Genomic DNA, 230,686 nt, shown 5'->3' on the forward strand with positions numbered 1-230,686 from the left:
ACGACGAAAGACCTTGCCAATCGGTGGGTAATTTCCGAGAGGCAAGTCCGAGACATGGCGGCTGCGGGCGAAATTCCAGCTATGCGCGTGGGGAAGCTGTGGCGGTTCTCGGTGGTTCGGATTACCGCTTGGGAAAAAGCTAACCAACGGCTCGCCTGCTGATTTGCGAACCATACCCACGGGCGGGCACTTCCGCGCATTTCAGGTTGTCGAACTGATTCACATCGTTAGGTAACGTTAAGCCAAAATCCGCTGTCTGGCGGTCGTGTCCGGATTCATCGGCCCGTGTAGGTCTACTTGTCGTGCAATTTTGGGTCCCAGCGCCACGCTGCGGCCCCAACAGTCGTGTTTGAACAGGAGGGGACGCAATGTCTCCGGAAGAAGTTGAGGCGTGGAAACGCGCCCGCGAGAACACAGTGATGGACGAGGCAGAGGCGAAGGAATGGCTCGGACCCTGGGGCAGTCGTCTGGTGGCGTTCCGTGAAGCCGGTCTGGTCCGTGCGCAGGCGATCCGTCATCCTGGCGGGTTCGAGACGCACATGTACATCCAGCGAAATCTGCGTGAGCAGGTTGCAGGGTGGGTGACTGAAGATGAAGCCCAACAGATCACAGGGCGGCAGGCTCGAACCCTTCGCCGCTGGCGCGCTGAGGGGTTGGTTGAGGCTCGCCCTCTGGGTAGGTCGTGGGTGTACCGCCTTAAATCGCTCAAGGTCGCATACGAGGCGATGGCGCAGAACGCGGCTGAGTCACGGAAATACGGGTCCTGACCTGCGTGTGGCCGCTAAACCTCCTGGCCCTTTTATAATCAGAGATGGGTGTTGCGCATCCAAGCGAGCACCGATTGTGCCCATTCTGGGCTGTTATCCGCCCGATCTTTAGCCATCAACTAGCAAACTCCTGGAAGGGAGTGATTCGCCATGTCCGCTGCAAACCCAGCAGTGCTGTCTGCCGCTGGGCGCTACAGGGCTGCCACGTTGCACGGTGCACCCGATGACGTAGTCGCTCGTCGCCGCCAAGAACTTACCCTGACGAGGGCAGTACATCTCCTCGAACAGTCGGGTGTCCTCCCGCTGGACGAAGACCTCATTACCGAACTGGCAGCCGCCGCGATGGGTTCCCGCTGAACGTGGACACGCAACCGATCAGGAGAACTGACATGAACGATCGACCGTATGTTGCAAATGATTTCGTAGTTGCCAAGCGCTGGTCAAAGAATCTGAACATGGATCTGTACCGCTGCATCTTCACCCAGTCCTCACGTGAGTTCACAGTGAACATGGACGAGTTGCGGCGGTTGGCGGAAGTGCTCGATGACGTGATCGCCAAACACGACAAGTAACAACCACGCTCCACCTTCACCACCTCGTATGCAACAAGCCAGAGCCGCCTACGAGTGCGGACGATTCGAACTGATGAGCAGAAGGAACAACCCCTTTGAGAAAATATGTAGATACGACTGGAGGCTGGGACGAACTCCCGAGCGTCTGGCGGGCAACCGACCTCAAGCAAGCGCAACAAGCGCGCTGGCTGGCCAAGGGCCGGCTACCGAGGGCGGCAGTAACCATCCTGATCGGTGACGAGGGTATCGGCAAATCCCTTCTGTGGGTGCACATCGCGGCAGCCGTCACCACAGGTAGAGCGCTGCCCGAGTTTGGAATCCCGGAACGCGACCAAGCGAACGTCCTTATCGTTGTGACCGAGGATGACTGGTCAACGACTGTTCTGCCCCGTCTGATGGTGGCCGGCGCTGACCTCGGATTCGTCCACGTCATCTGTGCTGAATCAGACGGCTCAGGTTCCCCGACCTTCCCGAACGATATCCAGTTGGTGCAGAACGCTGACCCCGCACCGGCCCTCGTAGTTGTGGATGCATGGTTGGACACGGTGCCGACCAACCTGTCAGTGAAGGACCCGCAGGGGGCGCGGCAAGCCCTCCACCCTTGGAAAGATGTTGCGACCAAGACGGATGCGGCAATCCTCTTGCTCACGCACACCAACCGATCGACCACAGGTAATGCCCGCGACAAGTACGGGGCAACGTCTGAGTTGCGCAAGAAGGCGCGTATGACGTTGTTCGCCCAGCGGGACGAGTCCGAGTATCTGACTGTTGGCCCCGAGAAGTCGAACACCACGGGGAAGCTGCCGGCGACCATGTTCAAGATCGATCCGGTGCAGCATTTCGACCCGACTGACGACCATGACGGCACAGTGCCGATGTTGGTGTTCGTGGGTGAGTCCGACAGGACGGCTGGGGAAATACTCACCTCCATGACTGATGTGACATCTGGTGACGGTCACGCGGGTGACGTTGAGGGGTGGTTGCTGTCGTTCCTCGGGGACAACGAGGATGGTCGGCAGAAGGCGAACGATGTCTATACGGCAGCCGACGCGGTCGGCTACTCCAAGGACATGGCGAAGCGGGCCAAGGCAAAACTCGGAATCGACGCGGTCAAGGACGGGTCTTCGTGGTTCTGGCAACTTCCACAGCAAGGGAGCGCGCAGGCAAGGGAGCAGCGCAAGGGGGGTATGTCTGAGGGCCGCTCCCTTACTCCCTTCCAGGTCAGAGATAGTTTTGGTTGTGCTCCCTTGAATGATGATGAGGGCAAGGGAGCAAGGGAGCACGATTCTGACACGCCCCCTTCCCGCCCCCTTGGTGTGTGGTTGGGGTCTGGTGAGCCGGTGGTGAGTCGGTGAGTCACATTTGCATGATCTGCTGGCCGCTCTGCAAGCCTGCGCCTGAGCCACGGCCACCCGAGTACATCGAACGCCAGCCAGCGGACCTTGTGATTAGAGGGAAGTTGCGGCCGGGGCAGATACCGCGCTGTCGACTTCCACACCGACCACCAACTAAGTCTTGTTGCCTTGTCGACCGAGACGGCTACCGGCATTGGGACCGCCGAACATGCCACGGGGAGTCTCTGACTGACCCTGGTTCTCGATAGACCTTATTCCTTATTCGAGCGGGCCTTTCCTCTCCGGAGGTGGGGCCCGTTCCGCATTCCAAGGAGAACCGTGGAATTGGATCTTCGGACCGTAATCAGGTCCACACCATCAGTCGTTGCCGAACTCCGGTCTATGGCGTCGTCTCGGGCAGCGCAAACGGGGGAGCGGATCAACACGGGGAGTAAGCCCGGCTCGTCTGTGCCGCTTTGCTTGGTTCCGATGACTGCGGCGGATACCGAGGTCGACTACTTGCACAGCTGGGCTGGCTGGGCGGGCATTGATCTTCGAGGTTGTGGCCGCTTCTACCGTGTCAACGGATTCGTCCGAGGCGTCATTGACGATGACCTTCGCCCTGTGCGCGAACTGACCCGCCGTGTCCTCGCCGCGATGGATTCGCCTACTTGGGTGGAGCCGGAAGGCATGCGCGAAAACCTTTGTGAACTGAGGGCTGTGCATATGCGGCGCTGGCCTGAAATCAGTGACTGCGTGTGGCAAGTGGTGCTCGCCGATGCCTAAACTCCCCGAACTCTGGGTAGGTGTCGACGAGGCCGCACGTGTCGTCAAGCGCACACCCAGAACCATCCGATCCTGGGCACACCAGGGGCACATCGAGTACCGCACAAGCCCATCTGGACGGCAATACGAGGTCTCCCAGCTGCTAGCCGCGAAGAAGGCTGCATGGGATCGACGTGAGTACGGGAACTGGCGAGCTGGTCCGGGACGCCCCCCGCATCCGGCCAGACCACGAATCGCGGAACTACTCACTCAGGGCTGGTCGGTGCCTGACATTGCAGACCACCTCGGTTGCACTTCGTCCATTGTCCACACAGTCCGAAAGGGGCTTTCACATGCAGACTGATCGACCGAGAAAGTATGGGGGACAGGTCAACCCGATGGCGAACGGTCGAGGACGAACAGGTACGGAATGCGCCGAACCGAACTGCACCGAACTGACCAGATCGACGCAAGGACGTTGCGCGAAGCACAGGCCCAAGCCGACAGTCCGTCTACACAACGGCGACTGGCTGAGCCTGGGCCCTATCCAGTTCAAAGCCGACGTTGCGCGGCAGATCGCTGACGAAATCCATGACGTCCTCGACCGCGCAGGACTCTAACAATGAAAGAGAAACGTGATTGATAGCGAACCGTTGTACCCCGATGCCTGGTGTGTTGGCGGTGCCCCAGAACGTCCCGCAGAGAACACGATTTATCCCACTAGCTGGCCACGTCTTGAGGGCAGACGAACTCCATCAGCACCGCAGTCCTCATCTGCGTCGTTCGACGCGCAAGTCGCCGACCAGGACGACGAACACGGGCGACAGCTACTCGACCACGCGTACCGACTCACAGGCCGACCAGAACTAGCGGACCGATCCGCCCACCCATTCAACGTCTGATTTAAGGAACACCAAATGACTCTGACCATTCAGTCCATCCGACGCTTTCATGCCGCAGTCGCCGCCGTTGGGGGCACCATCCCCACCGACCTCCAGGCCATCTCGGACAACCTCGCAGCCGTCAACACCTGGCAGCCGGCACCCGCAGGGGCAGCACTCACAGCGGCACTCACCACCGGGAAGTTCAACCCCGCTACCGCCGCAAAACACCTCGACGGGGCTTTGGCTGAGGTACACGACCCCGCCACCATCCAGAAGGTACGCGGAACCGCAACCGTCACGCTCCTCGCGCAGTACGGGCAGGAGATCAGCGGGGAAGGTGGCGACGAACTGATCGAGTCCCTGCGCCCCGCATTCGATGCCGCACTCGAAGGACTGCGAACCGCCGCCAACCTGTTCAACCTCAATGCAGCCCCGAATCAGATCCTTGAACTCGGTCACGATGCTGTAGACGCATACAACGCCATCCCGAACCACCGTCGCGTTCTCGACTCGGTCTGGTACGACGTGCTCGATTGGATGGTCAACGACGCACAGGGACCGCTGGTGCTCGGACAGGACCGACTTGACCGGGCCGCTGATTGCCGCCGCCTGGTAATGGTGATGCCTGCCCCACGTGGCAGCCTCACGGACCTCGCCAGCGCTGTCGAGCCGGTGACGACGAACCGTCTGCGTGCCGGGCATTGGTCCCGACTCATGGGCATGACCCCGATCCGCCTCAACAGCCCCAGTGAGGCACGGAAGGTGCTTGATGCCTACCTGACCGAACAGCAGGAAAGCATGGCAGCGCAGCTCGCAGCCAGCCACCCCAGCTAACCCACACCAACAGTCTTGGCGTCAACCTCACCCCACCCACCGAGGGAAGGGACAGGATGAACGGCTCACAATCGCCCACTCGTCGGGTGTAGGCCGTCTCAGCGCCAACCCCGAGGGCGGCATCGACTCATCACGAGTTGGTGCCGCCCTCACCCGTACCCGAAGGACAACGAACATGGCATGGACCAACGGCAACAGCAGAACGTCCACACCAGCATGGAGAAAGCTACGCAAACACGTCATCGAACGAGACGGGAACGTATGCAGACGATGCGGTGCGGACGGGGCAGTCGTCGCACTCGAAGTCGATCACGTCATGAATGTGACAGAAGGCGGGACAGACGACCCCGCCAACGCACAACTCTTATGTAAGCCCTGCCACACACCGAAGACGCGGGCAGAAACACTGCGCGGCACACAACGCAGACACGCACGACTGAAGCTACCCACACCCAAGCACCCAGGGCTGAAATGAATGCGGCACAACGCAACTGGGGACCTTTTATTGCATGGGTGGGGCGTGCCCCAGGACCGCACGAGTCGGGGACTACGACTGCCATAGCGCTTGACACTGGCCGCATCGCATTTGGGAAACCCAGAGGGTAGCTGCTGGGTCTGCGAGTGCTCCTGTGAAGCAGCAGAACGCGCGACAGGTGTACCGGGGTAGGTGAATCCGGCACAGGGCCACTCAGGGATCAACCAATGGGTGTGCCGTATCGGTGCAGGTCAGAGGTACCTAGGCGGAACAAATCAACGTAAGGAATGAACACATGGGCAGACCCAGGAAATCGGAGGGCATGCGCGTCGTAGAGCAGCTGAACAAGCTCCTGATTGCGCCGGCCGAGTGGGACGAGAGGGAACTATTGGTGCTCGATTCGATCCGTAAAGCAGCTGATAGGGGCGCATTACTGGCCGATTTGCTCACGTTAGAGGCCGCGAAGGAACCCGTCAGCACCCGCAGGATTACCGAACTGGCCGCCGAGGTACGCCAATGTGAGGCGAACATCTTGCGGTGGTCGGCCACGCTGAACCCGGATGCGACGGAGCAGGAGCAGAAGAGTCTGCCTCACCAGAACGCCGCTCTGCGGAGGTGGCACGGCTGATGGCACGGATGCCGCGAGGTACCTCGTCAGGCAGATTGCGGGAGTACTTGCTGACGGAGGCCGAAGACTTCCGCAATACGTACGGGCATATCGACTCGAAGGTGTTCGATGAGTTGTCGGGACCAGTGCAGTTGCTCGCTGCAGGTAAACCGGTGCAGATACGCCGGTACCAACTCCCCGACGATCACCACGAACGCAATGCGGGACAACCCCATGATGTGCTGGTCCTTGATGCCGCCAACGTGCTGCACCAATCCGCATAGACTCGCCATCATGAGGGGCGAGTTTGAGGTTGCCAACGACTTATCGGAGTACGCTGAGCCGTTCCTCGATGATGGCACCCGGCAGTGGGTTGATGAGGCCCTGGACGTGGGCGAAGAGCACGTGGCTGTGGAGTCGATCCTCAAGGCTGCTGTTGTCGGCGGGTTTGTGATCCCGCGCCCGCTGCTGAATGATGTTGCCGCGGTGTGGCTGGCTCACACCCAGCGCACAACCGTTGCGGCCGAGTTGCGCCCGTTGGTAGAGGCGTTGCGGGACCAAAACCGGGGCGTCAATCACCCTCGCTGACCTGCTCACCCCGTTGACTCATCGGGCAACGCACGGCACCGCAAATTCCGTCCACGTTGTACGTTGCGCGACGACGTGAGCACTTGAAGTAGGCCTGACACGGCCGCAAGCCCCAAATTGTTCGGCACCGGGGGTAAACCCTCCCTCAGCTTTGCTGACACCCCCTACACAGAGTGGCGCTTCTCTCCCCGGCTCCGCATGGGGCGCTGGGGTCCCGAAGAACGCTCGTCAGCGGCACTATTTCTGCCTTGTATGGGCGTTGCCTGAACGGGCCGAGGGTGCGTTCGATACTGTCACATAAGCGTGAGGAGAACTTGACATGGATATTCTAGACATCGTCAATCGTGGCTCGAAGTCCGTAGAGAATCTCGATGACTCACTGCGTTTACGTAGTGCGGCCTACGACCTCCTACGCGTGTATGAGCATTTCGGGGGATTCTCTGTGTACGCAGCTAGCCCGCAGGCCGAGCGAGTTCTGGGCGCGGCGATGATGATCGAGCCAGCTGTGTGCGCTGGTGGGTCCGGCGACACAGTCATTGTTGACGTGAACATCGCGAGCGGCACCCTAATGGCTCGCGCAGCTAGGAGGCTGCGTGACAACGGCAATGCCGGTCGGTTGGTCGGCATTGCCCTCCATTCGTTGGTTGGCGACTACGAACGATGGCATGTCCCCGAGCTATCGGAGCTTGTTGTTGTCGATCCGCACGGTGAACCCTGCTCAATTGGGAGGCAAGCCACTCAGGGCAGCGATCACCGCATCGGCTTGCTTCTTTGAGACCGCATTGGCTGCTGCTACTAAATCGACCTTCTTGATTCCAACAGCTGTCGCGAATGCCTGTGGGTCGCCGATACGGACAGGCTTTCCCAGGTGTTCCCGAAGTACGAAGAGGACCGCGCCTTCGGCGTGAGCTCGTGAGAACTGTGCCTTATAGCGGTTCCCTACCGGGGAGGCCCCCGCTGTACGGATCACCGCTTCGTCGAAGTCGAGTGCCGGCAACTTCGCGAGTAACAAGCGTGCCAGGTCAACCGCTTGCTCCGACGACTCGGACGCGTTTGTTCGCAACGTGAATTCACCGACGAGGTCTGGGGCCTCCACAGTTCCCCCGAGTAGCGCTCCAATAAGGCGGGGGTTCCCCGCCCCAGGTATGAGGGAAATTCCCAAGATTCGCACAATGGATCGTAACCTACGGGTATGGCCCCGCCCACGTACCCAGCCGGCACCACGATTAATGACCGATATGTCTTCCAGCGCAAGCTGGGTAGCGACGGTGAAGTCTACGAGGCGTTCGACCGCAACCTAGACAAGTTGGTAGCGGTCAAACTCCTTGACCCGTTGAAGGGGTCACCGCACACGTGGCACGAAGCTCAACGTCTCGAGCAGTTGAGTAGTCGGTGTCTCATTCCGGTACTCAACGCTGACGTTGTCATTAACAGCGATATCCGGTTCATCGTGACTCCGCTCGTAGATGGCGGTGATCTTGAGTCGAGGGCGGCGGGGACTGGTCTGAGTCTCCAAGAGGCTGTCCGATGTGCGAGGCACATAGCGGCGGGTATCGATCGAATCCATGCAGAGGGGATGGTGCACCGAGATATCAAGCCTGCCAACGCGTTGGTATCCGGGGATGACGACGTGATGGTCTCCGACCTGGAGATGTGCGAGTTCCTCGACAGCGACGGGCGGGCGGAAAGGAATGGCAGTTTCTGCACGGTTGCGCCAGAGACAGCGCCGGATGATGGTTACTGCTCTGTAAGTTCCGACATCTACTCGTTGGGTGCGACAGCGTTCTACCTTCTTAGTGGTAAATACCCCATCGACCACGGACTCCACCCGGCCGAGCAGCGGCAGCGAATCGTTAAAGGGGACATTAGGGACCTTCGAACCCTGGCACCTCACGTCCCCCGATCGGTCGCAATAGTAGTTGGCAAAGCGCTAAAAGGTGCGCCGGACATGCGGCATGGGTCTGCGGAAGAATTTGGAAACGCATTGGCGAACGCCATCAACGGGAAGCGTGATTGGAAGGCGATGGACCATCCCGGTCACCTGTTTTGTGCGGAGGGTGAGCGATTTAAGGGGCGGGCCGCGGTCCGCATATGTGCCGAACCGAGGGCTGACGGCGGTGTCAACGTCGTCGCGCGGCTACATCCATCTGGTCGGAGGCCGTCTGGTGTTTCGGACTCGGTGATCCAGGCGTCTCAGGTGCCGAAAAAGCTTCGAGACTTGGTGAGTGAGTTGAACGCGGACTAAGGCATCTGCTCGCGGGTCACCCAGCGTTCGCCCGGTGCGAACTCTTGGCCAGCGCAAGGTGGGACGAGCAAGGTGCTCCCACAGCGGGGGCAGAAGAATGAACGGTGGCCGCCGTAGGTAGTCGCTTCACATGAGCAGACAACCCAGCCGACCAAGCACTGACCACCGATCAGTCGGTGTCCGTTCGGGCAGAATTCGGGGGCTGGTTCAACCTTCGGTGGCACACTCTAAGGCTACCGTTAATCGAACGCATGTTCGACATCTCCTACTCGTCTGAGGTAGCGTCCGTTGTGCGGGTATCGGGGTCGTCGGAGGGAAGCTGCCGGCCACGGTCCCTGCGTTCTCTGCGGTCGTGAAGCAGTTCGAGTGTCCACAGCATGAAGTGCTCACGTTCGTCATGGTTCAATCGTGTTCGACGCATACAGGTCGGCCCCGGTTCCCTTGAGTGGGATTCCGGGGCCGCCCTTTTGCGTTCAGGGACTAGCCATCATTCCGAGTAGACCGGAGGGCGGCAGCGGCAGCGATCAGGTGTGCAGCAAAACCTTCGGCCTCATGGGCGTCGGGAACGTCCTTGATGTGCGCGTACATCTCAGCGGCATCGAGCATCACAGTTCCGTCGAGGTAGGCGTATTCCAAAGCCTCGACAGCAACCTCGTCCGCGCCGAACTCTTCGTCCGCCTTCCAACGGTAGGCGGTGTGCAGGCGTGAGGCGCACTCGCTGGCCCCAGGTACTCCGGCCACATCAAGAGGGTCGGTGTGGCCGGCTGGCTTGATGCACCAGGTGGGGCAGGGGGTTGCGGCAAGGATCTTCACCCCCGCGTCGTACCCGGTGCTGTCAATTTCTCCGAAGCCGTCAACGTAGGTAGTGCTCATGGTGGGAGTTCTCGGGTTTCTGTGTAGGGGGCAAAGGATGACGCCCCGGTCTGTTTACGGGATGGTTGCACGTTTCGTTACGTGGCGGGTGTAGTCCAGGGAAGGAACGGACTAAAGGCAGAAGGCTTGGAACCTCCCAAGCCCTACCTCCCAATTTCCGCTGACCGTTGTTCCGCTCCACGACCTCTAGCCACTCGCGCTTGAGAGCGTGAGCGGCTGTCGGTTGATCCTCTGGCGGATGATCAGTCAGCTAGGGGACTCCCCGAACCTGGTTCCGGGGATTGTCAGCACTGTCAACAGGAGGCCGCTGGTTAGCGTCGGGCTGGCCCTGAGAACGACGCGGAGCGTCTACAGGGGGTTAGTGGTGCAGCTTGCGGCAGCCAGTGCAGTACACGGGCACGGGCGGGGAAGGTGGGCTGACTGTGGTGAGGTGCACGCCGCAGAGCGCGCAGTAAATGTCTACGAGGGTGTTCATGCTGCCCACCCGAGGTGGATGCAGGCTTTGAGGACTCCAAGACTGCCTGCGTACACGCTGAGGACGAGGGCCGTCGCGGCTAAGAACTCACGCACACGGGCCGGTTTGTCAGGGGATGCAGATACACTGCGGCTACGGTTCAAGGCGGGTCACTTCCGTCGGGTTCCGAGGCCCTAGTTGAGAGGTGCAACTCTCACTGGGGCCGATTTGCTGTGTCCGATAGCATCGATAAAAAGAAGCCCAGATGACACGCGGGGGATCTGCGAGAGAATCCCCAGGTCATACGCGATAAACCCCAGCTAGGAGACTTACGGCGTGGCCGAGTTCATTTACACGATGAAGAAGGTGCGCAAAGCGCACGGTGACAAGGTCATCCTCGATGACGTCACGATGAGCTTTTACCCCGGCGCCAAGATCGGTGTGGTCGGCCCGAACGGCGCGGGTAAGTCCAGCATCCTCAAGATCATGGCGGGGCTGGATCAGCCGGGCAACGGTGAGGCTTTCCTGGCTCCCGGGGCATCCGTCGGGATCCTGATGCAGGAGCCCAAGCTCGACGAATCCAAGACTGTTCGCGAGAACGTCGAGGAGGGCTTGGGCGAGACCATGGTCCAGCTCAAGCGCTACAACGAGATCGCCGAGCTGATGGCCACCGACTACTCCGACGAGCTGATGGAGGAGATGGGAAACCTCCAGGAGAAGCTCGACCACGCCGACGCCTGGGAAATCGACTCCCAGCTCGAGCAGGCGATGGATGCACTGCGCTGTCCGCCGCCGGAAGAGATGGTCACTCACCTCTCCGGTGGTGAGAAGCGCCGCGTCGCCCTTTGCAAACTGCTACTCAGCAAGCCCGACCTGCTGCTGCTCGACGAGCCCACCAACCACCTCGACGCGGAGAGCGTCCTGTGGCTGGAGCAGCATTTGGCGGCCTACCCCGGTGCCATCCTGGCCGTCACCCACGACCGGTACTTCCTCGACCACGTGGCACAGTGGATCTGTGAGGTCGACCGCGGCCGTCTGTACCCCTACGAGGGCAACTACTCCACCTACCTGGAGCAGAAGGCTGCCCGCCTCGAGGTCCAGGGCAAGAAGGACCAGAAGCTGCAAAAGCGCCTCAAGGAGGAGCTGGCCTGGGTCCGCTCCGGAGCGAAGGCCCGTCAGGCCAAGAACAAGGCCCGCCTCGACCGGTACGAAGAGATGGCGAACGAGGCGGAGAAGGCCCGCAAGCTCGACTTCGACGAAATCCAGATCCCGGCGCCGCCCCGCCTCGGTGACGTGGTGGTCGAGGTCTCGAACCTCGACAAGGGTTTCGACGGCCGCGTACTGATCAAAGATCTGTCGTTCACACTCCCGCGCAACGGAATCGTCGGTGTCATCGGGCCTAACGGTGTCGGTAAGACCACACTGTTCAAGACCATCGTCGGTCTCGAGGAACCGGATGCCGGCGAGGTGAAGATCGGTCAGACCGTCAAGCTCAGCTACGTCGACCAGAACCGCACCGGGATCGACCCCGACAAGACGGTGTGGGAGGTCGTGTCGGACGGTCTCGATCACATAGTCGTCGGTCAGACCGAAATGCCGTCCCGCGCGTACATCAGCTCCTTCGGGTTCAAGGGCCATGACCAGCAGAAGCCGGCCGGTGTGCTCTCCGGTGGTGAGCGGAACCGGTTGAACCTGGCCATGACCCTCAAGCAGGGCGGCAACCTGATCCTCCTCGACGAGCCGACCAACGACCTCGACGTCGAAACGCTCGGCTCGCTGGAGAACGCGCTCGAGCAGTTCCCCGGCTGCGCCGTCGTGATCTCCCACGATCGGTGGTTCCTCGACCGGACCTGCACGCACATCCTTGCGTGGGAAGGCGGTTTCGGCGACAACGAGGCTGCCTGGTACTGGTACGAGGGCAACTTCGAAGGCTACGAGGAGAACAAGGTCGAACGTCTCGGACCGGACGCAGCGCGTCCGCACCGTGTCACCCACCGCAAGCTCACCCGGGACTGATGTGGGAGAGCCGAAGGTCTTCACCTACGAGGTGCAGGTGCGCTGGGGCGACTCCGACAGACTCGGACACGTCAACAACACCCGATTCGTCGAGTACATGCAGGAAGCACGGATCCATTTCCTGACGACGGAATTGGCTGCCGCCGGTGCGCGTCCCGGCGCGATGGTGGTGCGCAAGATGGACGTCGAGTTCCTACGAATCATCACCGACCACTCCGGTCCGCTGAAAGTCGACGTGTCAGTGCAGCACCTGGGCACGTCGTCGTACACGATTCGGCATGTCGTCACCGACCGGTCCGGGGCAGTCTGTGGAACGGGGGACGCCCTGCTGGTGGCCTTCGACGTGAAGACCGAGCGCTCACGCCCCCTGTCCGACGCGGAACGGGCAGGGCTCGAGCGGTACCTCGCACCGATCACCACTGGCTGACCAGCGGGGCGCGCGGCGGCCTGAAGTTCACTCTCCGTTCCGACCGCCGCGGGCTAGTCTCGAGGAGTACTGCCCGCGGCGATCGGACGAAGAGGATGTGACCACCGATGACGGAATCGGCAGCACTGAGGGATGCGGAGTGGGCTCGGAACCTGCCCGAGGCGCTGAGATCTCAGGTGCCGGCCCTCGCCGCCACGTACTTCCGGCATGTCGATCGCGGCGACAGCGAAAGCGCGGTCAACGGCGCCTCCGATGCCGTCCTCGCCGCCCATCTCACACTTGCACTGCAACGCCCGCCGGAGCGAGCGGTGACCCGGGTCTATCGCCCGGGAGACGGCCGCCACCTCGGTGCCTCCCTGCAGATCGTCACCGACGACATGCCGCTGCTCGTCGAATCGATCACCGGGCTGCTCAACCGACTCGGCATCGGCATCAGCGAATTCGTCCACCCGATCATCTCGGTACACCGCGATCCCATCGGTTCCCTCCGCGGAATCCTGCTCGGAGACAAGAGTACTGACGCCACCGAGCACCGCCTCACTGAGTCGTGGATTCACGTTCAGCTCGATCCACGTGCAGAATCCACCGTTCTGGACAAGCTCGAGACGGAAGTCGGGAACGTCCTGTCTGATGTCCGGCAGGTGGTCCGGGACACCGACGCCATGCGGTCTCTCCAGCGGGACCTCGCCGACGAACTCGAGGCATCGGCGCCGAGGCCGGGCGCGACGAAGGAAGAACTCGAAGACTGCGCCGACCTCCTTCGGTGGATGTCGCAGGGTAACTACGCGGCCCTGGGGTATCGCCGATTCAAGCTAGGAGAGCCCGACTCGCCCGGAGAACAGAAACTGCAGGTCGCCGCGGGGAGTGGGCTCGGCTTGTTGCGGTCCGACGCCGTTTCGGACGGACCGTTCGGCCTTCCCCCCGCGGCGCAGATACCGGACCGCCCGCTGCTGGTGCTGACCCAGGGCTCGTTCCCGGCCACCGTGCACCGTTCTGTGTACCCGTTCTATGTCGGGGTCAGCATCCTCGACCGAGACGGCACCATCGTGGGCGAGCATCGGTTCCTCGGCGTCTTCACCGTCACCGCGCTACATGAGAACGTCCTCGACATTCCCGTGATCGCACGCCGCGTGCGTGCAGTCATCGATCGTGCGGGCTTCCAGCTGAACTCGTACTCAGGGCAGGCCATGCTCGAGGTCATCCAGTCGTTCCCGCGGGCAGAATTGTTCTCCAGCGACGCCGACACATTGTTCGACACCGTGACGGCCGTGCACAGCATCGGTTTGCGCCGGCAGCTCCGTCTGTTCGTGCGGGAAGACTTCCTCGGCCGGTTCGTCTCGTGCCTGGTCTACCTTCCCCGGGACCGGTACACGACGCGGGTGCGGATCGCGATGCAGAACATTCTCCTTCGCGAATTAGGGGGCGGCACACTCGAGTACACCGCCCGGGTCACCGAACTCGACCTTGCACTGTTGCACGTCACCGTCCGCCGAACTGCCGAGGAGATGGGCACGCGGCTCGCTCTTTCGGATTCCGATCGTGATCGCATCCAGACGATGCTGTCCGAGGCGAGTCGCAGTTGGGGCGATCATCTCGGTGACCTCGTCGCGGTCACACCAGGCGTGGATTCGGTTCTGGTGCAACGCTATGCGAACGCACTGCCGGAGGGGTACAAGGAAGACTTCGACGCCGCGCGTGCTCTCGATGATCTGGTGCGACTGGAAGCGTTGGACGAGGGGGCGATCAACCTCCATCTCTACCGTGACCCCGATGCCGTGGTGGGGCACTGGCGTCTCACCCTGTACGTCGGGGGCGAGGGAATCTCGCTCAGCAAGGTGCTTCCCGTTCTGCAGAGTCTTGGAGTCGAGGTGCTCGACGAACGGCCGTATGCGGTTCCCCGGCCGGACGGGTTCAGTTGCTGGATATATGATTTCGGGCTGTCGGTCCCGGCCGAGTTGCTGCGTGACTCGGTGGAGGACGACCTGGATGCCGAGTTGGCCGACGAAGGAGAGAGTTCGTCGCCGAAACTTCAGAGACGCTTCACCGAAGCATTCACCGCTGTGTGGTTCGGACGTGCCGAAGCGGACCGTTTCAACGAACTGGTCCTGCGGGCCGGGTTGGCTTGGCGACAGGCGGCAATCCTGCGCGCGTACGCGAAATACCTGAGACAAGCAGGGTTTCCCTACAGCCAGTTCCACATCGAGGGTGTGACCCTGGCCAATCCGCGTTCGGCGTGCACGTTGGTCGAACTGTTCGAGGCCATGTTCGATCCTGACACTCCGTCCGTCGAGCGGGTGTCCGAACTCGAGGCCCGGCTCGAGCAGTTCATCGATCGGGTAGTCAGCCTCGACGCGGATCGCATCTTGCGTGGCCTCTTCGGCCTGATCCAAGCCACCTTGCGTACCAACTACTTCGTCACGGACGAGGCAGGGAACCGGCGCGAGTACCTGTCCATCAAACTCGATCCGTCGAGAATCCTGGAACTGCCGAAACCTCGCCCCCGGTTCGAGATTTTCGTGTACTCCCCGGACGTCGAGGGTGTGCACCTCCGGTTCGGGCCGGTGGCCCGCGGTGGCCTTCGCTGGTCGGACCGGCGTGAGGATTTCCGCACCGAGATCCTGGGTTTGGCGAAGGCGCAGGCCGTGAAGAATGCCGTCATCGTGCCCGTCGGTGCGAAAGGCGGATTCGTCGTCAAGAATTCGCCGATTCCCACGGGCGATGCTGCAGTCGACCGGATGGCAGCGCTCGAGGCAGGTCAGGACAGGTACCGCACTTTCATCTCAGGACTGTTGGACCTCACCGACAATGTCGACCAGACATCGGGCAAAGTGGTACCGCCCCACCGGGTGGTACGCCGGGACGGTGACGACCGGTATCTGGTCGTCGCCGCGGACAAGGGCACTGCCAAATTCTCGGACCTCGCCAATTCCGTTGCCCAGGATTACCGCTTCTGGTTGGGTGACGCTTTCGCGTCCGGTGGGTCAGCGGGATACGACCACAAGGAAATGGGCATCACGGCGCGCGGCGCGTGGGAGAGCGTCAAGCGGCACTTCCGGGAAGTGGGGCTGGACACTCAGCGTGAGGACTTCACCGTCGTCGGTGTCGGTGACATGAGCGGTGACGTGTTCGGAAACGGAATGCTGCTGAGCCGGCACATTCGGCTGATCGCGGCATTCGACCATCGCCACGTTTTTCTCGACCCCGATCCCGATGCGGCGCAGTCCTTTGCGGAGCGTTCCCGGCTGTTCGCTCTTCCTCGTTCGTCGTGGGCAGAGTATGACACGAGCCTGATCAGTGAAGGCGGGGGAGTGTGGGACCGGACACGTAAATCGGTTCCGCTCAGCGCTGCGGCGCGCGCGGCCCTCGGGCTGGACGACACGATCACCGAACTGTCTCCACCGGAACTTGTACGTGCCATCCTGCGCGCACCGGTCGACCTGTTGTGGAACGGCGGCATCGGCACGTACATCAAGGCGTCGGCCGAGACCAATGCGATGGTCGGCGACAAGAGCAACGACGCCGTCCGGATCGACGGCAACGAGGTGCGTGCCCGGGTCGTGGGGGAGGGCGGCAACCTCGGGGTCACGGCTCTGGGCCGAATCGAGTACAGCCAGAACGGTGGACGAATCAACACCGACGCCATCGACAACTCGGCAGGCGTCGACTGCTCCGACCACGAAGTGAACATCAAGATCCTTCTCGACTCACTGGTGGGCAGTGGAGCGTTGCCGTCCGAGGAGCGCAATCCTCTCCTGGCCTCGATGACCGACGAGGTCGCCGACCTCGTCCTTGCCGACAACATCACGCAGAACAATCTGCTTGGTGTCTCCCGAACAAGTGCGGTACCGATGCTTACCGTTCACCGGCGGCAGATCGCCGACTTGGTGAAGCGGCGCGGGCTCGATCGGAAGCTCGAGGTACTCCCCACGGAGGCCGAGATCACCCGCCGCCGTCAGGCTGGTCAAGGTCTGACGTCACCGGAACTCGCCACCCTTGTCGCGCACGTGAAGCTGGCGCTGAAAGATGATCTTCTCGCCACCGATCTGCCCGACAGCGAGACGTTCGCGCCGCGCCTTCCGCGGTACTTCCCGAGGATTCTGCGGGAGCGCTTCCGCGCCGCGATCAAAGCGCACCCCCTGCGCCGGCAGATCGTGGCGACCATGCTCGCGAACGAAACCATCGACAACGGCGGCATCACCTTCGCGTACCGGCTGGCCGACGAGGCCGGGGCGAGCAGCACCGACGCCATTCGAGCCTACGCCGCAGTGACCGAGATCTTCGCTCTCCCCGATGTGTGGACGCGGATTCGATCCGAGCACCTTCCGGCGGCGCTCGAGGACGACCTGATCCTCGAATCGGGGCGGGTACTCGATCGTGCGTCGCGGTGGTTCCTCACCAACCGGCCGCAGCCGTTGGCCGTGGGAGCGGAGATCGCGCGTTACTCGACCGATGTCCGGAAGATGTCACCCAAGGTCCCCCACCTGCTGAAGGGCCATCAGCTCGAGGACCTCGAAACCAGGGCGCGGCCCCTGATTCTCCGCGGTGCTCCCGAGGACATTGCCTTCGACGTATTCCGTCTGCTCGATCTGTACTGCCTCCTCGACATCAGCGACGTGTCCGACATTGCCGAGCGGGACATCGACGAGGTCGCCGAGTTGTACTACGAACTCGACGCTCACCTCGGAATCGACTGGCTGCTCAGCGCCGTCTCCAACCTGGCTCGCGGTGACCGGTGGCATTCGCTTGCCCGGTTGGCGTTGCGGGACGACCTCTACAGCTCGTTGCGGCAGCTCACGATGGAAGTGCTCCTCGGCGGTGAGCCAGACGAGACTCCCCGCGAAAAGATCGACGACTGGGAATCCACCAACGCCTCCCGACTGGGTCGGGCGAGGTCCGCTCTCACCGAAATTTTCGAGTCTGGGACCCTTGACCTCGCGACGCTCTCGGTGGCGGCGCGTCAGGTACGCAGCATGGTGCGAGGTGTGGGCACCCGATCGGAGGTATGACGTTGAGCGAGGGTTTTCACGCGGAGGTCGAAGTTCGGTGGTCGGACATGGATGTCTTCCAGCACATCAACCACGCTCGGATGGTCACGTTGCTGGAGGAAGCGCGGATTCCCTGGCTTTTCGAGGACAACCGGCCGACGGTCACGCTGCGTGACGGCGCCGTCGTCGCCGACCTCCACGTCCGTTATCGCGGGCAGCTGCGGCACAGCGATTCTCCGCTCGACGTCCTGATGTGGGTGCAGAAGGTGCGGGCGGTCGACTTCACGATCGCGTATGAAGTGCGTCCCAAGGGTGTCGACGTGTCGGTGCCTGCCTCGATCGTGGCGTCGACGCAGATTGCGGCCTTCGACATCGACACGCAGCGGTTGCGCAGGCTCACCGCACTCGAGCGCGGATATCTGGAGAGCTGGCAGCGTGTATGAGCGGGTCCTGTCCATCCCGGATCCCACGGAGCGAGGTGACCTCGCCGCCTTCGTCACCCGCGTCGTCCGGCTCGACGAATCCGCCGTGGTTCGCCTGCGGCAGCGGGGGGCCGATCGGCTAACGGTTTGGGCGGCAACAGGATTCGATGTTCTCGCGGTGCGCACGGTCAGTGGGTCGGTGTCTCCTGACGACACGTCCGCCGCAGGTGATCAGCTACTCGCCGCTCTCCAATCGGCGACCAGTGGTGACATCGACCCCGGATTCTCGATGGACTCTGCATGGCGTGGCGCCCTGCCGCCGGCAGAGGGTTTCGTGCACGTCGACGACGTCCCGGCGCGCGTACTGGTCGACCTCGCCCAACGCGGCGCGGCCCTGGCGCAGGAACACGGAAGCAGTCAGGGACCTCCCGCCTCGCTCCTCGATCAAGAGGTGCTGCGGGTGCACGGTGCCGGGCAGACGGTCGGTGTCGCGATGAGGGCGGTGTTTGCCCTCACCGCGCTCGGATTCATTCCGCACGCGGGCTCCGAGCGGTTGACGGCCGACATCGACCTCGAACGCATCGACGCCTCGGAGCTGGTCCGGGTCCGCGCCACCGCGTCGTGGCTTCGGGTGGATGCCCGGTTCGGGTCCGTCTACCGTCACCGCGGCGGGACGATCCCGCTGTCGGTCACGCGGTAAGCACCTCACGCGTTCGGAGCGTGCTCACGGCGAGAGACGTAACGACAGCGGCCGTCCCGATGCCTGCGACGACGGTCAGTTGCTCGCCGAGTATCGCGGTGCCGAGGAGCGCCGCGACGACGGGTTCGGTCAGGGTAAGAGTGGCAACCGTGGCAGGCGGCAGACGCCGCAAACCGGCCGCGAACAACAGATACGCCGGCACCGTCGGAACCACCACCAAATAGACGGTGGCGGTAGCTCCCGCCGCTGTGTTCAGACCGCCGCGCCAGCTGGCTACCAGAACGGGAAGCAGGAACAGGCCGCCGAGTCCGAACATCTGTCCCATGGCGGCTTCGGGACCGGCCCCGGCCTTCATGAGGGAGGAGCAGCGCGCCGGCTGCCACCACCCGGGCAGAGCCGACAGCGAGCGGGCCGAGATCGAACCCTAGAGAACGGGACGCCAGGGCCTGGGCCGTTCCTGTGGTCCGAACAAGATCGAGGCGGCGACTACGGCCGCGACGGCGGGTGTGTGCGTCAGATGAGCCACGCAGCAGCGTTCGGGGGGAGCTGACCGTCGACGAGGGGAGCGCTGCTGAGGAGCACTTCGCCCGGGGGCAACGAGATCGGCGCGTCGGTGGCGTTGAGCGCACAGATCAGGCCGCCGCCGCGGCGGAACGCGAAGCAACCGGGAGGACTTCCGTACCAGTCGACGCCCGGACCGGAAAATTCCGGACGGAACGCGCGCTGTTCGAGTGCAGCACGGTAAAGGGAGAGAGTCGAGGTGACATCCTCGAGCTGGGCCTCCACCGTGAGTGCGGACCACTCCGCAGGTATCGGAAGCCAGGTGGCCGTGCCGGTGGTGGTGAAGCCGAACGGCGGTTCGGTACCCTCCCAGGGGAGCGGGACGCGGCACCCGTCACGTCCTCGTTCGGTGCGTCCGGAACGCTCCCACACGGGGTCCTGCAGGGCCGAATCGGGAAGGTCCACGTTGGGCAGCCCGAGCTCCGCACCGTTGTAGATGAACGTGGCGCCGGGCAGCGCCAGCTCTACCAGCGCCATGGCGCGGGCGCGGGCGAGGCCGATCGCACCGCCGCCGTAGCGAGTGATCTCCCGTTCGACGTCGTGGTTGGACAGCGTCCAGGTGGGCGTTGCACCCACCTGGACGACCGCCGCCAGGGAATTCTCGATGGCCTCGCGTACGGATTCCGCCGAGAATTCGGCCTCGGCAAGGCGGAAGTTGAAGCCCAGATGCAGCTCGTCGGGGCGGATGTACTCACCGAAGCGCACGTTGTCGCGCACCCAGATCTCACCGACCGCCATGGCGCCGGGGTACTCGTTCAAGATCTTCCGGATCCCGCGGTGGATGTCGTGGACGGAGGGGTGGTTGAACCGCGGGTCGTCGTCGGAATTCTGTAGAAGTGCATTGGTGTCCCAGTCGTGGTCCGGCAAGCCCTCGGGTTTGGCCATTCCGTGGGCGACGTCGATCCGGAATCCGTCGATTCCCCGGTCGAGCCAGAACCGGAGTGTCTTCTCGAGGTCCTCGAATACCTCGGGGTTGTTCCAGTTCAGGTCGGGCTGTTCCGCGGCGAACAGATGCAAATACCACTGCCCGGGCCGACCATCGGGTTCGGTGATCCTCGTCCAAGCGGGACCGCCGAAGATGCTCGGCCAGTTGTTCGGCGGTTCGGAGCCATCCGGTCCCCGGCCGTCGCGGAAGATGTAGCGGTCACGTTCGGGGCTGTCCGGTGACGCCTGGAGGGCCGCCAGGAACCACTCGTGCTCGACGCTCGTGTGGTTGGGCACCAAATCCATCGTGACCTTGATCTGGCGAGCGTGCGCGGCCTCGATCAACTCGTTCATGGCGGCTACGTCCCCGAACAACGGATCGATGTCGCGGGGATCGGACACATCGTAACCGTGATCGGCCATGGGGGAGCGCATTACCGGGCTCAGCCATAGGGCATCGACACCCAGCAGTTCGAGATAACCCAGCTTCTCCTGTACACCTCGGAGGTCGCCGACACCGTCACCGTTCGCGTCGGCGAACGATCGAGGATAAATCTGATAGAAGACCGCTTCGGACCACCAGGGTGCCGGCTGCATGTCGTCGGCGGACGTTTCGGCGGGAGTACTCACAAACGCCCATCGTGCCAAAGGTTCGTGCGCGCCACGACTCGACCGGCGTAATCGACGCGGCGGAGCTCAGAATGCGGAGTTCACCATCGACGCCGCAGCCATCTCCATGTAGTCGGTCAGGGCACGGCGGTGCGCGTCGTCCAGGGTGTCGGAATCGATCGATGCGATGGCCGTGTGCATGCACCGCAGCCAGGCGTCGCGCTCGAGGGGACCGATCTTGAACGGGTTGTGGCGCATCCGTAGGCGCGGATGCCCCCGTTCGTCGGAGTAGGTGTGCGGTCCACCCCAGTACTGCTCGAGAAACATCCGCATCCGGCGCTCGGCCGGACCCAGATCTTCCTCGGGGTACAGGGGTCGCACGATGTCGTCCTTGGCGACTTCCTCATAGAACCGCGCGGTGAGCTTGCGGAACGTCTCCGCTCCGCCCACCGCCTCGTAGAAGGTCTGCTGCACGTCAGTCATGGCGTCTTCCATTGTGCACGTGCCTCCCGGCACCTCGCGTCGGCGGATACCCCGGCCCACCCGGGAGGGCGGTCCCACGGTGGTGTCACCGTCCGTTCATCCGCCGTCCCTGCAAGTTTGTCGAAAAATGGGCGTGCACGAGCAGGCATTTCATGATGCACTTGGTGGCAATCTCTCGGAGGTCGCATGAAGAATCGACACAGCGCCCGCGCGCACCGACAACTTGTGCCCACTGATGCCCGGAGTGCCGAGGTATCAGGGGCGTTTGCACTACAAGTGATTACCGAAGGCTCCGCGCAGCGCGCAGGGCCTTCTTTCCCGGTCGAGCACGCGGTACCCCTCTGGATCAAGCGCCGGGTGCTGCTGCTCAATGTCACCTACGAACCGCTCACCGCCCTCCCGGCCCGACGCGCAGTCGTCCTCATGACCTGCGGAAAAGCCGACACGGTCCACGAAGATCCACAGGCGCCGGTCGTGCACTCCGAGCAGTGGTCCGTGCAGGTACCGTCCGTGATCCGACTCCGGAACTATGTCCGCGTTCCTTATCGGGCCCGCATCCCGATGACCCGCGCAGCCCTCATGCACCGCGACCGGTTCCGCTGCGCGTACTGCGGGGCCAAGGCCGAGACCGTCGATCACGTCGTGCCGCGCAGCCGCGGCGGCGAGCATTCGTGGGAGAACTGCGTCGCCTGCTGCGCGCCCTGCAACCACCGCAAGGCGGACAAGCTCCTCAGCGAACTGGGATGGACGCTCCGGGCCGCCCTGGTACCGCCCTCTGGACCGCACTGGCGGCTGCTGGCGTCCACCAAGGATCTCCATCCCTCGTGGATGCCCTACCTGGGCGAAGGCGCGGCCTGACCTCCCGGCTGGCCACGGGAGAAGAACTTCGGCCCTGACGCTTCGCCTCGCTCGGTTCTCGGCTACCGTTTGCCGTGTGAGCATTCTCGAGACAGTGCTGATATTCGTAGGAATTCCGGCGTTGATCACCGCTTTCTTCGCGGCGATGTCATTCGTCGGTAAGAAGACGCCCGGTCCTGTGCCGCCTGCGTTCCACCTCGGTGAGGAATGGACGCACGCACCCGTGCTGTGGAGTGCCGTCGACGAGGTGACCACCCATGGTCATCTCGGCGGGCGCCATGCCGCTGTGGCCGGCTCGGCAGATCTGATTGGAGGCAGGGCAAGTGGCAAGTGGTGACCTGATTCCCGCGTCCCGGGTATCCGAAGAGGATCTGCCCGTGGGCAGCGTTGTGACGGCGAGTGGCCGGGTCTCGGGCGTGCACCGCGCGGGCGAGCCTTTCGAGGACGACCTGCCGTTCACGACGGACGAGCTCGTGCGCCTCGACGATGCTCTCACCGAGGGCACTCGGATGACGAAGGTGCGGTTCAACGCTTACATCGGTGATCTCGGCGTCGACACCGCTGTCGGAGCCGACGCGCTGTTCCCGAGTACGCCGGAGGCAGAGCGTTCCGTTCTGATCGCAGTCTCGCCGAACCAGCGAACGGTCGAGATCCGCAGCGGTGTCGCGGTAGCCGATCGTGTGACCGATCGTGTCTCTCAGCTCGGTGCTACCGCCGCTGTCGCGTCGTTCGGGGACGGCGACCTGATCGACGGGCTCGTCAGCGCCATCCGGGTGATGAGCGCGGCGATCTCCTCGCCGTAATCCAGCGCATCTCAGCTGCCGGGCCGTCGGTGTGTCAGCGGGTGTCGACGACGCGTCGGCACCTTCTCTGACGAGGACGCTCGACTTCTGTCGGTGGTCGATGCGAACATATGTTCGTGTCGTCGTCTTCGCGCCCCCGGATCTCGAGTGGTCCGGACGCGACCATCCTGCACGCTGACCTCGATGCGTTCTACGCATCGGTGGAACAGCGGGACGACCCCAGCCTGCGTGGTGTCCCGGTGATCGTGGGCGGCGGTGTCGTACTGGCGGCCAGCTACGAAGCGAAGGCCTACGGGGTCCGGACGGCCGGCAGCGGGTCCCAAGCGCTTCGTCTGTGCCCGCATGCCGTCGTGGTGCGTCCACGCATGTCGGCGTACGCGGCCGCGAGCAAGGCGGTATTCGAGGTGTTCGCGCAGACCACCCCGCTCGTGGAGGGCCTGTCGATCGACGAGGCTTTTCTCGACGTCGCCGGTTTGCGCAAGATTGCGGGAACTCCGGTCGAGATCGCCACACGACTGCGTCACGAGGTTCGCGAGCAGGTGGGCTTGCCGATCACTGTCGGCGTCGCCCGCACCAAGTTCCTCGCAAAGGTCGCGAGTGCAGTGGGAAAGCCCGACGGCCTGCTGCACGTGTCGCCCGATCGGGAACTCGAGTTCCTTCATCCATTGCCGGTCGAACGGCTGTGGGGCGTCGGTGCGGTCACATCCGGCAAGCTCCGCGACGCCGGGATCGCGACCGTCGGGCAGTTGGCCCACTATCCGGAAGAGGTGTTGGTCACCATCGTCGGCCCCGCCGCGGGTCATCACCTGCACGCGCTCGCGTGGGCCCGCGACCCGCGTCCGGTGGAGGTCGGGCGCAGGCGGAGATCGGTGGGCGCCCAGCACGCCCTCGGACGGCGGCCGAAGTCACGGGAGGACGTCGATGCCGCCCTCGTCACCTTGGTCGACCGGGTGACGAGTCGGCTCCGCCGCGGTCGGCGGGTAGGCAGGACGGTTGTGCTTCGCCTTCGTTTCGACGACTTCACCCGGGTGACACGCTCGCATACCCTCTCGCAGCCTACGGCGCAGACGCAGACCATCCTCGTCTCGGCCCGCGGCTTGCTCGACAAGGCGATGCCCACGATCGAGTCGAAGGGAATCACCCTCGTCGGTGTCGCGGTCGCGAACCTCGAGGACGATTGCCCCCAGCAGCTGGCACTGCCGTTCGACCCGTATTCCAGCAGTGCCCTCGACACCACGCTCGACAGCGTCCGCGACCGTTTCGGGTCGTCGGCCGTCACCCGCGCCGTGCTACTCGGCCGGGACCAGGGCGTTTCGGTGCCGATCCTCCCGGACTGACACTGGTCCCCAGCGGGGCGAACGGACCTTCCGACGCATCTGACGCGTCGAGAGATCCAGTCGCCCCGCGACAGGATCAGCTCGCGTCGAACTTGCGTGCCGCCAGGGAGCGGACGATGCCCGCGCGGCCTTCCACCACCAGCCGGCGCAGGGCGGGCGGGTGATCACCGGCCAGGAAGTCGTCGGCCGCGGTCACCGACTTCTCGCTGATCGACCAGGACGGGTACAGGCCGACCACGACGGTCTGTGCCACTTCGCTCGACCGCCGCTCCCACACCGCGGGAATATCCGCGAAGTAGCGGGCCACGTACGGCTCGAGCAGGTCCGACTGGCCCGGTCCGGAGAACCCGCCGATGATGGCTCGGGCGGTGATGTTCGGTAGGGAGTCGTCGCCGACCACCTTGGTCCATGCTTGCTCTTTGACGGCCGACTGGGGCCGGAGGGTGGCTGCCGCCGCAGCCTGGCGGGCGCCTGCCGCCGTGGGGTCGCGCTTGGCCTCGGCGTCGATGAACGGCGATTCGATGCCGTCGGCATCGATTTCACCGGCTCCGGCGAGTGCCCCCACGATCCGCCAGCGGAGATCCGTGTCGACTACGAGGCCGGGCAGTCCGACGGTGTCCGGTTCGGCGTCGAGCAATTCCTGCAGGACCTCGGTGTGCCAGGCCGAAAGGTGTGCACCGGTCAGCGCGTTGACGAACGCCAACTGGTGGTCCGATCCCGCCTCGGCCTCCCGGGCCAGCTCGAGAAGCCGGTTCGCGAAGTCGGGCCAACCGTGCTCCTTCGCCCACTCGGGGTCGGCGTAGCTTCCGAGTGCGGTATGAGCCTGCATCAGCAGCCGCTGCACCACACCGACCTCGGTCTCGGCGCTGATGCCGCGCTGCACCAGAGCGACGAAGTCCCGTGCCTTCAGCTCGGCCTGACGTGTCATCTCCCACGCTGCAGACCAGACGAGGGTGCGGGGGAGGGATTCGGCGATGTCTCCGATCCGCTCGATGACCGTGGCGAGGGAGTCCGGATCGAGCCGGACCGAGCAATAGGTGAGGTCGTCGTCGTTGACCAAGATCAGTTGCCCGCGCTCCACACCCACGAGTTCGGCGACCTCGGTGCGTTCTGTGGCCTCGAGGTCGAGTTCGGCTCGATGCGTACGCACCAGCTTGCCGTCTCGATCGCCGTAGACTCCTACGGCGATGCGGTGCACGCGACGCTCGCCGGCACCCGGTGTGGCACCTTCCTGGATCACACTGAAGCGACTGAACTTACCCTGGGCGTCCACCTCGAAGTCGGGGCGCACGATGTTGAGGCCCGTGGTCTTGAGCCACTGCGCACCCCAGTCGGACAGGTCACGGCCCGAGGACTTCTCGAGCGCGCCAAGCAGGTCGTCGAATGTCGCGTTGCCGAACGCGTGCTCGCGGAAGTAGTCCCGCAGCCCGGCGAGGAACGGCTCGAGTCCGACGTAGGCGACGAGCTGCTTGAGGACGGACGCGCCCTTGGCGTAGGTGATGCCGTCGAAATTTACCTCGACGGCGGCGAGATCGGGGATGTCTGCGGCGATGGGGTGAGTGGACGGCAATTGGTCCTGACGGTACGCCCACGACTTCTCGACATTGGCGAAAGTCGTCCACGCACTGGTGTACTCGGTGGCCTCGCTCTGGCACAGTACCGACGCGAAGGTGGCGAATGACTCGTTGAGCCAGAGGTCGTCCCACCAGCGCATGGTGACGAGGTCACCGAACCACATGTGCGCCATCTCGTGCAGTACGGTCTCGGCCCGACGCTCGTACGATGCTCGGGTCACCTTGGACCGGAACACGTAGTCCTCGAGGAAGGTGACGGCACCGGCGTTCTCCATTGCCCCCGCGTTGAACTCGGGCACGAAGAGCTGATCGTATTTGCCGAACGCGTAGGGCGTTCCGAAATTGCGGTGATAGAAGTCGAAGCCCTGCTTCGTTTCGGTGAACAGACGCTCGGCGTCCATGTGCTCGGCAAGCGAGGCGCGGCAGAAGATTCCGAGCGGAATGGCACCGTGCTCGTCGGAGTACGTGTCGGTCCACTCGGCGTACGGTCCGGCGATGAGCGCGACCAGGTAGGTGCTCATCTTCGGGGTGGTGCGGAAGCGGTGGCGTCCCGGCTCGGCCTCGACGGTCTCGACGGCGGCGGAGTTCGAGATCACCTTCCAATCGGTGGGGGCGGTGACGTGCACATCGAACGTCGCCTTCAAATCCGGCTGATCGAAGCAGGCGAACATACGCTTGGCGTCGGCCGTCTCGAACTGGGAGTACAGGTACACAGTCTGATCGGTGGGATCGACGAATCGGTGCACTCCCTCACCGGTGTGGGAGTAGACGCAGTCGGCCTCGATGACCAGTTCGTTGGTCTCGGTCAGATCGGTGAGTGCGATGCCGGTGGACTCGTCGTAGTCCGACACGTCGACGGGGGAGCCGTTCAAGGTGGCCGAATGCACACGGGCCGCGATAATGTCGATGAACGTGGATGATCCTGCGGTAGCCGCGAAGGTGACGGTGGTGCGTGAGCTGAACGTCTGCACACCGGGCTTCCCTGCTCCGTCGGTGAGGTCGAGTTCGATGAGGTAGTTGTCGACGGTCAGCAGCCGGGCGCGCTCGGCTGCCTGTTCGCGGGTCAGGTTCGGTGGGGCCACAAAGGTCTCCTCGTGATGGGCGGCGATGCTCGTACTCGATGCTGCCATCCCATCACGACTGGGCTCGCGTCGTTAACCGGAGACGTCGGCCAGGGGGACCGCCGGATCGGCCAAGCGGTCGGGGTCTACCGGGGACGACGAGGACACCAGTTGCTTGATCTGATCCGTGACGTCCCAGATGTTGACGTTCATCCCGGCGAGCACCCGGTTGCCGGAATCGAGCCAGAAAGCAACGAACTCGCGGGTGGCGTAGTCGCCGCGCACGATGACCCGGTCGTAGGAACCGTGCGGTGCGTATCCCACGTACTCCATACCGAGGTCGAACTGGTCGGTGAAGAAGTACGGAAGGTTGTCGTATTGCGCCGCGTGGCCGAGCATCGTGGCGGCGGCGACTGCGGGCTGGTTGAGTGCATTGGCCCAGTGCTCGACCCGGATACGAGTTCCGAGCCGCGGATGCAGTTGCGCGGCGATGTCGCCCACCGCGACGACGTCGGGGTCACTGCTCTGCAGTCCCGCGTCGACGAGCACGCCACCGCCGGCGACGTCGAGTCCGGCCTGCTCGGCGAGTTCGACGTTGGGGGCGGCGCCGACGGCCACCAGGACGGCGTCGGCGGGCAGCACGGTGCCGTCACCGAGTCGCACCCCGGTTGCCCGGCCGTTCTCGACCACGATTTCCTCGACCTTCGTGGCCAGATGCAGGTGGACGCCGTGCTCTCGGTGCAGTTCCGCGAAGACTGTGCCGATCTCGGGGCCGATCGAGTTGCCGAGCGGAACCTCCGCGGCCTCCACCAGCGTGACATCGGCGCCCCGTTCCCGCGCGGACGCGCCGACTTCGAGCCCGATCCAGCCGGCACCGATCACGACCAGTCGGCCCCGGTCGGCTACTGCTTCGATGAGAGCGTCAGATTCGTCAACAGTGCGGAGATAGTGGACACCGGCAGCATCCGAGCCCGAGATCGGTGGCCGGCGAGACCGCGATCCGGTGGCGAGTGCCAGCTTGTCGTAGGCGAGGGTCGAACCGTCCGGCAGAGTCACGGTGTGGCCGGCGAGATCCAGCGCGGTGGCAGCGGTGCCGAGTCGCAGATCCACATGGTGGTCGCGGTACCAGTCGCCGCGGTGCACGATGAAATCGCTGAGGACCTTCTTGCCCGCGAAGTGTTCCTTCGACAGTGGAGGCCGCTCGTAGGGGAGATGGTCCTCTTCGGACAGGAGGACGACCGCGCCGTCGAAGTCCCTGGCGCGCAGGGCCTCCGCGGTTTTCGCGCCTGCGAGACCACCGCCGACAACGACGAACGTACGAGTGGAAGACATGGGAAACTCCCTTCCAGCCGATGCCACTGGCTGATCACCTCGACCCTACTGCCGTGCGCGGGGCGGGCGGGAAGGATTCGCCGCACCTGCGTGTTGACTACCCGTAGACCTGGAATGGGCTGACGACATGATCGAGAAGGAGTATCACGTGAGTGCTGGTACGAACGCTGGAACCGCGAAGGACACTGCTGATTTCTGGTTCGACCCGCTGTGCCCGTGGTGTTGGATCACGTCCCGATGGATCCTCGAGGTCACACAGGTCCGTGACATCGAGGCCAACTTTCACGTGATGAGCCTGGCGGTCCTCAACGAGGGCCGGGAACTGCCCGAGCAGTATCAGGAATTGATGGACAAAGGGTGGGGACCGGTCCGGGTGCTGATCGCCGCTGCGCAGCAGCATGGCGACGACATCCTGCTGCCCCTGTACACGGCGATGGGCACGAAGATCCACAACGAAGGCAACAAGGATTTCGCTGACGTCGTGGTCAAGTCTCTCGCCGAGGTAGGGCTGCCGGCCGAGCTCGCGGACGCAGCCGAATCGGACCGGTACGACACCGCGTTGCGCGAGAGCCACGCTGCCGGAATGGACGCCGTGGGACCGGATGTCGGTACACCGACGATCCACGTCAACGGGGTCGCGTTCTTCGGCCCGGTGCTGTCACGCATTCCGCGCGGTGAGGACGCAGGCAAGGTGTGGGACGGCGCGGTCGCGTTGGCCGGCTACCCGCACTTCTTCGAGCTCAAGCGCACGCGCACCGAAGATCCCGAGTTCGACTGAACCACGCTCACATCCGGGCGGGTCCGGCCGGGTCGATCGCGTATTGCAGTTGCTGCGGATCGCGGTAGATCTGGCCGGGCTTGACGAAGAGATGACCGTGTCGGGTGCGGTTTCGCAGCGCCGCCGCGCGCCAGGTGAGAACCGGATGCCCCGACAGCAGGTTGACGAACCACGGGAAGAACCCGCGTTCGGTGGTGGCCCGATCGGCAAGCTCGTCGAAGCCGACGACGCTGACGAGGTACTTTCCCGCACCGAGGACACCCATCGCGCCGCGAGCCCCCTGCGGTCTGACGCAGAAGCCGTGATTGTCGGCCGTGTACTCCATGGACCGGAACAGTGCTGATCCGACGACGGGAATGTAGTTGGCCGCGAACTGCCCCAGCTGCCGCCAGTAGGAGGCGTGACCCGCAGCGATGTGCCCCACCTCGTGGCCGATGATGAAAGCGAGGGCATCGGGTTCGCGGGCCTCCCCGCCGATCTCGAAGAGGTCGCTGTACACCACGACGAAACGGCGGAATCCGTGCCCGGACGCGAATGCGTTGATCCGGCCGTTCCCGAGGACGACATACGCGTCGGGAGGTTCGGCCATACCGAACCGAGCCGCCGCTTCCGCCACCAAGCGGTACCCGTCCGGGAACTGGGTGGGTGTCATCTTGATGCCGTTCACCTGTTGCGAGCCGTACAACTGCCCACGGCCGATGGCGATGAGAATCGGGGCGACGAGCACAATCAGGACCCAGGTGGAGACGACACCGAGTACGAGCGACACGATCGCCGCGGCGTAGGCCACCACCGTCAGGGCGACGGCGCACACCAGGAGCGGGATCTCCCACGAATGCCTCGCGGGACGGTCGTTCGGCATCAGCCCCGGAGCGGGCAACGGGGGAGGCGTCCACCCCATTCCGGTGTTCCACTGCGGCTGCACGGGCGGCGGCCGGTGTCCCGGATGCACGTGTCCCCAATTCTGTCCGTTGTCGGGATACATGCTGATCACGATAGGCGTCCCGGGGTCGTGACACGATTCGCCGGCGTCGCCTGACAGAATCACCAGTCATGCGCGTATACCTGGGTGCCGACCATGCCGGATTCGAACGTAAGAACGAGATCATCGAACACCTCACCGCTACCGGTCACGAGGCCGTCGACTGCGGTGCTCACGTCTACGACGCCGTCGACGACTACCCCGCCTTCTGCATCGAGGCGGCTCGCCGGGTCGTCGAGGACGAGGGCAGTCTCGGCATCGTTCTGGGCGGCAGCGGCAACGGCGAGCAGATCGCAGCCAACAAGGTCCCCGGCGCCCGCTGCGCGCTGGCGTGGAGCGTGGAGACGGCGCAACTGGCGCGTCAGCACAACAACGCACAGTTGATCGGTATCGGCGGACGCATGCACTCGCTCGAGGAGACTCTGGCGATGGTCGACGCCTTCCTCACCACGGAGTGGTCGAACGAGGAGCGGCACCAGCGCCGGATCGACATCCTCGCCGAGTACGAGAAGACCGGCGTCGCCCCGGCACTGCCTGAGGCCTGACGAGAGAACACCGATGCCTGAGGGCCCCACGCTTCATCGGCTGGCGCGCCTGCACCAGCGCCGGTTCGGCCGTGCGCCGGTGCGGGTGTCCAGCCCGCAGGGCAGATTCGCGGAAGAGGCAGCGATCCTCGACGGGCGCGTGCTCGTGAAGGCGGAGGCGTGGGGCAAACATCTCTGGCACCACTACGAGGGCGGATTCGCCGTCCACGTCCACCTCGGGCTCTACGGCGCTTTCACCGAGGCCCCTGTTCCGATGGAGCCGCCGGTGGGCCAGGTGCGGATGCGGATGGTCGGTGCCGAATTCGGCACCGACCTCCGCGGTCCGACGGCATGTGAACTGCACGATGAACTCCAGGTCGCGGCGCTCGAAGCGCGCCTGGGACCGGATCCACTCCGCAAGGACGCCGATCCCGAGAAGGCGTGGAATCGGATCTCTTCGTCGAAGACGGCGATCGGAGCTCTGCTCATGGACCAAGCCGTAGTCGCAGGAATCGGTAACGTCTATCGGGCCGAGGTGCTGTTCCGGCATTCGATCCACCCTGAGCGGCCCGGTCGCCAGATGTCCCACGACGAGTGGGACGCAGTGTGGGCCGATCTCGTCGACCTCATGAAGCTGTCAGTGCGGCGCGGCCAGATCCATGTGGTCAGGCCCGAGGACGACCACGGCGAACCGCCCTATGCGAAGGGGCGTCCCCGAACCTACGTCTATCGCCGGGCCGGCGCGCCGTGCCGGATCTGCGGAACACCGGTCGCCCATTCGGTCATGAAGGGGCGCAACCTCTTCTGGTGTCCCACCTGCCAGCCGTCCTGACCTGAAAGCTGTCACGCGGAGACAGTCGGCTCAGATGTCGAACCCGAAGCCGCCGTCGCCGCCGAAGTCCATCAGCCCACCGCCGTCCCCGCCGGTGTCCCCGCCCATGTCCCCGCCGGTGTCCCCGCCGTCTCCACCGTCACCGCCTGTGTCTCCGGCATCGGCGGCGGCGTCGCCCCGACCGCTCTCCCAGTCCTGGGCGCCGTACGCCACACCCGACATTCCGGTGAACATCGCGGAGAACAAGAACATCGATCCGACGCCCCAGGCGCCTGCGATGAGCGCCGGTTTCCACCATGGCTCCGAGTACCAGCCCGCGGGGACGGGACGCCCCGCGACGCGACCGCCCGGGTAGAAGTTGGGCGTCTTCGACGAGGGATTCGGTGACGCGGCGACCTGCCGTCCCTCGAAGTCGACCTCCCGGTCCTCGGTGACCTGGCCGGCCACCTTCTGGCCCTCGAGCGTGGGAATCTCGGGACCGGGATCCATCCCCATCGCGATGCGCGCGGCACGGATGTAATACAGGCCTTCGAGGGCGGTCTGCTTGGCGAGACGCGCCTGCACCGGGGTGCTGGCCTGATCGATCTGCGATCCGGCCGCGTTGTAACGCTCGGACGCGTCGGCCAGCGCCTGCTTGGACGCGTCGTCCGAACCGACCAGGTTGTAGACCTGCCCGCCGAGACGCTCGATGGCCTGCCGGGCGTCCGCTTCGGCGTCCTCGAGCTGGTTCGCTGCCTGCCCCGCCCGGGTGCTCCGGCTTCGCACGACAAGGAATCCGACTGCCGCGACGATCACGAGGATGAGTAGCAGTTCCACGAGAGCCTCCAAGCGGCTGAGCGGCCGTCACCAGGACGAATCGGACAACCCCAGCGTACCGATGAAACCGGGGATTACGCGTTGGGTGAACGCCCCGGGACCTCGGAACGGGCGTCTTCGGCTTTGTGATGCATGTCATAAATCAGTGGTCGGCAGGCTGGTCTCCGGACCACGAAAAAAGGAGCGCTCCCGCTGGGGAAACGCTCCTGAGTGGAGGGGATGACGGGAATCGAACCCGCGTAATCAGTTTGGAAGACTGAGGCTCTACCATTGAGCTACATCCCCGTGCATACGACAACCTGGGATCGCCATGCATGTCGTCTGCGATGTCAGACTGTACCCAATCCCGCTTTGGATTTCATAATCGGGGGGCCGTAGGATTCTTCCTCGGGTCCTCGCGAGGTTGGCGAGAGCCTGCTAGGACCGGGGTGTAGCGCAGCTTGGTAGCGCATCCGCTTTGGGAGCGGAGGGTCGCAGGTTCAAATCCTGTCACCCCGACCAGAACCACAGGGCAGGCAACTGCCGCACAGTAACAAGCACGACCACACGAAGGAGCCAGTCCGTGAAGAGCACCGTCGAGCAGCTCAGCCCGACGCGAGTCCGTATCAACGTTGAGGTGCCCTTCGAGGAGCTCAAGCCTGATTTCGACAAGGCCTACAAGGCCCTCGCGCAACAGATCCGTCTCCCCGGCTTCCGTCCGGGTAAGGCACCGGCCAAGTTGCTCGAAGCTCGTGTCGGACGTGGAGCCGTCCTGGAGCAGGTCGTCAACGACGCACTCCCGTCCCGCTACTCCGAGGCTGTCACCACGGCTGCGGTGAAGGCGATCGGTCAGCCCGAGATCGAGATCACGAAGATCGAGGACGGCGAGCTCCTCGAGTTCACCGCCGAGGTCGACGTCCGTCCCGAGATCACGCTGCCCGACTACAGCGAGCTGAGCGTCACCGTCGATCCCATCGAGATCACCGACGAGGCCATCGAGGAGCAGCTGCTGTCGCTGCGTCAGCGCTTCGGCACCCTGACCGGCGTCGACCGTCCCGTTCAGGACGGCGACTTCATCTCCATCGACCTGTCGGCCTCCGTCGACGGTGAGGCCGTTCCCGAGGCCACCGCGAGCGGACTGTCGCACGAGGTCGGTTCGGGTCAGCTCATCGAGGGCCTCGACGACGCCGTCGTCGGCGTCAAGGCCGGCGAGTCCAAGGAGTTCACCTCGACGCTCGTCGCCGGTGACCATGCGGGCAAGGAAGCCGTCGTCACCGTCACCGTCGGCACCGTCAAGGAGCGCGAGCTGCCTGCCGAGGACGACGAATTCGCTCAGCTGGCAAGCGAGTTCGACACCCTCGACGAGCTGAAGGCCGACCTGCGTGAGCGCGTGGGACGCGTTCGCAAGGTCGAGCAGGCCGGTCAGATCCGCGACAAGGTCCTCGAGACGTTGCTGGAGACCGTCGAGGTGCCGCTGCCCGAGGCCGTAGTCAAGGCCGAGGTCGATGCCGCACTCCACGACGCCGTGCACGGCCTCGATCACGACGAGGACGCCCTGAACAAGGCTCTCGAGGAGCAGGGCAGCAGCCGCGAAGAGTTCGACAAGGATGCCACGGAGAGCGCCGAGCGCTCGGTGAAGACCCAGCTGCTGCTGGATGCCATCGCCGACGCGTCCGACGTCACAGTGGGCCAGGACGAACTCACCGAGCGGATCCTGTTCCAGGCCCAGCGCTACGGCATGGCTCCGGAGCAGTTCATCCAGCAGATCCAGCAGGCCGGTCAGCTCGGCGCCGTCTTCGCCGACGTGCGCCGCGGCAAAGCACTCGCCGGTGTCGTCGAGCAGGCCACCGTCACCGATACGACCGGTGCCATCGTGGACACCGCCGAACTGTTCGGCAACGGCGAGACCGAAACCGACGAGGCCGCCGCGGATTCCGCCGAGGGCGAAGACCAGAGCTAACGCTGGTCGCGGGGTGTTTCCCGCATGTTCGGCGGTAACGTGTTTTCCGCTTTGAGCGAAGTAGGGCGGCACCGGGACTCCGGTGCCGCCCTACTTCGTTAGTGTCTGTGTCAGCAATCAACGATTTACGGAGAAGGCAGGTACCGTGACTTCCAATCACCTGGAGACTTTGCAGAGTCCCGCCATGACTTCAGCCACCGCTGGGTTGAACCTCAGCGATTCGGTGTACGAGCGCCTACTGCGCGAGCGCATCATCTTCCTCGGTACCCAGGTCGACGACGACATCGCGAACAAGCTGTGCGCTCAGATCCTGCTGCTGTCGGCAGAGGATCCCAAACGGGACATCTCCCTTTACATCAACTCGCCTGGCGGCTCGGTGAGCGCCGGAATGGCGATCTACGACACGATGCAGTTCGCGGAGTGCGACGTTGCCACCTTCGGAATGGGTCTTGCCGCCTCGATGGGTCAGTTCCTGCTCTCCGCCGGCGCGAAGGGCAAGCGTTACGCCCTCCCGCACGCCCGGATCATGATGCACCAGCCGTCCGCCGGTATCGGTGGCACCGCCAGTGACATTGCGATCATGGCCGAGCAGTTCGCCCACACCAAGCGCGAGATGGCCGAGCTGATCGCCGAGCACACCGGTCAGACCGTCGAGCAGATCACCGCCGATTCGGATCGCGACCGCTGGTTCACCGCACAGCAGGCTCTCGAATACGGCTTCGTCGACCACGTCGTCTCCCGCGCGGCGCAGGCGGGCGGGACCGGGCTGTAGCAGTCCGGCTTCCTCACTGACCGCTCTCACAAATCCTTTGGAGAACTGATGACCAACCTGTTCGATCCCCGCAGCCTGGGAGGCCAGGCGCCCGCCGCCCCGCAGTCGCGTTACATCCTGCCGTCGTTCATCGAGCACTCGAGCTACGGCGTCAAAGAGTCCAACCCGTACAACAAGCTGTTCGAGGAGCGCATCATCTTCCTCGGCGTCCAGGTCGACGACGCCTCGGCCAACGACGTGATGGCTCAGCTGCTCGTCCTGGAGTCGCTCGACCCCGATCGCGACATCACGATGTACATCAACTCTCCGGGTGGTTCGTTCACCTCGTTGATGGCGATCTACGACACCATGCAGTACGTGCGCGCCGACATCACCACGGTGTGCCTGGGCCAGGCGGCTTCGGCCGCGGCCGTGCTGCTGGCGGCCGGGTCGCCCGGAAAGCGGTTGGCTCTGCCGAACGCTCGCGTCCTCATCCACCAGCCGGCCTCGGGTGGCATTCAGGGTCAGGTGTCGGACCTCGAGATCCAGGCAGCCGAGATCGAGCGCATGCGCCGTCTGATGGAGACGACCCTGTCGAAGCACACCGGCAAGACGCCGGATGTGATCCGCAAGGATACGGACCGCGACAAGATCCTCACCGCTGAAGAGGCGAAGGAATACGGAATCATCGACGACGTGCTCGAGTACCGCAAACTCAGCGCCCAGAAGTGATTTTCTGCCGCCCCGGCTCGGACGACACGCCACGAGGGCGGAGTTGCGACGAGCCGGGCGCGGCCTCGGTAAGGCTGGCGTTCCCGGAAGATCGGTGAGCGAATCACCGACAACCAGTCGACCTCGCTCGCGATCTGCGGGTACGGTCACATAACGGGCTTTCGTTTTTCGATGGGTACGCAGCACGCGTGTCGTCGGAATACGGTGGTTGCACGTAAACGAAGGAAGTAGGGACCTGACGAGATGGCACGCATCGGTGACGGCGGGGATCTGCTCAAGTGCTCTTTCTGCGGTAAGAGCCAGAAGCAGGTCAAAAAGCTCATTGCGGGGCCTGGGGTGTACATCTGCGACGAGTGCATCGACCTCTGCAACGAGATCATCGAAGAGGAGCTGGCCGAGTCCAGCGAGGTGAAGCTCGACGAGCTGCCGAAGCCTGCCGAGATCCGGGACTTTCTCGAAAATTACGTGATCGGCCAGGACGCTGCCAAGCGGACGCTCGCTGTCGCCGTCTACAACCATTACAAGCGCATCCAGGCCGGGGACAAGGGTCGTGACGCGCGTGGTGAGACAGTCGAGTTGGCGAAGTCGAACATCCTCATGCTCGGCCCCACCGGCTGCGGAAAGACCTACCTGGCTCAGACTTTGGCGAAGATGCTCAACGTCCCCTTCGCGATCGCGGACGCCACGGCACTCACCGAGGCGGGCTACGTCGGCGAGGACGTCGAGAACATCCTGCTCAAACTCATCCAGGCCGCCGATTACGATGTCAAGCGCGCCGAAACCGGCATCATTTACATCGACGAGGTCGACAAGATCGCCCGCAAGAGCGAGAACCCCTCGATCACCCGCGACGTCTCCGGTGAAGGCGTGCAGCAGGCGCTGCTGAAGATCCTCGAAGGAACGCAGGCGAGCGTGCCCCCGCAGGGCGGGCGCAAGCACCCCCACCAGGAATTCATCCAGATCGACACCACCAACGTGCTCTTTATCGTGGCCGGCGCGTTCGCCGGACTCGAGCGGATCGTCTCCGACCGTGTCGGCAAGCGCGGAATCGGCTTCGGTGCCGAGGTGCGTTCGAAGGCGGAGATCGACACGCAGGACCATTTCGCCGAGGTCATGCCGGAAGACCTCATCAAGTTCGGTCTGATCCCCGAGTTCATCGGCCGTCTGCCTGTGGTGGCCTCGGTTACCAACCTCGACAAGGAATCGCTCGTCCAGATCCTGTCCGAGCCGAAGAACGCACTGGTCAAGCAGTACAACCGGCTCTTCGACATGGATGGCGTGGCGTTGGAGTTCACCACGGACGCGCTCGAGGCCATCGCCGATCAGGCGATTCTCCGCGGTACCGGTGCTCGTGGTCTCCGCGCGATCATGGAGGAAGTCCTCCTTCCGGTCATGTACGACATCCCGAGTCGCGACGACGTCGAGAAGGTCGTGGTCAGCGCCGAAACGGTCAACGACAACGTCTTGCCGACAATCGTTCCGCGCAAGCCCGATCGTGGGGAACGCCGGGACAAGTCCGCGTAGGCGGAGGTGCGCTGTATCCTGAGTGCGGACTAATTCACTAGTTCGTACATACGGAGGTAAAGCGCGCGATGACAGCTCCAGGACCGATCTTCGTTCTGAACGGCCCCAATCTGAACCTGCTCGGGCAACGCCAGCCCGAGGTGTACGGACACGAGACGCTGGACGACGTCGTCGAGCTCTGCCGCACCTCGGCTGCGCGGGCCGGGCGGGAGATCGTGGCTCGTCAGTCCAACCACGAGGGCGAACTGATCGACTGGGTGCACGAAGCGCGAACCACCGCGTCCGGTGTGGTGATCAATCCCGGTGGTTACACACACACCTCGGTGGCCCTGCGCGATGCACTCGTCACTCTCGCGGTGCCGTTGGTCGAGGTGCACATCAGCAACGTGCATGCCCGCGAAGAATTTCGGCGCCACTCGTACGTCTCCGGCATTGCCACCGGCGTGATCGCCGGGCTGGGAATCCTCGGATACGGATTGGCCGTCGACTTCATTTGCAACAAGGGCTGAGGACGGCGTGGCAGAGCGGATCCGGACCAGTGTTGCCACCGTCTCCCTCAGCGGCTCGCTGGAGGAGAAGGTCGCAGCGATCGCCGCAGCGGGTTTCGACGGATTCGAGGTGTTCGAACCCGACTTCGTGAGTTCGCCGTGGTCGCCACGGGAACTCGCCGGCCGCGCAGCGGACCTCGGGCTCACGCTCGATCTCTACCAGCCGTTCCGTGACCTCGATTCGGCGGACGACGCGACCTTCGCCCGCAATTTGGTACGGGCCGAGCGCAAATTCGACATCATGGAGCAGCTCGGCTGCAACACCCTGCTGGTCTGCTCGTCGCCGTTGCCGGAGGCGGTGCGCGACGACGGCCTTCTCACCGCGCAACTCCGCACCCTCGCCGAACGTGCACACGCCCGTGGACTGCGGATCGCCTACGAGGCGCTGGCGTGGGGAACGCACGTGAACACCTACCGTCATGCGTGGAAGATCGTGGCGGACGCCGACCATCCCGCCCTCGGAACCTGTCTCGACAGCTTCCATATCCTCTCGCGCGGCGACGACCCGTCCGGTATCCGCGACATCCCGGGCGAGAAAATCTTCTTCCTCCAGCTCGCCGACGCGCCCCGCCTGTCGATGGATGTCCTGCAGTGGAGCCGGCATCACCGAAACTTCCCGGGACAAGGCAACTTCGACCTCGCTGCGTTCGGTGCGCACGTGCATTCGGCCGGGTACCAGGGGCCGTGGTCGCTCGAGATCTTCAACGACACGTTCCGGCAGTCGTCCACCGGTCGCACGGCGGCCGATGCTCATCGTTCGCTGTTGTATCTCCAGGAGGAAGTCGGTCGGGTTCTGGCAGAAGGCGACGAAGAGCTCGCCAACGGACGCGTCCTCTTCCAGCCGCCGCCCCGCGCGCCGCTCGAAGGAATCGTGTCACTGCGCCTCGCTGCGGGCCCCGGAAAGGAATCCGACCTGCGACAGGCATTGCAGCACATTGGGTTCCAACTCGCCGGTCGTCATCGCGACCACGACCTCCAGCTGTGGCGGCACGGCCCGCTGACCATCATCGTCGATGCCACGGCGGGTACCGTGTGGACCGCCCCAGGTCTGCCTGCACACCTGCCGGTGCTCACCCAGATCGGGATCCGGTCGAGCGATCCCGACGCGTGGGGTGATCGGGCGGCGGCACTCGAGGTACCGGTGCACGAGGTACAGCTGCCCGGTGTGGACTCGGCCCCCGAATCCGATGTGGTGCGACTGAAGATCACCGATGCGACGTCGCTGGACCTGCGCGGGCCCGGAAGTGCGGCGTCGTGGCAGTCGGCGTTCGACCTGTATCCCACCGAATCGCGATGGCAGGACGAGGTTCCCGTGTTCACGGGTGTGGACCATGTGGCCCTTGCGGTGCCGTCCGACAACTGGGACGGCATCATGCTGCTGCTGCGTTCGGTGTTCGCGATGGCGCCGCACGAGGGGCTCGATGTCACCGACGCGGTCGGGATGATGCGCAGTCAAGCGCTCACGATGGACCAGACGGGCGCCGAAGGTGTCAACCGGCCGCTGCGTATCTCACTGAACATGGTGCCCGGTGCCGCGTCCGGCAATTCGCATATCGCCGCGGCCAGGCGTGGTGGCATCAGCCACGTGGCGTTCTCGTGCAGCGACATCTTCACGGCCGCGGCCACCATGCAGTCCAACGGTTTCGAGCCGTTGTCGATCTCGCCGAACTACTACGACGACCTCGAGGCTCGGTTCGGGCTGTCCCGGGAACTGCTCGACCGGATGAGTGGTTCGGGCATTATGTACGACGCCGATGCGCACGGTGAGTTCTTCCACCTGTTCACCAGGACAGTGGGCGCCGATCTGTTCTTCGAAGTGGTGCAGCGGATCGGCGGGTACGAGGGCTATGGCGATGCCAACGCGGCGATGCGACTGGCCGCCCAGCTGCGGGCGGTCGGCTGACCTGCGCGACTCCCTCGCATGACCTTCGCGGACGACACCGATCGGGCGGCCGGTCGTTCGCCGCGATGGACGATCAGGCCATGTGATCACAATGCGCCGGTGAGAAAATGTGCTTCGCCGTTGCCGAACGACCAGTCCGCGTCCGAGTTCTCGGTAATGCACACCATCACGTCGTTCGCGCTGATGCCACAGTTCGTGTCGAGTAGCTCGACCACGGTGCGATAGAAGACTTCCTTCTGCACTGTGGTCCTCGGTCGGCTGGTGACCTGTATCAGCACGACGTCCCGGGTGCGCTCGATGCCGAGTCCGGTGTCATGGACCACCATCTCCTGCGCCGGATGACTGCTCACCACCTGGTAGCGGTCACGGTCGGGCACCTCGAAGGCCTTGACCACCGCGTCGTGGACGGCATCGAGGAGGGTGGTAATTTCGGCGGCCGATCGGCCTTCGATGACATCCAAGCGAATGAGTGGCATGCCTGCTCCTTTGTCTTGACAATAAGACATCGTAAGCGAGGCGTGGCCTCCCGTCCAGGGTGGAGTTTTGTCAGGCGCGTACGGGGCCGCTGGTGCCGCGTACCACCAGGTGCGGCTCGATCACGAAGTCCTGGGGCTCGATCGTCTCGTCCTCGAGACGTCCGACCGCGAACTGCACTGCATGCCTTGCTAGTCCGTCGCTGTCCTGCCGGACGGTGGTGAGATCGATGCGGGAAAGCTGGGACAGGTGGCTGTCGTCGTAGCCGACGATCGAGATGTCGCCGGGAACGTCGACGTGCGCTCGGGTGAACGCGTCCATGAGTCCGATGGCGCAGCGGTCGTTGCCCGCGAGGACGGCGGTAGGCAGCCGATTCTCGGACATCAGGATCTTCGCCGCGGTGACACCGGCGTCCTCGGTGTGCCGACCCGGTATGACGCGCTGGTGGGCGGACAGGCCGTGCTTGCGCATCGCCGCCACGTAGGCGCGACGTCGCTCGGGTGAGCCAGGGTCCGCGCCGCCGTCGACATGCGCGATGTCCTGATGCCCGAGTTCGACCAGGTGATCTACTGACTGCCTGATGCCTTTCGCGTCCGCGGTGCGCACGGTATCCACACTGCTGTGGGGGAGTGCGCGGCCTACGACCGTGACGACCGCTCGATTCGCCAGAGTGCGAATGAAACTGGCCTCCGCAAGCGGTCCGAGCAGTATCAGGCCCTCGCAGCGATGGCTCAGGAGTGCCTCGATCGCCTTGCGTTCGTCCCGGTTGGGGGCACTCGCCGAGAGAAGGACCTCGTAGCCAGCGGCCTCGGCCTCGGCGTAGATCGTTCCGATCAGATCTGCCTGGAACGGTTGCTGGACGTCGATGAGGACGCCTAGGGTGCGGCTGCGGCCGCGCGCGAGCATGCGCGCTGCGCGGTCGAGTCGGTAACCGATCTCGTCGGCGGCCTGCAGGACACGCTCCCGGGTTTCGTCGGAGGCTCCGGGCTTGTTGCTGAAGATCAGCGATACCAGGGTCCGCGAGACTCCTGCCCGATTCGCGACATCGGCCATCGTCGGTCGCCTGTGCGGGCCGGTGACCGGTCCCTCCGTACCGACCTCAACCGCGGCGCGCCCTTCGGGCATCTCCATCTCCTTTGCCTTGCGTCTGAGGGGACTACTTGGGTCTGAGGTGAACGCTCTCACGCATTTCGGGACCACCTCTTGACACCCTCTGTGATTCACATCATAGTAGATAACTGAAGCGCGTTAGTGAAGCGCATTAGATCCGGGAAAACAGCGCTCCCGCGAGTGATACGAGCCAGCGCACCCACGCGATTCGATACCGGCGCAGTCCGCATTCGCTCCTGTCTCGGCACGGTGATCCGACACGCGTGATGAGATGCTTCCCCAGAAAGGCTGAACACCTGATGTTGACGACCAAATCGGCTGCGAATCGGAGCGGGGGCGGCGACGCCCCCGGCAACGAGGGTGGCCACAAGCGATTCCTCACGAAGCTCACCATCATCTCCACCCTCGGCGGCCTTTTGTTCGGATACGACACCGGCGTGATCTCTGGTGCGTTGCTGTACATGAAGGATGAGTTGGAGCTCAGCGCGGTCGGCGAAGCCACTGTCGTGAGTTCCCTTCTCTTTCCCGGTGCAGCGGTCGGTGCGTTGCTGGGCGGCCGTCTGTCGGATCGGCTCGGCCGTAAGCGCACCCTCCTCGTCTGCGCGGGTCTCTTCCTCGTCGGCGCCCTTGCCTGCGCCACCGCGCCTAACGTCGAGATCATGGTCCTCGCCAGGATCATCCTCGGGCTGGGTGTGGGCGCGGCCGCCGTCACCTGCCCGCTCTACCTCGCCGAGATGGCACCGGTGGAGCGACGGGGCCGGATGGTGACCATCAACGAACTGATGATCGTCACCGGTCAGATGCTCGCGTTCTCGGTCAACGCCCTCCTCGACCATCTGATCGAGGACCCGGCCGTCTGGCGGTACATGCTCGCCATCGCCTCGATCCCGGCAGTCCTGCTCTTGCTGGGGATGCTCGCTCTTCCGGACTCTCCGCGCTGGTATGCCTCGAAGGGCCGGTTGACTGAAACCCGCCGCACTCTCGAACTGAGCAGGAGCGCAGCCGAAGCGACCGAGGAATACGCGACCATTGCTTGTCACGCCGAACGCGACCGGAACTCGAAGGTAAGTGGAGCCGTCCACTATCTGCGCGACTTCCCGTGGATGCGCCGCATCCTCTGGATCGGTTGTGGTCTGGCCATCGTGCAGCAGGCCACCGGCATCAATACGGTGAACTACTACGCGCCGACCATCTTGGAGCAGAGCGGGCTGGGAGTAAGTGCCTCGCTGGTCGCCACCATCGCGGTGGGCGTGACGTCGGTGATCATGACGATCGTCGGAATTATTCTGCTCGGCTTCGTCAACCGCCGACGCATGCTGCTGACCGGATTCATCGGAGTGGCATCCTCGCAGGCCGCGCTGGCGCTGGTGTTCCTCCTGCCGTCGTCGACGGGACGTAGCTACATCATCCTGGCCGCGATGATGGTGTTCGTCGCCTTCGTTCAGTGCTTCATCGGGACGTGCGTGTGGCTGCTGCTCTCGGAGATCTTTCCGATGGCCATCCGCGGATTCGCCATGGGGATCGCAGTGTTTGTGCTCTGGACCGCCAACGCTCTCATCTCGTTCGTCTTTCCCATCCTGAACTCGGCACTCGGGTCGACCGGAACGTTCGGCCTGTTCGTCCTGATCAACCTCACTTCGGTGTACTTCGTCTACCGCTTCGTCCCGGAAACCAAAGGGCGCAGTCTCGAGGAACTGGAAGATCGACTGGGGGCCGGCGAACCTACCGCAGCGGCGGGGGCAGGTAGCGCCACCATCGCGACGCACTGACGCGAGGCGGCTCCACTGCCGGTGAGTGGTTGACGAGTCTCTGGACGCGTCAACCACTCACCGGCGCATGCACAGCGCTGACAGACGAAGGTCCCGACGTAGTGCCACGCCGGTCTCGGCGAACACCTGCAGGTATTCCTCTTTTGGCACCGCGCCGGAGAGCAGGTCGTCCACGCGAAGGTGCGGCGTGGGGAGTAAGCCACCCGCGTTGATCTCGGCACCCGTCAGCCCGAGCGAATAGATCGTCTCGAGGTCGTCGCGTTGGGAGTGCCCTGCTCGCCGAAAACAGGGCGGTCACAAGTGCAGCAGCGCATCCCTGGCCATCGTCGCGGCCCCGACCCGCTGTGCCGATTCGCCGAGTTGCGTTTCCCGGATGCGAGCGAGCGGTCGGTTCCCGGAACCCGTTGCGCGAGAGGCATAGACATCCCGGGCGCGGTCGAGGAACAGCGGCGCGGAACCGCTGACACCACCCGCCACGACCACGAGATCGGGGTCATAGACGTCACCGACCATGGCAAGTCCGAGGCCCAGCCACTGTGCGAACTCCTCCATGGTGCGCAGGGCGAGCGGGTCGCCGTCGCGCGCGGCACTCGCGATACGACGACCGGTCAGCGATCCCGGGTCACTAACCACTTCGCGGGCGAGCACCGTCGAACGCGTCGGGTCGGCGGCCAGGAGTTCGATCGCCGTGTCCACGAGAGCCGTTCCACTGCAATACCGTTCCCAGCAGCCTCGCTTGCCGCAAGGACACGGCCGTCCATTGGGTACCACCTGGAGGTGGCCCAGTTCGGGCGCGACGCCGTGACTGCCACGGTAGAGCGTCCCGTCGATGAGCAGAGCGGCGCCGATACCCGTGCCGATCGCGACCAGCACGACGTTGCGACCACCGGCGGCAGCGCCGAACCGGTGCTCCGCCCACGCCGCGGCGTTGGCGTCGTGCTCGAGGACTACCGGCAGTCCCAGCCGTTCGCGTAGATCACGCGCCACCGGCACGTTCTTCCACGGCAGGTGCGGGGCGAAGCGCACCGTGGTGAGGTCCGGGGTGACGAATCCCGCCACCGCGAGTCCGACGGCCGAAACCGGATGGCGCCCCGCGAGCTCGCGTACGGCACGGTCGAGCGCGTCCTCGAGGGCTCTCGCCGAATGTGGAGTCGGCGCCTGTACGGAGTCGAGTACCTCGCCGGTCTCGTCGACGACGCAGGCTCGGATACTGGTACCACCGACGTCGATGCCGACGGTGAGAGCGGAAGCAGGCACGGAGGCGAAGGTACTCACCGTGCGGAGGCCGTTGCCGTCTCGGGTACCGCCCGGGAATCCTCCCAGGCATCGAGCCGGTTGATCGCCGTCCTCGCGACCACCTGTTGTTCCGTGACCGCGAGGTGCCCCCGGGTCCGGCCCAGGAACGACCAGATCCAGGACAGGGCGGTGGCGAGCCGGCTCTTGAAACCGACGATGTAGACGAGGTGGATCAGGAGCCAGAGCAGCCAGGCGAGCGGCCCGGTCAGTTGGAGGCGGCCGACCTTCGCGACCGCGTGGAAGCGGGAGATCATGGCCATGCTGCCCTTGTCGGCGTAGCGGAACGGGGCGCGTTCGGGCTTGTCGCGACCCTTCCAGCAGTGTGCCCGTACCTCCGCGGCGATCAGCTGGGCGGCGTAGCGGCCGCCCTGGATCGCGACCTGCGCGACGCCGGGAAGTCCGTCGCGGTTCATCATGTCCCCGACGACGAAGACGTTGCTGTGGCCGGGGAGGGTGAGGTCGGGTTCGACGAGGACGCGGCCCGCACGATCGGTGGCGGTGCCGGTCTGTTCGGCCAGTTGCCGGCCCAGGGGACTGGCTGCGACACCGGCGGACCAGATCTTGCAGGCGGCCTCGATCCGCCGCTCGGCACCGTCCTGGTCGCGGACGGTGAGTCCGTCATGGTCCACGTCGGTCACCATCGGGCCGAGCTGGATCTCGACTCCGAGATCCTCCAGCGTGTCGGCGGCAGCTCCACGCAGCTTCTCGTCGAAGGGCGGGAGCACCGTGGGCGCCGCGTCGAGCAAGATGATCCGCGCGTCACGGGGATCGATGGTGCGGTAGGCGCGCCGGCGAGCGTGCGGTGCGCAAGCTGGGCGATCTCTCCTGCCATCTCGACTCCGGTGGGTCCGGCGCCGACCACGACGAACGTCAGGAGTCGCTCCCGCTCGGCGGGATTGGTGCTCACCTCGGCGCATTCGAATGCGCCCAGGATGTGGCCGCGCAGCTCGAGGGCGTCGTCGATCGTCTTCATGCCGGGTGCGTGTTCGGCGAAATGGTCGTTGCCGAAATAGGATTGGCGCTGGTACAGCAGCGGCTGGAACAGGTGGTGTGTCGTGCGATCGATCAGAGTGACATCGACGTCGGCCCGTCTCAGCGCCTTGGTGGCGAACAGGCCACCGAATCCGGATCCGATAACCACGACCCGATGACGGCGGGCGAGGGAGGTGTCGCTCATGAAGTTCCTTTGGATCGAACGGACTCCGCGCCGGACCGCGGACGGTCCGGCGCGGAGAACCAGCACTTAAGCGTTCTGGGGGAATCCGAGGTTGAGGCCGCCGTGGCTGGGGTCGAGCCAACGGGTGGTGACGACCTTGCCGCGGGTGAAGAAGTGGATGCCTTCGGTGCCGTGGGCGTGGGTGTCGCCGAACAGCGAGTTCTTCCAGCCGCCGAAGCTGTAGTACGCCATGGGGACGGGGATGGGGACGTTGATGCCGACCATCCCGACCTCGACCTCGTTCTGGAACCGCCGGGCTGCGCCGCCGTCGTTGGTGAAGATCGCGGTTCCGTTGCCGAACTTGCTGGAGTTCACCAGTTCCAGGGCCTCGTCATAGGTTTCGACGCGGATCACGGAGAGGACGGGTCCGAAGATTTCGTCGGTGTAGACGGACATCTCGGTGGTGACGTGATCGATCAGGGTCGGCCCGAGCCAGAACCCGTCCTTGCCGCCATCGGCCTGCACGGTGCGCCCGTCCACGACGATGCTGGCCCCGTCCTTCTCTCCGGCGTCGATGTAGGAGGCGACCTTGTCGCGGTGCACCTTCGTCACCAGGGGGCCCATGTCGGAGTCCTTGGTGCCGTCGCCGATCTTCAAGGTGTTGGTGCGGTTCTTGATCTTGGCGACGAGTTCGTCGGCGATGTCGCCGACGGCGACCAGAGCGGAGATGGCCATGCAGCGCTCACCGGCGGAGCCGAAGCCGGCGTTGACCATGGCGTCGGCGGCGAGGTCGAGGTCGGCGTCGGGCAGGACGATGGCGTGGTTCTTCGCCCCGCCCAGCGCCTGGACGCGCTTGCCGTGGGCGGTGCCGGTGGCGTACACGTACTGGGCGATCGGGGTGGAGCCGACGAAGGAGATGGCCTTGATCGCGGGGTTGGTGAGGAGTTCGTCGACGGCGGTCTTGTCGCCCTGCAGGACGTTGAACACCCCGGCGGGCAGGCCGGCCTCGGCCCAGAGTTCGGCCATCCAGATCGCGGCGGTCGGGTCCTTCTCGGACGGCTTGAGGACGACGGTGTTGCCGGCGGCGATGGCGATGGGGAAGAACCACATCGGGACCATGGCGGGGAAGTTGAACGGGGAGATGATCCCGACCGGGCCGACGGGCTGCCGGATCGAGGAGACGTCGACGTTGGTGGACGCGTTTTCGGTCATGCCGCCCTTGAGCAGGTGTGGCATGCCGCAGGCGAATTCGACGACCTCCTGCCCGCGGCTCACCTCACCCAATGCGTCGGAGACGACCTTGCCGTGCTCGGCGGTGATGATCTCCGCCAACTCGCCCTTGCGCTCGTTGAGCAGTTCCCGGAACTTGAACACGATGGCGGAACGCTTGGCGAGGGAGGTGTCACGCCAGGCGGGGAACGCGGCGGCCGCAGCGTCGATGACGACGCGGGCGTCCTCGACGCTGGCCAGGGCGACCTGACCGGTGATGGCACCGGTCGCCGGGTTGGTGACCGGGGCGGTGTTGCTGCTGGTGCCGGCGAAACCCTTGCCGTCGGACCAGTGTGCGATCTCGCGAGTGATGTTGGTGCTCATGTGTTGTCCTTTCACCGCGTGCGCGCGATGTAATCCTTCATGGTCTTCAGTTGGTAGCGGGAGACGTCGTGGGCGTTCTCGTCTTCGGCGAAAACGCTGGACACCATCACCGTGTCGGGTTTGTCGTAGAAGCCGAGTTCGCCGAGTCCGCCGAAGAACTCGTCCCAGTCGAGGTCGCCGTCACCGATCTTGAGGTGCTGGTGCACACGCACCGGGTTGCCGGGCGGGTTGGTGATGTACCGCAGTCCGTGGGAGCGGTGGTGATCCATCGTGTCCGCCACATGGACGAGCCGCAGCATGTCGCCGGCCGCCCGCATGATCTCGAGCATGCCGGCGCCCATGTGGTACGAGTGGCACGCGACGTACACCAGTCCGAAGTTCTTGGAGTTGATGCCGCGGATCATCCGGATGGCGTCCAGACCGTTCTCCACGAAATCGTCGGGGTGCGGGTCGATGCGAACGTCGATGCCTTCACGCTCGATGATGGGGACGAGTTCCTCCATCGACCGGTAGAACGCGCGCTCCGATTCCTCGGCCTTCTCCGGGCGGCCGCTGAACTCGGTGTTCATCACGTTCACACCGAGGTCGACGGCGATCTGAATGGCGCGCTTCCAGTACCGCACCGCCGCCTCGCGGGCGTCTTCGTCGGGGCCGGACCACCGCAGGACCGGCAGCACGGAGGCGATTCCGACGCCCGCGTCGCTGCACGCCTTGCGGAACTGCCGGACCAGTTCGTCGTCGGCCTTCGGGTGGTTGAAGAACGGGATCATGTCGCGATGCGGGGTGAGCTGCAGGTGTTCGAAGCCGAGTTCGGCAACCACCGCCGGCAGTTCGAGAAGTGAGTAGTCGTGGTGGAAGGGGGTGGGGTCGAGTGCAATCTTCATCGTGTTCAGGCTCCCGGTCCGATGGGTCGCTCCGCAGGCTCCGCTCCTGGGATGGAGGAACGGTCGACCATGTCGACGGCCACCCGCTCGCCGGTCTCGAGCGATTGCACGCCGGCGGCGCACACGGCAGCGGCGGCGTAGCCGTCCCACGCACCCGGTCCGTCGATGTAGGTGCCGGTCTCCGCGCCCGTGCGGGCGGCGTTGACCCAGCGCTGGATCTCGACGTCGTAGGCCTGGCCGAAGCGTTCCTTGAACGACGGGGTGATCTCCCCGCCCCATGCCCCGGCGCCCGAGCGGCCGCTGCCCGCGCCGGTGCCGTACTTGCGGACGAGTCCGACATCGAGACCGATGAAAGCCGAACCCTTCTCGGCGACGATCTCGGTGCGCACCTCGTACGCGATGCCGGTGGTCACGAAGACCTCGACGTCGACGTGGCGACCGGACTCGGTGCTGAAGATCGCGATCTGCGGATCCTGCAGTCCCTCGGGTGCACCCGGGTTCGCTGCCGGCCGGAGGATGTGGACCGAGGTGATCTCCTCGTCGAACAGGAATCGGGTGACGTCCACCTCGTGGACCAGGGAGTCCTTGACGATCATCGAGCTGTCGAAGCCGGGCGGCACCACCGGGTTACGGTGCACACAGTGCGCGAGGAGCACCTGCCCGAACACGTTTTCGTCGATGAGCGTCTTCAGCTGCTCGTACTCGTGGTCGAAACGTCGCATGAAGCCGACCTGGATCAGCTTCTTGCCGAGCTCGGCTTCGCGCTTGACGATCTCGAGGGACGTGGCGACGTCGGTGGTCAGCGGCTTCTCGCACATCACCGGCTTGCCGTGCTCGAGGCAGGCGAGAAGCTGCTTCTCGTGCGTCGGGCCGGGGGTGGCCAGGACGACGGCGTCGACCCCCGGGTCGGCGATCGCGTCGAGCGGGTCGCTGATGACCCGGCAGCCGGGGATCCCGGTGGCGATCTGCTCGGCCTTCTCGATGAAGTAGTCGTTGACGACGGCGACGGTGGCGCCCTTGATGCGTTCGGTGATGCGTGCGACGTGATCGGCGCCCATCATTCCGACACCCAGGACGGCGATGCGCAGGTCGTGCTGGTGCGAGCGAAGCGACGGGGAATTCACACTGCTTCCGGACATAGCTGACTAGCTCCTGACGTGATCGGTTAGACGAACTTGACGGACGGGATCCCGCAGGACCCCAAGTACTTACGGGTACGCTGGGCGATCGGCAGCGGAACGTCCACGGCGCAGGGGTAGAGATCCTGCTCGACGATCGCGAACACGTCGATGTCGAGCTTCTCGATCGCGGCGAGCAGCGGCGGCAGATCGGGGATGCCGAGTGGCGGCTCGATCATCGCGCCGAGTTTGACGGCCTCGCCGAACGGCAGGTCCTCGGCCTCGACTTTCGCGCGGACCTCGGGATCGACCTGCTTGAGGTGCAGATAGCCGATCCGCTCGGGAGCGCGCTCGATGATCGCGAGGTTGTCGCCGCCGCAGTAGCTGATGTGGCCGGTGTCGAGGCACAGGTTCACGTATTCGCTGTCGGTGCCGTCGAGGAAGCGGTACACGTTCTCCTCGGTGTCGACGTGGCTGTCCGCGTGCGGGTGGTACTGCGCCTTCACGCCGTACTGCTCGAACATCTTCTTGCCCAGCTCGTTCATGCCACCGGTCTTCTTCTTCCACTGCTCCGCAGTGAGATTGCGGTCCTCGAGCACCTCGCCGCTGCTCGGGTCGCGCCACATCTCCGGGATCACGACCACATGCTTGCCACCGACGGCGGCGGTCAGCTTCGCGACGTCCTCGATCTGGGTCCACACGGCATCCCAGGAGTCGTCCTGGTGCAGGTGCTCGAACACGGTGCCGGCCGACAGCTTCAGATTGTGGGCCGCGAGTTCGTCGCGGAGCTGCTGCGGATCGGTCGGCAGGTAGCCGTACGGGCCCAGCTCGATCCACTCGTAACCGGACGCGGAGACCTCGTCGAGGAACCGTTCGTACGGGGTCTGCTGCGGGTCTTCGGGGAACCAGACACCCCAGGAGTCGGGGGCGGATCCGACGCGAATGACGCTCATCGGGAAGTCCTTTCGAGAAAAGTGTGTCGGGAGGGTTGTCAGTTGCCGGACGGGCGGAGGAACGGACGCTGGATCTTCTTCCACTGCGCGTACGTCTCGTAGGCGGTCCGGGTGGAGTCGAGGGTGCTGGTCGAGCTGACCGGCACGTCCCACCAGGATTCGCTGTCCGGGGCCGCGATTCGCGGATCCGTCTCGACGTGGATGACGGTGGTGTTGTCGCTCGCCTTCGCCACCTTGACGGCGTCGGCGAACTCGGCGGCCGTGTTCGCGCGGATCACGTCGGCGCCGAGGCTCGCGGCGTTGGCCGCTAGATCGACGGGCAGGATGTCGCCGTCGAGCCGGCCGGAGTCGCCGCGGTAGCGGTAGTCGGTGCCGAACCGCTGCGAGCCGAGCGACTCCGACAGCGACCCGATGGACGCGAAGCCGTGGTTCTGCACGAGGACCACGATGACCTTGACGTTCTCCTGCACGGCCGTGACGAGTTCGGTGGCCATCATCAGGTACGAGCCGTCGCCGACCATGATGAACACGTCGCGGTCGGGGCAGGCCATCTTGGCGCCGATGCCGCCGGCGATCTCGTACCCCATGCACGAGAACCCGTATTCGACGTGGTAGCCCTTGGAGTCGCGGGTGCGCCACAGCTTGTGCAGGTCGCCGGGCATGGAGCCGGCGGCGCACACGACGACGTCGCGCGGATCGGACAGCGTGTTGGCGAGACCGATGACCTGGTTCTGGTTCAGGCCGAGCGAGTCGTCGTCGATCTTGTAGACCGAGTCGACCGTGGACTCCCAGTGAGCTGCGTGTTCTACTGTGCGCGCTCGGTACTCGCCGGAAACCTGGTAGTCGCCCAGTGCCGCGGTGAGCGCCTCGAGTGCCTCGCGGGCGTCTGCGACGACGCTGACGCCGCCCTGCTTCACCGAGTCGATCGACGCGACGTTGATGTTGACGAACCGCACGTCGGGGTTGTTGAACGCGGTGCGCGACGCCGTGGTGAAATCGCTGTAACGGGTGCCGATGCCGATGATCACGTCGGCCTCGGTGGCGAGAGCGTTGGCCGCCGTGGTGCCGGTCGAGCCGATTGCGCCGACCGACTGCGGGTGGTCGTAGGGCAGTGAGCCCTTGCCGGCCTGACTCTGACCGACCGGGATGCCGGTCGCCTCGGCGAACGAGGCCAGTGTCTCGGTGGCGCCCGAGTAGATCAGGCCGCCGCCCGCGACGATCAGCGGCTTCTTCGCCGACCGGATCACGTCCGCGGCCCGCTCGATCACCGACTTCTCGGGAAGCGGCCGGGCCACGTGCCACGTGCGCTCGGCGAACAGTGACTCCGGCCAGTCGAACGCCTCCGCCTGCACGTCCTGCGGAATGGCGACGGTGGCCGCACCCGTCTCGACGGGGTCGGTCAGCACGCGCATCGCGCCGAGCAAGGCCGAAGGCAACTGCTCCGGTCGCCACACCCGGTCGAAGAAGCGCGACAGCGGTTTGAACGCGTCGTTGACGGTGACGTCGCCACTCGACGGCAGTTCGAGTTCCTGCAGCACCGGCGCGCTCGCGCGGGTCGCGAACGTGTCGGCGGGCAGGAGCAGGACGGGCAGCCGGTTGATGGTGGCGAGCGCCGCGCCCGTCAGCATGTTGGTCGAGCCGGGGCCGACGCTGGCCGACACCGCCCACGTCTGCAGACGATCCTTCTGGCGCGCGTACGCGACCGCGCTGTGCACCATCGCCTGCTCGTTGCGCCCGAGGACGTACGGAAGTTCGGATTCGGTACCGGCTTCGACGGCGTCGATCTCGGCCTGCAGCAGTGCCTGACCGAGCCCGGCGACGTTGCCGTGGCCGAAGATGCCGAAGCAGCCGGCGAAGAACTTGGTGCGCTCGCCGTCCCGCTCGACGTACTGATTGGCGAGGAAACGGATGGTTGCCTGAGCCACCGTGAGGTGGACGGTGCCCTCGGCGTTGGGGTTCTTGCTCGCCGATATCGGCGCGGTGGACACCACGGTCATGCTCCTTCGGACGGTGCGTGGAGGGGGAGGCGGGGATCGACGGTCTGGTGTTCCCAGCTGCCGCGCAGCCAGGTGTGGGCCGGGTCGTCGCAGATGTTCCAGGCGCGGTCTTCGCCGGGCCCGGCCATGACGTTCAGGTAGTACATGTGATGTCCGGGGGCGGCGATCGACGGTCCGTGGTAGCCGTGCGGCACGAGGACCACGTCGCCGGAGCGCACTTCCTCGAGCACCTCGATGGGCCGCTCCGGAGTGCCGTACACGCGATGGTAGCCGAATCCGGTCCCGCCGAAATCCACTGCGGTGGAATTGGCGTCGGCGATCTCGAAGTAGTAGATCTCCTCGAGCTGCGACTCGACGTCGCTGTTCTCGTCGTGCTTGTGGCTCGGGTACGACGACCAGTTGCCACCGGGAGTGATGACCTCGCACGCGATGATCGAATCGGCTTCGAAGCGATCGGCGGTGCCGAAGTTGTGCACCTGGCGGCTGCAATTGCCCGCGCCGCGCAGTTCGACGGAGATGTCGGCTGCCGGGACGTACCGGAACGGGAATTTCTGCCGCGCGCGGGCCCCACACAGGGCGAATCGTCCACCGGCCGCGCTCGTCACCGTGTAGGCCGAATCCCGGCCCACGTAGGCGAAGTCGCTCGGTCCGTCGAACACGGACCGCCGTCCGGTGAGGGCGAACTCGGTGCCCACGCTCGACACCGCCGCGGACCCGGCCAGTGGCACGACGATGATCTCGTCGTCACCGGACGCGAGTTCGGCCGACCCGCCGGCGGCCAGGGTGAGCACCCGGAGACTCGATTCGGTCCAGCCCGCGGATTCGGGGGTGACCTCGAGGTCGAACGGTCCGGTGGCCGCGGAACCGACCGGCACGTAGTACTTGCTGTTCATCGTGGGCCTCTCCGGCGTGCGTCAGTGAACGAGGGATACGGCGGTGTCGACCGCGGCGGCGACGTCCTCGTCCCGCGGGTACAGCAGGGTGCGGCCGACGATCAGGCCGCGGACCGACGGAAGCGCCAGCGCCTTGGCCCAGCTCGCGAACGTTTCCTCGGGGGATATCTGTGGGTCTCCGCCGAGCAGCAGCGTCGGAAGCGTCGTCGCATCCATCACACGTTCCATCTCGTCGACCACCGGAAGCTTCATCCACGTGTACGCGGACGTGGACCCCAGGCCCTGGCTGATGTGGATCGACTTGATCACGGCGTCGGCGCTGAGATCGTTCTTGACCTTGCCGTCGACACGCCGCGACAGGAACGGTTCCACCATGGCCATCAGTCCGGCCTCGGCCAGCGCATCGACCGCCTGGGCGCACGTGGTAAGGGTGGAGAGTGTGCCGGGGTCGTCGAGATCGATGCGGCACAGCATCTTTCCGCCGTTCATGCCGGCCTTCGCGGTGCCGGCCGCGGTGTAGCCGGTCATCCGGTCGTCGAGTTCGAAACTGGCGCCGGCCAGGCCGCCGCGGTTCATCGACGAGATGACCACCTTGTCGTCGAGCGCGCCGAGCAGCACCAGATCGTCGAGGATGTCGGCGGTGGCGAGCACGCCGTCCACACCGGGGTTGCGAAGGGCGGTGCGGAGGCGGTCGAGGAGGTCGGTGCGACTGTTCATCGCGGTCGGGCGGTCGCCGACCGAGAGCGCGCCGCGGGCGGGGTGGTCGGCGGCGACGATCATGAGCCGGCCGTTACCGCGCACCGTGGGCCGGGCGATCCGGGTAGCCCAGGCGCGGTCGATGGCGGCCGGGTCGTTCGCGCGTACCTCGGTGACGTCGGCGTAGGACGCGCAGACTGCGCGGTGAGCGAGGGTTTCAGACATTGACGGCCTCCGAAGCGGTGGACTCGGCGAGCTCCCGGACCTCGTCGGCCGTCGGCATCGCGGTGGAGCATTCGAGCCGGGAAGCGACGATCGCCCCCGCGGCGTTGGCATAGCGCAAGATCTTCTCGAGCGGCCACCCGGCGAGCAGGCCGTGGCACAGCGTGCCGCCGAAGCTGTCACCGGCACCGAGGCCGTTGACCACCTGGACGTCGTTCGGGGGCACCGTGATGCTCTGGGTGCGCGTTTTCCCGAGGACGCCCTTGGGGCCCTGCTTGACGATGGCCAGTTCGACGCCGAGGTCGAGCAAGGCGTCGGCCGCCTTGTGCGCGTTGGTCTCGCCGACCGCGATCTCGCACTCCTCGCGGTTGCCGACCGCGACGGTGACCTGCTGGAGGGCGCGCTGCACCTGAGCGGTGGCCTCGGCGGGGGAGGACCAGAACATCGGGCGGTAGTCGAGATCGAGGACGGTATGGCTGCGGCGTCCGCGCGCCTCCCAGGCTGCGAAATGGCTACTGCGGCTGGGCTCTTCGGACAGTCCGGTGACGGTCGACCAGTAGAGCTTCGCGTCGCGGACCGCGTCGAGGTCGAGGTCCGACGGCGTCACCTGCAGGTCCGGGGCGACAGGCTTGCGGTAGAAGTACAGCGGAAAGTCGTCCGGCGGGAAGATCTCACAGAACGTGACGGGAGTCGGGTGCTCGGTGTCGATGCCGACGTAGCGGTTGTCGACACCGAGGTCGGTGAGTGCCGTGCGGACGAAGCGTCCGAACGGATCGTTGCCGACTCCCGAGATGAGGGCGCTGCGGCAGCCGAGGCGGGCGGCGGCAACGGCGACGTTGGCCGCGCTTCCGCCGAGGAACTTGCCGAACGTCTCGACGTGCTCGAGCCCGACACCGGTCTGGAGTGGATAGATGTCCACGCCGCAGCGCCCGATGGCGAGGACGTCCACTCCACTCTGGCTGGGTTGCGTCTGGAAGGTGGTCAAGGCTGACTCCCGTGAAGGTCGTGGTGGGTGGTCTGCGCAGAGCGCCGAGGTCTTGCTGAAACTGTGCTCCATTTCACCGCCCGCTGTCAACAGTTTGTCCTGACATTATTACTTGAAGTCAATCGGGTGTTAGTGTTCGCATACACTTCGGGAAAAGTTGGCGGCAACTGACGTCGCCCGCGAAGAGGATCGGAGTTGTCCGTGGGTGCACCGCTCGCAGTCGAGCTCGACCGATCGAGCCCAATTCCGCTGTATTTCCAGCTCGCCCAGACGATCGAGAATGCGATCATCGGTGGGGAGCTTGCGCCCGGTGATCGCTTCGAGAACGAACTTGCTCTCGCCAAACGTTTGAACCTGTCGCGACCCACCACCCGCCGCGCCATCCAGGAACTCGTCGACAAGGGGTTGCTGGTCCGCAAGCGGGGTGTCGGCACGCAGGTGGTGCAGAGCGCCGTGCATCGTCCGGTCGAGCTCACCAGCCTTTTCGACGACCTCGCTCGGGCGGGGCAGAGCCCGACCACCAAGCTGCTCGACTACGGGATCGGGGTGCCCTCCGCCGAGGTCGCTGCCGAGCTCAACTTGTCGGAAGGCTCGGAGGTCGCCTCGATCCGGCGGCTGCGGAGCACTAACGGAGAGCCGCTCGCGCTGATGACCAACCACATTCCGGTCGACCTCGCACCCGACGCCGAGGAACTCGAGACGCAGGGCCTCTACCACGCACTGCGCGCCCGCGGAGTGCACATCCGGCTGGCCCGGCAGCGCATCGGCGCGAAGGCGGCGAGCAAGGCGGAGGCGAATCTTCTCGACGAGAAGACCGGGGCGCCGCTGCTGACGATGAACCGGACCGCGTTCGACGATTCGGGCAGCGCCGTCGAGTTCGGCAGCCACTGCTACCGGGCGTCGCGGTACTACTTCGACACCACGGTTGTCGACCGGTAGGGCACTGCCCGCGTCGTTTCCCCGGGGACTGGCAGCGGTTCGCTGTACCGCCTGATTGATGCGGCGCTTCGGGATTCGGGCGGTGTTGATCTGGAACGGTGTGCTGACGATCGGCTGTTTCGGCCTGCTGGCCACGACGCCCCTATCGGTTCTCGTCGCAATCCTGTTCGTCAGCGGAGCGCTGCGCTCGATCGGATTCTCCGCATATAACAGCCTTGTCTTCGCTGATGTGGGACCGGCGGAACCGACCGATGCCAATACTCTGAACGCGGCCCTGCAGGAGCTTGCGGCAGCGGTCGGCAACCCGTCGGACTGTTTGATATGCAGTCCTAATGTCAGAACAAAGTGTTGACTTTCAAGTATGACCCGTATTACATCTTCCTGAGAGGGCCGGGCCGGATCCTGCGATTCGGCCGCCCGATTTCACCCGAGAGGAAGTCCACATGACGTTTCTGAAGGACCGTACGGGGGCGGCAATCATTGCGGGTTCGGCCGTGATCGTGCTGGGTCTCGCGTCCTGCTCGAGCACCGGGGGAAGGCCCGACAGCTCGGGCAGCGGGATGGGGGCGGGAACCGCCGACACCCCCAGGGCCACCGTCGCGATGATCACGCACGAGGTGCCCGGTGACTCCTTCTGGGATCTGATCCGCAAGGGGGCCGAGACGGCCGCAGCCAAGGACAACATCGAACTCCGATACTCGGCGGACCCGGAGGCGCCGAACCAGGCCAACCTTGTGCAGAGCGCTATCGACAGCGATGTCGACGGCATCGCGGTCACGCTGGCCAAGCCGGAAGCGATGGCCCCAGCGGTGGAGAGCGCCCTGTCCGCTGGGATTCCCGTCGTAGCCTTCAACTCGGGCTTCGACCAGTACAAGGCGGATGACATACAGCAGTACTTCGGGCAGGACGAGATGCTCGCCGGAGTGGCGGCCGGTGAACGTCTCGACAAGGACGGGGCAAAGAAGGTGCTCTGTGTGATACAGGAACAGGGTCAGGTGGCCCTGGAATCCCGGTGCGCCGGTGTCACGAAAGGTTTCCGGGGGCAGACCGAGATCCTGAACGTCAACAGCAAGGACATGCCGTCGGTCGAGTCCACGATAACCGCAAAACTGCAGCAGGACCCTTCCGTCGATCACGTCGTGGCCCTCGGTGCTCCGATCGCTCTGACCGCGGCGCAGTCGGTCACCAACGCCGGCAGCGACGCGAAGGTGGTCACCTTCGACACCAACGCCGCACTCGTCGATGCCATCAAGTCCGGTGCCGTGCAGTGGGCTGTCGACCAGCAGCCGTTCCTGCAGGGATACCTCGCTGTCGACTCGCTCTGGCTGTATCTCAACAACGGCAACACGATCGGTGGTGGCACCCCGACCCTGACCGGCCCGGCCTTCATCGACCAATCAAATATCGACTCGGTCGCCGAGTATGCCGAGAACGGGACTCGCTGAGTTTCTCGGCACGGAAGGGAAGACATGTCCACACAGTCCGATATGGACCTCGCCAGTCATAAGATCGTCACCGACGAGCGGGTCAAGGAGCAGAAACGCCTGCAACGCCTGCTCATTCGTCCCGAAGTGGGGTCGCTGTTCGGTGCCGTTGCAATCTTCATCTTCTTCGCGATCGTGGCGCCTCCGTTTCGTACTCCCGAGGCCTTGGCAACGGTGCTCTACGCCAGTTCGACCATCGGCATCATGGCCTGTGCAGTTGCCCTGCTCATGATCGGCGGGGAGTTCGACCTCTCGGCCGGTGTCGCAGTGACCACCAGTTCCATTGCGGCGTCGATGATCTCGTACAACCTCCATCTCAATCTGTGGGTGGGCGCCGCCCTCGCACTCGTCGTGTCGCTGGCCGTTGGCTTCCTCAACGGCTATCTCGTGATGCGCACCAAGATCCCCAGCTTCCTCATCACCCTGAGCTCTTTTCTCATGCTGACCGGTATCAACCTTGCCGTCACCAAGCTCGTCACCGGTCAGGTCGCCACCCCCAGCGTCTCCGACATGCAGGGTTTCGACTCCGCAAAGAAGGTGTTCGCGTCGTCGTTCGTGATCGGCGGGATTTCCGTCCGCATTACCGTCCTGTGGTGGCTGCTGTTCACCGCGATCGCGACGTACGTACTGTTCAAGACCCGGATCGGCAACTGGATCTTCGCCGTCGGCGGCAGTCAGGACAGCGCCCGGGCGGTCGGCGTTCCGGTCACGAAGGTCAAGATCGGCCTGTTCATGACCGTCGGCTTCGCGGCCTGGTTCGTCGGTATGCACTTGCTGTTCTCGTTCGACACGGTGCAGTCCGGCCAGGGCGTCGGCAACGAGTTCCTGTACATCATCGCCGCGGTCATCGGCGGTTGCCTGCTGACCGGCGGGTACGGTACCGCAATCGGTGCGGCCATCGGCGCGTTCATCTTCGGCATGACCAACCAGGGCATCGTCTACGCCGGCTGGAACCCCGACTGGTTCAAGTTCTTCCTCGGTGCGATGCTGCTCTTCGCCGTCGTCGCCAACAACGCATTCCGCAACTACGCCGCGAAAAGGTGAGGGTCCATGAGTACGACCGCTGAAGTTCCCGTCGATTCGGAGTCGGGTGGCAAGGTGCCCCTGATCGAACTGAAGAACGTCGGCAAGCAGTACGGCAACATCATCGCGCTCCAGGGGATCAACCTGCGCGTAGGGGCGGGCGAGGTCACCGGTGTTCTCGGCGACAACGGCGCCGGAAAGTCGACTCTCATCAAGATCATCTCGGGTCTGCACCAGCAGAGCGAAGGCGAACTGCTCGTGGACGGTAAACCCACGACGTTCCGTAATCCCAAGGAGGCGTTGCAGAAGGGCATCGCCACCGTGTACCAGGACCTCGCGGTGGTGTCGTTGATGCCGGTGTGGCGAAACTTCTTCCTCGGACAGGAGCTGCGGAAGGGTGGGCTGATCAAGTCGCTCGACGCCGACGCGATGAGGGCGACCACCAAATCGGAACTGGCCAAGATGGGTATCGACCTGCCCGACGTCGATGCGCCGATCGGGTCGTTGTCGGGTGGCCAGCGGCAATGCGTCGCCATTGCCCGGGCCATCTTCTTCGGAGCCCGCGTCCTCATCCTCGACGAGCCGACGGCCGCGCTCGGGGTCAAGCAGTCGGGCATGGTGCTGCGATACATCTCCGCCGCCAAGGAGCAGGGGTTCGGGGTCGTGTTCATCACCCACAATCCGCATCACGCCTATATGGTCGGTGACCACTTCGTGTTGCTCAATCGCGGACAGCAGAAGCTCGACTGCACCTTCGACAACATCACACTCGAAGAACTGACTCAGCAGATGGCGGGCGGCGACGAGCTCGAAGCACTCACCCACGAACTGCGGCGTTAGGCACTGACACGACGATGCGCCCGGCACATGTGCCGGGCGCATGGTTCGTTTCCGAGCGGGTCAGACCTTCGCGTTCGCCTTCGCCTTCGCCTTCGTGAGCGCGACGTCCTCCTTGTCGAGGTCGAGCAACGGAGTGCGGGAGTTCTCCTTGGCGGTGGAGGCAGAAGCCGCGGCGACGAGTGCGCACATTGCGGTGAAGATCGCGACGGGCACCCAGTTCTTGGGGTCGGCGCCGCGGAGCGCCTGGGCGATGGTGGGGGCGAACCCGGCGAGTGCGAACCCGAGCTGCGTGCCGATCGCCATGCCCGAATAGCGGACGCGAGACGAGAACATTTCGGCGTAGAAGGCGGGCCAGATGGCGTTGGTCCCGGCGTAGACGCCGCCCATGAGCAGGATTCCGGCGAGGAAGATCAGTGTGACGTTGCCGGTGCCGATTGCGGAGAAGTACAAGAAGATCCCGGCGGCGGAACCGATCGCGCCACCGATGAAGACGGGCTTGCGGCCGATCCGGTCGGACAGGATGCCGAGTAGCGGCTGTGAGATCAGCGCGACACAGTTGGCTGCGATCGCGACCCACAGCATGGTGGTGCGGCTCATCCCGATGTCCGGGGTGGTGGCATAGGCGAGACCAAAGACGGAGAAGACGGTGCTGACGACGGCGATGAAGGCGCAGAACACGACGCGCAGCACGTCACGCCAATGCGTGCGGAACAGGTCGACGACGGGCAGCGGCGCGGGGGTCTCGTCCAGTGCTTCCTTGTTCGCGATGAAGATCTCGGGCTCTTCGAGCTTGCGACGCACGATGTAGGCGACGACGAGGACTAAGAGGCTGCACCAGAACGGGACACGCCAGCCCCAGCTGTAGAGGGTCTCGTCCGGCAGCGAGGCGACCGGGATGAACGCGAGGCTGGCTACGATGAAGCCGGCCTGGGTTCCGGTCAGGGTCCAGCTGCAGAAGAATCCGCGACGGTGGGCGGGGGAGTGCTCGAGGGTGAGGGAACCGGCTCCAGACTGCTCACCGGCAGCGGAGATGCCCTGGCAGATGCGCAGGAGCACCAGCAGCGCAGGCCCCACCATGCCCGCGGTCTCCGAGGAAGGCAGACAGCCGATCAGGAAGGTGACGACACCCATGAGCACCAGGCAGAACATCATCACCTTCTTGCGTCCGGCCCGGTCGCCGAAGTGTCCGACGAACACCGCGCCGATGGGGCGGGCGACGTAGGAGATGCCGAACGTGGCCAGCGACAGCAGCAACGGATTCTTCGAGCCTTCGAAGAACACGTGGGGAAACACCAGCGCGGCAGCCGAGGCGAAAATGTAGAAGTCGTAGTACTCGAGCAGGCTGCCGAAGAAGGCGGCTTTTGCTGCCTTCTTCGCGTTGATGGGATCGGCATTGGGGTCGACGGAGGAGCGGGCGTTGCCGTCACCGTTTCGACCGGAGACGCCGGTGCCGTAGTCGATGGTCATCGATACTCCTGGGAGCGTGGAGGGCGAACACGCTGCGCTCGACGAGCGGCTGTTCGAAGGTCGTGCAAGCAAGGTAACCCCGGTCACACGCTCTCGTCAATAATGGTCGAAATGGTTAGTTCATAACTTGCCGGGCTGCTGGAGGTAGGCAAGGACGACGTCACCGAGCATGGTGCGCAGGTGGGGGCGGTTCTCGGCCCCCGTGAGGTCCCAGTCGAACAACGCCTTGAACGTGTACCGGTTTGCCACCCGAAATACGCAGTACGCGCTGATGAGCATGTGGATGTCGAGGGCGGTGGTGTCGGCGCGGAAGGTTCCGGCGTCCTGCCCTCGCTGGAGAATTTTCTCGAGCGTGCGGATGGCAGGGGTCTGGGTCTCCTGCAGGCCCTCGGCCCGGCTCAAATTCGCGCCCCGATTCGTGTTCTCGATTGCGACCAGCCGAATGAAGTCGGGGTGCGCCTCATGGTGATCGAAGGTCAACTCGGCGAGCGCCCTGATCGCCTCGGTCGGATCGAGGTGATCGACGTCGAGCTGCGATTCCTCGTACCGGATCTCCTCGTACGCGCGCTGCAGAACCGCCCGATACAAGCCGTCCTTGTCGCCGAAGTAGTAGTAGAGCATCCGCTTCGTCGTGGCGGTTTTGGCCGCGATCTCGTCGATGCGGGCGCCGGCCAATCCCTTGTCGGCGAACTCCTTCATCGCCACGCGCAGGATGTCTTCCTTTGTCTTTTCGGGATTCCGTGTGCGTTTCACCCTCTCTTGTGTGGCCGTCTTCTCCGTTGCGTCGCCGCGTGTCATTTCGAGAACTCCTGTTCATCGCTGTTGCTTTCGCCCGTTATGGAGGTATGCTACCGTGACATAACTCACTAGATAGTTAATTAACCGGTAGACCCCCTCTCGGAAGTGACCGTCATGATTTCTCCTGCCCTCGACACCACCGCCGTTTCCCGCCCGTCGTACCTGTGCGGGCTGATCGGCTCGGGAATCTCGAAGTCCTTGACGCCTTCGTTGCACGAGGCGGAGGGCCGGGCGCAGGGAGTCGGGTACGTCTACCGGATCTTCGACCTCGAGACGCTGGGCATGGGCGTCGAGGGACTGCCCCACCTCCTGGCAGCCGCCAAGCTCCTCGGGTTCAACGGGCTCAACATCACGCATCCCTGCAAGCAGATGATCATCCCGCTCCTCGACGACCTGTCCGACGACGCCCGCACGCTCGGTGCCGTCAACACGGTGCACATCGACGGCGGACGGCTCATCGGCCACAACACCGACTGGTCCGGGTTCGCGCGGAACATGGACGAGGGCCTCGACGGTGCGCCGACCGATCGTGTGGTCCAGCTCGGCGCCGGCGGGGCGGGCGCGGCCGTCGCATACGCGGCGTTGACCCGCGGGGCCGAGCACTTCACGATCATCGATGCTGACGCCACACGTTCACAGCAGCTGCGGGATTCATTGGCAGCCATGTTCCCGGACCGCGTCGTCGTCTCCGGTGATCTCACCGCCGTGCCCGCCGCCGTCGGAGCAGCGCAAGGCCTCATCCATGCCACCCCGCTCGGCATGGCTCATCATCCCGGCATGGCGCTGGACGCCGAGCTGCTCCGGTCCGATTTGTGGGTTGCCGACGTCGTCTACCGCCCGGCGGAAACCGAACTGCTGCGACGTGCGCGCGACATCGGGGCGCGCACGCTCAGCGGTATCGGGATGGCCGTCGGCCAGGCGGTCGATTCGTTCCGCATCTTCACCGAACTCGAGCCCGACGCCCTACGCATGCGCGAGCACATGCGTCTGCTGCTCGCCGAAGAGGGAAGCATCGCACTCGCCGGCGCGTAAAGCACTTAGCTGCACCTGCACCACTTTCCGGAAGTTGTCAGCCTGTCTGAGACACGTTGGTGTTGATTCCCGACAGTCCGGGGCTCACCAGATACAGCTCGTAGCAGTCCTGCGTACGCGGTCCGCGCAGTTCCGTTGACATCCCACGACCAGCGTTGTCCGAGACCCCCGCAGGCCTCGATCGGCTTGGTGCGGGGACGGCTCCCGCCCCGTGTTTCGGGCGGCTTCGATCGCCGACCATGTTGTAGGGTCCCGAGACCCGTGCCCAAATCTCATCTGGGGGCCACTCGGTGGCCGATTGGCAATTGGGTGAGATTGTCTCGGCGTGGCTGTGTTGGGGCCGCGTAGCGGTGGATGATCCGAGCGAGTTACTACCGATGCTGGGAGATGCTGCGATAGGGATCGCTTCGGTGGCTGGATCGTCGAAATCGCATGCAAGTTCGGTAGATTCGAGTACGCGGCTGCTCGCTCGCCACCGCGCGATGGACGGCGCCGAGGAGATCCGACCGTTGCCGGACGTCCGCGTCGAGGATGGTGTTGGCGCGTTGCCGTGGCGGAGTTTTCGCTCGCATCAAGGTCAGAAACGCTATTCGGGAGCCAATTTGGTCGGCGACCGAGTCCGGGCACGTGATCTACGAGTCTCGGCTGGACCTGGCGCGGTTGCTTTTCGCGGATTTCGATGCGGGGATGCAGCGCGGGGTCGCTCAACCGTTTCTGCTGCCGTCCCCTGTCGCGGCAAGGGCCGCAGGCACAATCCCGACTACCTGCTGCTGACGAACGCCGGTCCGGTGATCGTGGGGGTGAAATCTCGCCAGCGGTGGGAGTCGAAGACGGTAGCGTTCACGGACGAGGGAGCTCGGTCGGTGTTGACCGCGCGTAGGTCGGCGTCCCCGTCCGGTCGGGGGTCACCTCGATGAGGAGGCTGTCGGGGCAGACTGTCATATTGCTTCGGGCAGAGCCTGAGCGCCTCGATGACGGGCGCCGACTGAGCGCCCCACTGAGGCGATCGGCACCCTCGCCGGTCTGACAACCCACTCCACGGTAGGGCCGGACAGGTCGTGGTGGCTGCGGGCGTCTGGCCGGCGAATGTCGGCGCACCGGCATGTTCCGCCGCAGGTGACATGCACAGGCCGCTGCCACCACAATGACCAGAACCTTCCTTTGTGAACACACCGTCCTCTACGAACGTAAGCGTGACTGTGAGCGGCGACACGGCCGACACTTCCTGTCATCGCAGCCACAACGGACTCGATGACGTTCGGACGAGGAGTGGGCAATGCTGGTGATACTGGGCTTTCTGATGGTCGCCGTGTTCATGTTCCTGATCATGACCAAACGGGCCACCCCCGTCGTCGGACTGATCGCGGTCCCGGTCGCGTTCGGCGTCGCCGCAGGCGCAGGCCTGGGCATCGGCGACATGATCACCGACGGACTCGAGGCGCTCGCGCCGACGGCCGCCCTGTTGTTCTTCGCGATCATCTTCTTCGGGATCATGATCGACGTTGGGTTGTTCGACCCGCTGGTGAAGCTGATCCTGCGGCTCGTCCGGGACGACCCGATGCGCCTGGTCCTGGGCACCGCGGTGCTCGCGATGGTGGTCTCCCTCGACGGGGACGGGTCGACGACGTTCATCATCGTCACCTCCGCGATGCTGCCGCTCTACCTGAAACTGAAGGTCAGCCCGGTGGTCCTCACCGTCGTCGCCGGTCTCGCGAACGGCGCGCTGAACATCATCCCCTGGGGTGGGCCCACCGTGCGGGCCGCCGCGGCGCTCAACATCTCACCGTCGGAGGTGTTCGTGCCGATGGTGCCGTCGATGATCGTCGGTCTCGTCGTGGTACTCGCGTTCGCCGCGCACCTCGGGCTGACCGAACGCCGCCGGATCGGCAAGCTGATCCTCACGTCCGAACCGCTGCTCACCGGCGCCGGCGTCGGAGTCGGGATCGGCGGCCGGGTCACCGGCGGCGGCAGCGGGGACCGGCCCGGCGGATCCGGAGGCGCCGGGGACGGCGGCGAGGGCTTCGTCGACGGCCTCGACCCGCAGCGTCCCACCCTGCGCCCGAAGCTGTTGTGGCTCAACGGTGCCCTCACCGCCGGCCTGCTCGTCGTGCTGGTCATGGACGTGCTGCCCATCCCGGTGCTCTTCATGGTCGCCGCCGCGATCGCCCTCGCCGTCAACTTCCCCCGCGTCAAAGACCAGCAGGAAGCCATCACCCGGCACTCGTCGAGCATCGTCTCGGTGGTCGCGATGGTGTTCGCGGCGGCCGTCCTCACCGGCGTGTTCCAGGGCACCGGCATGGTCGAGGCGATGGCCCAGTGGCTGCTCGAGATCATCCCGCCCTCGATGGGACCGCACCTGGCCGTCATCGTCGGAATCCTGAGCCTGCCGTTCACGTTCTTCATGAGCAACGACGCCTTCTACTTCGGCATCCTGCCCGTCCTCTCCGAGACCGCCTCCACCTACGGGATCGCACCGGTGGAGATGGCCCGCGCCTCCATCACCGGGCAGACCTTCCACATGCAGAGCCCGCTCGTGCCCGCCATCCTGCTGCTGGTCACCCTCGCCGGCGTCTCCCTCGCCGACCACCACAAGAAGGTGCTGTGGCGGGCCGCGGTCGTCTCACTGTCGATGCTCGTGGTCGGCGTCGCCCTCGGACACATCCCCTTCTGATCGCACCGCACCCTCCCGACCCGAACCCGCCGAGGAGTACCGATGACCCAGCACGCAGACGACGATGCGACAACCTCCCGCCCCACCGCATGTTCCACCGACCCAGCTGACGTGGTGCAGCACAGTCGCGGCCCGTTACACGGGATCCGCGTCGTCGACATCAGCACCGTGTACGCCGCCCCGATCACCGCCATGCTCCTCGGCGACTTCGGCGCCGAGGTGGTCAAGGTCGAACACCCCACGGGCGATCCCGCCCGCACCCACGGGGCGACCAAGGACGGGCACGGGTTGTGGTGGAAGGTCATCGCCCGGAACAAGAAGTGCATCACCCTCAATCTGAGTACCCCGGAGGGCCAACAGATTCTGCGCGACCTCCTGGTCGACGTCGACGTCCTGGTGGAGAACTTCCGTCCCGGTGTGCTCGAGAAGTGGGGGCTCGGACCGGATCGGCTGCAGTCCCTAAACCGGGGACTGATCACGTTGCGGGTCACCGGATTCGGACAGTCCGGACCCTATGCGGAGCGGCGGGCCTTCGGCACTCTGGCGGAGGCGATGAGCGGATTCGCGCACCAGACCGGCGAGGAAGACGGGTCCCCGACGCTGCCCCCGTTCGGTCTCGCCGACGGCGTGGCAGGCATCACCGGCGCGTTCGGTGTGGTGACCGCGCTGTATCACCGCGACGGCCCGGAGGGGCACGGCCGAGGCCAGGTTATCGACCTCTCCCTGCTCGAGCCACTCCTCGGAATCCTCGGTCCCGGCCCGAGCGCCTTCGACCAACTCGGCACGGTCGCCGGCCGTCAGGGTAATCGTTCCCCGAACAACGCGCCCCGCAACACCTACCGCACCAGCGACGGCCGGTGGGTCGCCGTCTCCGCCAGCGCCACCTCCGTCGCCGAACGAGTGATGCGTCTGGTCGGCCGACCGGACATCGTCGACGAGCCCTGGTTCGCCTCCGCGGGGGACCGCAGCAGAAACGGCGACCTCCTCGACGACGCCGTGGCGAAATGGATCGCCGCCCGCCCCCTCCGTGAGGTCACCGCCGAGTTCGAGCGAGTCGGCGCCGCCCTTGCACCCATCTACGACGTCGAGCAACTGATGAACGACCCACATGTACTCGCCCGCGGCTCCATCACCACCGTCGACGACGAGGACCTCGGCCCACTGCAGATGCAGAACCTCATGCTCCGCATGCTGCGAACACCCGGCGCCATCAGGTTCCCCGGCCGCCGCCTCGGCCAGGACAACGACAGCTTCTACCAGGAATCGCTCGGCCTCGACCCCGACCACGTCGCCGAACTCCGAGAAAAGGGAGTGCTGTAATGGATCGAAGCTATCTATTCGCCCCCGGGCACAACGAGAAACTCCTCGGCAAGGTCTTCGAGGCGGGCGCGGACGCGGTGATCCTCGACCTGGAAGACGCGGTGCCGCCGGAGCGCAAATCGGCCGCTCGACGCATGGTAGCGGAGGTGCTCGCCACGCATCCGTCCTGGGTGCGCATCAATGCCGCCCGAACGCCGGACGCTGCAGCCGATCTCGACGCCATTGCCGGCCTCGCGCACGGCATCCGCATCCCCAAGGTCGAGTCGGTCGAGGACGTTCGTTGGGTGACCGAACGAGCGCCCGGCACCCCACTGATCTGTGCGATCGAAAGCGCCCGAGGTGTCGTCAATGCGCTGACGATCGCCGCCGAACCGGGCGTCGAGCATCTCGCCCTCGGCGGCGTCGACCTGCAGAAGGACCTCGGCACCGGCAGCGGCGACGCCCCCCTGCACTACGTGCGCTCACAGCTGGTCGTCGCCTGCCGGGCCGCGGGGATCGCACCGCCGATTGACAGTGTGTACCCGCACCTCGACGACACCGACGGCCTTCGAAGGCAGGCCGCAGCGAGCCGCGAACTCGGATTCTTCGGCAAATCCGCAATCCACCCCTCCCAGCTGCCGATCATCCATACCGCATTCAGCCCACGCGCAGACGAACTGCAATGGGCGCAGGACGTCGTCGAAGCGTTCGACAGCGCGCACGGGGCCGCTCTCCGTCTACCTGGAGGAGAGTTCGTAGACCTTCCCGTTGCCGAGCGGGCACGCAGGATCCTGCAACTTTCCGAATCCCTCCAGCTCGACGGGCGCGCCTGATCACGATGGCACCCGACCACCCCACTCCCGTCGTTACCTACGCCGAGAGTTGGGAGTTATGCACTCACCCACCCATTTTCGCTGACCGCGTGCTGCGGAGACGCCGAAGAATCCCGATGCAAGAAGGCACTGGACCTACCCGCCGCCGTCCACGCGGCCCGCCGCAACGGCGCCTCATGGGTCGATGCTCGCGCGAACCCGACACGCGACGTTGACACCCGGCCGACCGGAAATTTCACGGTTTACATCACATTGACGATCGATCACCACAGGGTGCGGGTGAATTGATGTACAGAGAATGCACCCCGAGAAATGAAGTTGGGAAAATTCATGGGGACTGACATCCTTATCATCGACGATGGCACCGCACTCGGCGCGGCCGGCCATCCCTGCCCTCGGGCAATCGGGGTGCGCAACGCTGAAATCTCTCGTCGTCACCGACGACTCGGAGCCACGGCAATCGACATTCCATCATTGTCGACGCACCACCTCCCGTCGGCGTATCTCTCGGCAAGCGCCCAGACCTGCGGCCCGCGTGCACTACTCGGCCGGATCGTCGGATGCTGTCCGGGCGAGCGGCATGCCGATGCGGTTCGCTGGGTGATGGCGCGCGGGCACGCGATTGTCGCGCTAACCGATGGCGTGGCCGGCGTCGTCGGGTATGTCAGGGGCGGCTCCTTGCTGGTTCGTTACCGCCGTGCCGCCGACGTCGTCGCCACACACAGCGTCAGCGGCGCATTGACTGCCGGACTGCTATACGCATGGGACGAGTGGGGTCTGCTCGGCGCCAGCGCATACGAGGCGTTGCGGGGAATCGGCCTCCGCGAGGTCCACGACGTATTCCGCGACGCGAATCGCTACGGCGCATCGACTGCTTTTCCCCTCGGATCTGCACTCCCGCGGCACGAAATCGTGCTGGGCGCGTACCCGGAGATCGCGATATGACAATGGACCACATCAACCCAGTTGTCCCACGGATCCGACGGAGACGGCGCGGAGGTCGGGAAGAGGTGTACCTCATCGAATTCGCCCGCAGGTGGGCCGCGTTCGGTGGGCCGTCGGACGAGGACATTCTCGTTCAGTTCGGGATCGACAGAGCGGAATTCACCCACCTGCTCGCGCGGACTATCGACGAGTTCTTCTGGGAGGCCGAAACTGTCAGGCAGATCGTGAGTGTCTACCAAGTTCACGTTCCGTCTGCCGCCGATCGTCCTCATGTCACTCGTTAGTCCATCGGTGACTGGAAATCTCCCCCTCGAACTGAGCAGTTTCGTCGGTCGGCGGCGAGAAATCGCGCAGGTACGGCGCTTACTGGGCTGCTCTCGTCTCGTGACACTGACCGGTATCGGCGGCGTCGGCAAATCACGCCTTGCGGTGCGCGTGGCGTCGGAAGTACGACGCGCGTTTCCCGACGGGGTATGGCTGATCGACCTCGCCGCACCGTGCTCGACCGAGCAGTTAGCGGGCACCATTGCCGGTGCGGTGGGACTCGAGGCGGCAGCGGTGTCGTTCGACGATGTCGCCGACCTTCTCGCCGCACGGCAGGCACTGCTGGTCCTCGACAATTGCGAGCACGTGATCGACGCCGTCGCGGCCGCGGCGAAAATGTTGCTGCGCTGTTGCCCCCGCCTTCGAGTTCTCACCACCAGCCGCGAGTGCCTGCATGTCGGCGGTGAGGTCACGTTCTCGGTTCCCCCGCTCACGGTTCCGGAGCCGGGCCACCGCCTCCCGGCCGCGAGCCTGCCGTGTTATGAGGCGGTGACCCTTTTCGCGGACCGTGCTGCTGCCGCCGTTCCGGGGTTCGGGCTTACCGACGACATCGTCGCGGTCGTGGCACAGATCTGCCGGCGACTTGATGGCCTACCGCTGCCCATCGAGTTGGCGGCGCAGCGGCTGCGGGTGATGTCTCCTCATCAGATCCTGCGGCGCTTGGATGAGGGGTATCGCTTCCTGACCACCAGCGGCCGGGGTGCACCGGCGCGCCAGCAGAGCCTACGACGGTGCATCGACTGGAGTTACGAACTCTGCACCCCGCGCGAGCGGACCGTTTGGGCGATGGTGTCGGTGTTCGACGATGGATTCGAGTTGGATGCAGCCGAGGCGGTCTGCGCCGGTGTCCTCTCACCGGGCGAGTTGCTGGATGTGGTGACCGCGCTCGTCAACAAGTCGGTCCTGATTTGCGAGCCGGCACACGGTGTCGTGCGATACCGCTTGCTGGAGACGGTGCGTGAGTACGGCCGCGAGCGAATCCAAGAGAGCGGCGAGCATGTGACGGTTCGGCGACGACACCGGGACTGGTATCTGCAGCTTGCAGTCCGAGCAGACGCCGAGTGGATCGGGCCGCGGCAGACCGGGTGGATAAACCGGTTGGACCGGGAGCGCCCGAACCTGTACAAGGCGATCGCGTTCAGTGTGTCCGACCCATATGGTCCTTCCGCGGGATTGCGGATCGCGACTGCCCTCGGGCGGTTCTGGCTGGTGCGTGGCCTGCTCGAGGAGGGGCGAGACTGGCTCGCCCGGTCCCGAGCGGGTCAGGCCGAGTGCCCATCCCCGGCGCAGGTTACCGCGCTCTGCGCGGAGGCCACACTGGCAGGATTCCAGGGCGACAGCATCGGCGCCGACGCTCTCCTACGACAGGCCCACGAGTATGCCGTCGCCCTCGTCGACGTCCGAGTGCATCACCTGATCATGCGGACCGCGGGACACCTGGCACACGCGAGCGGTGACACCGCCGCTGCGAGGGGTCATTTCGAGTCCGCCGTCGACGCCGCCCGGGCATCCGGGGAGGTCGGTGCATGCCTCGAGGCATTGCTCGGTCTGGGAGCAGCTTCCGCCTGTGCCGCCGACGGCGCACGAGCGAAAAGCTGTTTCGAGGAAGTTCTCACCGCCACCGAATATCGTGGCGAATCCATCTATCGCACAATCGCGCTCGCCGCCACCGCGCGGCTCTTGGGCCGTCACGATCTCCAGCAGGCGATGGTATCGCTGCACAGCGCTCTCGACATGGCGGGCGAGGTGAGCAGTCCCCTCCTCACGATGGAGTGCATCAGCGTAGCGGCCGACCTCGCCGCCGAACACGGCAGGAGCCGGCACGCTGCGGTGTTGCTCGGTGCCGCCCGATCCCTCCAGGAATCGATGGGGATATCCAGGCACACCGCCTATGGCAGCAGTGATAACGGGATCCGGGAACGCCTGCGGCGGGTCCTCGGCGAGCGAGACTTCACCGACGCCGTCGAGAACGGACGCGCGTTGACGGTGCCGGCTGCCCTCGCCTGTGCGCTGGGAGATAGTTCCTGCACCACCGAGCAGCCGGATTCCACGCGAACGGCAGGCCTGACTCGGCGAGAGCGGCAGGTGGCGGATCTCGTGACCGAAGGCCTGACCAACAGGATGATCGCCGAGAAGCTGGTGATTTCGCCGCGCACCGCGCAGGGGCATGTCGAGCGGGTGCTGGGCAAACTCGGCTTCACTTCGCGTGCCCAGATTGCGGCGTGGATGGTTGAGCACCGGCGCCGAGAGCACGACCGGGACACGCCGACCGCAGTGACGAAAATGCGCGTGCACTGAAGACGACGAATCAGACCCGTTCGAAGACGGCGGCGAGGCCCTGACCGCCGCCGATGCACATCGTCTCGAGCCCGTAGCGAGTTTCGCGTCGATCCATTTCCCTCAGCAGCGTGGCGAGGATTCGCCCACCGGTGGCACCCACGGGATGCCCGAGGGATATACCGGAGCCGTTGGGGTTGAGCCGCTCGTCGGTGGGGTCGAGATTCCAGGTCCTCAGCACCGCCAGGGTTTGTGCGGCGAAGGCCTCGTTCAACTCGATCACGCCCATGTCGGACAGCGACAGCCCGAGTTGTCCGAGAGCCTTCTCCGTCGCCGGCACGGGACCGATGCCCATCGTGCGCGGCGGGACGCCGGCCACTGCCCAGGACGCCATGCGGGCGAGCGGCTTCAGGCCGAGTTCCTTCGCCTTCTCTGCCGTGGTCACGATGCAGAGCGCGGCGCCGTCGTTCTGGCCACTTGCATTACCCGCGGTGACAGTGGATGCCGATTCGATCTTGGCGCGGATCGCGCGCAGCTTGGCGAGCGACTCCACCGTGGTGTCGGCGCGCGGGTGCTCGTCGGTGTCCACGACGACGGGGTCGGACTTTCGCTGCGGCACAGTGACACCGACGATCTCCTCGGCGAAACGACCCGACCGCTGCGCCGCCACCGCCCGCTGATGCGACTGCACCGCGAGCGCGTCCTGGTCCTCACGGCTGATGTCGAACTCGGCGCGGAGGTTCTCGGCGGTCTCGATCATGCCGCCGGGCACGGGGAAGTTCGCGCCGCCGGCGGTGACGCGGGCGCGGGCGAGCCGGTCGGCGAGTTGCACCCCTTCGCCCTTGACACCCCAGCGGATGTTCGGGTTGGTGTAGAACTCGGCCTGGCTCATGGATTCGGCGCCACCGGCGAGGACGAGATCGTTGCCGCCGGACGCCACCTGCAGCACGGCGGTGATGACCGCTTGCAGACCGGATCCGCAGCGGCGATCCACCTGCATACCGGGGACGTCGATGCCGAGTCCGGCGTCGAGGGCCGCGATCCGGCCGATGGCCGGGGCTTCCCCACCTGGGGACGCCTGGCCCAGGATGACGTCGTCGATCACACCGCCGTCGATGCCCGTTCGTTCGACGAGTGCGGTGATGACCGTGGCGGCGAGACTTTGGGGAGTGAGGTCCTTGAACACTCCGCCGAAACGCCCTACCGGGGTTCGCAGGGGTTCACAGATGACGACGTCACGCATGGAAAACCTTTCATAGCTGTTCAGTGTCGGACCGCGTCAACGATTGACGGTGGCGAGGTCTCGTTCGATGTCGTGTGCGGCACCACGCAGCGCGGGGATCAGGTCCGAGTACAAGTCGTCGAGGCTGTACCGTGCGGCATGGGTTGAGATGTTGACCGCCGCGACGGTCTCGCCGGAGGCCGAACGAATGGGCGCTGCCATCGAGCGCAGCCCGGCCTCGAGTTCCTGATCGAGGAGGCAGTAGTCGTCCTTCCGGACCTCCAGGATCGCTGATCGCAGATCGGCCGGGGCGCTGATGGTGCGCTCGGTAAGCGGTTCGATCTCGATCCGCTCGAGGTAGGCGTCGAGTGCCTCGTCGGACAGGCCGGCCAGCAGGACGCGTCCCATCGACGTGGCGTAGGCGGGGAACCGGGTGCCGATGGTGATGCCCACCGTCATGATCCTGCTGACGGGAACCCTCGCGACGTACACGATGTCGTCGCCGTCGAGGATCGACACCGACGACGACTCGTGCACGTGTTGACTGAGCTTCTCGAGATGCGGCTGCGCGACCTCGGGTAGTGAGAGGCTCGACAGGTAGCTGTAGCCCAATTCGAGCACGCGCGGCGTGAGCCAAAAGGCCGAACCGTCCGTGGCCACGTACCCCAGTTCGACGAGCGTCAACAGAAACCGACGCGCGGTGGCGCGGGTCAGGTCGGTGGCGCGGGCGACGTCGCTGAGGGTGCGTCGCTGATTCTGCCGGTCGAAGCACCGGATCACCGCGAGGCCACGGGCCAGCGACTGCACGTAGTCGGGGGACGGGAGGATCTTCTCCGTCGGTTCGGTTGCGGTCATGTCTGCGAATCATCCTCGCTTTCGGAGGAGGACAGGTCGGCGAGGGCCTTCTTGCCGAGCGCGAACCCGAGGTTGCTGTTGGGAACACCGGCATAGACGGCGGTCTGCAGAAGTACCTCGCCGATGGTGTCCGCGTCGACCCCGCCGCGCAGCGCCGCGCGAATGTGCATGTCCAGTTCGTGCTCGTTGCCGACCGCGGTGAGGACAGCGATGGTGAGGAGGCGCCGCATCTCGTGGTCCAGTCCGGGGCGCGACCAGATGTCACCCCAGGCTGTGCGGGTGATGAAGTCCTGGAAGGGCGCGGTGAAATCGGTGGTCCCCTCGATCGACTTATCGACGTGCGCGTCACCGAGAACGGAGCGTCGAACCTTCATGCCCTCGGCGTGCGCTGCCCGCCGTCCTCGTGCGTACCCGCCACCGAGAATGTGCTCGCGCAGCAGGGCGGTGACGGCACCGGCCTGTTCGAGGTTGGCCACGTGCGCAGCGGGGGAGAGCACCTCGAATCGCGCACCGGTAATGCCGTCGGAGAGAACCTGCATGACGGAAGGCGGGGTCGACGGATCCTCGGCGCCGGCGAGAACCAGCGTGGGTGCGGCGATGCGGGACAGATCGGCCGTGAAGTCCCAATCAGCAAGGGCGTCACAGCAGGCGGCGTAACCCTCCGCCGACGTCGACGCGATCATCTCGCGGTAGTGCCGCACGAATTCGGGATCGCGCTTGGCTAGCCCCTCGCTGAACCACCGTGCGACAACGGCATCCGCGAGCGACTCCGGACCGTCGGTGCGCGATGCCGCGGCCCGCTCGATCCATGCCTGCGGTTCACCGAATTTCGCGGCGGTGCACAGCAGCGACAGCGACAGCACCCGGCGCGGAGCGTGGGCCCCGAGCCACTGGGCGATCGCGCCGCCCATCGAGAGCCCCACGATGTGGGCGGCGTCGACTCCGAGCGAGTCGAGCAGCGCGAGGACGTCCTCGGACAGTTCGCGGACGGAGTAAGGGCCGTCCGGTGCGGGCGACTCACCGTGGCCGCGCTGATCGACGGCGACGACACGGCAGTCGTCGGACAGCGCCGCGATCTGCGGGTCCCACATGGACCGGTTGGAGCCGAGCGATCCGAGCAGGACGACGACGGGGGCGTCCGCCGCGCCGCTTCGGGGTCCGGAGATTTCGTGTGCGAGTGCGACTGTCATCGCGTTCCTTCCCGGCCGCGGGCCACTGTCTCCAGTGCGCGGTCGACGATGTCGTGGGCGTGGCCGAGGTATCCGGCGGGGTCGAGCAGGGCGCGGATCTCGTCCGCCTGCAGGTATTCAAGGAGCCCCGGATCCTCGTCGAGGGGGTGTCCGGTCTCGCACGCCGCGGTGACGAGGTCGCGCGCGTTGTCGGTGCGCGCCGACAGGGCGCCGGTAACACGTTCCGCGAGGAGCAGGCCACCGGTGAGGTCGAGGTTGCGGGCCATCGCGTCGGGGTGGACGTTCAGCCCACCGAGCGAGTCGGCGATGCGCGCGACGGCTCCGCCGGTGAGGCGCAGCAGGTCCGTGAGCGTTTCCCACTCGGCGTGCCAGGCGCCCGCAGCGCGCTGCTGCTCGTGATCCATCGAGCCGAGGATCGTCGCGACGAGTCCCGGGGTGCGGCGGGCCGCGGCGCGGGCCGCGATCGCGGCGACCGGATTGCGCTTGTGCGGCATCGCCGACGAACCGCCGGGTGCCCCTTCGCTGACCTCGCCGACCTCGGTGGACGACAGGAACACGATGTCGGTGGCGATCTTGGACACCGCGCCCGCCGCCGTTCCGAGCGCCGACGCGAGCTGTGCGATGCGGGTGCGATCCGTGTGCCAGGGCACGTCCTGACGCGTCAGACCGAGTTCGTCGGCGAGGGCGTCGGCGACCTCGAGGCCGTGCGGATACAGCGCCGCGGAAGTTCCTGCGGCGCCGCCGAGTTGCACAGGCAGATTCCTGAGCGCGTCGAGCAGATTGCGGGAAACCCTGTGCAGAGCAGTCATCCAGCCTGCGGCGAGAACACCGAAGGTGGTGGGCAGTGCCTGCTGTCCGAGAGTGCGGCCCGCGATCGGGGTGGTGCGCTGGGTCCGCGCGAGCGCCTCGGCGTAGAGCACCGCCTCGTCGAGGGATGCCAGGATGTGCGCACCCGACCGGCGGCACAGGACCATCAGGGCGGTGTCGAGAATGTCCTGACTCGTGGCGCCCTTGTGCACGTGGCTTCCCGGCACCCCGAGATCGGCGGCCGCGACCTCGCCGCGGAGCAGTTTCACCAGCGGGATCACGGGATTACCCCCCGTTGCGGCCGCCTCGCCGAGGGCACCGACATCCACGGAGCCCGCGGCGACGACGCGCGCGAACACCGACGAGATGGCGTCGGCGGACGCCGCGGGGATGACGTCGCACTTCGCCTCCGCCCGGGCCAACGCTGCTTCCACCTCGACCATCGCGGTCACCCAAGCCTGGTCGGAGAGCAGAGCCGACAACTCTCCGGCGCCGAACGTCGGGTCGAACAATGCACCTCGGGCGGAAAAATTCACGCGAGATCCTTTCTCACCGATCGGTCACAGGGCGAAGAACGGTGTTTCCCGTCCTTCCGCATTCTGCACGTGGATCGTCAAGTGGTATCCGCGATCGGTCTTCTCGGCGATCAACTTCGGACGGTCCGCTTCGGGGACGGCGGAGAGCACGGGGTCCGATGCGTGCGCGTCCGTGTCCTCGGGGAAGTAGAGCCGGGTATAGAGACGCTCGAGCATGCCGCGGGCGAACAGTCCGACGTTGATGTGCGGTGCCTCGACGGCGCCGTCCTCGGCGGGGAATGTGCCCGGCTTGACCGTGTGCACCACGGTCGTGCCGTACTCGTCGGCGAACACGCGTGCCAGGCTGCGGAATCCGGCCGGGGTCGCCTCTGCGGCACCACGGGGATCGGTGGGGCTGTTGAAGCGGCCCGCCGCGTCTGCCTGCCAGGTCTCGATCATCGCGTCGCCGATGGGCTGACCTGCGCCGTCGATGACGTTGAAAGACACGTCAATTCGTCCTGGCGCGTCCTCCGGTACGGCGTCGCCGCTGTTCTCCCACGTGGGGAACAGGCCGATATGGACGTACGGGCCGACGGTTTGGGACGGGGTGACGCCGAAAGGAACCTGGTCCTGGCTCCTGGCGAAGACCGGGTAGCGGGGGGCGTCGGGGTTCTGGGTGTCGATCATCAGTGGCCCTCCGATTGCTCGAACGGGGTGGCGTCCTGACCGCGTAGGACGATGTCGAACTTGAATCCGACTGCCCAGTTTTCGCGGGTGTGGTCGTAGTCGAACGTGCTGATCATCCGCTCGCGGGCCGCTTCGGGCACGGAGTTGTAGATCGGATCCTGGAAGAAGAACGGATCGTCCGGGAAGTACATCTGCGTGACCAGTCGCTGGGTGAACGCCTGACCGAACAGGGAGAAGTGGATGTGTGCCGGTCGCCATGCGTTGTGGTGATTGCCCCACGGGTAGGCGCCGGGCTTGACGGTCGTGAACTCGTAGTGGCCCTGCTTGTCGGTCAGGCAGCGGGCGACACCGTTGAAGTAGGGGTCGAGCGGGGCCGGCCAAGAGTCCATCTTGTGGCGGTAGCGGCCGCCGGCGTTGGCCTGCCACACCTCGATGAGAGTGTCGGGTATGGGCTTTCCCGCACTGTCGAGAACGTGGCCGTGGACGATGATGCGCTGTCCCTGCGCTTCGCCGCCGTTGGCGTGGGTCATGTCGTTCTCACCCTTGGCGACGTCGGCCTCGCCGAAGACCGGACCGGTGATCTCGCCGAGTCGCTGCGGGATCAGGATCAGGTCGTTCTCGGGACTGCGCAGCCGGGTCGTCTTGTACTCGGGGAACAGCAGCGGGGCATTGGCTTCGTGCCCGGCCTGGTACGGGGCTGGCAGATGCAGCATGAAACAGATCCTCACGTTCTCGATGTGAACAGTCGGCCGCTATCCGCACATAGTAGTCGTGTTCTGTGATGAGGCCAACAGGCGGGCCGAGACTTGTTCGCAATGTGGATGAGTGTTCACTACTCGAACATTTTGCGGTAGCCTGGGTCACATGGTCAACAAAGTCTTCGCAACGGCGGCCGAGGCCGTTGCCGATGTCCCCGACGGAGCGTCCCTCGCAGTGGGCGGCTTCGGCCTCGTCGGTATCCCCTCGGCCCTCATCGACGCCCTCCTCGCGCAGGGTGCGACCGACCTCGAGACAGTCAGCAACAACTGCGGCACCGACGGCTTCGGTCTAGGTCTGCTCCTCGAACAGCACCGGATCCGGCGCACAATCAGCTCGTACGTCGGCGCCAACAAGGAATTCGCGCGGCAGTATCTCAGTGGAGAGCTCGAGGTCGAGCTCACCCCGCAGGGCACGCTCGCCGAGCGCATGCGCGCCGGGGGAGCGGGCATCCCCGCCTTCTACACACCCGCCGGTGTCGGGACCCAGGTCGCCGAAGGCGGGCTGCCGATCCGTTACGACGGGCAGGGCGGAATCGCCGTCGCGAGCAAGCCGAAGGAGACCCGCGAATTCGACGGCGAGGCCTATGTCCTCGAGCGGGCCATCCGCACCGACTTCGCGCTGGTCCACGCGTGGAAGGGTGACCGCCTCGGCAACCTCGTCTACCGGGAGACGGCCCGCAACTTCAACCCCGATGCCGCGGGCGCGGGCCACATCACGATCGCGCAGGTCGAATACCTCGTCGAGCCCGGTGAGATCGACCCTGCCGAAGTACACACACCCGGCATCTTCGTGCAGCGCGTGGTCGAGGTGGGCAGGCAGGAAACAGGAATCGAGAACAGGACGGTGCGCGCATGAGCTGGACGCGGAACGAGATGGCAGCCCGAGTCGCCGCAGAACTCGAAGACGGACAGTACGTGAATCTCGGCATCGGCATGCCCACCTTGATTCCCGGCCACATCCCGGCCGGTAAGGACGTCATCCTGCATTCGGAGAACGGAATCCTCGGCGTGGGGCCGTACCCCACCGAGGACGAGGTCGACCCCGAACTGATCAACGCGGGCAAGGAAACCATCACCGTGTCGCCCGGTGGGTCGTTCTTCGCGTCATCCGATTCTTTCGCGATGATCCGCGGTGGCAGCGTCGACGTGGCCGTTCTCGGCGCCATGCAGGTCAGCAGCCACGGCGACCTGTCCAACTGGATGGTTCCCGGGGCCATGGTCAAGGGCATGGGCGGAGCCATGGACCTCGTCCACGGCGCAGGCAAGGTCATCGTGATGATGGACCACCTCACCAAGAAGGGTGAGCACAAGATTCTCGAGGAGTGCACGCTGCCCTATACAGGCAAGCGGTGCGTGCAGAAGATCGTCACCGATCTCGCAGTCATCGACGTGACGCCGGACGGGCTGCGACTCGTCGAGACCGCGCCGGGCCACAGCATCGACGAAGTGCAGGCTGCAACAGGCGCCACCCTGCTGGTCGACGCCACGGTGTAATCCGCAAATTCGATCGAAGCCATGAATGTGCCCGCTCCATAGTCGAGCCGCGGGTGTCACAGCGGTAGGCCCGCGACTCGTCCCGCCGGCACCGTCCGGCCGCACATCACGAGGGCGAGGTCTTCACCGGAGCCGCACAGTTCGTTGCCCGACCCGAAAGTCCAGTCCATGTCGGTAGCCGATAGCCGCCGGCCCTCGATATCGATGCCGAAGCGGGCGTGTCCACCGCCCTGTGTGAGGTCGTCGAGCACCACCCGGATGGCCTCGTCCGGAATGCGGCGGGTGGACCCGAGTGGCACGGTGGCGTCGAGGCTGTGGATCACCACGTGGTTGAGGGCGCCGTGGTAACCGCCACCAGGCGGAGTCCAGTGCTGCATCACCTCGGAGCGGAGGCCGGCGACGAGGTCGGCGGTGGGGAGTCGAGCATCCTCTGCGGCGATCTGGTTCGACAACCGAGTGAAGTCGAAGTGGCAGTCCTGCAACCTGGCCATGAACTCGTCGCCCGAATAGCGCGCCGCCATGGTCACATGCGCAATGACTTCACGCACCCGCCACCCGTCGCAGAGCGACGGCGTGTCCCACCGTGCATCGGCAAGTGTCTCGAGTTGGTCGGCAAGTGCCGAGAATTCCGCAGCGACAACTGGTTGCAGATGCGCGTCGTCATCAGTCATTGCAGACCTTCCCGCCTCGACATGTCGGCGACTCTCCCGGTGTCGTACACCCACCGTAGACCCGGTTGCGCGGCGGCCGGGAGTAATCGGGCCCGGAGTGTGCGGTCGGGCGTGCACGTTCGGTGCGCCGCTCCCGCCGATGCCGCCCATGATCCCGCGAACTTTCCCCGGCAGTGCGACCGGAGCGGACAATGGGTATGCGGAACTGCGCTTTTCACCACAAACGGGACGATGGGGAGGGTCATGGTGGACACGGTGGCGATGGGCAATGGGACGATGGGGCCGTGACTGCAGACCCGCCCGGGCGAGCCTCGCGCCGCCGCCGATTCCCGTTTCGCGCGGCCGCGACGTTCTTTCTCGCTGCATTCCTGCTGTGGATCAGTGCCACGTGGTATTTCGGTTCACTCGACTATCCGCTGGGTAGTTCGAACAGTGCCTTCGTGGCATGCGGATCCCCGTTCTCTCCCACCCCTCAGGGCGATCTTTCGGTCACATCGATCGGTGGACATGCTGTTCCAGGAGAAGAGCTCCACCGCGTATGTGCGGCTGCGCTGACCGGCACAGCGCGCATCTCGTTGGTGACGGCAGTGTTCGCGGTGTGTGTCCTCCTCCTCGGCGCGCGACTGCTCCGGAGCTTCAGGCAGGGCATGAGCTGACGTGAGGGTCTGACGCCGCCCTCGGTCCGGCGATATCGTGGACGCCATGGTCCTGTTCGTGCCCTACCGATTCCGCGGACCCGCAGCTTCGGGGAACGGCGGGTATGTCGCCGGGCTCCTCGCTTCGACGCTCGACCACGACGGGGCTCCTACGACTCCGGTGACCGTGACATTGCGCAGACCACCACCGCTGGAAGTCCCGCTGGAGGTGGTGAGGGGTGACGGGCAATCTACTGCGCAGGACCTTGACGGTACTATGATTGCCGAAGCTCAGCCGGGTTCTGGTGACGCGCCCCGGCAGGTCCCGGCGGTGAGTCTCGATGTCGCCCTCGCCGCGTCCGAGACCTATCCCGGCCGACACCATCATCCGTTTCCGCAGTGTTTCGTGTGCGGACCCGATCGCGCTGCCGGCGACGGCATGCGCCTGTTCCCCGGCCGGATCGACGACGGCAGCACCGCATGCGTGTGGCACGTCGATCCCGACCTCGCGGGGCAGACGGCTTTCGTGTGGGCAGCGCTCGATTGCCCCGGTGGCTGGGCGGCGCCGATCGAAGATCGGCCTATGGTGCTGGGCAGGATCACCGCCCAGGTATCGGCGTTGCCCGAGGCAGGTGAGGACTGCGTGATCACGGGTCGGTTGGTCGGCTCGGAGGGCCGCAAGGTGTGGACCGCGACCACAGCTTACGGAGCGGACGAGCGCGAACTCGGTCGTGCCTTCGCAACATGGATCACGCTCTGAGGTGGTGAACTACCGGGGCTCCCGCATTCGGATTGCTCACCCGTGGAACCACATCCGAGTTTCGGCTCTCCTTTCCTCCTCGCCCGCGTCGTACCAACGGGACGTTCGTTCGATCTGACGCAACGGACGTCCCGTTCGTTCAGGTTCGGTGGGTGTCGGCCGGCTCTGCGGAGTGGGAAACGACGCGCTCGAAGTTGCGCCGACGAGAGCCTCGCGGCCGTACCCTCGACGCATGGGTGTGAGCGTTCGAGCTGTGACCAGAAAAGACGTTTCCGAGTCGGCCCAGGTGCTCGCCGATGCCTTCTTCGACGACCCCGTCATGGAGTGGATGTGGCCCGATCCAGCTCGCCGACGACGCGGACTGCCCCTGCTCTTCGCGGCCGATATGCGGTATCACCACCTCGCCGGGGGAGGGGCCGAACTGGCGATGGACGCCGACGGCATCGTCCGTGGCGCCGCGATGTGGGACCCGCCCGGGCGGTGGAAGCAGTCCACATGGTCTTCGGTTCTCAGCCTTCCGCGCCTCGTGCAGGCGTTCGGTGGGCGGCTGGGTGTCGGCGCGGCGGTGAGCGGAACCATCGACTCCGCCCATCCGGCCGATCCGCGGCACTGGTATCTCGCGACTATCGGGACGTCGAGTGCCGGCCGTGGTGGCGGTTACGGCACGGCGCTGATGCAGTCGCGACTCGACCGTTGTGACGCGGAAGGGCTTCCCTCCTACCTCGAATCGAGCAAGGAGGGCAACATCCCGTACTACGAACGCTTCGGCTTCGAGGTCACGCGGGAGATTCGGATCCCGGACGGTGGCCCGGCCGTGTGGGCGATGTGGCGAGAACCTCAGCGTGATCCCTTAGGATAGGCTCGCCAAGCCTGGACCGCGCGAAAATTTCGCCTGGTGGACGAGAGGGTCGCCTGCATGAACCTGGGTCAACAGAGAGCCGGCCTGAGCCGCCGCAGCTTCCTCGTCGGAACCGGGGGAGCGTTACTTGCGTTCGCTGCGGCGTGCAGCAGTTCCGGAGGCGAGACCATTGACGAGCCCTCGGGGCCCATGGTCGCGCACAAGTACGGCGAGACTCAGGTGCCGGTCGATCCGCAACGCATCGTGAGCGTCGGCTACAACGATCACGACACGATTCTCGCTCTCGGTGGCACTCTCGTAGGCACCTTCGACTGGTACGGCGACCACCCGTACGGAGTCTGGCCCTGGGCGCAGGACCTGCTGGGCGACTCCCAGCCCGAGATCGTCGGCACCGCGTCGACCAACATCGATTTCGAAAAGGTCGCGACGGTGGCGCCCGACCTGGTGGTCGGCACCTACTCCGGTCTGACGCAGGCCCAGTACGACAAACTGCGTGCCATCGCGCCGACCGTGGCGCAGCCGTTGGGTTTCGCGGACTACGGCGTTCCCTGGCAGGACCAGACGCGCGTTCTCGGCACGGCCCTCGGCAGGGAGGACAAGGCAGCCGAATTGGTGTCCGCGGTCGAGAAGCAGTACGCCGACGTCCGAGCAGCCAACCCGGCTTTCGCGGGCAAGACCGTACTGGTGGGCGCACTCAAGGGTCCGGGACAGTTCGGGGTGTACGGGCCGGAAGACCCGAAGGTTCGATTCTTCACCGACCTCGGCTTCGTCAATCCTCCTGTCACCCAGCAGATCACCGGCAATTTTGCGGAGATCAGCACCGAGCAGCTGTCGTTGGCGGATGTGGATCTGCTCGTCTGGTACGCGGGTGGTGGTTACGGGGACAAGCTGCGCGCCGAACTGGCCAAGACGCCGATCTACCAAGAACTCGGCGTCGTCGAAGCAGGCCGCACCATCATCCTCGAAGATGCCGCCGCCGAGGCGATGGCCTGGAGTACGGTGTTGAGCCTGCCCTATGCGCTGTCCGAAATCCCGCCGCGGATCACACCGCTGATCGACTGACTCCTTGCGCGCGATCGTGACCTTTTCGCGGCCCGGTAGTCGGCGCGACGCTCGGCGATGTCCGACGACACGCCGCGCGTCCGTGGTACCAACGAACTGTGACCGCGATTCCTGAACTTCACGCCGGAACTCCTTTCGACGATCTCGACGACTATCTGGCTCTCGGCCGCCTCGGTGGTCTGGTGCTGTCCCCGGACGGGCGTCGTCTCGTCCTCGCGCAGTCGACACTCGACGCGAAAGCCACCAAGTATGTCACCGCCCTGTGGGAGATCGATCCCAGTGGAGAGCGGGCGGCACGTCGACTGACACGAGGGCGAACGGGTGAGGCCAATCCGGCGTTCACCAGTAGCGGTGACCTCCTCTTCACGTCCTCGCGGCCGACCCAGGACGAAGAGGAATTACCCGAGTCCCTGTGGCGGCTCCCCGCGGGCGGCGGCGAGGCGGCGGTAGTCGCCCGGCGGGGTGGAGGTATCACCGGGGTGCGGGCGGCGCGGCGTGCACCGCGGTTCGTCGTAACCACCGGCGTGCTGGGGCGGTCAGGGGAGAAGGACGAGGACGAGCGCGTGCGTGCCGAACGCAAGGACAAAAAGGTGTCCGCCATCCTGCACTCGGGGTACCCGATCCGGTACTGGGACCACGACCTCGGACCTGAAGTGCCTCACCTGCTGTCCGGGACGCTGGGCGACAGGTCGCAGGACGAGGAGGTGGAAACCGAGCTGATCGACCTCACGTCGATGCCCGGCCCTGCCCTGCGTGAGGCGAACTACGCGCTGAGCGAGGACGGCACCTTCGTCGTCACGTCCTGGACGGTCCCGGCCCCGACTGCGTCCATCCGGACGATCCTCGTGCGTATCGATACCGAGACAGGGAATCGGACGATACTCGTCGACGATCCCGCCGCCGACCTGTCGGATCCGGTCATCTCACCCGGCGGTGAGCACGTGGTCTTCAGCAGGGAGTCGCACGCCACTCCGGAGGGTGCGCCCCGGTTCACTTTGCACCGCTACAGTTTCGGTACACGAACTGTGACGGACGTGGCACCGGGCTGGGATCGCTGGGCCACCTCCGTGAACTGGTTACCCGACGGGTCGGGGCTGGTGCTGACGGCCGACGACAACGGGCGCGCGCCCCTCTTCGTCGTCCGCGAAGGTGCAGAGCCGAGACGGGTGACTACGGACGATTCCGCCTATACCGACGTTCAGGTGGCCCCGGACGGATCCGCGGTGTTCGCACTGCGGGCGTCGTACGCGGCCCCGCCCCACCCGGTGCGCGTCGACCTCGCCACGGGGGCGGCCACGCTGTTGCAGGCACCGGAAAACCTCCCCGAGCTCCCCGGATCACTGACCGAGGTCGAGACCGTTGCAGACGACGGGGTGCCGGTGCGTGCCTGGCTGGCCCTGCCGAACGGCGCGTCCGCACACGCGCCGGTCCCGTTGACGTTGTGGGTGCACGGTGGACCGCTCGGTTCGTGGAACACGTGGTCGTGGCGCTGGAACCCGTGGTTGCTGGTGGCGCGCGGCTACGCGGTTCTCCTGCCCGATCCGGCCCTGTCCACCGGTTACGGACAGGAGTTCGTCCAGCGGGGCTGGGGGCAGTGGGGCAAGGCGCCGTTCACCGACCTCATGGCGATCACCGATGCGGCGGTGGTGTTGCCCGAAATCGACGAGAAGCGCACGGCGGCGATGGGTGGATCGTTCGGTGGTTACATGGCCAACTGGATTGCGGGGCACACTGATCGATTCCAGGCGATCGTCACCCATGCGAGCCTGTGGGCGCTGGATCAGTTCGGTCCGACCACGGACGCCGCCTGGTACTGGCAACGGGAGATGACCCCCGAAATGGCAGTGGAGAATTCACCCCACCTCTACGTCGCCGACATCGTGACGCCGATGTTGGTCATCCACGGCGACAAGGACTTCCGCGTTCCGATCGGCGACGGGTTGCGGTTGTGGTTCGAACTGCTGTCGGAGTCGGGACTGCCCGCCGACGACGAGGGCCGCACGGAGCACCGTTTCCTGTACTTTCCGGACGAGAACCACTGGATCCTCAGCCCGCAGAACGCGAAACTGTGGTATCAGGTGGTGCTGTCGTTCCTGTCCGAACACGTCCTCGGTGAAGAGGCGCCACTGCCGGAGATCCTGGGATAGTCGGGCCCGGAGATCCCCGAGGCGGTTCTCGTCGAGGCGCCGATCGGGACGTGCGCAATTCGGACACAATGCGCGACACGTCGGCTGGATGACGTGAAGTAGCGGTTCTCTCGCTACGGTGTTCGATAAGCACCCCGAAATGAAGGAGACATCGTGGCACTTCCCCAGCTCACTGACGAACAGCGGGCCGCAGCTCTCGAGAAGGCCGCAGCCGCTCGACGTGCGCGTGCAGAACTCAAAGGCAAGCTCAAGTCGGGTGACGTCACGCTCAAGCAGGTCCTGTCCAAGGCCGATGTGGATGACATCATCGGCAAGACCAAGGTCAGCGCCATCCTCGAAGCCCTGCCCAAGATCGGCAAGGTCAAGGCTCAGGAGATCATGGCGAACCTCGAGATCGCCCCGACCCGCCGCCTCCGTGGCCTCGGTGACCGCCAGCGCGACGCCCTGCTGGCCCACTTCGGCTGACACCGTCGTCGGAGACCGCACCGCGCCCGTCATGGGTGCGGTGCGGTTTTCGTCGTAGGGGCGATCCACAGCAAGTCGCCAGTGCAACCACGGGGTTGCGCACAGCGGGCCGATGTGCAACCGTGAGGTAGCACATACGCGTCGAGGTGAGGATCATCATGACCAGTTCCGATGTGTCGACTGATCGGATCGAACGCGAGATCCTGATCATGGCCCCCATCGAGCGGGTGTACCAGCTGGTGAGCGAGCCCGGCTGGTTCATCGGCGACGGCGATCCGAGTAAACGCACCATCACTCGTGAGGGCGACGTCTTCGTCGTCAGCTACCCGCCGTACGGACGATTTCCGGTTCTGCCCGTCCGTGCCGACGCTCCGCACTACGTCTCGTTTCGCGGGGGAGATGATCCCGAGACGCCCCTCGACGACGGTAACTCCACGCTGGTCGAGTTCTTTCTGTCCGAACACGAAGATGGCACGATGCTGCGGGTCGTCGAGAGTGGATTCGCCGCGATGTATGCGACTGCGGAACGACGGGCGGCTGCGCTCGAGGACAATTCCCGGGGTTGGGAAATGCAGCTCGCGATCGCAAAGCGCGACGCCGAGCGGCCGTAACGACGAATTGGTGCGCGTGTTGTCGCGTCAACTGCGCGGTCGACCCCGAGTTGCATGCATACTCGACACAGAGGCCGGACCGAATCTCGGGAACCCGGAGATGTGTACACGGCCCTGATCCGCGTCTATCAGCGGAACTGCCGCGGCCCCGCTGCGGCAGACGAACCGGAGGAAACCTTGACCCACCAACATGTGCAGCTCTTCTCCGAGCAGCACCCGCTCGTCGAAACCACGCCACCCGGGCGTGAAGACCACGACGGCGACGAGCCGGCGCAGTCCGTGGACGCCCACCATCCCACGGCAACCGAGATTCACCTCACATTGTTCAGCGACCGGTAGGGAGCAGTCGTCGGCAGCCGGCAGCGCTGTCGGTCACTCTCGGTAGCCCGCACGTTCGAGGGCTGCCTCCGCGTTCACTAGACTCGACTGGTGACCAGTGCAGCTCCCGAAAATTCCCAGAACCGCGCCGATGCCCTCCCGAAGAGCTGGGATCCCAGCTCCGTCGAGGCCGACCTGTATCAGGGCTGGGTAGACGCCGGTTACTTCCGCGCGGATCCTTCCAGCAGCAAGCCGGGCTACTCCATCGTCCTGCCACCGCCCAACGTGACCGGCAGTCTGCACATGGGTCATGCGCTCGACCACACGTTGATGGACGCTCTCAGTCGCCGCAAGCGCATGCAGGGCTACGAGGTGCTGTGGCTGCCCGGCATGGACCACGCCGGAATTGCCACCCAGAGTGTGGTGGAGAAGCAACTCGCCGCCGACGGCAAGACCAAGGAAGACTTCGGCCGCGAACTCTTCGTCGACAAGGTGTGGGACTGGAAGCGGGAGTCCGGCGGGACCATCGGTGGCCAGATGCGTCGCATCGGTGACGGCGTCGACTGGAGTCGCGACCGTTTCACCATGGACGAGGGCCTGTCCCGGGCCGTCCAGACCATGTTCAAGCGGATGTACGACGACGGGCTCATCTACCGGGCCGAGCGCCTCGTCAACTGGTCGCCCGTGCTGCAGACCGCCATCTCCGACATCGAGGTGAAATTCGAGGACGTCGAGGGTGAGCTGGTGTCGCTTCGTTACGGCTCCTTGAACGACGACGAACCGCACGTCGTGGTCGCCACCACCCGTGTCGAGACGATGCTCGGTGATACCGCCGTAGCCGTCCATCCCGAGGACGAGCGGTACAAGCACCTGATCGGGACGACGCTCGAGCACCCCTTCACCGGTCGCGACATCCCGATCATCGCCGACGAGTACGTCGACCCCGAATTCGGTACCGGTGCAGTGAAGATCACCCCAGCGCACGACCCCAACGACTTCGAGATGGGTCTTCGGCACAATTTGCCGATGCCGACCATCATGGACAAGACCGGCAAGATCGCCGACACCGGAACGCAATTCGACGGACTCGATCGCTTCGAGGCGCGGGTGAAGGTGCGTGAAGCGCTGGCCGAGCAGGGTCGCGTGGTCGCCGAGAAGCGCCCCTATCTCCACAGTGTCGGCCATTCGGAGCGCAGTGGCGAGTCCATCGAGCCCCGGCTGTCGCTGCAGTGGTGGGTGAAGGTGGAGTCCCTCGCGAAGGCGGCCGGAGACGCGGTCCGCAACGGAGACACCGTAATCCACCCGACGAGCCAGGAACCGCGCTGGTTCGCCTGGGTCGACGACATGCACGACTGGTGCATTTCACGCCAGTTGTGGTGGGGTCACCGGATCCCTATCTGGTACGGACCCGACGGTCAGGTGGAGTGCTTCGGACCGGACGAGAGCGCCCCCGAGGGCTGGGAACAGGACCCCGACGTTCTCGACACCTGGTTCTCCTCCGGTCTGTGGCCGTTCTCCACCATGGGCTGGCCCGAGAAGACCCCCGAGCTCGAAAAGTTCTATCCCACGAGCGTTCTCGTCACCGGGTACGACATCCTCTTCTTCTGGGTGGCGCGGATGATGATGTTCGGCACCTACGTGTCCGAAGACGAGGTCCTGGCTGCCGGAAAGTCGGGTCCGCAGGTTCCGTTCGAGGATGTCTTCCTGCACGGCCTCGTCCGTGACCAATTCGGGAAGAAGATGTCGAAGTCGCGGGGCAACGGCATCGATCCCCTCGACTGGGTCGACCGCTTCGGCGCCGACGCGCTCCGCTTCACGCTCGCCCGCGGTGCCAATCCCGGCAGTGACCTGTCGGTCGGTGAGGATCACGCGCAATCGTCACGAAACTTCGCCACCAAGTTGTTCAACGCGACCAAGTTCGCTCTGATGAACGGTGCTGCGCCCGCGCCGCTTCCCGATCGCGGGGAGCTGACCGATGCCGACCGGTGGATTCTCGACCGTCTCGAGCAGGTCCGCGGTGATGTCGATGCAGCCTTCGACCGTTACGAGTTCAGCAAGGCATGCGAGGCGCTGTTCCACTTCGCGTGGGACGAGGTCTGCGACTGGTACCTCGAGCTGGCCAAGGTGCAGTTCGCCGAGAACGACACCGTTGCCGCGAGCACCCGAACCGTTTTGGGCAGCGTGTTGGACGCCGTGCTCCGGCTGCTGCATCCGGTCATCCCGTTCGTCACAGAAACGCTGTGGAAGGCGCTCACGGACGGCGAATCCATCGTCGTCGCACAGTGGCCACAGAGCGCCGGTGTGGCGGCGGATCCTGTTGCCGCCCAACGCGTCGAGGACATGCAGCGCCTCGTCACCGAGGTGCGCCGCTTCCGCAGCGATCAGGGGCTCAAGCCCTCGCAGCGAGTGCCTGCGCGCGTGTCCGGCATCGCGGAGGCCGATCTGAGCACCCAGATCGCCGCCGTCACGTCGCTGGCGCGTCTGACGGCGCCGGAAGAGGGCTTCGAGGTGTCGGCGTCCGTGGAAGTGCGCCTGAGCAAGGCCACTGTCACCGTCGACCTCGACACCTCAGGCAACGTCGATCTCGGCGCGGAGAAGGCCCGGCTCGAGAAGGATCTCGCTGCGGCGGAGAAGGAGCTCACGGGCACCGCCGCGAAGCTGTCCAATGAAGCGTTCCTGGCGAAGGCGCCCGACGCGGTCGTAGAGAAGATCCGTACCCGCAGGCAGATCGCCACCGAGGAGATCGAACGCATCACGAAGCGACTGAAGGAGCTGGAAGGCGCGTGACCTCGCCCGACTCCGTGCCGGAGGAAGTCAGCCCGGTCGATCTCGCCGAGTTGGCGTTGGTCGAGGCGGAACTCGACAAACGCTGGCCCGAGACCAAGATCGAACCCTCCCTCACCCGCATCGCGGCGTTGATGGACGTGCTCGGTTCACCGCAACGGGGATACCCTGCGATTCACGTCACCGGGACCAACGGCAAGACGTCGGTGACGCGAATGATCGACGCCCTCCTGACCGCGCTGCACCGGCGGACAGGGCGCACCACCAGCCCGCACCTGCAGCTGGCCACCGAACGGATCAGCATCGACGGGCGACCGGTGTCACCGCGGCGGTACGTCGACACGTACCGGGAGATCGAACCGTACGTCCAGATGATCGACCAACAGTCGGAAGCTGCGGGTGGCCCGCCGATGAGCAAGTTCGAAGTGCTCACCGCGATGGCCTATTCGGCATTCGCCGAAGCACCGGTCGATGTGGCCGTGGTGGAGGTGGGTCTCGGCGGGCGCTGGGACGCAACGAACGTGATCGACGGTGAGGTCGCCGTGATCACGCCCATCAGCCTCGACCACGCCGAGTATCTCGGCGACGATCTCGCCGGCATCGCAGCGGAAAAGGCCGGCATCATCAAGAAGGGCCGCGAGGATGCGCTTCTGCCGCGCGATGCGGTCGCCATCATCGCCGAGCAGACGCCCGAGGTCATGGACGTGCTGCTGCGCCGAGCCGTGGAGGTCGACGCTGCAGTCGCGCGTGAAGGGGCCGAATTCACTGTCCTGGCGCGGCAGATCGCCGTCGGCGGCCAGCAGCTCGAACTGCAGGGCCTCGGTGGTGTGTACACGGACATCTTCCTGCCGCTTCACGGAGAACATCAGGCGCGCAACGCGTCTCTCGCATTGGCCGCAGTCGAGGCGTTCTTCGGCGCCGGCCCCGACCGCCAACTCGACCAGGAGGCGATTCGGGCTGCATTCGCCTCGGTAGTCAACCCCGGGCGCCTCGAGCGTGTCCGCAGCGCCCCCACCGTTTTCCTCGATGCCGCCCACAACCCGGACGGGGCACGGGCGCTGGCCGCAGCTCTGACCGCGGAGTTCGACTTCCGCAAACTCGTCGGGGTCGTCAGCGTCATGGGCGACAAGGACGTCGAGGGCATCCTCGCAGCGCTCGAGCCGGTATTCGACGAACTGGTGGTCACCCACAACGGCTCGCCTCGGGCCATGGACATCGAAGACCTCGCCAATCGGGCAGTCGCAAAATTCGGCGACGAACGCGTCGTCGTGGCCCCGACCCTCGCGGACGCGCTGGAGACAGCCATCGGCCTCGCCGAGGAAGTTGCCGAACCGGGTGAGGCAGTATCGGGTGCGGGCGTCGTGGTCACCGGATCTGTGGTGACAGCCGGTTCGGCCCGCACCCTCTTCGGAAAGGACCCAGCGTGAACGAGCCAGATTCGACTGCACCGGACTTCGGTCCGCCGGCCAAGGATCCGTGGAAAGGTTTCCGCGGGGTGGTCGCCGGATCGCTGATCCTCGAAGCGATCGTTGTTCTCCTCGCCCTGCCCGTCGTCGCCACGGTCGGTGGAGGAATCACGTGGGTGTCGGGGACCTACCTGGTGGGTCTGGCCGTGCTGATGATCGTCGGAGCCGGTCTGCAGGGACGGTCCTGGGCGATGACGTACAACCTCGCACTGCAGGTCGCGCTTCTTTTCGGCTTCTTCGTGCACGTCTCGATCGGTGCGGTCGGTGTGGTCTTCGCCATCCTGTGGGGATACCTTCTCTACTTCCGGAAGAACGTGCGCGAAAGAATGGAGCAGGGCCTGCTTCCCGGACAACGGGACTGACCATTTAGGCTGTCCGCCGTGACTGAGCGCACCCTGGTACTGATCAAGCCCGATGCTGTTGCCCGCGGATATGTAGGAGAAATCCTCGGTCGGATAGAGCGGAAGGGTCTGACGATCTCCGCACTCGAGCTGCGCACCGCACCCACCGACGTCGCGGCAACTCACTACGCCGAACACGAAGGACGTCCCTTCTACCCGAGCCTGCTCGAGTTCATTACCTCGGGACCGCTCGTCGCGGCGGTAATCGAGGGACCGCGGGCAATCGCCGCGTTCCGTCAGCTGGCCGGCGGCACCGACCCCGTCGAAAAGGCGGTGCCGGGGACGATCCGCGGCGACTTCGGTCTCGAGGCTCAGCAGAATCTGGTGCACGGTTCCGACTCGGTCGAGTCGGCCGAGCGGGAGATCGCCCTCTGGTTCCCGCACCTCGCCTCGCGTTGATTCAGCTCTGCTCGCCGCGGCGCGACGGTCCGTCCAGAACGTGTTGCAGACGGATCGATGCGCCGCTGGCACAGAGTGCGGCACACGTGTGGGATACTGAGGGCGGTTGAACCGCAATTGTGCTTCACGCGGCTTCGACCGGATGACACCTCGGCTCGATGCCCTTCATCGCTGCCCCTGCGTCAACAGGAAGTACCTGGGCGCGTCGGCATGCTGGATGATCAGGCGCTCGCGTCGCGGACACACGCCATCCGCAAGGCACTACATGGATGTGCAGTGAAAACGGACACTGCATGCGCCGTGTGGAGCGAGACCAGACAATCTCGCGCTCACAGAAGTGGCGTGAGTACACATACTGCGCCCTCGCGTGGCCGCGTGACATTCCCAGACAGGGGAGTGGACGCGCCCGGGGGCTGAGGAGACTACGTGGCCGATCAAGCGCCGCCCACAAATTCAGAACCGAACGCCGACAGCGCAGGACGTACGGTTCCTGCTCTTCCGGAGAAGATTCGCGTCCACGCTCTTGCCAAGATCCTGGGCGTCACCAGCAAACAGGTTCTCGCCGAGGCTGCGGCCCTCGGAACCGAACTGCGCAGTGCGCAGTCCAGTCTTCAACGTGAGGTAGCCGAGCGCGTTTACACAGGGCTCGCGCCCGCCGAGCCCGTCGACGTCCCTGAGCCGGCTGGCGAGACCGAGGCAGCAGTCGTCCCCGAGCCGGCTGCTCCCGAACCCGAGCCGACCGCTGCCGAACCCGAGCCGGCCGCGGCACTCGAAGACGCACCTCGCGCTGCTCCCGAGGCGAGCGCGCCCGACCAGGTGAGAGCGGAAAAGGAACTCGGCCGCGACCTGTTCACCACCTCTGCGTACGAGGTCGAAGCCCCCGCAGCCGAGCCCGCCCCGAAGACCACTCCCGCCGCCGCGCAGGTTCCGTTGTTCCTGCAACCCGACCCCACTGCAGTCGAGACGCCCCGTCGCCGACGCAGCCGACGTGACGCCGGGACACCGGACTCCGCTAGCGAGCAGGCACCCGCTGCCGAGAAGCAGGACGAGCCCGCCCCCTCCGCAAAATCGGCCGACACCGGAACGACAGACACCGACACCGACGCTGACGATGCCGATGGCGATGGCGACCAGCCGCGGCGCCGTCGCCGGGGGCGCCGTGGCCGTGGCCGTGGCCGTGGAGAGCAGCAGAACGAGCAGGGCAACGAGTCCGATTCGGACACCGAGTCTCCGGACGCCGTGGACACCGACGAGCAGACGGGGGAGGAGAAGGCGGCCGACAAGCCCGCCCGCGAACCCGCCGACGCAGCGAAGAAGGAGCCGGCGGAGACCACTGAGTCGGACGACACGGATTCGGATCAGGCCGATGAGGAGGAATCCTCCGACGGCGACTCGGACGGTTCGAGCCGGCGTCGGCGTCGGCGTCGTCGGCGTAAGTCCGGCACCGATGCGTCCGGCGAGAACGTCTCCGAGGACGACCCGCCCAACACCGTCGTCCACGAGCGCGAACCCCGCAACAAGAGTCGGGTCAAGGACGAGGTCCAGGGCATCACCGGGTCGACGCGACTCGAGGCGAAGCGTCAGCGTCGCCGCGACGGTCGCGATGCCGGTCGCCGTCGCCCGCCGATTCTCACCGAATCGGAATTCCTGGCGCGCCGCGAGGCAGTGGATCGCGTCATGGTCGTTCGTGATCGGATCGCCACCGGGCAGCCGCACGCCACCACTCAGGTCGCGGTTCTCGAGGACGGTGTCCTCGTCGAGCACTTCGTGACCACGTCCGCGTCAGCTTCCATGGTCGGAAACGTGTACCTCGGGCGCGTCCAAAATGTTCTGCCCAGCATGGAGGCGGCGTTCATCGACATCGGTCGCGGCCGTAACGGCGTCCTGTACGCGGGTGAGGTCAACTGGGAGGCCGCCGGCCTCGGCGGAAACTCTCGCAAGATCGAGCAGGCGCTCAAGCCGGGCGATCAGGTCCTCGTGCAGGTCAGCAAGGATCCGGTCGGGCACAAGGGTGCGCGGCTGACCACGCAGATCAGCCTCGCCGGCCGATTCCTCGTGTACGTGCCGGGCGGCACCTCCACCGGTATCAGCCGCAAGCTGCCCGACACGGAACGCAAGCGTCTCAAGGACATCCTTCGTGACATCGTTCCTGCGGACGCCGGTGTGATCATCCGCACCGCTTCCGAAGGTGTGAGCGAGGAAGAGCTGGCGCGTGACGTCACCCGTCTGCAGGAGCAGTGGGCTGGGATCGAAGAGCAGGCCGCCAAGGCGGACGCCGGCAAGTCCGGAAATCCGCAGGCCCTGTACGAAGAACCGGACCTACTGGTCAAGGTCATTCGCGACCTGTTCAACGAGGACTTCTCCAAACTCGTCATCGAGGGCGAGAAGGCGTGGTCGACGGTGGAGTCGTACATCAAGTCCGTGGCTCCCGACCTACTGCCGAGGCTCGAGCAGCACACCGGGCACAACGGGGTCGACGTCTTCGAGGCACACCGCATCGACGAACAGCTGGCCAAGGCACTGGACCGCAAGGTGTGGTTGCCGTCCGGCGGCACTCTCGTGATCGATCGCACCGAGGCCATGACCGTGGTCGATGTCAACACCGGCAAGTTCACCGGTGCCGGAGGCAACCTCGAGGAAACCGTCACCCGGAACAACCTCGAAGCCGCCGAGGAGATCGTTCGGCAGATGCGCCTGCGCGACATAGGCGGAATGATCGTCGTCGACTTCATCGACATGGTGCTCGAATCGAACCGCGACCTGGTGTTGCGGCGTCTCACCGAGGCCCTGGGCCGCGACCGCACCCGCCACCAGGTGTCGGAGGTCACGTCCCTCGGCCTGGTGCAGATGACTCGGAAGAAGCTGGGAACCGGCCTGGTCGAGGCGTTCTCCACCAACTGTGAGCACTGCCACGGCCGGGGAATCATCGTCCACTCCGAGCCGATCGACGTGAAGACCTCCGAGGACAACGGGTCACGTGGGTCCACTCGCGGCGACTCCGGCGGCTCCCGTAAGAAGCGGGGCCGCGAGAAGTCCTCGGGTGGGGATGTGTCGCCGGCGCCCGCGCAGGAGGACGTCGTCCCTGCCGTGGATGCCACCGTGAAGCGGGCGCATCCGGTCGCTCTCGCGATGGCGCACCACCATCACGAGGACGAGGCAGCGCACGATGCACCTCATGACGAGACCGGGCACGACGCACCTCGTGACGAGGCGGTGCAACCGGTGGATGTTCCGGCGGCGGAGGCGGCCGAGGGGGCGCCGGCGGTGGACCTGGCCGGAAGCGAAGAGGCCGTCGCCGAGGCGCCCGCGGCGGTGGCCGGCGAAGCGGTGACGGCACCGGAGCCCGTGGTGGAGCCTGCCGTGACTTCCGAATCTGCTGTCGTACCCGAACCTGTCGCACCCGAACCTGTTGCACCCGAACCTGTCGCACCGGAACCTGCGGCTTCGGAACCCGCGGCTCCGCAGCGGCGCCGTAGCCGCCGAGTGTCGCGCGCGGCGGCAGCCCCGGTGTCCGAAACCCCGGCAGCGGGAACCGTCTTCGTGATTCCTGCGTCGTCAGAGTCAGCGTCGTCGGAGCCAGGGTCGCCGCAGGAGCCCGAGGCCACTCCGGAACCGGCGATGTCGTCGTCGGCGCCGAGTGGGCCGGCGGTGTCCTCGCCCGACGGCACGGGTGCACAGCCCGCACCACGCAGGCAGCGTCGTCGCGCGGCGGCGCGTCCCGCTGGTCCGCCGGTGGACGCCGACCACTGACTCAGGGCAGCAGGAAGGCAGTCCGCCCAGTTTGTATCGGACGGTTGCCTTCCTGTAACCTTGACCAGTCGCTACTCGGCGATACGGGTCAGCTGTGCCTTCACCTGTGAGGGCTGCGCGATCTCGACCGAGCTAGCCGTAGCAACCAGACCAGTCGCGCACTTCGTGGCGCGAGCAAGTTCGAAGAAGCAAGGGGTAGCCCTCCGATGGCAACGTACGCGATCGTCAAGACCGGCGGAAAGCAGTACAAGGTCGCTGTTGGTGACCTCGTCAAGGTCGAGAAGATCGAGGGTGAGCCCGGCACTGCTGTCTCGCTTGCTCCCGTTCTCGTCGTCGACGGATCCGATCTGACGACCGACGCCGACAAACTGGCCAAGATCTCGGTCACCGGTGAGGTCGTCGAGCACACCAAGGGCCCGAAGATCCGCATTCACAAGTTCAAGAACAAGACCGGCTACCACAAGCGCCAGGGCCACAGGCAGAAGCTGACGGTCCTCAAGGTCACCGGTATCAAGTAACTAGAGCTTCAGAGCTGATTTCACCCGAGGAGGGTCAAGAAACATGGCACATAAGAAGGGTGCATCCAGCTCCCGTAACGGGCGCGATTCGAATGCACAGCGACTCGGCGTGAAGCGCTTCGGCGGACAGTCCGTCAGCGCCGGCGAGATCCTGGTGCGTCAGCGCGGAACCCACTTCCACCCCGGCGTCAATGTCGGACGTGGCGGCGACGACACGCTCTTCGCTCTCTCTGCCGGTGCCGTCGAGTTCGGCACGAAGCGTGGACGCAAGACCGTGAACATCGTTCCGGCGGCGGCAGAGGCCTAGTCCTGCCGCGAGTATGTGCCGTCCTGAACGAGGACGTACCAAGCTCCCAATAGGGGCGGACCAGGGTCGAGATACCCGGTCCGCCCCTATTGTTTTTTCCAGAGAGTTCAATCGATTGACTGAGGAAGGATCCGGCAGTCATGTCCCGATTCATTGACCGCGTCGTGCTGCACGTCAGCGCCGGAAAAGGCGGCAATGGCTGCGCCTCCGTACACCGGGAGAAGTTCAAGCCACTCGGCGGACCGGACGGCGGTAACGGCGGGCGTGGCGGTGACGTGGTGCTCGAGGTGGACGGCAATGTCCACACCCTCCTCGACTTCCACTTCCATCCCCATGCGAAGGCAACCAACGGCAAGCAGGGGATGGGCAGCAACCGGGACGGAGCCCAGGGTGAAGACCTCGTTCTCAAGGTCCCCGACGGCACCGTCGTCCTCGACGAGAACGGCAAGGTCCTCGCAGACCTCATCGGTGTCGGCACCCGGTTCGAGGCCGCACAGGGCGGGCGTGGTGGGCTCGGAAACGCCGCGCTGTCGTCGAAGGCGCGCAAGGCGCCGGGCTTCGCCCTCCTCGGTGAGGACGGCGTCGAACGCGAGCTCGTTCTCGAACTCAAGTCCGTCGCCGACGTCGGTCTCGTAGGGTTTCCCTCGGCAGGCAAGTCCTCTCTGGTGTCGGTGCTCTCGGCCGCCAAGCCGAAGATCGCCGACTACCCCTTCACGACGCTCGTCCCCAACCTCGGTGTCGTATCCAGTGGTGACACTACGTTCACCGTCGCCGACGTACCCGGATTGATCCCCGGAGCGAGCGAAGGGCGTGGCCTGGGGCTGGACTTCCTGCGCCACCTCGAGCGGTGCGCCGTGCTGGCGCACGTGGTCGACTGCGCGACCCTCGATCCCGGTCGCGACCCGATCTCCGACATCGACGCGCTCGAAGCCGAGCTCGCGGCGTACAAGCCTGCGTTGTCGAGCGATGTCAGCCTCGGTGATCTCGCGGATCGTCCCCGCATCGTGGTGCTCAACAAGGCGGACATTCCGGAAGCCGCCGACCTGGCCGAGATGGTCACCCCGGACCTCGAGGAGCGCGGCTGGCCGGTGTTCACGATCTCAGCAGTGAGCCGCGAAGGGCTGCGACCTTTGATTTTCGCGTTGGCGAAACTCGTCGAGGAGTACCGCACGGCGCACCCGCCGGAAGTTCCCAAGCGTCCGGTGATCCGTCCGATTGCGAACAAGGACAACAGCTTCAGCGTGATCGCCGACCCCGAGGTGCCCGGCGGCTTCATCGTCCGCGGCACGCGGCCCGAGCGCTGGGTCCGGCAGACCCAGTTCGACAACGACGAGGCCGTGGGCTACCTCGCCGACCGTCTCGCGCGGCTCGGTGTGGAAGATGCCCTCGTCAAGCAGGGAGCCGAACCCGGCGCGTCCGTAACGATCGGCGACGTGAGCTTCGACTGGGAACCTCAGACGCCTGCAGGTATCGACCTCACTCGTACTGGGCGCGGAACCGATCCGCGTCTCGATCAGGTGGAACGTATCGGCGCGTCGGAGCGTAAGCACGCGCACAGGATCCGTCGCGGTCTCGAAGGCCTCGACCCCGAAGAGCAGTGAGCGCCACCCGGCGCACTATTGCGTCGGCCGACAGCATTGTCGTGAAGATCGGATCGTCGGCGCTGACCAGTCTGGTCGGCGGACTCGACGTGGGTCGCCTCGACGCCCTGGCCGACGCGATCGAGGCACGGATGCGTGCCGGCTCCGACGTGGTCGTCGTGTCGTCCGGTGCAGTCGGCGCCGGTCTGGCACCACTTGGGCTGACGCGGCGGCCCCGTGATCTGGCGACCAAACAGGCCGCCGCGAGTGTCGGGCAGCTGGCACTGGCCCATGCCTGGGGAACTTCCTTCGCCCGATACGGCCGCACCGTCGGGCAGGTACTGCTCACGGCCGACGATATTGCGCGCCGTGCACAGCATCGCAATGCGCAGCGGACCCTCGATCGACTGCGGGCGCTGCGCGCAGTGGCAATCGTCAACGAGAACGACACCGTCGCCACCGCGGAACTCCGGTTCGGTGACAACGACCGCCTCGCGGCGCTCGTGGCGCACCTGGTCGGTGCCGACGCGCTGGTCCTGCTGTCGGACGTCAACGGTCTGTACGACGGTGATCCACGCAAAGGAAACGCCACCCTGATCCCGGAAGTGAACAGCCCCGAGGACCTCGACGGTGTGGTCGCGGGCTCGGGTGGTGCACTGGGGACGGGGGGCATGGCGTCCAAACTGTCCGCGGCCCGCCTCGCCTCGGATGCCGGTGTGCCGGTGTTGCTCGCGGCAGCGTCGGAGGCGAGTGCGGCGTTGCAGGACGCCAGTGTGGGAACGGCTTTCGCGGCTCGGCCGGCACGGCTGTCCGCACGTAAGTTCTGGGTACGGCACGCAGCAGACGAACAGGGAATTCTCCACATCGACGAGGGTGCGGTTTGTGCCGTCGTCACCAAGCGGCGTTCGCTGCTGCCCGCGGGGATCACCGCCGTCTCGGGCCGGTTCTACGGCGGCGACGTGGTCTCTCTCCTCGGCCCCGGGGAGCGTCCCGTGGCAAGGGGAGTGGTGGCGTACGACTCCACCGAGATCAACGACATCCTGGGTAAGTCGACAACCGAATTACCGCCCGAGATGCAGCGACCCGTCGTGCACGCCGACGACCTCGTACCGCTCTGACGGGTAGGGCTGTCAGGCCGATATCGCGGTAGACGCATCGAACAGTGCCAGCAGGGCTTCGGAGCAACCTGCCTCGAGTGTGAGGGTGGCGAACTCGTCGCCTCGCGTCGACCCGCGGTTGACGATCACGATCGGTATCCGGCGTTTGGCGGCGTGCCGGACGAACCGTAGTCCCGACATGACAGTGAGCGACGAACCAGCCACCAGGAGCGCCTCCGCTTCGTCGACCACCTCGTAGGCAGCCGCGACCCTCGGCTTGGGGACAGACTCACCGAAGTACACGATGTCCGGCTTCAGGAGTCCGCCGCAGGACTCGCAGTCGACCATCCGGAAGTGTTCCGTGCTGGTGATGACGGCGTCGGCGTCCGGGGCGATCTCGACGCCCTGCGCGGCAGCCACCGTCTCGGCGAAGCCAGGATTGGCGTGTTCCAGACGTTCCGCAAGCGTCGCCCGCGAGATCGCAGCGCCGCACGTCAGACACCGCACCTGCGCATAGGTGCCGTGCAGGTCGATGACCCGGCGACTGCCCGCCTTGGTGTGGAGCAGATCGACGTTCTGGGTGATCACCGCGTGCACGACGCCGGCGCGTTCGAGACCGGCCAGGGCCCGATGCCCGGCGTTGGGCCGCGCTGCGTCCATGTGCCGCCAGCCGAGGTGATTGCGGGCCCAGTAGTGGCGGCGGAAGTCGGGGTCGCCGATGAACTGCTGGAACGTCATCGGGTTGCGCGGGGGAGAGTCCGGACCCCGGTAGTCGGGGATCCCGGAGTCCGTGGAAAGGCCGGCGCCGGTAACCACACACAGGCGCCGGCCGCTGAGCACGTCGAGCAGTCGGTCGAACACGCACTCCAGGGTAGCGCCGCGTCAGTAACCGACGACGGGATCGATCAGAGCGGTGAGCCGCTCACCGGCGACGAATCGGGTCACGTTCAAAGCCACATGATCGGCGAACGCGGGCGGGCGCACGGACGGCGGGTTGGAATCGTGGGGAGTGATGATGACGTTGGGCAGTTCCCAGAGCGGGTGACCATCGGGAAGCGGCTCCGGGTCCGTGACATCGAGTCCGGCGCCGCCGATGCTGCCGTTCCGCAACGCGTGCACGAGGGCATCGGTATCGATGAGCGGCCCGCGAGCCACGTTGATCACCCAGGACGTCGACTTCATCTGGGCTAGCTCGGCGCCACTGACCAGGTGATGTGTCGCGGAGGTGGCGGGCGCGCCGATGACGAAATGGTCGGCCCTGGGCCAGACCTCGTTCAACCTGGTGGTCGGGAGCGTCTCGATGGCACCGGGAACGGGGCTGCCCGAACGATTCACCGCGATCACATCGGCACCGAGCGCGGCCAACATGGGAATGAGTGCCCGGCCGATTCCGCCGGCGCCCACCATGGCGACCGTCGCACCACGCAGCGTTCCGACCTTGGAGTAGAAATCGTGCTGACGCCACGTCCTGGCCTCCATGTGCTCCGGGAGTGCCCGGACCCCGGCCAGGAGAAGTGTCAGTGCGTGTTCGGCGACCGTGGCCGCGAACGCGCCCGCGGCCGACGTCCACATGATCTGCGTGTCGGGTGTGATGAGTTTCGCATCGAACCACTGCTCGACTCCTGCGGAATCGAGTTGCACCCACCGAATATTCGGCGGGAGCGGGTCGGGAAACCCGATCGTGCCCGCGGTCCACACCAACGCATCGGCGGACTCGAAGGGCGACAGACGGGCGCCGCCCCGGCGCACCGCGTCCTCGAGGAGCGGGTCCGGGGCGGGTCCGATGGCAACAGCTGGAACAGCAACGTCGTCGGCCATGGTTCGACGCTACGCGGGAACCTCGATCAACGGGTAGACACCGTTCTCGTCATGTACCTCACGTCCCGTCACGGGCGGGTTGAATACGCACAGCATGCGCATTTCCGTTTCCGGCTCGACGCGATGCCGTTCGTGTCCGTTCAGCAGATACATCGATCCGGGTCCGAGTTCGTAGACCTTGTCGTTGTCGAGGTCGATCAGTTTGCCCGTGCCCTCGACCAGCCACACGGCCTCGACGTGGTTGGCGTAGTGGAACTCGTTGACCGTTCCGGCCTTGATTGTGGTCTCGTGGAAGGAGAAGCCCACCTTGTCACCGCCGAGGACGATGCGCTTGCTGCGCCAATTGCCGTCCTCGCTGGTGATGTCGCGCTCGGTGTCGGTGATCTCTGCGGTGGTGCGAACGATCATGGGTACTCCCATCCTCTCTCTAGCTGCAAACCTTGCCGGTGGCGTCGGCGAGAATGCCGAGTCCGTGGTCGAGTTCCTCGTCGGTGATGGTGAGTGCCGGCAACAGCTTGACCACCTCGTCGGACGGTCCGGAGGTCTCGGCGAGCAGTCCCTCGTCGAAAGCGAGTTTGCACACCTTGCCCGCATTCTCGGCCTCGTCGAAGACGAGACCCTGAACCAGGCCGCGACCACGGGTGAAGACCTTGCCCTCGAACTGGTTGGACAGCGCGGTGAACGCCTGGTTGATCTTCTCGCCCTTCGCCAGCGTCGACTGATGCAGAGCGTCGTCGGACCAGTAGTGGTCCAGAGCCACCTTCGAGGTGATGAAGGCGGGGTTGTTGCCGCGGAACGTGCCGTTGTGTTCGCCCGGACCCCACACGTCGAGTTCGCGTTTGAACAGCGTGAGCGCCATCGGGAGCCCATAACCGCTGATCGACTTCGACAGGCAGACGATGTCTGGAGTGATGCCGGCGATCTCGAAAGAGAAGAACGGGCCGGTGCGTCCGCAGCCCATCTGGACGTCGTCGACGATCAACAGGATGTCGCGTTCGGCGCAGAGGTCCGCAAGTGCGCGCAGCCACTCGGGCCGGGCGACGTTGACACCACCCTCACCCTGCACGGTCTCCACGATCACGGCTGCCGGACGGTTCAGGCCGCTGCCTGAGTCGTCGAGGACCCGGGAGAACCAGTGGAAGTCCTCGGTGACACCGTCGAAGTAGTTGTCGAACGGCATCGGGGTGGCATGCACCAGCGGAATACCGGCGCCGGCGCGTTTCATCGAGTTACCGGTGACCGAGAGCGCGCCGAGCGTCATGCCGTGGAACGCGTTCGTGAAGTTGATGATCGACGAACGGCCCGTGACCTTTCGGGCGAGCTTCAACGCGGCTTCTACGGTATTGGTGCCGGTGGGTCCGGGGAACTGCACCTTGTAGTCGAGGCCCCGCGGTTTCAGGATCTTGTCCTCGAAGGTCTCGAGCAGTTCGCGTTTCGCTACGGTCGACATGTCGAGGCCGTGCGTGATCCCGTCGCCGACGATGTAGTCGACAAGTGCAGATTTGAGCACCGGGTTGTTGTGGCCGTAGTTCAGCGAGCCGGCTCCGGCGAAGAAGTCGAGGTAGTCCTTGCCGTTCTCATCGCGGATCCATGATCCGGACGCCGTCTCGAAAACGGTGGGCCACCCGCGGCTGTAACTGCGGACCTCGGATTCGAGGCTCTCGAAAATGTCGGTATGAGTGTTAGTCGTGTTGCTGTCAGTCATGTTGCTGCATTCCTCCGCGGCATGCTCTTAGCCGATCGTGTAAAGATCTTCGGCTTCGTGTCCATCGGGAAAATCGTTGGGCGAGAATAAATCTTGCTTGGTGATCGCCGTATTTCGGCGCCGCGCCAATGCGGTGAACAGTGCGATCGATGCCTCGTTGTCGGGACTGATCGTCGTCTCGAGCTGGGTGATCCCTTCAGGCGCAAGCCGATCGAGCAAGGCGCCCAGCATGCGTCCGGCAATTCCCTTGCCGCGCTGGTCTGCGTCTACGGCGACTTGCCAGACGAACAGTGTCGCCGGGGATTCGGGGCGGATGTAGCCGGAAACGAATCCCACTACTCGTTCGTCGACCACTGCGACGATCGACGTGCGGCTGAAATCTCTGCACCACAACAGGTAGGCGTAACTCGAATTGAGGTCGAGCACTTCCGTGTTCCTGGCGATCTCCCAGAGCCGGACTCCATCAGAGATCTGTGGACTTCGAAACAACACCGCGTCCGGCGCGGTGGTCGGGATGGCACTCTTCTGAACAGGCGTCATTGGAAAATCCAACCTAACAACCATCCACTCCGATTTCACGTGCGTCGCGAAATTGGACAGTCCGGGCACGGGGCCTTCGCAGGTGAGACGGGTAATGTGACGCTGGTCACATTATGTAACTTTTCGGTGATCCGCAAGCGACAAACTTGTCCTTCTCGAGACCTGGTGGCCCCACGCGACGGACTAGGGGGGTTACTTCACGCTGGCGAGGGCGAAGGGCAGCACCGACGTGGCGCCCGCCGCCCGCAGCGTGCGCGCCGCCATCGTCAGGGTCCAGCCCGTGTCGGTGAGGGTATCGACCAGGAGGACCGGCCCGGTGTGCGCCGTCAACTGCGGGGCTTCCCACGCGCCGGCCAGACCGGCGACGCGGTAAGCGGAGTTGGCCGCCGAGACCGGTGGATGGCCGGGCCGCAGCTTCAAGACGCCGAGGTGTTCGAGCCGTCCGATCTGGGCGAGTCGCTCCGCCAACGAGGCCGCGAGAACTGGGTGAGAGGTCGATTCGACCGCCATGACGGCGGTGGGCCGCTGCGTCCAGTCCCACGACGCCAGCACGGCGATACACGCCTGCAGCACGTTCTCGGGTGCCGGACCGTCCGGTGCGTCGATCAGGGCGCGCAGGCGCTGGCCCCAGCCGAGGTCGGACAACCTGCCGAGGATACGACCCGGTTCCGGACCGTCCGTAATCTTTCCGGACAGCGAGACACCGAGCTTGCCGAGCCCGGAAGGCCATTGTTTCCGCGGTGCGAGGTCGATACCAGGCCGCTCCAGACGCGATCGGGTCTGGGCCACGGCATCGGCATCCACGGTGGCGTCGTGGTGCACGCCGGTGCAGTTGTCGCACCGCCCGCAGTCGGAGGCGCCGGCGACCAGTCCCGGGTCGTCGAGTTGCTCCCGCAGGAAGGCCATCCGGCAGGTGGTGATCCGCTGATACTCGAGCATGGCCTGCTGCTCGGACTCGCGGGCCCGTTCGAGACGTTCGTAGCGTTCGGCGTCGTACGTCCACGGCTGTCCGGTTCCCACCCAGCCGCCGCGGACCCGGCGAACCGCACCGTCCACATCGAGAACCTTCAACACCATCTCGAGTCGCGTCCGCCCCAGTTCCACCAGCGGCTCCAAGGCCGGCGTGGACTGCGGCCGGTCGGGATCGAGAACCTCGATGACCCGTCGCACCATGTGCTCACGGGGAAATGCGACAGAGGCGAAATAGCTCCAGATCTGCCGGTCTTCCGAGCCGGGGAGCAGGATCACCTCGGCGCGGTCCGTGGAACGTCCCGCTCGGCCCACCTGCTGGTAGTACGAGATCGGCGACGACGGCGCACCGAGATGCACCACGAATCCGAGGTCTGGCTTGTCGAAGCCCATGCCGAGCGCCGACGTGGCCACCAGGGCCTTGACGCGGTTGTCGAGCAGATCCTGCTCGAGACTTTCGCGTTCACCGGCATCGGTCTGTCCCGTATAGGCGGCGACTGTGTGTCCCTGTTCGGTGAGCAGACTGGCCAGATCTCGTGCCGCCGACACCGTGAGCGCATAGATGATCCCCGACCCGGGCAGGCTGTTGAGCTTTTGGGCGAGCCAGGCCGCCCGCGCCGTGGCCTCCGGGATCTGCACCACTGACAGATGCAAGGACTCGCGTTCGAGCCCGCCGCGCAGTACCAGAGTTTCGCCGCCGCCGACCCCGAGCTGGGTGGAGACGTCGGTGACCACGCGGTCATTCGCGGTGGCCGTGGTTGCGAGCACGGGAATGCCCTCCCCGAGCTCGCCGATCAGAGTGCGGATGCGGCGGTAGTCCGGACGGAAGTCGTGGCCCCAGTCCGAGACGCAGTGGGCTTCGTCGACGACGACCAGACCGGCGTCGGCGGCGAGGGAGGGAAGAACCTGGTCGCGGAAGTCGGGGTTGTTGAGTCTTTCCGGGCTGACCAGCAATACATCCAACTCGTGTGCAGCCACCCGCGCGTGAATGTCGTCCCACTCGGTGACGTTGCCGGAGTTGATCGTGGCGGCCCGGACTCCGGCCCGCTCTGCCGAGGCCACCTGGTTCCGCATGAGTGCGAGGAGCGGTGAGACGATCACGGTCGGCCCGTGCCCGTCGGCCCGCAGGAGCTTGGCCGCGATGAAGTAGACGGCTGACTTGCCCCACCCGGTCCGCTGGACGACGAGCGCCCGTCTCCTGCCGACGACGAGCGCTTCTATAGCCGTCCACTGGTCGTCGCGCAGGCTCGCTGCGGGTCCTGCCAGCTCTCGGAGCAGGCGTTCGGCCTCGTCGCGGAGTGCGGGCGTGGTGGCGGTGGTCATGACCCCATGGTGCACGACTGCTGTGACACTCCTCCCGCCGACAGAGAAAACGGCCTGTTCAGGGGCGGAGCGCGGCCTCGATGTCGGTGCGGGTGGGTGAGGATGTCGAGGCTCCTCGTCGGGTGGTCGCGAGGGCGCCTGCCGCGGTCGCGAACGGCAGCGCGGCCTCGGGGCCGCGCATCCAGGACACCGCCAGAGCGCCCGCGAACGCGTCACCGGCACCCGTCGTGTCCACCACCTGAGCCGCGGGTGCGTCGGCATGCACGGCGGCGCCGTCCGGGTTCGTGTACTCCGCGCCCGATCCGCCCAGTGTGGTCACCAGATGCGGGACGGCGTGCGTCACGTCGGGACCGAGTTGCGCGGCTTCGGTTTCGTTGACCACCAACACATCGACGAGTTCTATGAGCTCGGGGGAAAGTGGTTGAGCGGGTGAGGGATTGAGCATCACCACCGTATCGTGGGCAGCAGCGTGCGCGGCTGCAGCCAGCACGGTCGCGACCGGTATCTCGAGTTGGCAGAGCAGCACGTCGGCGGCGGCGATGGCCTCGAGATCTGCGGGTTCGAGGTCGGTCAGGGCGCTGTTGGCGCCCGGTATCACGACAATGCTGTTCTGGCCGGCGGCGTCGACGGTGATGGTCGCGATCCCGCTCGGCCCGTCGACCTCGCGCAGGTGTGTGGTGTCCACTTCGGCTTCCACCAGGGTTTGCCGCAGTTCGAGAGCGAACGTATCGGAACCGACGGCGCCGATGAACGTGACACGTCCTCCTGCCCGTGCCGCGGCGACGGCCTGGTTTGCGCCTTTGCCGCCGGGAGTGGCGGCAAAGGCGCTGCCCAAGATGGTCTCGCCAGGGGCGGGTAATCGCTCGGTCGCCGTCAGCAGATCCATGTTGACGCTACCGACGACGGCGATCCTGGGAGCGGACATGACCGAAAGACTATCTCGCGTCGAGGGAGTCCGCCTGCTGCTCGGGCATCGGCGACGCGTCTGTCTTGTTCCGCCGCAACCGGCCGAGGATGCGACGAGCCTCTGCATCGGTCGCGACGGCAGGCGACGACCCCGCGAGCGGCTTGCGGGCGGTCTCGGAGATGAGGAGAACCGCCAGACCCCCGATTACTGCCGCCACCATCATGTACATCGGAGCGACGAGATCGCTGCCGGTGGCGTCCTGCAGGGCGGTCAGCACCAGGGGCGTCGTACCACCGAAGATGGACACCGCGAGGTTGTATCCGATCGCGAGGCCGCCGTAGCGAATTCCGGTCGGAAAGAGAGCGGGGAGAACGGAAGGAAAAACGCCGACGAACAGCAGCAGGAGGCCGCCGAGTATCGCGAGTCCGAGAAATACGGTGAAGTAGTGGCCGACACCGATCAGCAGGTACGCCGGCAGCGACAGGGCGAAGAAGCCGACGAAACCGGCCAGGAGCAACGGCTTACGACCGACTCGATCCGAGAGTCGTCCCACAAGGCTGATGCACGCCATCATGATGACCATCACGATGATCATCAGAACGAGGCCGTGTGACTCGTCGTAGCCGAGCGTATTCGACAGGTACGTAGGCATGTAACTGAGCAGCCCGTAGTGAGCGATGTTGTAGGCGGCGACGAGAATTACGCACAGCACGAGGGGACGCCAATTCTCGACCAGTGTCTCGCGGAGTTTCCCGCCTGTGGATTCCTCTGCGAGAGAACGTTCTTCGGCCAGCTCTCGTTGCTGGAAGGCCGGCGTCTCCTCGAGCCTCAGTCGCAGGTAGAGGCCGATCAAGCCCAAGGGGCCGGCGAGCAGGAACGGAATTCGCCATGCCCAGTCGACCAGAGCGTCGGCGCTGACAGCGCTGCTGATGACGGTGACGAGTCCTGCTGCCGCAACATACCCGGCGAGGGTACCGAATTCGAGGAAACTGGCGAAGAAGCCGCGACGCTTGTCGGGTGCGTACTCGGCGACGAACGTACTGGCGCCACCGTACTCACCGCCGGTCGAGAAGCCCTGTATGAGGCGGAAGAGCACGAGAAGGACCGGTGCCAGGATTCCGATAGATTCGTAACTTGGAATCACACCGATGGCGAAAGTGCTTCCCGCCATGAGGATGATCGTGGTGGCAAGCACTCTCTTGCGTCCGATGCGATCGCCGAGCGGGCCGAAGAAGAGACCGCCCAACGGCCGGACGATGAACGCTGCGGCGAAGACAGCGAACGTCGAAAGCAGCTGCGCCGTACCGCTGGCCGCGGGAAAGAACACCTGGCCGATAGTGGTCGCGAGGTAGGCGTAGACGCCGAAGTCGAACCATTCCATGGCGTTGCCGAGCATGGTGGCTTTGACCGCCCGTGTGACCGAGGCCTCGTCGATGACGGTGACGTCGGGTGACTGCGCCACCTCGTCCGCGGTGATGGAGTTTTCTGGTGCATTCATGAGTCGTGCGCTCCCCAGCGCCGGTTTCACCCACGCGGGGCACGTACCTGATGCACGCATCTTTTCGTCGCCCGCAGGGTGAAGTGCTGGTCGGGTTCCACAGGCCACGGACCCTTCGGCGCGATGCGGCCCCCGCCGATCGGCTCTGGCTCGTGGCTCGGTCCCGCCCCCGCTCCGGGGACGACAGGACTACCAGCTGTAAGAGCGATTACCGTAGCAAAGGACTGGCGGCTTGTCGGTCCGAGCGTCGGCGGGCACCGGGTGAACTCGGGTGATCTGTGCCGTCACCTGGATGTTCTCGGAGAAGGCGTCGCGTACGCGCGACAGGGTGGTTGACCGAGCTGCCCCGAGCTGCGGTAGATAGGCTGTCTTCATGACAGCAGTGACCTCCACCGAGTCGACGGGCGCCGTGGACACCCGTGAGGCCGTCCACGCGGCGGCTCGTCGAGCCCGCACCGCGTCGCGGGTCCTTGCTCTGCTCACCACCGCGCAGAAAGACGCGGCCCTCCACGCCGCGGCCGATGCCGTGCTGGCCGCCACCGAAGTCGTTCTCGCCGCCAACGCGGCCGATATCGAGTCCGCCCGCGCGTCCGGCACCGAGGAGTCGCTTCTCGACCGGCTCCGGTTGACCGAGGCCCGCATCGAGGCGATCGCCGCCGGACTCCGTCAAGTGGCCGGCCTACCCGACCCGATCGGTGAGGTGGTGCGCGGATCGACACTGCCCAACGGGCTGGAATTGCGACAGCTCCGAGTTCCGCTGGGTGTGGTGGGCATGGTCTACGAGGCACGTCCCAACGTCACCGTGGACGCGTTCGGGTTGGCTTTGAAGTCGGGCAACGCTGCGCTCCTGCGCGGATCCTCGTCCGCAGCGAAGTCGAATGCGGCACTGGTCGTCGCGTTGCGTGCAGCCTTGGCCGCGCACGATCTGCCCGAAGACGCGGTGCAATTGCTGCCTACCGAGGACCGCTCCAGCGTCACCCACCTCATCCAGGCACGCGGCTTGGTGGACGTCGTGATTCCGCGTGGCGGCGCCGGACTGATCAGCGCCGTGGTGCGCGATGCCACCGTCCCGACCATCGAGACCGGGGTGGGCAACTGCCACGTCTACATCCATGCCGCCGCGGACCTGGAGATGGCCGAACGAATTCTGCTCAACTCGAAGACGCGGCGGCCGAGTGTCTGCAACACCGCGGAGACGGTTCTGGTCGACGCCGCCATCGCCGAGGTCGCTGTCCCGAAACTCCTGCAGGCACTGCAGGCACACAGTGTCACCGTCCACGGAGATCTTCCCGGCATGGTGCCTGCCACCGAAACGGACTGGTCGGACGAGTACCTCACCCTCGATGTGGCACTGAAGGTCGTCGACGATCTCGGTGCCGCGATCGAGCACATCGACCGATACGGAACGGGTCACACCGAGGCCATCGTCACGTCGGACTTGGCGGCCGCCCGCGAGTTCGGTGCCCGGGTGGACGCCGCCGCGGTGATGGTGAACGCCTCCACCGCCTTCACCGACGGTGAGCAATTCGGGTTCGGTGCCGAGATCGGGATCTCCACGCAGAAACTCCATGCCCGTGGTCCGATGGGGCTGCCGGAACTTACCTCTACGAAGTGGATCGTGTGGGGGGACGGGCACACACGTCCCGTCTAGCGCCGCAGCTCGACCACCACCCACGGAAAGCCCATCGAAAGGAGCGAGCGTGGATCGCGCATTGCCCACCACGACGCCGTTATTCGCGAGCGTCGACGACGTGATCGCCCGCCTCGCCGAAACCGGATACCTCGCCGACAAAGGAACCGCGACCGCGGTGTTCCTCGCTGACCGGCTCGGTAAGCCCCTGCTCATCGAGGGTCCGGCGGGTGTCGGCAAGACCGAACTCGCGCGGGCCGTCGCGCAGACCACCGACGCCGAACTGGTGCGGTTGCAGTGCTACGAGGGCGTCGACGAGGCCCGCGCGCTGTACGAGTGGAATCACGCGAAGCAGATTCTGCGCATCCAGGCCGGGGCGAACCAAGCAACGGGGAATGTGCGCGGCAGCGACCACAGCTGGGATGCGACGAAGGCGGACGTCTTCTCCGAGGAGTTCCTGCTGTCGCGGCCGCTGCTGACCGCGATCCGGCGCGAGGATCCGACGGTGCTGCTCATCGACGAGACCGACAAGGCGGACGTCGAGATCGAGGGCCTGCTCCTCGAGGTGCTCAGCGATTTCGCGGTCACGGTTCCCGAGCTGGGGACGATCACGGCCACCCGGAAGCCGTTCGTGCTCCTCACCTCGAACGCCACCCGCGAGCTGTCGGAGGCGCTCAAGCGTCGCTGCCTCTTCCTCCACCTCGACTTCCCGGATGCAGAACTCGAACGCAAGATCTTGGCGAGCCGCGTGCCAGAGCTACCGGAAGCAATCGCCGAGCAGTTGGTTGCCACTATCCGGGTGCTCCGCGGAATGCAGTTGAAGAAACTGCCCTCGGTAGCCGAAACCATCGACTGGGGGCGCACGCTCCTCGCGCTCGGGTTGGACACTCTCGACGACGACGCCGTGCGGGCCACCCTGGGCGTGGTCCTCAAGCACCAATCCGACCAGCAGCGCGCCGCCGCCGAACTGCGACTGAACTGAGGGTTTTCCCATGGCTGCAGGTGGTCCTCTCACATCTCGGTCGGCATCGTCCGGGCCCGCCGCGCCGCACGGGTTGCCCGGCCATCTGGTCGACTTCGTCGAGGCGTTGCGGCGACGCGGCATCATGGTGGGTCCGTCGGAGACCGTCGACGCCGGACAGGTCATGTCCGTCCTCGATCTCCTCGACCGCGAGGCGCTGCGAGAGGGACTTGCGTGCGCCCTGCTACGCCGTCCCACTCACCGCTCCACCTTCGACGCTCTCTTCGATCTGTGGTTCCCCGCTGCGGTCGGCAATCGGTCGAACGGGACCATCGACACGAGTCTCCCGCGAACCGAGAACGGGGACATCGACTACGACGCCCTGCGCGAGTTGATCGTCGAACTCCTCACCGACGGGTCGCCCGAAGCGCTCGAGCTCACCGAACTCCTGACCGCGCAGATGGTCGAGGAACTCGGGCAGTACCAGTCGGCGAACGGGCCGTCGTTCTCCGCGTACCAGGCGTTGCGGGACGTGGCGCCCGAGACGCTGCTGAAAAAGATCCTCGACGGGCTGCTGGGTAACCAGCAGGACGGCAATCCCACGAGGGCCGAGCACTACGAATCCGAGGTGGCTAAGCGCACTGCGGCCCAGCGGATCGCCGATTTCCGCAAGATGGTCGAGAAGGAGACACGCCGGCGGTCGGCTGAGAACCTCGGCAAGGAACGGGTGGCGTCGTACGGGGTGCCGAGGTTGGCCGAGGAAGTGGACTTCCTTCGCGCGTCGGACTCCGAGTTGACCGCGTTGAAACGCAACGTCACCCCGCTCGCCAGACTGCTGGCCAGCCGGCTCGCGGTTCGCCGTAGCCGCAACCGCGCCGGGTCGATCGATCTCCGTCGCACCCTGCGCAAATCGATGTCCACCGGGGGAGTGCCCATCGACCTCGTCCAGCGCAAGCCGCGACGGGCCCGACCGGAACTCGTGGTGATGTGCGACGTGTCGGGTTCGGTGGCCGGGTTCAGCCACTTCACGTTGCTCCTCGTCCATGCACTGCGGGAGCAGTTCTCGCGGGTGCGGGTGTTCGCGTTCATCGACACCACGGACGAGGTCACCCGGTTCTTCGACTCGGGCGCGGACCTCGGAAATGCGATGTCGCGGATGATCCGCGAGGCCGACCTCGTCAGCTACGACGGGCACTCCGACTACGGCAACGCTTTCGGCGTGTTCGCGGAGCGGTTCACGCAATCCATCACCTCGCGCACCTCACTGCTCGTGCTCGGTGACGGCCGTAACAACTACCGCGACCCCAATCTGGAGGCGCTGGCGCGTCTGGTGTCAGTTGCCAAGCACGCGCACTGGCTCAACCCGGAGCCACGCGGACAGTGGGGTTCGGGGGATTCGGCGGCCAAGGTCTACAACGAGGTCATCAGCATGCACGAGTGCCGCTCCGCGCAGCAGCTCGCCTCGGTGGTCGCCGGGTTGCTCCCGGTATGACCACGTAAGCTCGGCACTCGTGGAACAGGGAACAACGGGCACACGTCGGCGCCGTCTGGGCGTCATGGGCGGCACCTTCGACCCCATTCACCACGGTCACCTGGTGGCCGCCAGTGAAGTCGCCGACCGTTTCGGTCTCGACGAGGTGATCTTCGTGCCCACGGGCCGGCCGTGGCAGAAGCAGGGGAAAGTGGTCAGCCCTGCGGAGGACCGATACCTGATGACGGTCATCGCCACTGCGTCGAATCCGCGGTTCTCGGTGAGTCGGGTGGACCTCGACCGCCGGAAGGTGACGTACACCGTCGACACCCTGCGCGATCTTCGCAGCTTCCACCCCGACGCCGAGCTGTACTTCATTACCGGTGCCGACGCCCTGGCGAGTATCCTGTCGTGGCAGGACTGGGAGGAACTGTTCTCACTGGCGAAGTTCGTGGGGGTGTCGCGCCCCGGATTCGATCTCAACACCGAACATCTGGCTGCTCATCTCGACGCGCTGCCGGAGGACGCGGTCACGTTGATCGAGATACCGGCGCTGGCGATCTCCTCGACGGAATGTCGGCGGCGCGCCAGTCGACACCGTCCTGTGTGGTACCTGGTGCCGGACGGTGTGGTCCAGTACATCTCCAAGCGGAATCTGTATCGGCCGCCGGACTCCGAGCGCCTGGACGGGGCGACGACGATGTCGGAACCGGCCCCCGGTAAGACCAAGAGTTAGCACTTTTTCTACGAACTGGAGAACATCGAGTGAGCGCAACGACCGAAGCCATCGAGATGGCACGCATCGCGGCAGTGGCTGCCGATGAGAAGCTGGCCTCCGATGTGGTGGTGCTCGATGTTTCCGAGCAGCTGGTCATCACCGACTGCTTCGTCATCGCGTCGGCGCCCAACGAGCGCCAGGTCAACGCGATCGTCGAGAACATCGAGGAGCGTCTGCGTGAGGCCGGTCACAAGCCGGTGCGCCGTGAAGGTACCCGGGAGGGTCGTTGGGCGCTGCTCGACTTCGTGGACGTCGTCATCCACGTGCAGCACAACGAGGAACGTAACTTCTATGCGCTCGAGCGGCTCTGGAAGGACTGCCCGAGCGTCCCGGTCGACGGCATCGGCCAGCATGCTCCCGCCACCAACGGTGCTGATCCCGGCTCCGCGAACAGTGAGGAATCCGAGCAGTGACGGACGCCGCGCGCGCCCCGCGGCGGCTCATCCTGCTGCGACACGGCCAGACCGAGTACAACGCCGGAAACCGCATGCAGGGTCAGCTTGACACCGAGTTGTCCGAACTCGGCCGGTCGCAGGCCCGTGCTGCCGCGTCCGTCCTCGTCGCTCGCAAGCCGATCTCGATCGTGTCCTCGGACCTGCGGCGTGCGTACGACACCGCGGTGGAGGTCGGCGACAACGCCGGATTGCCGGTGCAGATCGACGAACGTCTGCGGGAAACCCATCTGGGGGAGTGGCAGGGGCTGACGCACCTCGACGTCGATGCGCGGGCGCCGGGTGCGCGCGTGGCCTGGCGTAGCGACGCGACGTGGGCACCGCCCGGCGGAGAGAGCCGCGTCGATGTCGCGCGTCGCAGCACGCCGGTGGTGGCCGAGCTTCTCGAGAAGCACGAGGACTGGGCCGAGCGACCGGTCGTCCTGGTGGCCCACGGAGGATTGATCGCTGCGCTGACCGCAGCGCTTCTCGATCTTCCTGTCAGTCGCTGGTCGGTGCTCGGTGGACTCGGTAACACCAGCTGGGTTCAGCTCAGTGCGCATGGGAACTCCGATTCGCCGAGCTGGCGCCTCGACGTGTGGAATGCATCGGCGAGCGTGGCAAGTGACGTCCTCTGACATGGAGGTCGGTACCGGAGAGCGGCCCGTCCTTCTCGTACTCGCCGACTCGCTGTCCTACTACGGGCCCAAGGGTGGTCTGCCGTCCAACCATCCTGACATTTGGCCCAATATTGTTGCACGCGAACTGGAATGGGACGTGGAGCTCGTTGCCCGAATCGGGTGGACCAGCCGGGACGTCTGGTGGGCCCTGACCCAGGACCCCCGCGTGTGGTCGGCCGTCCCCCGGGCTGGTGCTGTGGTGTTCGCGGTCGGCGGCATGGATTCACTCCCGTCCCCGCTTCCTACCGCGCTGCGGGAGCAACTCCGCTACATCCGGCCGCCCGCGCTGCGCCGCGTCGTACGGACTGGCTACCAATGGTTGCAGCCGCGCCTGTCTCCGCTCGGGTGGCCGGTAGCGTTGCCGCCGAAGTTGAGCGTCGAGTACCTCGAAAGCTCTCGGGCGGCCCTCGAATACATGCGTCCCGAACTGCCCGTCGTCGGCACCCTCCCGTCCGTCCACCGCAGTGAGGCTTACGGCAAGGTGCACGCCGGCCGGCCGGGTGCAGTTGCTGCCATCACCGCGTGGGCGGACGAGAAGAACGTTCCCCTCGTCGACCTTGCGGCGGCAGTGCGTGCCGACGTCTTCGGTGATCGAGGCAATCCGGACGGAATCCACTGGGGCTGGGACGGACACATCCAGGTGGCGGCGGCCATGCTGACCGCACTCCGAGGCACGGGGGCGGCGCCGCCACTCGACGAAGATGTCACTGCCGCCGACGCGGTGTCGAGCAGAGCCGAGTAGTCCCATGCCTGTAGTCGTTGTCACCGATTCGTCGGCGTCCCTCGTCCCCGAGGTCGCCCACGAGCAAGCAATCCAGGTTGTGCCGCTTCACGTTCTCAGCGGCGGCGAAGATTTTCGTGAGGGAATAGACGACATTCCGGCGAACCTCGCCGGCGTCACCACCGCAGGTGCTTCGCCAGGCGAGTTGTCCGAGGCCTACGAGGCGGCGTGGGAAGCGAGCGAAGGCGCCGGCGTGGTCGCCGTGCATATTTCGCGCCAGTTGTCGGGAACGTGGGAGGCCGGTCGTCAGGCGGCACAGGAATTCGACGGCCGCGTGCGTATCGTCGATTCCCAATCGGCTGGAATGGGTTTGGGGTACCCCGTTCTCGAAGCGGCCCGGCTGGCGAAGAGCGGCGCCGACCTCGAGACGGTATACCGGCGTGCTGTAGACGTCGCCGGTCGCAGTCGTTGCCTCATCGTCGTGGACCGGCTGGATCAGTTGCGCCGCGGTGGGCGGATCGGCGCGGCGGCTGCGTTGCTCGGCACCGCGCTGGCGATGAAACCGGTGCTGCATCTCGTGGACGGCAGACTCGTCCTCAAGGAGAAGACCCGGACCTCCACCAAGGCAATGGCCAAGATGGTCGATTCCGCCGTCGAGTTGGCGGGGGTGGACAGAACGTCCGTGGCTGTGCATCACATGCATGCACCCGATCGGGCGGAGTCGGTGGCGCAGCAGTTGAAAGAACGGATCCCGCAGGTCAGCGACCTCGTCGTCACTGATTTCAGTTCGGTGATCGGGGCACACGTCGGGTCGGGCGCGATCGGCGTCGTTCTCTGCCCGGAGCCCGCGGAGGGACGCCCTGACGCCGATTCATCCACAACCTCGAGTTGATCCACAAGCCAATGTTCCAGCCTGGCAATCACCGGCGGTCGGGTGGTGCGTGCCTTCTATCTTCTCTGTATGGGCATCAGGGAAGAGCGTTCGAGAGGCCGCAGCCGCCTTGCGTTCATCACGTCGGGGGAGGACACACTTCATCCTTCGAGTGCTGGAACTCCGCCCGGCCCCTCGACTCCGGGATGGCTGGCACCGGCGGAGGACACCGAACCTGAAGACGACACGACGTGGTCGGCGGAAAGGCGATGGTCGCGCGCACTCCCCGAACGTTGGCGGGGTGCGCGCGTCGACCCCGGCCGCGCCGGCGCTGCCGTCCTCGTCGTGGTAGGGCTGATTCTCGCGACGGTCGCCGTCATCAGTGTCCGCAGTGGTCAGCCGGAGGCGCAGGCGGTGCCGTCTCTTCCTTTCGCCCAGGTCCGTTCCGAGACCACCTCCCCTGCGGATTCGACCGAAGCCGCGCCACCGCACGTCCCGTCGACGGTGGACGAGATCGTCGTGAGCGTCGTCGGTCTGGTGAGCGCGCCCGGACTCGTGCGGCTGCCTCCTGGCTCCCGGGTTGCCGACGCGCTCGCCGCCGCGGGAGGGGTGCGCAGCGGCGGGGATACCCTCGCTCTCAATCTGGCGCAACGACTTTCGGATGGTGACCAGGTCGTGGTCGGTGTGGCCGCGCCGGAAGCGCCGCTCAGTGCGGTGGGAGGCGCCGAATCTCTGGAAGGCGCACCGGTGGAAGGGAAACCAGCGACGGGCGGCCTCGTCGATCTGAACACCGCCACGGAGACCGAATTGGACGCATTGCCGGGAGTCGGCCCGGTGACCGCGGCAGCCATCGTCGCGTGGCGCACCACCAACGGGAAGTTTACAGATATAGCCCAACTCGGTGAGGTGGACGGGATCGGGCCGGTGCGCCTCGAAAAGCTGCGATCCCAGGTCACCGTGTGAGTTCGGAGCGCGAATCACGCCGGCTCGACGTCCGGCTCGTACCCTTTGCCGTGACCTGTTGGGCGACAACCGCGGTCGGAATCCTGTGGGGTTCGCGGACGGCGTGGTGCCTGGTGGGTGGTGCGTTTCTCGCTGCTGTCGTGCTCGTCTCGACAGGTGTCCGGTCCGGTACCTCCTCCTGGACGCCGCACCGAACAGCTACATTGGCACTTCTTCTTTTCGGTTCCGTGTGCAGTACGGCAGTCGCCGCGCGGGTGCAGGCCGCCGAGGCACACCCGATGGTTGACCTTGCGTCGAAGGGGGCGTGGGTGACTTTGGTGGTCGAGGTTGCCGATGACCCGCAGGAACTCGCGAGCTTCGGCCGGCGGGTCCTGGTCGACACGCACCTGTACGAGATTCGCAAAGCCACCGAGACCATCCGCGCGAGTGGGACGATCGTCGTTCTCGCCCCTTCCGACGGGTGGCGAGGTGTGCTTCCGGGGCAGAAGGTGGTCCTGCGAGGACAGTTGAGCCCGCCCCTGCACCGCAACCTGACGATGGCGACGGTGCGGGTGTCCGGCCCACCGACGGAGGTGGGGCCGGCGCCTCCTCACCAGCGTTGGGCGGGCACCCTGCGGGCCCGGTTCGCGGCAGCGGCCGCCGTTCTGCCGCCTGACGAGGCTGGACTGTTACCCGGGCTGGTGGTGGGGGACACGTCGTCGCTGTCGACCGAAGTGAAGGACGATTTCACGACGACAGGGCTGACGCACCTGACCGCGGTGTCCGGCGCGAACGTCAGCATCCTCCTCGGGGCGGTGTTGCTCCTGGTCCGGGCTCTCGGACTCGGCCCGCGGGCCGGTGCAGTCCTGGCGGCCGCCGCGCTGGTCGCGTTCGTCGTGGTGGCGAGGCCGTCGCCCAGCGTCCTGCGGGCCGCGGTGATGGGGTCGGTTGCTCTGCTCGCGCTCGTGAGCGGACGCCGAAAGCAGGCCGTACCCGCACTCGCCGCGGGAGTCATCGCCTTGCTGATGTGGTCACCGGCGCTGGCAGTGGACTTCGGTTTTCTGCTCTCCGTCACGGCCACCGCGGCGCTGATCGTCGTCGCACCGGTCTGGGTGGACATACTCGTCGGGCGCGGATGGCCGCAGGCGGCAGCGGAAATGGTGGGGGTCGCGGTGGCAGCATTCGCGGTGACCGCGCCGATCGTCGCAGGGATGACGGGGACCGTCAGCGCCGTGTCGGTGGGTGCCAATCTCCTGGTCGCCCCGGTTATCGGGATCGTCACGGTGCTCGGTGCCGTCACCGCCCTCGTGGCTGCGATCGCGGTGCCGGTAGCGGAATTGACAGTCCGTCTGACACAGTGGCCGCTGTGGTGGCTCGTCACCGTCGCCGACCACGCGTCGCGGATACCCGGGGCATCGATTCTGGTGCCGTCGGGGCCGGTAGGCGCGTTACTCGTCCTCTCAGCAGTGCTGCTGGGCGGGGTGGCGCTGCGCGCCCGAGGGTTGCGGCTGATGCTGCTCGGCGTCGCCGTCGGTCTCGCGCTCTTGTGGGCACCGGTGTGGCCGTCCTCTCTCGCCGACGGTGCGTGAGTACGCCGCCATCCGGGAAACCTGCGGGGAACTCGACGAAACAGGAGGATTCCTCATGCAGGTCGGTTTCAAGCTCATGGCCGAAACGTTCGATCCACGGGAAATCGTGCGCCAAGCGGTGGAGGCCGAGCGCGCGGGTTTCGACTTCGTGGAGGTGAGTGACCATTACCATCCCTGGCTCTACAGTCACGGCCACTCGGGGTTCGTGTGGTCGATGCTCGCCGCGGCGGCCGCCCGAACCAGTCGCATCGGCTTGGCGACGGGCGTGACCTGCCCGTTCGTCCGTTATCACCCCGCGATCATTGCGCAAGCCGCGGCCACCACCGCGGTGCTGAGCGAGGGGCGGTTCACACTAGGCCTCGGCTCGGGGGAGCGTCTCAACGAACATGTCGTCGGCGGCGGGTGGCCGTCGGTGCGGGTTCGGCACGAGATGCTGCGTGAATCGCTCGACATCATTCGCCTGCTGTGGTCGGGCGGTTACCACTCCTACGAGGGCAAGCACCTCACGTTGGACGACGCCCGCGTCTACGACCTGCCTGAGGTGCCGCCCACTATTGCCGTCGCGGCCGGCGGCGCGGAGGCCGCCCGTCTCGCGGCGGAGCTCGGTGACGGACTGTTCGCCACTGAACCGGACCCGGAGCTGGTGCAGGCCTTCTCCGCTGCCGGCGGATCGGGCCCGAAATACGGTGAAGTGCCGCTCGCGTGGGCTCCCGACGTCGAGTCCGCCGTCGACTCCGCGCACGAGAAGTTCCGCTTCGGTATGACGGGGTGGAAAGTGCAGGCCGAGCTGCCCAACCCGATCAATTTCGAGGCGGCAACGGCGACGGTGCGCCCGGAGGACGTCCGAGAAGGGATGGCGTGCGGTCCCGACGTGCAGCGCCACCTGGAGGTGGCGGGGAAGTTCGTCGACGCCGGGTTCGATCACCTGGCGCTGATCAACGCGGGTCCCGACGTCGACGGATTCTTCGAGTTCTTCTCGAACGAACTGAGCGGGCCGCTGCGCGCGCTCACGTAGGCGGCACCGATTTCGGATGCGATGCGCGATGTGCCTATGCCGAACTGCAACTACGACTACCATCCGGTGTCACATACTGCGGCAAACGTTCTCGAAGTGCATCCGCATCGGAGGTGCGAGATATGTCGGAAGCTGAGCAAGCAGATCTCGATGTGGACGACCTCCTCGACGCCGGTCAGGTCCGCCGGGCACAGCGCGTCGTTGCCGCATCATCGCTCGACGCCGATGATTGCCGGCTCCTACTGTCCATGCTGGGCATCGCAGGGAACCCGGAGACTGCAGAGCTGGACTGATGTCGGGCAGCTGGTGGTGTCGGTCAGTTCAGGTTCTTGTGGTGGTGAAGGATGATGCGCTGAGCCAGTTCCGAGATCTTGACATTCATATCCTGAGACGTCGTCTGCAGGATTGTCAGCGCCTGCTCTTCGGAGATGTTGTGGAACGCCATCATCAGCCCCAGCGCCTTGCCGATCTCGCGGTTGCTGGTCAGGCCTGCTCGTAGAGTCTCGGCTTCGAGGTGTTCGTGCGCTGCGGTGAGCGCGACAGCGGCGAAGGATGCCAGCATGATTCCCTGTTCGACGGAGGCTGGAGTCAAAGCGCCCGGGGTATCGGCGAACAGGTTCAGGGCGCCGACCTTGCGGCGCTGCACGACGAGGCGGAACCCGGCTGCGCCGCGAACGGGGGTCTCGGCCAGGACCCGGCGCGCCAAGCGAGGCCACTGCGATGCGGCAGCGAGGTCCGGTTCCCACTGCGGTGTCTCCTCGACGATGGCATCGACACAGGGACCTTCGTTCTCGGCCCGTTCCAATTCGTCCACCCGTGCCGCGACGGTGTCATTGGCGGCTGCGGTGACGAATCGGTCTCCCTCGCGGAGCATCAGGCTGGCGTGGGAACAGCCGTCGACGAGAAGCGGGGCGAAGTCGCAGAGGGCTTGCCGGACATCCCGGAAGTCCGCACCGGCGTAGACGAGTTCGGCCAGACCGGCGAACGATGCCGCCGCCCTCCCCGCAGATTGTGAGCGAGTCGCTTCCTGCTCGTCGTCTCGCATCGGTTCCTCCACATCCGGGCACGCCCAGTGTTGGCGACCAGTCTGCCAGATGTGGGCAGGGTGGGGTCCCGGCCGGGAGATTTCCTCGATCCGACTCGGAAAACCGTGTCTGCAGCGGAAGATGACGGCATGGTGTCGTCCACCGATAGCCCGCTCGTGACCCTCGCTCAGGGGGCGGTGCGAGGTGTGCGCCTCGGCGGCACGCTGGTGTGGAGAGGGATACCCTACGCGGCTCCGCCGATCGGTGACCTACGCCTGCGCGCCCCACGGGCGGCCCAAGCGTGGGAGGGCGTGCGCGACTGCTTCGAATTCGGGTCGATAGCACCGCAGAACGAGCACGGGCCGCTGCCCATCGACCCCGGGCTCACGGTCGACGAGGATTGCCTGTCACTGAACGTCTGGGCGCCCGCGCGTCCGCAGAAATCCTCATGCCCCGTCATGGTGTGGATTCATGGTGGTGCCTACTATCTCGGGTCCTCGGCGCAGCGCATGTTCGACGCCTGCCACCTGGTGGAGCGTGGCGACGTCGTGGTGGTCACGGTCAACTATCGATTGGGCGCCCTCGGTTTCCTGGACTTCTCCTCGTTCTCGACGGCAGAGCATCCTTTCGATACGAACCTCGGCCTCCGCGACCAGATCGAGGCGCTGAGGTGGGTGCGAGCGAACATCGCCGCCTTCGGCGGCGACCCGGCCGATGTGACATTGTTCGGTGAGTCCGCGGGGGGTGGCGCGGTGACCACGCTGATGACATCGCCGGCCGCGGAGGGACTCTTCCAGCGGGCGATCGCCGAGAGTTCCCCTGCGACCTCGGTGTATGGCAGCGAACGCGCGGCATCCATCGCCGAGGCGTTCCTCGAACTGGTGGGCCTCGATCCCTCCACTGCGGGTCGTCTCCGCGAGCTTCCCGTCGACGTGCTGACCCGGGCCTGCGTGGAACTCGTGCAACAGGTGCCGGCACGCGTGCCCGGCACGTTGGCGGTTGCCCCCACCGTGGACGGGGATGTGGTGCCGCATTACCCGGTGGCCGCGTTCCGTAAAGGTCTCGCGCACAAGGTGCCGCTGCTGATCGGGACCAACAAGGACGAAGCATCGATGTTCCGGCTGATGAAGTCCCCGCTGATGCCTATCACCCCGGACGCCGTCCATCAGATGTTCGTGGCGATCACGGCGGATCACCCCGACTTGCCGCTGGACGAGGAGCAGCAGGTCGAGGCGGCGTACCCGGACTACCCGAAGAGGCGGTCCGCGATGGAGGTCTCGCGGGACGCCGCTTTCCGGATGCCCACCTTGTGGATCGCCGAGGCCCACAGTCGGGTCGCACCCACTTGGTTGTACCGATTCGACTACGCCACTCCGTTTCTTCGGGCAGCGCGAATCGGTGCGACCCACGGGACGGAGGTGGCGTACGTGTTCGGGAATTTCGGTGTCGTTCCCCGGGATCCCACCTTCAAGCTCGGTGGCCGCCGGACCGCCGCGCACGTATCCGAACGGATCCAACGGCGATGGCTGTCGTTTGCCGCGGAGGGTAACCCGGACGGCGGGGAAGGTGAGATCCCGTGGCCGCAGTACGAGGAGACGGATCGCGCCACACTGTTGATCGGCAAGTCGGATGTTGTGGGGGCGGACCCCGATCGGGATCTTCGCCGCGCCTGGGGTGAAGAGGTGATCGGCTTCACCTGAGCGGGTGCGCCGGTTTCGTATCGGCCGATCGGGGGATACCTCTCAGATGGGCGCTGTGGCAAGGGAATCGGTTCGGAACCTTACTGTGGGCGTCGAGGAGGAGTTTTTCCTCGTCGACACCTCGGGGCATCTCTCCAACGCGGGGCCCGATGTGGTGGCGGAAGTCGGTGAGGACATCTCGGGACTACAGCGGGAACTCTCGAGGCCGCAGATCGAAACGGCGACAGGCGTGTGTTCCACCGGCGAGGAGGTGCACGAGCAGCTCCGCACTCTGCGCAGCAGTCTGGTGAAGGTCGCCGCAGACCGCGATCTACTACTTCTGCCCAGTGGCACTCCGCTGATGGTCGAAGAACGTCCCGCTGCCATCACACCGACACCGCGGTACCAGCAGATGGCTCGCCGTTTCGGCCCCATCGTCGATTCGGTCACCACGTGCGGCTGCCATGTCCACGTAGGGATACCGAACCGTGAGATCGGTGTCCAGGTGAGCAACTACCTCCGAGGATGGCTGCCCGTTGTTCTCGCGCTGTCGGCGAACTCGCCCGTTCACAACGGGCGCGACACCGGGTACCACAGCTGGCGTCACATTCTGTGGTCGCGCTGGCCGTCTGCCGGCCCGCCGCCGCGCTTCGATTCCGCCGAAGAATACGAAGGGATCGTCGACGCGATGATCGCCAGCGGTGCTGCTCTCGACCGCGGCATGATCTATTGGCACATTCGGCTGTCCGACGACCAGCCGACCATCGAAATTCGGATCGCGGACGTCGCGATGACCGCCGCGCACGCGTCCGTGTACGCCATTGCAGCAAAGGGGTTGGTCGGGTGGGCGTTGCGGTGCATCGAGGAAGGGGAGGCCGTCGACTCCCCGAGGATCGAACTCTTGCGTGCGGAGCAATGGCGTGCAGCCCGGGAGGGACTCGACGGGGAATGCACGAGTCCGGTCTCGACGCGGACTCTGCCGATCCGGCGGCAACTCGAGCTACTGCACGATTCTGTGAGTCACATCCTCGGCGCGGAGGATCGGGCGTTCCTCGAGGCGGGACTCGACTCGATGCTCCGTGACGGAACGGGCGCAGAGCGGCAACGAGCCGAATTCGAACGGCACGGCTCGACGGCCGACGTGCTGGCACTGCTGACCCGGGAGGTGACCAGTTGAGAGTTCCTCCGTCGGGTAGCGCTGGGGGGCGCCGTTCGTGTCTGCCGCCCGTGGCACGATTGTCGCGTGAGCACCCCATCCCAGCTCGAACAGCTTCATCTGGTCCTCGGTGACGAGGAATTCCTCGTCGACCGCGCCGTGACGAGCATCATCGCGCAGGTCCGGGCCACCGCGGCCGTCGCGGCGGGGGCCGAACTACCCGTCAACCGGTTGAGGGCAGGCGATGCCGGCGAGGCCGAGCTGGCCGAACTGCTCAGTCCCTCTCTGTTTGCGGAAGACCGGGTGGTGGTGCTCGAGTCCGCCGCGGAGGCGGGCAAGGACGCCGTCGCCCTCGTTCTCGACGCCGCTGCGGACCCGCCGCCCGGTGTCGTGATCGTGGTTCTGCACTCAGGCGGTGGGCGCGCGAAGGCGATGACCGGCTCCCTCGAGAAGCTCGGCGCGGTCACCCACCATTGCGCCAAGCTGAAATCCGGGGACATCATCGGCTTCATCCGTGGCGAGTTCCGCACCCTCGGCGTCCGCGTGTCACCCGAAGTGGTGCAGACGGTGTTCGAGGGTGTGGGCTCCAATTTGCGGGAACTTGCGGCCGCCTGCTCGCAGCTCACCGCCGACACCGGTGGCAAGATCGACGTCGCGGCCGTTCAGCGGTACTACTCGGGCAAGGCAGAAGTGACAGGGTTCGATGTCGCGGACAAAGCGGTGGCCGGGGACACGGCGGGTGCCAGGGAAGCGTTGCGGTGGGCGATGCTGCGCGGGGTACCGCACGTGCTGCTCGCGGACGCGCTCGCCGACGCGGTGCACTCGATTGCCCGGGTGGCGCCTGCCGGGAGGGGAGATCCGTTTCGGATGGCGTCCGAGCTGGGCATGCCGCCTTGGAAGATAAAGAAGGTGCAGGCCATCGCGAAAGGATGGACACCCGCCTCCGTCGGCGAAGCGTTGCGCATCGTTGCCGCCCTCAACGCAGATGTGAAAGGCGCCGCCGCGGACGCCGACTACGCCGTCGAAAGTGCGGTGGGACGCGTGTCGCTGCTACGACAGCTCTGACCGACGCACGAAAACAGCCGCTCGATCCGGGGATCGAGCGGCTGTTTGAGAGTGTACGACGAGGTGTCGTCAGATCTTGTTGACGGCCTGCGCGAGAGCAGACTTCTTGTTGGCCGCCTGGTTGGCGTGAATGACGCCCTTGCTGGCTGCCTTGTCGAGCTTGCGGCTGGTGGCGACGAGGAGTTCGTTGGCCTTGTCCTTGTCACCGGCCGCCGCAGCCTCGCGGAACGAGCGGATGGCCGTGCGCAGCGAGGACTTCACCGACTGGTTACGGAGTCGGGCCGCCTCGTTGGTACGGATCCGCTTCACCTGGGACTTGATGTTGGCCACGCGTAAAATCCTGTCGTCTTAAGCTGGATACGGTCGAGAAGCTGTGGGCGCACACATATGCACCGACAGGCGAGATTACCAGTGATCGGGGTCCGATCTCAAACCGGACGCCGGACGCGCCGAATATCCGTGCGCCTGTGCTGCTGATCGGGTGTACATGTAGCAGCATGTCTGGGATGACGCCCCCAGCATCGAAGTCGTCAACAGTAGCGAAGTCGTCGGCCACCTCGAAGTCGCCGGGAACCACGAAAGCCTCGGTCTCCGCCTCGAGCAAAAGTAGACAGAAGGGCGTAAAGGCGTCTGCAACGCAGTCGCGCGCCTCCGTGACCACACGTTCACGCAAGCCCGCGCGTCCGGCGCACGTGTTCGACGGTTATGCCGACGTCGGACGCTACGGGATGGCGTTCGACGAGATGTTCGACCGTGACGGCACTGTCCGGCCGCCCTACAAAGGTGTCTTCAAGGCCCTCGAGCCGGCGGACAGCGCGGATCTCGCCGCCCGCTCCGAGGCGCTGGGCAGGGCGTTCATCGACCAGGGCGTGACATTCTCCCTGTCCGGTCAAGAACGGCCGTTCCCCCTCGACCTGGTGCCGCGGGTCATCGCCGCCGCGGAGTGGACACGACTCGAAAAAGGCATCAAGCAGCGCGTGAAGGCGCTGGAGATGTTCCTCGACGACGTCTACGGAGAACAGCGCATCCTCCGCGATCACGTCCTCCCGAAGCGGTTGGTCACCTCGTGTGAGCACTTCCACCGGGAGGCGTCCGGCATCGTTCCACCCAACGGTGTGCGCATTCACGTGGCCGGAATCGACCTCGTCCGGGACGAGAACGGCGTATTCCGGGTGCTCGAGGACAACCTGCGGTCGCCCTCGGGAGTGTCCTACGTGATGGAGAATCGCCGCACGATGGCGCGTGTCTTCCCGGACCTCTTCATGTCGCACCGCGTGCGTTCGGTCGGCGACTACTCCACTCACCTGCTGCGCGCGCTACGGGCGTCCGCTGCCCTCAACGAGGCCGACCCCACAGTGGTGGTGCTCACTCCCGGGGTCGCGAACTCTGCCTACTTCGAGCACTCGCTGCTCGCGCGCCAGATGGGTGTGGAACTCGTCGAGGGCCGCGACCTCTTCTGCCGCGACAACATGGTCTACATGCGCACCACGGAGGGTGAGCGTCAGGTGGACGTCATCTACCGCCGTATCGACGACGATTACCTCGACCCGATGCACTTCCGGCCGGATTCGGTACTGGGCGTCGCCGGTGTTCTCAACGCCGCCCGCGCCGGCAACGTCGTCATCTCGAGTGCCGTCGGAAACGGCGTCGCGGACGACAAGTTGGTGTACACCTATGTGCCGCAGATCATCGACTACTACCTGGGGGAGAAGCCACTGCTCGCGAACGTCGACACATTCCGGTGCTGGCTCGACGACGAGTGCGAGCAGGTGCTCGACCGCGTGGACGAACTGGTGATCAAACCGGTGGAGGGGTCGGGCGGATACGGCATCGTCTTCGGTCCGGACGCCTCACCCAAGGAACTCAACACGATCACCCGGAAGATCAGGGCCGACCCGCGGGGGTGGATCGCCCAACCGTTGGTCCAGTTGTCCACGGTGCCGACCAAGATCGGTGACGAGCTCATGCCCCGGCACGTCGACCTGCGCCCGTTCGTGGTCAACGACGGCGAGGATGTATGGGTGTTGCCCGGGGGACTCACCCGGGTCGCCCTGCCCGAGGGTTCCCTCGTGGTCAATTCCAGTCAGGGCGGTGGCAGCAAGGACACGTGGGTGCTCGCCAGCCGAAGCTCGGACGAGGAACAGGAACTCGCGGGTGAGGAACTCGTCACCGAACCCGCGCAGACGGCGGAAGCCGAGCAGGGCCCCGAACTCAGCACGTCCCAGCTCCAACAGCAGCAGCAACAACAACAACAGCAGGAACGCGGAGGTGAGTGCTGATGCTGGCGAGAAACGCGGAATCGCTGTACTGGATCGGTCGCTACGTCGAGCGCGCCGACGACATGGCGCGGATTCTCGACGTCGCAGTGCATCAACTGCTCGACGACGCGTCGGTGAATCCGGACCGCACGTCCCGGCTCCTCCTGCGGGTTCTCGGAATCCCCGCGCCGAGCACGGAACTGGATGTGCGCTCGGTCACCGAACTGGTGGCTTTCAGCCGCAACCAGGTCGGTTCGATCATCGACTCGCTCGCCAGCGCACGCGAAAACGCCCGCGGCGCGCGGGAGGTCACATCGAGTGAGATGTGGGAGTGCCTCAACACCACGTACAACGGGCTCGCGGAACGCGAACGCGCAGCCAAGCGGCTGGGCCCGCACGAGTTCTTCCGCTATGTGGAGGAGCGCGCGGCGATGTTTGCCGGTCTCGCCGACTCGACGATGAGTCGTGACGACGGCTACCGCTTCCTTCTGCTCGGCCGCTCCATCGAACGTGTCGACATGCTTGCGCGAATGCTGCTGTCCCGCGCGGGCGACCGACCGTCGTCGCCGGCGTGGGTGACGGTCCTGCGCTCGGCGGGCGCTCACGACACCTATCTGCGCACCTACCGCGGCGCCCTCGACGCCAATCGAGTGGTCGAGTTCATCCTCCTCGACCGCTTGTTCCCGCGTTCGGTGTTCCATGCCATCCGCCAGGCGGAACAGTGTCTCGCAGAACTCGACCATCAACCCGACAGCCGGGTGGGGCCCCGTGCCGAGGCGCAGCGTCTGTTGGGGCGGGCACGGAGTGAACTCGAATTCCTGCCCCCCGGTGTACTCCTCGAGGACCTCCAGGACCGGTTGGTGGGATTGCAGGACACCTGCCGTGAGCTCGGAGAAGCGATCGCACTGCAGTATTTTCACGCCGCGCCGTGGGTGGCGTGGACCGATGCACGGGCCGTCGGCGCCGAAGCCGTCGTGGAGGGAGAGCTGTGAGCTGGCGAATGAGGGTGGTGCACACCACCGGATATGCCTACGACGCGCCGGTCACGTCTTCGTACAACGAGGCGAGGCTCACGCCCCGTGGCGACAGCAGACAGACGGTGATCCTCAACCGGGTCGAGACCACACCGGCCACCCGTTCGTATCGTTACACCGACTACTGGGGTACCGCGGTCACCGCATTCGATCTGCATGCACCGCACCGGGAACTCGAGGTCACAGGACTGTCGGTGGTCGAGACCGAGCCCTTCTCGGCTCCCGAGGAGTCGGTGGACTGGGACGAACTGGCCGGGCCGGCGCTGACCGACCGATTCAACGAGCAGCTCAGCAACACCCAGTACGCGCCCCGCAACCGCAAGCTCGACGTGATCGCCCGCGATCTCCAGAAGGGGCGAACCCCCGAGGAAGCCGTCGTGGCCGCGGCGGACTGGGTGCACGAGGAGATGGCGTACGTTCCCGGAACCACGGGCGTGCACACGTCGGCGGTCGAGGCCTGGGCCGAACGGGAAGGCGTCTGCCAGGATTACGCCCACCTGACCCTCGTCCTGTTGCGCAGCATGGGAATTCCCAGCCGATACGTGTCGGGCTATCTGCACCCGAAAGCTGATGCGCCACTGGATGACACGATCGCGGGGGAGAGCCACGCCTGGGTGGAGGCGTGGACCGGCGCGTGGTGGGGATACGACCCCACCAACGCGGTCGCCGTCAACGAGCAGCATGTGTCGGTGGGCATCGGGCGGGACTACGCCGATGTTCCGCCGCTGAAGGGGATCTTCTCGGGAGGGCAGGCAACAGACCTGGAAGTTGTCGTGGAGATCACCCGCCTGGCGTAAAGTCCGGCGCAGAACTGTGGAAAGCAAGGACTAACGATCCATTCCGACGAAGGTGGGTTCAATGTCTCCAACCGCACAGGAATACGTAGAGGTCGAGCCGATCTCGGATCTCAAGAAGTACTCGGCCGAGGCAATCGGTACCTTCGTGCTGGTTTTCTCGGCAGTGGGCACGGCGGTGTTCGCGGGGGCCAAGGTCGGCAATCTCGGTGTGGCTCTGGCTTTCGGACTGACACTCCTCTTCCTCGTCTACGCCATCGGTCCCATCTCGGGGTGTCACGTCAATCCGGCCGTCACCATCGGGCATCTCGCCCTCGGCCGAGTGTCGGTGGCCCGGGCCGGCCTGTACATCGTGGCCCAAATTATCGGTGGTCTCCTCGCAGGTCTCGTCATCTACGCAATCGCGCAGAGCCTGCCGTCCTACGACCGTGCCGCCGACGGACTCGGGGCCAACGGCTGGGGTGAGCACAGCCCCTCCGCCATCAAAGGCCCGCTGGGCGGGATCCTCGAGAACGGATACGGCATCGGTGCTGCGATGATCGTCGAGGTTCTCCTCACCGCCCTGCTGGTATTCGTCGTCCTGGCCTCGACCGACCAGATCTCGGACGTACCGCTGGCCGGTGTGTCCATCGGTTTCACGCTCGCGGTGATCCACCTGGTGTCGATTCCGATCGACAACACGTCGGTGAACCCCGCGCGCAGTCTCGCCGTCGCTCCATATCAGGACGACGCTCTGCAGCAGGTGTGGTTGTTCCTCGTCTTTCCCCTGATCGGCGGTGCAGTGGGCGCCCTGGCCTACCGCTCGCTGTTCGGCAGGTACGACCGCCTGCAGAGTTGACGCAGCGAGTTCCCCTGGAACGAATGCCGGGCACGCACCCACCGGTGCGTGCCCGGCATTACTGTCAACCGGTCGTCGTCATCGTCCACCTCTGGTCGTCCGACACCGAGACGAGCAGGGGACACGCGATGTCGAACAGCCGGGGCCTGCGGGCCGCACTGGTGTTGTGCGCGGTGGTGGGGGCGACGGGGCTCGTCCCTGCGGCCGCGACCGCCGAACCGACAGTGCCGCAGCGCGGCGTGCACTACGTGGCGCTCGGCGACTCCCGCGCATCCGGGCCCCTCGTCGAGGCGTCGGCGCACCGCGACCTGTGCCTGCGGTCACCCGAGCAGAACTACCCTGCCGAGCTTGCGCGGCTGATCGGCGCGTCCGAATTCACGGACGTCACGTGCTCGGCGGCCAAGCCCGCCCACGTCCTCGATACCCCGCAATTCGTCGGGACTCGCTTCGCGCCGCCCCAGATCGAGGCCCTGCGCGCGGACACGGACCTCGTGACGCTCAGTATCGGGGGAGGCGGATCCAACCACCTCGCCGTGTCGGTGCGTTGCGTCGCGATCGCTCCAGAGGCGGACGCACGGTGCCGAAACAATCCGCGCGCCGAGCAACTCGCCACCTTGGGGATCGCCGAGATGGCGCCCAGGGTGGACGCGGTGGTGGCGGCAATCGTGGCGAAGGCCTCGAACGCCGAGGTGTATCTGATCGGACACGGAGGTTCGGTCGGCCACCGCGGCTGCTGGCCCAACCTGCCGTTGTCCGACGCCGATGCCGTGTGGCTGAGCGGATACTTCGACCGGTTCAACCAGATCTACGTCGATGCCGCCGCCCGGCACGGGGTCCACTACATCGACATCGCCGGGGCCTCGATCGGCGGCGGACACGACGCCTGTGCGCCGGACGACCAGCGGTGGTTCGAGGGAATTCTGCCGCGCTCGCCTGCCGAACCCGCCCACCCCAACGAGCTGGCGATGGCCGCCATCGCCGAAATGGTCGCGGCGGATATCACTGCCAGCTGAAATCCGCTCTCAGCCGCCTCGCCACGAGCTCGAACGTGTCCCGCTCCATGACGGCGCCCTCGCGCCGGATCCCTTCCTCGGGCACGTCGAGCACCCGATCGAGGCGGACCCAGCTCGGTCGACCTTCGGAGTCCCAGGATCCCGAACCGATCGCGATCCAGTCCCGGTCACCGTCGTGCTTGCTCTGCGAAGACAACATCAGGCCCAGCAAGGTCGCGCCGTCGCGGCCGACAACGAGAACGGGGCGGTCCTTTCCCTGCGCCGGATCTTCCTCGTACGCCACCCACGTCCACACGATCTCGCCCGGATCCGCACGTCCGTCGAGGTCGGGGGAGTACTGGACCTTGCGTGCCCGGTGCGCCGTCGGCGCGGAATTCGCGGTGACCGGGCGTCCCGGGCTCGGCTTCGGCGCGGTGGCCGCGGAACCGGTCAGCACACCGGCTGCACGGTCGAGTGCGCCCGACTTCTGCAGCTGCTGCAGCAACTGGGGACCTCGGTCCCGCGCCAGTCTGGCCAACGTCTTACCGATGCTGCTCCACGTGCTTGCCATGGCCGTCGAGCTTAGTGCGTGTATGCCGCAGCAGCCGGAGTCCGGTGGCTTGGATATCCTGACAGGTGACAGTGGTCCGGAACCGGGCCGGTGCCGGTCCAGGTAAGGGGTCCCCCATCAGCAGCTTCGCCGACAAGACATTCACGGATCCCGCACAGATCCGGAATTTCTGCATCATCGCGCACATCGATCACGGCAAGTCGACGCTGGCCGACCGCATGCTTCAGCTCACCGGCGTGGTCGAGGAACGGCAGATGCGGGCCCAGTACCTCGACCGTATGGACATCGAGCGCGAACGCGGCATCACGATCAAGGCGCAGAACGTCCGGTTGCCGTGGAAGGTGGGTGACGAGGAGTTCGTCATGCACCTCATCGACACGCCCGGACACGTCGACTTCACGTACGAGGTCTCCCGTGCGCTCGAGGCGTGCGAGGGTGCCGTGTTACTGGTCGACGCTGCGCAGGGCATCGAGGCTCAAACCCTGGCCAACCTGTACCTGGCGATGGAGAAGGACCTCACCATCATCCCGGTGCTCAACAAGATCGATCTTCCTGCCGCCGACCCCGACCGCTACGCCGAGGAAATTGCGCACATCACCGGCTGCGAGCCGGGTGACGTGCTGCGCGTGTCCGGCAAGACGGGTGTGGGCGTCAAGGAACTTCTCGACGAGGTGGTCAAGCAGATTCCGGCGCCGGTCGGCGACGCCGACGGACCGGCGCGCGCGATGATCTTCGACTCCGTGTATGACGCCTACCGCGGCGTCGTCACGTATGTCCGCGTGGTCGACGGGCGGATCTCCCCGCGCGAGAAGATCACCATGATGTCCACCGGCACCACTCACGACCTCATCGAGGTCGGCATCATCTCGCCGGAGCCGAAGGCCAGCATCGGACTCGGTGTCGGCGAGGTCGGCTACCTCATCACCGGCGTGAAGGACGTGCGCCAGTCGCGAGTCGGTGACACCGTCACCGCGGCCCGCGGCGGCGCCACCGAACCGCTCGTCGGCTACCGCGATCCCAAGCCGATGGTCTATTCGGGTCTCTACCCCCTCGACGGCTCCGACTACCCGGTGCTGCGCGACGCTCTGGACAAGCTGCGCCTCAACGACGCCGCACTCGCTTACGAGCCGGAGACGTCGGTGGCGCTCGGATTCGGCTTCCGGTGCGGGTTCCTCGGACTGCTGCACATGGAGATCACCCGCGACCGCCTCGAGCGCGAGTTCGGCCTCGAACTGATCTCCACCTCACCCAACGTGGTGTACCGCGTGGTGATGGAGGACGGCGCCGAGCACGTCGTCACCAACCCGTCGTATTGGCCGGAGGGCAAGATCCGCGAGGTGTACGAGCCGATGGTCAAGTGCACCGTCATCGCGCCCAGCGAGTTCATCGGCGCCATCATGGAACTGTGCCAGAACCGGCGCGGTGAACTCGGCGGCATGGACTACCTGTCGGAAACCCGCGTCGAACTGCGCTACGAAATGCCCATGGGCGAGATCATGTTCGACTTCTTCGATGCGCTGAAATCGCGGACCAAGGGATACGCGAGCCTCGACTACGAAGAGTCGGGTGAACAGCAGGCGGATCTGGTGAAGGTCGACATCCTGCTGCAGGGCGAGGCCGTCGACGCGTTCTCGTCTATCGTGCACCGGTCCGCTGCCGGCGCCTACGGTGGCCGGATGACGTCCAAGCTGCGCGAGCTCATTCCCCGTCAGCAGTTCGAGGTGCCTATCCAGGCGGCCATCGGCGCGAAGATCATCTCCCGTGAGAACATTCGCGCCATCCGCAAGGACGTGCTCGCCAAGTGTTACGGCGGCGACATCAGCCGAAAGCGCAAGCTGCTCGAGAAGCAGAAGGAGGGCAAGAAGCGCATGAAGACCATTGGGCGAGTAGAAGTTCCGCAGGAGGCTTTTGTCGCCGCGTTGTCCTCCGAAGCGGTCGGGGACAAGCCGAAGAAGTAGCGCAGCCCAGGCCTCGAGGTGTTCTCCTCCGGGGTGTCCGAACGAAAGTAGGTACGCGGCGTGGCAATCGAAACCTGGCTGACCCGGACTCTCGGAATCGAGGTGCCGATCTTCGGAGCCCCGATGGGAGGACGCGCCGGCGGGACCCTCGTCGGCGAGGTGTCGAAGGCGGGCGGACTGGGCCTGCTCGGCGCCGCGCGCTATGCCACCGCGGAGTGGATCGCGGAGGAGACGGCGATTGCGCGCGGTATCGGCGGAGATGCCTTCGGGATCGGCCTGATGACGTGGTCCCTCGACGACAACGACGCCCTGCTCGACGCCGCTCTCGCGCAGAACCCGCGGGTGGTCTCGCTCTCGTTCGGCGACCCCGCACCGTACGTGAAGCGGGTACACGACATCGGCGCGCTCGTGGTGTGCCAGGTCAACACCGTCGAGGATCTGCGCGTGGTGGAGGCCGCCGGTGCGGACTTCGTCATCGCCCAGGGCGGGGAAGCCGGCGGTCACACCGGGCAGATCGGGACGCTGCCTCTGCTGCAGGAAATCCTCGAGGCCACGTCGTTGCCCGTGCTGGCCGCAGGAGGAATCGCGACGGGCCGCGGCCTTGCCGCCGTGATCGCCGCCGGCGCCGAGGGCGCGATGATCGGCACCGCACTCCTCGCGAGCCCCGAGACCATCGGACCGGAGTACGCGCGGAACAAGTTGATCGCTGCGGGCAGCGCCGACACCGTCTACACCTCGGTGTTCGACCAGGCGCGCAGTCAGCCCTGGCCCTCGCGCTGGGGTGGCCGCGCCTTGCGCAACGACTTCACCGGTAAGTGGCACGACGCCGGTGCTGCGGAGAGCGAACTCGCCGCGGCGTACGACCCCGCGAATCCCGACCTCGGCGTCGTGTACGCGGGCGAAGCCGCCGGGCTGGTCAATTCCGAGCGGCCCGCCGGAGCCGTGGTCCGCCAGATCGCCGCCGATGCAGAACGATTGCTGCAGCGCTTCGCCCAGTGACGGCAGCGAAGGTACCTGCTGAACCACGTCCTGCCCAGCGTGAGGAAGTAGCCACCCGATCAGACGGTCTGATGCGCCGGCTGGAAACTACCCGCCGCGGCCTCTTCGGCGCGGATGACGTGGACCACCGCGTTGATCAACGCCAGGTGCGTGAACGCCTGCGGGAAGTTGCCCAGATGTCGTCCCGACGCCGGGTCGATCTCCTCGGCGTACAGCTTCAGGGGACTTGCGAAGCCCAGGAGCCGGTTACACAGATCCTTCGCTCGGTCCAGTTCACCGATCTCGACGAGCGCCGACACCAGCCAGAACGAACAGATCGTGAACGTGCCCTCCTTGCCCACGAGCCCGTCGTCGGTGGTCTCCACCTGGTAGCGCAGGACGAGGCCGCCCTCGGTCAGTTCGTCGGCGATGGCAAGGACCGTGGCACGGATGCGGGGATCGTCTGCCGGAAGAAACCGCAGTAGCGGGGCCAGCAGGAGTGAGGCATCGAGGTCGTCGCTGCCGTAGCGCTGAGTGAAGACACCGCGTCGATCCACCCCGTGCTCGAGGATGTCCTCCTTGATCTCGTCGGCGAGGTCCGACCACTGCTGGGCGTAGCTCGTCTCGCCCTGCTGGTCGGCGAGTTTGGCGCCGCGGTCGAGCGCCACCCAGCACATAATTTTCGACGAGGTGAAGTGCTGGGGCTCGCCGCGCACCTCCCAGATGCCGCGGTCCGGATGCCGCCAATGCTTGACTGCCTCCTCCACCTGACGTTTGAGCATCGGCCACAACGTTTCGGGCACTCGTTCCCGCGACTTCACGTGCAGGTACACCGAGTCGAGGATGGTTCCCCAGATGTCGTGCTGATTCTGGTTGTACGCACCGTTTCCGATGCGCACCGGCCTCGCCCCGCCGTACCCGGACAGATGGTTCAGCTCCGCCTCTTCGAGGGTCTGCTCGCCGCCGACGCCGTACATGACTTGAAGCGGATGGTGATTGCCGTCCTCGGACGCCGAGACGTCGTAGATGAAGGAGAAGAAATCGTTGGCTTCACGATCGAGCCCGAGGCTGTACAGGCCCCACAGTGCAAAGGTCGAATCGCGAACCCATGCGTACCGATAGTCCCAGTTACGCTCTCCGCCGGGTGTTTCCGGCAGGGAGGTGGTGGACGCGGCCAGCAGGGCGCCCGTCGGCGCATACGTCAAACCCTTGAGTGCGAGCGCGCTGCGCTGGAGGTATCCGCGCCACTTGTGGTCGGGGAAGCGGCCGATGGTGATCCATTCGCGCCAGCACTTTGCGGTGTGCCACATCTTCTCGGCGGCCTCGTCGAACGTCTGGGGAGCGGGCAGGTGCGACCAGGACAGTGCGACGAACACGTTGTCGCCCTCCACCATGCGGGTTCGGGCCCGGGCCTCGCGGCCCTCGAGGCCGATCTTCAGGTTGGTGGTCAGCCGCAGCACCGGGTGATCGCCGGGTCCGCTCGAGTTGCAGTTGGCCGTGGCTTCCTCGTACACCTTGCCCGTGTACTCCCAGTGCGCTGTGCCACGATGATAGTCGAAGGCCGGTTCGCAGCTCATCTCGAATTCGACCGTTCCGTTGACGCACTTGACCGTCCGCAGCAGGACGTGTTCGGCGTCCCAGTCGGTAGGTGTCCGCCGATGGGAGCGGGAGCGTTGCTCGGTGTTGTGCCACGGGCCGAGTACCAGTGCGTCGCGGACGATCAGCCACCCGGTCTCCGTCTGCCAGGTGGTCTCGACGATCAGACCGCCCGGCAGATAGCGGCGGGCCGCGGGGACGTTCTGCCCGTACGGTCCGATGCGGAAGTGGCCGGCGCTGCGATCGAGGATTGCGCCGAAGACGCTGGGGGAGTCGGGACGTGGGATGCACATCCATTCGACGGCCCCATTGCGAGCGATCAGGCACGTGGTTTCACAGTCCGAGAGGAACGCGTAGTCGTCGATGGGCGGAAACGTGTCGTGCCGATGATGCCCGCCGGATGCGGTCTTACCCGGGGTCGTCGGCCCGAACGGAAGCTTCTGGTTCTCGGTGGACACCATCTGGACATCATCGACCGCCTTCGTCGTGCCGTCCACCTGTGCGGCCTCCCGTCACCGGCGGGCGATAGGGTGGTGCGGTGGAATTGATGGCGAGTTGGTGGGACGGCTTCGAGCTGTGGATCGCCGGGCTTCCGTTCGTTCCCCAGGTCGCTCTCGTGCTGCTGGTCATGGTGCCGGTCTGCCGCGGCGTCGCATGGCTGCTCGATCGAGCACTGGCCGCAGTCTTCGTCCTGCTCAGGCGGGATGTTCCCACAGTGGAGGAACCCTGATGCCGCGCTCCCGCGTCACACTCGCCCTGCTCGCGCTCATCGTTCTCGTCGTCGTCGCCTGGCTGCTCACCCGATAGCGCGGTTCGATTCGAGAGGCTGGTTCAGCCTCTGCTACAGTCCACGGCGTGTCTGAAGCCGCCGTACACCAGGTCCGCCATGAATTGGCGTTGATCGCTGTCGGCATGCTTGCAGTCGCCGACATCGACTGTTGTTGATTCTTTCCCCGGACCCAGCGGTCGGCGCACTTCCCTGCATCGAGCAGTTTCGCTGCCGATGTCGCACCGCCTCTTTCCGTAGCGTTCCCGGCAGGTGCCGATGGGTCCGTTCCCTCTCCCTTCATTTCGCACCACTCCTCTGTGAACAGTTCCCAGGAAGGTTTCTCCCATGAAACGCCGTTCTCGTAGTCTTCTCACGGCCCTCGTGACGCTCGGAGCTGTGGCACTGACCGCGTGCAGCGGCGGTGCGAGCGACACCGTCGGCAGCGAAGCGGTGGGTGCCGACGGCAGTGCCGGCACCATCAACCTCTTCGCGTACGCCGTGCCCAAGCCCGGCTACGACAAGCTGTTTCCCGCGTTCAACGCCACCGAAGAAGGCAAGAACGTCGCATTCCAGCCGTCGTACGGCGCGTCCGGTGACCAGTCCCGCAAGGTCAAGGACGGGGCCGAGGCCGACTTCGTGAACTTTTCCGTCGAACCCGACATCACCAGGCTCGTCGACGCCGGCCTGGTCGACAAGAGCTGGAACCAGGACGCCTACAACGGAATCCCCTTCGGTTCGGTGGTCACGATCGTCGTCCGCGAGGGCAACCCGAAGAACATCCGCGACTGGGACGACTTGTTGCGTCCGGACGTCGAGGTGGTGACTCCCAACCCGTTCAGCTCCGGATCCGCGAAGTGGAATCTGCTCGCCCCCTACGCCGCCAAGAGCAACGGCGGCCAGGACCCGACCGCCGGTCTCGCCTACATCACCTCGCTGGTCAATGACCACGTGAAGATTCAGCCGAAGTCGGGTCGCGAAGCGTCGGAGGCGTTCCTGCAGGGCACCGGTGACGTGCTGCTCAGCTACGAGAACGAGGCCCTGTTCATCGAGGGCAACGGTGACCCCGTCGAGCACGTGACCCCGCCGACCACGTTCAAGATCGAGAACCCGGTCGCGGTGCTGTCGAACAGCAAGAACTTGGAGAAGGTCAACGCGTTCAAGGACTTCCTGTACACCCCCGACGCCCAGAAGCTGTGGGCGGAGGCCGGATTCCGTCCCGTGGATCCCGCGGTGGCCACGGAGTTCGCCGACAAGTTCCCCCAGCCGGTGAAGCTGTGGACCATTGCCGATCTCGGCGGCTGGTCGAAGGTCGACTCCGAGGTGTTCGCCAAGGACACCGGGTCGATCGCCGTGATCTACGACAACGCGACCAGGTAACACCGACGTGAGCGACGCACCGACGACGACGGCGGCGGGCGGGACCGGCACCACGGTGCCGTCCCCGCCCGATCGCCGCCCCCGTAAGAAACTCGTCCAGGTCACCGGCGCGGTCGGACCGTTGGGCATCGGTGTCGCGACACTGTGGCTGAGCATCATCGTGGTGCTTCCCCTCGCGGCGTTGACCGTGGCGTCGTTCGGCGATGGCGTCGGCGGCTTCGTCGACGCCATCACCAGTCCGGTCGCGTTGGCATCGCTGCGGGTCACCGTTCTGGTCTCGATCGTGGTGGCCGTGATCAACGTGGTGATGGGCACGCTGATCGCCTGGGTGCTCGTCCGCGACGAATTTCCCGGTCAACGGATCGTCAACGCGCTGATCGATCTTCCGTTCGCGCTCCCGACAATCGTGGCCAGCATCGTGCTACTGGCTCTCTACGGTCCGGAGAGCCCCATTCACGTCTATCTCAACGCGACGCAGCCCGGCCTGATCGTGGCACTGGCATTCGTGACGCTGCCCTTCGTGGTGCGGTCGGTGCAGCCGGTACTCATCGAGCTGGACCGGGAAGTGGAGGAGGCCGCGGCCTCGCTCGGTGCGGACAACGTGACGATCTTCCGCCGAGTGGTACTGCCGACCCTCACACCTGCGATCATCAGCGGCGCCGGGCTGGCGTTCGCCCGCGCGATAGGCGAGTACGGGTCGGTGGTGCTCATCGGCGGCAACATTCCGCGTGAGACCCAGATGGCATCGCAGTACATTCAACAGCAGATCGAAATCGATCGGCCTGCCGCTGCGGCGGCCGTGTCGGTGGCACTGCTGGCCATCGCGTTTGTGACGTTGTTCGTTCTCCGGCTTTTCGCGAGCCGTGGCCAGCGTCGTGAGGAGCAGGCGGAATGAAGCTGTCGGGATCCACCCGGATTACTCTGCGCACCGTCGCGCTGCTCTACCTGTTCGGCCTTCTGCTCGTGCCGATCGCGATCATCCTCTTCCGGACGTTCGAGCGAGGCATCGGTGCGTTCGTCGACTCGATCTCCACCCCGGCCGCGATCTCGGCGCTCAACCTCTCGTTGCTGATCGTCGCCATCGTAGTGCCGATCAACGTGGTGTTCGGAATCGTGACCGCGCTCGCTCTCGTGCGGGGACGATTCCCGGGCCGAGGTCTGGTGCAGGCGGTGGTGGATCTGCCGTTCGCCGTGTCCCCGATTGTCGTGGGTGTGTCGCTGATCTTGCTGTGGGGTACCAACGGCTGGTTCGGGGGGATCGAATCGCTCGGGTTCAAGGTCATCTTCGGACTGCCCGGAATGGTGATCGCCACGTTGTTCGTGACGCTTCCTTTCGTGGTACGCGAGGTGGAGCCCGTGCTGCACGAGATCGGGGAGGAACAGGAACAGGCGGCCGCGACGCTCGGGGCGAGCAAGTGGCAGACCTTCTGGTTGATCACCCTCCCCGCCATCCGATGGGGTCTTACGTACGGGGTGATTCTCACCATCGCCCGCTCGTTGGGCGAGTTCGGCGCCGTCATCATGGTGTCGTCCGGGTTCCCCGGAGTCTCGCAGACCCTGACACTGCTGGTGCATTCGCGGTACATCGACGACCACAACACCTTCGGGGCATATTCGGCGGCCACCCTGTTGATGGGCATTGCCGTACTCAGCCTGCTTCTGATGACTCTGCTCGACCGTAAGAGGAGCACCACATGATTACCGTGACCGGCGCGCGCAAGAACTACGGATCGTTCGCTGCCCTCGACGACGTAACCATCGACATCCCCTCGGGTTCGCTCACTGCGCTCCTCGGTCCGAGTGGTTCCGGCAAGTCGACACTGCTGCGCTCCATCGCCGGCCTGGAGGCACTCGACTCAGGCACGGTGGTGATCGGCGGGAAAGATGTCACGAACGTCTCGCCGCAGAAACGTGACATCGGATTCGTGTTCCAGCACTATGCGGCGTTCAAGCACATGACCGTGCGCGACAACGTCGCGTTCGGACTCAAGATTCGTAAGAGGCCGAAGCCGGAGATCGACAAGAAGGTCAACGAGCTCCTCGGAATCGTCGGGCTCGACGGGTTCCAGCACCGATACCCCGCTCAGCTGTCCGGCGGGCAGCGGCAGCGCATGGCACTGGCCCGGGCCTTGGCTGTCGATCCCCAGGTGCTGCTCCTCGACGAGCCGTTCGGTGCCCTCGACGCCAAGGTGCGGACCGACCTGCGCACCTGGCTGCGCCGGCTCCACGACGAGGTGCACGTGACCACCGTCCTCGTCACCCACGATCAGGAGGAGGCGCTCGACGTCGCCGACCGGATCGCCGTCCTCAACAAGGGCCGCATCGAGCAGATCGGTGAACCGGCAGATCTTTACGACCGTCCGGCCAACGATTTCGTGATGTCGTTCCTCGGTTCGGTGGCCAAACTCAACGGCCAGCTGGTCCGTCCTCACGACATCCGGCTCGGCCGCGACCCCGATATGGCACTTGCCCAGAAAGCGGGAACCGCGGAATCGCTCGGGGTGACGCGGGCCACCGTCGAACGGGTGGTCCATCTCGGGTTCGAGGTGCGGGTGGACCTGCGCAACGAGGCGACCGGTGAGCGTTTCTCGGCGCAGGTGACGCGCGGTGACAGTGCGGCGCTGCATCTGCAGGAGGGTGAAACGGTGTACGCGCGGGCCACCCGGGCGCCGGAGCTTCCGGAGGCGGAAATCCCGGTGTCTCTATAGCCCGGTGTCTTTATAACCCGGTGTCTCTGTATTCCGAGCCGACGAGGAGGCGACTGTGACAACTCCGGCAGTGCCCGTAACACGCGACAACGTGCTGATCGTGCACTGGCACGATCTCGGCAGGCATCTGGGTTGTTACGGTGCGTCCGGTGTTCGGAGTCCGAACCTCGACCGGCTCGCCGCGGAGGGGGTGCGGCTGACGGACGCGCACGCAGTGGCACCCCTGTGCTCCCCATCGCGGGGCGCATTGTTTTCGGGCCGGTACCCGCACAGCAACGGACTCGTCGGACTCGCCCATCACGGATGGCAGTATCACGACGACGTGCAGACGTTGCCGACTCTTCTGTCGAACGCCGGGTGGTACACGGCCCTGTTCGGCATGCAGCACGAGACGGCGTACCCGAAGCGGCTCGGTTACCACGAGTACGACGTGACGAATTCGTACTGCGACTACGTCACCGATCGTGCGTCCGGGTGGTTGTCCCGATTCCCGCCACAGCCGTTCCTGTTGACGGCTGGATTCTTCGAGACGCACCGCCCGTACCCGGCGGACCGCTACCGGCCGGCCGACCCGGAGAGCTTCACAGTGCCGTCGTACCTGCCGGACCGGCCGCAGGTGCGCGAAGACCTCGCCGGGTTTCACGGGTCGATCGAGGTGGCAGACGCGGCCGTCGGACGGCTGCTGCACACGCTGGAGGCCGAGGGCCTCGACGACAGCACGTGGGTCGTGTTCTTCACCGACCACGGCGAAGCGTTCCCCCGGGCGAAGTCGACCCTGTATGCACCGGGTACCGGGATCGCGACGATCATCCGTCCACCGCGCCGGTTGCGCGCGGCGCCCCGTGTCTATGACGGATTGTTCAGTGGTGTGGACCTGGTGCCCACCCTCCTCGACCTGCTCGGTGTGCCGGTGCCCGCGGCGGTGGAGGGCGTCTCCCACGCCGAACAGTTACTGGGCGCGTCGAACGACCATGCGCGCGAGCTGGTGTTCACCGAGAAGACCTTCCACGACACGTTCGACCCGATCCGCGCTGTGCGTTCGAAGCAGTACAGCTACATCGAGAACTATGCACCTCGGCCCATTCTCGACCTTCCGCTCGACATCCAGAACAGCCTGTCCGGCGAGGCGATGGGAACCGAGCACCTCGGGCCACGTCCGAGCAGGGAACTCTACGACCTCGCTGCCGATCCCGACGAACGCGTCAACGTCGCCGACACCGAATCCTTCGCCGGCATCCAGGCCGAGTTGTCGCTCGAGCTTCACGCGTGGCGACGGGCCACCGGCGACGCCATTCCGAGCGATGAGGAGGGCACCGCCTACGCCCGAACCGCAATGGAGAAGTATCTCGCCAAACTGGACCGCACGCCCGATGTGCGGTCGGCGTACAGCGCGGAGCGCGGCATCCTCGACGAACCGCGGAACAACACCGGCACCTGACATGCCGCATCGATGATCCGGTTCAGCCCTCGCACGGCCCGCTGCAGTGGTGCACTGAGAGCGTGAGTATCGACTGCCCGTCCCGTCCGCCCACATCTCTGTGCGAGGTGCTGCGCCGCTTCGGCGGGGCGGCAGTGCTCTTCGGGACCGGCGAGGAAGTCGTGACGGGTATCAGTCAGGACTCGCGTCTCGTCCGGCCGGGTGACCTCTATGCGGCGCTGCCAGGCCAGCGCTGGCACGGCGCCGCGTTCGCTGCCGAAGCCGTCTCGCGTGGTGCGGTCGCGATGCTGAGTGACCGCCCGTCGGAACTCCTGCCGACCATCGTTGTGGACGATCCGCGGTGTGCTGTAGGGCCGCTCGCTTCCGCGATCTACGGAAATCCGTCCGGCGCTCTCGACGTCTACGGCGTGACGGGAACGAACGGCAAGACCAGCACCGCATATCTACTCGAGGCAGGTTTGCGCGGTGCCGGAATTACCGCCGGACGGATTACCGGCATCACTGTGCAGGGACGCCGCGGTTCGCGGGACGCTGTCCGGACCACTCCCGAGGCCTCCGAACTCCACCAGACTCTCGCCGCATTCCGGGACCAGGGTGTCTCCGCCGTGGCGATGGAGGTCTCCAGCCACGGGCTCGCGCTGCATCGCGTCGACGGAACGTCATTCGGCGTAGCCGTGTTCACCAATCTGGCACGGGACCATCTCGATTTCCACAAAGACATGAATTCCTATTTTGCCGCGAAGGCCAGGTTGTTCAGCGCCGAGCGTTGTGCGACTGCGGCAATCGGCATCGACGACGAATTCGGTCGCCGACTCGCCGCCGACGTGTCCGTGCCCCGTCTCACCTTCTCCTCGAGGTCTGCGGAGGCAGACATCTATGGCGACGACGTGCACGCCGACGAGGGTGGAACTTCCTTCAGGCTGCACGGCCCGTCCGGGACGACCACGATTCGACTCCGGCTACTGGGAGCCCATCAGGTGGACAACGCACTTGCCGCCGTCACGGCCCTGACTGTGCGTGGGGTCGACCTAGACGGCGCGATCGCCGGAATCGAGCGCCTCGACACCGTGCCGGGTCGTCTCGAAGCGATCGACGCCGGCCAGCCCTTCCTCGCCTTCGTCGACTACATGCACAACACGGGAGGTCAGCGGCGGTTGTTCCCGTATCTTCGCTCCCTGACCCGGGGCAAGGTTATTGTCGTCATCGGGGCGACGGGCAATCGTGATCCGGGTAAGCGTGCCCCGCTGGGGACGACCGCGGCCGAGCTCGCCGACATCGTCGTCGTCACAGACGAAAGCCCGTTCTCGGAAGATGCCGAGGTGCTGCGGAACGACGTCGCAGGAGCGGCGCGGAGGGTGAAGACGGCTGAGGTACTCGTCGTCCCCGAACGCGGCGAAGCCATCGCGACCGCGGTCACGCTGGCTGCACCCGGTGACGTCGTCGTCGTAGCGGGTCGCGGTTCCGACGCCGTGCAGGATTTCGGCCGGGTCCGGCGGCCTTTCGATGATCGCGTCGCCCTTCACGACGCCGTACTCCGGTCCGCGAGGGCGTGAGCAGACTCGGCATCGTGACCTCGCGGGCGCCGCCTACCGGGTCTCGTGTCGGGCCAGTACGGCAAGGATGCGCTGTACGAGCTCGTCGAGATCGGCACCCGTGGTATCGAACGCGAGGTCCGGATCATCCGGCACCTCATAAGGCGCGTCCACACCCGTGAGGCCGCGCAGCTCGCCGGCCCGCGCGCGAGCATAGAGGCCCTTCGGATCTCGTCGTTCGCATTCCCCTACCGGCGTGCTCACGTGAACCTCGAGGAACGGCAGTCCCGCCGCCTCGTTGAGGGCCCTCGCGATGGTGCGATCCGACCGAAGTGGAGACACCATCGAGGCGATGGCGACCACCCCGGCGTCGGCGAACAATCGGGTGAGGTGTCCGACTCGCCGGATATTCTCGGCGCGGTCCCCCGGGCTGAACCCCAGATCGTCGGAGATTCCGTGCCGCACATTGTCGCCGTCGAGCAGATACGCCGTCCGCCCCGCATCGACGAGCGTCCGTTCGAGAGCCACAGCCACCGTCGACTTCCCCGAGGCGGGAAGCCCGGTGAGCCAAATGGTCGCGCCGCGCTGACCTGTCGCCGCCCACCGACGGCCACGGTCGAGAGAGGAAGGGTGCCAGGTGATATCGCGCCTCGTCTGCGCTCCCGGGACCACTTCCCGGGAATCGAGGACCGTGCCCGCGCCGATCGTGTCGTTACTGTTCTCGTCGATGACGATGAACGCGCCGGCATCCCGGTTTGCCGCATACGTGTCGGCGAGGATCACAGTGCTGGTGCGCAGCGTTATCCGGCCGATGTCGTTGAGAGCGAGTTCGGCGGGGGAGTCGTGTTCGTCGAGGGTTTCCGGGTCCAGTCGAGTGTGCAACGCCTGCACCGTGGCACGTACGGTGCGGGACGTGTGCTTCACGGCGATGCGATCGCCGGCACGCAAAGGAGTTTCACCGAGCCAGCACACCGTCGCGTCGATCTCTCGCGCCGGCACCGGCGCCGAGGCATCGGCGTGGGCACTGACGATGAGGTCTCCCCGTGCGACGTCGATGTCGTCGGCAAGTTCGAGCGACACCGACAGGGGTGCGACGGCGACGGAGCGTTCGGGGTCCAGCGTGTCGAGGGCGGTCACCGTGCTTCGTGCGCCCGCCGGCAACACCACGACTTCGTCGCCGACAGTGAGGGTGCCGGCCGACAGTCGGCCGGTGTAGCGGCGTCGGCGGCCTTGCGCCGGGCGCGCAACCCACTGAACGGGCAAGCGCAGCTGAGCGGAGTTAGCTGATGGGGCAGCAAGTTCCACACTTTCGAGGTACTCGAGCAGAGTCGGACCTCCGTACCACGCAGTGGTGGTGGAGCGGTGCACGACGTTGTCGCCCAGCGTCGCCGATACTGGGATCACGGCAAGGTCCGCGGCACCCAGATGTCCGGCAAGTTCGCGTAGGTCGGCCTCGACCTCCCGGAAGCGTGCCTCCTCGAAACCCACCAGATCGATCTTGTTCACGACTGCCACCACATGGGGCACTGCGAGCAGTTCGGCGATGCGTGCGTGCCTCCGGGTTTGGCGGAGCACACCGGTTCGGGCGTCGACCAGCAACATCGCGACGTGCGCGTTGGACGTCCCGGTGAACATGTTGCGGGTGTACCGCTCGTGCCCGGGTGTGTCCGCGAGTACGAAACTGCGGGTGGCGGTCGAGAAGAAGCGGTATGCGACGTCAATCGTGATGCCCTGCTCCCGTTCTGCCCGTAGGCCGTCGGACAGGGCGGCCAGGTCCGCGTTCCCATTTTCGTCGGTCACCGCGTCAAGGTGATCGAGAGGCAGGCTTCCGGTGTCATGAAGGAGCCGGCCGATCAGCGTGCTTTTCCCGTCGTCGACACTGCCTGCAGTCGCGAGTCTCAGGAGTTGGCGCGGCGGTGTGGTGATGGTCATCAGAAGTAGCCCTCACGCTTTCGGTCTTCCATTGCAGCAGCCGACGTTCTGTCGTCGGCTCGGGTCTGGCCGCGTTCGGAGACGGTGGCGGCCATGATCTCTTTGATCACCCCGGCGACGTCGTCGGCCTCGGAGGGAACGGCGCCCGTGATGGTGAGGTCGCCGACCGTCCGATAGCGAACTCGGAGTTCCTGCACCACCTCGCCAGGTGCGGGCTGCGTGTGCTCCGACACGCCCAGCAGGATGCCGTCGCGTTCGAACACCTTCCGGTGGTGCGCGAAATAGATCGACGGCAGCTGCAGATTCTCGAGTTCGATGTATCGCCAGATGTCGAGTTCCGTCCAATTACTCAGTGGGAACACGCGCACCTGTTCGCTTCGGCGGATTCTCCCGTTGTAGAGCGACCACGGCTCGGGGCGTTGCGCACGCGGATCCCATTGGCCGAACTCGTCTCGGAAACTGAGCACTCGCTCCTTCGCGCGGGCGCGTTCCTCGTCCCGCCGGGCGCCACCGAACGCGGCGTCGAACCGGTGCTGTTCCAGCGCGTCGAGCAGGGTGCGCGTTTGCAGCCGGTTCCGTGATCCGCTCGGCCCGCCGGTCTCGGTCACTCGGCCACTATCGATCGAGTCCTGCACGGACGCGACGAGGAGCGAGTGCCCGCCCTCGGCGAGTCGCCGGTCGCGGAACTCGAGCACTTCCGGGAAATTGTGGCCGGTGTCGACGTGAAGCACGGGGAACGGAACAGGTGACGGACGGAACGCTTTCTCCGCGAGGCGAAGCAGAACGATCGAGTCCTTGCCGGCCGAGAAGAGCAGCACCGGCCGTTCCAGTTCGGCCACGACCTCGCGAATGATGTGCACGGCTTCTGCCTCGAGTGCGCGCAGTTCCTCGACCGGGGCGACTGTGGATCCGGAATCCGCAACTGTGAAGCCATGGGTCATAACGGGTACCCCTTCTCTGTTGCTTCGGCGCGATAACGCTGCGCCCATTCGCGGGAGCGGCCGTCGCTCTGGCGTTTCAGTGGCGGCGGGGGTGCCAAATCCGGATCCAACCCCAGCGCCAGAAGGACTTTGGCAGTGGTCGCCTGCGGATCGGCCACCAGGTCGGTGAAGCTGACTTCGAGGGGAGAGCGGTCTTCCGCCGCCGCAAACCACTCGCGCCAGCCGCGCTCCTGATCACGCAGAATGCCCGCGAGATGCGCAATGCCTTCCGCGCTGTACTCGGCGCCGTCGTTCGGTGCCGGTGGAGTCGCGTCGTCGCGCCAGACCTGGGTCTGGACGGCCCGCCACATCGACACCGCCTGATCGACGACATCGGGCCGGTACACGTGAATGAAAGTGATGTCCGTGCCGAGAACGTCGTCGAGGGCGGACCGGAGATCGGCGCCGGAACGGTGGGGTAACCCCGCCGCGCGATCGAGCAGCAGGGACACCTGGTTCCACATGAGCTTTCCGCCCCACACCCCGTTGGGGGTGCGCCCGAGGCTGAGTAGTTGATCGCGCCACTGCTCGGCCGTGCGGGTGTCCTCGACCCCCGGTTCCAGCGGCGCGAGGAGTGAGAGCACCGCTTCGTCGGTGACACCCTCGAACCACTGCCGCGGTTGCGGTGACCGGCTGGTGGACGGCAAATACTGGAAAAACTCTTCAGGATTGCCAGCCACCGTGGTGGCGCGAAGTGACTCGACGAGCAAAGTGCTGCCACTACGCTGCGACGCGCAGACAAGGTACGACTGGGGCTCCGGCATGCCGGGAACTATAAGCGCGAAATGGGGTGTCGCAATCGGTGGCGCATTTGATTTTGCGTGATGAAAACACTTGCCTTTTCTGCACGCTGTGCATGGTGTGTTGTGGCAGTGCTGTCAACCAAAAAGGCGCAGCTCAGGAGCATGTCGGATTGCTGGATGCGACGCCGGATTCCGCCGCAGAATTGGTTCTGTACTACGTCAATATTAATCAGCCTGATCGCAAGTGCCTGCGTGCGCTCAGCCTTTTCGGCAGACCAATACCGGGCAACGTGCGTGGTGGATCAAACTCTGACTGGTGGAGCCGATGAACGACGCGGTGAAGGGGCTGCGCCCGTGACTGCCGACGGCGATCAACTGCGCCCCGAACGAGTATTCGAGGAGTACCTTCATCGGCCCGCCCCGCTCGAGGCACCGCGTGACCTCCACGTCGGGATACCGCTCGCACCACCCGGCAAGGCTCTCTGCGAGCCACGCCTCCTCGTGCTGTACGAGATCGGTCCAGTCCGTGAAACGCCTCGCCTCCGAGTACCACGCGCCGAAGGTGGAATGCTCCGCCCAGGTGTGCACGGCGACCAGGGGGGCACCGAAGAAGGACGCGAACTCGAAGGCGTGGGCCACCGCCATATCGCTCAGTTCGCTGCCGTCCACACCCACTACGATCGGGCGATTGCCGATGACGTCGTGTCCCTGGATCCCGCGCCACACGACGACCGGGCATTCGGCGCGATTCGACACCCGCACGACGTCGGAACCGGCGTACACCGATTTCATCTCACTCGTGGCTGCGGGACCGAGGACGATCATGCGCGCTGTGCGGGACAGGTCGATCAACGCGCGGGCCGGAGGTCCTTCGACGAGGCTCCGCTCGATCTCCACGTCGCGCTGGGCTTCACGCAGCACCCGTTCCGCTGCCTCGAGGAGCGCGCCCGCTTCGGAGCGGAGGTCGTGCCCGGAGTCATCCGTAGACGTACGGCCGCGCGACTCGGGATGCTTGGGCAACACGTGGACCAGGCGCAGCGGCTCCTCGAAGCGCCGCGCTGCGGACGCCGCCCAGTGCGCCGCCTCCACTGCGCCGTCCGATCCGTCGATGCCCGCCACGATTCCGTGCCGGATGATCTCAGTAGCCATGGTGGACTCCCTCGCCTCTGTTTCAGTTTGATCCAGAACGACGGCGGTGCGCCAGAGGTGAAGGAATGTGACGCGAGGGGTTGATGCCGGTTTGGTGCCGGCCGGCGGGTGCTCAGGCGGACAAGACAGTGCACGTCCGCGGCTCGGTGCGCGTGTCCGAATACCGATCGAGCATGACGTCGAGCAGCCGGGAGTGCGGTCCGATGGTGGCGGAGTAGGTGATGTCGCCTGCGCAGGACTCGGCTGCACGGCTCAGCCGATCGGTGAGCAGTCCGGGGGCGAGGAACCACGGCGCGATCACGATGCGCGACGCGCCTGACGCGTAAAGATGCGCGATCGCCTGCTGCACCGTCGGTTCAGCTGAAGTGGCGAAACAGGTGACAGCGCCGGACCACCGGGTGCCGGCGAGAAGTGCGTCGGCCAGCCCCCGGGTTCGGTCGTTCGCTGCCGGGTCCGAGGAGCCGACTGCCGCAAGGACCACCCCGAGGCCGGACTCGGCGGTGGAGCCGCCGGCCTCGACGATGCGGTCGCGGACGGCACCGAGGAGCCGGGGATCGTGCCCGAGTACGTCGGCCTGACGGACGTCGAGACGAGGGTGCCGTCGCCGGGCGGCGTCGAGAAGTGCGGGAAGGTCGACCCGGGCATGGAAGGCACTGCCGAGCAACATCGGCACGACCACCGCCGAGGAATGCCCCTCGGCGGCGACCGCGTCGATCACCTGATCGACGGACGGCGCAGTGAGGTCGAGAAAGCACAGACGGACGTCGAGGTCCGGATGCCGCTCGCGCAGCGCCGACACGGCAGCCGTCACCACCCGCGCACTGCGGGGGTCGCGACTGCCGTGTGCGACAGCGATCAGCGGCGTCATTGCACTCAGACGCGCTCGCCGAGCTCCACCGAGGCGATGGCGTCTCCGACGAGTCCTGCGGCGAGCGTGTTGCCGCCGGCCGGATCGATCAGCAGGAAGCTGCCGGTGTGGCGGTTCACCGTGTAGTCGTCCGCGACGATCGGTTCGGCGACGCGCACCGAGATCTTCCCGATCTCGTTGAGCTCCAACGACTCCGGGCTGGGCTCGGAGGTGAGTTCCTGCTCGTTGAGGCGCTCGACCAGGGTGCCGACGATGGCCTGGGTGGTGCGGGTGCCGTGCTTGAGGAGTAGGCGCGCACCGGGACGCAGCGGCTTCTCGGCCAACCAGCACACGGTGGCATCGAACTCACCGAGCGGTTCCGGTGCGTCCGCGGGCGAGGCGATGACGTCGCCACGCGAGACGTCGACGTCGTCGGCGAGAACGAGAGTGACGCTCCGGCCTGCGTGTGCGCTGTCGAGTTCACCGTCCGCGGTATCGATCCGGGTCACCGTGGTGCGCACACCGGACGGCAGGATCACCACCTCGTCCCCGGGCTCCACCGCACCTGCCGCGACCTGCCCGGCGTATCCGCGGTAATCCGGGAATTCGGGGGTGCGGGGTCGGATCACGTACTGGACCGGGAAACGGAGACCGACCCGGTGCGGTTCGGCGTCCACCGGCACGGACTCGAGGTGCTCGATCAGGGTGGGACCGTCGTAGTACGGCGTGTTGTCCGATCGGACCGCGACGTTGTCGCCGTGCAGTGCCGACACGGGAATCTCGAGGACGTCCTCGGACGCCCAGCCGAGGGAACTGGTCAGCGAGTTGAACTCGGCCGAGATCTCGGCGAACACACTGGCCGGATCCTCGACGAGGTCGATCTTGTTGACCGCGAGCACCAGCTTGGGAACCCCGAGCAGAGCCAGAACGGCAGCGTGCTTACGGGTCTGCGAGATCACACCCTTACGGGCGTCGACCAGCAGAATCACCAGCTGCGCGGTGGACGCGCCCGACACGGTGTTGCGGGTGTACTGCACATGCCCGGGGGTGTCGGCCAGCACGAAGGACCGGCGCGGGGTGGCGAAGTACCGGTAGGCGACGTCGATGGTGATGCCCTGCTCGCGTTCGGCGCGCAGACCATCCACCAGCAGCGACAGGTCCGGGGTGGACAGACCCTTGTCGACCGAGGCCCGGGTGACGGCATCGATCTGGTCTGCGAGTACCGACTTCGTGTCGTACAACAGTCGACCGACGAGGGTGGATTTGCCGTCGTCGACGCTGCCCGCGGTAGCGAGGCGGAGAAGCTGCGTACTGGGCAGGCTCCGCTCGTGAAGGTCGCTCATGATCAGAAGTAGCCCTCTCGCTTGCGGTCTTCCATGGCCGCTTCGGAAACTCGGTCGTCGCCGCGGGTCGCGCCGCGCTCGGTCAATCGGGATGCCGCGACCTCGGCGAGGATCGCCGCGTTGTCCGCGGCGTCGGAAAGGACTGCGCCGGTGGTGGACCCGTCACCGACGGTGCGGTACCGCACGGACAGCGTCTGCAGTTCCTCACCCTCGGTGGGCCCGCCCCACACGCCCGGGGTCATCCACATGCCGTCGCGCTGGTACACCGCGCGCTGGTGGGCGTAGTAGATGCTGGCGAGCTCGACGTTGTCACGGGCGATGTACCGCCAGATGTCGAGTTCCGTGAAGTTGCTGAGCGGGAACACGCGAACCTGCTCACCGGGGGAGTGCTTGCCGTTGTACAGGTTCCACAGCTCGGGGCGCTGCTTCTTCGGGTCCCACTGGCCGAACGCGTTGCGCAACGAGAAGATCCGCTCCTTGGCCCGGGCGCGTTCCTCGTCACGGCGAGCGCCACCGAAGACGGCGTCGAAACGGTTCTCGGCAATCGCGTCGAGCAACGGCACCGTTTGGAGAGGGTTGCGGATCCCGTCGGGACGTTCGGTGAGACGCCCGTCGGCCAGGTAGTCCTCGACCTTCGCGACGTGCAGGCGCAGGTTGTACTTCGAGACCACGTGGTCGCGGAAGTCCAGCACCTCCTGCAGGTTGTGGCCGGTGTCGACGTGCAGCAGGGCGAAGGGCAGCGGTGCAGGCCAGAACGCCTTGATGGCCAGATGCAGCAGCACCGTCGAGTCCTTGCCACCCGAGAAGAGGATGACCGGGCGTTCGAACTCGCCGGCGACCTCACGGAAGATGTGGATCGCTTCCGACTCGAGTGCGTCGAGTGTGTCGAACTGAGTGCCGTTCAACTGCGGGCGAACGCCCGTGTCGGCAACGGAGGTGGAGAAATCGATGCTCATGAGGCGTGCAACCCGCATTCTGTCTTGGCCTGACCGGCCCAGCGGCCGCTGCGCGGATCGCTGCCGGGGGCTGGCTTGCTGGTGCAGGGAGCGCACCCGATGGACGGATAACCTTCCTCGACAAGCGGATTCACGAGAATCGAGTGCTCGTCGATGTAGGCCTGCATGTCTTCGTCGGACCACGCGGCGATCGGGTTGATCTTCACCAGACCGAACGCCTCGTCGAACGAGATCAGCGGCGCGTTGGCGCGCGTGGGGGCCTCGACCCGCCGGATACCGGTGACCCAGGCCTTGTAGCCGGAAAGGGTCTTCTTCAGCGGGGCGACCTTGCGTAGTGCGCAGCACCGGTTGGGTTCACGGGCGAACAGATCCTTGCCCTCCGCCGCGTCCTGCTCGGCAACGCTGGCCTCGGCGCGGGCGTTGATGATGTTGACCCCGTACACCTGCTCCACGGCGTCGCGGGTGCCGATGGTCTCCGCGAAGTGATAGCCGGTGTCGAGGAACAACACGTCCACGCCGGGGTGGACCTGGGCGGCGAGGTGGACCAGAACACCGTCCTGCATGTTCGACGCGACGATGTAGCTATTGCGATACCCCGTCGCTTCGCTCGCACCGTCCCCGAACGTCTCTTCGGTCCACTGCAGCAGTTCGTGCGCGGTGGCACCTTCGAGGTTTGCTGCTCCGCGCTCGGCAAGGAGCCGGAGATCGTCGTGTGTGGCTGTGGCGAGATTCACCGCAAGTCTCCTTCGTCAGCTCGAACGACCCATTCCGCGAAGCGCTCACCTTCGTTGCGATGCTTCACGAACTGGCGGACGACGCGATCGATGTAATCACCGAGTTCGGTGCTGGTGACCTTGTGCTGGCGCAGCTTCCGGCCGAAAGCTGCATCGAATCCGAGGCTGCCGCCGAGGTGGACCTGGAAGCCCTCCACCTGATTGCCGTCGCCGTCGTCGACGAGCATTCCCTTGAATCCGATGTCGGCGACCTGGGAGCGGGCGCACGAGTTGGGGCAGCCGTTGATGTTGATCGTGATCGGCACGTCGAGCTGCGCGTTGATGTCAGCCAGGCGCTGCTCGAGTTCGGGGACGAGCACCTGTGAGCGCTTCCGGGTCTCGGCGAACGAGAGCTTGCAGAACTCGATTCCCGAGCAGGCCATCAGGTTCTTGCGCCAATGCGACGGACGTGCGGGCAGGCCCACCTCGTCCAAGTCGGCGATCAGCTGGTCGAGCTTGTCGTCGGCGACGTCGAGGATGATCAGCTTCTGGTAGGGCGTGAACCGGATCTTGTCGCTGCCGGCGCGCTCGGCGGCATCGGCAACCTTCGCGAGGATGGTGCCCGACACGCGACCGGCGATGGGTGCGACGCCGACGGCGTTGAGACCGTTGCGCGTCTTCTGCACACCGACGTGATCGATGGGACGCAGCGGCTTCTCGGGCGCCGGACCGTCGATCAGCTTGCGCTTCAGGTACTCGGTTTCGAGCACCTCACGGAACTTCTCGATGCCCCAGTCCTTCACGAGGAACTTCAGGCGTGCCTTGGCGCGCAGCCGGCGGTAACCGTAGTCGCGGAAGATTGAGACGACGGCTTCCCAGACGTCGGGAACCTCGTCGAGCGGCACCCAGACGCCGACCCGCTGCGCGAGCATCGGGTTGGTGGACAGCCCGCCGCCGACCCACAGGTCGAGACCGGGACCGTGCTCGGGGTGATCGACCCCCACGAACGCGACGTCGTTGATTTCGTGCACCACGTCCTGCTGGCCGGAGATCGCGGTCTTGAACTTGCGAGGCAGGTTGGAGTACTCCGGCTTGCCGATGTAGCGGCGGACGATCTCGTCGATCGCCGGCGTCGGGTCGAGGACCTCGGTCAGCGACTCACCGGCCAGCGGCGAACCCAGCACCACACGCGGGCAGTCGCCGCACGCTTCAGTGGTCTTGAGTCCGACGCCTTCGAGACGCTTCCAGATCTCCGGGACGTTTTCGACCTCGATCCAGTGGTACTGGACGTTCTCGCGATCCGAGAGGTCGGCGGTGTCGCGGGCGAACTCCGTGGAGATTCCGGCGATGGTGCGGAGCTGTTCGACGTTGAGTGCGCCGCCGTCGCACCGCACCCGCATCATGAAGTACTCGGCCTCGAGCAGGTCGATGTTCTCGTCGCCGGTGAAGGTGCCGTCGTAACCCTGCTCGCGCTGGGTGTAAAGACCCCACCAGCGCATGCGGCCACGCAGGTCGCTCTTGTCGATGCTGTCGAAACCCTGCTTCGAGTAGATGTTCTCGATGCGTGCCCGGACGTTGAGTGGGTTGTCGTCCTTCTTCGCCTGCTCGTTGGCGTTGAGCGGCTCGCGGTAGCCGAGGGCCCACTGTCCCTCGGCCCGTCGGCGGGTCGGCTTCGCCGTGCGGGTGCGAGTGGGCGCGGGTGCCGCGTCGGTGGCAGCGGGGGAGGCGTCGGTGGTCGACGTCATGGAGCACTCCTGAATCTCACGGTGCACCGGCTGAGTCCGAGGAGGAACGCTGTTCCTCGCTCAGGGCGTACGAATCCGGCCGGAAGTCGAGAAGAATGATGAACGGGCTGACAGGCTGGTTTTACTGCACGCAGCAGAGCAGACAACAACAGCTGCAGACACGCTTGAGATCGACGTGGCGACGTGCCACCAGTCGCACTCCGGGTCCGGTCATGCGCTCTATTGTGCCACGTCAGATCGCTGACTCAGAGCCGGGGACCAATTTCCACCATTTTTGCGGGAAATATCACGGTGTATTGCATTTCTTCCGGTCGAATGGGCGGAGGACTCGGACCGTGGACACCCCGGGTAACCGGACAGTGGACACTGGAAGGGTGAGCGGAACGAGTACTACCTCCGGCAGTTCGCGTGAGGCGGGCACCTTCGTGCTGCCGGAACGGTCCCTCGCTGGTGTAGGGAGTCGTCCGTTCGGCATCTACATCCACGTTCCGTTTTGTGCCACACGCTGCGGTTACTGCGATTTCAACACCTACACGGCCGGTGAACTGGGCACGTCCGCGTCGCCGCAGTCGTGGATGGAGGGATTGCGCCGCGAACTCGATGCAGCCGCGCAGATGACGGGGGCGCCCGCCGTGGACACCGTGTTCGTGGGCGGTGGTACCCCCTCCCTCTTGGGAGGTGACGGCTTGGCCGACGTCCTCGGCGCCGTCCGCTCGAGCTTCGGACTGGCCGACGGCGCCGAGGTCACCACCGAATCGAACCCCGAGTCGACGTCGCCGCAATTCTTCGACAGGCTCCGCGCCGGCGGTTACACCCGCGTCTCGTTGGGAATGCAGTCGGCGGCCCAGCACGTCCTGAGGGTTCTCGATCGAACGCACACTCCGGGCCGGGCCGTGGCCGCTGCTCGCGAGGCGCGGGCGGCCGGCTTCGAGCACGTCAACCTCGACCTGATCTACGGGACACCGGGGGAGCGCGACGAGGACCTCGACCTCTCCCTGGATGCGGTGCTGTCGGCGGGGGTCGACCACGTTTCGGCCTACGCGCTGATCGTGGAGGACGGCACGGCCCTGGCGAGGAAAGTCCGCCGCGGCGAATTGCCAGCACCGGACGACGATGTGCTGGCATCGCGCTACGAACGCATCGATGCGCGCCTCGCCGAGGCCGGGCTGACCTGGTACGAGGTGTCGAACTGGGCTACGGACGGGGCGGAATGCCGGCACAACCTGGGGTACTGGGACGGCGGCGACTGGTGGGGTGCCGGGCCGGGCGCTCACAGTCATGTCGGGGGCGTGCGCTGGTGGAATGTGAAGCACCCCGCCCGCTATGCCGAGCAACTCGCGGCGGGAGCGCTACCCGTCGGCGGAAGTGAACACCTCACCGACGACGATTGCCATCTCGAACGGGTGATGCTGACCGCCCGGTTGCGTACCGGCCTGCCGGTCGCCGAGCTCGATGCCGGGGAACTCCGCTCCGCGGACGCGGCGGTGGCCGACGGGCTCCTGGTGCGAAAAGGCGATCACCTGGTGTTGACCGATCGGGGGCGTCTCCTCGCCGATGCGGTGGTCCGGACCGTTCTCCGGTAGCCGATCAGGCGGTCACGATGCCGGGCATCTCGTCGTAGTCGAACACCCGCGCGTGCAGCACGACACGGTTCCGCAGAGCCGACCGCACTGCACGGTGCAGTCCGTCCTCGAGGTACAGCACACCGCGCCACTGCACGGCGTGCGGAAAGAGGTCGCCGTAGAAGGTCGAATCCTCGGACAGCAGCCGGTCGAGTTCCAGAACCTTGGTGGTGGTGACGATCTCGTCGAGTCGAACCTGCCGCGGCGGGATCTTGGACCAGTCGCGTAGCGACAAACCGTGGTCGGGGTACGGCTTGCCGTCCATGACACCTTTGAAAATCATCGCCTCGTCATCCGCCCGTCGTCGTGCCGTGCGCTCACCGACGCCCGACTATCCAGCTGGTCACCGATGTGCGACTTTCGGTCACCACAGTAAGGCCTCGTCGGGTACGGGCGTCCGGACGATTAGACTGGATCGAGCCGCGGTGCACGTGTGTATGTACGTAGCTCAGGGGACGTGAGGGTCGATCCGAACCCCGGTTCGGTGAGGGCCGTACTCGCAATGATCGAGAACTGGAGGTGGATACGGTGTCGAGTACTGACGACAGACGTTTCGAGGTTCTGCGCGCGATCGTCGCCGACTACGTCTCCACACAGGAGCCCGTGGGTTCGAAAGCGCTGGTCGAACGGCACAATCTCGGTGTTTCCAGCGCCACTGTCCGCAATGATATGGCCTTCCTCGAGAACGAGGGGTACATCGCCCAGCCGCACACCAGTTCCGGCCGCGTGCCCACGGACAAGGGCTACCGGCAGTTCGTGGACCGCATCGCCGAAGTGAAGCCGCTGTCGACAGCCGAGCGGCGCGCCATCCTCGAGTTCCTCGAGTCGGGTGTCGACCTGGACGACGTGCTGCGGCGGGGTGTGCGGTTGCTCGCGCAACTCACGCGGCAGGTGGCAGTTGTGCAATATCCCACATTGTCGGCCTCGTCCGTTCGTCATCTCGAGGTCGTCGCCTTGACGCCCGCCCGCCTGCTGCTGGTTCTCATCACCGACTCCGGCCGGGTCGACCAACGCATCGTCGAACTCGGTGATGTCCTCGACGACGAAGACCTCGCACGACTGCGCAGGCTGCTCGGTGGCGCTCTAGAGGGCAAGCGGCTGGCGGCCGCCTCGATCGCCGTGTCGGAACTCGCCGAAGAGGCTCCCGAAGATCTCCGCGACGCCGTGGTCCGTTCGGCCACCGTGCTGGTGGAGACGCTCGTCGAACATCCCGAGGAGCGACTGGTGCTCGGCGGCACGGCCAACCTCACCCGCAACGCCGCCGACTTCACCGGAATCAGCGGGCTGCCCGGTTCGCTGCGGGCGGTCCTCGAGGCGCTCGAGGAGCAGGTGGTGGTCCTGAAGCTGCTGGCCGCCACCCAGGACGCCGGCACCGTTACCGTCCGGATCGGCGAAGAAACCCAGGTCGAGCAGATGCGCGGCACCTCGGTCATTTCCACCGGGTACGGCGCTGCCGGCACCGTGCTCGGTGGCATGGGTGTGCTCGGACCCACCCGAATGGACTATCCGGGAACAATCGCATCGGTGGCAGCCGTTGCCAGATACATCGGGCAGGTACTCGCCGAGCGGTGACCGGCAGACCCGCGAGGTCGACGAGCGCCGCCGGAGACGTGAAGACGGATCAATAGCGCGATAACGAAGTAGAGAAGGACGAGAGACTCAACGTGGCACGGGATTACTACGCAACGCTCGGCGTCGACCAGAAGGCGACCGACCAGGAGCTCAAGCGCGCCTACCGCAAGCTTGCGAGGGAACTGCATCCCGACGTGAACCCCGACGAGTCGGCGCAGGCCCGGTTCCGGGAGATCTCGACGGCCTACGAGGTGCTGTCGGATCCGGAGAAGCGGCGCATTGTCGATCTCGGTGGTGACCCGCTGTCCTCGGGTGGTGGTGCCGGAGCCGGCTTCGGCGGCGGCGGCTTCGGTGGTGGTCTCGGCGACGTGTTCGAAGCGTTCTTCGGTGGCGGAGGTGGCGCAGGACGCGGTCCCCGCGGCAGGGTGCAGCCCGGTGCGGACTCCCTCCTTCGTACCCGGTTGACATTGGCGGAGTGCGCGACCGGTGTGAGCAAGCAGGTCACGGTCGAAACCGCGATCCTGTGCGACAGCTGTACCGGCTCGGGCACCAACGGGAACTCCAAGCCCGTGCGCTGTGAGACGTGTGGCGGCGCCGGTGAGGTGCAGTCGGTCCAGCGCTCGTTCCTCGGACAGGTGATGACCTCCCGCCCGTGCCCCACGTGCCGCGGCGCGGGCGAGACCATCCCGGATCCCTGCCACAAGTGTGGCGGCGACGGCCGCGTGCGTGCGCGCCGCGACATCACCGTCAAGGTCCCCGCCGGTGTTGCCGGAGGCATGCGGATCCGGCTTGCCGCGCAGGGTGAGGTGGGCCCCGGCGGCGGTCCGGCCGGTGACCTGTACGTCGAGGTCGTCGAGCAAGCGCACGAGGTGTTCGTCCGCGACGGTGAAGACCTGCACTGCACCGTCCGTGTTCCCATGGTCGACGCCGCGCTCGGGACCACGGTCACCATCGACACCATCATCGACGGTCCCAAGGACATCGTCATCGAACCCGGCACCCAGCCCGGGTCGGTCACGGTCCTTCGTGGCCACGGAATGCCCAAGCTGCGATCGGGTGTGCGCGGTGACGTGCACGCGCACCTCGAGGTCGTCGTGCCCTCACGCCTCGACCACAAGGAGACGAAGCTTCTCCGCGAGCTACGCGATTTGCGTGACCGGGACGTTGCCGAGGTCGTGTCCACCGAGTCGCAGCACAGTGGCGGGCTGTTCTCGCGTCTGCGTGAAGCGTTCAGCGGCCGCTGACGGTGGCGGCCACCGTCTTCTACCTCGACCCTCTGCCCGAGGTCGGGCAGACCGCGGTTCTCGACGGCCCCGAAGGCAGGCATGCGGCCACCGTGCGCCGAATCGGTGTCGGTGAGCGGATCGTCCTCGCCGATGGGCGGGGCGGTCTCGCGGACACCGAAGTGACGGCAGCGGGGAAGGACCGGCTCGAACTCACCGTCCACGAGCGTCGACAGGTGTCTGCGGCGTCTCCCGCGGTCACGGTGATCCAGGCGCTGCCGAAGGCGGACCGTTCGGAGCTGTCGGTAGAACTCGCCACCGAGGCCGGTGTCGATGCGATCATTCCCTGGCAGTCGTCGCGGTGCGTGGCCAAGTGGGAGGGGCCCAAGGTAGCGAAGGGTCTCGCCCGCTGGCGTGGCGCTGCAGTGGCCGCGGCCAAGCAGTCGAGGCGGGCGATCGTGCCCGAGGTCTCGGAACTGCACCGCACCGCGGGGATGCTCGCCGTCGTCCGTGAGGTGGTGGGCCGTGGCGGAGTGGTCGCGGTGTTGCACGAAGCGGCGACGCAGGGACTTGCCGAACTCCCGCTGCGTTCGGCCGCCGAGATCGTGCTGGTCGTCGGGCCCGAGGGTGGTATCTCCGACGAAGAGATCGCCGCGTTGACGGAGGCGGGCGCCGTCCCCGTACTGCTGGGACCGCACGTTCTGCGGACCTCCACAGCGGCCGCGGTCGCGTTGGGTGCCCTCGGGGTGCTCACGGACCGTTGGGGCGCGGCCCCTATCGCCTGACGATGCGTCGTGCCGGCCGATTAACCTGACTGCTCGTGGACCGCATTCGTATCGCTTACGGCACCGAACCGCAGCAGTTCGGGCACTTCTACGCCCCCGAGGAACCGGTCGAGGGTCCTGTTCCGGTGGTGATGGTCGTCCACGGCGGGTTCTGGAGCGGCAAGTACCACCTCAACTTGGGGACGAGCTTCGCGGTCGATCTCGCGCGTCACGGAGTTGCGGTGTGGAACATCGAATACCGCAGATTGGGTGCGGGCGGCGCCTGGAACGAGATGTCCGCCGACATCGTTGCCGCGCTGGAGGCGCTCGCCGGTCCCGTCGCCGAGCAATCCCCGGTTGCCTTCGATTTCGCTCGCGTCCGTGTGGTCGGGCACTCGGCGGGCGGGCAGCTCGCGGTGTGGCTCGCGAGCCAGACGCAGACCGCCGTGCGGCCCGAGATGGTGGTGTCGCAGGCCGGAGCGCTCGACCTGGCGTCGGCGGGGGAGCGCGGCCGGCGGATCGGGTACATCGAGGACCTTCTCGGTGTCCCTTTCGCCGACGATCCCGACCGCTATCGCTCCGCGTCCCCTTACCACCGGATCCCGATCGGTGTGCCGGTCGTGTGCGTGCACGGCACGGAGGACATTCAGGTACCGGCCAAGGTCAGCGTCCGATACAGCGATGCAGCGCAGGTAGCCGGAGACCCGGTCGCGTTGCACCTCGTCGATGGTGAAGACCACTACGCCTTCCTCAGCCCGGACAGTGAGTGCTGGAAAATTTCACGGCACGCGCTGTTGGCCGGTCCGGCCGACGGGTGACCCCGACACCGCCCGTGCCGATCATGCCGTCGTTGTCACGTATTCGGGTGGGCGCTGTGACCTGCGAGCGATAGACTTCGGTCAGCACGGCGACCGCCGTGAATCGCCGGGATCCGGAAGTAGGCCATATACCTCACGTGAGCGAACAAGACCAGAATGGCGAGACGTTCGGCGCCACGCGCCCGGCGGAACGCACCGTGCGTTCGAGTATCGATCTCCCACCCGAAACGGTCCCGCCTCTCCTCGGCTCTGCCGACGAGAATCTGCGAGCTCTCGAACGGGTCCTGGATGCAGACATCCACGTACGCGGCAATGCGGTCACACTCACGGGGAAACCCGGCGACGTTGCCCTGGCCGAACGCGTCATCACCGAGCTCGCCGCCATCGTGGGCCGTGGACAGCCGCTGGCACCCGATGCGGTGCGACGCACCGTGGGGATGCTGACCCAGGGTCTGAGCGAGTCGCCCGCCGAGGTTCTCACCCTCGACATCCTGTCTCGGCGCGGGAAGACCATCAGGCCCAAGACACTCAATCAGAAGCGGTACGTCGACGCGATCGACGCCAACACGATCGTCTTCGGTGTCGGCCCCGCCGGCACGGGCAAGACCTACCTGGCAATGGCGAAGGCCGTGCAGGCGCTGCAGACCAAGCAGGTGTCGAGGATCATCCTCACGCGGCCCGCGGTCGAGGCGGGCGAGCGGCTCGGATTCCTGCCCGGGACGCTGCACGAGAAGATCGACCCTTACCTGCGGCCGCTGCACGATGCGTTGCACGACATGATGGACCCCGAGGCGATTCCGAAGCTGATGCAGTCGGGCATCATCGAGGTCGCGCCGCTGGCATACATGCGCGGTCGCACGCTGAACGACGCGTTCATCATTCTCGACGAGGCCCAGAACACCACCGCCGAGCAGATGAAGATGTTCCTCACCCGGCTGGGCTTCGGTTCCAAGGTGGTCGTTACCGGTGACGTCACCCAGGTCGACCTTCCGGGCGGCGCGCGATCGGGCCTGCGGGCAGCCAGCGAGATCCTCGGCGACATCGACGACATCCACTTCGCCGAGCTGAACAGCAGCGACGTGGTCCGGCACCGGCTGGTGTCCGACATCGTCGACGCCTACGAGCGTTTCGAGGCAGACCGCGACGGCAAGATCGAGCTCGGAAACCGCGCACAGCGGAGAGCGGCGCACTCGCGTTCTCCACGACGGTAGGGTGAGTGTCGCCGGAACCAGGAGGAAGCGACACACATGAGCATCGAAGTCTCGAACGAATCGGGCATGGACGTCTCCGAAGAGGAGCTGATCAGCGTTGCCCGCTTCGTGATCGCACGGATGGACGTCCATCCTGCGGCCGAGTTGTCGATGGTCCTCGTGGACTCGGCAACGATGGCGGATCTGCACATGCGGTGGATGGATCTCCCGGGCCCCACCGACGTGATGTCCTTCCCGATGGACGAGCTCGAACCGGGCGGTCGTCCGGATGCAGCGGACCCTGGACCGTCGATGCTCGGCGACATCGTGCTGTGCCCGTCCTTCGCGGCGGATCAGGCCGACAAGGCCGGTCACCCGCTGGCCCACGAACTCGCGCTCCTCACTGTCCACGGCGTGCTGCACCTCCTCGGCTACGACCACGCCGAGCCGGAGGAGGAGAAAGAGATGTTCGGCCTGCAGAACCAGCTCCTCGAAGAGTGGTACGAGGATCTTCGCCGCGCCGAACGGGATGCGGCACTCGCTGCCCGGGACCAGAAGTTGCTCGGCAAGGCCGGGTTCTTCGACTCGCCGGATCAGTAACCGCCACGTGAAGGGTTCTCTGTGAGTAGCGCCATCGCGCTGATCGTCCTCGCGATCGTTCTCGTCGCTCTCGGCGGTGTGTTCGCCGCGGTGGACTCCGCTCTCAACACGATTTCGTCCGCCCGTGTCGAGGAGATGGCCAAGGAGGACCGGGCCGGTGCGCACCGGGTCCTGCGCATCCTCTCCGACCGCCCGCGCTACGTGAATCTGATGGTGCTGCTTCGCATCCTGTGCGAGATCACCGCTACGGTCGTGCTTGTCGGCGGGTTGTTCGACCTCCTCGAACCGGTGTGGGCGCTCACCGTCACCGCGATCGTCATGGTGCTCGTCGACTATGTCGTGATCGGCGTCGGTCCGCGCACGCTCGGCCGTCAGCACGCTTACTCGATAGCATTGATCGCGTCGTTCCCCTTGCAGGTCATCGGTACCCTCCTCGGTCCGATCAGTCGACTGCTGATCCTGATCGGTAACGCGATCACCCCGGGTAAGGGATTTCGCAACGGTCCCTTCGCCTCCGAGATCGAACTTCGCGAACTCGTCGACATGGCGCAGGAGCGTGGCGTCGTAGCCGACGAAGAACGACGCATGATCCAGTCGGTGTTCGAACTCGGCGACACCTCGGCCCGCGAGGTGATGGTTCCGCGTACCGAGATGGTGTGGATCGAGAGCGACAAGAGCGCCGGACAGGCGACGTCCCTCGCCGTCCGCAGCGGTCATTCGCGGATCCCCGTGATCGGCGAGAACGTCGACGACGTCCTCGGGGTGGTGTACCTCAAGGACCTGGTCCAGCAGACGTACCACTCGCGTGACGGTGGGCGCAGCGTTCGCGTCCGCGACGTGATGCGGCCGGCCGTGTTCGTGCCGGATTCCAAACCTCTGGACAGCCTGCTCGCCGAAATGCAGCGCGACCGCAACCACATGGCGGTGCTGGTCGACGAATACGGCGGCGTCGCCGGGCTCGTCACCATCGAAGACGTCATCGAGGAGATCGTCGGGGAGATCGCCGACGAGTACGACCAGGACGAGACACCGCCGATCGAGGACCTCGGCGACGGTATGTACCGGGTGTCGGCGCGGCTGCCCATCGAGGATCTCGGCGAACTGTTCGGACTCGAACTCGAGAACGACGAGGTCGAAACCGTAGGCGGGTTGATCGGATACGAACTGGGCAGGGTTCCCCTCCCCGGCTCCGAGGTCGTGTCGGAGGGTCTGATTCTGCGCGGTGAGGGCTCACCCGACGTGCGGGGTCGAGTGCGCATCAGCACGGTCTTCGTGCAACGTGCACCGACCTCGGAAGACGATCACGAAGACGACCGCGAACGAGAGAGCGACGATGCCTGAACTCGATCCCGAGGACGCCAAGCTGATCGTGCTTGCGCGGGGAGCCCTGGGCCGCAGCAGAAGTGGTCAGGGCGCCGCTGTCCGCGATCTCGACGGCCGCACCTACGCGGCGGGCGCCGTCACCTTGGCGTCGTTGCCGTTGACCGCTCTGCAGTCGGCCGTCGCTGCCGCGGTGTCGAGCGGGGCAGAAGGGTTCGAAGCCGCTGTCCTGATCGGCGGAGCCCCGGATGATCCGGGCATCGCCGCACTACACGAAGTCAGTGCGCAGGCGGCGATCGTCTTCGCGCGAACCGATGGATCCGTGATCGAGGAGAAGTATGAGTAAACCCGAATTCCGTTCCGGATTCGTCTGTTTCGTCGGGCGGCCCAACACGGGCAAGTCCACGCTCACCAATGCATTGGTGGGGAGCAAGATTGCGATCACGTCTTCGCGTCCACAGACGACCCGGCATACGATTCGCGGCATCGTGCACCGCGAGCATGCGCAGCTGATCCTCGTCGACACCCCGGGGCTGCACCGGCCCAGGACGCTCCTCGGCCAGCGCCTCAACGACCTCGTGCGTGACACCTACTCCGAGGTCGACGTGATCTGCCTGTGCATCCCGGCGGACGAGAAGATCGGCCCCGGCGACCGCTGGATCGTGCAGCAGGTCCGCCAGATCGCACCGAAGACCACACTCATCGGCATCGTGACGAAGATCGACAAGGTCACCAAGGACAAGGTCGGGCAGCAACTGCTGGCAGTGTCCCAGATGCTCGGCCCCGAGTCCGACGTCGTGCCGGTCTCGGCTGCGTCGGGTGAACAGGTGGAGGTCCTGGTGGACGTCCTCGCCTCGAAGATGGAAGAAGGGCCCGCGTTCTACCCGGACGGCGAGCTCACCGACGAGCCCGAAGAGACACTGATGGCCGAACTCATCCGTGAGGCCGCCCTCGAAGGTCTCGGCGACGAACTGCCGCACTCGCTCGCAGTGGTCATCGAGGAAGTAATTCCCCGCGAAGGTCGCACTGAGAAGCAGGGCGAACTGCTCGATGTGCACGCCCTGCTCTACGTCGAACGCCCGTCCCAGAAGGGCATCGTGATCGGCAAGGGTGGCGCCCGACTCCGCGAGGTGGGGACCAAGGCTCGTCTGCAGATCGAGAAGCTGCTCGGCACCCGTATCTTCCTCGAACTGCACGTGAAGGTCGCCAAGGATTGGCAGCGCGACCCGAAACAGCTGGGCCGCTTGGGGTTCTAGGCGGCTGCGCCACCCGTGCGTGGTGAACGAGTCCTGAGGCTCGTCAACCACTCACGGGGCGGCGGCCCTGAGCAGGAGGAGCACCGACGTCGCGAAGTCCTGATCGCCGTCGCTTCCGGTCGCGAGTCTCCTGAGCTGCAGGCCGGCAATGGTGGCGACGATGGTCGGGGCGACGGATGCCGCGTCGGGGACGCCGAGGGCGGTGAGGATCGTCACCGTCAAATCGTCGTACGCGGCGAAACATTCGGCGGCGGCCTGCCGCAGCTCGTGGTCGCGTCCCGCCTGGATGTACAGCTCGAACGGGGCGATCCGCTCGGCGGAGAACGCCAGATCCTTCGCGACCTTCCCGGTGAGTGCCGCGGCGTCCTCGAGGCTGAGCCCCTGGTCCCGGTATCCCTCCGCCAGCTCCGACAGGCGCTGCGTCTCCTCCGTCACGAACCCGGACAGCGCGGCGCGCAGCAGGTCCGTCTGTGTGGGGAAGTGGTACGTGATGGAGCCGAGTGACACCCCGGCCTGCGCGGCGATTCGCCGATTGGTCACGCCGGGAATGCCTTCCGTACCGACGATGTGCAGCGCCGCTGCGAGGATGCGGTTCCGAACGTCCGTCGAAGCCATCGGTCACCACCACTTCTCGGGACGTTCCAGATCCCAACGCAGCACCGACTCGAGTTGGGCCGCAACCGACACCAGCAACGGCTCGGCGCCGTCGTGTCCCATCAGCTGGGCTCCGGTCGGCAGGTTGCCGGACGTGAACCCGGCCGGGACGTTCACACTGGCCAGCCCAGCACGTTCCACGGCCACGCGTACGGGCAGACCGCGGTGATCACCTTGTCCGTGGCCCACGAGCTGATGCCGTCGATCCCCTCGACCCTCGGTGGGGGAGTCGCTGTGGTCGGGGCGAGGACGAGGTCGTACTTGTCGAAGATCACCCCGACCCGTCGCTGCATCCTCGGCTCGGCGGCGCGGGCGACCCATAGCGGTGCCCCACGCAACAGTCGTCCGGTCTTGGCGTTGCCCTTCGTGCGGGGGTCTATGAGGGAGGGGTCCGGGACCTTCCGCACCCAGTCGTCGATTCCGGCCATCGACCGCGGGAGGAAGCCGAGCCCGAACATGATTCCGTAGTCGGGGTCGTCCACCACGACGTGATGGCCGAGCCTGCGCAGCGCCTCGGCGATCCGTGCGACGCCCTGGCGGACCTCGGGATGCAACGTGGTGGGGGTCGCGGTGAACGGGATCCGCAGCGACAGCGCGTTCCGCAGCGGTCCGGGGTCGCGACCGACGGCGTCGCTGACGGTGACCGGCGCGGGCGTGTGCAGGTCGCCCTCGTGCGGTCCCGATGCCACGTCGAGAAGCAGCGCCGCGTCGGCGACGGTCCGGGCCAGCGGGCCGTTGACGGTGAGGCCGTAGAACGCCTCGGCTGCCGGCCAGGTGGAGATTCGGCCGCGTTGAGGCTTGATCCCGACGAGGTTGGTCCAGGCGGCCGGGATGCGGATGGACCCGGCGCCGTCCGAACCGATCGCCGCGGCCACCACACCGGCGGACACGGCCGCCGCGGCGCCGCCGGACGACCCTCCGGGGGTGTGGTCACCGTTCCAGGGATTGCGGGTGTACCCGAAGGCGGGACCGCCGGTGAGCGGCCACTGTCCGAGCTCCGGACTGTTGGTCTTGCCCACGACGGCACCGGCGGCGCGCAGGCGCCGCACCATCTCGGAGTCGCGCGCCACGGGCGGGAAGTCGCCCGGGCACCCGAACGCGGTCGGTTCGCCGGCCACGTCGACGTCGTCTTTCACGGCGATCGGGACCCCGAGCAGCGGCAGGCGCTCACCGGCGGCGATCCGGCGGTCGGCCTCGGCGGCTTCGGCCAGTGCCTTGGTCCGGCGAATCACCTTGAACGCGTTGAGCGTCGGCTGGCTCGCGTCGATGCGGTCGAGGGCGGCGCGGGTGGCCGCCACCGACGTGGTGGCGCCGGAGGCCAGCGCCTGCGCCTGCTCGACGAGTCCCGGGGACCGCTCCCCGTCGTTGTCGCGCTGCCGTCGATCGTCCAGTTGTCCCGCACTCATGTCGCCCCTCCCGTGACTGTTCGTTCGAACGAACAGTATCAGCCGAGGTGTTGGCGGACCACCCTCCCGATCGCCTCGGCCGCCCCGAGAGCCTGCGATTCGGGGAGTCGGGCGTACCCGCAGACCAGCCCCCGCGGGCCGCCCGCTGTGGTGCGGTAATCGGCGAGGCTCGGGACCGTCACACCGTGGTCTTGCAGCTCAGCCGACAAGGCGACGTCGTCGACGGAACCGGGCAGCGTCAGGACGACGTGGAGACCGGCCTCGATGCCGGCCAGCCCGGCACCGTCCGTGTCGACCGCGGACAGTTGCTGCTGCAGTGCGGTGACGAAGGCCGCCCGGCGGGCCGAGTAGGTGCGGGAGGCGCGGGCGAGGTGCCGTGACAGTGCACCCGAGTCGATGAAATGCGCCAGCGCGAGGGCGGTGACCGCGCAGCACGCCTCACCGCTCGCGTCGAGGGCCCGGACCAGTCCCGGCCGGAGCGCCGGAGGGGCGATCACCCACGCCATCCGGATCGAGGGAGTGAGGACCTTTGACGCCGTGCCCACGTACGCCACGCATTCCGACCCGCCGTCGATGCTGCGCAGGGCGGGCAGTGCCGACACGTCGTAGCGGAACTCGCCGTCGTAGTCGTCCTCGATGATCACCGTTCCGGAGGCCGCGGCGTCGGCCACGAGCCGCGCCCTGCGGCCCACCGGCATCCGGGCTCCCATCGGGTACTGATGGGCAGGCGTGCAATAGGCCGCGGCGTCGGTGGCGCGCAGCAGGGCGGGGTCGAGTCCGTCGCCGTCCACGGACACGCTGCGCGTCCGCACCCCCGAACCGTCGAGCACGGTGCGGGCCCGGCTGTAGCCGGGCTCCTCGAACACCACGTCCCGGCCGCCGAGTCCTGCTGCGGCTACGAGGGTGCGGAGCGCAGCGGCGACTCCGGGAACGATCACCAGTTCGTCGGGGCGTGCCGCGATCCCCCGGGTCCGGCGTAGCTGTTCCGCGAGGGACCGTCGCAGCTCCGGGTGCGCGCCCGGGCCCGGGACGTCCGAGGTCACGGCAGCGGCGGCCGCCGACCGCCACGCCCGGCGCCAGTCGACGGTGGAGATCAGGGCAGGGTCGGGGTGGCCCGGAGTGAGATCCCACAGCGCCGCCGGCTTCGGGGGCGCTGTGGAGGAGGCCCGATCCGACGTGGGCGTGGTCGCGTGGGAGGCGACGTGGGCGCGGGCCGCCACGTCGGCGCCCGGTGCGATCCGGGTGCCGGAACCGGCGCGGGCGTTCGCGTATCCGGACGAGCAGAGTTCGTCGTAGGCGTCGACCACCGACGCTCGCGCGACCGTCAGGTGTTCGGCCAGCGCCCGCGTGGAGGGCAGTGGGTCGCCGGGTCGCAGGCGACCCACGCGGATCTCGTCGAGGATCGACTCCGCGATGCGGTGCCGCAGCGGTGCGTCGGTGTCGGGGAGCCGCAACGTCAGGTGCAGTTCGGGGCTGATCCGGGGCATGGTCCCGACAATACTGGTCTGGCGATAATGATGATTGTGGATCTGGACGATGATCCACATAGGGGTGAGGATGGTCTCGTGGACAAGATCATGAGATACCCCGACCGTGCCCGCACCGAACGCGCGCAACTCGACTCCGTCCTCGACGCCGCGCCAATGGGCACCCTCGCCACCGTCGTCGACGGGCTGCCGTGGGCCGTGCCGATGCTGTACGCCCGCGACGGCGACAGGATTTTGCTGCACGGCTCCACCGGGGCCGGCGCGCTGCGGCAGGTGGCGGCGGGCGCACCGGCGGCGCTGTGCGTCGCGATGCTCGACGGAATCGTCGTCGCGGACACCCTGTTCGACTCGTCCGCCAACTACCGTTCGGCGGTGGTGCGGGGCAACCTCGTCACCCTCGGCGAAGACGAATCCGCCGACGCACTGAACGCGCTGTCGGACGTGCTGATCCCCGGCCGCAGCACCGAGGTCCGGGGGCACCGGCGCAAGGAACTCGCCGCGACACTGGCCCTCGCCCTCCCGATCACGCCGGGCCAGTGGACCGTCAAGGTGCGGGACGCACCGCCGGGCGAACCCACCGAAACCAGCAGCGCGTGGGCCGGCGTGGTCCCGGTTCGGTCGGTCGCCGGCGCGCCCGTCCCGGCGCCGTGGGTGGCGAGCGGCACGCCTGTGCCCGCGTCCGTGTCGCGGCTGACCCGGACCGCGTAAGGAAAGCGTCAAGAGCCGGAGGAGTCCCGTAAGCGCTTCGTCAGCGCCGCCTCTTTCGCCGAGATCCGGCGTGATGCTGGCATGACACCCCACAACCGTGGGGTGTCATGCCTGCGCTGAACCGCAGGATCAGTACGAAGAGGGATCCTCACATGGCCGATGTGGCCTACGTCGCGCTCGTCCTCGGCGGATTCGCCTGTTGCGCGGTCGTTCTCCGTGCCCTGCAGACCGGACGCGTGAAATGACGGGCGCCGGAATACTCGCGGTCGCGCTCGTCGCTATCGCCGCCGCGCTCGTCGTGTACCTCCTGATCGCGCTCATCGACCCGGAGCGGTTCTGATGACGCCTGCCCTGGCGGCCGGACTGCAGGTCGCCTTCGTCCTCGCGGTACTCGCGGTCGCATACGTGCCGGTGGGCGACTACATGGCGCGCGTGTACGAATCACGACGTCACCTGCGGGTCGAATCCGTCCTGTACCGCCTGTGCCGCATCAACCCCCACACCGAGCAGACCTGGTACGGCTACGCGGGCAGCGTGCTGGGATTCTCCGCGGCGAGTGTGCTGTTCCTCTACGCCCTGCAGCGCATCCAGGGAGTGCTGCCGCTGTCCGGGGACCTCTCCGGGGTCAGTCCCGCGGTGGCGTTCAACACGGCCGTGTCGTTCGTGACGAACACCAACTGGCAGTCGTATGCGCCCGAGACCACGATGAGCAACCTGACCCAGCCGGTCGGGCTCGCCGTGCAGAACTTCGTGTCCGCAGCGGTGGGCATGGCCGTCGTGGTGGCGCTGATCCGCGGGTTCGTCCGGGTGTCGCGCGGCGGTGAGATCGGCAACTTCTGGGTGGACCTCACCCGGGGCAGCCTGCGGATTCTGCTGCCGTTCTCCTTCGTGATCGCGCTGATTTTGCTGAGCCAGGGCGTGATCCAGTCCTTCGACCCGGGCTTCGCGTCCACCGGTCTGGACGGCAACTCCGTCACCAACGCACTCGCACCCGTCGCCTCGCAGGAAGCGATCAAGGAACTCGGCACCAACGGCGGCGGGATCCTCGCCGCCAATTCGGCGCACCCGTTCGAGAACCCGACGCCGATCAGCAACATCGTCGAGATCCTCGCGATCCTGCTGATCCCGGTCTCGCTCACCCGCACATTCGGCAGCATGGTCGGCGACCGCAAGCAGGGTCTGACCCTGCTCGCCGTGATGGGCATCCTGTGGGGATCGCTCCTCGCGGTCACGCTGGCCGCGGAGTCGGGTCGGCGCGGCGTCGCCGCCACCGCCGCGGGCGCGATGATGGAGGGCAAGGAGGTGCGTTTCGGAATCCCGGGAACGGCACTGTTCGCCGTGAGCACCACCGGAACGTCCACGGGCGCGGTGAATTCGGCGCACGACAGCCTGTCGCCGCTCGGCGGCGGAGCCGTTCTGCTCAACATGCTGCTCGGCGAGATCGCGCCCGGCGGTGTCGGCACCGGGCTCTACGGAATTCTCGTCCTCGCTCTGATCGCCGTCTTCGTCGGTGGACTCCTCGTCGGCCGCACACCCGAATACCTCGGCAAGAAGCTGCGGCAGCGGGAGATCACCCTCGCCGCCCTGTCCGTTCTGGTGATGCCGGCGCTGGTCCTGATCGGGACCGGAATCACCGTGATTCTGTCCTCGACCACCAGTTACCAGGGCAACAGCGGCGACCCGGGAAGTCCCGGATCCATCCACGGATTCTCGGAAGTGCTGTACGCGTTCGCGTCGGCCTCGAACAACAACGGTAGTGCGTTCGGCGGGCTGACGGTGACGAGCGACTGGTTCCAGACCGCTCTCGGCCTGTGCATGCTGTTCGGCCGGTTCCTGCCCATCATCTTCGTCCTCGCGCTCGCCGGATCCCTGGCGTCGCAGAAGAAGACGGCCGCAGGCGCCGGAACCCTGCCGACGGCGGGCCCGATGTTCACCGGGCTCCTCACCGGCACCGTCGTGCTCGTCGCGGCGTTGACATTCTTCCCGGCCCTCGCGCTGGGACCGATCGCGGAGGCTCTGCAGTGAGTGTAAACGTGACCAGTCGTCCGGCGACCGGGGCGGCGACCACGACGCCCGAGGGCGGCCACGGCCCGGCACCCGTGAAAGCGGGAATCTTCAGCCCCGCCCAGCTGGTGACGGCGCTACCGGGCGCCCTGCGCAAACTCGACCCCCGGCACCTCGCCCGCAACCCGGTGATGTTCGTGGTGTTCGTCGGCTCCGTCGTCACCACGGTCATGGCCGTCGCCGACCCGTCGGTGTTCTCCTGGGCCGTCGTCGCCTGGCTGTGGTTCACCGTGTTGTTCGCGAATCTGGCCGAGTCGGTCGCGGAGGGCCGGGGCAAGGCGCAGGCGGCGAGCCTGCGGAAGGTGAAGCAGGACACGGTCGCCCACCGGATCACGGCGAGTGGTCGGGTGGAGTCGGTCGCGGGTACCGAACTCACCGTCGGCGACCGGGTCGTCGTCGAGGCGGGGGAGGTGATACCCGGCGACGGTGACGTCGTCGACGGCATTGCGACCGTGGACGAGTCGGCCATCACCGGCGAATCGGCACCCGTCGTCCGCGAATCCGGCGGCGACCGGTGTGCCGTCACCGGTGGCACGACCGTGCTGTCCGACCGGATCGTCGTGCGCATCACCGCGGCCCCCGGACAGTCGTTCGTGGACCGGATGATCGCCCTCGTGGAGGGGGCGGCGCGGCAGAAGACGCCGAACGAGATCGCGCTGAACATCCTGCTGGCGTCGCTGACGATCATCTTCCTGCTGGCCGTCGTCGCGATCGGTCCGATGGGCCTGTACGCGGGCCAGGAGCAGGATCCGATCAAGCTGATCGCGCTGCTGGTGTGCCTGATCCCGACCACGATCGGGGCCCTGCTCTCGGCCATCGGCATCGCCGGGATGGACCGGCTGGTGCAGCGGAACGTCCTGGCGATGTCGGGGCGGGCGGTGGAGGCGGCCGGCGACATCGACACCCTGCTGATGGACAAGACCGGCACCATCACGTTCGGCAACCGGCAGGCCACGGCGCTGCATCCCGCACCGGGGGTTTCCGCGATCGAGTTGGCCACGGCCGCACGGTTGTCCAGCCTCGCGGACGGCACGCCCGAGGGTCGCAGCATCGTGGACCTGTGTGCCCGCGACTTCGGGTTGGACCCGGCACCGTCCGAGGCGGAGAGAGCGGCGGAGTTCGTGCCGTTCACGGCGCAGACCCGGATGAGCGGACTCGACATCGACGGCGCCCGGATCCGCAAGGGCGCAAGCGACGCGGTGCTGACCTGGGTGCAGGCGCTCGGCGCTCGCGCGGCGCCCGCGGTCACCGACAGTGTGAACCAGATCGCGCAGGCCGGGGGGACGCCGCTGGTGGTGGCCGCCGTCCACGGAGACGCAGCGACCGTCCTCGGCGTGATCGCGCTGTCGGACGTGGTGAAACCGGGCATCGCGGAGAGGTTCGCGGAACTGCGGGCCATGGGGATTCGCACGGTGATGATCACCGGCGACAACCCGTTGACCGCGAAGGCCATCGCGGCCGAGGCCGGAGTCGACGACTTCATGGCCGAGGCGACCCCCGAGGACAAGCTCGCGCTGATCCGTAGGGAACAGGAGGGTGGCCGACTCGTCGCGATGACCGGGGACGGCACCAACGACGCCCCGGCGCTGGCCCAGGCGGATGTCGGGGTGGCGATGAACACCGGGACGTCCGCGGCGAAGGAAGCCGGGAACATGGTGGATCTCGATTCGGATCCCACCAAGCTCATCGAGGTGGTGGAGATCGGCAAGCAGCTGCTCATCACCCGCGGTGCGCTCACCACGTTCTCGCTTGCCAACGACCTGGCCAAGTACTTCGCGATTCTTCCCGCCCTGTTCAGCGGCATCTATCCGCAGCTGGACACGTTGAACATCATGCGGCTGGCCACCCCGGAATCGGCCATCCTGTCGGCGGTGATCTTCAACGCCGTGGTGATCGTCGCGCTGATCCCGTTGTCGTTGAAGGGCGTTCGCTACCGTCCGTCGTCGGCGTCGTCGCTACTGGGCCGCAACCTGCTGATTTACGGTCTCGGCGGTGTGATCACGCCGTTCGCCGGTATTTGGCTCATCGACCTCGTCGTCCGTCTCATTCCCGGAATTGGGTGATCCCGCATGCGATTTCTCATCGGCCTGCTCCGGCAGACCTGGGCCGGACTACTCGTCCTGCTCGCACTCACGGCAGTCCTCGGTGTGCTCTATCCCGCCGCCGTGTGGGGGGTGAGCAGGATCGGCGCCGGAGCGGCCGAGGGGTCTCCGGTGCGCGACAGCACCGGGTGCGTCGTCGGGAGCCGGTGGGTCGGTGTCGACCCACAGGTGCCTGCGGGGGAGCCGGATCCGTTCTTCCACAACCGGGTCACCGGGTCGGTGGCCGAACAGGATCCGTTCGCGCCGGGCGACCCCGCCGCCGCTCTGCCCACCAACCAGGGTCCGAGCAGTGCGATCCTGGCGACGTTCATCGCCGACCGGCGGGCGGCGATCGCGACCCGGGAAGGGGTGGACCCCTCCGAGGTACCGGCGGACGCGGTCACCGGGTCCGGCTCGGGCATCGACCCGCACATCGGTCCCGCGTACGCGGCGTTGCAGGTGCCGAGGGTGGCGGCAGTGAACGGTCTCAGCGAGACCCGGGTCCGGCAACTGGTCGATGCGAACACCGAGGGAAGGCAACTCGGCTTCCTCGGTGAGGAACGGGTGAATGTCCTCGAACTGAACCTGGCCCTCGGTCTGACCGCTCCTGAGTGCACGGCCCCGACCGCTGGTGGATGATGGCGAGGTGAGTGGTATCGGAACCGACGGCGAGCGCCTTGAAGTCGAACGCCGACGCGGTGAACTGCGCATTTACCTCGGTGCCTCACCAGGTGTCGGCAAGACGTTCGCGATGCTCGGTGAGGCGCACCGCCGCCGGGAGCGGGGGTGCGACGTTGTCGCGGCCGTGGTGGAGACCCACGGCCGCGACCGCACGGCAGCGCAACTCGGCGACCTCGAGCTGATTCCGCCCAAGCTGATCGCCTACCGGGGCATGGTCGGCCGGGAACTCGATGTCGAGGCGGTGCTGGCCCGTAGACCGGCGCTTGTCCTCGTCGACGAGCTCGCGCATACGAATACGCCGGGCAGCGTCCACGAGAAACGCTGGCAGGACGTGGAGTTACTTCTCGCCGCAGGGATCGACATCCTCTCGACGCTCAACGTCCAGCACCTCGAAAGCCTCAACGACGTCGTCCAGCAGATCACCGGCGTGGTGCAGCAGGAGACGGTTCCCGACGAGGTGGTGCGAGCCGCCACTCAGGTCGAATTGGTCGACATTACTCCGGAGGCTTTGCGCCGCAGGCTGTCCCACGGCAACATCTATGCCGCGGAGAAGGTCGACGCGGCGCTGAGCAGCTACTTCCGGAAGGGAAACCTCACCGCACTACGCGAGCTCGCCTTGCTGTGGGTGGCCGATCAGGTGGATGCGGCGCTCGCGAAATATCGTGCGGAGAACAAGATCACCGATACATGGGAGGCCCGGGAACGGGTGGTGGTCGCGGTGACGGGCGGACCGGAATCGGAGACGCTGCTTCGGCGCGCCGGCCGGATCGCGTCGAGATCCAGCGCCGAGCTGATCGTCGTGCACGTGGTGCGCGGCGACGGCCTCGCGGGTGTCTCGGCGCCGGAGATGGGCAAGGTGCGCACTCTCGCCGCGAACATCGGAGCGAGCCTGCACAGCGTCGTCGGCGACGACGTGCCGACTACGCTGCTCGACTTCGCCCGGACGGCAAATGCCACGCAGCTGGTGCTCGGGACGTCGCGAAGATCGAGATGGGCGCGCATCCTCGACGAGGGCATCGGCGCGAGCGTGGTGCAACAGTCCGGGTCGATCGACGTGCACATGGTGACGCACGGCGAATCCCACCGTCCGAGGCGCTTGTCGCCGGTGGGATCCCGTTCGCGCACGGCGATCGCCTGGATCGCCGCCGTCCTCGTCCCGTCGGTGGCCACGCTGGTGATGAGTGCCGTCGACCGGCGGCTCGGATTGGACGGGGAGGGGGCCCTGTTCTTCATCGTGGTGCTGCTCGTCTCGCTGCTCGGCGGTGTGGCGCCCGCAGCGTTCTCCGCGCTGATCTCGGGTCTGTTCCTCAACTACTTCTTCACGCCGCCGGTGCGGAGCTTCACCATCGCGGAGCCGGACAACTTCATCACCACGGTGGTGCTGCTCGTGGTGGCGGTTGCCGTCGCGGTCCTGGTCGACGCGGCCGCCAAGCGTTCACGGGAAGCCCGCCGGGCGTCGCAGGAAGCCGAGTTGCTGGCACTGTTTGCCGGATCGGTACTGCGCGGAGCTGATCTCGACACGCTGCTCGAGAAGGTGCGCGAGACCTACGGCCAGGATTCGGTCAGCGTGTTGCACCGGGACCGCGGTCCGGTGGGGTCCGTCGGGCCGCACCCACCGGAGAGCATCGACGACGCCGACACGGTCTGCGAGGTGCGGGAAGGGGAGTACGCGCTCGCCCTGCGCGGTAGCGAACTGCACGCCCGGGACCGTCGCGTGCTGCTCGCCGTCGCCAACCAGGCGGTCGGCATGATTCGCCAGTCCGAGCTCGCGCAGGAAGCGGGCCAGGCGCAGGCCCTGGCCGAGGCCGACCGGCTGCGGCGGTCGCTGCTCTCCGCCGTCAGCCACGACCTCCGGACACCGCTGGCGGCGGTCAAGGCCGCCGCGTCCAGTCTGCGCAGCGACGACGTCGACTTCTCCCCTGAGGACACCGCCGAACTGCTCGCGACCATCGAGGAATCGGCCGACGTCCTGACCTCTCTCGTGGGCAACTTGCTCGATTCCTCCCGTCTCGCGGCGGGAGTGGTGACCCCGACACTGCGGCCGGTGTACCTCGACGAGGTGGTGCACCGGGCGCTGGTGGGTCTGGGAATCGGCGGCCGGACCGGTACCCGGGCCCGGGAACGGGTGGAGGTCGACGTCGGAACGGTCGCGGCGATGGCGGATTCGGGCCTGCTCGAGCGGGTGCTCGCGAATCTGATCGACAACGCACTCCGCTACGGTGAGGACTCCGTGATCCGGGTCGGTGCCGCGGCGGTGGGCGACCGCGCCGTCGTCACCGTCGCCGACACGGGGCCGGGAATTCCGCGTGGGCGGGCAGACGAGATGTTCGCCCCGTTCCAGCGGCTGGGGGACCGCGACACGACCACGGGAGTCGGGCTCGGGCTGTCCGTCGTCCGCGGATTCGTCGACGCGATGGGCGGGACCATCAGCGCCACCGACACCCCCGGCGGTGGTCTGACAATGGTGGTGGAATTGGCCGGGGCGGGAGGGGAGCATCCATGACGAGAGTTCTCGTCGTCGACGACGAACCGCAGATTCTCCGCGCCCTGCGGATCAATCTGAGTGTGCGCGGATACGACGTCGTGACGGCAGCTTCCGGTGCCGCCGCCCTGCGCGCCGCGGCCGAGCGACCACCGGACGTGATCGTGCTCGACCTCGGGCTACCCGACATGGACGGCACCGAGGTGCTCGCCGGCCTCCGCGGGTGGTGCCCCGCACCGGTGATCGTGCTGTCGGCGCGGACCGACTCCGCGGACAAGGTGGAGGCCCTCGACGCCGGCGCCGACGACTACGTCACCAAGCCGTTCGGGATGGACGAGTTCCTGGCGCGGGTGCGTGCGGCCGCCCGCCGGGCGACGACGGCCGTCGACACGAGTGAACCTGTGGTGGAAACGGATTCGTTCACGGTCGATCTGGCGGCGAAGACGGTGCGCCGAGCGGGGGCCGAGGTGCACCTGACGCCGACCGAGTGGGGGATGCTCGAGATGCTCGTGCGCAACAAGGGCAAGCTGGTGGGGCAGAAGGAGCTGCTGCGGGAGGTGTGGGGTCCGGCGTACGCCACCGAGACCCACTACCTGCGGGTGTACCTGGCGCAGCTGAGACGCAAACTCGAGGACGACCCGTCCCACCCGCGTCACCTCATCACCGAGGCCGGGATGGGCTACCGGTTCCAGGTGTGACCGGGCGAGGTGACCCCGCTCACGACCGGTGATTGCAGCCCGCACTGGCTTCCCGGGAGATCGCAGTCCGCACGCTGTGCGGCCCCCGGGTTTGATCAGGGGAGATAAGGGTATGGATCACCCGGAAGCGCTGTGCGTTTCCCAGAAGCGTTGCGAGGTGTGCGGTGTCGCTGTGGCAGCGGGTATCGGGGTGGTTCTCCGCTGTCGGGGTGGTGGTGCTCGTTGCCGCGTGCGGAACGGGCGGCGGCGCGAGCGAGGATTTCGCTGGCACAGTCGACATCGGCGGGGGTCGGAACATCTACCTCGAGTGTGCGGGCACAGGCACACCGACCGTGGTGTTCGTGTCCGGTCTCCGGTTCGGCGCCGATCAGTGGACGGCGACGGCCGATCCCGCGAGCACCTCGGCCTTCGGCGGAGCCGCCGAGTTCACGCGGGTCTGCTCGTACGATCGGCCGGGAGTCGTCCTGAGCGGGGACGCATTGAGCCGCAGCGACCCGGTCCCGCAGCCGATCACCACCACGGACGCGGTCGCCGATCTCCAGTCGCTGCTGGGCACCACAGACGAGGCCGGGTCCGGTCCCTATGTTCTGGCCGCCCACTCCTATGGTGGTCAGATCGCGAGACTCTTCGCCGGTACCCATCCCGACGAGGTGGCGGGCCTCGTGCTGATCGACGCGCAGTCGGAGGAGCTGCAGACACTCCTGCCCCCGGAACAGTTCCAGGAGTTTCTGCGGCTCAACACCCCGCAACAGGACAGTCTCGACGAGTACCCGGACCTCGAGCGCGTCGACTTCGAGCGCAGCTTCGACGAGATCCGCGCCGCCGAACCGATCCGGCCCATGCCTCTCGTCGTCCTCTCCGCCGACCGCTCAGTGGCGCCACAGATCGCAGAGGGCATCGCGAACGGGAGCCTCCCCGCCGACATCGATCCCGGCTACGGCCCGGCCCTCGACGACGTGCAGCCGAAGGCGCAGGAGGATTTGGCCCAACTCGTTCCGGGTGCCACGCACGTCGCGAACACGAACAGCGGCCACAACATCAACATCGAGCAACCGCAACTCGTCATCGCCGGAGTCCGCGACGTCGTCGACGCCGTGCGCGACGGACGCACCGAGCCCTGACCGTCGTACGCGGCTCGGCCTGCGGAATGTGGTCGCCTCGACGTGGGAGACTGGACCGGTGAGGTTGTATCGAGACAACGCGGTGGTCCTGCGCCAGCACAAGCTGGGTGAGGCCGATCGTATCGTCACACTCCTCACCCGCCAGCACGGTCTCGTGCGCGCGGTCGCCAAGGGTGTGCGCCGCACGAAGTCCAAGTTCGGGGCCAGGCTCGAGCCGTTCGCCCACATCGACGTGCAGCTCTACCCGGGCCGCAACCTCGACATCGTCACCCAGGTGCAGACGGTCGACGCGTTCGCCACCGACATCGTCGACGATTACTCCCGGTACACCACCGCGTGCGCGATCCTCGAAACCGCCGAGCGGCTCGCCGGTGAGGAGCGCGCCCCTGCGCTGCAATTGCACCGCCTGACTGTGGGTGCGCTGCGCGCCGTTGCGGAACATCATCGGCCGTGTGAGCTGATTCTCGATGCCTTCCTGCTCAGGGCCATGGGGTATGCGGGGTGGGCGCCCGCGCTGGACGAGTGCGCGCGGTGCAGCGCACCCGGACCCCACCGGGCATTCCATGTGTCCGCTGGGGGCGCAGTGTGTACGCACTGCCGCCCGCCCGGTGCGGCCACCCCGTCGCCCGGAGTGCTGTCACTGATGGACGCGCTGTTCCGTGGAGACTGGGCGCAAACCGAGGACGTGGCGGCACCGCTGCGCAGTCAGGCCAGCGGCCTCGTCGCCGCGCATCTGCAGTGGCACCTCGAACGGCAGCTCCGCACCCTTCCCCTGATCGAACGGGCCCGTCCGCATCCGGCCGTGGGGCCGGAGAATTCGGTCAGGCAGGATGGGGACCGTGATTCGACGACGCGAACCTCGAACTCCGCTTGACTCTGCGGCCGACCGCCGGATTCGGCCGCCGGACCCGCATCCGTCGGGTGCCCGGCCCCCGGGCCTGCAGACCGAACTGATACCTCGGCACATCGCACTGGTGATGGACGGGAACGGCCGCTGGGCGCAGGAACGGGGACTGCCCCGGACTGCGGGGCACGAACGCGGCGAGGCCGTGTTGATGGACGCGGTCTGCGGATGCATCGAGATGGGCGTCGAATGGCTCTCGGCGTATGCGTTCTCGACGGAGAACTGGAAGCGCAGTCCGGAAGAGGTGCGATTCCTGATGGGCTTCAACCGTGACGTGATCCGCCGCCGCCGCGACGAGATGCACGAGATGGGTGTCCGCGTGCGGTGGGCAGGACGGCGACCACGGTTGTGGCGCAGCGTCATCAAGGAACTCGAGATCGCCGAGGAGTTGACGAAGCACAACACGGTGATGAACCTGACCATGTGCGTCAATTACGGCGGGCGCGCCGAGATCGCCGACGCGACGAAGGAAATCGCGCGTCGGGTGGCTGCAGGACAACTCGATCCGGAGAAGATCACGGAGGCGACGGTGGCCCGGTACCTCGACGAGTCCGACATGCCGGACGTCGATCTCTTCCTGCGGCCGTCCGGTGAGCAACGAACCTCCAATTTTCTGATCTGGCAGTCCGCCTACGCGGAAATGGTCTATCAGGAAAAGCTGTTTCCCGATTTCGACCGGCGTGATCTGTGGGCGGCCTGCGTCGAATATGCCTCCCGCGACCGCAGATTCGGTGGCGTCAAGTGACCGCCGACGGTGCGCCGGCGCTCTTGGCGCGCGCAGAATCGGCGCTGGCCCATTTCGCAACGGTCGACCGGGCGGACGACGGCTCGCTCGGTTTCGAGTACGCCGGTGCGCTGTGCTCGATCAGCGCGATGACCCTGACCGAGGGACTGGACGTGTTGTCGATGACGTGTGTCCTCGCCTGGGATCGTCCCGTCAGTGCGGCGCTGCACAAGAAGGTGGCCGAACGAAACAGCGCGCTCCAGTTCGGCTCGATCGCTGTGTTCGGACACGGCAGACTCGCCGACGTCATCCTGCGCTACACGTTTCCTGCGGCCGGTCTCGAGGACGAGGCACTCACCACGATGCTGCTTCTGGCTCTGTCCGGCGCGGACACGGCCCGGCAGGGACTGATCCCCTGACGCTCACCGCGACGTAGTGCAGTCCTTGCAAAGGCCGAAGATCTCGACGGTGTGGCTGACGTCGGAAAAGCCGTGGGACTCGGCGATCGACTGCGACCACTGCTCCACGGTCGGTCCTTCGACCTCGACGGTGTAGCCGCAAGTACGGCAGACGAGGTGATGATGGTGCCCCGACGAGCACCTGCGGTACACCGATTCGCCCGTGTCCGTCCGCAGGACATCGACTGTTCCGGCGTCGGCCAGCGTCTGCAGTGTGCGGTAGACGGTGGTGAGGCCGATGCCCTCGCCGCGCTTACGGAGTTCGTCGTGCAGCTCCTGCGCCGAGCGGAATTCCTCGATGTCGTCGAGGAGGGCGGAGATCGCGCTGCGCTGCTTGGTGGCGCGCACTCCGACGACCACAGGTTTGCGTTGCTCGGCGTTCTGGGTCGACACAATCATCCTTCCTCGGCGTGCGCGACGGCGTCCACGACGATGTGCGCGAGGTGGTCGTCCACCAGGCGGTAGAGAACCTCGCGGCCGGTGCGTTCGCCGCGCACCACGCCCGCAGCCTTCAACACGCGAAGGTGCTGGCTGATCAGTGGTTGGGTGACTCCCAGCGCGCCGACGAGTTCGTGCACGCAGCGCTCCGATTCGCGGAGCTGGAGAACGATGGCGATCCGTACCGGCGCAGCGAGTGCGCGCAGGATGTCACCTGCCGCTGCCAATGTCTCCTTCGACGGCACAGGGGCGGGCGGGGCGGTGTCGAACGGATGAAGATCGCCGGTATCGGTCACGCTCACAGCGGATCTCCTTCGGTATTTCCGGACACGAAGCGACAGAATGGTCGGGGAGTACCCTCGGCCAGCTCATCGACCATCTTATTGCAAATCGATTCCATTTTGATATGCATGAATACGCATGTCAACCGGGTGGGTGAAGCGGACGGAAACGGACAGATAGGCTGGGACCCGAAAACTGCACGTAACCATGCATCTATTACCCAGATGGAGAGCACTCGAGTGGCACCGAAATCCAAAGTCGAAACCGTCGTCAACCTGGCGAAGCGTCGTGGCCTCGTCTATCCGTGCGGTGAGATCTACGGAGGCACGAAGTCGGCCTGGGATTACGGCCCCTTGGGTGTCGAACTCAAGGACAACATCAAGAAGCAGTGGTGGCGCAACATGGTCACCAGCCGCGAGGACGTCGTCGGTCTCGACTCGTCGGTGATTCTCCCGCGTGAGGTGTGGGTGGCGTCCGGCCACGTCGGCGTGTTCAACGACCCGTTGGTCGAGTGTCTCAACTGCCACAAGCGTCACCGTCAGGACCACCTGCAGGAGGCGTATGCAGAGAAGAAGGGCCTCGACAATCCCGACGACGTCACCATGGACGTCATCGCGTGCCCCGACTGCGGCACAGTGGGCCGCTGGACCGAACCCCGTGACTTCAACATGATGCTCAAGACGTACCTCGGCCCGGTCGAGAGCGAAGAGGGCATGCACTACCTCCGCCCGGAGACCGCGCAGGGCATCTTCGTGAACTTCGCGAACGTGCTCACCACGTCCCGCAAGAAGCCGCCGTTCGGTATCGGCCAGATCGGCAAGAGCTTCCGCAACGAGATCACGCCCGGAAACTTCATCTTCCGCACCCGCGAGTTCGAGCAGATGGAGATGGAATTCTTCGTCAAGCCCGGCGAGGACGAAGAGTGGCACCAGTACTGGATCGACTACCGCATGGACTGGTACACGGGCCTGGGCATCAACAAGGACAACCTGCGTCTGTACGAGCACACACAGGACAAGCTGTCGCACTACTCCAAGCGGACCGTCGATATCGAGTATCGGTTCCACTTCCAGGGCAGCGAGTGGGGCGAGCTCGAGGGTGTGGCCAACCGCACCGACTTCGATCTCTCGACCCACTCGAAGCACTCGGGCACCGATCTCAGCTACTACGACCAGGCCAGCGGTGACCGGTACACGCCGTACGTCATCGAACCGGCAGCCGGCCTCACCCGGTCCCTGATGGCCTTCCTCGTCGACTCCTACACCGAGGACGAGGCGCCCAACGCCAAGGGCGGAGTCGACAAGCGGACGGTGCTGCGGCTCGACCGCCGTCTCGCGCCGGTGAAGGCCGCGGTGTTGCCGCTCTCCCGCAATGCCGATCTGACGCCCAAGGCCAAGGATCTGGCCGCGACGCTTCGGCAGAACTGGAACGTCGAGTTCGACGACGCCGGCGCCATCGGTCGCCGCTACCGTCGACAGGACGAGATCGGTACACCGTTTTGCATCACGGTCGACTTCGACACCCTCGAGGACCATGCGGTCACCGTGCGTGAGCGTGATTCGATGACTCAGGAGCGAGTCGCGCTCGACCAGGTGGAGGGCTACCTGGCTCAGCGCCTTCTCGGCTGCTGATCAGAGATTCGAGGAATGGTGGGCAGATCCCCGGTGCGACCGTTTCGCAACCGCACCGGGATCTGCTTCCACTTGTGACAGACGAAAGGGGGCACCGATGAGTGATGTGCTGTTATGTGGTGCGTTGATGGTGGGGAGCGCAGGCTTTCTGGGACTCGCGGTAGCCCTGTTCGGGTCCGGTGGTACCCGCTCGTGCAGCGACGTCGAGTAGGCCCGCGGAAGGTCAGAACCGGCCGCCTCCGCTGATCCGGCCGGAGCTGCGCGGACCACCGAAGGAGCCCGGCCCGCCACCGAAACTACCGCCACCGAAACCGCCACGGGAACTGCGGCCTCCCCAGCTCCGGCCACCGCTGAATCCGCCCCGCATGACGCTGTCGATCAGTATTCCGCCGAGGACCGCGCCTGCGACATTCCCGCCGGCCCCGGGTCCGGGACCTTGACGAGACTCCCAGTCCTGCACGTCGTTTCGAGCAATACTCAGGGCGTCGACGGCGAGAGCCGAAGCGGCCTGCGCATGCTGCAGGGCACGGGAGACATCGGTGTCCCGCACCTGATGCGCGGCGGCGAGATGACGCTGTGCCTCGGTCAGCCGGGTCCTGGCCTCCGCACCGATCGCTCCGCGTCGGGTGCCGATGAAATCCGCGGCCGCAGTCACCTGTGACTGCGCTGCCACCACGTTCTGGTCGAGGCGCTGCTGGGCGCGTTCGGTCTGCCGGCGGGATTCCTGGGCCGCTGCCAGGACGGCGTCGAGTTCGGCGTCGGCCTTGACGATTGCGGTGAAGGTGCCGAGCGGATCGGTGTCCTTCGAGGTGTGTGCCGCTTCGAGCGCGGTCTCGGCCGCGGCCCGGGTCGAGGAAAGTGGGTTACCACCCTGCTCGGTGAACTGGGCGGAAGTGGCGATACCGGCCTCGATGTCGCTGATCGCCGCTGGCAAGGCCGCGATCGCATGGCGGATGTTCTCGGCTGCATGATCGACGGCGTCGAGCAATGTCCGGGCCTGCTCGAGTGCTCCCTCTGCCCGGCGGATCGCCGAGACGGCCGGTCCCTGCTTTCCCGGCGGGAGGGCGACGGCGTCGCGCGCCTCGCTCACTGCTTGCTCCGCGAACGCCAACCGTTCCTGCACCATTGTCACATTGGTGGAGATGGACGCTAGCGTCTCGGCCGGGAACTGCGTCTGCAGAGCCTCGAGTGTGCGGGTGGACTCCGGAATGCGGACAGTCGCCGCGATGATGTCGCGAGTCAGCGCGTCGAGGCGCTCAGGCGCAGTGATCAGCAGATTCCGCAGACCGTCGAACTCCTGGACCCGTTCGTCGAGTTCACGATCCGCCCGGCCGCAGGAGGAAATGATGTCGATCAGCATCTCCCGCTGCTGCTCAGAAGTCTCGGGAATCGCGTCGTCGAGTCGTTGGCGCACGGTGAAGGCGGTGGCCAGAGCAGCCTCCGCCTTCTCGAAGGCCGCCGTGAACGACGCCGTCGACTGTTCCCCGAACTCGCCGCGGGCGAGGTCGAGTTCTTCTCGGCTGGTGCGCAGCGCGTTGTCGGTGTCGACCAGAATTTCCTTGGCGCGCTCGTCCAGAGTGGGCAGCGACAGGGCCGCCAGTGCGTTGGTGTCCGCGGGGTCGATGTTCCTCGCGGCCGCGACGGCGTCCTCGGCCCGGTCGTTCTTCTTCTTCCGGGAGTACAGGACGACTCCGCCGACGCAGGCGGCCACCACGCCGCCGCCGATGAGCAGCGAGCGCACCGACATTCCGCCGCTCGCGCTCATCGCATCGCCGAGGCCTCCCGCCGCGGCAATCGCACCACCCGACCAGTCATCCTCGCGCAGAGCGGGTTCGACCGCGTCGACGCGGATGCTCTCCGCTTCAGTGCTCGTGATCTCTTCGAGGCTGTCCGAGGCGATGAGGGTGTATTCGCGGTCGACGGTGGCGACTGCCAACAGCGCGTCACGGTCACCGAGCGAGGATGCCTGGGCTGTGCGATCAGCCCACGGTCCTGCGCCGAGACCGTCGAAGTCGGATACGTAGACAACCCACAACCGCACCTTGTGCTCGTCATAGAGCTGATCGATCGCGGCCTCGACCTCGGCTCGCTGATCGTCGTCCAGCACGCCCACGTTGTCCGTGAGCTGAGTGGGCAACCGGAAGGGTGCATCGGCCGACGCGACCGCCGGTCCCCACAGGATCGTCACCACAGTCAGGACGGCTGCGACCGCAGCGAGGGCCGAGAACCGTAGAGCACGCGCAGCGGAAAATCGTCGACGGGACGACGGCAACTGTTCGAGCTCGAGTGGCGATGCGAGTGGCATGGCAGCAAATCTATCCGGTGTGGCGAGTCGTCACCGGGACACTTCGACGGCAGCTGGCAGAATCGGGGAGTGAATACTGCACCGAGCCGCGAACGCCACGACCTGCCGCGCCCCGAGGCGCACCTGGGGTTCGTCGGCACGTTGGCGCGGTGGACCCGCCGGGTGATCGTCGGAGTGGTCCTGGTCGCCGTCGCCCTCGTCTTCGGCACGGCAGTCCGGGTGTGGCAGGTGGCCCGGATCGACGACGTCTCCATCGCCGACGCCATAGTCGTATTGGGAGCCGCGCAGTACTCGGGGACGCCGTCGTCGGTGTTCGAGGCCCGACTCGAACAGGCCTACAAGCTCTACGAACAGGGCGTGGCCCCCGAGGTCATCACCGTTGGCGGAAAGCAGGAGGGTGACGAGTACACGGAGGCGGCGTCGGGCAAGAACTATCTGATCTCGCGCGGCGTCCCCGCCGACAGCATCACCGCAGTCGAGGAGGGGTCGGACACTCTGCTGAGCATCGAGGCGGTCAGCGAGACCATGGGGGAGCAGGGCATCAACTCGGCGGTTCTGGTCAGCGACCCGTGGCATTCACTGCGCACCCGCACGATGGCGCGCGACGCCGGACTCGACGCCTGGACGGCCCCCACCCGTCAGGGCCCGGCCGTCTTCACGCGAGAATCGCAGTTACACGGGATCGCCCGGGAGACCGGAGCCTTGATCTGGTACCAGCTCACCCACTTCTCCGCGGACTTCCCCTACACGGCAGGACAATGATGGCCGGATACTCGACCCACGACGTCGCGCGGCGCGTCTCCGAGCCGCCCAAGCGGGCCGGCCTGCCGGGGAGTCGGATCGCGGCAGCCCAGCACCGTTCCGATTTCTCCCGGGACCGCGCGCGCGTGCAGCACTCGGCTGCGTTGCGCCGGCTCGCGGACAAGACTCAGGTGGTGGGGCCGAGGGACGGTGACACACCCCGTACCCGGTTGACCCATTCGATCGAGGTGGCGCAGATCGGCCGCGGGATCGCGGACGGACTCGGGTGCGACCCCGATCTGGTGGATCTGGCCGGACTCGCGCACGACATCGGCCACCCGCCTTACGGCCACAATGGTGAGAAAGCACTCGACGAGGTCGCGGCGAACTGCGGCGGCTTCGAAGGCAACGCCCAGAACCTGCGCATCCTCACCAACCTCGAGCCGAAGGTCCTCGATCCTTCAGGCAACAGCGCCGGACTCAATCTCACGCGCGCGGCACTGGATGCGGCCATCAAGTACCCGTGGACGAGACCCCGCCCAGGTGCCAAGTTCGGGGCGTACGACGACGACGCCGAGGTGTTGATCTGGGTGCGCGAGGGTGCACCGGACAACCGTCGATGCCTCGAGGCCCAGGTGATGGACTGGGCCGACGATGTGGCGTATTCCGTTCACGACGTCGAGGACGGTGTGATCGCCGGCCGCATCGACCTGCGTTCCCTCGCCGATCCTGTGGAACAGCGGGCGCTGGCCGAACTGGGTGTTTCCGAGTTCCCCGGGCTGATCGTCGATGATCTCGTCGAGGCGGCGCATCGGCTCAGCCTCCTGCCTGTGGTGGTGGGCGTCGGCAGCTACGACGGCACGCTGACCAGCGCCGTCGCCTTGAAAAATCTGACCAGTGAATTGGTCGGCCGATTCGCCATAGCCGCGATCAGCGGCACGCGCGCGGTGAACGGCGACGAGCCGCTGGCCCGGTATGACGCCGACCTGGTGATCCCCCCGGTGGTGGCCTCCGAAGTGGCACTTCTGAAAACCGTCGCGCTGTACTACGTGATGTCCGACTCCGGCCACAAGGCGCGTCAGGATCGCCAGCGTGACCGGATTCACCGAGTGGCCGAATGGCTCCTGGCCACCGCTCCGGCGGGGCTCGACCCCCTGCTGTTGCCCGCGTGGGACAAGGCCGGTGACGATTCCGCGCGGGTCCGGGTGATCGTCGACCAGATCGCCTCCTACACCGAGAGCAGGCTCGAACGCGTCGACAAGGCCAGCCTGGGGGCGCAAGCGAGCTGGGGCTGACGTAAAACGGGTGGGGCCGGCGTCAGCTACCTCGGTGACCGGTTCGCAGGGATACCCGCGCCGCCGAACTGCTGATTCCGAGTCGAAAATTGCGCCCCCACCGGAGCGCCTAGACTGTGTGCCGTGGCTGGCCGAATCCCTGATCGAGACGTTGCGGCCATTCGCGAGCGCACCCGCATCGAGGACATTGTGGGGGAGTACGTGTCCCTCAAACGTGCCGGGGGTGACTCGATGAAGGGCCTGTGCCCGTTTCACGACGAGAAGTCGCCGTCGTTCCATGTTCGGCCCAACCACGGCCACTATCACTGCTTCGGTTGTGGTGAAGGCGGTGACGTCTACTCGTTCCTGCAGAAGATCGACCACATCAGCTTCGTCGAGGCCGTCGAGCAGTTGGCCGACCGCCTGAACTATTCGATCTCCTACGAGGGTGGCGGCACCTCGGTCCAACGAGACCGCGGCACTCGCGCGCGACTGGTGGCGGCCAATGCGGCCGCCCAGGAGTTCTATGCCGCGCGTCTGCAGGAACCGGACGCGCAGGCTGCCCGCGACTACCTGACGGAGCGCAATTTCGACGCACACGCCGCGCAGCAGTTCGGTTGCGGTTACGCGCCCGACGGCTGGGATGTCCTCACGAAGCATCTGCTGGGCAAGGGTTTCGAGGTCAAGGAACTCGAGGCGGCGGGCTTGTCGAAGGCCGGTCGCCGCGGTCACATCGACCGCTTCCATCGTCGCCTGCTCTGGCCGATCCGCAACCTGTCCGGAGACGTCATCGGCTTCGGTGCACGCAAGCTCTTCGACGACGACACGATGCCGGGTAAGTACGTCAACACCCCGGAAACCATGCTGTACAAGAAGTCTCAGGTGCTCTTCGGTCTGGATGTCGCCAAGCGCGACATCGCCAAAGGGCATCAGGCCGTCGTGGTCGAGGGCTACACCGATGTGATGGCGATGCACATGGCGGGGGTGAAAACGGCCGTTGCCGCCTGCGGAACCGCGTTCGGTGAAGAACATCTGTCGATGTTGCGTCGATTGATGATGGACGACAGTTTTCATCGCGGTGAGATCATCTACACCTTCGATGGTGATGCGGCCGGCCAAGCTGCTGCCATGAAGGCCTTTCAAGGGGATCAGAAGGTCGCAGGGCAGACGTACGTTGCGATCGCGCCGGAAGGTATGGATCCCTGCGAACTCCGTCAGAAGTCCGGAGACGCCGCCGTCCGCGATCTCGTGGCCCGGCGCACCCCACTGTTCGAGTTCGTCATCAAATCGATCCTCGCCGAGATCGATATGGATACGGCCGACGGCCGGGCCGAGGCGTTGCGTCGGGCGGTGCCCGTGGTCGGGCAGATCAAGGAAAAGACGCTCCGGGACAGCTATGCCACGCAGTTGGACGGCTGGGTGGGCTGGAACAACATTCCGTACATTCGCGAACGAGTGAACAGCGAAGCACGTAAGCATGCGTCGACCCGCGGGTCGGTGCCCGCCCCACCGCGTCGGCAGGCGGCCCGAGAGGGCGCCGCCGAGGCCTCTGCGCTGCCCGTCGGCATTCAGCGCCCCAGGCCCAACGACCCGACCCTCTGGACCCAGCGAGATGCTCTCAAGAGCGCGCTCCAGTACCCGTCGATCGCCGGCACGGTCTTCGACTCGCTGCCCGTCGAGACCTTCACACACCCGGCGTACGTGATGATCCGCGAAGCGATGATCGCCGCCGGTGGAACGAGTGCAGGCCTCGGCGGAGGCGAGTGGGTCGACGCCGTCAGCCGGGGAGTGGGCGACATCACAGCGGCATCGCTGGTGTCCGAACTCGCCGTCGAGCCACTTCCCGCCGAAGAAGACCGAGTTCCCCGATACATCTCCGGAGTACTCGCACGCCTGCAGGAGGTGTGGGTGGGGGAGCAGGTGGCCGAGCTGAAGTCCAAGCTGCAGCGCATCTCCCCGGCCACCGAGTCGGACGAATTCCACTCCCTGCTCGGCGACCTCGTCGCCCTGGAGCAATACCGCCGCAGCCTCCTCGATCAGGCGATCGGCGACACCACCAGGGACGGGATGGCCGGCTGACCGCCGGCTGCGCTCACCGGTTCTTCAACTGATCGTGGGGAACGAACACCGTGGTGTCCTCGTCGATCGGCTTCATCGGCTCGAGCTTCGGCTGCGTGTTCAGCGAATCGGACAGCTTCTGACGGGACACCTGCAATACCTTTTTGGTGGCCGGGCTCGTGGCCACAGCCCTCGTTGCCCGGCTGATCTGTTCGTAGCGTGCACGTCCCGCTCGCGTACCCAGCACGTACCCAGCCGCGATACCGATCAACAACCGCATCATTCCCGCTTCCTCCCGGTGCACATCGACCTTCTCCATCCTGCCTGATAGGTCGACAGGCAGCCGATTTGGTACTGGGGTAGGGCTATGCGCTACAGTTTCTCAGGCGTCGCCGGGAACGGCGAAGCACAGCAGAATAATCCCCTGTAGCTCAATTGGCAGAGCTTCCGACTGTTAATCGGACGGTTGCTGGTTCGAGTCCAGCCGGGGGAGCACCGAAACCCCCGCCCCGTTCTTCCGGGCGGGGGTTTCTGCTGTGCTCGGGGTGAATCCGGATCGGTGTGCGTCCCAGGCGAGTACATTCCCGCTGTATCGACAGCAAATCGACCGCGGGGTGTGCGATGAGTGAGGACGGCGGCCAGGCAGAGGGGACCGGGTCGGCCGGACGCATCGGTTCGCGCGACGCCCCGCGGTGGCTGCGACCGGCCATCTTCTACGTTCTCCTCGCAGTGGCCGCCTACCAGATGTCGGGCTGGCTGTTCCACAACCTGCGAGGCTTTCTGGGGTTGCTGTTCCTCGCGTGGTTGTTCAGCATCACCATCGAGCCTGTCGTCGATTGGATGGCCTCGCGGGGTGTGCGCCGGGGCGCCGCCACCGGACTGGTCCTGTTCGCTCTGTTCGTCGCCGCCATCGGATTCCTGGCTCTGTTCGGAACGCTCCTCGCCCAGCAGCTCGCCCAGCTGCTGAAGGCCCTTCCGGGCGCGCTCTCCTCGGTCACCGAGTGGTCCAATCGCGTTCTCGACACGGATTTCGCGACGGGTGACGACCTGATTCATCTCACCCCCGACACCATCCGTGACCTTGCGCAGCGTTTCACCCCAGGGGTTCTGGGCGTCTTGTCGTCACTACTCGGCGTCGTGTTCCAGATGCTGACGTTGCTGTTGTTCGTGTTCTACATGTCGGCGCAGGGCCCCACACTTCGCCGTACGATCTCGAGCTGGTTTCCGGCGCGGCAACAGCGCGTCATCTCCACGGTCTGGGAAATATCGGTCGAGAAGACCGGGGGATACATGGTGTCGCGGCTGATCCTCGCCGCGGTGAGCGCAGTCTCCACCGGAGTCTTCCTCGTGCTCATCGGCGTCCCGTATTGGCTACCGCTCGCGTTGTGGACGGGGGTCGTCTCGCAGTTCGTCCCCACCCTGGGCACGTATCTCGCAATCGCCTTGCCGGCGATCATCGCGGCGGCAGCGCAGCCGATGGACGGCGTGTGGGTGGTGGCATTCGGAACGGTCTATCAGCAGGTGGAAAATTACATCCTCCACCCGCGTATCACCTCGCGAACTGTCTCGATCCACCCTGCGGTCGCGTTCGGATCGGTCATCGTCGGTGCGTCGTTGTTCGGAGCGGTCGGTGCGCTGATCTCTGTCCCCGTGGTCGCGGCGATCCAAGCCCTGGTCGAAACCTACGGGCGACGTTACGAACTCGTCGCCGACGAAGCGCAGGCCGGCGAAGCGCGTGCCGACGAGAGGCGACCGGAAGTCACTTCAGTCGAACAGCGCGAACACGCGCGCGACGAAAAAGGCCGCGATCCCGAGGATCAGTAGGCCGACCAATACGAAGGTGAGTACTGGCAGTGTGCGCCCCGGCATCGGTTGAGGATGAGATAGACCTGAGGTCTGTCCCGCGTCGGGTGGTGTGTCACCCGCGGGAGCGCCACCGCCTCTTTCGAGTGCGGGTGCATCCTCCGGATCCGGACCTGGTTGCTGATTGCTCACCTTGCTCCCTCCACGAACTGCTGTCCTTTGCAATCCCGTGACGACGACGGCTGACTGCAGAGGTACCCGCGGCCGCGGCATCCCACACCGCGCGCCGCAACAGGCTTGTGACGACCAGAACGCACAGCCGCGGATGCCGCGGAATTCGAGCCGCATCCCGACTGCTGCTTCAGGGCGCGGGCACGGTAACATCGGCTCGCCGCAGTCCGGACATCCGCGGCGATGGGGCGGTAGCTCAGTCGGTTAGAGCCGTGGACTCATAATCCATTGGTCGCGGGTTCGAGCCCCGCCCGCCCCACCGTTCACTCTGGTCGCGGGTTCGGGACAGATACCTCAGCGCACCGTGCGTCACGGCCGAGCTGACGATGCGGCATCGAGGGTTTCCTGGACAGCGATGAGTGGATCGCCTGCGTCCGGGCGGTGGTCGCGGATAGACTCGGGTTTCTGCGCTGGACCGGGGGGGCTCTCGGATTGGAGCTGATCTCGGATGGCCGATCAGGCGAAACTCCTCGACTATTTGAAGCGGGTCACCGCAGAGCTCTACCAGGCGCGGGCGAAGCTACGCGAGGCCGAGGGAGTGAGTAGCGAACCGATCGCCGTCATCGGGATGGGCTGCCGGTTCCCTGGCGGAGTGCGGTCACCGCAGGACTTGTGGCGTTTGGTGGAATCGGGTTCCGATACCGTCGCCGGGTTCCCGGAGGACCGCGGCTGGGGGCTGGCGGATCTTTATGATCCGAAGGCCGAGCAGGCGGGCAAGACCTACACGTTGCAGGGCAGTTTTCTCGATGACCCTGCGGGGTTCGACCCGGAGGTCTTCGGCATCTCCCCCCGCGAGGCGCTGGCCATGGACCCGCAGCAGCGGCTTCTTCTCGAAACGAGCTGGGAAACCTTCGAACATGCCGGGATCGACCCGCGGTCGGTGCACGGTCGCCAGGTCGGCGTCTTCACTGGCCTGTCCGGAATCGACTACGCGGCGCGGGCCGGCGGCATGCCGCCCGAAGACCTCGAGGGGTACTTCATCACCGGCAACGCCATGAGCGTCGCCTCCGGCCGCGTGGCGTACAGCTTCGGCTTGAGCGGACCGGCGATCACGGTCGACACGGCCTGCTCGTCGTCGCTGGTGTCCATCCACCTCGCCATGCAAGCGCTGCGCAGCGGCGAGTGCGAACTGGCTCTGGCGGGGGGCGCGACCGTGATGTCGACTCCTGCGGTGTTCGTCGAGTTCAGTCGCCAGCGCGGACTGGCCCGCGACGGGCGGTGCAAGGCGTTCTCCGCCGCGGCGGACGGTACGGCGTGGGGCGAAGGCGCGGGGATAGTGGCCCTGGAACGCCTTTCCGACGCAGAGCGCAATGGTCGCCGGATTCTGGCCGTCATCCGGGGCAGTGCAGTGAACCAGGATGGCGCGAGCAACGGCCTCACCGCTCCGAACAGGCAGGCCCAGGAGCGGGTGATCGGGCAGGCGCTGTCCAACGCCGGGCTGGGCCCGGGCGACGTCGACGCGGTCGAGGCGCACGGCACCGGCACCAAATTGGGCGACCCGATCGAGGCATCGGCCTTGCTGGCCGGTTACGGCCGGAACCGCCCCGCCGACCGACCGCTGTGGCTGGGCTCGGTGAAGTCGAATCTCGGGCACACCCAGGCGGCCGCCGGCGTTGCCGGAGTGATCAAGATGATCATGGCGATGCAGCACGGTGTTCTCCCGCAGACGCTGCACGTCGACCGGCCGACCCCACACGTCGACTGGTCGGCCGGCTCGGTGTCCCTGCTCACCGACCAACGGGAGTGGCCCGAGGTCGATCGGCCCCGCCGGGCAGCGGTTTCGTCGTTCGGCATCAGCGGCACCAATGCCCATGTCATTCTCGAGCAACCCCCGACGGTCGAGCCGGTAACCACCGGATCGGCTTTTCCCCCAGACGAAGTCGTGGCCTGGTGCGTGTCCGGCCACACCGAACCCGCGCTGCGCACTCAGGCCGGATGGTTGCGCGAGTATGCCGCGGACCACCCAGAACTGACGCCCGCCGCGGTGGCCGGGGCGCTGCTGGGCTCGCGTGCCACGTTCGACTACCGCGCTGCCGTGATCGGGGCGGAGCCGCAGGTCTTCCTGGCCGGCCTGGACGCACTCAGCCGAGGCGCGCCCAGCCCCCACGTGGTGACCGGCGTGGCGTTGGAAGCCGGGGACAGGCCGGTGTTCGTCTTTCCCGGGCAGGGCTCGCAGTGGGTGGGCATGGCCACGGAGCTAATGGATTCTTCGCCGGTATTCGCCGACAGTGTGCAGGAGTGCGCCGACGCGTTGGCCCCGCACACCGGATTCTCGCTGCTCGACGTGCTGCGGGATCGCGATCCGGCCTCGCTGGACCGCGTCGACGTCGTGCAGCCGGCGCTGTTCGCGATGATGGTCGGTCTGGCGCAACTGTGGCGCTCACACGGCGTCGAACCGGCGGCTGTGGTCGGTCATTCGCAGGGTGAGATTGCGGCAGCCTACGTCGCCGGCGCACTGAGCCTTTCCGACGCGGCGCTGGTCGTCGCGGCGCGTAGCAAGGTGATCGCGGCGTCGGCCCGGCGTGGCGGTGGGATGGCTTCGCTGGCACTGCCGCACGACATCGTGCGAGAGAAGATTCAATTCTGGTCCGGCGCCATCGAGGTGGCGGCAATCAACGGGCCGTCCGCGACGGTGGTATCCGGCCCCGTCGATGCACTCGACATCCTTGTCGGGCAGGTGCAGGGCGACGGTGTCCAAGCGAGGCGGATCGCTGTGGAATATGCCTCCCATTGCGCGGACATTTCAGTGTTGCGCGAGCCGATTCTGGGCGCCCTGGCCTCGATCGAGCCGCACCGGTCGCGAATTCCGTTCTACTCGTCGGTGTCGGGTGGTGCGTTGGACGGCACCGCACTCGACGCGGACTACTGGTATCGGAATCTGCGCCGCACAGTTCGGTTCGAGCAGGCAACGAGATCGCTTGTCGCGGACGGGTATCGACTGTTCGTGGAGTCGTGTAGCCATCCTGTCCTGACCGTACCGTTGCAGGAAACCCTCGAGGCGGCGGGTGTCGCTGGACGCGCCATCGGCACCCTCCGGCGCGAACACGCAGGCCTCCGCCAGTTCACCGCAGCTCTCGCCGAGGCGCACGTACACGGAGTGCACATCGAGTGGGACCGCGTGAGGTGGGCCCGACGCGACGATCGGCAGCCGTGGGTCGATCTGCCCACGTACGCCTTCCAGCACCGTCGCTACTGGTTGGAAAGTTCCGTGCCGCACGGTGATGTCGCATCGGCGGGCATGGAGACCGGGGGACACCCGATGCTCGGTGCGTCCGTCGAGCTCGGTGAAGGTCGTGGCGCGGTATTCACGGGCTTGCTTTCGCCGCAACGCGTTCCGTGGCTGAGCGACCACGCGGTGAACGGCACCGTCATTCTGCCGGGCACGGCTTTCGTGGAACTCGCCCTGCACGCGGGAAGCCGCGTCGCGTGCGGCCGGCTCGAAGAACTCACCATCGAGGCGCCCTTGACGATTCCCGACGACAGCGAAGTGGCCGTGCAGGTGAGCGTGCTCGCCGACGGCGACGCCGGCCATTCCACGGTATCGGTGCACTCGCGACCGGCGGACGCTTCGGGGGACACTGTGTGGACCCGGCACGCCACCGGCGTGCTCACCGCGGACGTGGGCGCTGCCGACTCCCTCGAAAAGTGGCCGCCCGCCGGTGTCACTCCGATCGACGTCAGAGGTTTGTACGGTGTGCTCGACGACGCCGGCTACGGGTACGGTCCGATGTTCCGGGGCCTGCGGGCAGCGTGGCGCCGCGGTGACGAACTGTTCGGAGAGGTGCGGCTGGGCGGGGAGGACCCGGCTGCAGCGGTTGCGGGGTACGGGATTCATCCGGCGGTGCTCGACGCGGCGCTGCATGTGATTGCGCTCGGTGTCGCGGACACCGGTGCACGCGACGTCCGGCTGCCGTTCGCCTGGGGCGCAGTGCAACTGCACGCGGTGGGCGCAACCGCCTTACGCGTGCACATCACCACCATCGGGCCCGAGCGATACCGGGTATCCGCGTACGACGCCGCCGGCAAGTCGGTGCTGACCGCGGATTCGTTGGCGCTACGGCCGCTCGGAGACTCGCGGGTGCCGGGCGTCGGGGTCGGCGAAAGCCTCTACCGAGTGGAGTGGATGCCGGTGGGTGCCTCCGCCACGGCCCCGACCGATCTGATGCCGCTCGCGGAGGCGCTTTCCGGAGGTGAGCCGGAAGGCCGCGTGCTGTGGCTGGCAGGCGAACCAGGCGCAGAATCGGACGTGCCGACGCGGGCGCACGCCGCCGCGGAGGCGACGCTGCGTGCTGTCCAGTCCTGGCTCCGCGAGGATCGCTTGGCTGAGACCCGCCTCCTGGTCACGACCCGGCTCGCGGTCGCGGTCCGCGACGACGAACCGATCGACAACCTCTCCGCCGCGCCCGCGTGGGGGCTGATCAACGCGGTGCAACACGAGCATCCGGACCGCATCACCCTGGTGGACGTGGACGCGGCGGCCGGTGAACTTTCCGATCCGGCGCTGTTGGCAATGGCGTTGTCCTGCAACGAACCTCAGCTTGCCATCCGAGAAGGGGTTTTGCTGGCACCCATGCTCGTCGCGGCGACGCCCGCCGCAGCGCTCCCCGAAGTCGGCCCGGAACCCTTCGGCCCGGCCGGGACAGTGGTGATCACCGGTGGCACAGGGACTATCGGCAGACTGATCGCGCGCCATCTCGTCACGCGGTACGGGGTGCGGCGGCTGGTGCTGACCGGCCGGCACGTGCTCGATGCCGAGAGTACGGCCCAACTGCGAGGAGATGTCACCGAGTCAGGTGTCGAGATTCGCGCCGTCGCCTGCGATGTGGCCGACCGTGCAGCGGTGGCGGCAATGCTCGCCGATATACCTGACCTGTCCGGCGTCATCCACGCTGCCGGGGTGCTCGAGGATGCGACCGCCGCCACGCTGAGTCCCGAGCAATTGCACGCCGTACTGCGTCCCAAGGTGGACGGTGCCTGGCATCTGCACGAACTCACCCGCGACCGCGACTTGTCGGCGTTCGTGCTGTTTTCCTCAGCGGCGGGTGTGCTCGGCGGTGCCGGTCAGGCGAACTATGCGGCGGCGAACGTCTTCCTCGACGCACTCGCGCAGCACCGGCGCGTCCGCGGACTGCCGGCGATCTCCATGGCCTGGGGGTTGTGGGACCGACCCAGCGGAATGACGTCCCATCTCAATGCCGCCGACCTCGACCGGTTGCAGCGCACCGGCATCGACACCCTCAGCCCGGAGTCGGGGCTCGCCCTGTTCGACGCGGCGCTTGCCGTCAATCGTCCGTTGATCGTGCCGATACGGCTCTCGACGCGTTCCTCTCGATCCGACGGTGAGTCGGTACCGCCCATCCTGCGCCGCGTCCTCGGCATCCGTCATCGCCGGGCCGCTGCCGCCGACGCACCTACCGGACTGGCCGACGAACTGCGTGCACTCGATCCCGCAGAGCGTCACAGCCGGGTGCTCGACATCGTCACCACCCACGTTGCGGCCGTCCTCGGGCATGACGGAAAGGAGGCGATCGACCCGGAACGGGCGTTCAAGCAACTCGGTTTCGACTCGCTGACCGCCGTGCAACTGCGTAATCAGTTGACCACTGCCACCGGCGTGCGACTTGCCGCGACGGTGGTTTTCGACCATCCCACCGCGGACGCGCTCACCCAGGAACTGGTGGCTCGCCTGCTCGGTAGTGCTGCCGCTCCGCAACCGACCGGGAAAGTGCGTACCCGCAGGGATGACGACCCCATCGTGATCGTGGGGATGGCCTGCAGATATCCGGGCAACGTGTACTGCCCTGACGACCTGTGGCGACTCGTGCGCGACGGCCACGACGCCGTGGGGCCGTACCCCGACAACCGAGGCTGGAATCTCGACGAGGTGTACGACCCGGACCCGAACCGCAGCGGCACGACCTACATGAGCGCCGGGGGGTTCCTCTACGACGGCGACGAATTCGACGCCGCATTCTTCGGCATCAGCCCGCGCGAGGCGGTCGCGATGGACCCGCAACACCGGCTGCTGCTGGAGTGCGCGTGGGAGGCCCTGGAAGGTGCCGGAATCCGGCCGGATTCACCCGATCTCATCGACACCGGTGTGTACGTCGGAATGATGGGCGGCGACTACGGCTTCCATTTGATGAGTCAGCGCAATGTCGACGCCGAGGGCTATCTCATGACCGGGACCAGCAACAGCGTGGCCTCCGGTCGGATCTCCTACTCTCTCGGCTTCACCGGTCCCGCAGTCACCGTCGATACGGCGTGCTCGTCTTCACTGGTGGCCATGCATCTCGCGGCGAGGGCATTACGCGACGGGGAATGCACCCTCGCGCTTGCCGGCGGGGCGACGCTGATGGCCACGCCCGGTGTGCTCATCGAGTTCAGCCGCCAGCGCGGGCTCGCGGCGGACGGACGGTGCAAGCCGTTCTCCGATCGGGCCGACGGCACCGGTCTCAGTGAAGGCTCGGGGATGGTAGTGCTCGAGCGACTCAGCGACGCACAACGCAATGGACACCGGGTCCTGGCGATGATCCGCGGATCGGCGGTCAACCAGGACGGTGCCTCCAACGGATTGACCGCCCCGAACGGGCCGTCGCAGGAGCGGGTGATCCGCCAGGCGCTGGCCGACGCCTCGCTCGGTCCCGCCGACATCGACGCCGTGGAAGCCCACGGCACCGGCACGACGCTCGGCGACCCGATCGAGGCGCAGGCGCTGCTGGCTGCGTACGGGCAAGATCGGGAGGGCCGGCCGCTGTGGCTCGGCTCGGTCAAATCCAATATCGGACATTCCCAGGCGGCGGCGGGCGTGGCCGGCGTGATCAAGATGGTCATGGCCATGCGGCACGGGGTGCTGCCGCCGAGCCTGCACGGCGATGCCCCGACGCGGCACGTCGATTGGACCGCGGGCGAGGTCTCCCTCCTCGGCGAACCGGTTGTGTGGCCGGAGACAGGACGGCCTCGGCGCGTCGGGGTCTCGTCGTTCGGCATCAGTGGCACCAATGCGCACATGATCCTCGAGCAGGCACCCAGCCTCGCAACACCGAAGGTCTCGTCCCCGTCGTCATCGCCGTTGGTGTGGGTGATCTCCGGAAAGACCGGGGATGCGCTGCGTGCACAGGCTGCACGGTTGGCCGGTTTTCTCGAACAGGGCGAGGCGGACCTTCCAGATCCCGCCGACCTCGCCTACTCGCTGGCCACCACCCGGTCCGGTTTCGCCCACCGCGCCGCGGTGGTCGGACAGACGCTGACCGATCTGCGCGACGGTTTGGCCCGCATCGTGCTGGGCCGGCCTGGAGGTAGTGTCTTTATCGGGACGAGTTCGCGCGGCAAGACCGCATTCATGTTCACGGGCCAGGGTGCGCAACGGATCGGCATGGGCCGCGGCCTCTACGCCGCCTACCCGGTGTTCGCCAAGGCCCTGGACGAGGTCTGTTCCGCACTCGATGAACATGTGGAAAGCCCAGTGCGGCAAGTGATCTGGGACGACGTCGATGGCGGAGTCGCAAGGCTCGACAGTACCGAATACACCCAACCAGCGTTGTTCGCCGTCGAGGTCGCGCTCTATCGGTTGTTGAGGGATTGGGGCATCACCCCCGATTACCTGATCGGTCATTCGATCGGAGAGATCACTGCTGCACACGTCGCGGGGGTGTTCAGCTTGCCCGACGCCGCCGCGCTGGTGGGTGAGCGCGGACGGTTGATGCAGTCGACCGAGCCTGGCCGCATGATCGCCGTACGGGCACGCGTGGAGGACGTTGTAGCGCTCATCGTCGGCCGGGTCGATCTCGCGGCGGTGAACGGTTCCGAGTCGGTGGTCCTCGCCGGCGGCGAGCGCGACGTGGACGCCGTCGCATCCGAACTGTCCGCTGCCGGGATGAAGACCACGAGCTTGCGGGTTGAGCGAGCATTCCATTCGACTCTGATGGAGCCCATTCTCGACGAGTTCGTCACCGTCGTGTCGAGGCTGACGGCGGAGCCACCGAAGATTCCGGTCGTCTCCAACGTGACCGGGCGGATCGCCTCGGCCGAGGAGCTCACGTCCCCGAGATACTGGGCGCAGCACATCCGACAACCGGTGCTGTTCGCCGACGGCATTGTGGCCCTGGACGATCTGGGCGTCACTCGACTCGTCGAAGTCGGTCCCGGCGCGGCCCTGGCCGCGAACGCCGCCGAGGTCGCCCCGGCCGCGATCGCAGCACTGCCTGGCCGCGGCGACGAGGCGCACGAGATCCTCGAGGCAGTCGCTGCCGCCTACGTAGAGGGTTGCCCGGTCGACTGGGAGCGGGTGCTGCCGGGTCGTCGCCGTATAGACCTGCCTACCTACGCGTTCCAGCGTCGTTCCTTCTGGCCGTCGGCGCCCATGCCCAACACCGGTGATCCGACGCAGTTGGGGTTGAGTCCGGTGGACCATCCGCTGCTCGGCGCAGCGGTGACACTCGAGGACGACACGACGCTGTTCACCGGACAGCTGTCACTGCACCGGGATTCATGGCTCGTGGCACCGAGTGGCGGCGACCACCAAAGACCGACAGCCGACAACCCGCAGACGGTGATGCCGGCGGTATTGGTCGAACTCACGTTGCACGTAGCCCACCACGTCGGTCTCGACCATATCGGCGAACTCACCCTGCATCACCCGCTGATCCTTCCGGCGTCAGGGCTGGTATCGATTTGCGTATCAGTGTCGCCGATCAGCGACACCGGCGCTCGCGCCGTCACCATCTCGTCGCACCTGGGTGAAACCGACAGCGCGAACACCTGGATTCGGAACGCTTCGGCGACGATCGACGACGTCGTCAGCCCCAGTTCCGAACTACGGCAACCAGTTTCCCGAGAATCCGACACCGAGGTGCGCCTCGAAGAAGGAACCGACCCGAGCGGATTCGGCATCCATCCGGAGCTACTGCAAGCTGCGCTCGAGCCCATCATCGGAGAAGACGGCTGGCCGCTGGCGTGGACGGGCCTGCGTCTGCACGCCGCCGGAGCGGAGGCGGTATCGGTACGGTTCGCTGCGAGCGAGGACGGGCGGTATCACATTGTCGCTGCGGACCCCGAAGGTGCGCCGGTGCTGACCATCGATGCGCTGCAGGTGGTGCAGAGGGCGGTCGGCGGGGAAGTCGGGGGACGCTCCGCGGTCCAGCCACTGCACCGGCTGGCGTGGATCCCGGTCGAGAGCGGATCGCCCGATTGGACCCTCGGTCCGGCGGTCATCCTCGGGGCAGAAGAGTTCGGCGACAACGGCATCGGTTCGGCCCTGCCGAACTACCCCGATATGGCGGCGTTGCGCGCCGCGAGGGAGTCGATGCCGGCCGAAGACGACCGACGGCCGTGGACGGTGCTCGTCGGGTGTGGCACCGAGGGCGGAGACGGGCCGGAAGCGACCCACGCACTGTGCGCTCGGGTACTGCGACTGCTGCAGGAGTGGCTCGACGACGACACCGCCGACGGCCCGCTCGTGATCGTGACCCGCGACGCGATGGTCACCGAAGAGGGGGACCGCAGCGATCACCTCGAGGCTGCGGCAGTGTGGGGTCTCGTGGGCTCCGCGCAGAACGAGAACCCGGGCCGGATCGTGCTGGTCGACCTCGACGAGGCATCCGACGCCGAAGCCGCAATTTCCGCTGCGCTGGCGAGCGGCGAACCTCAGGTGGCAGCCCGGAACAACACCTTGTTTGCGCCTCGGCTGCGGCGTCTGCGTGCCGTCGGCGATTCCGGCTCGCCCTCCGAACCCCGCTCGCGCTTCGATCCCGGTGGCACCGTCCTCGTCACCGGCGGCCTCGGCACCGTGGGATCGCTCGTCGCCCGCCACCTGGTGACCGAACATGGGGTGCGGCACCTGATGTTGACCAGCCGGCGTGGACCCGACACCGAGGGTTGCGACCAGCTGCGAAGCGAACTGAGCGGTCTAGGCGCCGAGGTGAGCATCGTTGCCTGCGACACCGCCGACGAATCGGCAGTCGCCCGCGTGCTGTCCCGCATACAGGCGGAGCACCCACTCACGGCGGTGATCCACGCGGCCGGAGTGATCGACGACGCGACCCTGGCTTCGCTGACCCCCGAACGACTCGACGCGGTGCTGCGGCCGAAGGTCGACGCGGCCTGGAATCTGCACCGGCTGACCGCGATCTGCGACGTCCGGGCCTTCATCATGTTCTCATCGCTCGCCGGTGTCCTCGGCGCGCCCGGGCAGGCGAACTACGCGGCAGCGAACATGTTCCTCGACGCGCTCGCTCATCACCGCCACGCCCTCGGACGGCCCGCGCTGTCGATCGCGTGGGGCATGTGGGCACCGCCGAGCGCCATGACCGACAACCTCGGTGCGATCGATCTCGCCCGAGCACGTCGCAGCGGGATGGTCCCGATGACCGCTGCCGACGGCCTGGCGCTCTTCGACAGTGCGCTGATCGCCGGCGTGCCGACTGTGGCGGCTGCCCGGTTCGACCTCGCCGGTTCGGCCGCCCCCTACGTTCCCGCCCCGCTGCGCGGCCTGATCCGGGAATTGCGTCCGCGCGCCGCGGGTTCGGACTCGGTCGTGACCGGATCGAACGGGTCCGGGACTGTGGATTGGGGGCAGCGCCTTGCTGATCGCTCGACTCCCGAACAGCGGCACCTCATGCTCGAATTGGTACGGGCAGGAGCTGCGGCTGTACTCGGCTACGACGCTTCGGACGCGGTCGACCCCGACCAGGCATTCAAGGAACTCGGCTTCGACTCGCTGGCAGCCGTTGCGCTGCGCAACTATCTCGGTGCCGCCACCGGCCTGCGATTGCCGCCCACAATGGTGTTCGATCACCCGAGTCCGCGTGCCGTCGCCGAGTTCCTGCGCGCAGAACTCGTACCGGATCCGGTGTCGGTTGCCTTGGGCGACGTCGACCGACTACGCGCCACCATCGCCGAGCTGGGCAAAGACACCGAGGCGCGGTCGGCCGTGGCGAAGCGGCTGGAAATCCTGCTGGCCGAGGTCGGTGCGTCCGAGGCGGCGCATGCCGACACCGTCGACAAGATCCACGCCGCGACCAGCGAGGAAATCCTCGATCTGATCGATCGCGGTCTGTGAACCGAGGCACTTCGGTGCACGAGCCAGAGTAATTTCGGACGGGTGACCAGCGAGGAATCCGATCGGCTCTCCGCCGATGACGCGCGCATCCTGGCGCTCGAATCGGCGGCGATCACCGGCCATACGCTCAAGCTCGTCGTCCTCGAGGCGGGAACAGGGCGGCTCGACCTCGATGCCCTGCGGACGGCGGTGGCGAAGAGACTTCCCAGTTGGCCGCGCGCAACCCAACGGGTCGACACGTCGGGATCGGAGCCGCGCTGGGTCGAAGCCGCCGAGTTCGAGATCAGCGACCACGTCCGGCGCCTGGAACAGCCTGCCTGTGTCTCGCGGGCCGACCTGTGGCGGGCCGTCAGCGGGCTGATGTCCGAGCGACTCGATCACGACCGGCCACTGTGGACGTTCGACGTGATCGGTCCGCTCGGCGACGGCCGCGAAGCGATCGCGCTCCGGATTCACCATGCGATGGCTGACGGGATCACAGCGGTTCGTTTCCTCGATGCCGTGCTCTGGGATCCACACCCGCATCCGTCGTCCGGCGCGGTGTCCCGACCGGGGTTCCGCGCGGCGGCAGCGAAGCGCTCGTGGTTCGCCGAAGCACGGCGGATGCCGGGCGCGGTGTGGCGTGAACTCGTCGAGCGCGGCTCGCGCTCTCCCTTCGACCGCCCCATCGGTGTCTCGCGGGAGGTGGCCTTCACGGTCGCCCCGTTGGCAGAGCTGAAGGCAATCGGCGCGTCGCGCCCTGACCACGCGACGGTCAACGACGTTCTGCTCGGGATCGTTTCCGGTGGTCTGCGCCGATGGCTCGGCGACGGTGCAGCGGGGCTTCCGCTACTTCGTGCCCAGGTTCCGGTCAGCCTCCATCAGCGCGCGGAGGGCGCGGGCGAGATCGGCAATCGCGACTCGTTCCTCAACGTCGATCTACCGTTGGGCCTGGCTGACCCGCTCGTGCGGCTCGACCGAATCAATGCTGAGACCAGCGAGCGCAAACTCCTCGGCGACGCTGAGGAACTCTACGACCTGTTCCACGCCCTCGGGCGCCTGAAGCGCATCGGTAGCGCCGCGGAGCGGCTTGCCGGAAGCGCACGAGAGTTCAGTCTTTCGATTTCGAACGTTCCAGGCCCGGCTGCACCGGTCGGTGTCGCCGGTCGCCGGGTTCAGCATCTCTTCTCCTCCTCGGAGCCGGCCGCCCACCACGCCCTCAGAATCGCTGCGATCTCGTGCGCCGGGAGCATCGGGATCGGGCTCTGCACCGATCCGGTGACGCTGCCCGATGTCGCTCGGCTTGCCGTATCGATCGACGACTCGTACGCCGAACTGCGCAGGGCGGCAATCGGGTGAAAAACCCAGGACCCTGTGATCGCCAATCCCTAAGGAGCCGATGACATGACCTGGCTGAATGCCTCACCCCCGCGATAACGACGGCAGCGGTGCAGCACATGCGTTTCGCCGGGCACTGTGCAGTCTGTTGGGTGGGAGCGGTGGGTTGCTCGACGTTCGAGTGGGCTGGAATTCTGCGCGTTGCATCCCGTTGGAGACATTTGCGGCACCGACTCAACTATCTGGCTTCTGCTCGCGGACCCCGGCGGCGCGGAGGAACCCGCTCAGGCGGTCACGCTGGCGAACGAACTACTTCAGCTCGTGTGGTCCGGAGTCCGCGGCGCCGACCCTATCGTGCGGCTGTCACCGCGAAACTCGGCGATCACCTCACCGTCACGGCGGACGGTGACATCGTAGATCCCGTTGCGGCCGAATCGCGCTCGTTCGACGGCCTCGGCGACGAGCGTGTCACCCAGGCGGGTCGAGGACAGGAACCGGATATCGGCGCGGGCGGCGACGGCGGGTTGGTCGTAGCCGTTGCACGCCAGGGCGAACGCCGTGTCGGCGAGGGTGAACACGAACCCACCGTGCGTGATGCCGTGCCCGTTCACCATGGTTGCGGTGACCGTCATCGCCGCCACTGCGTGGCCGGGCGTGAGGTCGCCGATCGTGATGCCGAGGTTCTTTGATGCGGCGTCTGATGCAAACATCTCCCGGGCGACCCTGCACTGCCCTGACTCCAATGTCGTCACTCGGCCCCTTCCCGTACCTGTTGTAGAAAGTCGGCCGGACCCCCTCTTGAAGAGGGCAGGGGCCAGGCCGAAGTCTTATGCAGTGACGAACGACTGCTCTTCCTGGGTGTACATCGTCACCCCACCACTAGCAAAGTTCGGCACGTCCCGGGCAGCAGCGGCCATCTCCGACGACGTCAAGGCGTGGTGCAGGGTGTCCGCATCGGGAAAGAACAGGCTCGCGACACCGTAGTACGGCGGCTTGGCTCCTTCCAAGGCGCTGCACTTGCCCCACGTGAAGTCGGTCAGCCCGGGGATCTTGCGGGCCAGCGGCATGTGGGTGTCGCGGTAGTAGGCGTCGAAAGCCTCGGGGTCATCGGGCTGGCCGTAACAGACGGCGACCTTGAAGCTCATGCGTTTTCTCCTTTGGCGACGAGGGTGAGAACGTCGTACGTTGCGACGGGATCGCCGTCCTGGTTGACGACGACTGCATCCCAACGGACTTCGCCGTAGTCCGCGCTGCTGCGCGGTGTGATCAGCTTCGCGGTGAGAGTGACGGTCAGGCTGTCCTCCGCCTTGACCGGGGTGAGGAACCGGAGGTTGTCGACGCCGAAGTTGGCGAGGACGGGACCGGGATTCGGTTCGACGAACAGACCGGCGGCGAGGGAGACGACGAGGTATCCGTGGGCGACGATGCCACCGAACAGCGGGTTGGCGGCCGCGGCCTCGGGGTCGGTGTGGGCGTAGAAGGTGTCGCCGGTGAACTCGGCGAAGTGGTCGATGTCGGCGAGGGTGACCTGGCGGGGGCCGCCGACGATGGTGTCGCCGATCCGCAACTGCGCGAGGTTCTTCCGGAACGGGTGGACGCCGTCGTCGTTGCGCTGCGAACCGGTGACCCACTTGTTTCCGACCGCGGTGAGGATGTCGGGGGTGGCCTGGACCGCGGTGCGCTGCATGTGGTGCAGGATGCCGCGGATGCCGCCGAGTTCCTCACCGCCACCGGCGCGGCCGGGCCCGCCGTGCACCAGTACCGGCAGTGGTGAGCCGTGGCCGGTGGATTCCTTGGCGTCGTCGCGGTTGAGGACGAGGACGCGGCCGTGGAACGGGGCGAGGCCCAGCACGATGTCGCGGGCGAGTGCGGAATCACGGGTGACGAGGGAGGCGACGAGGCTGCCCTTGCCGCGGGCGGCGAGTTCGATGACCTCGTCGGTGCTGTCGAATCCGATGACGGTGCTGACGGGGCCGAAGGCCTCGATGTCGTGGGGTTCGGTGGCGTCCTTGTCGTCGGAGCGCAGCAGGATCGGCGGCAGAAACGCGCCCGTCGCCTTGTCGGCGCCGACGACGTCGAAGTTTTCCGGGTCGCCGACCACGATCTGCGCCGACTTGGTCAGGCCGCGGAGCGATTTCAGGACCTCGTCGCGCTGTTCGAGGCTGGCGAGCGCACCCATGGTGACGCCTTCGGCGTCGGGGGCGCCGACCACGACGCGCGACAGCCGGGCCTCGGCCGCGGCGATGACGTCGTCCATCAACGCGGACGGCACGAAGGCGCGCCGGATGGCGGTGCACTTCTGGCCGGCCTTCACCGTCATTTCGGTGACGAGTTGCTTGACGTAGAGGTCGAATTCCTCGCTGCCCGGTTCGACGTCGGAGCCGAGGATCGACGCGTTGAGCGAATCGGCCTCGGCGTTGAAGTGCACACCCGCTCCGACGACGTTCGGGTGCGCCCGCAGGGTGGCCGCGGTGTCGGCGGATCCGGTGAACGCCACGGAGTCCTGCCCGCCGAGGTGGTCGAGCAGCCCGCGGGCGCTCCCCGACAGCAGCTGGACCGAACCCTCGGGCAGCAGCCCGGACTCGATGATGCGACGGAACACGAGCTCGGTGAGGTAGGCCGACTGGCTCGCGGGCTTGACGATGGAAGGGACGCCGGCGATGAACGCGGGGGCGAGCTTCTCGAGGAAGCCCCACACCGGGAAGTTGAACGCGTTGATCTGGACGGCCACGCCGCGGCGCGAGGTGTAGACGTGCTGGCCGAGGAAGGTGCCCTTCTTGCCCAGCTGCTCGAACGCGCCGTCGAGGTAGACGGTGTCGTTGGGCAGTTCCCGCCTGGCCTTGCTGGCGTAGCTGAGGAGGGTGCCGAAGCCGCCGTCGATGTCGACGCCGGAGTCGCGCTTGGTGGCGCCGGTCGAGGTGGAGAGGGCGTAGAACTCCTCTTTGCCCGCCATGAGGGTGAGGGCGAGCGCCTTGAGGGCGGCGGCACGCTCGTGGAAGGTCAGCTTCGCGAGCGCCGTTCCGCCGACCTCGCGGGCGTAGGTCACCATCTCGCCGAGGTCGAGTCCGGTCGCGGAGATGCGCGCCACCTCGGAGCCGTCGACCGCGCTCAGCAGCGGTGTCCCTTCGTCGGGCGCGGTGTACCAGCGTCCGGCGGCGTAGCTTTCCAGTAGCTTGCTCACAACAACTCCAATTCACCCGTACGTTCGGTCGGTAATTAGGATGGCGGCATGCGCAGGTCCTTGTCAAGAACCATTCGAAAACCGGCGATCGTCAGGGTGTGCGGCGCAGCCCGTCGAACGCCAATGCCACGACGGCGTCGGCGAGGTTGCTGACCGATTCGCCCGAGCGGGGGCGATACCACTCGATCAATGAGTTGACCATGCCGAACACCAGGCGGCTGGTCAGGGCGGGGTCGATGCCTGTTTTCAGATCCCCCTCGTCAGCTGCCGCAATGACCAAATCGCTGACGAAAGCATCGAACTCGCGGCGCCGTGCCAATGCTCGGCGCTCCACCTGGGTGTTACCGCGAACTCGTAGTAACAAGGTGACGTAGGGGAGCTCCGCGACGAGAACCTCGACACTCCGACGCACCACGTACTCCAGGCGTTCGATGTATCGCCCCTGAGTGGCCGCGGATTCCGTCGTGACGGCAAACAGGGCGTTGAGGGCTCGGGCCAGTGCCAATTCCAGGAGTTCGGACTTGCCGGACACGTGGTGATAGATCGATGACTTCGTGATGCCCAGCTTCTTGGCAAGGGCTTCCATGCTGGTGCCGTCGTAGCCCTTCTCGTTGAACACCTTGACAGCGACAGCAAGGAGCGAGTCGAGATCATATCCGGGCCGGCCGGGGGTGCCGGTCCGCCGCACGCGTGCAGTTGTCATGCCTTCATCCTCCCAGATACCCCAGTGCGCTATTGCGCAAGTATCAATTCGCAATTCTCTCTTGCGCACCGACCGAAGGTTCGGTTATTAATGGTAGAGACCGCCTGTGAAGGAGATGAGTGTGGCCGAAGTGTTTCTGGTAGATGGTGCCCGTACCCCGCAGGGTCGATACGGCGGAGCGCTCGCAGGAGTGCGCCCGGACGACCTTGCCGGTCTCGTGGTGGCCGAGGCCGCCCGCCGGGCCGGAATCCCGGGCGACGCCGTCGACGAGGTGATCCTCGGCGCCGCCAACCAGGCGGGTGAGGACAACCGGGACGTCGCCCGCATGGCCGTGCTGCTCGCGGGCCTGCCCGACAGCGTTCCCGGCTACACGGTGAACCGCCTGTGCGCGAGCGGTCTGACCGCCGTCGCGTCCGCCGCGCATACCATCCGCAGTGGCGAGGCCGACATCGTGATCGCCGGCGGCGTCGAATCGATGACCCGCGCACCCTGGGTGATGGCCAAGCCCGGCACCCCGTGGGCACGTCCGGGGGAGGTGGCCGACACCTCGCTCGGCTGGCGCTTCACGAACCCGCGGTTCACCGCGACAGACCGTGACGTTCCGGCCGGGGCCGGACCGGACGTCCGCAAGGTGACGCTGTCGATGGGCGAGACGGCCGAGGAGGTCGCCGCGCTCGAGGGCATCACCCGTGCCGAGAGCGACGCCTTCGCGCTGCGCAGCCAGGAGCGGGCGATCGCGGCGGTGGACGCCGGCCGGTTCGAGCGTGAGATCGTGCCCGTGCCGGTGCGCGGCGGTGAACTGACCGCCGACGAAACTCCTCGGCGGGGAACCACTCTGGAGAAGCTGGGTTCGCTGAAACCGGTGTTCCGCACCGGCGGCATCGTGACCGCCGGCTCGTCCTCCTCCCTCTCGGACGGCGCCGCGGCCTTGGTCGTCGCGAGCGAGGCTGCGGTGGAGAAGTACGGGCTGACCGTCCGCGGCCGCATCGTCACCAGCGCCAGCGCGGGTCTCGCCCCCAACGTCATGGGTCTGGGCCCGGTCCCGGCCACCCGCAAGGCCCTCGCCCGCGCCAACTGGTCGATCTCCGACCTCGGCGCCGCCGAACTCAACGAGGCCTTCGCGGCGCAGTCGCTCGGGGTGATCCGGCAGCTGAAGTTGGACGAGTCGATCGTCAACGCCGACGGCGGCGCCATCGCTCTCGGCCACCCACTGGGCTGCTCGGGTGCGCGGATCCTGCTGACGCTGCTCGGCCGGATGGAACGTGAAGGCGCCCGCCGCGGGCTGGCCACGCTGTGCGTGGGCGTCGGCCAGGGCGTCGCGATGCTGATCGAGGCGCCGTGAACACACTGAAGATCGAGGAACGCGACGACCGCATGGTGGTCACACTGCACCGTCCCGCACAGCGCAACGCGATCAACGCGGAGATGATCGGCGAACTGCACCAGGTGTGCGCGTCGCTGGAAGCGACGCCGAAGCCGATGTTGCTGACCGGCGAGGGCGATCACTTCGCCGGCGGCGCCGACATCGCCGAACTGCGTGAGCGCGGCCGCGACGAGGCGTTCGCCGGCATCAACCGCAACTTGTTCGACCGCATCGCGAAGTTGCCGCTGCCCACCGTCGCTGCGGTGAGCGGGTACGCGCTCGGCGGCGGCGCCGAACTGTCCTACGCCTGCGACATCCGCATCGCCACCGAGACCGCGGTCTTCGGAAACCCGGAGCCGGGGCTGGGCATTATGGCCGCGGCCGGGGCCAGTTACCGGCTGCCCGAACTGGTCGGCAAGTCCGTAGCCAAGCAGGTCCTCCTCGGCGGCCGGAACCTCGACTCGCAGGACGCGCTGCGCAGCGGACTCGTCATGAGTGTCGTCGCACCCGGCGAGCACATCGATGCAGCGCACAAGGTCATCGACCGCATCACCCGGTCGGCGCCGCTGGCGCTCAAGCTCACGAAGATGATCGTCGACGCACCGGGCTCGCACCCGTTCGCCGACGACATCGCCCAGGCGGTGCTGTTCGAGAGCCGCGACAAACACGACCGCATGACTGCCTTTCTGGAGAAGAAGTGACGAGCACAGCACCGAAGAACGTCGGAGTGGTCGGCGGCGGCCGGATGGGCGCGGGTATCGCGCAGGTCTTCGCCACCCTCGGATCCACCGTCATCATCGCCGAGAGCGGCGACCGGGAGGCGGCCTTGAAGCGGGTGTCCGACGGACTCGACCGCGCGCACGAACGCGGCAAGCTCGGCGACGTCGATCCCGCGACGATCCTCGGACGGGTGTCCACGGTGGCCGCCCCCGATGCGCTCCCGCCGGCCCTGGATCTGGTGATCGAGGCAGTGCCCGAACTGGTCGACCTCAAGCTGTCCGTGCTCTCGCTCGTCGAGAAGACGGTCGACCCGTCTACGGTGATCGCCAGCAACACCAGTTCGATCTCGATCGCCGAACTCGGCAATGCCCTCAGCGACCCGGCCCGGCTGATCGGCATGCACTTCTTCAATCCGGTTCCGGCGTCGACGCTCGTCGAGATCGTCCGCGCCCCCGCCACCGATGCCGGCGTTGTCGACAAGGTCAGGGAGTGGGTGGCCCAGCTCGGCAAGACCGAGGTGCTGGTGAACGATTCTCCGGGCTTCGCGACCAGCCGTCTCGGCGTGTGCCTCGGGCTCGAGGCGATCCGGATGCTCGAGGAAGGCGTCGCCGACGCCGAGTCCATCGACCGGGCTATGGAACTGGGCTACCGCCACCCGATGGGACCGCTGCGGTCCACCGATCTGGTCGGACTGGACGTCCGGCTCGCGATCGCCGAGCACCTGGCGAAGACGCTCGGCGACCGGTTCGCGCCGCCCGCGCTGCTGCGCGAGAAGGTCGCCAAAGGGGAACTCGGCCGCAAGACGGGCCAGGGGTTCTTCACCTGGCCCTGACGGGCCACCCACACCACAACCAGCAGGAGGCACATTCTCATGAGCACTGACGACGTGGTCGGACTTTCCGTGGACGCGGGACTGGCCACTATCACCCTGCGCCGTGCGGGCGCGTCCAACGCCCTGGATCGTGCGGTGAAGGAACAGTTGCTGGCGGCGGTGGAGAAGGCCGCCGCCGACGACGGCGTGCGCGCCCTGCTGCTGCAGGCGGAGGGGAAGAACTTCTGTGTCGGCCAGGACCTCGCCGAGCACGTCGCCGGGCTGGACGCGGACGCCGCGCACGCGATGGACACCGTCGCCGAGCACTACAATCCGCTGCTCCGGGCGCTGGCCGCGGTTCGCGTCCCGGTCGTCGTCGCGGTCGGCGGCGCCTGTGTCGGGGCGGGGCTGGGCATCGCCCTGGCCGCCGACATCCGGATCGCGGGGGAGGGCGCCAAGTTCGCCACGGCGTTCACGGGGATCGCGCTGGCCGGTGACTCCGGGCTGAGCCACACCCTGGTGCAGGCGCTCGGACCGAGCCGGGCGACCGGGCTGATGATGCTCGGCGACCGGTTCACGGCGGCGCAGGCGCTGGACTGGGGTCTGGTGCACCGGGTGGTGCCCGATGCCGAACTCGGGGACGCGGCCGCCGCGCTGGCGCGGAAGCTGGCCGACGGTCCCACGGCGGCGTATGCGCAGGTCAAGGCGCTGGTCTCGGCGGGGTCCACCGGGCTGTCGGAGGCGCTCGAACGGGAGCGTGAGGCCGCGGAGCAGCTCGGCCGGTCGAAGGACCACCACAGCGCGGTCGACGCGTTCTTCGCGAAGCGCACGCCTGCCTTCGAAGGCCACTGACGTAATTCGGCTCCCGCCCTTGTGTGGGCGGAGGCTGACATGCATACTTGATACCAACCGATCATTCGGTAATAGAGGTAGGACATATGACCACGTCACACGCTTCTAAAGAGCTGCAAGAGCTCTTCGACTGCACCATCGAAACCGACCAGAGGGTCGAGCCGCGGGATTGGATGCCGGACGGCTATCGCAAGACACTGATCCGGCAGATCGCGCAACACGCGCATTCGGAGATCATCGGCATGCAGCCGGAGGGCAACTGGCTCACTCGCGCGCCGTCGCTGCGCCGGAAGGCGATCCTCATGGCGAAGGTTCAAGACGAGGCCGGGCACGGCCTGTACCTGTACTCGGCCGCCGAGACGCTCGGCGCCGATCGCGCCGACCTCACCGACAAGCTGATCGAAGGCAAGCAGAAGTACTCCTCGATCTTCAACTACCCGACGCTGACCTACGCCGACGTCGGCGTGATCGGCTGGCTCGTCGACGGCGCCGCGATCTGCAACCAGGTCCCGTTGTGCCGCAGCTCCTTCGGGCCGTACGCGCGGGCGATGATCCGGGTGTGCAAGGAGGAGTCGTTCCACCAGCGGCAGGGCTTCGAACTGCTGATGACGATGATGCGCGGCACCGACGCCCAGCGCGAGATGGTGCAGGAGTCGGTGAACCGCTGGTGGTGGCCGGCGCTGATGATGTTCGGACCGCCGGACGATCAGTCGCCCAACTCCGAGCAGTCGATGAAGTGGCGCATCAAGCGGCACACCAACGACGAACTCCGTCAGCGCTTCGTCGACATGTCCATCCCGCAGGCCGAGGTGCTCGGCGTGACGTTCCCGGATCCGGACCTGAAGTGGAACGCCGAGCGCGGCGCTCACGACTTCGGTGAGCCCGACTGGAGCGAGTTCATGCAGGTGATCAAGGGCAACGGCGCATCGAGCGTCGAGCGCATCGCCAACCGGCGGGCAGCACACGAGAACGGGGCGTGGGTGCGGGAGGCCGCGACGGCCTTCGCCCGCCGCGAGAGCAGCAAGGAGAACGCACGATGAGCACGGACGACAACGCAGTGCGCGCGGACTGGCCCCTGTACGAGGTGTTCCTGCGCGGCAAGCGCGGACTCAATCACGTTCACGTCGGATCCCTGCACGCCGCCGACGACGAGATGGCCGTCCGGCACGCCCGGGACGTCTACACCCGCCGAAACGAGGGCGTGAGCATCTGGGTGGTGCGGTCCAGTTCGATCGTGGCGTCCAGCCCGTCGGAGAAGGATCCCTACTTCGCACCCAGCGGCGACAAGGTGTACCGGCACCCCACGTTCTACGAGATCCCCGACAACGTTCCCCACATGTGAGGCTGACGATGACCGATCACGACAATGCTTACGAAGGCCTCGTCGACGAAGACAGCCACGGCCAGTGGGCGTTCGGCACCAGCTTCGACGACCCACTCGCCGGCGTCGACACCACGGTTCCGGAGGACGTCGACCTCTCCGCGCTGGCCGACTACTGCCTGATGCTCGGTGACGATGCACTGATCAGCTCACAGCGTCTTGCCGAGTGGAGCACGCGCGCACCGGAACTCGAGGAAGAGGTCGCGCTCGCGAACGTCGGACTCGACCTGCTCGGTCAGGCGCGACTGCTGCTCGCCCGGGCGGCCGCGGCGGACGCGTCGGTCGTGCCGTACATCTCGGAGACGAGCCCCATTCCCGCCGAGGACGCGCTCGCGTTCTTCCGGGACGAGAATCGGTTCCGCAACACCCGGCTGGCCGAACTCGACAACGGCGACTTCGCTCAGTCGATCACGCGACTGCTGGTGTTCTCGACGTGGCGTCTAGCGCTGTTCGATCGTCTCCGCGCGTCCCGGGACCCGGTCCTCGCGGCGGTCGCGGTGAAGGGTGTCAAGGAACTCACCTACCACCGCGACTACGCGGCCCGCTGGGTTGTGACGCTCGGCTGCGGCACGGAGGAGTCGAAGACCAGGATGGAAGCGGCGCTAACCCACGTGTGGCCGTACGTCGAGGAACTGTTCGTCCCGACCACCGAGGAACTCGCGCTCGCAGCGGTGGGGGTGGGCGTCGATCCGCGGGACGTGCGTGAGGAATTCGATTCCGTGCTCGAGCAGGTGCTGCACGCCGCCGAGCTCACCGCACGGACCGGCCGGACCGTCGGCACCGTCGGCGGCCGGGCAGGACGGCAGGGATTGCACACCGAGGCGCTCGGACTGCTGCTCGCCGAGATGCAGAGCGTGGCCCGGGCGCACCCCGAAGGAGTGTGGTGACATGACCACCGCCGTGCGCAGCGACGCCCGTCGCCTCGCCGAATCCGTGCTCGACCCCGAGATGCCGATGCTCACGCTCGCCGATCTGGGTGTGCTGCGCGACGTCGAGGAATTCGCCGACGGGTCGGTGGCCGTGACCATCACCCCCACCTATTCCGGTTGCCCCGCCATGGCCACCATGCGGGATGACATCGAGCACACCCTGCAGGACGCCGGGTTCGGCAGTGTCGAGGTCAAGACCGTCCTGTCGCCGCCGTGGAGCACGGACTGGATCAGTGAGAACGGCAGGCGCAAGCTCCGCGAGAACGGCTACTCGACACCCGGTCCCGCGCCGCGACGCACATCGGGTCCGGTGCCGTTGACGCTCACCGTCAAGCCGCGACCCGTGGCATGCCCCAAGTGCCACTCGGCGAACACCCGGCTCGACTCGGAATTCGGGGCGACGCTATGCAAGGCGCTCTACCGGTGCCTGGACTGCCTCGAGCCCTTCGATCACGTGAAGGAAATCTGACCATGACCACAGCGGTCTCCCCGAAACCCGGCGCGGCATTGCGCAACAGGGCGTTTCACACCCTCACCGTCGCCGACGTCGAATCCCTGTGCGACGACGCGGTCGCGGTCACGTTCGACGTTCCCGCCGAGCTCGCCGACGAGTTCGCGTTCGGTCCCGGACAGTCGCTCACGCTGCGGCGGACGATCGACGGTGTCGAACACCGCCGCTCGTACTCCATCTGCGCGCCTGCCGGTTTCGCGCCGAGGGTCGGTGTGCGCGAGGTGTCCGACGGTCTGTTCTCGACGTGGCTCGTGCGCGACGTTCGGCCCGGCGACCGGATCGAGGTGCAGGGTCCGAGCGGAACGTTCGTCGCCGACCCGGCGGCCGGCGGTCGCCACGTACTGATCGCCGCCGGATCGGGCATCACGCCGATGCTGTCGATCGCCGCGTCGATGCTCGCCAACCCCGAGGCCGAAGTCGTTCTCCTGTACGGCAACCGGCGCACTCGCTCGGTGATGTTCGCCGAGGAGATCGCCGACCTCAAGGACACGTACGGATCGCGCTTCGACATCATCCATGTCCTGTCCCGCGAGCCCCGCGAGGTCGAACTGTTCACCGGCCGCCTCGACGCCGACCGGCTCCGCGCCATCTTCGACGCCGTGGTCCCCGTGGCCGACATCGATCACTTCTGGCTGTGCGGCCCGTACGGCATGGTCACCGATGCCGAGACGGTTCTCGGCGACTTGCAGATCGACAAGAGCCGCGTGCATCACGAGTTGTTCTTCGTCGACGACGTGCCCCCGCCCATGGAAACCCACCGCGAGCCCGGCGTCACCGGGCCGAGCAGTGAGGTGACGCTCGTCCTGGACGGTCGCTCGACCACCGCGACGCTCCCGCGGGACGAGTCGATCCTCGATGCCGCCGAGAATTACCGCTCGGACCTTCCGTTCGCCTGCAAGGGCGGCGTCTGCGGAACGTGCCGCGCCAAGATCACATGCGGTGACGTGGACATGCGCCGCAACTACGCGCTCGAGGACTACGAGGTCGACTCCGGCTTCGTGCTGACGTGCCAGACCTTCCCGGTCAGCGACAACGTGACCGTCGATTTCGACGCCTGACCATACCCAGCCCGCACACCCCGGAGACTAGAATGACCAGTATCGCCACCCCCTCGCAGGACATCGAGTTCGCCACGCGCGACCGGATCTCATCGCTGCAACTCGAACGCCTGCAGTGGTCACTTCTCCACGCGTACACCAACGTTCCGCATTACCGGAAGGCGTTCGACGACGCCGGTGTGCACCCGAGTGACCTGAAGGACCTGTCCGATCTGGCGAAGTTCCCGTTCACGGCGAAGGCGGACCTGCGGGCGAACTACCCGTTCAAGATGTTCGCAGTGCCGCAGGAGAAGGTTTCGCGCATCCACGCCTCATCCGGGACCACCGGGCGCCCGACGGTCGTCGGGTACACCACGGGTGACCTGAACAACTGGGCCGATCTGGTCGCCCGGAGCCTGCGGGCGGGTGGGGTGAAGCCGTCGGACAAGGTGCACGTCGCGTACGGGTACGGCCTGTTCACCGGTGGCCTCGGGGCGCACTACGGAGCCGAGCGGCTGGGCTGCACGGTGATCCCGATGTCCGGTGGCATGACGGACCGACAGATCCAGCTGATCGAGGACTTCGAACCCGACGCGATCATGGTGACGCCGTCGTACATGCTCACGATCGTCGACGCGATGATCAAGAAGAGCATCGATCCGTCGAAGACGTCGCTGCGGACCGGTGTGTTCGGGGCGGAGCCGTGGACCGAGGAGATGCGCACCGAACTCGAGAAGCAACTGAACATGGACGCCGTCGACATCTACGGACTGTCCGAGGTGATGGGCCCGGGTGTCGCGATGGAATGCGTCGACACCAAGGACGGCCTGCACATCTGGGAAGACCACTTCTACCCGGAGATCATCGACCCGGTCACCGGGGAGGTGCTGCCCGACGGTGAGGAGGGCGAACTCGTCTTCACGTCGCTGACCAAGGAGGCGATGCCGATCATCCGGTACCGCACCCGCGACCTCACCCGGCTGCTGCCGGGGACGGCGCGGTCGGTGCGGCGGATGCAGAAGGTCACCGGGCGCACCGACGACATGATCATCCTGCGCGGGGTGAACCTCTTCCCCACCCAGATCGAGGAACTGATCCTCGCGGTGCCGGCGCTGGCCCCCCAGTTCCAGTGCATCCTCGACCGCCCGGGCCGCATGGACGAGCTGACCGTGCGGGTGGAATCGCGTCCGGACGCCGTGACCGACGACCACGCGCGGGCCGCGGGTGAACTGCAGAAGCTGGTGAAGAATAGGATCGGCGTGAGCGTGAAGGTCGACGTCGTCGCTCCCGGCGACCTCGAACGCTCACTCGGTAAGGCACGTCGACTGATCGACAACCGCTCCGCTCAGTGAGGTGATCGAAGGTGCGTCTCGGTGGTGGGCCCGCGCGTGACGACGGGCAGTTCGAGCACTGGCGTCAGGCCGTCTCCACGGCATTCGTCCCGCTCGCCGTGGTGTCCACGGCGGAGGACGGACCGGGGCGCTTCACCGGGACCCTGCGCACCACCGCGCTCGGCGGGTTGCAGCTCAGCGAGGTCGGGGGACACGCGGTCGACGTCCGCCGGACCCGCACGTCGATCAAGCGGTCCGACCCCGGCCTGGTGAAGGTGGGCCTGCAACTGTCGGGCAGCGGCGTCATCGTCCAGGACGACCGCGAGGCCGTGCTCGGGCCCGGCGACTTCGCCGTCTACGACACCAGCAAGCCGTACGACCTGCACTTCGCGGGCGACTTCAGCATGTTCGTGCTGATGTTCCCCCGCGAACTGCTCCGCATCGCCTCGCGGGAACTGGGCACCGTCTCCGCGCGCCGCATCCGCGGCAGCACCGGGATGGGCGCGCTGGTCTCGCCCTTCCTGACGAACCTCCACCACTCCGTCGTGACCGGCACCATGCCGACCACACCCCTCGTCGAGGACGCGGTGCTCGACCTGCTCGGTGCCGCGGTGCAATCGGAGTCGCCCGCCGACGCCACCGCTCCCGGCGCGTCGTTGCTGCTCGCTGTGAAGTCATTCATCGACGCGCACCTGCACGACCCCACGCTCGACACGGCCGCAGTGGCGGCCCACCACCACGTGTCGACGCGGCACCTGCAGAAGATGTTCGAGGCGGACGGACACACGGTGGCCGGATGGATCCGCCACCGCAGGCTCGAGAAGTGCCGCCGCGATCTCAAGGAAATCCGATTCCGCGGCGACAGCATCGGAACCATCTGTGCCCGGTACGGTCTCGTCAACTCGTCGCACTTCTCGCGGCTGTTCAAGGAGACGTACGGGGTCTCGCCGCGAGCCTTCCGTGAACAGGAACTGCTGTCGACCACCGCATGACGGCGGCAGAAATTCGGTCGCGTCGTACCGCCCCTCGGGTCAAACTGGAACGGTCGTCGCGACCTGAGGAGTGGGACCGCTGGAACTGCACGAGTACACCAGGCTCGACGCCGTCGGCCTGAGTGAGCTGATCCGGGCCGGTGAGGTGACGGCGACGGAGGTCGAAGCCGTTGCGCGCGAGGCGATCGCGCAGGCCGATGCCGACCTCGGCGCACTGACCCTGCCGATGTTCGATCCGGCCCTCGATCACCGCTCCGACGGTCCACTGGCGGGGGTGCCGTTCGTCATCAAGGACAGCGGCCCGTTCGCGAAGGGTGTGCCGTTCACACTCGGCAGCCGCAGCATCCGCGGCGCGGTCGCCGGTGTGGATCACGAACTGATGTCCCGGTTCCGGTCGGCCGGACTGGTGGCGCTGGGGCAGACCACGGCGCCGGAGTTCGGACTGAACTTCGCGACGGAGCCGGTGCGGTACGGGCCGACACGCAATCCGTGGGCGCTCGATCGGGGAACCGGCGGGTCGAGTGGCGGATCCGCCGCGCTCGTCGCCGCCGGGGCGGTTCCGCTGGCGCACGGCAACGACGGCGCCGGTTCGGTACGGGTGCCTGCCTCGTGCTGCGGGCTCGTCGGCCTGAAGCCGAGCCGCGGCCGAATCCCCTGCGGCCCATTGGTCGGCGAGGCCGGGTTCGGGCACATCTACGAGTTCGCCCTCACCCGAACCATCCGCGACACGGCCCACCTGCTGGACGCCGTTGCCGCCCCGGCGGTCGGTGAAAAGTACACCGCCCCCGCGCCGCCCGGCCTTTACGCCGACACGATACGCGCCGATCCCGGCCGTCTGCGGGTGACCCTGACAACCGAGCCGTGGGGTGTCAGTTCCGTCGACGTGCAGGTATCGGAGGCCACGGTCGCCGCCGGCACGATCCTCGAATGGATCGGCCACACCGTGACCGAGACGCGCCCGCAATTCGCCGCGGAGGACGTCGTCGAGGCGTCGACACTCACTGCGATCGCCACGGGTGCGGCGATCCTGCGCGCTCCACGCAGGCCCGATCCCGCTCTGCTCGAGGCGGTCTCGCGGACAGTGCTGCAGGAGACCCAGGCGTTCACTGCACTCGACGTCGCGGCAGCACTCGACGCGCAACACCGGGTCACCCGGTCCATCGGACTGTTCTTCACCCGATTCGATCTGCTGGTGACACCGACCGTCGCGTGGCTTCCGGTGCCGCACGGCACCCTCGACTACGACGACCCCCGCCACAGCGTGCGCTCGTGGCTACGCCGCATCTTCGAGTTCGGGCCGTTCACCGCACCGTTCAACGTGTCCGGGCACCCCGCGATCAGCCTGCCGCTCGCGCTGAGCCGGGAGGGCCTCCCCATCGGGATCCAACTCGTCGCGGCCACCGGCAGAGAAGATCTGCTGCTGCAGGTGGCTGCGCAGTTGGAGCAGGCGGCGCCGTGGAAGGATCGCGAGCCGTCGATCTTCGTCGGCTGACAACCTTCTGTCGTTGTCAGAGCACGGATTCCAGCCACGCGGCTGTCTCGAACAGGCGTTGCTCGGCACCGGGACGTCCGATCAGCTGCAATCCGAGGGGAAGCCCCGCGCTGTCACGCTTCCCGGGGATCGTGATCACCGGCAGACCCATGGCCTGCCACGGTCGGCTCAGGATGGGCGTCCCGGTCGCGTCGTGCGCGGGTGGAGCGGCGCCGAGCGTCGCGGGCCCGAGGATGGCTTCGTCCTCGTCCAACGCCGTGAGCAGCAGCTGCCGGGTCTCGCGGATGCCGGCGAGGGCGGCGCGGTAGTCCGCCTCGGTGGTCGCTGCCCCCGCGGCGAACAGTTCGGCGAGGGGTGCGCTGATCTTGTCGGGCTGCGCGGCCTCGGCGGCGCGTTCTCTGGCCGCCTCGTACACCATCACCGTGTGGTGGTGTTCCGTCAGTGCCACGATCGTTGCGGCGGCGTCCAACTCACGACATGGGATCCCCGCCGACTCGGCGGAATCGGTGGTCGTCCTGAGCGCCGCCGTCATCTCTCGGGACACCTCGCCGAGCTCGAACCCACTCCACAGGCGAAGCCGGCTCGGCGCGAAAGGCACGAGGACGGGCGCCCGCGTGCCGTCGCGCAGCGCTGTCCACGCGAAGTGGAGATCGGGCACGGTTCGTGCCAGCAGCCCGACCGTGTCGAGACTGGGACTCAATCCGGTGATGCCCGCGGTAGGGAGTTCGCCGTGGGCGGTGACGAAACCTGCGACTCCGCAGAACGACGCCGGCCTCGTCAGCGACCCCGCGGTCTGCGTGCCGAACGCCAGCGGCACCATGCCGGCGGCCACCGCTGCCGCCGAGCCGCTCGACGACCCGCCGGGCGTGTGGTCCAGGGCGCGGGGATTGCGGGTCGGGCCGGGCTTGAAGTACCCGAACTCGGTGGTGACGGTCTTGCCGAACGGGAGCGCGCCGAGTGCGCGCGACCGCGCCACACAGTCGGCGTCCGTCGTCGCCGGGTCCGTACTCCGCAGCTCACTGCCGCAGCGCGTCGGCATCCCGGCGACGTCGATGAGATCCTTGACGCCGACGGGAACGCCCCAGAGCGCGCCGCCGGGGCCGCCGTCCTGGATCCGGGCGGCCGCGGACCGCACCGCGTCGGCGTCGAGGTGGGCCCAGGCGTGGATTTCCGGATCGAGATCCGCGATCCGAGCGAGTGCAGCCTCCGCCACGTCGATCGGCGTTGTCCCGCCCGTCGCCAGCTGCTCTACCAGGTCCCGGAGTGGGGTCGGTGACCGTAGTTCCGTCTTCATTGCATCGCCACCATCGTGTCGTCGTTCGTCGTCTCGGTCTGCCCGGTGAGCGCTCGGGTGCGCATCACCGAGAAGAGGCGATCTGCTCGCGCTTTCGTCTCCCCGGACGGCGCCGACACCAGCGCGACGATGATGGACACCGCCAGCGAGAGGGGTGCCACGGCGAGTGCCGGGTTCGAGAATCCGAGAATGGAGTCCGGTCCCTGCACGACGGGGCTGAGCAGAATGACGGTGACCGACAGGACGAGCCCGACCACGATGCCGGAGAGGACGGCACGCGCCGTCATGCGCTTCCAGTACATGGTCAGCAGCAGTGCGGGCAGGTTCGCGCACGCGGCGATGGACATGCCCAGTGACGCGAGGAACGCGACGTTCTGCTTCTGCGCGGCGAAGGCGATGGCGACACCGATGACGCAGGTGGCCACCGTCGCGACGCGGGCTGCGCGGTGCTGAGCCTTCGCCGACACCGACCCGTTCCTGATGACCTGCCCGTACAAGTCGTGTGCGATCGCACCGGAGGTGGCGATCACCAGGCCGGACAGTGCGGCCAGAATGGTCACGAACGCCACGGCCGCGACGAACGCCAGCAGGACGCCGCCGCCGACCGTCTCGGCGAGCTGCGCGACCGCGAGGTTGCCGCCCCTATTCTCGGACTTGATCACCTCGACACCGACCAGCTTGGCGGCGCCGTAGCCGAGCACGGGGACCAGCAGGTAGAAGGCGAAGAAGATCCAGATCGCCGTGTAGGCGGACGTTCTCGCCTGCTTCGCGTCCGGAACGGTGAGGAATCGGATCATGACGTGCGGCAGGCCGAGCACGCCGAGGACGAGCCCGACGGTCTGCGACAACTGATCGAACGACGCGGCACCGGACGTGCGCTGCGGCGCGACGAACGATTGCCCGAACTCGGCGAGCGCCGTGCTGAACGGGCCGAAGGGGTTGAAATCGAACCGCACCAGCACGAGAACGAACAGCACCACGGCGCAGACCATGAGAAGACCGGTCTTGATGATCTGGATCCAGCTGGTGGCGAGCATTCCGCCCACCAGTGTGTATGCGGTGGTGAGTGTTCCGATGATCAACACGGCCATGGCGTAGTCGAGGTCGAACAGCAACGACACCAGAAGCGCGGCCCCGACCAGCTGTGATACGAGATAGACCACGCTGATCACCACCGTGCTGATGGCCATCATCGATCGCACGTCCTTGCCGGGGAACCGGGTGGCGAGGACATCCGCCAGCGTGAAGCGGCCGAGGTTGCGCAGGGGTTCCGCGATCAGCAGCATCGCGAGGACGAACGCGACGGGCACGAAGACCGCGAGATAGAAGCCGTTGAAACCGGTCAGCGCGATCGCACCGGTGACGCCGAGAAACGAGGCGGCAGAGATGAAGTCGCCGGCGATGGCGACACCGTTCTGCCTGCCGGTGAGGCTGCCGCCCGCGACGTAGTGATCGGCGGCGGACTTGTTCCTCTTGGAAGCCCACGCGGTGATCATCAGGGTGACGGCGACGAGGGCCGCGAAAAGTGATGCGGAGACGAGGTTCATGGCTGTTATCCTTTCGCCCGCGAGGCGGTCCGGGAGTCGAGTTCGGCTGCCCGCGCCATGTAGTACCGGGCCACGACGATGGCGACGACGAATTGCGCGACCGCGTAGAGCCACGCCACGGTGACACCGCTGAAGACGACGCCGTCCAGCAGCGAGGTGAACCCACCGAGGATCGGCAGGGGCAGGAACAGTGCGAGGACCAGGGCGCTGAGACGAAAGGTCAAGGCGGCGCGCGTGTCTGCGAGCACCTGCAGGTCGGAGTTCTGTGGGACTTGTTCGGGCGGTGACGAGGTGACCATGGCTATTTACCTCCGGCTGCGGCGGGAACGAGTGCGGGCGTCACGGTGATCGGATCGGACCATTCGTCGTAAAACAGCCAGTCGGGGGACTCGACCGGAACCGACAAACGGTGGAATTTGCGTTGGAAGTAGACGAGGCTGTCGCCGTGTTCGCGCGTCTGCACGCGGTCCAGTTCGACGAACAGCACCGAATGCGATCCCACGGTCTTGCTGTCCGCGATCCGGCCGGCGAGCACCACGTGGGCGGCGCGCAGGATCGGAACACCGTCGCCGGTGTCTTCCTCCCAGATGTCCCAGTGGAAGCGGTCCGCCATCGCGACTTTCGTTGCGCCCGCGAAATGCATGGCCAGCTCTTCGTCGTCGCCGGAGAGCACGTTGATCCCGACTCGGCCGTTGTTCCGGAACACGTTGTGCATTGCACTGTTCTGATTCACGCACACCAGGGCGGTGGGCGGGGAGTCGGTGACCGAGCAGACGGCGGTGACCGTCATCCCGCAGCGCCCGGCGGGGCCGTCGGTCGTCACGATGTTGACCGCGGCGGGCAGGTTCGCCATGGCGGTGCGAAAGCTCGATTGCATGGTAGTGAGTTCGGGCATTTTCAGCCTCCGTGAGTTGGAACAGGAAGTCGTGTCTTTCGTGGTGCGCCCGCGTTCCCCCGAGAAGAATAGGACGAATTACCTGGGTGGGAACATTGGCGGCGACGCTACTTTCTTGCAGTAAGTCGCCTACCCGGGTAGGGGATTCCTTCAGTTGCCTACCGCTTCCGTTACGGTCGGTGTTCACTGGACGAGGAAGCAAGCCATCTGTGCGAGGCAGGATTCGATGGATCAGCAGGAAACACGGGTTTACATCGTCGACGACGATCAGGAGTTGTGCGCATCGCTTGCGTGGCTACTCGATTCGGTCAACATCACGTCGGAGTACTACTTCTCGGTGCAGTCGTTCCTGGACGAATACCGTCGCGACATCCCGGCCTGCCTCGTTCTGGATGTCCGGATGCCGGAAGTCGGGGGATTCCAGCTCCAGGAGGCACTCCTCGCCGACGAATCCCCGATCCCGATTATCTTCGTATCGGCACACGGTGACATCAAGATGTCGGTGCGGGCGCTGCAGCGGGGTGCGCTGACGTTCATCGAGAAGCCCTACGATCCGCAGCACATGCTCGATGTGATTCAGGATGCGCTCCGGGTCGCGCGTCAACGATTCGGCGAGAGGCGCAACAGAACGGAATTGCAGGGCCGGATAGACACGCTGACGGTGCGGGAAAGGGAAATTCTCGCACTCGTCCTCGACGGGCTGCCGAGCAAGAACATCGCCAAGGAGCTGGGTATCAGCGTGAAGACGGTCGACGTGCATCGCACACGTATCAAGGAAAAGACCGGAGCAGAAAGCATCGCGGTTCTCGTCCGGGATATTCTGCAGGCCGGCATTGCCGTGACCTGAAATTCTTCGGCACTTTCAGGGAAGTTCGACGACGAGCCGCCCGGATTTCGCGCGCGACACACACGCGGCAATTCTGTCTCCCGCCTTTCTCTCACTCTTGGTGAGGCAATTGTCGCGGTGGTCGGGTTCGCCCTCCAGCACGTCCAGGACGCACGTGCCGCAGATACCTTCCCGGCACGACGTGTCGATCTCGATGTCGTTTTCTTCGAGTACGTCGGCGATGGATTTTTCGGCGGGCACTTCGAACACCTCGCCCGTGTCGAGTTCCACCTCGAACGCAGTGTCCGACCCGGTCGCTACAGGTGTCGCCGCCTCGAAGTGTTCGAAATGGACCGCGTCCTCACCGACCGCCGGTTCCGCCAGTCCGCGCACCCGATCCATGAAACCTTCGGGGCCGCAAGTGTAGACGTGGGTGGCGGCCGACGCGTCCGCCAGGATCTTCTCGAGGGCGGAGAGCTGGTCGTCCCTCGTCAGGCCGAAGTGCAGGTGCACGTCACGGCGGAAATCCGCACTCTCCAGCAGGTCGACGAACGCGGCCTGCGTCCTCGTCCGCGCGAAGTAGTGCAGGTCGAACTGCTGTCCCCGCCGATGCAACGCGAACGCCAGACTCAGCATCGGGGTCAGCCCGATCCCCGCCGCGACGAGGATGTGCCGATCCGCGCCTTCGGCGAGCGTGAGCAGTGTGCGGGGCCGACTGATCTGCAACTCGCTGCCGACCCTCACCCGATCGTGCAGCGCGGCCGAGCCACCGCGCGGGCCGGTCTCGCGTTTGACGGCGACAACGTACGATTCGGACTCGTGCGGCGGGCTGCACAGTGAGTACTGGGTGAGGACCTCGGTGGGACCGAGGATGTCGATGTGGGCGCCCGCCGGGTACGGGTCGAACGGTGACCCGTCCGTCCGAACAAGCCGGAACGACTTGATGTCCGGCGTTTCCTCGACAATGTCCGCGACACTGACAGTGAACATGCTCATGGTGATTCTTCCTCCGGTGCTGCGACCGTTCGCCCGCGGGCGGGGTCAACGCATGTACAGGCCGCCGTTGACGTCCCAGCAGGCACCCGTGACCGACGCGGCCGTCGGCGATGCGAGCAGGGCAACGGTCTCGGCAATGAAATCGGGCGAGCCCAGGGTGCCCACCGGAATCGTGGTGAGGATGGCGGCCAGCTTGTCCGCGGGCACCGTCTCGCGCACGATGGGCAGGTCCAGCGGCCCGGGGGAGACCGCGTTGACGGTGACACCCGACGGGGCGAGTTCGCGTGCGAAGACCTTGGTCAGTGTGCCGACGCCGCCCTTGGCCGCGGCGTAGTGCGCGCCGGTCGCCGTGCCACCGTTCTGTCCCGCCAGCGACGCGATGTTGACGATTCTGCCGTATCGCTTCTCGGCGAAGTAGCTTCCGAACACCTGGCAGCCGAGAAAGGCCCCGTTGAGGTTGATCTCGACGATGTCGGAGAATTCCTCCGGCGCGATGTCCATCAGCGAGCCCGTCTGCGACCGGCCGGCGTTGTTGACGAGGACGTCGATGCCGCCCCACTCGGCGATCACCCGGTCACGGACGGCTTCGAAACTCTTCCGCTTCCGAACGTCCAGTTCCACGCCGATGGCCGTGTTGCCGTCCGGATCCAGCTGCGCCGCGGTCTCTTTCGCGGCACCGCTGTCGATGTCCGCGACCGCGACGCGGTATCCGCGGTCGTGCAACTGGTGTGCGATCGCGGCACCGAGGCCGCGTCCGCCACCGGTGACTACTGCGACAGAATCCACGTCGAGCTCCTGTTCGATCGATAAGGTGCGGAAAGTGCTGGTCAGAGCAGGTAGCCGGAGGCGTTGACCGCTGCCTGGGAGTTGACGAGCCGGATGACCTTGAGGTCCAACCGCGGCCCGCTCTCGGTGTAGCGAATGCGGTGCGTGACGTCGGCGGCGAGGGTCTGCTGGTCGTCGCGCTTGAAGCCCACGAGGATCTGCGCGGACCTCACCGTGATCGAGTCCTCGGTCCGTTCCTCGACCGTGAACCGCGAGACGGTGCGGACCGTCCGGGCGGCGGCGAGCGCGGACATCGAGTAGCCGGAGGTCAGGCGTTCGATACGCATGCGCCGCATGCGAGTGTCGTCGTTGACCATGTTCAGCGATCCGTCGAAGTCGTCGGTGTCCGGGTCGATGGGGATGACGTACCGGCCTTCGTCGGTCCAGAGGGCGTCCCAGGTCTGGTAGTCCTTGGCGTCGAGGAGTGCCGCTTCGTGCCAGATGAGTTCGATCGCCTGCATACCGCGGGTGTCGGCGAGTTGGGCGGTCATCAGGTCAGTGCTCATCGGTCATCATCCTCTTCCACATTGCGTAGGCCTCGCGCATTCCGGTTTCGTCGGTGACGTGCGAGGTGCGGTGTCCGTCGCTGTCGAGCGCTTCACGATTGAGACCGCGGTTCACCATGATCGGCATTCCGGGCGCGCCGCGGGATCCGCGTTGTACCCGGTCCCAGGCCTCGGAATCGTCGGGGCTCCCGAACCCGAACGGGCCCTGGAAGTGTTCGTGGATGCGGAGGCGTTCGCGGTTGACGATCTCCGGGCCGCCGTCCATGCCGAGGGCGATGTGCCGGATCTCGGTCTCGTCGACGGAGATCGGGCGCAGTACCCGGAAGAACGACATCGACATCGCGACGTTGGGGAAGATGTTGAGGTTGAACCCGGCGCCGTGCATGGAGCGGACGATGCGGCGGACCTTGTCGGCGGGCATCGTCTTCGACAGTTCTTCGACGATGTGGTCGAAACGCGCCTGAATCTTCTCGGTGCCGTCGTCGTGGTCCAGGTCGACGTGCTCCGGGACCATGATGGCGACGCTGTGGCCGTTTCCGAGAGCGTGGGTGACGGCGTTGTCGTCGGTCATGAAGGAGAGCATGTCGGCGGTCTCGGCGTCGACGGAGGACATCCAGGACCGGTGCACGATCGGGAAGTGGTATCCGTCGGTGGTGTTCTCCAACTGGATCTTCCAGTTTCCGCGGAAGCGGAAGCAATGTTCGCCCTGCGTCTTGATGGGGTATCCGGCGCCCTGCTTCATGAACAGGTCCATCCACACCTTCGCGTCGCCGAGGAAGTCGGCGAGGGGTTCGACGTCGGGGTTGAAGCTGGCGAAGATCATGCCGGCGTACGACTCCACCCGCAGGCTCTGGAGGGGGAGGTCCTTCTTGTCGAGGTTCTCGTCGTAACCGTCGGGGTACGGAATTCCGCGCAGACGACCGTCAAGGGCATACGACCAGCTGTGATACGGGCAGGTGAACCCGTTCGCCTTGCCCTTGGGGACCTCGCAGACGCTGGCCCCGCGGTGGCGGCACCGGTTCAGCAGGACGTTGAAGTTCCCCTTGCGGTCGCGGTTGACGATCACCGGTTGCCGGCCGATGGTCGCCATCTTGTAGCTTCCGGCCTCGGGTATCTCGCTCTCGTGGGCAACCCATACCCAGGTGCGGTAGAAGATCCTCTCGAGTTCCGCCTCGAACATGTCGGGGTCGGTGTACAGCGATCCGTCCACGCGGTCGTCCGTGGCGAGGTCCGCGAAGTTGGTGGGATCCAGGGAAGTGGTCATCACGTTCTCTTTCCATTCGATTCGAGCAGTCGTGTCGCCTCGTCGAGGCGAGTGACGAACAGCTTCTCGGTCGTGAAGTGCTTGATTCGGGCGATACCGCCCCGAACTTCACACTCGGCGGTGATGCGTGCGACGAGCAGTTCGGCCGATCCGTCCTCGTATCGCGACAGCTGCTGCATGATCCACCGCCCCTGCGCCTCGGGGCCGTCCACCTCGATCTGCTCATTGCCGAGCAGGTGCACATTTCCCCGGAAATGGGAGTTCGGTGGAAGGTACGCGGTGAGCATTCCGGCGATCTCCGGCCGGCCCCGCCGCGTGCCGAACTTGTGCGCGTACTCGGCGCCGATGCCTTCCCACACTGCGTCGGGCGTGAACAGCGAGGCGAGTTCCTCCACCGAAAACGCCACGGAGGGAACATCGCACAGTTCCATGTAGCGACACATCACGCGGTGCACGGCCGCACGGCTCTCGATGCGCTCGGCCGCGGTCGCAGAGTGCATTCCGCTCACGCGCCGAGGTCGACGTCTTCGCGGACGGTGAGCGCACGGCCGATGCGGGCTTCGATCTTCGCGTATCGCCACAACGTGTACTCGCCGACAGGGGTGGTGCGGAAGAGGTTGCAGACGGCCTTGACGGTCTCCTGGGTGTCGACGTCGGCGAGAATGTAGCAGGTCCACGGCCAGCCGTCCGACGGTCCGACCATGTGGCTGTCGTCGTCGATGTCCCCGATCACCCGGACCCCGGGTGTGTCGGCCACCGCGTCCATCATCCCGGAGAACGCCTTCCACACCAGCCCGCCCTGGCCGGTCGGGAGGTCGAAGAAGTTCTGGTTGATGCCGATGCAGAACAGGACTCGCAGCGGTGCGGTCTTGGTGTCACTCACGAATGGTCTCCTCGATTGAAAGCGGGGTGGTCAGATGAAGCCGGGGAACGGCGGGATGTCCATGAGCACCGCACCGGCGCTGTCGTAGATGCCGTCGCCGAGGAAGGCGTGCTGCGGCGGGACAAGGGCCTCGCGCATGTACCGCTGCATCGCGTTGCCGTCGTAGATCGCGCCGGTGCCCGACAACTGGAATGCGGTGTGCACGGCGGAGGCGCCCGCCTTGGCCACGTGCGTCGACGAAAGGCGAAGAAGGGCCGCAAGCTTGTCCGGGACGGGGTCGCCGGCGACCACCGTGGCGTACGCCTCGTCGGTGACCTCGTAGAAGAAGGCACGGGCAGACCTCAGCGTCGCCTCCGCCTTGGCCAGGTCGATGCGATAGTAGGCGCGATCGGCGAGCTTGGGTGCTCCGGTGATTCCTGTGCGTCCCGCTCCGACCTTGATCGCGTAGTCGAGCGCGGCGCGGCCCACTCCGAGATTGACGACGGCCAGGACCTGGGCGGCGTAGGCGATGGAGGGGTAGCGGTAGAGGGGTTCGTCGACGGTGGGGGTTCCGCCCCGGATGAATGTCCAGTCCTCGGGTACGACAACGCCGTCGACCTTCAGTTCGTGGCTTCCGGTGCCCGACAGACCGACCACGTCCCAGTTCTCGACGATCTCGACGTCCTTCGGCCACAGCAGGGCGGTGCGCGGCTTCCCCGCCGTGGAGTCGCCGCCGCGAATCCCGACGCCGAGAATGTCAGCGCCCTTGCATCCGCTGGCGAATTTCCACTGCCCGTGGATCTTCAGGCCTCCGGGCACCTGTTCGGCGGGTTGCACCGGGAACAGGCCGCCGGCGAAAACGAGGTCGGGGCTGTCCTTGTACAACTCCGCCTGCGTCGCGAGTGGCAGTGCCGCCAGGTAGACGAGGGCGGAGCCGAAGCTGGCAACCCAGCCCGCCGACGCGTCCACCGCGGAGATGCGTTCGATCATCCGCAGAAACTCGCTCGGGGGCAGCGCGTCGCCGCCGAATTGGCGGGGTGTCGCCGCGCGGTAGATGCCGATCTGCTTGAACTCGTCGATCATGTCGCGAGGCACGAACTTCTGGCGAGCGAATTCTTCCCGCCGCAGTGCGACGTGCTCGAGGACGTCCTCGAACGACAGCGTCCCGTTCGCGGCGGCGTCCGTCGTGTCGAGGGTCGGTGCGTTGGTCATCAAATACTCCGATCGACGCGAAGTAGAAGGGGTGTGGCGTTTTTCGTGTCGAACTCACGCTATTGCGGTGGCGGGCATCACTCAATCGGTGCTTCCTCCCGCGGACGTGCAGAGATGTCGCCTCGGAGTAAAGGATTTCCCTATCGTGTCCGCGGTCCGTCCGCTCAGTAGACTCGAGATGAGCCGAAGGAGGCCGCATTGTCCGATCTCGCGCCGTCCGACTACGAACGACTCGTCGAGTCCCTTCGCTACTGCGTCCTGGTCCACGATGCGGCCACCAAAGACATCCTCTGGGCGAACCGGGCTGCGTCCGAACTGCTCGAGTTCACGGTCGAAGAGCTCAAACCGCTCAAGGCGCCCGATATGAGTTCCCCGGCGAAGCGGTACCGCAGGTCGGTGGGACGGCGGTGGCTGCAGGAGGCTGTCGACAATGGGGCGGCGGTCATCGAATGGGCGTATCGCGCGAAGAGCGGGCGAGAAGTCCTGACGGAGGCGATCGCGATCCGGGTCGAGCTGAGTGCCCGAACCGTGGTGATGGTGCAGTTCCGCGACATCGAGCAGGAAACGTCGATGCGCCGCGACCTCACCCGCACCGAGGCCGACCTCACCCGCACGGAGGCCCGGCTGGCCGCGTTCCTGCGGAACATGGCCGAAGGAATCCTCGTCCTGGACGACGACAGTCGTATCACGTATGCAAGCGAGGCGGCGTCGGACCTCCTGAAGGTTCCGGTGGCATCGCTTGTCGGCGAACGCTTCACGGAATTCTGCCGGGCGGGTCAGTCACGGGAGAGCGTGCGCCGCGCCCTGCGGCTGACGACCGCAGGCGGGGGTTCCCAGAGCCTGCGCTACGAGGTGGAACTGACAGCCGAGGAGCGCCGGTGGCATGCGGGGAGCTGCCAGCACATCGGTATCGAGAACGATCTGAGCGGCCACCTCCTGCTCTTCCACGACGTCACCGAACACGTCCGCACCGAGCAGGAGCACGAACGGGACTCGCAGTACCTCAACTACCTGGCCCGCTACAACGCGATGGGCGACATGGCCATGGCCATCGCCCACGAGCTGGCCCAGCCGCTCGCGGCCGCCACCAATTTCATCGCCGGAACGCAGAGCCGCCTCGACGACGGCAGGAGCGGTCACGACGAGGTGAGCTGGGGCCTGGGGGAGGCGCGCAAACAGATCGACCGGGCCAATCAGATCGTCCGGAGTCTGCGTGAGTACGTGACGCAACTCGAGGAGTCACAGCAGATCGTCGATCTCAACGACATCGTCGACGAATGCGCGTACTTCATCGACATCCGGGCGCGGCAGAGGGGTGTTCACGTCGAGTACCTCCGTGCGCAGGACACGGTTGCCGTCGTGTGCGAACGTGTGCTCACCGGGCAGGTCATCCTGAACCTGTGTTTCAACGCCATCGACGAGATGGCGGAATGGCCGGCAGCCGACCGCATCGTGACGGTACGCACCGACATCACCGAGACGGAGGGCGTCGTGAGGGTCGAAGACCACGGCAAGGGTCTCTCGCACATCCCGGACGGTCGAATCTTCGACGGGGCGTTCACCTCGAAGTCCACGGGTCACGGAATCGGGCTCGCGCTGAGCCACCGCATCATCTCCCGCCAGGGCGGGACACTCAGCGCGCGCGAGAACGATCCGCACGGGGCGGTCTTCACGTTCACGTTGCCCGCCGATCCGAACCGTTGAGCGACCGACCCCCACACGGGTAAAGGTTTCTTGGATTCCGTTGGGCACGATCCGGTTCTAGCGTGGTGGGAAACACCACCGCGGCCCGGAGGTACCTCGTGGACTATTCGCATCATCACCGGACATTCCTGACCTGTTACGCCGACACCCACCGCTACGGGTGGCATCACGTCGACCTCTTCGTGCACGACGAGGATGGCAACGAAGTGAACTGGGTCCACTGGCAGGTGCGCGAGGACGGACCGGACGGCGCCGACGCGGTCACCGCGCGCGTCGAACCGGACCTGCGACGGACCACCGACTGGCAGCGCGGAATCAGCGCCGACGGAAGCGAGTACTGGATCGCGGAGGCGGCATGGGCACAGTGAACCGGACTACGCGACGCTTTCGGAGACGCGCTGAAACACGACCTTCCCACCCAGCACCGTGGAGACGACCTGCATTGCCGGGATGTCGTGCGGGTCGGCGGTCTCGAGGTCGCCGTCGAGGATGCACAGGTCGGCCACCTTGCCGACCTCGAGTGATCCCTTCCAGTCCTCGGCGAAGTCCTGCCAGGCGGCGTTGATCGTGTAGGTGCGGACGGCGTCGGCGAGGCCGATGCACTGGTCCGGCCCGCTCACCGCGCCGCTGGCCTTGCTCTCGCGCAGGATCATCGTCGAGATGCCCTGGCGCCAATCGGGCGGTGTGACCGGTGCATCGGAACTGCTCATCAGGTGCACCCCGGATTCGACGGCGCTGCGATACGGCCATTCGTAGGCGGCTCGTTCGGTCCCGACCACCCCGACCTCCAGGTCGGCGATCGTCCACTTGATCGTCGGGTTCATGTTGACGCCGATGTCGTTCTCGGCCAGTCGTTTCAGGGTGGCTTCGCTGATGAAGTCGCCGTGGATCAGGTAGTGCCGCGCATCCTCGCGGGGGTGCGCATTCTGTGCGGCGATGATCGCGTCGGCGACGGTGTCGATGGCACGGTCACCGGTGACATGCACACCGATCTGGTAGCCGGCCTCGTGGCCGATGCGGACCATTTCGGTCACCTCGTACACCTGACGCTCGTCGGTGTCGCCGCCGACGCACAGGGAGCCGCAGCCGCCGCCGACATACTCCTCGTGCATCCACGCGGTCTTGCCCGGCGGGATGCCGTCGGCGAACACCTTCACCCCGAGAACCCGGAACATCCTCGGGTCCACCGATTCCGGAACCTCGATCTCGGCGAGATTCTCTCCGAAATCCTCGGCCGATCCGGACATTCCGGTGGGCAGGAGGAGAAGGTTGACGCGGGCGCCCAGTTCTCCGCGGCGGGCGAGGTCGGCATACACCGCGAGACCCTCGGCGCCCATCGCGCCTCCGGCGAGGGCCTCACCGCCGGGGCCGATCGCGGGATCGGTGAAACTGGTGATGCCCTCGCTCTGCAGGATCGAGATCGCCGAGCGGAGTGCCTCCTCCCGGCGCTCCCGGGTGAGGGCGGGAAGAACACGCTGCACGAGGGCCTGCGCACCCTCCATGACGATGCCGGTCAGCAGGCCGTCCTCGCCGACGGGCATGAGGCTGCCCGGCGGCAACGGAGTGGTCTCGTCCACCCCGGCGAGCTCGAGCGCCGCGCTGTTCACCCACGACGTGTGCCGCGAGAAGTCCTGCAGGAACACGGGATTGTTCGGGGACACCTCGTCGAGGTCCCAGCGGGTCGGCGTCCGACCGGCCTCGGCGAGGCACTCGTCGAGATACCCGTCGTCCCAGCCGGTTCCGATGATCCACTCGCCGTCCTCGGCTGCGGCGGCGGCCTCCCGCACAAGTTCACGGACGTCCGCGATCGACCGGACAGCAGGGAACGCCACGTCCAGCGACAGCAGCGGAGTGTCGAGCCCGTAGGCGATGGCGTGCAGGTGCGAGTCGTTGATTCCCGGAAGGATCGTCTTCCCACCGAGGTCCTTGACCACGGTATCCGGTCCGATCAGGGTTTCGATCTCCGTATCGCTGCCGACCGCGTGGACGAGTCCGTCACGCACCGCGAGGGCGGTGGCGATCGTGAAGTTCGCGTCGACGGTGAAAACCTTGCCGTGGGTGTAGACGGCATCGGCGTAACTCATCGGTTCCTCCAGGTTGCTGTCAGTGGGAGAGGTGTCAGACGGCCATGGGAGCCATGCCCAGGATCATCAGTGCGGATCCCGTCGCCGCGGTCTTGACGCCGGACCCGTGTTCGCGG

General features: G+C 66.2%; 208 protein-coding genes, 4 tRNA genes and 3 pseudogenes (2 of these 215 only partly in view). 138 read left to right on the forward strand and 77 right to left on the reverse strand.

Annotation, left to right across the window (positions count from 1 at the left end; translation table 11 throughout):
* The 12 genes from NOF53_RS27895 to NOF53_RS05950 all read left to right on the forward strand — a co-directional run.
* Positions 1–162, forward strand: the 3' portion of a protein-coding gene (locus NOF53_RS27895) for a helix-turn-helix domain-containing protein (protein ID WP_374212571.1). 27 nt of this gene lie to the left of the window's left edge; the window shows 162 of its 189 coding nt (coding positions 28–189); its start codon lies beyond the left edge, outside the window; it ends in the stop codon at positions 160–162.
* Between the two features lie 206 nt (positions 163–368).
* Positions 369–767 (forward strand): helix-turn-helix domain-containing protein, encoded by a 399-nt coding sequence (locus NOF53_RS05905; protein ID WP_255966349.1) that lies wholly within the window; start codon positions 369–371, stop codon positions 765–767.
* Positions 768–917: 150 nt separating this feature from the next.
* Positions 918–1,124 carry a hypothetical protein gene (locus NOF53_RS05910; RefSeq protein WP_255966351.1) on the forward strand — a complete coding sequence of 69 codons (207 nt, stop codon included), beginning with the start codon at positions 918–920 and terminating at the stop codon, positions 1,122–1,124.
* Between the two features lie 310 nt (positions 1,125–1,434).
* The gene (locus tag NOF53_RS05915) at positions 1,435–2,694 is read left to right on the forward strand and encodes an AAA family ATPase (protein WP_255966353.1); all 1,260 of its coding nucleotides are present in this window, start codon (positions 1,435–1,437) and stop codon (positions 2,692–2,694) included.
* Positions 2,695–3,162: 468 nt separating this feature from the next.
* Entirely contained in the window at positions 3,163–3,459 is a 297-nt protein-coding gene (locus tag NOF53_RS05920; RefSeq protein ID WP_255966354.1) for a hypothetical protein, read from the forward strand.
* 896 nt (positions 3,460–4,355) lie between these two features.
* On the forward strand, positions 4,356–5,156 hold the full coding sequence (locus NOF53_RS05925; RefSeq protein ID WP_255966356.1) for a hypothetical protein: 801 nt from the start codon (positions 4,356–4,358) through the stop codon (positions 5,154–5,156).
* A 175-nt stretch (positions 5,157–5,331) separates the two neighbouring features.
* The gene (locus NOF53_RS27900) at positions 5,332–5,631 is read left to right on the forward strand and encodes an HNH endonuclease (protein WP_374212572.1); all 300 of its coding nucleotides are present in this window, start codon (positions 5,332–5,334) and stop codon (positions 5,629–5,631) included.
* Between the two features lie 295 nt (positions 5,632–5,926).
* On the forward strand, positions 5,927–6,259 hold the full coding sequence (locus tag NOF53_RS05930) for a hypothetical protein (RefSeq protein WP_255966358.1): 333 nt from the start codon (positions 5,927–5,929) through the stop codon (positions 6,257–6,259).
* Positions 6,259–6,522, forward strand: a complete 264-nt coding sequence (locus NOF53_RS05935) for a hypothetical protein (protein ID WP_255966360.1) — start codon at positions 6,259–6,261, stop codon at positions 6,520–6,522. The genes NOF53_RS05930 and NOF53_RS05935 overlap by 1 nt, the downstream gene beginning before the upstream one ends.
* A gap of 10 nt (positions 6,523–6,532) precedes the next feature.
* Positions 6,533–6,826: a hypothetical protein gene (locus NOF53_RS05940; protein ID WP_255966361.1), complete on the forward strand. Its 294-nt coding sequence runs from the start codon at positions 6,533–6,535 to the stop codon at positions 6,824–6,826.
* A gap of 319 nt (positions 6,827–7,145) precedes the next feature.
* The gene (locus NOF53_RS05945) at positions 7,146–7,601 is read left to right on the forward strand and encodes a hypothetical protein (protein ID WP_255966363.1); all 456 of its coding nucleotides are present in this window, start codon (positions 7,146–7,148) and stop codon (positions 7,599–7,601) included.
* A 417-nt stretch (positions 7,602–8,018) separates the two neighbouring features.
* Positions 8,019–9,071, forward strand: a complete 1,053-nt coding sequence (locus NOF53_RS05950; protein ID WP_255966365.1) for a serine/threonine protein kinase — start codon at positions 8,019–8,021, stop codon at positions 9,069–9,071.
* 480 nt (positions 9,072–9,551) lie between these two features.
* On the opposite strand, the gene NOF53_RS05955 is transcribed toward NOF53_RS05950, so the two are convergent.
* Entirely contained in the window at positions 9,552–9,944 is a 393-nt protein-coding gene (locus NOF53_RS05955) for a hypothetical protein (RefSeq protein ID WP_255966367.1), read from the reverse strand.
* 790 nt (positions 9,945–10,734) lie between these two features.
* Between NOF53_RS05955 and ettA the strand changes: the two genes are divergently transcribed.
* The 5 genes from ettA (at position 10,735) to NOF53_RS05980 (ending at position 18,948) form a co-directional block, all read left to right on the forward strand.
* Positions 10,735–12,414, forward strand: coding sequence for an energy-dependent translational throttle protein EttA (ettA, locus tag NOF53_RS05960; RefSeq protein WP_255966369.1), 1,680 nt, complete (start codon positions 10,735–10,737; stop codon positions 12,412–12,414).
* Position 12,415: 1 nt separating this feature from the next.
* The gene (locus NOF53_RS05965; RefSeq protein WP_255966370.1) at positions 12,416–12,841 is read left to right on the forward strand and encodes an acyl-CoA thioesterase; all 426 of its coding nucleotides are present in this window, start codon (positions 12,416–12,418) and stop codon (positions 12,839–12,841) included.
* A gap of 107 nt (positions 12,842–12,948) precedes the next feature.
* On the forward strand, positions 12,949–17,847 hold the full coding sequence (locus tag NOF53_RS05970; protein WP_255966372.1) for an NAD-glutamate dehydrogenase: 4,899 nt from the start codon (positions 12,949–12,951) through the stop codon (positions 17,845–17,847).
* The gene (locus NOF53_RS05975) at positions 17,844–18,269 is read left to right on the forward strand and encodes an acyl-CoA thioesterase (protein WP_255966373.1); all 426 of its coding nucleotides are present in this window, start codon (positions 17,844–17,846) and stop codon (positions 18,267–18,269) included. Before NOF53_RS05970 ends, NOF53_RS05975 begins: the two co-directional genes overlap by 4 nt.
* Entirely contained in the window at positions 18,262–18,948 is a 687-nt protein-coding gene (locus NOF53_RS05980) for a DUF8010 domain-containing protein (RefSeq protein ID WP_255966375.1), read from the forward strand. The genes NOF53_RS05975 and NOF53_RS05980 overlap by 8 nt, the downstream gene beginning before the upstream one ends.
* Here the strand turns inward: NOF53_RS05980 and NOF53_RS05985 are convergent.
* The 3 genes from NOF53_RS05985 to NOF53_RS05995 all read right to left on the reverse strand — a co-directional run bounded on the left by NOF53_RS05985 (position 18,938) and on the right by NOF53_RS05995 (position 21,525).
* Entirely contained in the window at positions 18,938–19,303 is a 366-nt protein-coding gene (locus NOF53_RS05985; protein ID WP_255966376.1) for an EamA family transporter, read from the reverse strand. The genes NOF53_RS05980 and NOF53_RS05985 overlap by 11 nt on opposite strands.
* 158 nt (positions 19,304–19,461) lie before the next feature.
* Entirely contained in the window at positions 19,462–21,063 is a 1,602-nt protein-coding gene (locus tag NOF53_RS05990; protein ID WP_255966378.1) for a glycoside hydrolase family 13 protein, read from the reverse strand.
* A gap of 66 nt (positions 21,064–21,129) precedes the next feature.
* Entirely contained in the window at positions 21,130–21,525 is a 396-nt protein-coding gene (locus NOF53_RS05995; RefSeq protein ID WP_305086522.1) for a globin, read from the reverse strand.
* A gap of 276 nt (positions 21,526–21,801) precedes the next feature.
* On the opposite strand from NOF53_RS05995, the gene NOF53_RS06000 reads away from it, so the two are divergent.
* The 4 genes from NOF53_RS06000 to dinB all read left to right on the forward strand — a co-directional run bounded on the left by NOF53_RS06000 (position 21,802) and on the right by dinB (position 24,523).
* Positions 21,802–22,383: an HNH endonuclease gene (locus NOF53_RS06000; protein WP_374212573.1), complete on the forward strand. Its 582-nt coding sequence runs from the start codon at positions 21,802–21,804 to the stop codon at positions 22,381–22,383.
* A 76-nt stretch (positions 22,384–22,459) separates the two neighbouring features.
* Positions 22,460–22,720 (forward strand): aa3-type cytochrome oxidase subunit CtaJ, encoded by a 261-nt coding sequence (gene ctaJ / locus NOF53_RS06005; RefSeq protein WP_255966381.1) that lies wholly within the window; start codon positions 22,460–22,462, stop codon positions 22,718–22,720.
* Positions 22,707–23,186: a DUF5130 domain-containing protein gene (locus NOF53_RS06010; RefSeq protein WP_255966383.1), complete on the forward strand. Its 480-nt coding sequence runs from the start codon at positions 22,707–22,709 to the stop codon at positions 23,184–23,186. The genes ctaJ and NOF53_RS06010 overlap by 14 nt, the downstream gene beginning before the upstream one ends.
* A gap of 110 nt (positions 23,187–23,296) precedes the next feature.
* Complete coding sequence (gene dinB, locus NOF53_RS06015; protein WP_255966385.1) at positions 23,297–24,523, forward strand: DNA polymerase IV; 1,227 nt, start codon at positions 23,297–23,299, stop codon at positions 24,521–24,523.
* 76 nt (positions 24,524–24,599) lie between these two features.
* Here dinB and pepN read toward each other — a convergent pair whose 3' ends face one another.
* Both pepN and NOF53_RS06025 read right to left on the reverse strand, forming a co-directional pair.
* On the reverse strand, positions 24,600–27,179 hold the full coding sequence (pepN, locus tag NOF53_RS06020) for an aminopeptidase N (RefSeq protein WP_255966387.1): 2,580 nt from the start codon (positions 27,177–27,179) through the stop codon (positions 24,600–24,602).
* 72 nt (positions 27,180–27,251) lie between these two features.
* Entirely contained in the window at positions 27,252–28,490 is a 1,239-nt protein-coding gene (locus tag NOF53_RS06025) for an NAD(P)/FAD-dependent oxidoreductase (RefSeq protein WP_255966389.1), read from the reverse strand.
* Positions 28,491–28,617: 127 nt separating this feature from the next.
* On the opposite strand from NOF53_RS06025, the gene NOF53_RS06030 reads away from it, so the two are divergent.
* Positions 28,618–29,268 carry a mycothiol-dependent nitroreductase Rv2466c family protein gene (locus NOF53_RS06030; RefSeq protein WP_255966391.1) on the forward strand — a complete coding sequence of 217 codons (651 nt, stop codon included), beginning with the start codon at positions 28,618–28,620 and terminating at the stop codon, positions 29,266–29,268.
* Between the two features lie 7 nt (positions 29,269–29,275).
* Here NOF53_RS06030 and NOF53_RS06035 read toward each other — a convergent pair whose 3' ends face one another.
* Positions 29,276–30,169, reverse strand: a complete 894-nt coding sequence (locus NOF53_RS06035; RefSeq protein WP_509908951.1) for a M48 family metallopeptidase — start codon at positions 30,167–30,169, stop codon at positions 29,276–29,278.
* Positions 30,170–30,321: 152 nt separating this feature from the next.
* Here NOF53_RS06035 and NOF53_RS06040 point away from each other — a divergent pair, with 152 nt between their 5' ends.
* Together NOF53_RS06040 and NOF53_RS06045 are read left to right on the forward strand one after the other, a co-directional pair.
* Entirely contained in the window at positions 30,322–30,795 is a 474-nt protein-coding gene (locus NOF53_RS06040; RefSeq protein WP_255966394.1) for a ribose-5-phosphate isomerase, read from the forward strand.
* A 13-nt stretch (positions 30,796–30,808) separates the two neighbouring features.
* The gene (locus NOF53_RS06045) at positions 30,809–31,606 is read left to right on the forward strand and encodes an Fpg/Nei family DNA glycosylase (RefSeq protein ID WP_255966396.1); all 798 of its coding nucleotides are present in this window, start codon (positions 30,809–30,811) and stop codon (positions 31,604–31,606) included.
* Positions 31,607–31,636: 30 nt separating this feature from the next.
* Here NOF53_RS06045 and NOF53_RS06050 read toward each other — a convergent pair whose 3' ends face one another.
* Together NOF53_RS06050 and NOF53_RS06055 are read right to left on the reverse strand one after the other, a co-directional pair.
* On the reverse strand, positions 31,637–32,422 hold the full coding sequence (locus NOF53_RS06050; RefSeq protein ID WP_255966397.1) for a DUF1542 domain-containing protein: 786 nt from the start codon (positions 32,420–32,422) through the stop codon (positions 31,637–31,639).
* Between the two features lie 211 nt (positions 32,423–32,633).
* A tRNA-Gly gene (locus NOF53_RS06055) sits at positions 32,634–32,707 on the reverse strand.
* A 139-nt stretch (positions 32,708–32,846) separates the two neighbouring features.
* Here NOF53_RS06055 and NOF53_RS06060 point away from each other — a divergent pair.
* The 7 genes from NOF53_RS06060 to NOF53_RS06090 all read left to right on the forward strand — a co-directional run bounded on the left by NOF53_RS06060 (position 32,847) and on the right by NOF53_RS06090 (position 39,819).
* Positions 32,847–32,923, forward strand: a tRNA-Pro gene (locus NOF53_RS06060).
* A 61-nt stretch (positions 32,924–32,984) separates the two neighbouring features.
* Complete coding sequence (tig, locus tag NOF53_RS06065; protein WP_255966399.1) at positions 32,985–34,361, forward strand: trigger factor; 1,377 nt, start codon at positions 32,985–32,987, stop codon at positions 34,359–34,361.
* Between the two features lie 184 nt (positions 34,362–34,545).
* A complete protein-coding gene (locus NOF53_RS06070) occupies positions 34,546–35,133 on the forward strand; it encodes an ATP-dependent Clp protease proteolytic subunit (protein WP_255966401.1) in 588 nt (195 codons plus the stop codon).
* A 48-nt stretch (positions 35,134–35,181) separates the two neighbouring features.
* Entirely contained in the window at positions 35,182–35,844 is a 663-nt protein-coding gene (locus NOF53_RS06075) for an ATP-dependent Clp protease proteolytic subunit (RefSeq protein WP_255966402.1), read from the forward strand.
* Positions 35,845–36,087: 243 nt separating this feature from the next.
* Complete coding sequence (gene clpX, locus NOF53_RS06080) at positions 36,088–37,368, forward strand: ATP-dependent Clp protease ATP-binding subunit ClpX (RefSeq protein WP_255966403.1); 1,281 nt, start codon at positions 36,088–36,090, stop codon at positions 37,366–37,368.
* A 68-nt stretch (positions 37,369–37,436) separates the two neighbouring features.
* Positions 37,437–37,877, forward strand: a complete 441-nt coding sequence (aroQ, locus tag NOF53_RS06085) for a type II 3-dehydroquinate dehydratase (RefSeq protein WP_255966404.1) — start codon at positions 37,437–37,439, stop codon at positions 37,875–37,877.
* Positions 37,878–37,884: 7 nt separating this feature from the next.
* Positions 37,885–39,819 (forward strand): bifunctional sugar phosphate isomerase/epimerase/4-hydroxyphenylpyruvate dioxygenase family protein, encoded by a 1,935-nt coding sequence (locus NOF53_RS06090; protein ID WP_255966405.1) that lies wholly within the window; start codon positions 37,885–37,887, stop codon positions 39,817–39,819.
* Positions 39,820–39,905: 86 nt separating this feature from the next.
* Here the strand turns inward: NOF53_RS06090 and NOF53_RS06095 are convergent, their stop codons facing one another.
* Together NOF53_RS06095 and NOF53_RS06100 are read right to left on the reverse strand one after the other, a co-directional pair.
* Positions 39,906–40,295: a tautomerase family protein gene (locus NOF53_RS06095; RefSeq protein WP_255966406.1), complete on the reverse strand. Its 390-nt coding sequence runs from the start codon at positions 40,293–40,295 to the stop codon at positions 39,906–39,908.
* Positions 40,296–40,365: 70 nt separating this feature from the next.
* A complete protein-coding gene (locus NOF53_RS06100) occupies positions 40,366–41,418 on the reverse strand; it encodes a LacI family DNA-binding transcriptional regulator (RefSeq protein ID WP_255966407.1) in 1,053 nt (350 codons plus the stop codon).
* A 284-nt stretch (positions 41,419–41,702) separates the two neighbouring features.
* Here NOF53_RS06100 and NOF53_RS06105 point away from each other — a divergent pair, with 284 nt between their 5' ends.
* Positions 41,703–43,172 (forward strand): sugar porter family MFS transporter, encoded by a 1,470-nt coding sequence (locus tag NOF53_RS06105; RefSeq protein ID WP_255966409.1) that lies wholly within the window; start codon positions 41,703–41,705, stop codon positions 43,170–43,172.
* A gap of 294 nt (positions 43,173–43,466) precedes the next feature.
* On the opposite strand, the gene NOF53_RS06110 is transcribed toward NOF53_RS06105, so the two are convergent.
* From NOF53_RS06110 to iolC, 10 genes and pseudogenes are all read right to left on the reverse strand, one after another.
* The gene (locus NOF53_RS06110; RefSeq protein WP_255966410.1) at positions 43,467–44,447 is read right to left on the reverse strand and encodes an ROK family protein; all 981 of its coding nucleotides are present in this window, start codon (positions 44,445–44,447) and stop codon (positions 43,467–43,469) included.
* Positions 44,444–45,645, reverse strand: a pseudogene (locus NOF53_RS06115) (NAD(P)/FAD-dependent oxidoreductase). Before NOF53_RS06115 ends, NOF53_RS06110 begins: the two are co-directional and overlap by 4 nt.
* A gap of 66 nt (positions 45,646–45,711) precedes the next feature.
* Positions 45,712–47,217 (reverse strand): CoA-acylating methylmalonate-semialdehyde dehydrogenase, encoded by a 1,506-nt coding sequence (locus tag NOF53_RS06120; protein ID WP_255966412.1) that lies wholly within the window; start codon positions 47,215–47,217, stop codon positions 45,712–45,714.
* An 11-nt stretch (positions 47,218–47,228) separates the two neighbouring features.
* Positions 47,229–48,101 carry a sugar phosphate isomerase/epimerase family protein gene (locus NOF53_RS06125; RefSeq protein ID WP_255966414.1) on the reverse strand — a complete coding sequence of 291 codons (873 nt, stop codon included), beginning with the start codon at positions 48,099–48,101 and terminating at the stop codon, positions 47,229–47,231.
* A gap of 5 nt (positions 48,102–48,106) precedes the next feature.
* On the reverse strand, positions 48,107–49,240 hold the full coding sequence (locus NOF53_RS06130) for a Gfo/Idh/MocA family protein (RefSeq protein ID WP_255966416.1): 1,134 nt from the start codon (positions 49,238–49,240) through the stop codon (positions 48,107–48,109).
* A 26-nt stretch (positions 49,241–49,266) separates the two neighbouring features.
* Positions 49,267–50,172, reverse strand: a complete 906-nt coding sequence (locus NOF53_RS06135; RefSeq protein ID WP_255966417.1) for a sugar phosphate isomerase/epimerase family protein — start codon at positions 50,170–50,172, stop codon at positions 49,267–49,269.
* Positions 50,173–50,210: 38 nt separating this feature from the next.
* The gene (iolD, locus tag NOF53_RS06140; RefSeq protein WP_255966418.1) at positions 50,211–52,169 is read right to left on the reverse strand and encodes a 3D-(3,5/4)-trihydroxycyclohexane-1,2-dione acylhydrolase (decyclizing); all 1,959 of its coding nucleotides are present in this window, start codon (positions 52,167–52,169) and stop codon (positions 50,211–50,213) included.
* A complete protein-coding gene (gene iolB / locus NOF53_RS06145) occupies positions 52,166–53,062 on the reverse strand; it encodes a 5-deoxy-glucuronate isomerase (protein WP_255966419.1) in 897 nt (298 codons plus the stop codon). The genes iolD and iolB overlap by 4 nt, the downstream gene beginning before the upstream one ends.
* Before the next feature lie 21 nt (positions 53,063–53,083).
* Positions 53,084–53,983 carry a Cgl0159 family (beta/alpha)8-fold protein gene (locus NOF53_RS06150; protein ID WP_255966420.1) on the reverse strand — a complete coding sequence of 300 codons (900 nt, stop codon included), beginning with the start codon at positions 53,981–53,983 and terminating at the stop codon, positions 53,084–53,086.
* On the reverse strand, positions 53,976–54,965 hold the full coding sequence (gene iolC / locus NOF53_RS06155; protein WP_255966421.1) for a 5-dehydro-2-deoxygluconokinase: 990 nt from the start codon (positions 54,963–54,965) through the stop codon (positions 53,976–53,978). The genes NOF53_RS06150 and iolC overlap by 8 nt, the downstream gene beginning before the upstream one ends.
* A 201-nt stretch (positions 54,966–55,166) precedes the next feature.
* On the opposite strand from iolC, the gene NOF53_RS06160 reads away from it, so the two are divergent.
* From NOF53_RS06160 to NOF53_RS06180, 5 genes and pseudogenes are all read left to right on the forward strand, one after another.
* The gene (locus NOF53_RS06160; RefSeq protein WP_255966422.1) at positions 55,167–55,904 is read left to right on the forward strand and encodes a GntR family transcriptional regulator; all 738 of its coding nucleotides are present in this window, start codon (positions 55,167–55,169) and stop codon (positions 55,902–55,904) included.
* Positions 55,882–56,205: pseudogene (locus NOF53_RS06165) on the forward strand (MFS transporter); the annotation flags it as partial. The gene NOF53_RS06160 and the pseudogene NOF53_RS06165, both read left to right, overlap by 23 nt.
* A gap of 142 nt (positions 56,206–56,347) precedes the next feature.
* The gene (locus tag NOF53_RS06170; protein ID WP_255966423.1) at positions 56,348–57,349 is read left to right on the forward strand and encodes a substrate-binding domain-containing protein; all 1,002 of its coding nucleotides are present in this window, start codon (positions 56,348–56,350) and stop codon (positions 57,347–57,349) included.
* Positions 57,350–57,373: 24 nt separating this feature from the next.
* Complete coding sequence (locus tag NOF53_RS06175; RefSeq protein WP_255966424.1) at positions 57,374–58,432, forward strand: ABC transporter permease; 1,059 nt, start codon at positions 57,374–57,376, stop codon at positions 58,430–58,432.
* 6 nt (positions 58,433–58,438) lie between these two features.
* On the forward strand, positions 58,439–59,251 hold the full coding sequence (locus tag NOF53_RS06180; RefSeq protein ID WP_255966425.1) for an ATP-binding cassette domain-containing protein: 813 nt from the start codon (positions 58,439–58,441) through the stop codon (positions 59,249–59,251).
* 60 nt (positions 59,252–59,311) lie between these two features.
* Here the strand turns inward: NOF53_RS06180 and NOF53_RS06185 are convergent, their stop codons facing one another.
* Complete coding sequence (locus tag NOF53_RS06185) at positions 59,312–60,718, reverse strand: MFS transporter (protein ID WP_255966426.1); 1,407 nt, start codon at positions 60,716–60,718, stop codon at positions 59,312–59,314.
* Between the two features lie 120 nt (positions 60,719–60,838).
* A complete protein-coding gene (locus NOF53_RS06190) occupies positions 60,839–61,516 on the reverse strand; it encodes a TetR/AcrR family transcriptional regulator (RefSeq protein ID WP_255966427.1) in 678 nt (225 codons plus the stop codon).
* 114 nt (positions 61,517–61,630) lie between these two features.
* On the opposite strand from NOF53_RS06190, the gene NOF53_RS06195 reads away from it, so the two are divergent.
* The 7 genes from NOF53_RS06195 to NOF53_RS06225 all read left to right on the forward strand — a co-directional run bounded on the left by NOF53_RS06195 (position 61,631) and on the right by NOF53_RS06225 (position 70,918).
* The gene (locus NOF53_RS06195; protein ID WP_255966428.1) at positions 61,631–62,548 is read left to right on the forward strand and encodes a shikimate dehydrogenase; all 918 of its coding nucleotides are present in this window, start codon (positions 61,631–61,633) and stop codon (positions 62,546–62,548) included.
* Positions 62,549–63,824: 1,276 nt separating this feature from the next.
* On the forward strand, positions 63,825–65,219 hold the full coding sequence (locus tag NOF53_RS06200; RefSeq protein ID WP_255966429.1) for a CitMHS family transporter: 1,395 nt from the start codon (positions 63,825–63,827) through the stop codon (positions 65,217–65,219).
* Between the two features lie 42 nt (positions 65,220–65,261).
* Positions 65,262–66,539 carry a CaiB/BaiF CoA transferase family protein gene (locus tag NOF53_RS06205; RefSeq protein WP_255966430.1) on the forward strand — a complete coding sequence of 426 codons (1,278 nt, stop codon included), beginning with the start codon at positions 65,262–65,264 and terminating at the stop codon, positions 66,537–66,539.
* Positions 66,539–67,351, forward strand: coding sequence for an HpcH/HpaI aldolase/citrate lyase family protein (locus NOF53_RS06210; RefSeq protein ID WP_255966431.1), 813 nt, complete (start codon positions 66,539–66,541; stop codon positions 67,349–67,351). Before NOF53_RS06205 ends, NOF53_RS06210 begins: the two co-directional genes overlap by 1 nt.
* Before the next feature lie 330 nt (positions 67,352–67,681).
* Positions 67,682–68,296, forward strand: coding sequence for a hypothetical protein (locus NOF53_RS06215; RefSeq protein WP_255966432.1), 615 nt, complete (start codon positions 67,682–67,684; stop codon positions 68,294–68,296).
* Positions 68,297–68,361: 65 nt separating this feature from the next.
* Positions 68,362–68,580, forward strand: a complete 219-nt coding sequence (locus NOF53_RS06220) for a hypothetical protein (RefSeq protein WP_255966433.1) — start codon at positions 68,362–68,364, stop codon at positions 68,578–68,580.
* Between the two features lie 100 nt (positions 68,581–68,680).
* Positions 68,681–70,918: an ATP-binding protein gene (locus tag NOF53_RS06225; RefSeq protein ID WP_255966434.1), complete on the forward strand. Its 2,238-nt coding sequence runs from the start codon at positions 68,681–68,683 to the stop codon at positions 70,916–70,918.
* A gap of 10 nt (positions 70,919–70,928) precedes the next feature.
* On the opposite strand, the gene NOF53_RS06230 is transcribed toward NOF53_RS06225, so the two are convergent.
* The 6 genes from NOF53_RS06230 to pcaH are packed head-to-tail and all read right to left on the reverse strand — an operon-like array spanning position 70,929 to position 76,886.
* Entirely contained in the window at positions 70,929–72,140 is a 1,212-nt protein-coding gene (locus tag NOF53_RS06230) for an acetyl-CoA C-acetyltransferase (RefSeq protein WP_255966435.1), read from the reverse strand.
* Positions 72,141–72,176: 36 nt separating this feature from the next.
* Positions 72,177–72,974: an IclR family transcriptional regulator gene (locus tag NOF53_RS06235; RefSeq protein WP_255966436.1), complete on the reverse strand. Its 798-nt coding sequence runs from the start codon at positions 72,972–72,974 to the stop codon at positions 72,177–72,179.
* Positions 72,971–74,164: a bifunctional 3-oxoadipate enol-lactonase/4-carboxymuconolactone decarboxylase PcaDC gene (pcaDC, locus tag NOF53_RS06240; protein WP_255966437.1), complete on the reverse strand. Its 1,194-nt coding sequence runs from the start codon at positions 74,162–74,164 to the stop codon at positions 72,971–72,973. The genes NOF53_RS06235 and pcaDC overlap by 4 nt, the downstream gene beginning before the upstream one ends.
* Positions 74,161–75,507: a 3-carboxy-cis,cis-muconate cycloisomerase gene (pcaB, locus tag NOF53_RS06245; protein WP_255966438.1), complete on the reverse strand. Its 1,347-nt coding sequence runs from the start codon at positions 75,505–75,507 to the stop codon at positions 74,161–74,163. Before pcaB ends, pcaDC begins: the two co-directional genes overlap by 4 nt.
* A 24-nt stretch (positions 75,508–75,531) precedes the next feature.
* Positions 75,532–76,173 carry a protocatechuate 3,4-dioxygenase subunit alpha gene (gene pcaG / locus NOF53_RS06250; RefSeq protein WP_255966439.1) on the reverse strand — a complete coding sequence of 214 codons (642 nt, stop codon included), beginning with the start codon at positions 76,171–76,173 and terminating at the stop codon, positions 75,532–75,534.
* Positions 76,173–76,886 (reverse strand): protocatechuate 3,4-dioxygenase subunit beta, encoded by a 714-nt coding sequence (gene pcaH, locus NOF53_RS06255; RefSeq protein WP_255966440.1) that lies wholly within the window; start codon positions 76,884–76,886, stop codon positions 76,173–76,175. The genes pcaG and pcaH overlap by 1 nt, the downstream gene beginning before the upstream one ends.
* Positions 76,887–77,037: 151 nt before the next feature.
* On the opposite strand from pcaH, the gene NOF53_RS06260 reads away from it, so the two are divergent.
* Entirely contained in the window at positions 77,038–77,787 is a 750-nt protein-coding gene (locus tag NOF53_RS06260; RefSeq protein WP_255966441.1) for a CoA transferase subunit A, read from the forward strand.
* Complete coding sequence (locus NOF53_RS06265) at positions 77,784–78,425, forward strand: CoA transferase subunit B (RefSeq protein ID WP_255966442.1); 642 nt, start codon at positions 77,784–77,786, stop codon at positions 78,423–78,425. Before NOF53_RS06260 ends, NOF53_RS06265 begins: the two co-directional genes overlap by 4 nt.
* Positions 78,426–78,481: 56 nt before the next feature.
* Here the strand turns inward: NOF53_RS06265 and NOF53_RS06270 are convergent, their stop codons facing one another.
* Complete coding sequence (locus tag NOF53_RS06270; protein WP_255966443.1) at positions 78,482–79,096, reverse strand: maleylpyruvate isomerase family mycothiol-dependent enzyme; 615 nt, start codon at positions 79,094–79,096, stop codon at positions 78,482–78,484.
* A gap of 284 nt (positions 79,097–79,380) precedes the next feature.
* Here NOF53_RS06270 and NOF53_RS06275 point away from each other — a divergent pair, with 284 nt between their 5' ends.
* From NOF53_RS06275 to proB, 17 genes are all read left to right on the forward strand, one after another.
* Positions 79,381–79,752: a hypothetical protein gene (locus NOF53_RS06275; protein ID WP_255966444.1), complete on the forward strand. Its 372-nt coding sequence runs from the start codon at positions 79,381–79,383 to the stop codon at positions 79,750–79,752.
* A 46-nt stretch (positions 79,753–79,798) separates the two neighbouring features.
* Positions 79,799–80,491, forward strand: coding sequence for a hypothetical protein (locus NOF53_RS06280; RefSeq protein WP_255966445.1), 693 nt, complete (start codon positions 79,799–79,801; stop codon positions 80,489–80,491).
* A gap of 232 nt (positions 80,492–80,723) precedes the next feature.
* Positions 80,724–81,350 carry a GNAT family N-acetyltransferase gene (locus tag NOF53_RS06285; RefSeq protein WP_255966446.1) on the forward strand — a complete coding sequence of 209 codons (627 nt, stop codon included), beginning with the start codon at positions 80,724–80,726 and terminating at the stop codon, positions 81,348–81,350.
* 57 nt (positions 81,351–81,407) lie between these two features.
* The gene (locus tag NOF53_RS06290) at positions 81,408–82,412 is read left to right on the forward strand and encodes an iron-siderophore ABC transporter substrate-binding protein (RefSeq protein ID WP_255966447.1); all 1,005 of its coding nucleotides are present in this window, start codon (positions 81,408–81,410) and stop codon (positions 82,410–82,412) included.
* 98 nt (positions 82,413–82,510) lie between these two features.
* Positions 82,511–84,559, forward strand: a complete 2,049-nt coding sequence (locus tag NOF53_RS06295) for a S9 family peptidase (protein ID WP_255966449.1) — start codon at positions 82,511–82,513, stop codon at positions 84,557–84,559.
* A gap of 153 nt (positions 84,560–84,712) precedes the next feature.
* Complete coding sequence (mihF, locus tag NOF53_RS06300) at positions 84,713–85,024, forward strand: integration host factor, actinobacterial type (RefSeq protein WP_255966451.1); 312 nt, start codon at positions 84,713–84,715, stop codon at positions 85,022–85,024.
* 158 nt (positions 85,025–85,182) lie between these two features.
* Positions 85,183–85,635 (forward strand): SRPBCC family protein, encoded by a 453-nt coding sequence (locus NOF53_RS06305; RefSeq protein WP_305086527.1) that lies wholly within the window; start codon positions 85,183–85,185, stop codon positions 85,633–85,635.
* Between the two features lie 102 nt (positions 85,636–85,737).
* Positions 85,738–85,974 (forward strand): hypothetical protein, encoded by a 237-nt coding sequence (locus NOF53_RS06310; protein ID WP_255966452.1) that lies wholly within the window; start codon positions 85,738–85,740, stop codon positions 85,972–85,974.
* Positions 85,975–86,064: 90 nt separating this feature from the next.
* Entirely contained in the window at positions 86,065–88,740 is a 2,676-nt protein-coding gene (locus tag NOF53_RS06315) for a valine--tRNA ligase (protein WP_255966454.1), read from the forward strand.
* Positions 88,737–90,164 carry a bifunctional tetrahydrofolate synthase/dihydrofolate synthase gene (gene folC / locus NOF53_RS06320; RefSeq protein WP_255966456.1) on the forward strand — a complete coding sequence of 476 codons (1,428 nt, stop codon included), beginning with the start codon at positions 88,737–88,739 and terminating at the stop codon, positions 90,162–90,164. The genes NOF53_RS06315 and folC overlap by 4 nt, the downstream gene beginning before the upstream one ends.
* On the forward strand, positions 90,161–90,565 hold the full coding sequence (locus NOF53_RS06325; protein ID WP_255966458.1) for a DUF4233 domain-containing protein: 405 nt from the start codon (positions 90,161–90,163) through the stop codon (positions 90,563–90,565). The genes folC and NOF53_RS06325 overlap by 4 nt, the downstream gene beginning before the upstream one ends.
* 18 nt (positions 90,566–90,583) lie before the next feature.
* The gene (gene ndk, locus NOF53_RS06330) at positions 90,584–91,003 is read left to right on the forward strand and encodes a nucleoside-diphosphate kinase (RefSeq protein WP_255966460.1); all 420 of its coding nucleotides are present in this window, start codon (positions 90,584–90,586) and stop codon (positions 91,001–91,003) included.
* Between the two features lie 426 nt (positions 91,004–91,429).
* On the forward strand, positions 91,430–94,753 hold the full coding sequence (locus NOF53_RS06335) for a translation initiation factor IF-2 N-terminal domain-containing protein (protein ID WP_255966462.1): 3,324 nt from the start codon (positions 91,430–91,432) through the stop codon (positions 94,751–94,753).
* Positions 94,754–94,959: 206 nt separating this feature from the next.
* Positions 94,960–95,271 (forward strand): 50S ribosomal protein L21, encoded by a 312-nt coding sequence (gene rplU / locus NOF53_RS06340; RefSeq protein WP_005248081.1) that lies wholly within the window; start codon positions 94,960–94,962, stop codon positions 95,269–95,271.
* Positions 95,272–95,314: 43 nt separating this feature from the next.
* A complete protein-coding gene (gene rpmA, locus NOF53_RS06345) occupies positions 95,315–95,578 on the forward strand; it encodes a 50S ribosomal protein L27 (protein ID WP_005248077.1) in 264 nt (87 codons plus the stop codon).
* A gap of 140 nt (positions 95,579–95,718) precedes the next feature.
* Complete coding sequence (obgE, locus tag NOF53_RS06350; protein WP_255966465.1) at positions 95,719–97,179, forward strand: GTPase ObgE; 1,461 nt, start codon at positions 95,719–95,721, stop codon at positions 97,177–97,179.
* On the forward strand, positions 97,176–98,276 hold the full coding sequence (gene proB, locus NOF53_RS06355; protein ID WP_255966467.1) for a glutamate 5-kinase: 1,101 nt from the start codon (positions 97,176–97,178) through the stop codon (positions 98,274–98,276). Before obgE ends, proB begins: the two co-directional genes overlap by 4 nt.
* Before the next feature lie 12 nt (positions 98,277–98,288).
* On the opposite strand, the gene NOF53_RS06360 is transcribed toward proB, so the two are convergent.
* The 8 genes from NOF53_RS06360 to NOF53_RS06395 all read right to left on the reverse strand — a co-directional run bounded on the left by NOF53_RS06360 (position 98,289) and on the right by NOF53_RS06395 (position 107,015).
* A complete protein-coding gene (locus NOF53_RS06360) occupies positions 98,289–99,116 on the reverse strand; it encodes an NAD-dependent protein deacetylase (protein WP_255966469.1) in 828 nt (275 codons plus the stop codon).
* 21 nt (positions 99,117–99,137) lie between these two features.
* Entirely contained in the window at positions 99,138–100,073 is a 936-nt protein-coding gene (locus NOF53_RS06365) for a D-isomer specific 2-hydroxyacid dehydrogenase family protein (RefSeq protein ID WP_255966471.1), read from the reverse strand.
* A 9-nt stretch (positions 100,074–100,082) separates the two neighbouring features.
* Positions 100,083–100,481: an ectoine synthase gene (locus tag NOF53_RS06370; protein ID WP_255966473.1), complete on the reverse strand. Its 399-nt coding sequence runs from the start codon at positions 100,479–100,481 to the stop codon at positions 100,083–100,085.
* A 19-nt stretch (positions 100,482–100,500) separates the two neighbouring features.
* The gene (ectB, locus tag NOF53_RS06375; RefSeq protein ID WP_255966475.1) at positions 100,501–101,778 is read right to left on the reverse strand and encodes a diaminobutyrate--2-oxoglutarate transaminase; all 1,278 of its coding nucleotides are present in this window, start codon (positions 101,776–101,778) and stop codon (positions 100,501–100,503) included.
* 27 nt (positions 101,779–101,805) lie between these two features.
* Entirely contained in the window at positions 101,806–102,318 is a 513-nt protein-coding gene (ectA, locus tag NOF53_RS06380; RefSeq protein ID WP_255966719.1) for a diaminobutyrate acetyltransferase, read from the reverse strand.
* 192 nt (positions 102,319–102,510) lie between these two features.
* Complete coding sequence (locus NOF53_RS06385; protein ID WP_255966477.1) at positions 102,511–104,610, reverse strand: RecQ family ATP-dependent DNA helicase; 2,100 nt, start codon at positions 104,608–104,610, stop codon at positions 102,511–102,513.
* Between the two features lie 58 nt (positions 104,611–104,668).
* The gene (locus NOF53_RS06390; RefSeq protein ID WP_255966478.1) at positions 104,669–105,535 is read right to left on the reverse strand and encodes a ribokinase; all 867 of its coding nucleotides are present in this window, start codon (positions 105,533–105,535) and stop codon (positions 104,669–104,671) included.
* A 10-nt stretch (positions 105,536–105,545) separates the two neighbouring features.
* Positions 105,546–107,015, reverse strand: a complete 1,470-nt coding sequence (locus NOF53_RS06395) for an MFS transporter (RefSeq protein ID WP_255966479.1) — start codon at positions 107,013–107,015, stop codon at positions 105,546–105,548.
* Positions 107,016–107,388: 373 nt separating this feature from the next.
* Between NOF53_RS06395 and NOF53_RS06400 the strand changes: the two genes are divergently transcribed.
* From NOF53_RS06400 to NOF53_RS06455, 12 genes are all read left to right on the forward strand, one after another.
* Positions 107,389–108,666 carry a glutamate-5-semialdehyde dehydrogenase gene (locus NOF53_RS06400; protein ID WP_255966480.1) on the forward strand — a complete coding sequence of 426 codons (1,278 nt, stop codon included), beginning with the start codon at positions 107,389–107,391 and terminating at the stop codon, positions 108,664–108,666.
* Positions 108,667–108,715: 49 nt separating this feature from the next.
* A complete protein-coding gene (locus NOF53_RS06405; RefSeq protein ID WP_255966481.1) occupies positions 108,716–109,627 on the forward strand; it encodes an AAA family ATPase in 912 nt (303 codons plus the stop codon).
* A 10-nt stretch (positions 109,628–109,637) separates the two neighbouring features.
* Positions 109,638–111,098: a vWA domain-containing protein gene (locus NOF53_RS06410; protein ID WP_255966482.1), complete on the forward strand. Its 1,461-nt coding sequence runs from the start codon at positions 109,638–109,640 to the stop codon at positions 111,096–111,098.
* A 19-nt stretch (positions 111,099–111,117) separates the two neighbouring features.
* Positions 111,118–111,813, forward strand: coding sequence for a nicotinate-nucleotide adenylyltransferase (gene nadD, locus NOF53_RS06415; protein ID WP_255966483.1), 696 nt, complete (start codon positions 111,118–111,120; stop codon positions 111,811–111,813).
* A 29-nt stretch (positions 111,814–111,842) separates the two neighbouring features.
* Positions 111,843–112,268: a ribosome silencing factor gene (gene rsfS, locus NOF53_RS06420; RefSeq protein WP_255966484.1), complete on the forward strand. Its 426-nt coding sequence runs from the start codon at positions 111,843–111,845 to the stop codon at positions 112,266–112,268.
* Positions 112,265–112,924 (forward strand): histidine phosphatase family protein, encoded by a 660-nt coding sequence (locus NOF53_RS06425; protein ID WP_255966485.1) that lies wholly within the window; start codon positions 112,265–112,267, stop codon positions 112,922–112,924. Before rsfS ends, NOF53_RS06425 begins: the two co-directional genes overlap by 4 nt.
* Positions 112,911–113,708, forward strand: a complete 798-nt coding sequence (octT, locus tag NOF53_RS06430; RefSeq protein ID WP_255966487.1) for a diglucosylglycerate octanoyltransferase — start codon at positions 112,911–112,913, stop codon at positions 113,706–113,708. The genes NOF53_RS06425 and octT overlap by 14 nt, the downstream gene beginning before the upstream one ends.
* Positions 113,709–113,712: 4 nt before the next feature.
* The gene (locus NOF53_RS06435) at positions 113,713–114,579 is read left to right on the forward strand and encodes a DegV family protein (RefSeq protein ID WP_255966489.1); all 867 of its coding nucleotides are present in this window, start codon (positions 113,713–113,715) and stop codon (positions 114,577–114,579) included.
* Positions 114,580–114,648: 69 nt separating this feature from the next.
* Positions 114,649–115,521: a ComEA family DNA-binding protein gene (locus NOF53_RS06440; RefSeq protein WP_255966491.1), complete on the forward strand. Its 873-nt coding sequence runs from the start codon at positions 114,649–114,651 to the stop codon at positions 115,519–115,521.
* The gene (locus NOF53_RS06445) at positions 115,518–117,089 is read left to right on the forward strand and encodes a ComEC/Rec2 family competence protein (RefSeq protein ID WP_255966493.1); all 1,572 of its coding nucleotides are present in this window, start codon (positions 115,518–115,520) and stop codon (positions 117,087–117,089) included. The genes NOF53_RS06440 and NOF53_RS06445 overlap by 4 nt, the downstream gene beginning before the upstream one ends.
* A 55-nt stretch (positions 117,090–117,144) precedes the next feature.
* Positions 117,145–118,104, forward strand: a complete 960-nt coding sequence (locus NOF53_RS06450; RefSeq protein WP_255966721.1) for a TIGR03557 family F420-dependent LLM class oxidoreductase — start codon at positions 117,145–117,147, stop codon at positions 118,102–118,104.
* 122 nt (positions 118,105–118,226) lie between these two features.
* Positions 118,227–118,397 carry a hypothetical protein gene (locus NOF53_RS06455; protein WP_255966495.1) on the forward strand — a complete coding sequence of 57 codons (171 nt, stop codon included), beginning with the start codon at positions 118,227–118,229 and terminating at the stop codon, positions 118,395–118,397.
* A 23-nt stretch (positions 118,398–118,420) separates the two neighbouring features.
* Here the strand turns inward: NOF53_RS06455 and NOF53_RS06460 are convergent, their stop codons facing one another.
* Positions 118,421–119,149: a GAF and ANTAR domain-containing protein gene (locus NOF53_RS06460; RefSeq protein ID WP_255966497.1), complete on the reverse strand. Its 729-nt coding sequence runs from the start codon at positions 119,147–119,149 to the stop codon at positions 118,421–118,423.
* A gap of 129 nt (positions 119,150–119,278) precedes the next feature.
* Between NOF53_RS06460 and NOF53_RS06465 the strand changes: the two genes are divergently transcribed.
* The 3 genes from NOF53_RS06465 to holA all read left to right on the forward strand — a co-directional run bounded on the left by NOF53_RS06465 (position 119,279) and on the right by holA (position 123,029).
* A complete protein-coding gene (locus NOF53_RS06465) occupies positions 119,279–120,829 on the forward strand; it encodes a carboxylesterase/lipase family protein (RefSeq protein WP_255966723.1) in 1,551 nt (516 codons plus the stop codon).
* A gap of 46 nt (positions 120,830–120,875) precedes the next feature.
* Positions 120,876–121,985 (forward strand): carboxylate-amine ligase, encoded by a 1,110-nt coding sequence (locus tag NOF53_RS06470; protein WP_255966499.1) that lies wholly within the window; start codon positions 120,876–120,878, stop codon positions 121,983–121,985.
* Between the two features lie 66 nt (positions 121,986–122,051).
* Positions 122,052–123,029 (forward strand): DNA polymerase III subunit delta, encoded by a 978-nt coding sequence (gene holA, locus NOF53_RS06475; protein WP_255966501.1) that lies wholly within the window; start codon positions 122,052–122,054, stop codon positions 123,027–123,029.
* A 69-nt stretch (positions 123,030–123,098) separates the two neighbouring features.
* On the opposite strand, the gene rpsT is transcribed toward holA, so the two are convergent.
* Positions 123,099–123,359, reverse strand: a complete 261-nt coding sequence (gene rpsT, locus NOF53_RS06480; protein ID WP_012688238.1) for a 30S ribosomal protein S20 — start codon at positions 123,357–123,359, stop codon at positions 123,099–123,101.
* A 323-nt stretch (positions 123,360–123,682) separates the two neighbouring features.
* Here rpsT and NOF53_RS06485 point away from each other — a divergent pair, with 323 nt between their 5' ends.
* The 5 genes from NOF53_RS06485 to NOF53_RS06505 all read left to right on the forward strand — a co-directional run bounded on the left by NOF53_RS06485 (position 123,683) and on the right by NOF53_RS06505 (position 128,966).
* Positions 123,683–125,308: a circularly permuted type 2 ATP-grasp protein gene (locus tag NOF53_RS06485; RefSeq protein ID WP_374212574.1), complete on the forward strand. Its 1,626-nt coding sequence runs from the start codon at positions 123,683–123,685 to the stop codon at positions 125,306–125,308.
* Positions 125,308–126,279 carry an alpha-E domain-containing protein gene (locus NOF53_RS06490; protein ID WP_255966504.1) on the forward strand — a complete coding sequence of 324 codons (972 nt, stop codon included), beginning with the start codon at positions 125,308–125,310 and terminating at the stop codon, positions 126,277–126,279. The genes NOF53_RS06485 and NOF53_RS06490 overlap by 1 nt, the downstream gene beginning before the upstream one ends.
* Before the next feature lie 8 nt (positions 126,280–126,287).
* On the forward strand, positions 126,288–127,118 hold the full coding sequence (locus NOF53_RS06495) for a transglutaminase family protein (RefSeq protein WP_255966727.1): 831 nt from the start codon (positions 126,288–126,290) through the stop codon (positions 127,116–127,118).
* A 61-nt stretch (positions 127,119–127,179) separates the two neighbouring features.
* Positions 127,180–127,953 carry an aquaporin gene (locus NOF53_RS06500; protein WP_255966506.1) on the forward strand — a complete coding sequence of 258 codons (774 nt, stop codon included), beginning with the start codon at positions 127,180–127,182 and terminating at the stop codon, positions 127,951–127,953.
* 248 nt (positions 127,954–128,201) lie between these two features.
* Positions 128,202–128,966, forward strand: a complete 765-nt coding sequence (locus NOF53_RS06505; protein WP_374212578.1) for an SGNH/GDSL hydrolase family protein — start codon at positions 128,202–128,204, stop codon at positions 128,964–128,966.
* On the opposite strand, the gene NOF53_RS06510 is transcribed toward NOF53_RS06505, so the two are convergent.
* Positions 128,953–129,516, reverse strand: a complete 564-nt coding sequence (locus NOF53_RS06510; protein WP_255966510.1) for a type II toxin-antitoxin system PemK/MazF family toxin — start codon at positions 129,514–129,516, stop codon at positions 128,953–128,955. The two genes, NOF53_RS06505 and NOF53_RS06510, sit on opposite strands and share 14 nt — an antisense overlap.
* 65 nt (positions 129,517–129,581) lie before the next feature.
* On the opposite strand from NOF53_RS06510, the gene lepA reads away from it, so the two are divergent.
* Both lepA and NOF53_RS06520 read left to right on the forward strand, forming a co-directional pair.
* A complete protein-coding gene (lepA, locus tag NOF53_RS06515) occupies positions 129,582–131,474 on the forward strand; it encodes a translation elongation factor 4 (protein WP_255966512.1) in 1,893 nt (630 codons plus the stop codon).
* 60 nt (positions 131,475–131,534) lie between these two features.
* The gene (locus NOF53_RS06520; RefSeq protein ID WP_255966514.1) at positions 131,535–132,473 is read left to right on the forward strand and encodes an NAD(P)H-dependent flavin oxidoreductase; all 939 of its coding nucleotides are present in this window, start codon (positions 131,535–131,537) and stop codon (positions 132,471–132,473) included.
* A 59-nt stretch (positions 132,474–132,532) separates the two neighbouring features.
* Here the strand turns inward: NOF53_RS06520 and NOF53_RS06525 are convergent, their stop codons facing one another.
* Positions 132,533–134,509 carry a glycoside hydrolase family 15 protein gene (locus NOF53_RS06525; protein ID WP_255966729.1) on the reverse strand — a complete coding sequence of 659 codons (1,977 nt, stop codon included), beginning with the start codon at positions 134,507–134,509 and terminating at the stop codon, positions 132,533–132,535.
* Positions 134,510–134,595: 86 nt separating this feature from the next.
* Between NOF53_RS06525 and NOF53_RS06530 the strand changes: the two genes are divergently transcribed.
* The 8 genes from NOF53_RS06530 to NOF53_RS06560 all read left to right on the forward strand — a co-directional run bounded on the left by NOF53_RS06530 (position 134,596) and on the right by NOF53_RS06560 (position 141,893).
* Positions 134,596–134,778 carry a hypothetical protein gene (locus NOF53_RS06530; protein ID WP_305086569.1) on the forward strand — a complete coding sequence of 61 codons (183 nt, stop codon included), beginning with the start codon at positions 134,596–134,598 and terminating at the stop codon, positions 134,776–134,778.
* Positions 134,779–134,903: 125 nt separating this feature from the next.
* Entirely contained in the window at positions 134,904–134,993 is a 90-nt protein-coding gene (locus tag NOF53_RS27905) for an Ms4533A family Cys-rich leader peptide (protein ID WP_317746273.1), read from the forward strand.
* A gap of 169 nt (positions 134,994–135,162) precedes the next feature.
* The gene (locus NOF53_RS06535; RefSeq protein ID WP_255966518.1) at positions 135,163–136,194 is read left to right on the forward strand and encodes a sulfate ABC transporter substrate-binding protein; all 1,032 of its coding nucleotides are present in this window, start codon (positions 135,163–135,165) and stop codon (positions 136,192–136,194) included.
* A 55-nt stretch (positions 136,195–136,249) separates the two neighbouring features.
* A complete protein-coding gene (cysT, locus tag NOF53_RS06540) occupies positions 136,250–137,089 on the forward strand; it encodes a sulfate ABC transporter permease subunit CysT (protein WP_374212579.1) in 840 nt (279 codons plus the stop codon).
* On the forward strand, positions 137,086–137,892 hold the full coding sequence (gene cysW / locus NOF53_RS06545; RefSeq protein ID WP_255966524.1) for a sulfate ABC transporter permease subunit CysW: 807 nt from the start codon (positions 137,086–137,088) through the stop codon (positions 137,890–137,892). The genes cysT and cysW overlap by 4 nt, the downstream gene beginning before the upstream one ends.
* Positions 137,889–138,902, forward strand: a complete 1,014-nt coding sequence (locus tag NOF53_RS06550) for a sulfate/molybdate ABC transporter ATP-binding protein (protein WP_255966525.1) — start codon at positions 137,889–137,891, stop codon at positions 138,900–138,902. The genes cysW and NOF53_RS06550 overlap by 4 nt, the downstream gene beginning before the upstream one ends.
* A 55-nt stretch (positions 138,903–138,957) precedes the next feature.
* Positions 138,958–140,340 carry a sulfatase family protein gene (locus NOF53_RS06555; protein ID WP_255966526.1) on the forward strand — a complete coding sequence of 461 codons (1,383 nt, stop codon included), beginning with the start codon at positions 138,958–138,960 and terminating at the stop codon, positions 140,338–140,340.
* 62 nt (positions 140,341–140,402) lie between these two features.
* The gene (locus tag NOF53_RS06560; protein ID WP_255966528.1) at positions 140,403–141,893 is read left to right on the forward strand and encodes a UDP-N-acetylmuramoyl-L-alanyl-D-glutamate--2,6-diaminopimelate ligase; all 1,491 of its coding nucleotides are present in this window, start codon (positions 140,403–140,405) and stop codon (positions 141,891–141,893) included.
* Positions 141,894–141,926: 33 nt separating this feature from the next.
* Here the strand turns inward: NOF53_RS06560 and cysC are convergent, their stop codons facing one another.
* The 9 genes from cysC to NOF53_RS06605 all read right to left on the reverse strand — a co-directional run bounded on the left by cysC (position 141,927) and on the right by NOF53_RS06605 (position 152,280).
* Positions 141,927–143,804, reverse strand: coding sequence for an adenylyl-sulfate kinase (gene cysC / locus NOF53_RS06565; protein WP_255966530.1), 1,878 nt, complete (start codon positions 143,802–143,804; stop codon positions 141,927–141,929).
* Complete coding sequence (gene cysD, locus NOF53_RS06570; RefSeq protein WP_255966532.1) at positions 143,804–144,745, reverse strand: sulfate adenylyltransferase subunit CysD; 942 nt, start codon at positions 144,743–144,745, stop codon at positions 143,804–143,806. Before cysD (NOF53_RS06570) ends, cysC begins: the two co-directional genes overlap by 1 nt.
* Positions 144,742–145,548, reverse strand: coding sequence for a trehalose 2-sulfotransferase (gene stf0 / locus NOF53_RS06575; RefSeq protein WP_255966534.1), 807 nt, complete (start codon positions 145,546–145,548; stop codon positions 144,742–144,744). The genes cysD (NOF53_RS06570) and stf0 overlap by 4 nt, the downstream gene beginning before the upstream one ends.
* A 237-nt stretch (positions 145,549–145,785) precedes the next feature.
* A complete protein-coding gene (locus NOF53_RS06580) occupies positions 145,786–146,676 on the reverse strand; it encodes a universal stress protein (protein ID WP_255966536.1) in 891 nt (296 codons plus the stop codon).
* Positions 146,677–146,788: 112 nt separating this feature from the next.
* A complete protein-coding gene (locus tag NOF53_RS06585; RefSeq protein ID WP_255966537.1) occupies positions 146,789–147,544 on the reverse strand; it encodes a sirohydrochlorin chelatase in 756 nt (251 codons plus the stop codon).
* Positions 147,545–147,549: 5 nt separating this feature from the next.
* Positions 147,550–148,866, reverse strand: a complete 1,317-nt coding sequence (locus NOF53_RS06590; RefSeq protein ID WP_255966539.1) for a sulfate adenylyltransferase subunit 1 — start codon at positions 148,864–148,866, stop codon at positions 147,550–147,552.
* A 2-nt stretch (positions 148,867–148,868) separates the two neighbouring features.
* Complete coding sequence (gene cysD / locus NOF53_RS06595; protein WP_255966541.1) at positions 148,869–149,822, reverse strand: sulfate adenylyltransferase subunit CysD; 954 nt, start codon at positions 149,820–149,822, stop codon at positions 148,869–148,871.
* The gene (locus NOF53_RS06600) at positions 149,819–150,556 is read right to left on the reverse strand and encodes a phosphoadenylyl-sulfate reductase (protein WP_255966543.1); all 738 of its coding nucleotides are present in this window, start codon (positions 150,554–150,556) and stop codon (positions 149,819–149,821) included. The genes cysD (NOF53_RS06595) and NOF53_RS06600 overlap by 4 nt, the downstream gene beginning before the upstream one ends.
* A complete protein-coding gene (locus tag NOF53_RS06605) occupies positions 150,553–152,280 on the reverse strand; it encodes a nitrite/sulfite reductase (RefSeq protein ID WP_255966545.1) in 1,728 nt (575 codons plus the stop codon). The genes NOF53_RS06600 and NOF53_RS06605 overlap by 4 nt, the downstream gene beginning before the upstream one ends.
* 374 nt (positions 152,281–152,654) lie before the next feature.
* Between NOF53_RS06605 and hemW the strand changes: the two genes are divergently transcribed.
* Positions 152,655–153,863, forward strand: coding sequence for a radical SAM family heme chaperone HemW (gene hemW, locus NOF53_RS06610; protein WP_255966547.1), 1,209 nt, complete (start codon positions 152,655–152,657; stop codon positions 153,861–153,863).
* 4 nt (positions 153,864–153,867) lie between these two features.
* On the opposite strand, the gene NOF53_RS06615 is transcribed toward hemW, so the two are convergent.
* The gene (locus NOF53_RS06615) at positions 153,868–154,185 is read right to left on the reverse strand and encodes a type II toxin-antitoxin system VapB family antitoxin (RefSeq protein ID WP_255966549.1); all 318 of its coding nucleotides are present in this window, start codon (positions 154,183–154,185) and stop codon (positions 153,868–153,870) included.
* 245 nt (positions 154,186–154,430) lie between these two features.
* On the opposite strand from NOF53_RS06615, the gene hrcA reads away from it, so the two are divergent.
* From hrcA to era, 9 genes are all read left to right on the forward strand, one after another.
* Complete coding sequence (gene hrcA, locus NOF53_RS06620) at positions 154,431–155,474, forward strand: heat-inducible transcriptional repressor HrcA (protein ID WP_109335011.1); 1,044 nt, start codon at positions 154,431–154,433, stop codon at positions 155,472–155,474.
* Positions 155,475–155,566: 92 nt separating this feature from the next.
* Positions 155,567–156,718, forward strand: a complete 1,152-nt coding sequence (dnaJ, locus tag NOF53_RS06625) for a molecular chaperone DnaJ (RefSeq protein ID WP_255966555.1) — start codon at positions 155,567–155,569, stop codon at positions 156,716–156,718.
* A gap of 2 nt (positions 156,719–156,720) precedes the next feature.
* Complete coding sequence (locus tag NOF53_RS06630) at positions 156,721–157,482, forward strand: 16S rRNA (uracil(1498)-N(3))-methyltransferase (protein ID WP_255966557.1); 762 nt, start codon at positions 156,721–156,723, stop codon at positions 157,480–157,482.
* Between the two features lie 35 nt (positions 157,483–157,517).
* Complete coding sequence (locus NOF53_RS06635; protein WP_255966559.1) at positions 157,518–158,279, forward strand: alpha/beta hydrolase family protein; 762 nt, start codon at positions 157,518–157,520, stop codon at positions 158,277–158,279.
* Between the two features lie 137 nt (positions 158,280–158,416).
* On the forward strand, positions 158,417–159,490 hold the full coding sequence (locus tag NOF53_RS06640) for a PhoH family protein (protein WP_255966561.1): 1,074 nt from the start codon (positions 158,417–158,419) through the stop codon (positions 159,488–159,490).
* A 36-nt stretch (positions 159,491–159,526) separates the two neighbouring features.
* Positions 159,527–160,069, forward strand: coding sequence for an rRNA maturation RNase YbeY (gene ybeY, locus NOF53_RS06645; protein WP_255966563.1), 543 nt, complete (start codon positions 159,527–159,529; stop codon positions 160,067–160,069).
* Between the two features lie 21 nt (positions 160,070–160,090).
* Entirely contained in the window at positions 160,091–161,410 is a 1,320-nt protein-coding gene (locus tag NOF53_RS06650) for a hemolysin family protein (protein WP_255966565.1), read from the forward strand.
* Entirely contained in the window at positions 161,403–161,735 is a 333-nt protein-coding gene (locus tag NOF53_RS06655; protein WP_255966567.1) for a cytidine deaminase-like protein, read from the forward strand. Before NOF53_RS06650 ends, NOF53_RS06655 begins: the two co-directional genes overlap by 8 nt.
* Positions 161,728–162,645: a GTPase Era gene (era, locus tag NOF53_RS06660; protein WP_255966569.1), complete on the forward strand. Its 918-nt coding sequence runs from the start codon at positions 161,728–161,730 to the stop codon at positions 162,643–162,645. Before NOF53_RS06655 ends, era begins: the two co-directional genes overlap by 8 nt.
* 51 nt (positions 162,646–162,696) lie before the next feature.
* Here the strand turns inward: era and NOF53_RS06665 are convergent, their stop codons facing one another.
* The 3 genes and pseudogenes from NOF53_RS06665 to pdxR all read right to left on the reverse strand — a co-directional run bounded on the left by NOF53_RS06665 (position 162,697) and on the right by pdxR (position 166,252).
* The gene (locus NOF53_RS06665) at positions 162,697–163,260 is read right to left on the reverse strand and encodes a TetR/AcrR family transcriptional regulator (protein ID WP_255966571.1); all 564 of its coding nucleotides are present in this window, start codon (positions 163,258–163,260) and stop codon (positions 162,697–162,699) included.
* Between the two features lie 3 nt (positions 163,261–163,263).
* A pseudogene (locus NOF53_RS06670) lies at positions 163,264–164,705 on the reverse strand (amidase).
* A gap of 38 nt (positions 164,706–164,743) precedes the next feature.
* Positions 164,744–166,252: a MocR-like pyridoxine biosynthesis transcription factor PdxR gene (gene pdxR / locus NOF53_RS06675; protein WP_255966573.1), complete on the reverse strand. Its 1,509-nt coding sequence runs from the start codon at positions 166,250–166,252 to the stop codon at positions 164,744–164,746.
* Positions 166,253–166,270: 18 nt separating this feature from the next.
* Here pdxR and NOF53_RS06680 point away from each other — a divergent pair, with 18 nt between their 5' ends.
* The 11 genes from NOF53_RS06680 to NOF53_RS06730 all read left to right on the forward strand — a co-directional run bounded on the left by NOF53_RS06680 (position 166,271) and on the right by NOF53_RS06730 (position 178,074).
* Positions 166,271–166,900 carry a pyridoxamine 5'-phosphate oxidase family protein gene (locus NOF53_RS06680; RefSeq protein ID WP_255966575.1) on the forward strand — a complete coding sequence of 210 codons (630 nt, stop codon included), beginning with the start codon at positions 166,271–166,273 and terminating at the stop codon, positions 166,898–166,900.
* 241 nt (positions 166,901–167,141) lie between these two features.
* Positions 167,142–167,240, forward strand: coding sequence for a potassium-transporting ATPase subunit F (locus NOF53_RS06685; RefSeq protein ID WP_005561976.1), 99 nt, complete (start codon positions 167,142–167,144; stop codon positions 167,238–167,240).
* Positions 167,240–168,925: a potassium-transporting ATPase subunit KdpA gene (gene kdpA, locus NOF53_RS06690; protein WP_255966577.1), complete on the forward strand. Its 1,686-nt coding sequence runs from the start codon at positions 167,240–167,242 to the stop codon at positions 168,923–168,925. Before NOF53_RS06685 ends, kdpA begins: the two co-directional genes overlap by 1 nt.
* Entirely contained in the window at positions 168,922–171,027 is a 2,106-nt protein-coding gene (gene kdpB, locus NOF53_RS06695) for a potassium-transporting ATPase subunit KdpB (RefSeq protein WP_255966579.1), read from the forward strand. The genes kdpA and kdpB overlap by 4 nt, the downstream gene beginning before the upstream one ends.
* A gap of 6 nt (positions 171,028–171,033) precedes the next feature.
* Positions 171,034–171,684, forward strand: a complete 651-nt coding sequence (locus NOF53_RS06700; protein WP_255966581.1) for a potassium-transporting ATPase subunit C — start codon at positions 171,034–171,036, stop codon at positions 171,682–171,684.
* 7 nt (positions 171,685–171,691) lie between these two features.
* Positions 171,692–174,229 (forward strand): DUF4118 domain-containing protein, encoded by a 2,538-nt coding sequence (locus NOF53_RS06705; protein ID WP_255966590.1) that lies wholly within the window; start codon positions 171,692–171,694, stop codon positions 174,227–174,229.
* Positions 174,226–174,906 (forward strand): response regulator, encoded by a 681-nt coding sequence (locus NOF53_RS06710; protein WP_005247902.1) that lies wholly within the window; start codon positions 174,226–174,228, stop codon positions 174,904–174,906. Before NOF53_RS06705 ends, NOF53_RS06710 begins: the two co-directional genes overlap by 4 nt.
* A 170-nt stretch (positions 174,907–175,076) precedes the next feature.
* Complete coding sequence (locus tag NOF53_RS06715; RefSeq protein WP_305086580.1) at positions 175,077–176,027, forward strand: alpha/beta fold hydrolase; 951 nt, start codon at positions 175,077–175,079, stop codon at positions 176,025–176,027.
* Between the two features lie 58 nt (positions 176,028–176,085).
* Complete coding sequence (recO, locus tag NOF53_RS06720) at positions 176,086–176,901, forward strand: DNA repair protein RecO (protein WP_255966593.1); 816 nt, start codon at positions 176,086–176,088, stop codon at positions 176,899–176,901.
* The gene (locus NOF53_RS06725) at positions 176,867–177,676 is read left to right on the forward strand and encodes an isoprenyl transferase (RefSeq protein ID WP_255966595.1); all 810 of its coding nucleotides are present in this window, start codon (positions 176,867–176,869) and stop codon (positions 177,674–177,676) included. Before recO ends, NOF53_RS06725 begins: the two co-directional genes overlap by 35 nt.
* Positions 177,673–178,074 carry a hypothetical protein gene (locus tag NOF53_RS06730; RefSeq protein ID WP_255966597.1) on the forward strand — a complete coding sequence of 134 codons (402 nt, stop codon included), beginning with the start codon at positions 177,673–177,675 and terminating at the stop codon, positions 178,072–178,074. Before NOF53_RS06725 ends, NOF53_RS06730 begins: the two co-directional genes overlap by 4 nt.
* Before the next feature lie 3 nt (positions 178,075–178,077).
* On the opposite strand, the gene NOF53_RS06735 is transcribed toward NOF53_RS06730, so the two are convergent.
* Positions 178,078–178,512, reverse strand: a complete 435-nt coding sequence (locus NOF53_RS06735; protein WP_255966598.1) for a Fur family transcriptional regulator — start codon at positions 178,510–178,512, stop codon at positions 178,078–178,080.
* Positions 178,509–178,853 carry an ArsR/SmtB family transcription factor gene (locus NOF53_RS06740; protein ID WP_159921489.1) on the reverse strand — a complete coding sequence of 115 codons (345 nt, stop codon included), beginning with the start codon at positions 178,851–178,853 and terminating at the stop codon, positions 178,509–178,511. The genes NOF53_RS06735 and NOF53_RS06740 overlap by 4 nt, the downstream gene beginning before the upstream one ends.
* Before the next feature lie 219 nt (positions 178,854–179,072).
* On the opposite strand from NOF53_RS06740, the gene NOF53_RS06745 reads away from it, so the two are divergent.
* Complete coding sequence (locus NOF53_RS06745; RefSeq protein WP_255966599.1) at positions 179,073–180,464, forward strand: glycine--tRNA ligase; 1,392 nt, start codon at positions 179,073–179,075, stop codon at positions 180,462–180,464.
* Between the two features lie 223 nt (positions 180,465–180,687).
* On the opposite strand, the gene NOF53_RS06750 is transcribed toward NOF53_RS06745, so the two are convergent.
* Positions 180,688–182,769, reverse strand: coding sequence for a TPM domain-containing protein (locus NOF53_RS06750; RefSeq protein ID WP_255966600.1), 2,082 nt, complete (start codon positions 182,767–182,769; stop codon positions 180,688–180,690).
* A 69-nt stretch (positions 182,770–182,838) separates the two neighbouring features.
* Here NOF53_RS06750 and NOF53_RS06755 point away from each other — a divergent pair, with 69 nt between their 5' ends.
* The 3 genes from NOF53_RS06755 to dnaG all read left to right on the forward strand — a co-directional run bounded on the left by NOF53_RS06755 (position 182,839) and on the right by dnaG (position 186,863).
* Positions 182,839–183,531, forward strand: coding sequence for a YdcF family protein (locus tag NOF53_RS06755; RefSeq protein ID WP_255966601.1), 693 nt, complete (start codon positions 182,839–182,841; stop codon positions 183,529–183,531).
* Positions 183,531–184,805 (forward strand): deoxyguanosinetriphosphate triphosphohydrolase, encoded by a 1,275-nt coding sequence (locus NOF53_RS06760; RefSeq protein WP_255966602.1) that lies wholly within the window; start codon positions 183,531–183,533, stop codon positions 184,803–184,805. The genes NOF53_RS06755 and NOF53_RS06760 overlap by 1 nt, the downstream gene beginning before the upstream one ends.
* A 123-nt stretch (positions 184,806–184,928) precedes the next feature.
* The gene (dnaG, locus tag NOF53_RS06765) at positions 184,929–186,863 is read left to right on the forward strand and encodes a DNA primase (RefSeq protein ID WP_255966603.1); all 1,935 of its coding nucleotides are present in this window, start codon (positions 184,929–184,931) and stop codon (positions 186,861–186,863) included.
* Positions 186,864–186,876: 13 nt separating this feature from the next.
* Here dnaG and NOF53_RS06770 read toward each other — a convergent pair whose 3' ends face one another.
* The gene (locus NOF53_RS06770; protein ID WP_255966731.1) at positions 186,877–187,125 is read right to left on the reverse strand and encodes a hypothetical protein; all 249 of its coding nucleotides are present in this window, start codon (positions 187,123–187,125) and stop codon (positions 186,877–186,879) included.
* A 137-nt stretch (positions 187,126–187,262) separates the two neighbouring features.
* On the opposite strand from NOF53_RS06770, the gene NOF53_RS06775 reads away from it, so the two are divergent.
* Together NOF53_RS06775 and NOF53_RS06780 are read left to right on the forward strand one after the other, a co-directional pair.
* Positions 187,263–187,335, forward strand: a tRNA-Asn gene (locus tag NOF53_RS06775).
* 128 nt (positions 187,336–187,463) lie between these two features.
* Positions 187,464–188,666 (forward strand): AI-2E family transporter, encoded by a 1,203-nt coding sequence (locus NOF53_RS06780; protein ID WP_255966604.1) that lies wholly within the window; start codon positions 187,464–187,466, stop codon positions 188,664–188,666.
* Here the strand turns inward: NOF53_RS06780 and NOF53_RS27910 are convergent.
* On the reverse strand, positions 188,607–189,029 hold the full coding sequence (locus tag NOF53_RS27910) for a DUF6480 family protein (protein WP_374212575.1): 423 nt from the start codon (positions 189,027–189,029) through the stop codon (positions 188,607–188,609). The genes NOF53_RS06780 and NOF53_RS27910 overlap by 60 nt on opposite strands.
* 32 nt (positions 189,030–189,061) lie before the next feature.
* Between NOF53_RS27910 and NOF53_RS06790 the strand changes: the two genes are divergently transcribed.
* The 3 genes from NOF53_RS06790 to NOF53_RS27685 all read left to right on the forward strand — a co-directional run bounded on the left by NOF53_RS06790 (position 189,062) and on the right by NOF53_RS27685 (position 201,273).
* Positions 189,062–189,135 (forward strand) — tRNA-Ile (locus NOF53_RS06790).
* Positions 189,136–189,324: 189 nt separating this feature from the next.
* Positions 189,325–199,935, forward strand: coding sequence for a type I polyketide synthase (locus NOF53_RS06795; protein WP_255966606.1), 10,611 nt, complete (start codon positions 189,325–189,327; stop codon positions 199,933–199,935).
* Between the two features lie 42 nt (positions 199,936–199,977).
* Positions 199,978–201,273, forward strand: coding sequence for a wax ester/triacylglycerol synthase domain-containing protein (locus tag NOF53_RS27685; RefSeq protein ID WP_255966607.1), 1,296 nt, complete (start codon positions 199,978–199,980; stop codon positions 201,271–201,273).
* A gap of 293 nt (positions 201,274–201,566) precedes the next feature.
* On the opposite strand, the gene paaI is transcribed toward NOF53_RS27685, so the two are convergent.
* The 4 genes from paaI to NOF53_RS06820 all read right to left on the reverse strand — a co-directional run bounded on the left by paaI (position 201,567) and on the right by NOF53_RS06820 (position 205,136).
* Positions 201,567–201,962 carry a hydroxyphenylacetyl-CoA thioesterase PaaI gene (paaI, locus tag NOF53_RS06805; protein WP_305086529.1) on the reverse strand — a complete coding sequence of 132 codons (396 nt, stop codon included), beginning with the start codon at positions 201,960–201,962 and terminating at the stop codon, positions 201,567–201,569.
* 117 nt (positions 201,963–202,079) lie between these two features.
* Positions 202,080–202,397 carry an EthD family reductase gene (locus NOF53_RS06810; protein ID WP_255966609.1) on the reverse strand — a complete coding sequence of 106 codons (318 nt, stop codon included), beginning with the start codon at positions 202,395–202,397 and terminating at the stop codon, positions 202,080–202,082.
* Positions 202,394–204,433, reverse strand: a complete 2,040-nt coding sequence (gene paaZ, locus NOF53_RS06815; protein WP_255966617.1) for a phenylacetic acid degradation bifunctional protein PaaZ — start codon at positions 204,431–204,433, stop codon at positions 202,394–202,396. The genes NOF53_RS06810 and paaZ overlap by 4 nt, the downstream gene beginning before the upstream one ends.
* 91 nt (positions 204,434–204,524) lie before the next feature.
* Positions 204,525–205,136, reverse strand: coding sequence for a TetR/AcrR family transcriptional regulator (locus tag NOF53_RS06820; protein WP_255966628.1), 612 nt, complete (start codon positions 205,134–205,136; stop codon positions 204,525–204,527).
* A gap of 121 nt (positions 205,137–205,257) precedes the next feature.
* On the opposite strand from NOF53_RS06820, the gene NOF53_RS06825 reads away from it, so the two are divergent.
* From NOF53_RS06825 to NOF53_RS06880, 12 genes are all read left to right on the forward strand, one after another.
* Positions 205,258–206,478, forward strand: coding sequence for a thiolase family protein (locus tag NOF53_RS06825; RefSeq protein WP_255966630.1), 1,221 nt, complete (start codon positions 205,258–205,260; stop codon positions 206,476–206,478).
* Positions 206,475–207,200 (forward strand): enoyl-CoA hydratase/isomerase family protein, encoded by a 726-nt coding sequence (locus tag NOF53_RS06830; RefSeq protein WP_255966631.1) that lies wholly within the window; start codon positions 206,475–206,477, stop codon positions 207,198–207,200. Before NOF53_RS06825 ends, NOF53_RS06830 begins: the two co-directional genes overlap by 4 nt.
* A complete protein-coding gene (locus tag NOF53_RS06835; protein ID WP_255966633.1) occupies positions 207,197–208,051 on the forward strand; it encodes a 3-hydroxyacyl-CoA dehydrogenase family protein in 855 nt (284 codons plus the stop codon). The genes NOF53_RS06830 and NOF53_RS06835 overlap by 4 nt, the downstream gene beginning before the upstream one ends.
* A gap of 39 nt (positions 208,052–208,090) precedes the next feature.
* The gene (locus tag NOF53_RS06840; RefSeq protein ID WP_255966634.1) at positions 208,091–208,882 is read left to right on the forward strand and encodes an enoyl-CoA hydratase-related protein; all 792 of its coding nucleotides are present in this window, start codon (positions 208,091–208,093) and stop codon (positions 208,880–208,882) included.
* Positions 208,883–208,968: 86 nt separating this feature from the next.
* Positions 208,969–209,922 carry a 1,2-phenylacetyl-CoA epoxidase subunit PaaA gene (gene paaA / locus NOF53_RS06845; RefSeq protein WP_255966636.1) on the forward strand — a complete coding sequence of 318 codons (954 nt, stop codon included), beginning with the start codon at positions 208,969–208,971 and terminating at the stop codon, positions 209,920–209,922.
* Positions 209,919–210,224 carry a 1,2-phenylacetyl-CoA epoxidase subunit PaaB gene (gene paaB, locus NOF53_RS06850; protein ID WP_009475635.1) on the forward strand — a complete coding sequence of 102 codons (306 nt, stop codon included), beginning with the start codon at positions 209,919–209,921 and terminating at the stop codon, positions 210,222–210,224. The genes paaA and paaB overlap by 4 nt, the downstream gene beginning before the upstream one ends.
* Before the next feature lie 8 nt (positions 210,225–210,232).
* Positions 210,233–211,150 (forward strand): 1,2-phenylacetyl-CoA epoxidase subunit PaaC, encoded by a 918-nt coding sequence (paaC, locus tag NOF53_RS06855; protein WP_255966638.1) that lies wholly within the window; start codon positions 210,233–210,235, stop codon positions 211,148–211,150.
* Between the two features lies 1 nt (position 211,151).
* The gene (paaD, locus tag NOF53_RS06860; protein ID WP_255966639.1) at positions 211,152–211,661 is read left to right on the forward strand and encodes a 1,2-phenylacetyl-CoA epoxidase subunit PaaD; all 510 of its coding nucleotides are present in this window, start codon (positions 211,152–211,154) and stop codon (positions 211,659–211,661) included.
* Positions 211,662–211,663: 2 nt separating this feature from the next.
* Complete coding sequence (gene paaE, locus NOF53_RS06865) at positions 211,664–212,761, forward strand: 1,2-phenylacetyl-CoA epoxidase subunit PaaE (RefSeq protein ID WP_255966640.1); 1,098 nt, start codon at positions 211,664–211,666, stop codon at positions 212,759–212,761.
* Between the two features lie 32 nt (positions 212,762–212,793).
* Complete coding sequence (gene paaK, locus NOF53_RS06870) at positions 212,794–214,092, forward strand: phenylacetate--CoA ligase PaaK (protein WP_255966641.1); 1,299 nt, start codon at positions 212,794–212,796, stop codon at positions 214,090–214,092.
* Between the two features lie 11 nt (positions 214,093–214,103).
* Positions 214,104–215,063, forward strand: coding sequence for an AraC-like ligand-binding domain-containing protein (locus tag NOF53_RS06875; RefSeq protein WP_255966644.1), 960 nt, complete (start codon positions 214,104–214,106; stop codon positions 215,061–215,063).
* Positions 215,064–215,133: 70 nt separating this feature from the next.
* Positions 215,134–216,555 (forward strand): amidase, encoded by a 1,422-nt coding sequence (locus tag NOF53_RS06880; RefSeq protein ID WP_255966650.1) that lies wholly within the window; start codon positions 215,134–215,136, stop codon positions 216,553–216,555.
* A 16-nt stretch (positions 216,556–216,571) separates the two neighbouring features.
* On the opposite strand, the gene NOF53_RS06885 is transcribed toward NOF53_RS06880, so the two are convergent.
* The 4 genes from NOF53_RS06885 to NOF53_RS06900 are packed head-to-tail and all read right to left on the reverse strand — an operon-like array spanning position 216,572 to position 220,291.
* Positions 216,572–217,849, reverse strand: a complete 1,278-nt coding sequence (locus tag NOF53_RS06885) for an amidase (protein WP_255966652.1) — start codon at positions 217,847–217,849, stop codon at positions 216,572–216,574.
* Positions 217,846–219,396 (reverse strand): solute symporter family protein, encoded by a 1,551-nt coding sequence (locus tag NOF53_RS06890; RefSeq protein ID WP_255966654.1) that lies wholly within the window; start codon positions 219,394–219,396, stop codon positions 217,846–217,848. Before NOF53_RS06890 ends, NOF53_RS06885 begins: the two co-directional genes overlap by 4 nt.
* 5 nt (positions 219,397–219,401) lie before the next feature.
* On the reverse strand, positions 219,402–219,695 hold the full coding sequence (locus NOF53_RS06895) for a DUF485 domain-containing protein (protein ID WP_005255961.1): 294 nt from the start codon (positions 219,693–219,695) through the stop codon (positions 219,402–219,404).
* Positions 219,696–219,697: 2 nt separating this feature from the next.
* Entirely contained in the window at positions 219,698–220,291 is a 594-nt protein-coding gene (locus tag NOF53_RS06900; RefSeq protein ID WP_255966658.1) for a flavin reductase, read from the reverse strand.
* Between the two features lie 226 nt (positions 220,292–220,517).
* Here NOF53_RS06900 and NOF53_RS06905 point away from each other — a divergent pair, with 226 nt between their 5' ends.
* Positions 220,518–221,138: a response regulator transcription factor gene (locus NOF53_RS06905; protein WP_011595535.1), complete on the forward strand. Its 621-nt coding sequence runs from the start codon at positions 220,518–220,520 to the stop codon at positions 221,136–221,138.
* A gap of 15 nt (positions 221,139–221,153) precedes the next feature.
* Here the strand turns inward: NOF53_RS06905 and NOF53_RS06910 are convergent, their stop codons facing one another.
* From NOF53_RS06910 to NOF53_RS06940, 7 genes are read right to left on the reverse strand one after another with little or no spacing between them, the layout of a single operon-like run.
* Entirely contained in the window at positions 221,154–222,113 is a 960-nt protein-coding gene (locus NOF53_RS06910; protein WP_255966661.1) for a PDR/VanB family oxidoreductase, read from the reverse strand.
* A gap of 45 nt (positions 222,114–222,158) precedes the next feature.
* Complete coding sequence (locus NOF53_RS06915; RefSeq protein WP_255966663.1) at positions 222,159–222,899, reverse strand: SDR family NAD(P)-dependent oxidoreductase; 741 nt, start codon at positions 222,897–222,899, stop codon at positions 222,159–222,161.
* Between the two features lie 41 nt (positions 222,900–222,940).
* Positions 222,941–223,444 (reverse strand): aromatic-ring-hydroxylating dioxygenase subunit beta, encoded by a 504-nt coding sequence (locus NOF53_RS06920; protein WP_255966664.1) that lies wholly within the window; start codon positions 223,442–223,444, stop codon positions 222,941–222,943.
* Complete coding sequence (locus tag NOF53_RS06925) at positions 223,434–224,708, reverse strand: aromatic ring-hydroxylating oxygenase subunit alpha (protein WP_255966666.1); 1,275 nt, start codon at positions 224,706–224,708, stop codon at positions 223,434–223,436. The genes NOF53_RS06920 and NOF53_RS06925 overlap by 11 nt, the downstream gene beginning before the upstream one ends.
* Positions 224,708–225,208, reverse strand: coding sequence for a nuclear transport factor 2 family protein (locus tag NOF53_RS06930; protein ID WP_255966733.1), 501 nt, complete (start codon positions 225,206–225,208; stop codon positions 224,708–224,710). The genes NOF53_RS06925 and NOF53_RS06930 overlap by 1 nt, the downstream gene beginning before the upstream one ends.
* A gap of 5 nt (positions 225,209–225,213) precedes the next feature.
* Complete coding sequence (locus NOF53_RS06935) at positions 225,214–225,591, reverse strand: hypothetical protein (protein ID WP_009475617.1); 378 nt, start codon at positions 225,589–225,591, stop codon at positions 225,214–225,216.
* A gap of 30 nt (positions 225,592–225,621) precedes the next feature.
* The gene (locus NOF53_RS06940; RefSeq protein WP_255966669.1) at positions 225,622–226,782 is read right to left on the reverse strand and encodes an acyl-CoA dehydrogenase family protein; all 1,161 of its coding nucleotides are present in this window, start codon (positions 226,780–226,782) and stop codon (positions 225,622–225,624) included.
* Between the two features lie 198 nt (positions 226,783–226,980).
* On the opposite strand from NOF53_RS06940, the gene NOF53_RS06945 reads away from it, so the two are divergent.
* A complete protein-coding gene (locus tag NOF53_RS06945; protein WP_255966671.1) occupies positions 226,981–228,486 on the forward strand; it encodes a PAS domain-containing sensor histidine kinase in 1,506 nt (501 codons plus the stop codon).
* A 98-nt stretch (positions 228,487–228,584) separates the two neighbouring features.
* Complete coding sequence (locus tag NOF53_RS06950) at positions 228,585–228,854, forward strand: hypothetical protein (RefSeq protein ID WP_255966735.1); 270 nt, start codon at positions 228,585–228,587, stop codon at positions 228,852–228,854.
* Between the two features lie 6 nt (positions 228,855–228,860).
* Here the strand turns inward: NOF53_RS06950 and NOF53_RS06955 are convergent, their stop codons facing one another.
* Both NOF53_RS06955 and NOF53_RS06960 read right to left on the reverse strand, forming a co-directional pair.
* Positions 228,861–230,570 carry an amidohydrolase gene (locus NOF53_RS06955; protein WP_255966673.1) on the reverse strand — a complete coding sequence of 570 codons (1,710 nt, stop codon included), beginning with the start codon at positions 230,568–230,570 and terminating at the stop codon, positions 228,861–228,863.
* Positions 230,571–230,604: 34 nt separating this feature from the next.
* On the reverse strand, positions 230,605–230,686 hold the 3' end of the coding sequence (locus NOF53_RS06960; protein WP_255966675.1) for a hypothetical protein. Its footprint extends 446 nt past the window's final position; 82 of the gene's 528 nt are visible here — the last part of the coding sequence; its start codon lies off the right edge, out of view; its stop codon occupies positions 230,605–230,607.

Source organism: Rhodococcus tibetensis, from assembly GCF_024438035.1.
Taxonomy (GTDB): Bacteria; Actinomycetota; Actinomycetes; order Mycobacteriales; family Mycobacteriaceae; genus Rhodococcus_F; species Rhodococcus_F tibetensis.

Excerpts from the sequence above, each read along its gene's own strand:
- NOF53_RS06665 (WP_255966571.1), bottom strand. The coding sequence starts at position 163,260 with ATGGCTTCGACGGACGTTCGGAACCGCATCCTCGCAGCGGCGCTGCAC.
- NOF53_RS06025 (WP_255966389.1), bottom strand. The coding sequence starts at position 28,490 with ATGTCTTCCACTCGTACGTTCGTCGTTGTCGGCGGTGGTCTCGCAGGC.
- NOF53_RS06305 (WP_305086527.1), top strand. The coding sequence starts at position 85,183 with ATGACCAGTTCCGATGTGTCGACTGATCGGATCGAACGCGAGATCCTG.
- NOF53_RS06780 (WP_255966604.1), top strand. The coding sequence starts at position 187,464 with ATGAGTGAGGACGGCGGCCAGGCAGAGGGGACCGGGTCGGCCGGACGC.
- NOF53_RS05930 (WP_255966358.1), top strand. The coding sequence starts at position 5,927 with ATGGGCAGACCCAGGAAATCGGAGGGCATGCGCGTCGTAGAGCAGCTG.
- NOF53_RS06105 (WP_255966409.1), top strand. The coding sequence starts at position 41,703 with ATGTTGACGACCAAATCGGCTGCGAATCGGAGCGGGGGCGGCGACGCC.
- NOF53_RS06195 (WP_255966428.1), top strand. The coding sequence starts at position 61,631 with ATGATTTCTCCTGCCCTCGACACCACCGCCGTTTCCCGCCCGTCGTAC.
- NOF53_RS06900 (WP_255966658.1), bottom strand. The coding sequence starts at position 220,291 with ATGCCCGAACTCACTACCATGCAATCGAGCTTTCGCACCGCCATGGCG.
- NOF53_RS06185 (WP_255966426.1), bottom strand. The coding sequence starts at position 60,718 with ATGACCATCGACTACGGCACCGGCGTCTCCGGTCGAAACGGTGACGGC.
- NOF53_RS06585 (WP_255966537.1), bottom strand. The coding sequence starts at position 147,544 with ATGACGCCGCTGATCGCTGTCGCACACGGCAGTCGCGACCCCCGCAGT.
- NOF53_RS06095 (WP_255966406.1), bottom strand. The coding sequence starts at position 40,295 with ATGCCACTCATTCGCTTGGATGTCATCGAAGGCCGATCGGCCGCCGAA.
- NOF53_RS06930 (WP_255966733.1), bottom strand. The coding sequence starts at position 225,208 with ATGCACTCTGCGACCGCGGCCGAGCGCATCGAGAGCCGTGCGGCCGTG.
- NOF53_RS06400 (WP_255966480.1), top strand. The coding sequence starts at position 107,389 with ATGACAGCAGTGACCTCCACCGAGTCGACGGGCGCCGTGGACACCCGT.
- NOF53_RS05945 (WP_255966363.1), top strand. The coding sequence starts at position 7,146 with ATGGATATTCTAGACATCGTCAATCGTGGCTCGAAGTCCGTAGAGAAT.
- NOF53_RS05910 (WP_255966351.1), top strand. The coding sequence starts at position 918 with ATGTCCGCTGCAAACCCAGCAGTGCTGTCTGCCGCTGGGCGCTACAGG.
- NOF53_RS05925 (WP_255966356.1), top strand. The coding sequence starts at position 4,356 with ATGACTCTGACCATTCAGTCCATCCGACGCTTTCATGCCGCAGTCGCC.
- NOF53_RS06035 (WP_509908951.1), bottom strand. The coding sequence starts at position 30,169 with ATGGGGTGGACGCCTCCCCCGTTGCCCGCTCCGGGGCTGATGCCGAAC.
- NOF53_RS06455 (WP_255966495.1), top strand. The coding sequence starts at position 118,227 with ATGTCGGAAGCTGAGCAAGCAGATCTCGATGTGGACGACCTCCTCGAC.
- NOF53_RS06910 (WP_255966661.1), bottom strand. The coding sequence starts at position 222,113 with ATGAGCATGTTCACTGTCAGTGTCGCGGACATTGTCGAGGAAACGCCG.
- rpmA (WP_005248077.1), top strand. The coding sequence starts at position 95,315 with ATGGCACATAAGAAGGGTGCATCCAGCTCCCGTAACGGGCGCGATTCG.
- NOF53_RS05955 (WP_255966367.1), bottom strand. The coding sequence starts at position 9,944 with ATGAGCACTACCTACGTTGACGGCTTCGGAGAAATTGACAGCACCGGG.
- NOF53_RS05940 (WP_255966361.1), top strand. The coding sequence starts at position 6,533 with ATGAGGGGCGAGTTTGAGGTTGCCAACGACTTATCGGAGTACGCTGAG.
- NOF53_RS06525 (WP_255966729.1), bottom strand. The coding sequence starts at position 134,509 with ATGGTGTCCACCGAGAACCAGAAGCTTCCGTTCGGGCCGACGACCCCG.
- NOF53_RS06760 (WP_255966602.1), top strand. The coding sequence starts at position 183,531 with ATGGCCGGATACTCGACCCACGACGTCGCGCGGCGCGTCTCCGAGCCG.
- aroQ (WP_255966404.1), top strand. The coding sequence starts at position 37,437 with ATGACAGCTCCAGGACCGATCTTCGTTCTGAACGGCCCCAATCTGAAC.
- NOF53_RS06280 (WP_255966445.1), top strand. The coding sequence starts at position 79,799 with ATGGTCCTGTTCGTGCCCTACCGATTCCGCGGACCCGCAGCTTCGGGG.
- NOF53_RS06885 (WP_255966652.1), bottom strand. The coding sequence starts at position 217,849 with ATGAAGACGGAACTACGGTCACCGACCCCACTCCGGGACCTGGTAGAG.
- NOF53_RS06130 (WP_255966416.1), bottom strand. The coding sequence starts at position 49,240 with ATGTCCGGAAGCAGTGTGAATTCCCCGTCGCTTCGCTCGCACCAGCAC.
- NOF53_RS06040 (WP_255966394.1), top strand. The coding sequence starts at position 30,322 with ATGCGCGTATACCTGGGTGCCGACCATGCCGGATTCGAACGTAAGAAC.
- NOF53_RS06490 (WP_255966504.1), top strand. The coding sequence starts at position 125,308 with ATGCTGGCGAGAAACGCGGAATCGCTGTACTGGATCGGTCGCTACGTC.
- iolD (WP_255966418.1), bottom strand. The coding sequence starts at position 52,169 with ATGACCGTGGTGTCCACCGCGCCGATATCGGCGAGCAAGAACCCCAAC.
- paaE (WP_255966640.1), top strand. The coding sequence starts at position 211,664 with ATGACCACAGCGGTCTCCCCGAAACCCGGCGCGGCATTGCGCAACAGG.
- NOF53_RS06200 (WP_255966429.1), top strand. The coding sequence starts at position 63,825 with ATGCTGGTGATACTGGGCTTTCTGATGGTCGCCGTGTTCATGTTCCTG.
- obgE (WP_255966465.1), top strand. The coding sequence starts at position 95,719 with ATGTCCCGATTCATTGACCGCGTCGTGCTGCACGTCAGCGCCGGAAAA.
- NOF53_RS06120 (WP_255966412.1), bottom strand. The coding sequence starts at position 47,217 with ATGAGCACCAACATCACTCGCGAGATCGCACACTGGTCCGACGGCAAG.
- ectA (WP_255966719.1), bottom strand. The coding sequence starts at position 102,318 with ATGACGCCTGTTCAGAAGAGTGCCATCCCGACCACCGCGCCGGACGCG.
- NOF53_RS06795 (WP_255966606.1), top strand. The coding sequence starts at position 189,325 with ATGGCCGATCAGGCGAAACTCCTCGACTATTTGAAGCGGGTCACCGCA.
- NOF53_RS06265 (WP_255966442.1), top strand. The coding sequence starts at position 77,784 with ATGAGCTGGACGCGGAACGAGATGGCAGCCCGAGTCGCCGCAGAACTC.
- NOF53_RS05935 (WP_255966360.1), top strand. The coding sequence starts at position 6,259 with ATGGCACGGATGCCGCGAGGTACCTCGTCAGGCAGATTGCGGGAGTAC.
- NOF53_RS06535 (WP_255966518.1), top strand. The coding sequence starts at position 135,163 with ATGAAACGCCGTTCTCGTAGTCTTCTCACGGCCCTCGTGACGCTCGGA.
- NOF53_RS06045 (WP_255966396.1), top strand. The coding sequence starts at position 30,809 with ATGCCTGAGGGCCCCACGCTTCATCGGCTGGCGCGCCTGCACCAGCGC.
- ectB (WP_255966475.1), bottom strand. The coding sequence starts at position 101,778 with ATGACTGACAGCAACACGACTAACACTCATACCGACATTTTCGAGAGC.
- NOF53_RS06605 (WP_255966545.1), bottom strand. The coding sequence starts at position 152,280 with ATGACGTCGACCACCGACGCCTCCCCCGCTGCCACCGACGCGGCACCC.
- NOF53_RS06700 (WP_255966581.1), top strand. The coding sequence starts at position 171,034 with ATGCGATTTCTCATCGGCCTGCTCCGGCAGACCTGGGCCGGACTACTC.
- cysD (WP_255966532.1), bottom strand. The coding sequence starts at position 144,745 with ATGACCCATGGCTTCACAGTTGCGGATTCCGGATCCACAGTCGCCCCG.
- pcaH (WP_255966440.1), bottom strand. The coding sequence starts at position 76,886 with ATGCTGCATCTGCCAGCCCCGTACCAGGCCGGGCACGAAGCCAATGCC.
- paaB (WP_009475635.1), top strand. The coding sequence starts at position 209,919 with ATGAGCACGGACGACAACGCAGTGCGCGCGGACTGGCCCCTGTACGAG.
- NOF53_RS06135 (WP_255966417.1), bottom strand. The coding sequence starts at position 50,172 with ATGAGCGTCATTCGCGTCGGATCCGCCCCCGACTCCTGGGGTGTCTGG.
- NOF53_RS06920 (WP_255966664.1), bottom strand. The coding sequence starts at position 223,444 with ATGAGCACTGACCTGATGACCGCCCAACTCGCCGACACCCGCGGTATG.
- NOF53_RS06365 (WP_255966471.1), bottom strand. The coding sequence starts at position 100,073 with ATGGCCGACGACGTTGCTGTTCCAGCTGTTGCCATCGGACCCGCCCCG.
- NOF53_RS06205 (WP_255966430.1), top strand. The coding sequence starts at position 65,262 with ATGACCCAGCACGCAGACGACGATGCGACAACCTCCCGCCCCACCGCA.
- stf0 (WP_255966534.1), bottom strand. The coding sequence starts at position 145,548 with ATGCCGGAGCCCCAGTCGTACCTTGTCTGCGCGTCGCAGCGTAGTGGC.
- pdxR (WP_255966573.1), bottom strand. The coding sequence starts at position 166,252 with ATGTGGATCATCGTCCAGATCCACAATCATCATTATCGCCAGACCAGT.
- NOF53_RS06615 (WP_255966549.1), bottom strand. The coding sequence starts at position 154,185 with ATGATTTTCAAAGGTGTCATGGACGGCAAGCCGTACCCCGACCACGGT.
- kdpA (WP_255966577.1), top strand. The coding sequence starts at position 167,240 with ATGACGCCTGCCCTGGCGGCCGGACTGCAGGTCGCCTTCGTCCTCGCG.
- paaI (WP_305086529.1), bottom strand. The coding sequence starts at position 201,962 with ATGTTTGCATCAGACGCCGCATCAAAGAACCTCGGCATCACGATCGGC.
- NOF53_RS06770 (WP_255966731.1), bottom strand. The coding sequence starts at position 187,125 with ATGATGCGGTTGTTGATCGGTATCGCGGCTGGGTACGTGCTGGGTACG.
- clpX (WP_255966403.1), top strand. The coding sequence starts at position 36,088 with ATGGCACGCATCGGTGACGGCGGGGATCTGCTCAAGTGCTCTTTCTGC.
- NOF53_RS06070 (WP_255966401.1), top strand. The coding sequence starts at position 34,546 with ATGACTTCAGCCACCGCTGGGTTGAACCTCAGCGATTCGGTGTACGAG.
- NOF53_RS06940 (WP_255966669.1), bottom strand. The coding sequence starts at position 226,782 with ATGACCAACGCACCGACCCTCGACACGACGGACGCCGCCGCGAACGGG.
- NOF53_RS05985 (WP_255966376.1), bottom strand. The coding sequence starts at position 19,303 with ATGAAGGCCGGGGCCGGTCCCGAAGCCGCCATGGGACAGATGTTCGGA.
- NOF53_RS06440 (WP_255966491.1), top strand. The coding sequence starts at position 114,649 with ATGGGCATCAGGGAAGAGCGTTCGAGAGGCCGCAGCCGCCTTGCGTTC.
- NOF53_RS06175 (WP_255966424.1), top strand. The coding sequence starts at position 57,374 with ATGTCCACACAGTCCGATATGGACCTCGCCAGTCATAAGATCGTCACC.
- pcaG (WP_255966439.1), bottom strand. The coding sequence starts at position 76,173 with ATGATCGACACCCAGAACCCCGACGCCCCCCGCTACCCGGTCTTCGCC.
- NOF53_RS06180 (WP_255966425.1), top strand. The coding sequence starts at position 58,439 with ATGAGTACGACCGCTGAAGTTCCCGTCGATTCGGAGTCGGGTGGCAAG.
- ybeY (WP_255966563.1), top strand. The coding sequence starts at position 159,527 with ATGAGCATCGAAGTCTCGAACGAATCGGGCATGGACGTCTCCGAAGAG.
- NOF53_RS05970 (WP_255966372.1), top strand. The coding sequence starts at position 12,949 with ATGACGGAATCGGCAGCACTGAGGGATGCGGAGTGGGCTCGGAACCTG.
- NOF53_RS06030 (WP_255966391.1), top strand. The coding sequence starts at position 28,618 with ATGATCGAGAAGGAGTATCACGTGAGTGCTGGTACGAACGCTGGAACC.
- NOF53_RS06685 (WP_005561976.1), top strand. The coding sequence starts at position 167,142 with ATGACGGGCGCCGGAATACTCGCGGTCGCGCTCGTCGCTATCGCCGCC.
- NOF53_RS06235 (WP_255966436.1), bottom strand. The coding sequence starts at position 72,974 with ATGACCGCAACCGAACCGACGGAGAAGATCCTCCCGTCCCCCGACTAC.
- NOF53_RS06925 (WP_255966666.1), bottom strand. The coding sequence starts at position 224,708 with ATGACCACTTCCCTGGATCCCACCAACTTCGCGGACCTCGCCACGGAC.
- NOF53_RS06955 (WP_255966673.1), bottom strand. The coding sequence starts at position 230,570 with ATGAGTTACGCCGATGCCGTCTACACCCACGGCAAGGTTTTCACCGTC.
- paaC (WP_255966638.1), top strand. The coding sequence starts at position 210,233 with ATGACCGATCACGACAATGCTTACGAAGGCCTCGTCGACGAAGACAGC.
- NOF53_RS06270 (WP_255966443.1), bottom strand. The coding sequence starts at position 79,096 with ATGACTGATGACGACGCGCATCTGCAACCAGTTGTCGCTGCGGAATTC.
- NOF53_RS06230 (WP_255966435.1), bottom strand. The coding sequence starts at position 72,140 with ATGCGTGACGTCGTCATCTGTGAACCCCTGCGAACCCCGGTAGGGCGT.
- cysD (WP_255966541.1), bottom strand. The coding sequence starts at position 149,822 with ATGAGCATCGATTTCTCCACCTCCGTTGCCGACACGGGCGTTCGCCCG.
- cysW (WP_255966524.1), top strand. The coding sequence starts at position 137,086 with ATGAAGCTGTCGGGATCCACCCGGATTACTCTGCGCACCGTCGCGCTG.
- NOF53_RS06895 (WP_005255961.1), bottom strand. The coding sequence starts at position 219,695 with ATGGTCACCTCGTCACCGCCCGAACAAGTCCCACAGAACTCCGACCTG.
- NOF53_RS06710 (WP_005247902.1), top strand. The coding sequence starts at position 174,226 with ATGACGAGAGTTCTCGTCGTCGACGACGAACCGCAGATTCTCCGCGCC.
- NOF53_RS06465 (WP_255966723.1), top strand. The coding sequence starts at position 119,279 with ATGGTGTCGTCCACCGATAGCCCGCTCGTGACCCTCGCTCAGGGGGCG.
- era (WP_255966569.1), top strand. The coding sequence starts at position 161,728 with ATGAGTAAACCCGAATTCCGTTCCGGATTCGTCTGTTTCGTCGGGCGG.
- NOF53_RS06655 (WP_255966567.1), top strand. The coding sequence starts at position 161,403 with ATGCCTGAACTCGATCCCGAGGACGCCAAGCTGATCGTGCTTGCGCGG.
- paaK (WP_255966641.1), top strand. The coding sequence starts at position 212,794 with ATGACCAGTATCGCCACCCCCTCGCAGGACATCGAGTTCGCCACGCGC.
- NOF53_RS05905 (WP_255966349.1), top strand. The coding sequence starts at position 369 with ATGTCTCCGGAAGAAGTTGAGGCGTGGAAACGCGCCCGCGAGAACACA.
- NOF53_RS06460 (WP_255966497.1), bottom strand. The coding sequence starts at position 119,149 with ATGCGAGACGACGAGCAGGAAGCGACTCGCTCACAATCTGCGGGGAGG.
- NOF53_RS06890 (WP_255966654.1), bottom strand. The coding sequence starts at position 219,396 with ATGAACCTCGTCTCCGCATCACTTTTCGCGGCCCTCGTCGCCGTCACC.
- NOF53_RS06500 (WP_255966506.1), top strand. The coding sequence starts at position 127,180 with ATGTCTCCAACCGCACAGGAATACGTAGAGGTCGAGCCGATCTCGGAT.
- NOF53_RS06750 (WP_255966600.1), bottom strand. The coding sequence starts at position 182,769 with ATGCCACTCGCATCGCCACTCGAGCTCGAACAGTTGCCGTCGTCCCGT.
- NOF53_RS06075 (WP_255966402.1), top strand. The coding sequence starts at position 35,182 with ATGACCAACCTGTTCGATCCCCGCAGCCTGGGAGGCCAGGCGCCCGCC.
- NOF53_RS27900 (WP_374212572.1), top strand. The coding sequence starts at position 5,332 with ATGGCATGGACCAACGGCAACAGCAGAACGTCCACACCAGCATGGAGA.
- iolB (WP_255966419.1), bottom strand. The coding sequence starts at position 53,062 with ATGAACAGCAAGTACTACGTGCCGGTCGGTTCCGCGGCCACCGGACCG.
- NOF53_RS06495 (WP_255966727.1), top strand. The coding sequence starts at position 126,288 with ATGAGGGTGGTGCACACCACCGGATATGCCTACGACGCGCCGGTCACG.
- NOF53_RS06450 (WP_255966721.1), top strand. The coding sequence starts at position 117,145 with ATGCAGGTCGGTTTCAAGCTCATGGCCGAAACGTTCGATCCACGGGAA.
- dinB (WP_255966385.1), top strand. The coding sequence starts at position 23,297 with ATGTTCGTGTCGTCGTCTTCGCGCCCCCGGATCTCGAGTGGTCCGGAC.
- pcaDC (WP_255966437.1), bottom strand. The coding sequence starts at position 74,164 with ATGACAGTCGCACTCGCACACGAAATCTCCGGACCCCGAAGCGGCGCG.
- NOF53_RS06285 (WP_255966446.1), top strand. The coding sequence starts at position 80,724 with ATGGGTGTGAGCGTTCGAGCTGTGACCAGAAAAGACGTTTCCGAGTCG.
- NOF53_RS06735 (WP_255966598.1), bottom strand. The coding sequence starts at position 178,512 with ATGATTGTGTCGACCCAGAACGCCGAGCAACGCAAACCTGTGGTCGTC.
- NOF53_RS06470 (WP_255966499.1), top strand. The coding sequence starts at position 120,876 with ATGGGCGCTGTGGCAAGGGAATCGGTTCGGAACCTTACTGTGGGCGTC.
- NOF53_RS06150 (WP_255966420.1), bottom strand. The coding sequence starts at position 53,983 with ATGTCTGAAACCCTCGCTCACCGCGCAGTCTGCGCGTCCTACGCCGAC.
- NOF53_RS06580 (WP_255966536.1), bottom strand. The coding sequence starts at position 146,676 with ATGGCTACTGAGATCATCCGGCACGGAATCGTGGCGGGCATCGACGGA.
- NOF53_RS27910 (WP_374212575.1), bottom strand. The coding sequence starts at position 189,029 with ATGTTACCGTGCCCGCGCCCTGAAGCAGCAGTCGGGATGCGGCTCGAA.
- NOF53_RS06905 (WP_011595535.1), top strand. The coding sequence starts at position 220,518 with ATGGATCAGCAGGAAACACGGGTTTACATCGTCGACGACGATCAGGAG.
- NOF53_RS06840 (WP_255966634.1), top strand. The coding sequence starts at position 208,091 with ATGAGCACTGACGACGTGGTCGGACTTTCCGTGGACGCGGGACTGGCC.
- NOF53_RS06385 (WP_255966477.1), bottom strand. The coding sequence starts at position 104,610 with ATGACCACCGCCACCACGCCCGCACTCCGCGACGAGGCCGAACGCCTG.
- NOF53_RS05975 (WP_255966373.1), top strand. The coding sequence starts at position 17,844 with ATGACGTTGAGCGAGGGTTTTCACGCGGAGGTCGAAGTTCGGTGGTCG.
- NOF53_RS06125 (WP_255966414.1), bottom strand. The coding sequence starts at position 48,101 with ATGAAGATTGCACTCGACCCCACCCCCTTCCACCACGACTACTCACTT.
- NOF53_RS06170 (WP_255966423.1), top strand. The coding sequence starts at position 56,348 with ATGACGTTTCTGAAGGACCGTACGGGGGCGGCAATCATTGCGGGTTCG.
- NOF53_RS06390 (WP_255966478.1), bottom strand. The coding sequence starts at position 105,535 with ATGTCCGCTCCCAGGATCGCCGTCGTCGGTAGCGTCAACATGGATCTG.
- rplU (WP_005248081.1), top strand. The coding sequence starts at position 94,960 with ATGGCAACGTACGCGATCGTCAAGACCGGCGGAAAGCAGTACAAGGTC.
- paaA (WP_255966636.1), top strand. The coding sequence starts at position 208,969 with ATGACCACGTCACACGCTTCTAAAGAGCTGCAAGAGCTCTTCGACTGC.
- NOF53_RS05950 (WP_255966365.1), top strand. The coding sequence starts at position 8,019 with ATGGCCCCGCCCACGTACCCAGCCGGCACCACGATTAATGACCGATAT.
- cysC (WP_255966530.1), bottom strand. The coding sequence starts at position 143,804 with ATGACCATCACCACACCGCCGCGCCAACTCCTGAGACTCGCGACTGCA.
- NOF53_RS06530 (WP_305086569.1), top strand. The coding sequence starts at position 134,596 with ATGGCGAGTTGGTGGGACGGCTTCGAGCTGTGGATCGCCGGGCTTCCG.
- NOF53_RS06395 (WP_255966479.1), bottom strand. The coding sequence starts at position 107,015 with ATGAATGCACCAGAAAACTCCATCACCGCGGACGAGGTGGCGCAGTCA.
- NOF53_RS06435 (WP_255966489.1), top strand. The coding sequence starts at position 113,713 with ATGCCTGTAGTCGTTGTCACCGATTCGTCGGCGTCCCTCGTCCCCGAG.
- NOF53_RS06190 (WP_255966427.1), bottom strand. The coding sequence starts at position 61,516 with ATGACACGCGGCGACGCAACGGAGAAGACGGCCACACAAGAGAGGGTG.
- NOF53_RS06100 (WP_255966407.1), bottom strand. The coding sequence starts at position 41,418 with ATGCCCGAAGGGCGCGCCGCGGTTGAGGTCGGTACGGAGGGACCGGTC.
- NOF53_RS05920 (WP_255966354.1), top strand. The coding sequence starts at position 3,163 with ATGACTGCGGCGGATACCGAGGTCGACTACTTGCACAGCTGGGCTGGC.
- NOF53_RS06810 (WP_255966609.1), bottom strand. The coding sequence starts at position 202,397 with ATGAGCTTCAAGGTCGCCGTCTGTTACGGCCAGCCCGATGACCCCGAG.
- paaD (WP_255966639.1), top strand. The coding sequence starts at position 211,152 with ATGACCACCGCCGTGCGCAGCGACGCCCGTCGCCTCGCCGAATCCGTG.
- NOF53_RS06590 (WP_255966539.1), bottom strand. The coding sequence starts at position 148,866 with ATGAGCGACCTTCACGAGCGGAGCCTGCCCAGTACGCAGCTTCTCCGC.
- NOF53_RS05995 (WP_305086522.1), bottom strand. The coding sequence starts at position 21,525 with ATGACTGACGTGCAGCAGACCTTCTACGAGGCGGTGGGCGGAGCGGAG.
- NOF53_RS06210 (WP_255966431.1), top strand. The coding sequence starts at position 66,539 with ATGGATCGAAGCTATCTATTCGCCCCCGGGCACAACGAGAAACTCCTC.
- NOF53_RS06820 (WP_255966628.1), bottom strand. The coding sequence starts at position 205,136 with ATGACAACTGCACGCGTGCGGCGGACCGGCACCCCCGGCCGGCCCGGA.
- NOF53_RS06410 (WP_255966482.1), top strand. The coding sequence starts at position 109,638 with ATGGCTGCAGGTGGTCCTCTCACATCTCGGTCGGCATCGTCCGGGCCC.
- NOF53_RS06550 (WP_255966525.1), top strand. The coding sequence starts at position 137,889 with ATGATTACCGTGACCGGCGCGCGCAAGAACTACGGATCGTTCGCTGCC.
- NOF53_RS06370 (WP_255966473.1), bottom strand. The coding sequence starts at position 100,481 with ATGATCGTTCGCACCACCGCAGAGATCACCGACACCGAGCGCGACATC.
- NOF53_RS06215 (WP_255966432.1), top strand. The coding sequence starts at position 67,682 with ATGGGGACTGACATCCTTATCATCGACGATGGCACCGCACTCGGCGCG.
- NOF53_RS06290 (WP_255966447.1), top strand. The coding sequence starts at position 81,408 with ATGAACCTGGGTCAACAGAGAGCCGGCCTGAGCCGCCGCAGCTTCCTC.
- NOF53_RS06260 (WP_255966441.1), top strand. The coding sequence starts at position 77,038 with ATGGTCAACAAAGTCTTCGCAACGGCGGCCGAGGCCGTTGCCGATGTC.
- NOF53_RS06510 (WP_255966510.1), bottom strand. The coding sequence starts at position 129,516 with ATGGCAAGCACGTGGAGCAGCATCGGTAAGACGTTGGCCAGACTGGCG.